The organism is Streptomyces sp. NPDC048191, from assembly GCF_040652655.1.
In the GTDB taxonomy this organism is placed as follows: Bacteria; Actinomycetota; Actinomycetes; order Streptomycetales; family Streptomycetaceae; genus Streptomyces.
Genome location: NZ_JBEZMO010000002.1, coordinates 54,752 through 283,116, shown reverse-complemented (window position 1 = coordinate 283,116; position 228,365 = coordinate 54,752). Strand labels below are relative to the sequence as shown.

The following is a 228,365-nucleotide window of genomic DNA, read 5'->3' as shown; positions in this document are numbered from 1 at the left end:
CCCGACCTCAAGGCCGTCTTCGAGGTCTCCGTCCGGGCGCCCGAGGGCTGGACGGTGCTCGCCAACGGCGTCACCGAGCGGCGCGCCGACGGTGTCTGGCAGGCCGCGCCCACCCCGCTGATCTCCACCTACCTCGTCGCCGTCGCCGGCGGCCCCTGGCACTCGGTGCGCACCGAGCACCGCGGACTGCCCTTCGGCATCCACTGCCGCCGCTCCCTCGCCCCGTACCTCGACGCCGACGCCGAGGAGATCCTCGGGATCACGCGCGCGTGCTTCGACCGGTACCACGAGAAGTTCGACGAGCCGTACCCCTTCGACTCCTACGACCAGGCGTTCGTCCCCGAGTTCAACGCGGGCGCGATGGAGAACCCGGGCCTGGTCACCTTCCGCGACGAGTTCGTCTACCGCTCCGCGGTCACCGACACCGAGCGGCAGACCCGCGCCATGGTCGTCGCGCACGAGATGGCCCACATGTGGTTCGGCGACCTCGTCACCCTCAAGTGGTGGGACGACATCTGGCTGAACGAGTCCTTCGCCGAGTACATGGGCTACCAGACCACCGCCGAGGCCACCCGCTTCACGGACCCCTGGACCGAGTTCGGCGTCACCCGCAAGTCCTGGGGCTACGAAGCCGACCAGCGGCCCACCACCCACCCGGTCGCCCCCGAGAAGGTCGACGACACGGCGTCCGCGCTGCTCAACTTCGACGGCATCTCCTACGCCAAGGGCGCCTCCGCGCTGCGCCAGCTGGCGGCCTGGCTCGGCGAGAAGGACTTCCTCGCCGGCATCAACACCCACTTCGCCCGGCACAGGTTCGGCAACGCCACCCTCGCCGACTTCATCGACTCCCTCGCCTCCGCCACCGACCGCGACGTGCCCGCCTGGGCCGACAGCTGGCTGCGCACCACGGGCGTGGACAAGCTCACGCCGCACGTCACCGTCACCGACGGCGTCTGCGCGCTGGCCGTCGACCGCGCCGGCAGCCGCCCGCACCGCCTCACCGCCGGTCTGTACGACCACGACCTCGCCGACGAGGGCCGCCTGCTACTGCGCGCACGCCTCGACCTGGACGTCCCGCAGGCCGCCCCGCTGCCCATCGGCAAGCGCCCCGCCCTGCTCCTGCTCAACGACGGTGACCTCACCTACGCCAAGGTCCGCTTCGACGCCGAGTCCTTCGCGACGGTCCGCGCCGGCCTGTCCGGCCTGCCCGACCCGCTCACCCGCGCGGTCGTGTGGAACGCCCTGCGGGACTCCGTGCGCGACGGTGAACTCCCGCCCGCCGCCTACCTGGAGACGGCCCGCGCCCACCTCCCGCGCGAGACCGACCTGGCCCTCGTCCAGGGCGTCCTCTCCTTCGCCTCCGGCCAGATCGCCGACCAGTACCTGAAGCCCGAGGACCGGCCGGCCGCCCTGGCGGCCCTCACCGCGCTCTGCCGGGACCTGCTGCGGCGCACCGAGGACGGCGACCACCCCGGCCTGCGCCTGATCGCCGTGCGGCACCTGATCAGCGTGGCCGCCCACCCCGACGCCATCGCCGCCTGGCTCGCCGACGGCACGGTGCCCGGCGGGCCGGAGCTCGACCCCGAGCTGCGCTGGCGCATCCTCGGCCGGCTCGCCGTGCTCGGCGCCACCGACGAGGCCACCATCGCCGCCGAGCTGGAACGCGACCCGAGCGCCACCGGCCAGGAGGGCGCCGCCCGCTGCCGCGCCGCCCTGCCCGACCCGGAGGCCAAGCGGGCGGCCTGGGAGGCGATGTTCGCGGGAGACGACCTGTCGAACTACCTCTTCACGGCCACCGCACAGGGCTTCTGGCAGCCCGAACAGGCCGAGCTGGTGCGCCCGTACGTGGCGCGCTTCTACACGGACGCCGTCGCCGTCGCCGCCCGGCGCGGGCCCGCCATCGCGACCGCCGCCGCCCGATGGGCGTTCCCGGCCCATGCCGTCGACCCCGACAACCTGCGGCTCGGCGAGGCCTGTCTGCGCGAGGCCGACCCCATCCCGGCCCTGCGCCGTACCCTCGCCGACCGTCTCGACGACCTGGCCCGCGCCCTGCGGGTGCGCGCCGAGGAGACGGAACCGGCGCAGGTGGCACGGGCGGAGTAGGTCCGGCGGCCTAGGGCGTGGCTGGTCCCTGGCGACGATGCGGTGGTCCGGATCGTCTCCCTAGGCTCGGGCTGTCAGGAACGATCAGCCGAGCCTTCGGAGGCAGATCCGTGATCGTAGTGACCGGTGCGACCGGCAACGTCGGCCGTGCCCTCGTCGACCGTCTACTCGCCGCCGGACGGTCCGTGCGGGCGCTCACCCGCGACCCGCAGCGGGCCGCCCTGCCCGACGGCGCCGAGGTCGTCCGGTTCCAACCGGAGGACGCCGCCACCCTGTTCGGCGGGGCGACGGCCCTCTACCTCTACGCCCAGGCCACCTCGCCCGCCCTGCTGGAGGCGGCCCGCGCGCACGGCGTGCGGCATGTCGTGCTGCTCTCCAGCGGCATCGTCCAGGAGGGCGCCGACGAGACCCACCCCATCCACGTCATGCACGCCGCCGTCGAACAGCAGATCCGCGACAGCGGGCTCGACTGGACCTTCCTGCGGCCCAACGCGTTCGCCACCAACGCCCTGCAGTGGGTGCCCCAGGTCCGCGCCGGGAACACGGTCCGCGGGGTCTTCGCGGAGGGGCTCTCCGCCCCCATCCACGAGGACGACATCGCCGCCGTCGCCGAGCGCGTCCTGCTCGACGGCGGACACGAGGGTGCCGTGCACCGGCTGACGGGACCCGAGGCGATCACCAACGCCGGGCAGCTCGCGGCGATCGGCGAAGCCCTCGGCAGGGAGCTGACGTTCGTGGAGACGGACCCCCGCGAGGCGGGCCCGGAGCTGTTCCCGCACGTCCCGCCGCCCATGCTGGAGCGGCTGCTGCGGACCTTCGAGGAGACGGTCGGCGTGCAGCCGGAGATCACCGGCACGGTGGAGAAGCTGACCGGCACCCCGGCCCGTACGTTCGCCCGGTGGGCGCGGGACCACGCCGGGGACTTCGGGGGGCGGGCCTAGGCGCTGCACCGGGGGGCGCTGCGCCGCGCGCAGCGCCCCAACGTGTTTTCCTCGCACGGCAGTACCCACTTTCGGGTTTCGATCGTTGGGCTTCCGGGACGCACGGGCTTCTTCCGGTACAAGCTGGAAGTCCAGTCACAAGCCGGAAGCCGTCCGGCGCCGGACACTCCCCAAGGTCGGTCCATGAGCGGAGGACAGCCGATGAGCGGTGGAGAACCTCTGCGCACGCCGCCCCTCGCCTCGGGCCCCCATGGCCCGGGCACCCTGCGCCCCCTCCTCGGCACCGTCCTCGACGCGCTCGCGGCCGGTGCCCGGGCACGCGGCGGACCGCTGCCCGCCGGGGGACCGCCGGCCGTCGCCGCGCGGGTCGCCGACGTCCTCGGGGACATCCTGCCGGACGACGGCGACCCGGACGCCCTGCGTGCCCTCGTGCACGCCTTCGCCGAGGGCGCCGCCGACCCCGCCGACCCGCTGTGCGCGGCCCATCTGCACTGCCCGCCGCTCGCCGTCGCCACCGCCGCCGACCTCGCCGTCAGCGCCCTCAACCCGTCCCTGGACTCCTGGGACCAGGCCCCCGCCGCCTCCGCCCTGGAGGCCGCGGTCACCGGCGCACTCGCCCGCGCCGCCGGTCTCGCCGACGCCCTCGTCACCACCGGCGGCACCGAGTCCAACCAACTCGCCCTGCTGCTCGCCCGCGAGGCGCACGGCGGAAGCGTGCGGCTCGTGTGCGGGGCCAACGCCCACCACTCGCTGCCGCGCGCCGCCTGGCTGCTCGGCCTGCCCGACCCGGTCGTCGTCCCTGCTGCGGGCGGCACCCTCGACCTCTCCGCGCTCGACGAGGCCCTCACGACCCTCTCCGGTCCGCTGCTGGTCGCCGCCACCGCCGGCACCACCGACGCCGGCCTCGTCGACCCGCTGCCCGAGATCGCCGGCCTGTGCGCCGCCCACGGAGCCCGGCTGCACATCGACGCGGCGTACGGCGGGGGCCTGCTGTTCAGCGACCGGCACCGCGGCCGCCTCGCCGGGCTGGAGGCCGCCCACACCGTCACCCTCGACCTGCACAAGCTCGGCTGGCAGCCGGTCGCCGCCGGCGTCCTCGCCGTCGCCCACCCCGGCGAACTCGCCGTCCTCCACCAGCGAGCCGACTACCTGAACGCCGAGGACGACACCGACGCCGGACTCCCCGACCTGCTCGGCCGCTCCCTGCGCACCACCCGCCGACCCGACGTCCTCAAGATCGCCGTCACCCTGAAGACCCTCGGCCGCACCGCACTCGGCGCCCTGGTCGACCAGGTCTGCGCCCACGCCGCCGAGTTCGCCGACCGCGTCGCGGAACACCCCGGCTTCGAGCTGTACGACCGGCCCGGGATCAGCACGGTCCTGTTCCGGCCCGCGGACGCGGCCGACGCCGACGTGGCCGCCGTACGCCGCCGGCTGCTGCACGAGGGCCGGGCCGTCCTCGGGCGCGCCCGGCTCGACGGCCGTCTCTGGCTCAAGGCCACGTTCCTCAACCCCCACACCCGGCCGGACGACCTGGCCCGGCTTCTGAAACTCGTCACAGAAGGCACCCCCGCATGAGCAACCCCCCACGGCACGAGCCCTCGGCCCCCCGCGACCTGGTCGGCGTCGGCATCGGCCCGTGCAACCTGTCCCTGGCCGCACTCGCCCAACCGCTCGCCGAACTCGACGCCGTCTTCTACGAACAGCGCCCCGGCTTCGACTGGCACCCCGGTTTGCTCATCGAGGGCGCCACCATCCAAGTGCCGTTCCTGGCCGACCTGGTGACCCTCGCCGACCCGACCAACCCCTGGAGCTTCCTGAACCACCTCAGGACCCGCGAGCGGCTCTTCCCCTTCTACTTCGCCGAGCACTTCCACATCCAGCGCGCCGAGTACGACGCCTACTGCCGCTGGGTCGCGCAGGGTCTGCCCGGGCTGCACTTCCGCCACCAGGTCGACTCCGTCCGCTGGAACGCCGAACAGGACGTGTTCGAGGTCGACTTCACCCAGCTCGACGCCGAGGGCGAGGCCGAGGCCCTGGGCCGTACCTACACCCGGAACGTCGTCCTCGGCGTCGGCACCGCCCCCCATGTGCCCGACCCGCTCAAGCCACTGGTGGAGTCCCCCGGCGTGCCGGTCATCCACGCCGCCGACTACCTGGACCACCGCTCCGCCATCCTGGCCGCCGAGCACGTCACCGTCGTCGGCTCGGGACAGTCCGGCGCCGAGGTCTTCCTCGACCTGCTGCGACACCGCCCCGCGGGACGCGAGAAGCTGCAGTGGATCGGCCGCAGCGAGGCCTTCGCGCCGATGGAGTACTCCAAGCTCGGCCTGGAGCACTTCACCCCCGACTACACCCGCTACTTCCACGCCCTCGCCGAGCCCGTCCGCGACCGGTTGAGCGCCGCCCAGTGGCAGCTGCACAAGGGCATCGACGCCGGCACCCTCGCCGCCATCCACGACGAGCTGTACCGGCGCACCCTGGACGGCGGCTGGCCCGACGCCGTCCTCGTCCCCGGCGTCCGCGTCCGCACCGCCGGCCGGATCGCCACCACCAAGATCGAACTGCACCTGGAGCACATCCAGCAGGACAGCCGCTCCCGGCTCACCACGGACGCCGTCGTCCTCGCCACCGGCTACCGCGAGCGCCCGCTCGGCCGCATCCTCGCCGGGCTCGACCCCTACATGCGCCGCGACGGCAACGAACGCCCGCGCGTCGACGAGGAGTTCCGGCTCGTCCTCGACCCGTCCGTGACCGGCTCGGTGTACGTCCAGAACGCCGGGCTGCACACGCACGGCGTCGGCACGCCCGACCTCGGCCTCGCCGCCTGGCGCAGCGCCACCATCCTCAACTCGCTCACCGGAAAGGACCCCTACCCGCTTCCCGCCCGCACCGCCTTCACCAGCTTCGGACTCGAACCGCCCGCCCACGTTCCGCAGACCCGGCGACCGAAGCGGCTGACTCCACTTGTCGAGGGAAGGTAACAAGGGGGCGAGCCCGGAAGAGGACCGCCGACGGCGGTGTTGGCGCCTGGCATGACCACGACTTGGATCGCCGCCCACCGCACCGCCGTCATCAGCCCCCATGAGTCCTTCCAGCTCATCGAGTCGCGCGCTTTCGCCGACCAGACCGTACGGCAGTCCCTGCGCCTGGCCGGGGGAGGCGAGGCACTGCGCATCGGGATCAGCAACCGTTTCGGCAAGGAACCCCTGGAGATCGGCGGCGCGCACCTCGCCGGAGCCGGGATCGACACCCCGCTCGCCTTCGGCGGGGCCGCGGCCGTCACGGTCCCGGCCGGCGAGGAGCTCGTCAGCGATCCGGTCGAACAGCGCGTCGCCGCGGGCCAGGTCCTCACCGTCAGCCTGTACCTGCCCGGGGACACCGGCCCCACCACGTTCTCCGCGGTGCCGCACGACATCGGCCGGGCCGCCCCCGGCAACCAGCTGACCTCCCCGGACCTCCGGGACGCCGAAGAGCTGACGACCGGGCACTTCGGCCTGGCCGCCGACGTGCTCGCGCCCGAGGGCACCCGCATCGCCGTGGCCTTCGGCGACTCCTGGATCGAGGGCGCGGCCACCACCCCCGGCCAGGACAACAGCTTCCCGTCCCAGCTCGGCCGCCGCCTCACCCGCGGCTGGATCGTCAACCAGGGCATCTCCGGCAACCGGCTGCTCACCGACGAGATCGGCGAGCATCTCCTCGCCCGCCTCGACCACGACGTCCTCGCCGTCCCCGGTGTCAGTCACGTCCTGGTCCACATCGGCCTCAACGACCTCGGCATGCCCGGTTACCGCGCCCACCCCGAGCCCGCCGAGGGCCCCACCGCGTCCGACCTCACCGCCGGGCTCACCGCCCTCGCCGAGCGCCTGCACGCCGCCGGTCTCAGCGTCGTCGCCGCCACCATCGGCCCGTACCGGGGGACGGTCCACGAGGGGTACGACACCGAAGCCGGCCAGGCCGTCCGGCGCGAGGTCAACGCCTGGCTCCTCGGGGACACGCATCCCTTCGACGGCGTCGTGGACGCGGCCGCCGCCGTCGCGGACCCGGCCCGGCCCGACCGGATCCGCGCCGAGTTCGACAGCGGCGACGGCCTGCACGTCAACGACGCCGGCGCCGGGGCGATCGCCGACGCCGTCGACCTGAAACTGCTCGACCTCTAGATCCACTTCGCGGTGCTGAGGAATTCGCTCATCGGAGCGAGTGACCGCACAATTCAACACTTGTCAATGACCCTTTACTCAAAGGTTGTTGAGTGGTCATGTGGGGCCGATTATCTACCCACGGGTAAGGCCTAGGCTCGATGTATGCGCCGAGCAAAGATCGTTTGTACTCTGGGGCCCGCCACCGACTCGTACGACCAGATCAAGGCACTGGTCGACGCCGGAATGGACGTGGCCCGGTTCAACCTCAGCCACGGCACGCACGCCGAACACGAGGAGCGCTACCGGCGAGTGCGCAAGGCGGCCGACGAAACCGGCCGCAGCGTCGGAATTCTCGCCGACCTTCAAGGTCCGAAGATCCGGCTCGGCCGTTTCGCCGAAGGACCGGTACTCCTTGAACGCGGCGACACGTTCACCATCACCGTCGAGGAGGGCGTCGAGGGCGACCGCCACCGGTGCGGCACCACCTACGCCGGCCTCGCCGCCGACGTCAGCCCCGGTGAGCGGGTCCTCGTCGACGACGGCAAGGTCTGCCTGGAGGTCACCGCCGTCGACGGCCCCCGGGTCCGCACGCTCGTGGTCGAGGGCGGCATGATCTCCGACCACAAGGGCCTGAACCTCCCCGGCGTGGCCGTCTCCGTGCCCGCCCTCTCCAAGAAGGACGAGGACGACCTGCGCTGGGCGCTGCGCACCGGTTTCGACGTCATCGCCCTGTCCTTCGTCCGCAGCGGCGACGACGCCAGGGACGTGCACCGCATCATGGCCGAGGAGGGCCGCCGCCTCCCGGTGATCGCCAAGGTCGAGAAGCCGCAGGCGGTGGAGAACCTCGACGGCATCGTCGCCGCCTTCGACGGGCTGATGGTCGCGCGCGGCGACCTGGGTGTGGAGATGCCCCTGGAGCAGGTGCCCATCGTGCAGAAGCGCGCGATCAAGCTCGCCAAGCGCAACGCCAAGCCGGTCATCGTCGCCACCCAGATGCTCGACTCGATGATCGACAACTCCCGCCCGACCCGCGCCGAGGCCTCCGACGTGGCCAACGCCGTCCTCGACGGCACGGACGCGGTGATGCTCTCCGGAGAGACCAGCGTCGGCAAGCACGCGGTCGCGAGCGTGCGCACCATGGCGAAGATCGTCGCGGCCGCCGAGGAGGACATGCTGGCCAAGGGGCTGCCGCCGCTGACCGAGCGGAACAAGCCGCGCACCCAGGGCGGCGCGGTCGCCCGGGCCGCCGCCGAGATGGGCGACTTCCTCGGCGCCAGGTTCCTGGTCGCGTTCACCCAGTCGGGAGACACCGCCCGCCGCCTGTCCCGCTACCGCTCGCCGATCCCGCTGCTCGCCTTCACCCCGGAGCCGGCCACCCGCTCCCAGCTCAGCCTCACCTGGGGCGCCGAGACCTTCCTCGGCCCGCACGTCGACTCCACCGACGCCATGGTCGACCAGGTGGACGAGCTGCTGCTGAAGTACGGCCGCTGCGCGAAGGGCGACATCGTGGTGATCACGGCCGGTTCCCCGCCCGGGGTCTCCGGCTCGACCAACATGGTCCGGGTTCACCACATCGGCGAGGACGACAGCCCGAAGTGACGGCCGCTACGACGGCAAAGGGCCCCTCACCGGAGGGGCCCAGCAGAAGTACGGACCTTGGAATCCAAGGAAAAGTGCCCCGGGTCGGACTCGAACCGACACTGTACGGGTTTTGAATCCGTTGCCTGCTGCCAATTGGGCTACCGGGGCTCGCAGAATCCAAGGTTTCCCCCGACCCTCCGCGCGTCCACCATACCGTAGCTAGGTAGGCTCTTGTCAGCAGTACCCCTGCCTGGAACGAGGAGCCCCCGTGACCGCCGAGTCGCCCCAGCCCGTAGACGCGCCCGACGACGACAAGTCGCACGTGCCTCCGCTGACGACCCGAGTCGTCATCGCCGAGGACGAGGCCCTGATCCGACTCGACCTGAAAGAGATGCTGGAGGAGGAGGGGTACACCGTCGTCGGCGAGGCCGGCGACGGCGAGCAGGCCGTCGAACTGGCCCGCGAGCACCAGCCGGACCTGGTCATCCTGGACGTGAAGATGCCCAAGCTGGACGGCATCTCCGCGGCCGAGAAGATCGCCGAGGAGTCCATCGCGCCGGTCCTGATGCTCACCGCCTTCTCGCAGCGCGACCTCGTCGAGCGCGCCCGGGACGCCGGTGCCATGGCGTACCTGGTCAAGCCGTTCAGCAAGAGCGACGTCGTCCCGGCGATCGAGATGGCCGTCTCCCGCTTCACCGAGCTGAAGCAGCTGGAGAAGGAGGTCGCCGACCTCACCCAGCGCCTGGAGACCCGCAAGCTGGTCGACCGCGCGAAGTCCGTCCTGCAGACCGAGTACGGCCTGACCGAGCCGGCCGCCTTCCGCTGGATCCAGAAGACCTCCATGGACCGTCGCATGTCGATGCAGCAGGTCGCGGAAGCGGTCATCGCGGACAGCGAGGAGAAGAGGGCGGCCAAGAAGGACTGACCCGTACGACGAGGCCCGCGCCCCGGAGAAGGGGGCGCGGGCCTCGTCGTGACCCCGGTCAGTCCTCGCCCAGGTAGGCCTTCCGCACGGACTCGTCGTGCAGCAGGTCCTGCCCCGTGCCGGACAGGACGATGTTGCCGACCTCCATGACATGGCCGTGGTCGGCGAGCGAGAGCGCCGCCTGGGCGTTCTGCTCCACCAGCAGGATCGTCGTGCCCTGCGACTTCAGCTCGGCGATCGTCGCCATGATCTTCTGCATCATGATCGGCGACAGGCCCATCGACGGCTCGTCCAGCATCAGCAGCTTCGGCTGGGACATCAGCGCCCTGCCCATCGCCAGCATCTGCTGCTCACCGCCGGAGAGGGTGCCCGCGGCCTGCTTGCGCCGCTCCCCGAGGATCGGGAAGAGGTCGTAGGCGCGCTGGATGTCCTTCTCGATGCCGGGCTTGTCGTTGCGCAGGAACGCGCCGAGGCGCAGATTGTCCTCGATGGTCATGCGCGGGAAGATGTGCCGCCCCTCGGGGGAGTGGGCGAGGCCCAGCGAGACCACCTGGTGGGCCGGGACCTTCTTCAGCGACTTGCCGTTGAACCGGATCTGTCCGCCGACCGGCTTCAGCAGGCCGGAGAGCGTGCGCAGGGTGGTGGTCTTGCCGGCGCCGTTGGTGCCGATGAGGGTGACCACCTGACCGGCCTCGACCTTGAAGGAGATGCCCTTGACGGCCTCGATCTTGCCGTAGGCGACCCTCAGGTCCTCCACTTCGAGCAGTGCGGTCATCGGTCGTTCTCCTTGCCGGGCGCTGCGTCGGTGGTGGTCTCCGCGTCGGCGGCCTCGGCCGTGGCCTCGGCCGGAGTCCCGGTCGGCGCGTCGGAGGCGTCGGCGTTCGCCTCGGCGGCCTCCACCTCGGCCACCTCCTCGTCGCCGGGCGCGTCCTCGAAGGGCTCGCCGAGGTAGGCCGCGACGACGCGTTCGTCGCCCTGGACGGTCGCGCTGTCGCCCTCGACGAGCTTCTCGCCCTGCACCAGGACGGCCACCCGGTCGCAGAGGTTGAAGATGAAGCGCATGTCGTGCTCGATGACGAGGACGGCGATGCCCTTGTCCCGGATGGCGAAGACCAGTTCCTCGGTGGCGCGGGTCTCCTGCGGGTTCATGCCCGCCGTCGGCTCGTCGAGCAGCAGCAGACCGGGCTCGCTGGCGAGCGCGCGGGCGATCTCCAGCTTGCGCTGCTCGCCGTAGGGGAGGTTGCGGGCGAGGTGCTCGGCCTTCCGCTCCAGGCCCACGAACGCGAGCAGTTCCATGGCCCGTTCGCGCGAGGCCTTCTCGGCGCGGTGGAAGCCGGGGCCGCGCAGCAGCGCGGACCACAGGCCCTCCTTGGTGCGGGTGTGCCGGCCGACGAGAACGTTCTCCAGGACCGACATGTTCGCGAACAGCCGGATGTTCTGGAAGGTACGGGCGATGCCGGCGGCGGTGACCTTGAAGGACTTCGGCGGCAGCACCTGGCCCTTGTAGCGGACCTCGCCCTCGGTGGGCACGTACAGGCCCGTCAGGCAGTTGAAGAAGGTCGTCTTGCCGGCGCCGTTGGGGCCGATCAGGCCGACGATCTCGCCGCTGTTGACGGTGAAGTCGACATTGCGTACGGCGGTGAGGCCACCGAAGCGCATGGTCACGCCGCGTGCGTCGAGCACGACCTCGCCGGGTGCGGAGGCGCCGGGGGTGGCGTCCTGGGTGGTGGTGTCGGTAGTCATCGTGGTCAGGCCCCTGCCTTGGTGAGGACGGCGGGTGCTTCGGCCTCTTCGTGGAACTCGAGCTGGCGGCGCCGGTTGGGGATGAGGCCCTCCGGACGGAAGCGCATCAGCAGGATGAGGGTGACGCCGAAGGCGAAGAGCTGGTAGTCGCCCAGGAACTGCAGCTTGGCCGGGATCAGGTACAGCAGGGACGCGCCGACCAGCGGACCGGCGATGGTGCCCATGCCGCCGAGGACCACGGCGGCCAGCAGGAAGGCCGAGTTGGGCGGCACCGCGTAGGCGAACTGGTACTGCTCCGGGGTCACGGTGTAGGTGACGTGGCCCTGGACGGAGCCGGACAGACCGGCCAGGCAGGCGCCCAGCGCGAAGGCGATGAGCTTGACCCGGAAGCCGTTGATGCCCATGGCGAGCGCCGCGGTCTCGTCCTCGCGGATGGCGATCCAGGCGCGGCCGATGCGGGAGTCGCTGCTGCGCCGGAACACCACGACCACGATGAGCGTGATGACCAGCATCAGCAGCAGGTAGTTGGCGAACCGGCCGATGGTGGTGCCGAGGATCTGGTGCTGCTGGCCGAAGTCGAAGCCGAGGATCTTCAGGTTCGGGATCGAGGAGATGCCGTTGGAGCCGTTGGTGACGTCCGGGCCCGAGGTGCCGTCCATGTTGAGGACGGTGATGCGGAAGATCTCACCGAAGCCGAGGGTGACGATGGCCAGATAGTCGCCGCGCAGCCGCAGGGTCGGGGCGCCGATGATGACGCCGAAGATCATGGCGACGACCGCGCCGAGCAACGCCGAGGCCCAGAACGGCCAGTTCACGTGCAGCGGGGAGGACGGCGAGCCGGACACGAGCGCCGCGGTGTAGGCGCCGACACCGAGGAAGGCGACGTAACCGAGGTCGAGGAGGCCGGCGAGGCCGACGACGATGTTCAGGCCCAGCGCGACGGTGGCGAAGATCAGGATGTAGACGCCGATCGTCGCGTACTGGTCGTTGGACTGGGTGAAGGGGAAGGCCGCGGCCGCGACGAAGGCGCCGATCATGGTGAGCGAGCGGTGCTTCGCGGTGATCGCCGAGACCCGGGCCACGAGCCCGGCCTTGGACAGAGCCGTGAAGCCGAAGCCGGCGATGAGGAGGAAGCCGATGAACAGCTCGTCGTACGGCGTGCTGACGCCGTAGCTGAAGACCACCAGTCCCACGGCCATGGCCGCGACGATGACGAGGATCTCGGCGTAGGCCGGAAGGGCGCGTCCCGGGGCCGGGGCCTTGGCGGCGAAGGCGGCCTTGAAGACGTTCCAGTTCTGCCGGGACTTGTGGCGGAACAGCTCCCAGCCGCGGTCGTCCGGGTCGGAGAGTTCGGGCTCCGGCCGCTCGAACGGCAGGGCCAGCGAGCCGACCAGGGCGGCCAGGGTGGCGACGGCCACGACGAAACCGCCGGGCTCCAGGTTCACCAGGCCGCCGAGCTCGTCGCTGATGGCGATGACGGTGTACCAGGCGGTGGCGAACGTACCGAGGGCGGCCAGCTTCAGGGCGGCGTCGGCGCTTCCGGGCGCCAGCCACCCGAGGCCCTTGACGCCGTAGGAGGCGAGGCCGAACAGGGTGGTGAGGATGCCTCCGACCAGCACCAGGACCTGCAGGCCGCCCGGGTAGCCGTAGACGGTGAGGTCACCGGGGAAGTCGGCGGTCCAGGTCCAGGACAGGAACGTGGAGACGATCGCGAGGGCGCCGCCGCCGGTGGCGAGGGCCCGGCCGACCGGGGCCGGCAGACCGATCAGGCCGGACGGGGCGGTGTCGGGCGCGCTCGGCGTCTCGGGGGTCTCGGGGGTCTCGGATGCGGTGGTCTGTGTGGTCATCGGTGTCACGCCCTGTCCGCGACGCGTTCGCCGAGCAGGCCCTGCGGCCTGAACAGCAGTACGAGGATGAGGAGTACGAACGCCCAGACGTCTGCCCAGGACTGGCTGCCGAACTTGTCCATGCCGGGGATGTCCGAGATGTAGGCGGTCGACAGGGCCTCGGCGACGCCGAGGACGAGGCCGCCGAGCATGGCGCCGTAGATGTTTCCGATGCCGCCGAGGACGGCCGCGGTGAAGGCCTTCAGACCGAGGAGGAAGCCCATCTTGAAGTCGATCTGGCCGTACTTGAGGCCGTAGGCGACGCCTCCGACGGCCGCGAAGGCGGCGCCGAGGGCGAACGCGATCACGATGATCCGGTCGGTGTTGACACCCATCAGCTTCGCGGTGTCCGGATCCTGGGCGGTGGCCTGCATGCCACGGCCGGTACGGGTGCGCATCACGAAGTAGGCGAGGAAGGCCATGCTGAGGGGAGCCGCGATCACCAGGAAGATGTCACCGGTCTGGATCGTGACGTTGCCGATGTTGAAGGGGCCGCCCGGAATGGTCGGGAAGGTGCGCGCGGACTTCGCCTGGGGGTACCAGGCCCACACCGCCTGCTGCAGGGCCAGGGAGAGGCCGATCGCGGTGATGAGGGGGGCGAGCCGGGGAGCGGTGCGCAGGGGACGGTAGGCGAACCGTTCCGCTCCGACGGCGACCAGGACCGCTACCAGGACCGCGCCAACCAGCATGAGGGGCAGGGCGATCCACATCGAGGTGCCGTCCGGCAGTACGTACGCGTAGACCGTGAGCGCGCCGAAGGCCCCGGTCATGAAGATCTCGCCGTGGGCGAAGTTGATGAGCTGGACGATGCCATAGACCATCGTGTAGCCGATGGCGACCAGCCCGTACATGGATCCCAGTAGCAGGCCGTTGACCAGCTGCTGCGGCAGTTCGTTCACCGCATGTCCTCCGAGACGTTCGGAAAGTTCGACGGATGTGGCCGTATGTGAGTGCGCGCGGGGCGCCAGTGGAACAGCGCCCCGCGCGGCTCGGTGGTGGGGGTGTGGCTCAGCTGCTGGGGGTGTAGGTGCCGGAGTGGGCAGCCTTCCAGGCGCCGCCGTCGACCTTGTAGACGGTGAGCTGCTTGTTGGTCGCGTCACCGTACTCGTCGAAGGAGACCTTGCCGGTCACACCGTCGAAGGAGACGTTCTGCACCGCGGCGGTGATCTTCGCGCGGGCGTCGGACGGGAGCTTGCCGCCGTTGTCGTCGACGACCTTCTTCACGGCCTCGATGATTGCCCAGGCCGAGTCGTAGGAGTAGCCGCCGTAGGCCGCGTAGTCCTCCTTGTAGCCCGCCGCCTTGTAGTCGGAGACGAACTGCTTGGCGGAGGCGAGCGTCTCGACCGGGGCGCCGACCGAGGTGGCGAGGTCACCGGTGGAGGCGCTGCCGCCGAGCTTGATGAAGGTGGGGTCGTAGATGCCGTCACCGCCGACCAGCGGGACCTTGGCGCCCGCCGCCTTGATCTGCTTGCTGAGCGGACCGGCCTGCGGGTACTCGCCGCCGTAGTAGACCACGTCGGCACCCGAGTTCTTCACCTTGGTGGCGACCGCGGAGTAGTCCTTGGTGTCGGGGTTGATGTGCTCGGTGCCGACCACCTTGCCGCCGAGCTTCTTGAACTCGTCGGTGAAGGTCTTGGCGAGGCCGGCGCCGTAGGTCTTCTTGTCGTCGATGACGAAGACCTTGGTCTTCTTGGCCGTGTTGTAGACGTACTGCGCGGCGAACGGGCCCTGGATGGCGTCCGTGGTCGCCGTGCGGAAGTACGACTTGTACGGCCGCGACTTCGACGTCTGCCAGTTGGCGCCCTGGGTCAGGTCCGGGCTGGTGTTGGCCGGCGAGACCTCGACGAGCTTGGCGTCGTCGAAGACCTTCTGCATCGACTGCGCCACGGACGAGTTCAGCGGGCCGACGACGCCGTAGACGCTGGGGTCGCCGACGAACGCGGAGGCGTTCGACTGGCCGGAGGAGGGCTGGGCCTGGTCGTCCTTGGCGTCGATCTTGAAGGTGACGCCCTTGACGTAGTTCTTCTTGTTGGCGGTCTTGACCGCCAGGTCCACGGAGTTCTTGATGCCCAGGCCGAGCGCGGACAGGTCGCCGGTCAGCGGGGCGTCGACGCCGATGGTGACGGTGCTGCCGCCGCCCTTGGAGTCCGAGCCCTTGTCGCCGCTGTCGCGCGAGCCGCAGGCCGTCAGGGTGAGTGCTCCCGCTGCCAGTGCGGCGGTGATGGCGATAAGCGAACGTTGACGCACGATCAGTCCTTTCCCCAGGACGACCGTTCCCCCCTGGAAACGGTCGAGCCGCGCGCCTGACCGAAGGGACGAGCCGAAGAGGCGATTCGGGGGCGCGGTGACTGGCCGTGACTCTAAGCGCGTGTGGGGAACGTGGAGGAGTGTCTGACGAAGGCTGTGACGCTCTTGTTATGACACGACGTAATGCAGAGCGGTGCGCGCTGGGGGAAAGGGCGGAATTCCGGCCGATTCGCGCCGTCCGCAATGTGAGAACCCGCAGGAATCACCATGATCAATTCAGGCGTCTCGAGGGTTTTGGTGATGACGCGGCTCTGTTGCTGCAGGCACCTTTCAGGGCCTGCGAGAGGTGCCGCGCGTACCGGGGGCCGAGGATGTAGCCCTGAATCTGGATTGCGCGCGCATTACGCAGAGTTACATCCAGGAAAGGGAGTCCGGCGTCCTTGGGCGCTTTTCCGCATTGCGTCACGTGCATGGTTATCGTGATCTTGCGGTCCGAACCTGCCTTTGTCCGGAAGGGCGGCCGCGGGTCCGTCACCAGCGAGATTCCCGCGTACGGCTGGGTCACCCCGGTCACCGTGACGGGCGGCCCCGATTGCACGCTCAGTAGCACCGCGAAGCTGAAGCTGCGGGGCGGGGCGTCCGGCGCGGTGGGCCGTCCGCCCGCGTAGGCCACCTCCACGACCTGTGCGGGATACGGAGCCGGGGGCGGCGGCGCCTGCCGCGGCCGGGTGGCGTAGAGGTAACCGCCCCCGGCCAGGAGCGCGGCCGTCGCGGCGAGGGCGAGGACGGCCGGCCGGTGACGGGCGTACCGGAGTGCCAGGGTGGAGCGAACCAGGGCCGCACGGCCGTGAGTTGGACGCGCCGGGGGGTCTTCGTCCCGGGCGTGCGTGCCCTCGCCCGGCTCCAGGGGGCCGATACCACTCATGCCCAGGAACCTCCGGTCGGAGTTCCGTGGCGGTAACGCTCGGCGCAGTCGCGCCTCGCCCGACGGTCGATCAACTCCCGGGCGGCGGCGGCACCCTGACGCCGCTTCACGGCCCGTGCCGCGTCGACGATGTCCCGCAGGATCTCGAACTGTCCGGTGGACAGCCCCATCGACTGGTAATCGCCGTAGGTGGTGCCGTCGAGCACCTCACGCGACCAGTGCGCGACGAGCCGGTGGCACAATTCGGCGTCGGAGGTCGCGGACGGGGACGGGCGGGCCGAGTGCGGCGGCGTGCCGCCCGACCGGCCGCATGCCGTCGTCCACAGGAGTGCCGGCAGCACCAGCCCGAGCACCAGGAACCTCACCCCCGGCCGGGGGTCCCCTCGCCGTCCCATGAGCAGAAGCTAAGGGGAGCGACGGCGGGGGGCAACGGTCCGGCGCGAGGCGTTCAGTCCGCGGTGGGCGGCACCTGCGCCGCGTCGCCCGGCCGCGCGTCCCGCAGCAGGCAGGTCAGCCGGGCAGTGCACACCCGGCGGCCCTCCTCGTCGCTGATCACGATCTCGTACGTCGCCGTCGAACGGCCCCGGTGCACCGGCGTGGCCACACCGGTCACCAGGCCCGAGCGGACCCCGCGGTGGTGCGTGCAGTTCAGGTCCACACCGACCGCGATCTTCGAGCTGCCGCCGTGCAGCATGGAGCCCACCGAGCCCAGGGTCTCCGCCAGCACCGCCGAGGCGCCGCCGTGCAGCAGGCCGTACGGCTGGGTGTTGCCCTCCACCGGCATCGTCCCGACGACCTTCTCCGCCGAGGCCTCCAGGATCTGCACACCCATCCGCGTGCCGAGGTGCCCGGCCGAGAACAGGGCCGGCAGGTCGACACCGAGCGCCGCGTACTCGTCGATGATCTCTTGCGGGAATGTCACCTGCTGCTGCTCGCCCATGGCCCCGGCTCCGTTCGTCGTCCAGCCGTCTCTTGCGGCTGTCTCCTGGCTGAGCAAACGCTCAGTCGGTCGCCGATTCTTCCAGACGGCCCTCCGGGGTCCGGGTGTGACCTTCAAGACGTACGACCACGGACTTGCTGGCCGGGGTGTTGCTGGTGTCGGCGGTCGCGTCGAGCGGGACCAGGACGTTGGTCTCGGGGTAGTACGCCGCGGCGCAGCCCCGGGTCGTCGGGTAGTGCACGACGCGGAAACCGGGCGCCCGCCGCTCCACCCCGTCCCTCCACTCGCTCACCAGGTCGACGTACGCCCCCTCGGCGAACCCGAGCGCCCGCGCGTCCTCGGGATGCACCAGCACCACCCGGCGGCCGCCCGTGATGCCCCGGTAGCGGTCGTCCAGTCCGTAGATCGTGGTGTTGTACTGGTCGTGCGAGCGCAGGGTCTGCAACAGCAGCCGGCCCTCGGGCAGTTCGGGGTATTCCACCGGCGCCGCCGTGAAGTTCGCCCTGCCCGTGGCGGTCGGGAAGCGGCGCTCGTCGCGCGGGGCGTGCGGCAGGGTGAAGCCGCCCGGCCGGGCCACGCGCGCGTTGAAGTCCTCGAAACCGGGGACCACGCGCGCGATGCGGTCACGGATCGTCGCGTAGTCCTTCTCGAACTCCTCCCACGGCACGACGCTGCCCTCGCCGAGCACCCGGCGGGCGAGGCCGCAGATGATCGCGGGCTCCGACTTCAGCCGCGGGCCCGCCGGCGCCAGCCGCCCGCGCGAGGCGTGCACCATCCCCATCGAGTCCTCGACGGTCACGAACTGCTCACCACTGGCCTGCAGGTCCCGCTCGGTGCGGCCCAGCGTGGGCAGGATCAGCGCCCGCGCGCCCGTGACGACGTGCGAGCGGTTGAGCTTGGTCGACACGTGCACCGTCAGCCGCGCCCGCCGCATCGCGGCCTCGGTCACCTCGGTGTCGGGGGAGGCGGAGACGAAGTTGCCGCCCATGGCGAAGAACACCTTCGCCTCGCCGTCGCGCAGCGCGCGGATGGCCCGTACGACGTCGAAGCCGTGCTCACGCGGCGGCGCGAACCCGAACTCCTTCTCCAGCGCGTCCAGGAAGGCGGGCGCCGGACGCTCGAAGATGCCCATGGTGCGGTCGCCCTGGACGTTGCTGTGACCGCGGACCGGGCACACGCCCGCGCCCGGACGGCCGATGTTGCCGCGCAGCAGCAGGAAGTTGACCACCTCGCGGATGGTCGGCACGGCGTGCTTGTGCTGGGTCAGACCCATCGCCCAGCACACGATGGTCCGCTTCGAGGCGAGGGCCATGCCGAGGGCCTGCTCGATCTCCGCGCGCGTGAGGCCGGTCGCCCTGAGCGTCTCGTCCCAGTCGGCGGCCCGAGCGGCCGCCGCGAACTCCTCGAAACCGTGGGTGTGTTCGCGGACGAACTCCTCGTCGACCGCGCCATCGGTGTCCAGGATCAGCTTGTTGAGGAGCCGGAAGAGGGCCTGGTCGCCGCCGATGCGGATCTGCAGGAACAGATCGGTGAGCGCCGCGCCCTTGAGCATGCCCTGCGGCGTCTGCGGGTTCTTGAACCGCTCCAGGCCCGCCTCGGGCAGCGGATTGACGCTGATGATCTTCGCGCCGTTCGCCTTGGCCTTCTCCAGCGCGGAGAGCATACGGGGGTGGTTCGTGCCCGGATTCTGACCGGCGACGATGATCAGATCGGCCTTGTGGAGGTCCTCCAGCAGGACGCTGCCCTTGCCGATGCCGATGGTCTCGCTGAGCGCCGACCCGGACGACTCGTGGCACATGTTGGAGCAGTCCGGCAGGTTGTTCGTGCCCAGCTCGCGCGCGAAGAGCTGGTACAGGAACGCGGCCTCGTTACTGGTGCGGCCCGAGGTGTAGAAGACGGCCTCGTCCGGGGAGGCGAGGGCGGCGATCTCCTCGGCGACGATGTCGAAGGCACGCTCCCAGCTGACCGGCTCGTAGTGCGTGCCGCCCTCGGGCAGATACATGGGGTGGGTGAGCCGGCCCTGCTGGCCCAGCCAGTAGCCGCTGCGGCCGGCCAGGCCGGCGACGGGGTGCGCGGCGAAGAACTCGGGGGTGACCCGGCGCAGAGTGGCCTCCTCCGCCACCGCCTTCGCGCCGTTCTCACAGAACTCCGCCTTGTGCCGGTGCTCCGGCTCGGGCCAGGCGCAGCCCGGGCAGTCGAACCCGTCCTTCTGGTTCACCCGCAGCAACGTCAGCGCCGTGCGCCGCACACCCATTTGTTGTTGGGCGATGCGCAGGGTGTGCCCGATGGCGGGCAGCCCCGCGGCCGCGTGCTTCGGCTCCGCGACCTGCGGCGCGTCCTGAACCGGATCACCCTTGGGCGGCTTCGTCGCCATCGCACGCTCCCCTTCGACTGCGTGTGAGAAGTACCGTGCCGATCCTCCCACGGGCCGGTGACAACGGCTCCGCCCCCACCGACAGCACAAGGAGCGACGGACCGGTCACCCTCGGCGCCCCGGGCCGGAGTGTCAGTGCGGCGTGGCAGGATCGGGGACGTGGCAGAGACAGCATCGAAGAAGACCGACAAGACCCCCGGCGGCACCCGACCCCGGCTGATGCTCATGGACGGGCACTCGCTGGCCTACCGCGCGTTCTTCGCGCTGCCCGCGGAGAACTTCACGACCGCGACCGGCCAGCCGACGAACGCGATCTACGGCTTCGCGTCGATGCTGGCCAACACCCTGCGTGACGAGGCGCCCACGCACTTCGCCGTGGCCTTCGACGTCTCGCGCAAGACCTGGCGCTCCGAGCGGTTCATCGAGTACAAGGCGAACCGCTCCAAGACCCCCGACGAGTTCAAGGGCCAGGTCGAACTGATCGGCGAGCTGCTCGACGCGATGCGGGCCCCCCGCTTCGCCGTCGACGGATTCGAGGCGGACGACGTCATCGCCACCCTCGCCACCCGGGCCGAGGCCGAGGGCTTCGAGGTGCTGATCGTCACCGGTGACCGCGACTCCTTCCAGCTGGTCACCGAGAACACCACCGTCCTCTACCCCACCAAGGGCGTCTCCGAGCTGACCCGGTTCACCCCGGAGAAGGTTTTCGAGAAGTACGGCTTGACGCCCGCCCAGTACCCGGACTTCGCGGCCCTGCGCGGCGACCCGTCCGACAACCTCCCCGGCATCCCCGGCGTCGGCGAGAAGACCGCCGCGAAGTGGATCAACCAGTTCGGCTCCTTCGCGCAGCTGGTCGAGCGCGTCGACGAGGTCAAGGGCAAGGCCGGGCAGAACCTCCGCGACCACCTGGAGTCGGTCAAGCTCAACCGCGTCCTCACCGAGCTGGAGCGCCAGGTCGAGCTGCCGAAGTCGGTCACCGACCTGGAGCGCGCCGCGTACGACCGCAAGGCCGTCGCGATGGTCCTGGACACCCTGGAGATCCGCAACCCGTCGCTGCGGGAGCGCCTCTTCGCCGTCGACCCCGGTTCCGAGGAGGCCGAGGCGACCCCGGTCGCGACGGACGGCGTGGAGATCGACGGCAAGATCCTCGGCACCGGCGAGCTGGCCCCCTGGCTCGCCGGGCACGGCGCCGAGACCCTGGGCGTCGCCACCGTCGACACCTGGGCGCTGGGCACCGGCTCCGTCGCCGAGGTCGCGCTGGCCGCGGCCGGGGGAGCGGCGGCCTGGTTCGACCCGGCCGAGCTGGACGAGGCCGACGAGAACGCGTTCGCGGCCTGGCTGGCCGACCCCGCCCGCCCCAAGGTGCTCCACAACGCCAAGGGCGCCATGCGCGTCTTCGCCGAGCACGGCTGGTCCGCCGAGGGCGTGACCATGGACACCGCGCTCGCCGCCTACCTGGTCAAGCCCGGCCGCCGCTCCTTCGACCTGGACGCGCTGTCCCTGGAGTACCTGCACCGCGAGCTGACGCCCGCCGCCGCGGCCGACGGCCAGCTGGCCTTCGGTGCCGACGACGGCGCCGAGGCCGACGCGCTGATGATCCAGGCCCGCGCGGTCCTCGACCTCGGCGCGGCCTTCGAGACCCGCCTCGGGGAAGTCGGCGCGGCCGACCTGCTGCGCGACATGGAGCTGCCCAGCTCCGCCCTGCTCGCCCGCATGGAGCGGTACGGGATCGCGGCCGACCGCGCGCACCTGGAGGCGATGGAGCAGACGTTCGCGGGCGCGGTGCAGCAGGCGGTGAAGGAGGCCCACGCGGCCGCCGGCCACGAGTTCAACCTGGGTTCGCCCAAGCAGCTCCAGGAGGTGCTCTTCGGCGAACTGGCCCTGCCGAAGACGAAGAAGACCAAGACGGGCTACACCACCGACGCCGACGCCCTGGCCTGGCTCGCCACCCAGACCGACAACGAACTGCCCGTGATCATGCTCCGCCACCGGGAGCAGGCGAAACTCCGCGTCACGGTGGAGGGCCTGATCAAGACGATCGCGGCCGACGGCCGTATCCACACCACGTTCAACCAGACGGTCGCGGCGACCGGCCGCCTGTCCTCCACGGACCCGAACCTCCAGAACATCCCGGTCCGCACGGACGAGGGCCGGGCGATCCGCCGCGGCTTCGTGGTCGGCGAGGGCTTCGAGTCCCTGATGACCGCCGACTACAGCCAGATCGAGCTGCGCGTGATGGCCCACCTGTCCGAGGACGAGGGCCTGATCCAGGCGTTCACTTCCGGCGAGGACCTGCACACCACCGCCGCCGCCCAGGTGTTCGGCGTCGAGCCCGCCGCGGTGGACGCGGAGATGCGCCGCAAGATCAAGGCGATGTCCTACGGCCTGGCCTACGGTCTCTCCGCCTTCGGCCTGTCCCAGCAGCTGAACATCGAGGCGGCGGAGGCACGCGCCCTGATGGACGCCTACTTCGAGCGCTTCGGCGGAGTCCGCGACTACCTTCGCCGCGCGGTGGACGAGGCGCGCGCAACCGGCTACACGGCAACGGTCTTCGGGCGCCGGCGTTACCTCCCCGACCTCAACAGCGACAACCGCCAGCGTCGCGAAGCGGCCGAGCGCATGGCCCTCAACGCGCCCATCCAGGGCACGGCGGCCGACATCGTCAAGATCGCCATGCTCAAGGTGGACAACGCGCTGCGGGCGGCGGACCTGAAGTCCCGCATGCTCCTGCAGGTCCACGACGAAATCGTCCTGGAGATCGCGCCCGGCGAGCGGACGGCCGCGGAGCAGATCGTCCGCCACGAGATGGCGAACGCCGTCGAGCTCCGCGCCCCCCTGGACGTCTCGGTGGGCGTGGGCCCGGACTGGGAGTCGGCAGCGCACTAGCCTGCGGCGCTCGGGCGGGGCCCTGCAGCCGGCCTCGGCAGCAATACGCGCGGGTGGGGGTCTTGCAGCCGACGTCGGCAGCAAGACCCCCACCGCCGTACAGACACCGACACAGGTACCGGCCCCCGCGGCGCGGACCGGCGCCTTCGCGGCGCGGACCGGTGACGCCGTACTCAGGGCGTGAGCGGGTTCCCAGGGCCATCCGGCCGGGCGCCCAGAAGCCACCTTCCACGCTCCCGCCGCAATGGCCTCAGCCCTCGCGGCCGGGCCGGTGACGTCGTACTCAGGGCGTGAGCCGTTGCCGGGGCCATCCGGTCGGGCGCCCCGAAGCCGTCGCCCCGCGCTCATGCCGCAATGGTGCCCAGCCTTCGCAGCGCGGACCGGTGGTGCCCAGCCCTCGCGGCGCGGACCGGTGGTGCCGTACCCACCGCACCACCGCACTCGGGGACCACCAGGGCACTCCGCCCCCCGCCTCACGATCCGACCGTAACCGCGCTCACCCCACGGCACACCTGGCGGTGCCGCCGCCCGGTACCCGACGCTCACCCGACACCCCGCACCGCGCCCCCGACGCCCAGCTCAGCAAGTCGGCCGAACCTCGGAGGGACCCGTCACTCACGTGGCCCCCGACAAAACGCCCCCGCCCCCCACAGCCGCAAAACTGCGGGCATGGGTATACGCATGCTTCACCGCCGGACGCCCGAGGCAGACACCCGGGCCTGGGCGGACACCGCTTCGGCGCAGGCCATGCCCGCCTCGCCGGTCCCGGCCCTCGCGGCCGACGCAAGCACCGCCCGCATCCCCGTCGACCTGGTCGCGACCGTCCGCAGGGCCGCCGCGGGCCTCCGGCACAGACTCACCGGCCTGAGCGGCCACGTGGCCCCCGCGCCGGACTGGCGCCAGTGGGCCGACCTCGCCCGCGGCTATCTCGCCCTCGCGCTCACCGCGATACCGAGATCACGCCCCCGGCACACCCTCACGGTCTTCGTCGCGTCCCTCACCGATCGACCGGCCGCCCCCGGCCTCTGCCGACCACCCCACCGGGATCACCGGGATCACCGGGATCACCGGGATCACCGGGATCAGCAGGGCGCTGTGGATCCTGTGGACCGGACGGAGCCCGGTCCGGACGCCGCATCCTGACCCCGGCGGCGTACAGCACGAGCCCCGGGACGAGTCCGGCGCCCACCCCGAAGCACAGGGAGGGCACCAGATCCCACACCCGCTCCGGCGCACCCGCCGGCGCCCACGGCCTCGCCGCCCGCTGCACCGCCCCGGCCATCGCACAACCGCCGACCAGCGCGCCGGCCCACCACCGGTCCCGTACGGACAGCACGGGCACCCCCGCCGGCTGCCCGGCCGGCGTACGCCGGAGCGCACGCGTGGTGAACACCGCGATCACGACCGCGCCGGCCACGGACGAGCCGTACTGCAGCCACGAGAACAGCGGCATGCCGGCCGCCCGGTCCCGCCGGATGGCCGGAATCAGCCGCGTCCCCCACCGCCCCTGATGCGTGAACGCGTCCCACACCACATGCGTCAGCGCGCCCAGCACCGCGGAGACGTACCACCACACCACCGCGACGGCGTGTGCACGCGCGCGTGGCACACCGGGGCCCAGCAGCCGGGCCGGCCGTGCCTGCCAGGCCCGCGGCAGCAGCGCGAGCAGGGGTTCACGGACGAGCAGCCACAGCCCCACCAGCGCCCAGGAGATGAGCGCGTCGACCGTGAGGACCCCGGCGAACGAGTGCGTGACCGCGCCGAATTGCATGCCGCCTGGCAGGACACTTGCCGCGTAGAAGGGCATGTCGGGCGCGAAGGACCCCGCGACGAGCACCGCCGGCAGCAGGGGGCCGCGTCCGCTCCCGTCCCGGCGGACCGCGGGCAGCACGGCCGCCGCATGGCTGAGCGTGAACGGCAACAGGGCCCCCTGGAACGGTCGTCGGCCGCGACACCGAGCCGGTGATCGGGTCCGTCCAGTATGGGAGACCGCCGACGCGGGCCGACCGGGGGACATGGGTGACAACGAGAGTTGGCCAACGGGTGAAAACCGGGCGTGAACGGGTCCCGACACAAAGCAAGTTGTCGTAGGGTCGCCTGGGTCGCCGCGCGGGCGCGCGGTCGAACGCAGATCGCACGGACGGAAGGACGCCACAGGGGCAACCGGAGCACCGGGTCAACCGTCACACCAGAGCGAGGCAGACGGACGGAGACGGACGCGTGACGTCCACGGGAGGGGTTCACTCGATGGCGGCGCATTTCGGAAGGCGGCTGCGCAAGGGAGCGGCGACCACCGCCGTGGCCGCGGCGGCGGTCGCGGCCCTGTCGGCGTCCCAGGCTCCGGGAGTGGTCGGCGAGGACCACGGCAGACAGTCCGCGGCCGGCGCCTCCGCCCCCGCGCCCGACGCGAACTCCGACGGCAACGCCACCGGCAACTCGCCGTACTACACGGACCTGCCGCCCCTCAACAGCCCCGACCCCAGCCCCTCGCCGAGCGCCACCGGCACTCCCGTCGCCCAGGGTGACGCGGAGGCAGGCATCCCGGCGACGGTTCTCGACGCCTACAAGAAGGCCGAGGCCGAACTCCGTTCCGCCAAGCCCGGCTGCAATCTGCCCTGGCAACTGCTCGCCGCCATCGGCAAGGTCGAGTCGGGCCAGGCCCGCGGCGGCCGGGTCGACGCGGACGGCACCACCATCGGCCGCATCCTGGGCCCGGCCCTCGACGGCAACGGCTTCGCGCTCATCAAGGACAGCGACCACGGCGAGTACGACGGCAACACGGAGTACGACCAGGCCGTCGGCCCCATGCAGTTCATCCCGTCGACCTGGGCCTGGGCCGGCCGCGACGGCAACGACGACGGCAAGAAGGACCCGAACAACGTCTACGACGCCGCCCTGGCCGCCGGCCACTACCTGTGCCGCAACGACTGGGACCTCGCGCGCGAGGGCGACCTGCACAGCGCGATCCTCAGCTACAACAACTCGCAGGACTACCTGAACACCGTCCTGTCGTGGCTGGAGTACTACCGCAAGGGCACCCACTCCGTGCCCGACGGCACCGGCAGCGAGCCCACCCACCGCAGCGACCACGGCACCGGGCACACCCGGTCGTCGGCACCCTCGGACCCGCCGAGGACCAAGCCGGACCCGAAGCCCGATCCGAAGCCGGACCCGAGGCCCGGCAAGCCCGGTGGCGGCAGCGGGAACCCCAGCCCGACCCCGCCGAAGCCGCCCGCCCCGCCGACGACCCCGCCGACCCCCACCGACACGGTCGACCACCTGGAGGACGCGGACACCGCCGAGCTCACCACCATGGCCGGCCACGCCTTCGGCGAGCGGATCGGCACCCGCGCCGAGACCAAGGCCGGCAAGTCCGTCGCGAAGGTCAGAGTCCGGTTCACCATCTCCGGGGACACCGACGCGACCTTCGCCGGTGGCGAGACCGTGGCCACGGTCGCCACCGACGCCAAGGGTGTGGCCCTCGCACCGGCGCTCCAGGCGGGCGAGAAGACCGGTGACTTCAAGGTGCTCGCCACCGTCGTGGGCCGCTCGGTCAAGGCTCTCGGATATTCGGCCACCGTCACCGCGCGCGCCGCCGACACCCTGACCCGCACCAGCGACACCCCGCCGACCTGCACGCCGGGCGGCGAGTTCGCCGACCAGGTCCAGGTGAAGGCGACGTACAAGGGCGCCGTCGCGGACAAGGTCGCGGCCACCGCGACCCTGATCAAGTCCGGCACCGACGCCACCGAGAACGACAAGGGCCCCTACTTCAAGGACGCCGACGGCAAGACCGTACGCACTCTCACCGGCCTCCAGACGGACGCCAAGGGCCTGCTGACCCTGCCGAAGCTGTACGCGGACGACACCACCGGCACCTTCCTGCTCCGCATCACCACCACCGGCGGCGCGACGCTCACCGTCGAGCTGAAGGTCGCCGCCGCCGACTCCTCGGCCAGTCCGTCCCCGAGCCCGTCCGCCTCCTCCTGAGATCACCCGAGGGCGCCCTCTCCGCACCGGCGGGGAGGGCGCCCTCGTTCGTGCGTGCACCGCTGTTCTCATCTCACCCGCCCGTTGCTACGGTGCCGGACCTGACGAACCATCAGGAACGTGTCGGGAGACGAGACGTCCGCCGGGAGGCCCGTATGCGCGCCCTGATCGCCGCCGCGACCGGTCTCGCCCTCGCGCTCGCCCTGGTCCTGGCGATGACCGCCATGGGGTCGCCGACGGGCCGGACGTCCCCCGAGCCGCTGCTGACGACGGTGCCCTCGCACCCGTAGCCGAGCCCGTCCGGGAAGGAGGCCTGCAATGCGCCGCAAGGCAAGCCTGGTCCTGCTCGCCTGCGCCGTCTTCTGCGCGGCGCTGTCCCCGCTCATGCGCTGGTACGCCTTCCCACGACTGGCCCGGATCCCCGCGAACCAGTACCAGGACATGGTCCTCGAGGCGAAGGGCGCCACCCTCCTCGACTACGGCACCATGCGCGCGAGGAAGGTCTCCAAGGTCACCATCGTGCAGACCCTCAAGGGCGACGTGGAGGCCGCGAAGAGGATGGAGAAAACGGCGGGCCGGCCGGTCGTGGTCTGGGACGGCCTCTCCTACGTCCAGGGCCCCGACGGCAAGATGGTCTCCAAGGTCCCCGAGCGCTACATCTTCGACGCCCACAGCCAGGACCCCGTGCACGCCACCGGCGAGATGGTCGACGGCGACCCGGTCACCCGGACGGGCATCGAGTTCAAGTGGCCCTTCCTGACGCAGAAACGCGACTACGAGTACTTCGACGCGCAGACCCGCACCACCAGCCCCATCCGCTACCAGGGCACCCGGACCTTCCGCGGCCTGAAGGTCTACTACTTCGAACAGACCATCCCCTGGACCAAGGTCTCCATGCCGAAGACCATGCCGGTCCAGGGCATCACGCCGGAATCGGTCGCCAGGACGGGCACCACCCGCTGGTACAGCACGGTCCGCAGGTTCTGGGTCGAACCGGTCACCGGCGCGCCCGTCTACGGCGAGGAACTCCACAAGGAGGAGCTGCGCGGCGGCACCCTGCTCGGCGGCCGGGACAGGGTCACGGCGTTCGCCGGGGACGTGAAGATGCGCGAGGACTACGTCGAGCACACCGTCGCCCTGGTCAAGCACAACCGCGCCCTGGTCCTGCTGCTCACCTCGTACGTCCCCCGGGGCGCCCTGACCGCCGGCCTGCTGCTCCTCGCCCTCGCCCTCTACCTGGAGGCCCGCGCCCGCCGCCCCGGGGACCCCGCGCCCACCGAGACGCCGGAGCCGGAACCGGTCACCGCCTGAGCCGCGCGTTGGTGTGCCTGGTGGGCTCCGCGCCCGCCGGGTCCTCGGGCCACGGATGCTTCGGATACCGTCCGCGCAGCTCCGCCCGTACGCCCTGGTAACCGTCCCTCCAGAACGAGGCGAGGTCGGCGGTGACGGCGGCGGGCCGCCCGGCGGGGGAGAGCAGGTGCACGAGCAAGGGCACCCCCGCCACCACCGGCGTCTCCGTCAGTCCGAACATCTCCTGAAGCTTCACCGCGAGCACGGGCCGCTCCGGATCCCGGTAGTCGATCCGGATTCTGGACCCGCTCGGTACGGCGATCCGCTCCGGCGCCAGCTCGTCCAGCCGGCCGGCCTCCCCGCCCGCCCAGGGCAGCAGCCGGGCGAGCGCCTGCCCGGCGTCGATCCGGCCGAGAGCGGCCCGCCGCCGTGCCCTGCTCAGCTCCGGCTCCAGCCATTCGTCCACCCGCGCGTACAGCGCGTCCTCGGACACGTCCGGCCACGGCTCACCGAGATGCGCCCGCAGGAACGCCAGCCGCTGCCGCAGCGTCTCCCCCTCCGGCGTCCACCGCAGCAGCCCGAGCCCCTCCTGCCGCAGCCCTTCGAGCAGGGCGGCGCGTACGAGCGCCGGGTCGGCGTCCTTCAGCGGCCGCGCGGCCAGTTCGACGGCCCCGAGCCGTTCGACATGCCGGGCCAGCACGTCTCCGTCGGCCCAGTGGACCTCGTCCCGCTCGGCGAGCAGAGCGCCGGCGGCGGCGCGTGCCACGCCCTCCTCCACGGCGGCTCCGAGCAGCACGCGCGCGTGTCCCTTGCCGACGGGCCGATCGGCCACGGCGACGACGATCCAGGGCGCACCCCGCAACGCGGAGCCTTCCGCGAGCTCGCCCCGGGTGCCGGACGCCATGAGGTACGACCCGCCGTCGAGCCTGGCCACCCGCTCGGGAAACGCGAGCCCGGCCACGAGCCCGGCGAGCCGGTCGTCACTGGTGCCCGGCCCGGCCCCAAGGGCATGTCCGGTCCGGCGGTCACCGGCGGACGGGTGGGAGAAGTCCTGTGAGACGGCCCGCAGCCGCCGCACCTCCGCGGCCCACCGCGCCGAGTAGGCGTCACCCCCTCGCCGCGCACGGCGCAACGCACCGGCGAGATCGTCCCCGTAGTCCCGCGGCACCTCCTCGGAGAGCAGGGCGACGACCTCGGCCCCGTCACCCGACGTGTCCAGCAACGCCCGCCCCAGCCGGGGGTGCACCCCCAGCCGGGCCAGCCGCACCCCCACCGGCGTGGCCCGGCCGACGGGGTCCACCGCGCCCACGGCCGTCAGCGCGGAGCGCGCCGCCGCCATCGCCCCACCCGGCGGCGGATCGAGCAACGCCAGCCCGGAGGCGTCCGGATCGCCCCAGCAAGCCGCCTGAAGGGCGAACGCGGTCAGGTCGGCCACCTTGATCTCCGGCGCCGGAAACGCCGGCAGACGCCCGTCCTCGGCCTCCGACCAGCACCGGTACACCGCCCCCGGCGCCTCTCGCCCGGCCCGGCCCGCCCGCTGCCTCCCGGCCGCCCGGGACGCCCGTACCGTCGTCAGACCGCTCAGCCCGCGCGCGTGGTCCACCCGCGGCTCCCGCGCGAGCCCCGAGTCCACCACCACCCGGACCCCGGGCACCGTCAGCGACGACTCCGCCACCGAGGTCGCCAGCACCACCCGGCGCCGCGCCGCGGGCGCCAGCACCGCGTCCTGCACGGCGGCAGGCGCCCGCCCGTGCACCTGGAGCACGTCGACGTCCGCCACGTCGCCCAGCCGGCCCGCCACGCGCGCGATCTCGCCCACGCCCGGCAGGAAGCACAGCACGTCCCCGTCCCGCTCGGCCAGCGCCCGCCGCACCACCGACGCGACGTGCGCCAGCAGCGCCGGATCGACGCGCATCCCGTGCGGCGGGCGTACGGGGCGCGCCGGAGGTGCCCACACCACCGCCACCGGGTGCGCGACACCCTCCGCCTCGACGACCGGCGCCCCGCCCAGCAGGCGGGCCCAGCCGTCGGCGTCCGTCGTCGCCGACGCGGCCACCAGCCGCAGCTCCGGCCGCAGCGTCTGCCGTACGTCCCACAGGAAGGCGGCCGCCGTGTCGGCGTCCAGATGCCGCTCGTGACACTCGTCCAGGACGACGACGTCGACGCCCGGCAGCTCCTGGTCCCGCTGCAGCCGCTGCAGCAGCACACCGGTCGTCACGACCTCCACGCGCGTGTGCCGCCCCACGCTCCGCTCGCCGCGCACGGTGAAGCCCACGCTCTCGCCGGGCCTCTCCCCGAGCAGCCACGCCATCCGCCGGGCCGCCGCCCGTGCCGCGATCCGGCGCGGCTCGGCCACCACGACACGCCGCGCGGGACCACCCCCGACCAGCCCCGCCAGCACGAGCGGCACCAGCGTCGTCTTGCCGGTGCCGGGCGGCGCCACGAGCACGGCGCTGCCGGCGGCTTCCAAGGCCTCCGACAGGGCGGGCAGGGCGGAACGCACGGGCAGCGCGTCCAGAGCGTCGTAACGGATCACGCCCCCCAGTGTCGTACGACGGCGAAAGGGTTCCTCACGCGCGCGTACGCGCAGAGCCTCGGTCCCGCTCGCACACGAAGATCGCCGTCCCCGGGATCAGGTTGCCCCGCAGCGGGGACCAGCCGCCCCACTCCGAGGTGTTCCAGGACGGCCACTCCGGCTCCACCAGGTCCACCAGCCGGAAGCCGGCCGCCACGACGTCCCGCACACGGTCCCCGAGCGTCCTGTGGTGCTCGACGTAGACCGCGCGGCCCTCCTCGTCCTGTTCCACGTACGGCGTGCGGTCGAAGTAGGACGCGGACACCGACAGGCCCTCGGGGCCCGGCTCGTCCGGGAACGCCCAGCGGATCGGATGCGTCACCGAGAAGACGAACCGGCCGCCCGGCCGCAGCACCCGGTGCACCTCGCGCAGCACCAGCCGCGGGTCGGCGACGAACGGCAGCGCCCCGTAGGCGGAGCAGGCCAGGTCGAAGGAGCCGTCCGCGAAGGGCAGCGCTCCGGCGTCCGCGCAGACGAGGGGAAACGATCCACCGATGCGCAGGGCGTGCTGGAGCTGCCGGTGCGAGAGGTCCAGGGCCACCGGGCGGGCGCCCTGGGCGGCCAGCCAGCGCGCGCACTGCGCCGCGCCCGCGCCGATCTCCAGGACGTCCTTGCCCTTCAGCTCCTCCGGCGGGCCGAGCAGCTCGGCCTCCACCTCGTCCAGGCCTTCCGGACCCCACACGAAGCGGTCGTCGCCGAGGAACGTGCCGTGGTCGACCTGGTACTCGTCGGCGTTGCGGTCCCACCAGCCCCGGTTGGCCCGCGTGCTCTCCGCGACGCCGGCGTCACGCCTGGTGGCCTCCGGCTCGTACTCCGCGGTTCCTTCGGGCTGGTGCGTTTCCGGCTCTTGGATGATCGGCTCCCTCGTCGTACTCTTCCGTCCAACCCGCCGGGCGCGTGTCGCGGAAGGGGTCCCGAAGGCCTGCGTGGCCTCGTGGGACGTTTCTTGTGCCGGGTATGCGGCGATCCGCCCCGGGTGTGCGCCTTCGCGCATTGACCATGTCCGGCTGCCCCCGTATGCTACAAGTTGCGCTGCGGGCCTGCGCACCTCAGACGGAGCAGGCTGCGCTCGCATCTGTTGTATGTCCCCTCGGTTGTCGAGGCGCCATCACCGGTACTGGTGGGGCGCTTCCTTGGCTGTCCGGCTTCTGCAGAGCGAAACGGGCTCCCGGCGTAAGCAGTGCCTACGACTTCAATGTCCGTACCGGAGCCCTTTCCCACATGACGAGCAGCACCGAGACCACCGCCACCACCCCGCAGGTAGCGGTCAACGACATCGGTAACGAGGAAGCATTCCTCGCAGCGATCGACGAGACGATCAAGTACTTCAACGACGGCGACATCGTCGACGGCGTCATCGTGAAGGTCGACCGGGACGAGGTCCTGCTCGACATCGGTTACAAGACCGAAGGTGTCATCCCGAGCCGCGAGCTCTCGATCAAGCACGACGTCGACCCGAACGAGGTCGTGGCCGTCGGCGACGAGATCGAGGCCCTGGTCCTCCAGAAGGAGGACAAGGAAGGCCGCCTGATCCTCTCGAAGAAGCGCGCCCAGTACGAGCGTGCCTGGGGCACCATCGAGAAGATCAAGGAAGAGGACGGCATCGTCACCGGTACCGTCATCGAGGTCGTCAAGGGTGGCCTCATCCTCGACATCGGCCTCCGTGGCTTCCTCCCGGCCTCCCTGGTCGAGATGCGCCGCGTCCGCGACCTGCAGCCGTACGTCGGCAAGGAGCTCGAGGCCAAGATCATCGAGCTGGACAAGAACCGCAACAACGTGGTCCTGTCCCGCCGCGCCTGGCTCGAGCAGACCCAGTCCGAGGTCCGCCAGACGTTCCTCACGACCCTCCAGAAGGGTCAGGTCCGTTCCGGTGTCGTCTCCTCGATCGTCAACTTCGGTGCCTTCGTGGACCTGGGTGGCGTCGACGGTCTGGTCCACGTCTCCGAGCTGTCCTGGAAGCACATCGACCACCCGTCCGAGGTCGTCGAGGTCGGCCAGGAGGTCACCGTCGAGGTCCTCGACGTCGACATGGACCGCGAGCGTGTCTCCCTGTCGCTGAAGGCGACCCAGGAAGACCCGTGGCAGCAGTTCGCCCGCACCCACCAGATCGGCCAGGTCGTGCCCGGCAAGGTCACGAAGCTGGTGCCGTTCGGTGCGTTCGTCCGCGTGGACGAGGGCATCGAGGGTCTGGTCCACATCTCCGAGCTGGCCGAGCGTCACGTGGAGATCCCGGAGCAGGTCGTCCAGGTCAACGACGAGATCTTCGTCAAGGTCATCGACATCGACCTCGAGCGTCGTCGCATCAGCCTCTCGCTGAAGCAGGCCAACGAGTCCTTCGGTGCCGACCCGGCCTCGGTCGAGTTCGACCCGACCCTGTACGGCATGGCCGCGTCCTACGACGACCAGGGCAACTACATCTACCCCGAGGGCTTCGACCCGGAGACCAACGACTGGCTGCCGGGCTACGAGAAGCAGCGCGAGGAGTGGGAGCGCCAGTACGCCGAGGCGCAGGCCCGCTTCGAGCAGCACCAGCAGCAGGTCATCAAGTCCCGCGAGGCCGACGCCGCTGCCGCGGCCGAGGGTGGCGAGGCTGCGGCTCCGGCCGCGACCGGCGGTTCGTACTCCTCCGAGGGCGCGGACACCTCCGGCGCGCTGGCCTCGGACGAGGCGCTGGCCGCGCTGCGCGAGAAGCTGGCCGGCGGCCAGAGCTGAAGCGCTGCGGCTGAGGCTTAGCCGATAGCTGGTCCTGAGGGGCCGTACCTTTCGAGGTACGGCCCCTCAGGCGTTTCGGTGCGCCCCCAGTGGGCCGTGGTCCTGCAGCTCGCGCTGCCACGTCTCACCCCTTTGGCGGCGCCGGGCACGATGCCCTTCCGGCCACCGGGCAGGGTCAGCCCGCTGACCGTCCCGTGGCGGGCGCCGCGCGGACGAAGCCCGTGGTCGCCGCCGTCGGTGAGGACGGCCTTCCAGGATCGCTGATCTTGTACTTGAACGTGAGCCGCCCCCGTGAACGACGTCGTCCGGTGACGGCACGGACCAGCTGACGACGCGTCATGGTCGCCGGTGCGAGAGCACTGATCAGTGGCCGGTTGCGGGAATGCCCGCGTTCCAGGGCGCGTTGTCCATGGCGAACACGAGGAGGAGCGGTCACAGTGCTTGATCCGCAGGGTTTGTACGCATGGGAGCCGAAGGGCCTCGCCGTCGTCGACATGGCGCTCGCCCAGGAGTCGGCCGGCCTTGTCATGCTCTACCACTTCGACGGATACATCGACGCGGGTGAGACCGGCGACCAGATCGTCGACCGGCTGCTCGACTCACTGCCCCACCAGCTCGTCGCCCGTTTCGACCACGACCGGCTCGTGGACTACCGGGCCCGGCGGCCCCTGCTGACCTTCAAGCGGGACCGCTGGACCGACTACGAGGTCCCGGCCATCGAGGTCCGCCTCGTCCAGGACACCACCGGTGCCCCCTTCCTGCTGCTGTCCGGACCCGAGCCGGACGTGGAGTGGGAGCGGTTCGCGGCGGCCGTACAGCAGATCGTCGAACGGCTCGGCGTACGCCTGTCCGTGAACTTCCACGGCATCCCCATGGGCGTCCCGCACACCCGCCCCGTGGGGCTCACCCCGCACGGCAACCGCACCGACCTGGTCCCGGGCCACCGCAGCCCCTTCGAGGAGGCCCAGGTACCCGGCAGCGCCGAGTCGCTGGTGGAGTACCGCCTGACGGAGGCCGGGCACGACGTCCTGGGCGTCGCCGCGCACGTCCCGCACTACATCGCCCGCTCCGCCTACCCGGACGCCGCCCTGACCGTGCTGGAGGCCATCACCGCCGCCACCGGACTGGTCCTGCCGGGCATCGCGCACGCGCTGCGCACGGAGGCGTACCGCACACAGACGGAGATCGACCGCCAGATCCAGGAGGGCGACGAGGAGCTCACCGCCCTCGTCCAGGGCCTGGAGCACCAGTACGACGCCGCCGCGGGCGCCGAGACCCGGGGCAACATGCTCGCCGAGCCCGTGGACATCCCGTCGGCCGACGAGATCGGCCGCGAGTTCGAGCGGTTCCTGGCGGAGCGGGAGGGCGACAACTGACCTCCGCCGGTCCCGCTGTCAGTGGCAGGGCCTAAGCTTCGCCTCATGCTGAAGGTGGGCCTGACCGGCGGGATCGGCGCCGGCAAGAGCGAGGTGTCACGGCTGCTGGTGGAGCACGGAGCCGTGCTGATCGACGCGGACCGCATCGCGCGCGAGGTCGTGGCGCCCGGCACTGACGGTCTCGCCGCCGTGGTCGAGGCCTTCGGCGAGGACGTCCTCACCGCGGACGGCAGCCTGGACCGGCCCCGGCTCGGCTCGATCGTCTTCGCCGACCCGGAGAAGCTCGCCGTCCTGAACTCGATCGTGCACCCCCTGGTCGGCGCCCGCTCCCGGGAGCTGGAGGAGGCCGCGGCCTCCGACTCCGTCGTGATCCACGACGTGCCGCTCCTCACCGAGAACGGCCTGGCGCCGTTCTACGACCTCGTGGTCGTCGTGGACGCGAGCCCCGAGACCCAGCTCGACCGGCTGGTCCGGCTGCGCGGAATGACCGAGGACGACGCACGCGCGCGCATGGCCGCCCAGGCCACGCGCGAGCAGCGCAGACGGATCGCGGACATCGTGATCGACAACGACGTGCCGCTGGACGCGCTGCACAAACGCGTCGCCGAGGTGTGGGAGGACCTCGTACGGCGGGCGCGCGAGGGATCCGCGGAATAGCGGCCCCCTCCGCGGGCGTTGAAACCGTGGAGTGAGGGAAGGACTCTGCCGTGCCCGAGACCAGCGGTTCCACCGGACGTACTCCGGAGACGCATGTCATCGACTTCCGTGCAGCCGAGCAGCTGCTCAACTCACGGGACCCCCGGGGCGCGGTCAAGCTGCTCGACCCGGTCATCGCCGCCCACCCGGAGAACACCGCGGCCCGGCTGCTCCGCGCGCGTGCCTTCTTCGCCGCGGCGCAACTCAGGCCCGCCGAACTGGAGTTCACGATCGTGCTGGAGCGCGAGCCGGACAACGCGTTCGCGCACTTCGCGCTGGCCCGCACCTACGAACGCCAGGGCCGCTCCGACCAGGCCAAACGCCATTTCCGCCTGGCGGCCGCACTGGACCCGAACCCGCAGTACCTGAAGGCGGCCCGCTTCGACGACTGACCGCCGCGCCCACGTGCGGCGTCGCGCCGCACCGATCCGGGCTCGGTGCCCCGGGCGGTCACGGATGCCGGTGCCTCGGTGGCCCGGTGAACGGCGGCCCCTGCTCCGGCGGCCGGTACGGCGGTACGTCACGGCCCGGCTGGTAGTGCGGGCCCTGCCGGATGTGCCTGAGGATCATGGTCATGTCGGCGACGACCACCAGCCACAGCACCCCGCAGGCCGCCGCCCAGCCGGGGCGCCCGACCAGCGCGAACGCCGCCGTACCGAAGACGGCCCAGACCAGTCCCCACAGGCACAGCCAGAACCGCGCCCGCAGAGCACTGCGCGCGGTCACCGGTTCACTGCCCGTACGCCGCATCGGACCACCACTCCTGCCTGCAACGTACTCTTCGGGGACGACTTTCATCAACGGCACTCCACCGTTGTTCGTCGAAGGGGGAAGTCTTGCTGCCGAACGCCGACGACCTGCCCGAACTGCTCCTCGACCTGGCCGTGCCGCACGAGGACGTCAACGAAGTGGTGGCCGGACGGCGTCGCCTCACCGACGACCCGGGAGCGCTCAGACTCCTGGAGGAGTGCGTCGAGGAGCTGTTCCGTCACCCGGAGGCGACCGGCCACCCAGCCGACCTCGCCGAACTCTTCCAGGCGGTGCCGGCCGAGCTGAACGGCATCTTCGCCGTGTACGTCTTCCTCGCCGCGCTGCCGCGGACCCTCGCCCGGCACCGGGAACGCGGCATCCCGCCCGAGATCTCCAGGCGCACCCTGGCCGACCTGGGCCGGCACATGGCGGTGCACCGCAGACGGCACGGCACGACCGGAGTGAACGCGCGGCGCTGGCTCGTCCGCCACTTCCGCGGTGAGCTGTACCAGCTGGGCCGGCTCCAGTTCGAGCGGGCACGGCTCGGACAGCGCACGCCGCCCGTGCTCGCGGCGGCCGGACTGGACGCCGTCCCCGGCACGCCCTGCCTGAACCTGCACATACCCGACTTCCACGGCCCGCTGACCCCGGCCGCCTGTGACCGTTCCCTGGACCTGGCCCGTGAGTTCTTCGCCCGGCACTTCCCCGAGGAACGACCGGTGGCCGCGCTGTGCCACTCCTGGCTGCTCGACCCGCAGTTGAAGCGGTACCTGCCGGCCGACTCCAACATCGTCCGCTTCCAGGAACGCTTCCGCACCGCCCGCGAGGACACCGAGCCCTCCGACACCGAACCCGTCCAGTTCGTCTTCGGCGACCCCGACCTGCCGGTCGCGGAGCTGCCCCGCCGCACCTCCGTGGAGCGGGCCGTCGGCGACCATCTCCGGGCGGGCGGCCACTGGTACATCGGCCACGGATGGTTCCCCTTCCCGACCGGGCCGACTCCTCACGACCAGCGTCCGTTGACGCCGGGGCAGCGAAGTAGCTCGAACGAGTGAACCGAGGCCGAACGGGAACGGGCGTACGGACACGGGCCGTTGTTCGGGCATGACGGTCGACATGCGTGAGGGTCACGAGGGCACGGGACCGGGTGCGATCACCCCGGACGGCTGCGCGGTCGAGCTGTACGAGCGCCTGCCGGTGGGCGACGAGCCGGACATCATCGCCGCGGCGGTACCGGCCGGGGCACACATCCTGGAGCTGGGCAGCGGTGTGGGCCGGATGACCCACCCCCTGCTCGAGCGCGGCTTCACGGTCACGGCGGTGGACGAGTCCGCCGACATGCTGAGCCGGGTCCACGGGGCGCGCACGATATGCAGCACCATCGAGGGCCTGGACCTGGGCGCCGAGAGGTTCGACGTGGTGATGCTCGCGTCGTTCCTCGTGCACAGCAGCGACCCCGAGGTCCGCCGGGGCATGCTGCGCACCTGTGCCCGGCATGTGGCGGAGGGCGGCTGCGTACTCGTCCAGCGGGAGGGCGAGGACTACCACACGAACGTGCCGAGGGAGCGGATCGACCCGAGCGGCTTCACCGTACGGATCGCCTCGGTGGAACCCGTCGGGGACGGGGTGAACTCGGTCCGCGCGGAGTACGTGTTCCCGGACGCGGTCTGGACCCAGACATTCCTGGCCCGGCCCCTGACGAAGGAGCAGTTCGAGTCGGCACTGGCGGAAGCCGGACTGGAGGTGGACGCGTATCTGACACAGGACGGGACATGGGTGCGGGCAGTGGCGAAGGCATAGCGGACTCGCGGTCGCATCGGGCGGTCGCGGAGCGATGAGTTCACGGCCCCTTCCGGGTCTACCTCGGTGAAAGCAACCGGCACCGCTTCCACCAGGAGACCCTCATGTCCGAGACCACCGCTCCCGTCACCACCACCGCTTCCGTCGCCTCCGCCGGCGCCCTCGGCGGCCGCAAGCGCGCGGCCCGGGTCGCACTGCGGACCGTGCAGGTGCTCCTCGCGCTGTTCTACGGCATCGCGAGCGCGTTGCCCAAGCTCATCGCGCACCCCTCCGCCGTCGAGTCCTTCGACAAGATCGGCTGGGGCAGCGGGGCCATGTACACCATCGGCGCGCTCGAACTCGCCGGAGCCGTGGCACTGTTGGTCCCTGTGCTGCAGTCCGTGGCGGCGATGGCGCTCAGCGCGCTCATGGTGGGCGCGTTCATCGTCCAGCTCACGGCCTTCGACGGCCAGAACGCGGCGACGCCGCTGATCCTGATGGTGCCGCTCGCCCTGATCGCCTGGGCCCGACGCGGACACAACGGTGAGCTGCTGCGGCTGGTGCGGCGGCGGTGACCCCGCTGCGCCGCACCGACGCCGCCGGCCGGGCGCGGGGGCCCGGCCGGCGGTGCCGGTGTGTGCCTGTGGGGTGGGCGCCTCGGATCACCGTCCGCGGCGACGCCCACCCGCCCCGTCGGCCCCCGGCGATCTGCCGCGCCCACTGGTCCCGCCGCGCGCACCGGATCCAGCGCGGCCATCGGTCCCGCCGCGCGTACCCGATCCAGCGCGGCCACGGGATCCAGTGCGGCCACCGGGCCCGGGGCGCTCGCTCGACCCGGCGCCCTCGCTCGATCCGTCGTGCCCGCCCGACCCGGGTCCACCCGGCCCGTCGGCTTCCCCGGACCCGCCGGGTCCGGGGAAGCCGACGGGGCCTCCGGCGCCGCCGAGGGCACCGAAGCCACCCAGGGCGCCCGGGCCCCCGAGGCCGCGGAGGCGTTCCAGCTCGCGGCGGTCCCGCTTGGTGGGGCGTCCGGTGCCCCGGTCCCGGAGGCCGACGGGAGCGACGGCCTCGCGGGGCGGAGGCGGAGGCGAATTGTCGACGTAGCACTGGGTGGCGACGGCGGCACCGACCCGCTTGCGGATCAGCCGCTTGACGATCACGATCCGTTCCCGGCCCTCGTGACGCAGGCGCACCTCGTCGCCGACGCGCACGGAGTAGGCGGGCTTCACCCGCTCGCCGTTCACACGGACGTGGCCGCCGCGGCAGGCGGTGGCGCCCAGGGAACGCGTCTTGACCAGGCGGACGGCCCAGATCCAGCTGTCGATCCGGACCGTCTCTCCGTTGGCCGGGCCCGCGGCCTCGGCGGCGGCCACGGCGGCGGCGACCTTCGGATCGACGGGCTGGTCGGCGGACGTATCGGAGCCCTGGGTTCCCCGGGTGTCCTGGCCGGGGCCGGTCCCGACCGGTCCGCCGGTGCCAGGGTTCACGTTCTCGTCCGCGTGCTCGGAAGCCATGCCCCGACCCTAACTCCCTCGGCCGGGCGAGCCGGAGGCGTTTTCCCAGGCGGACGGGCACCGGGTGTCGGGTGCCGCGTCCACCTGGGTCGGCCGAGGCATACGGTGGGCCTATGGACGACAGCAGCGCCCTCGCGCGGCTCGACCGGCGTGTCGCGGACTGCCGGGCCTGTCCCCGGCTGGTCGAGTGGCGCGAGGAGGTGGCGCGCACGAAACGGGCCGCGTTCGCCGACTGGACGTACTGGGGGCGTCCGGTGCCGGGCTTCGGTCCCGCGGATGCCCGGCTGGTGATCATCGGGCTGGCGCCCGCCGCGCACGGCGGCAACCGCACCGGCCGGATGTTCACCGGCGACCGTTCGGGAGACGTGCTCTACCAGGCGCTGTACGACGTGGGGCTCGCCTCGCAGCCCACCTCCGTCAGTGCCGACGACGGGCTGGAACTGTACGGGGTCCGGGTCACCGCGCCGGTGCACTGTGCACCGCCCGCCAACAAGCCGACCCCCGGTGAGCGCGACACCTGCCGGCCCTGGCTGGTCCAGGAGCTCAGGCTGCTGCGCCCGACGCTGAAGGCCGCAGTCGTGCTCGGTGCGTTCGGCTGGCAGGCCGCGCTGCCCGCGTTCGCCGAGGCGGGCTGGACCGTGCCCCGGCCCCGCCCGCCCTTCGCCCACGGCACCCGGGTCGCCCTCGGTGACCTGGACCTCTTCGGCTGTTTCCATGTCAGCCAGCGCAACACCTTCACCGGCCGGCTCACCGCCGAGATGCTCCGGGAGGTGCTGTCCAGGGCGGCGGAGGCGGCCGGACTGCGGTAGCCCCTGCCCGGCCCGCCGAACCGGGCCCTCGTCCTCGGCCGTCCCTCGCCCTCAGCCCCCTCTGCTCGCCCGCCCTCTGCTCGGCGGTCCGCTGCTCGGTCCCCGTCGGCTCGGTCACCGTCGGCTCAGTCGGCGTCGGCGGGATCGGTGCCGAACAGGTGGCGAACCGTCGAGCGGTAGTTGGCGCGGACGTGGCCGAGCGCGTGGGCACGGGCGCGGTCCGGGTCGCCGGAGGCGATCGCCTCGTACAACTCGCGGTGTTCGGTGAGGAGTTGGGGCCATTCCTCGTTCCGCCGGGTGAGCCAGCGCAGGCGGCCGTCGACCGGCTCCATGACCGAGATCAGCAGGCTGTTGCCGGCCAGGGCGCGGATGCGGTCGTGAAAGCGCGTGTTGATGTCCGTGATCGCCTCGGCATCGCCCTCCTTCGTCGCCCGCGCCGCCTGCTCGAGCAGGTCCCGCAGCTCCGCCAGGGCCTCGGGGGTCACCCGGGACGCCGCGAGCCCCGCCGCGTACACCTCCAACGCCTCGCGCAGCTCGAAGAGTTCTCTGACGTCGGTCGGGTTCAGTCGGCGTACGACCGTGCGACGGGCCGACTCGAAGAGGACGAAGCCCTCGGCGACCAGGGCGCGGATCGCCTCCCGTACCGGCACCCGCGACACACCGAACCGCTCGGCCAGTTCGCGTTCGACGAGCCGGTCACCGGGCCCCAGGCGCCCGGCGATGATGTCCTCCCGCAGGCTCGCCAGCACCCGCTCGCGCACGGCTCCCAGGGGTTCGATCTTCGTCATGGGCCCATCTTCGCGGACGCGAGGCGACTTTTACGGGGCCGTAACGGCAAGGACATCGGTCCGAACGCTTGACGGCGGCACCATGTCCGCAGTTTGGTATACCAAACGCGCCCACGCACCGCTGACTTCCAGCCAGCCGGTGTGCCCGAGTTCCTGCGGTATGGCCCCTTCGTCCCCCCCGTTCAGGAGGCCCCGTGTCCCTCGCCGACCGCGCCGAGACCACCGGCGCACCCGCGTTCGTCCCCGACCCCCGCCTCGTCAACGAGGACCTCGCCCCCGCCGAGAAGCGCAACTGGAAGGTCTTCGACCTCTTCGCCATGTGGATGTCCGACGTCCACAACCTCGGCAACTACACCTTCGCCGCCGGCCTGCTGGTCCTCGGCATGAACGTCTGGCAGGTCTTCACCTCCCTGCTCGTGGGCTTCGTGCTCATCTACGTCGGCATGAACCGGATGGGCAGGATCGGCCAGCGCCACGGTGTGCCCTTCCCGGTGGTCAGCCGCATCGCGTTCGGCGTCTGGGGCGCCAACATCCCCGCGCTGATCCGCGCCGTGATCGCCATCATGTGGTACGGCATCCAGACCTATCTGGCCTCCGTCGCCGTCAATGTGATGCTGCTCGCGGCCTGGCCGGGTCTCGGCTCCCTCACGCACCACTCCTTCCTCGGCCTGGACGCGCTCGGCTGGATCTCCTTCGTCTCGCTCTGGCTGATCCAGGCACTGATCATCAGCCAGGGCATGGAAGCGGTGCGAAAGTTCCAGGACTTCTGCGGCCCGGCCATCTGGCTGGTGATGATCGCACTGGCTGTCTGGGTCCTGGCCAAGGCCCACTGGAGCATCGCGCTCACCTCCACCCCGCACCCGGTGTCCACGGGCGAGCAGTGGCGGCAGTGGTTCGGGGCGATCGGCCTGATCCTCGCCACCTACGGCACGCTGATGCTCAACTTCTGCGACTTCTCCCGCTTCGCGCCCGACTACCGGACCGTGCGGCGCGGCAACTTCTGGGGCCTGCCCATCAACTCCACGGCCTTCGTCGTCGTCTCGGTGATCGTCACGGCCGGCTCGCTGAAGGCGTTCGGGCAGGCCATCACCGACCCGGCGGAACTGGTCGCCAAGGTCGGCAACACCTGGGTGCTCGTCGTCGCCGCGCTGACCTTCGCGGTCGCCACCATGGGCGTCAACATCGTCGCCAACTTCGTCTCACCGGCGTACGACCTCGCCAACGTCTGGCCGCAGAAGATCACCTTCAAGGTCGGCGGCATGATCAGCACGGTGGCCGCGCTGGTCGTCACCCCGTGGAACCTCTTCTCCAACCCGACCGTCGTCAACTACTTCCTGGGCGGCCTCGGCGCCTTCCTGGGCCCGCTGTTCGGCGTGATCATGGTCGACTACTACTGGGTCAAGCGCGGCACGGTCGACGTCGACGCGCTGTTCGACGCCCGACCGGGCTCCCTCTACCACTACCGCGGGGGCGTCAACCCGAAGGCGCTGTGGGCGTTCCTCCCGTCCGCCGCGGTCGCCGCCGTGCTGGCGCTGGTGAAGAGCTTCAGCGACGTGGCGCCGTACTCCTGGTTCATCGGCACGGCACTCGCCGCCTCCCTGTACGCGCTGCTGGGCCGCCGGGAGCGCGCGGCCGGGGAGGTCTGACGGCGTTGCGGATCATCGTCACCAACTGCAACACCACGCGGGAGATGACCGAGGAGATCGTCCGCGGCGCCCGCACCGCCGCGGGCCCGGCCACCACCGTGACCGGCCTGACCCCCGCCTGGGGCCCGGCGTCCGCCGAGGGCTGGCTGGACAGCTACCTCTCCGCCGCCGCCGTCCTCGACACACTGCGCACGTACGAGGGCCCCGCGTACGACGCCGTCGTCCTGGCCGGCTTCGGCGAGCACGGCCGGGAGGGTGTACGGGAGTTGGTGGACGTCCCGGTCGTGGACATCACCGAGGCCGCCGCCCACCTCGCCTGCCTCCTCGGCCGCCGCTACGGCGTCGTCACTACGCTCGACCGCTCCCGCGGCCAGATCGAGGACAGCCTGGAGACGGCCGGCGTGGCCCGCAACTGCGCCGCCGTCGTCGGCACCGGCCTCGGCGTCCTCGACCTCGCCGGCGACCCCGGCCGCACCGAGGCCGCCTTCCTGACGGCGGCCGAGCGGGCCCGGGACGCCGGCGCCGAGGTCCTGGTCCTGGGCTGCGCCGGGATGACGGGCCTGCAGCAGGCGGTGGGCGAGAAACTCGGGCTGCCGGTGGTGGACGGCGTGGCGGCGGCGGTCAAGCTCGCCGAGTCCCTGGTCACCCTGGGCCTGAGCACCAGCCGGGCGGGCGGCTACGAGAAGCCGCTGCCGAAGGAGCGGAGGTGGGGCCGGTGGCCGGCGGAGTGAGCCGGAGCCGAGGAGGGCAGGGCCTATCAGGACCGGGCCGGATCGGGGCCGGGCTGCCAGACGTAGCGCACATCCGGCTCCCGCTCCTCGTTGCCACTGCCGTCGGTGAACTCGACGGCCGTGAACCCGTGCCGCTCGTAGAAGCGGTGGGCGGGCTCGTTGACCTGGAAGGTCCACAGGGCCAGCCCACCCGGGCTGCGCTCCTTGGCCAGCGCGACGAACCGGTCGCCGATGCCACGCCCGCGCCACTCGGGATCCAGGTACAGCTGGGACAGCAACCCGCCGTCCAGCACCATGAGCCCGACGATCCCGCCACCCGCGGCCTCCGCCACCCAGGTCTCCCGTGACGGTACGACGACCTCCCGGATGTACGCGCGCACCTCGTCGTCGGTGCGCGGCCGGACGACGGTGGGCAGGGCGGTGTCGAAGGACCGCAGATACACATCGGCAGCCGCACGGGCGTCCGCCGCCACGGCCCGGCGCAGCAGGATCTCGCCCGTCATCCCTGCCCTCCCGCTTCCGGCACCACGGCCGTGGCCGTGATCTCCACCAGTTGCCCGGTGTAACCGAGGCAGGCGACACCGAGCAGCGTGGAGGAGTGCGGCCCCGCGCTCAGCCCGGAGGCCTCCACGACCTCCCACACCGCGGACAGCTCCGAGGGCTCACCGGTCACCACGTACACCTCCGTGGCGACCACGTGCCCCAAGTCGCTCCCGACGGCGTGCAGTTGTTCCCGCAGATTGGCGATCACCTGCTCGGCCTGCCGCACGGGATCGCCGGGTCCGACGATCTCCCCCTTCTCGTCGAGCGGCACGGACCCGGCGAGAAAGGCGAGTCTGGCTCCCGCTTCCACCACCGAGGCGTGCGCGTACGTGGGCGGTGGGAAGAGGCCGGGTGCGTCGACTCGGCGGATCATGGCGGCTCCCAGGAGCTGGCAGGGACAACCTCCCGATCATCCGCGCCCCGCGGCGCCGACGCATCCGGATTTCTCGGCACACGGCAGCGGTTCGAGGAAACGGCCCGCCGTGCCGGCGCACGGCCGGCGCGTCCCGGGCACTCGCGCACACCACCCTCGTAAAGCAAGGCACGGCCGGGGAACTGCATTGCGTTCATAAAGAAACCGGCCGTCCCAAGCACGTTTCACCTGCCTGAAACGTGATCGCCGCCCTGACACGGCGAACGCCCCCTACCGTGGGGGCACGGTCCACCGGCCACTGTCGTCCGAAGGCCCACCCCGCCCTCGTCACGAACAGGAGCCCCGTGTCCCGGCTCGCCGCACCCCCCTGGCTCGCCCACGCCCTGCGCGCCCAGCGCGGTCCCGTTCCCTGGAGCGCGGTGGTCCGGGGCGCGCTCGCCACCGGACCGCTGCTGCTCGCCGGTGTGCTCGCCGGACGCACGGCCGTCGGTGTGCTCGCGGCCATCGGTGCGATGCTCGCCGGCATCAACGACCGGCCCGGCAGCCGCCGGGCCTCCGTCAAGCGGCTCGGGGTGCCCGCGCTGGCCGGCGCCCTCGGGCTGCTCGTGGGGACGTACGCCGGGCAGGGCCTGGCCGCCGTACCGCTGACCCTGGCGCTCACCCTGCTCGGGCTGGTCGCCGGTGGCATCAGCGCGGTCGGTCCCGTCGCCTCGGCCGCGGGGACGCAGCTGCTCGTCGGTGCCGCGATCGGCGCCGGGATGCCGGCGGCCGACAGCGGCTGGCAGCGCGCCCTGGCCTTCCTCGCCGGGACCGGCTGGCTGCTTCTGCTGCGGCTGGCCCTGCCCACGCCCGGTTCGCTCGCGGGGGACTTCCGGTTCGACGGGGAGCGGGCGGCGGTCGCCGAGGTGTACGACGCCGTCGCCGCACTGCTGGAGGCGGTGGGCGGCGCGCACGCCACCGCACGCCGGGCCGCGCTCACCGCCGCCCTCGACCATGCCCAGGACGCCCTCGCCGGGCCCCGGTTGCGCCGGTACGCCAGTTCCGCCGCCGAGCGCCGGCTGCACGCCCAGTACACGGCCGCGCTGCCCCTCGCCGAGGCCGCGACCGCGCTGTTCTGGGCGGGGGAGCCGGTGCCGCCGCGCTCCGCGCAGGGGCCCCGCAGGCTCGCCGCCGCGGTCCGCGGCAACACCGGCCCCGGCCCGCTGCCCGCCCCGCACCGGTCGGCCCCGGCCCTGCGCGCCCTCGACGACGCCCTGCTCCACGCCGCCGAGGCCTTCGACCGCGGCAACCCGGCCGACCTGCGCACCCGCAGGCGTACGGCCGGGACGCTGGTGCGCCTCGCCTTCGGCACCGGCGGACGCGAGTACGGGCTGCGGGTCGCCCTCTGCTTCGGGGCCAGCGCCGCCATCGCCCAGGCGCTGCACCACGCCCGCTGGTACGGCCAGCACCAGCACTGGTACTGGCTGCCCGCCACGGCCGTCTTCCTCGTCAAGCCCGACCTCGGGCCGCTCGCCTCCAGGGTGTTGTGCCGGGCGGCCGGGACCGTGCTGGGCGCCCTGGTGTTCGCGGGGCTCGCCACGCTGCTGCCCCGGCCGGCGGGGCTGATCGCGCTGGTCGCGGTCTGCGGGGCCCTCGTGCCGGTCGCCACCCGGCACTTCGCCGCGCTGACCGCCGTCGTCACGGTCCTCGTCCTGGCCCTCGTCATGGCCGGCGGTGAGCCCGAGGCCTCCGTCAGCCGGATCGGCGAGACCCTGCTGGCCTGCGCGCTCGTGCTGGTCGTCGGGCACGTGCCGATGCCGGGGGAGCGTGGCGGCGGGGTACGGGCGCGGCTCGCCACGGCAGGGAGCGCCGCGCACGCCTACCTCGTGCACGTGCTCGGCGAGTCCGGTGACCGCGCCGAGCGCTGGGCGCTGCGCCGCGAGGCCTACCGCTCCCTCGCCGAGGCCCGTGCCGCCATCGCCCTCGCCGCCGCCGAACTCCCCCCGCTCGCCCGGCACTCGCGGGGCGCGGACGAGATCGTCGCCGTCCTCGAACGGCTCGTGGACACGACCACCGCCTGCGCCGTCCACCTCGACGACTCCGGCCGCCTCGCGACCCGGCAGGCGGACCAACTCAGGCAGCTGCTGGACGAGTTCGACAGGCGCCGGGAGCGGACGGCACTGCGGCTGCCCGAGCTGCCCCTCGCCGGGTGATCCCGCCAGCGTTCTGACGGCACATCAATTCACTTGTACATTCGCCGAGTCAACCCGCCGTGTCCTGTCCGCGTCCAAGAGAAAGGTCCATGTTCCCCGTCCCAGCAGAGGTTCAAGGAGAGGTTCGTGCCCCGACTCGCTCGTCTCAGACTCGTGACCGGCGCCGCCACGGCCGTCGTCGCCGTCGGCGTGCTCGCGGCGTCGCCCGCGGCCGCCGACACACCGACCGTGTCCCAGCCGCACATCGTCGCCCACTTCGACCTCGCGGCAGGACAGTCGCCGGAGAACATCACGGTCGAGCCCGACGGCTCCGCCGACCTGACGTTCGCCTCGGCCCGGCAGGTCGCCCACGTCACCCCGGACGGGCGCACCACGATCCGCGCGACCCTGCCCGAGGAGCCGAACGCCAACACCCCCAACCTGAAGGCGGCGACGGTCTTCGGTATCGCCCGCGCCCACGACGGCACGCTCTACGTCGACTACGCGACCGGCACCGACAAGACCGGTGTCTGGCGCATCGCCCCCGACGGCGGGGCTCCGCAGCAGATCGCGCAACTGCCCGCGAACGCGCTGCCCAACGGCCTCGCCCTGGACGAACGCCACGGCGTGCTCTACGCCGCCGACTCGGTGCAGGGGGTCGTGTGGCGGGTTCCGCAGGCCGGAGGCGCGCCGGTCGTGTGGGCCAAGGACACCGCCCTCGACCCGGTCCCCGTCACCGGCGCGGGCTTCGGCGCCAACGGCGTCAAGGTCCACGACGGCGCCGTGTGGGTGTCCAACAGCGACCGGGGGACGCTGCTGCGCGTTCCCCTGCGGGCGAACGGCTCGGCCGGGCCGGTCGAGACCCGGGCCACGGGACTCGACCACGTCGACGACTTCACGTTCGCCACACCGTACGGCGACACCGTCCTCGCCGCCCTGATCGGCGACAACGAGGTCGTCGTGGTGCGCCCCGACGGCACCCACACCGCCGTCCTCACCCAGGCGGACGGGCTGTCCAACCCGACCTCGCTCGCCGTGCACGACGGCACGGTCTACGTCGACAGTGCCGCGTACTTCACGCAGCGGGACCCGAACCTGCTGCTGGCCAACGTGAGCTGCGGACCCGGGCACTGACGGCCCGGCGGCGGGGCGGGCCGGGCCACCGGCCGGGCCTCCCCGCCGCCTCCCCACCGCCGATGTGCCGTCCACAGTGAGGGAGTTGGGGCGACGGCTGCGCGCGCCGACCGGCCGCGGGCACGGGCGGCGCATCCAGCAGTACGACACCTGATCCCGCGTAGGCTGACCGGCATGGACCCCGCGGACGGCCTCATCGATCACCCCTACGACGTCTACCGGCGCCTGCGCGACACCGCACCCGTCCACCGCATCACCGGACCCGACGGCACCTCCGCCTGGCTGGTCACCCGGTACGAGGACGTCCGGACCGCGCTCGCCGACCCGCGGCTCTCCCTGGACAAGCGGCACGCGTCACCCGGCACCTACAAGGGGCTCTCCCTGCCACCCGCCCTCGACGCCAACCTCCTCAACATGGACCCGCCGGACCACACCCGCATCCGGCGCCTGGTCGCCCGCGCGTTCACCCCGGGCCGCGTCCAGCGGCTCCGCGAGCCCGTCCGGCGTACCGCGGACCGGCTCCTGGACGGGCTCGGCCCGCACGGCAGCACCGACCTGATCGCCTCCTACGCCGCCCCGCTGCCGATCACCGTCATCTGCGACCTGCTCGGCGTCCCGGAGGGGGACCGGCTGGACTTCCGGCAGTGGACCGACACCCTGATGACCCCCGACCCGGCCCGCCCGGACGCCTCCAGGCAGGCCATGGCGGCGATGCTCGGCTTCCTCACCCGCCTGCTCGCCGCCAAGCGTGCCGAGCCAGCCGACGACCTGCTCTCCGACCTGATCGCCGTACGCGACGAGGGCGACCGGCTCACCGAGGACGAGCTGATGTCGCTGGCCTTCCTCATCCTCTTCGCCGGTTACGAGAACACGGTCCATCTCATCGGCAACGCCGTCCTCACCCTCCTCCAGCACCCCGACCAGCTCGCCGGGCTGCGCGAGGACCCGTCCCGAGTGCCCGCGGCCGTGGACGAGTTGATGCGTCTGGAGGGGCCCGCCCTGCTGGCCATCCGCCGGTTCCCGGTCGAGGACGTGACGATCGCCGGTGTCACCGTCCCCGCCGGGGAGACGGTCTGGGTGTCCCTGGCGGCCGCCAACCGTGACCCCGCCCGTTTCCCCGGCCCCGACCGTCTCGACCTATCCCGCGACACGGCCGGTCAACTCGCCCTCGGCCACGGCATCCACCACTGCCTGGGCGCACCCCTGGCCCGCGCGGAGACGGAGATCGCCGTGGCGGCCCTGCTGGAACGCCTGCCCGAACTCGCCCTGGCGCAGGGCGAGCCCACCTGGCGGCCGTCGATGCGCGCCCGGGGGCTGTTGACCCTGCCGGTGACGTACTGACCGGAAAAATCTTCGCGCGGCGCGATGAGTTCCGCTCCCGGCGACGGTCACCACCTTCGACCGACCGTCGGACAGGAGGGCCCATGTCGTTCCCCGAGATCGTCTCGCGCGAGCAGTGGCGCGCGGCGCGCGAGGAGTTGCAGCGCAAGGAGGAGGCGGTCGCACGGGCGCGGGAGGCGCTCGCGCAGGAGCGGCGGCGGCTGCCCGTGGTCGAGGTCGGCACGGAGTACGTCTTCGAGGGCGGCGACGGCAAGGCCACCCTCCTGGACCTCTTCGAGGACCGGGCCCAGCTCGTCGTCCACCACTTCATGTTCGCGCCGGAGTGGCAGTCCGGCTGCCCCTGCTGCTCCGCCTTCCTGGACCAGGTCGGCCACCTCGCCCATCTGCGGGCCCGGAGCACCTCCTTCGCGGCCGTCTCCCGGGCGCCGTTCACCCGGATCCTGCCGTTCAAGGCGCGGATGGGCTGGGCGGTGCCCTGGTACTCGTCGTACGACGGCGACTTCAACCTCGACTTCGAGGCCACCGTGCCCTCGGACGGGGGCCTGGCCGAGCGCCCGGGCCTCAGCTGCTTCCTGCGCGAGGGCGACCGGGTCTTCCACACCTATTCGGTGTACGACGACGGGCTGGACGCGGTCGGTACCGTCGTCGGCCTGCTCGATCTCACCGTGCTGGGCCGCGCTCCGGCCGGCAGCGACCGGCTCCGCCTTCATGACGAGTACGACTTCTGACACGGAGGGTGCGGTTCGTGTCACAAAGTGAACGGAGTCTCACGATCCGCTCCGAACGGGTGTAGGTAATGTCTCAGTCCCGTCACTGAGCGAGGCGTTTCCCTTCTCCAGGGCGTTAACTCCAATAAGTTACGACGCTTTCTGGAGGTGCGAGATGGTGAACGGGCGAACGGTGCTCGAACGCTTTCCCGCCGGTGGTCCGCGGGGCTCCCGGCCCGCGGAGGAGTTCGCGCACGCGCGGCGTCTGGAAGGCCTGCCGGCCGAGGTCGTCATGGACCTCGCGACGGACACGTTCCTGGTGATCGTGCGGGGCGCCGAGGCCGCCGAGTGAGGCCACCGGTGCCGCCCGGCCGGCTCACGCGGGCTTCGGTGCCGGTACCTTCGCCGTGAACTGCTCCGCCTGGAGCGCGTACAGCTCGGCGTAGACACCGCCCCCGGCCAGCAGTTCCTGCGGCGTGCCGGACTCCACCAGCCGCCCCTGCTCCAGCACGTGCACCAGGTCGGCGTGCCGGACCGAGGCCAGCCGGTGGGTGATCAGCACGACCGTCTGTCCGCTGCCCGCCAGCGCCCGGATCTTCTCGAACACCTCCAGCTCGGCCCGCGCGTCCAGCGCGGCCGTCGGCTCGTCCACGACCAGCACCCGCCCGCGCCGGTAGGCCGCCCGGGCGATGCCGAGCCGCTGCCACTGGCCGCCGGACAGTTCGTGCCCGCCGCTGAAGTCGCGGGCCAGCAGGGTGTCCAGGCCGCGCGGCAGCTCCGCGACCACCTCCTCGGCGCCCGCCTCGGCCACGGCCGCGGTCAGACGTTCCTCGGTCATGGGTGCGGCGGAGCGGCCGACGGCCACGTTCACCCGGGCGGTGAACGGCCAGCGCTTGAAGTCCTGGGCCACCATCGCGATGCGTTCGGCGAGCAGTCGCCGGTCGGCCCGCGCGGCGTCGACGCCGTCCCACAGGATCCGGCCCCGGTCCGGGGTGTAGAGGCCCGCGAGCAGTTTGACCAGCGTGGACTTGCCGGAGCCGTTCTCGCCGACGAGCGCGATGATCCGGCCGAGCGGCAGGGTGAGGGTGACGTCGTCCAGGGCGGGGCGGGCGGAGTCACCCGGGTAGCTGAAGGTGACGTGTTCGAACCGGATCTCCTTGGGGTCCTCCGGCAGGGCCTCGCCGCCCTCCGGGATCGCCCGTTCGGCCGCCTCCACGTACAGGCGTTGCAGGTCCCCCACGAAGAGGGCCTCCTCGTGCAGCTGGTTGATCTCCAGCACCAGCGTGTCCAGGCTCGACGCGCCCGTGCGGATCGCGATCACCGCCGTGCCGGCGACCGACAGGGCCATGGCGCCGGCCAGCAGCAGCGCGCCGAGGGTGGCGTAGGTCGCGAGGGTGGCGAGGCCCGTCCAGGCCGCCGCGATCAGGCCGGTCCGGGCGGCGAGCCGGGACAGCCGGGCCTGCTCCGCCTCCGACGTCTCCGACATGGCGCGGAAGTGCCGCAGCAGGAAGGGGCCGACCCCGTGCACGCGGATCTCCGGGGCCGCGGCGGGCTCGGTGAGCAGGTGGCTGATCAGCCGGCCGGCGCGGGCGTGCTGCACCCAGACGTGGAAGGACTCGTAGCGGCGCCGGGCGTTGGTCAGGGCGCTCCAGGCACTGGGCAGGGTCATGGTGACCAGCAGCGGCAGCAGGACCGGGTGCAGCACCGCCAGTACGCCCGCCGCCGCGATCAGCGAGATCAGCGCACCGATCACCCGGGTGCCGTAGGAGATCATGCGGCGCGCGGACTCGGCGCCGTACTGGGCGGTGTCCAGCAGCTTGTGGAAGGCGTGGTCCTCGATCGCGGCCAGCTCCACGTTCGCCGCCCGTTCCAGGTACAGCTCGGTCGCCACCCGTTCCACCTTGGGCTCCAGCCGCCCGGTGGCATGGGTGGAGGCCGCCCGCAGCAGGACGGACACGAGTGACACGGCGGCCATGGCGGCCAGCGCCGGGGCGGCCGAGCGCAGGCGCTGCTCGATGTCCGGGCCGGCCAGCAGCCTGCCGAGCGCGCTGTTCACGGCCAGCAGGCCGACCGCCTGGGCGCCGCCGCGGACCGTTTCGGCGGCGAGGACGATCCGTGCGGCCCGGGCGTCGGCCTGCAGGGCCAGCCGCAGACTGGACGCCAGCATGCCGGGCAGCCGGACCACCATCGCGCGGAGGCTCAGCTCCAGGAAGGCGTCCGCGTGCTCGTTCCAGCCGACGTCGTACCGCAGCGGCCCCCCGAACAGCAGCCGCTCCGACCCGGACACCGCGGGCTCGGGCGTCCCCCGTCTCTTCCTCACGACCGACCTCCCCGGTCCTCCCCGAACGGCCACTATCCCCGGAGGGACCGGCAAGGGGCAGGGCGCGTGGGGGCGCACGGAGAAGTGCGGGGGAGTGCCGGGGCGTTCGGGCGCCTCTGGGGGAGAGGCCGGGCCGCGGTCGGGCGCGGAGGCAGGTCCCGGGCCGTCGGCGGGGCAGCCGGCCCGGGGAGGCAGGGCCGCGTCGGACATGCGCTACGGCCGGATGGGCGCGGTCGGCACACACGGCCCGCAGCCCCCTACGAGCGGAACCCGGCCCCAGGGGAGGTCACGGCCGGGGCTGGTGCAGCGCCCAGTCCGGGGTCGTCCCGGTCACCCGGCACAGGACCAGGTACAGCGGGATCGGCGGGGTGTACGGAACCGTGCTCTCGGGCCGGTGGATGAGCCGGGCGGTGCCGGTGACCAGGGCGCCGGGGGCGTAGTGGGCCGGGGACGGCCAGGGGAGCGCGTAGTCGGAGTCCGACGGAACGATCCACCACCAGCGGGCGCCGTCGGTGTACACACAGCCGAGCCGGGGCAGCCGGGGCACGACCAGCGGACCGAGCCGGTCGGGCACCGCCACGGCGTCCCGGCCGAGCGGAGCGGTCATGCCGTCGGGCAGCGTGAGCCGATGAGGCGTGTCGGGGACGGACCTGCGGCGCTGCAGCCTTACCAGGGTGTCGAGTCCGAGGCCCTGGCCGGCCGTGCTGGTACGGAAGGGGCCCCTGGCGTCACGCGGGTCGCCGCCGGCGGGGCCCGGGTCGATGGCCGCGGGCGCGTCGGGGCGGGCGGGGCCGTGCCGGTCCGGGCCGGCCAAAGTCCGCCGGTCCCGGTCGTGGCCGCCGGTCACGAGTGCTCCGCGGCGCGGTGCTGGTCGGGAGTCCGGTGCGGTGACTGGTGCGGCGGCCGGTCCAGTCTCCGGCGCTGCTCGGGCGCCTGGCGCAGCCCTCGCCCGGCAGTCCCGTGCCGGCCCTCCGGCGACTCGTCCTCGTCGGCGTCGTCCGCGCGGCCCGGCTTGGGGCGGGCCCCCCAGCCCAGGTCGTTGCTGGGGCCGGCGGTGTCGTCGGCGGTGCCGGCCCGGGCCAGCTCGGCCCAGACCAGGAGCCCGGGCCCGGACTCCTGGGCCCCCCAGGCCCGGCACAGCGCATCGACGAGAAGCAATCCCCTCCCGTGCTCCTCGTCGGGCCGCTGCGGGGACGGGTGGGGTTCGCCGGGGGCGCACCCCTCGTCGCGTACGGCTATGCGCACCATGTCGTCGTGGTCGTGCAGCTCGCACACGACACGACTGCTCGCGGTGTGCACGATGGCGTTCGTGACCAGCTCGGACACGACCAGGGCAGCGCTGTCGCAGGTGTCCGCGCACACCGACCAGCCGGTCAGCCGGGCGTGCGCCAGACGTCTCGCCTGGGCCACGGAACCCGGATGTGCGGCCAGCTCGAAGCGGAACCGGCGCCCGGCAGCACCCCACTGAGGGGCTGCTCCGGCGGCGGCACCGAGACCGGAACGGTCTGCGGCGGCGTCTGTTCCTAAGGGCGCGGACGGAATCACGCTTGCCACTATCTCCCCGCCGTGCACACTTGGCAAGGGTCACTCTGAAAATTGCAGAGTGCTGTGTGACTCGGTCAGAGGCCGTGGCACACTGCTCGCAACAGCACGTCGAGCGGCGCCAATTGGGGTCATCGAGGATCCGCCCCGGTCTTCGAATGCACCTTCGAATGGCGCCGCAGGGCTGTCGGAAAGCATTTCGGCTCAGGCTCCGGTGGGGCTTTCGGGCGAGTCTTCGATGGAGGTGGGAGCGTGAGCGAACCGCGGTCCGCGCCGACGGTGGGCCAGGTGGTCCTCGGCCGACGCCTGTTGGACCTGCGGGAACGCGCCGGCCTCAAGCGCGAGGAGGCCGCCCGCGTCCTGCGCGTCGCACCCGCCACCGTCCGCCGTATGGAGATGGCCGAGGTCGCCCTCAAGATCCCGTACCTGCAACTCCTGCTGAAGGCCTACGGCGTTCCCGACGACGAGGCCGAACTCTTCGTCCGGCTGGCCGAGGAGGCCAACAGGCCCGGCTGGTGGCAGCGCTTCCACGACATCCTGCCCGGCTGGTTCTCGATGTACGTCAGCCTGGAGGGCGCGGCGAGCCTCATCCGCTCCTACGAACCGCACTTCGTCCCCGGTCTGCTGCAGACCGAGGACTATGCGCGCGGTGTGCTCATGTCCGGCGCCATCGGCCAGACCAGCCCGGACGACATCGAGCGGCACGTCGCCCTGCGCATGCAGCGCCAGGAACTGCTCACCCGGCCCGACGCCCCCCGTTTCTGGGCGGTGATGGACGAGACCGCCCTGCGCCGCCCCGCCGGCGGACCGGAGGTCATGCGCGCCCAGATCGACAAGTTGCTCGAGGCCACGAAGCTGCCCCATGTGACCCTCCAGGTCGCCCCGTTCGCGAGCGGGCCGCACCCGGGGACGTACGGGCCCTTCGTGCTGTTCCGGTTCGCCATGCCGGAACTGCCGGACATGGTCTACAGCGAGTACCTGACCGGCGCGGTCTACCTCGACGCCCGCGCCGAGGTGGCGACCCACCTCGAGGTCATGGACCGCATGGCGGCGCAGGCCGCTACGGCACAACGCACGAAGGAGATCCTCCGGGATCTCCGCAAGGAGCTGTGAATGGATCGCATAACGCCGCGCGGACACGTCTACAACGGCATGCCCGCGCGGGACCTGGGCAGCGAGGGCTGGCACAAGCCCTGGAGCGGCGGCAACGGCGGAAACTGCCTGGAGGCGATGAAGCTGGCCGACGGCCGGATCGCGGTACGCCAGTCCACCGACCCGGACGGCCCGGCGCTGATCTACACCGCGGACGAGATGACCGCGTTCATCGAGGGCGCGAAGGCGGGGGAGGCCGACTTCCTGCTCTCCTGATCCGGCCGTGTGCCGCGCACCGCGCCACCGTGGGCGGCCCCGTCCGGCGTTTATTCGGCTGCGCGGCCGCGCACCCCGCGCCTACGGTGGACGCGGTTCAGGTGCGCAGGCAGCGGATCCTTCCGTCGCAAGTCATCGCTACCCCCCGGTCCGCCGAGCCCCACTCCGGCCGACCGGATCCCGGCGCCGTCCCACGGCCGGCCGCCGGGCGCGAAGGTTTACGTCACCGCCGCCGACCCCGATCTCTGAACCGCCACACGCTCACCCCGGCGGCAGCACCCCGCACAGCGCCTCCAGCGCCGCGCCGTAGGCGTGTTCGGCGGCCGACGCATAGCCCACCACCAGTCCGTCGCCCGCCGTCGGCTCCGCCTGCGGATGCCGGAACGCGGCGAGTCCGTCCAGTGCGACACCCTGCCACGCCGCGGCCTTCACCACGGATGGCTCGGTGCCCGGCGGCAGCCGCAGCACCGCGTGCAACCCGGCCGCGATCCCCGTCACCTCGACCTGCGGCGCGTGCACCGAGAGCGCGGCGACGAGCCGGTCACGCCGACGCCGGTAGCGCTGCCGCATCCGCCGCACATGACGGTCGTACGACCCCGAGACGATGAACTCTGCTAGCGCCAGCTGGTCCAGGACGCTCGCCCAGCCCTCCCGCTCGCCCTTCGCCGCGAGCACGGGGGAGACGTACCGCTGCGGCAGGACCATCCAGCCCAGCCGCAGCGCCGGCGACAGGCTCTTGCTGACCGACCCGACATGGATCACCCGCTCCGGATCCAGACCCTGGAGCGCACCGACCGGCCTGCGGTCGTAGCGGAACTCGCCGTCGTAGTCGTCCTCCAGAACGACCGTCCCACGCGCGCGTGCCCAGTCGATCACCGCCGCCCGGCGCTCCGGGTGCAGCGGGCCGCCGGTCGGGAACTGGTGCGCCGGCGTGAGCAGCACGGCCCGCTCCCGCCCCAGCACGTCCACCCGCGCACCGTGCTCGTCCAGTGGCAGCGGCACCGTCTGCACCCCGGCCGTGGCGAGCACCCCGCGGTGGAACTCCAGCCCGTACGCCTCCACGCCCAGCGGCCCGCGCAGCACGCCTCCCGCGCCCTGGCCGAACAGCAGCCGCAGCGCGTGCGCGAAGCCCGAGCAGACGACGATCCGGTCCGGGTCGGTCCGCACCCCACGCGCGCGTGCCAGATACTCGGCCAGCGCCTCCCGCAGTTCCCGCCGGCCGGCCGGGTCCCCCGGCCCGAACGCCTCGCTCGGAGCCGCCTGGAGTGCCCGCCGATAGCAGGCCGACCAGGCCGCCCGCGGGAACGCCGAGGCATCCGGCGTGCCCTGGCGCAGATCGTGCCGCGGACCACGCGCGCGTGCGGGTGCCTTCACGGGCGTCCGCGCGGCGTGCCGCAGCGGCTCCGTACGCTCCGCCACCCGGGTGCCCGACCCTTGACGGGCGGTCAGCCAGCCCTCCGCGACCAGTTCCGCGTACGCGTCGGCCACCGTGTTGCGGGCCACGCCCAGGTCCGCGGCGAGCGACCGGTACGGCGGCAGCCGGGTGCCCGGCGCCAGCCGTCCACTGCGCACGGCCTCCCGCAGCGCCCGGGTGAGCGCGGCCCTGCGCCCGCCCGGACCCGGCAGTTCCAGATGCAGATCGGCGCCGATCCGCTCGGCGGAATTGACCCACGATTCCGTCATGAAAATGCACCCTATCGCCGGTCTGTCGGGCTCGTAGGTTGAAGTCATGACGACGCACACGACGACGCACACGACCACGCACACGACCACGCACAAGACGACCGCCGCAGACGGCATCACCAGCGCGATCGCCGAGGCCGAGGCCTCCCGCACCCGACTGGACTTCGCGAAGTCCGCGCCGAAGGTGTTCCGCGCCGTCGTCGGCTTCGACGCCGCCGCCCGCGCGGGCCTCGACCCGGCACTGGTCGAGCTGATCCAGATCCGCGCCTCGCACCTCAACCACTGCGCCTACTGCCTGCACATGCACACCAGCGACGCCCGCAAGGCCGGCGAGAGCGAGGACCGCCTGCACATGGTCGCCGTCTGGCGCGAGGCCCGCCACTTCTTCACCCCGAGGGAGCAGGCCGCCCTCGCGCTCACGGAGGCCCTCACCCTCGTCGCCGACGCCGGCGTCCCCGACACCGTCTACGCCGAGGCCGCGGCCCGCTTCGACGAGGAGGAACTCGCCCACGTCATCGCCCTGATCTGCACGATCAACACGTGGAACCGGGTGGCCCTGTCGACGGGAAAGGTGGCGGGCACGGACGAACGCAAGTGACCCGAGCACGGCCGGCGCCCACGGCGCGACGCTCACGATCCGACCGTCCGGCCGGAACGCCGCCAAACGGCCACGAGGAACCGTCGGCCACCGCCTACACCCGCATCGGCCGATCCCCCGGCGAGACCGGGGCCGGCAGCCGTGAACTCCCCGTCAGATAGCGGTCGACGGCCGCTGCTACCGCCCGCCCCTCGGCGATCGCCCAGACGATGAGCGACTGCCCGCGCGCCGCGTCACCCGCGGCGAACACCCCGGGCACGTTGGTCGCGAAACCGTCGTCCCGGGCGATCGTGCCGCGCGGAGCGAGCCGCAGCCCCAACTGCCCGATCAGCCCGTCCTCCTGGTCCGGCCCGGAGAACCCGAGGGCGAGCAGCACGAGATCGGCCGGAATCGTCCGCTCGGTGCCCGCGACCGGCTGCCGCCGCTCGTCGACCTCCACCAGATGCAGCGACCGCACGTGCCCGCCGTCGTCCCCGGTGAAGCGGAGCGTGGACGCCGCGAACAGCCGCGCGTCCGCGTCCGCCGCCGGTGCCGTCCGCAGGTCCCGGGCCTCCTCGTGCGCGGCCGACAGCCGGTAGATCTTCGGGTACGTCGGCCAGGGCTCGGTGTCCTCGTCGCGCTCGGCGCCCGGCTGCGCGTAGATGTCCAGCTGGGACACGGACGCGGCCCGCTCGCGCACCGCGGTCCCCAGGCAGTCCGCCCCGGTGTCGCCGCCGCCGACGATCACCACGTGCTGGCCGGCCGCCGACAGCGGTGACACCTCCAGGTCCCCCTCGCACACCCGGTTCGCCAGCGGCAGATACTCCATCGCCTGGTGAATCCCGCTCAACTCCCGGCCCGATACCGGAAGTTCCCGCCACGCCGTGGCCCCCGTGGCGATGACGACGGCGTCGTACCGGCCCCGCAGCTCCACCGCCCCGACGTCCCGCCCGACGGCTGTCGACGTACGGAACTTCGTCCCCTCCGCCCGCATCTGTTCGATCCGCCGCTCCAGATGCCGCTTCTCCATCTTGAACTCGGGGATCCCGTACCGCATCAGGCCGCCGATCCGGTCGTCCTTCTCGTAGACGGCGACCGTGTGCCCGGCCCGGGTCAGCTGCTGTGCCGCGGCGAGACCGGTGGGCCCCGAACCGATGACGGCGACCGTCTTTCCGGTCAGCCGCTCGGGCGGCCGCGCCGGGACGAAACCTTCCTCCCAGGCCCGGTCGGCGATCGCGCACTCGACGTTCTTGATGGTGACGGCCGGCTGGTTGATCGCCAGGACGCACCCCGCCTCACAGGGCGCCGGACACAACCGGCCGGTGAACTCCGGGAAGTTGTTGGTCGCGTGCAGCCGGTCGCTCGCCGCCCGCCAGTCCTCCCTCGAGACGAGGTCGTTCCACTCCGGGATCAGATTGCCGAGCGGACAGGCCTGGTGGCAGAACGGGACACCGCAGTCCATGCACCGGTCGGCCTGCTTGCTGATGATGGGCAGCAGCGCTCCCGGGACATACACCTCGTCCCAGTCCCGCACCCGCTCCTCCACGGGCCGCCGCGGCCACTCCTGGCGCGGCGTGGTCATGAACCCCTTGGGATCGGCCATGGTCGTCTTCCTCGCGTACGGATACCGCGCGGGTACCGGGTGTACGACGGGCCGTACGTCATCGGGGGGGCGGCATCCTTCGGCACTCTTCCGGCCACGATACGTCCGCCCCGACCGGCGCGCAGAGCGGTGGACAGCGGGGTGGACGGCGGGGCGGACGGCGGGGTGGACAGCGCTTTCCGAGGGGACCGCTGATTGTCAGGGATAGGTCAGGCTGTCGGGGGCAGGCCCGGGTCAGGCCAGGGATGGGGCCGTACGGCGGTCAGGTGAGCGCCAGCACGTAGACCAGGGCGGTCGTGGCGGAGGCGACGGCGCGGACGTGGTTCCAGAACGTCCACTCACGCACGTACGCGGGCCAGTACACGGCGGCCTCCGGGGCGCCGGGGGTCAGCCGGGCCAGTCTGTCGTTGCGCGGGACGTTGGCGACCACCGTGAGCCCGAACGAGCCGAAGATGTACAGCGCGCTGCCCAGCAGCAGCTCGAGCTTTCCCGCGTCCGGCCACACCACGAACGTCACCACCGCGATCATCGCGCTCAGCACCGCCGAGCCGGTGAACACCGTCATGAAGGCAGGCCGTACCGCCGCGCCATTGATCGCGTTCATCGCCGACACTCCCTGCGCGGGCGGCAACGCGGCAAGCCCCCGCATCACGAAGGTCGAGAACGCGCAGAAGACGCCGGCCATCAGCCCAGTGCCGAGAATCCCCACCACGACCAGCACGAAGAACGGCCCGTCGATCATCTCCACGCCCCATCTCGTCTCGTCGCGTCCGGTCCGCGCGCCCGGCATCACCATCACTACCAGCAAATGCCCGGGAAACAGCGCCGGCCATGGCCGGGGAACTCGACGACATACGCCGGCGTCTCCCTCTCTCACTGCTTTGTCGCTAAATCCCCTCTCTCATCTCAGCCCACGTCCGCACCGGCGTCCTGCCAGGCCAGCAGCACGCTCTCCACCGCCGGGGCGATGCGGCGTCGTGCCTCGTACCGGGACACGCCGCTCATCAGCAGTTGGTCGTACGGCGTGTCCACGTGCCGTACCGCCGCCACGACCGCCGAGATCACCGCGCCCTCCGTCAGCGCCCGTCCTGCCGCGCTGCGCCCGACCCGCCCACTGCCCCGCGCGGACGCGTGCGCCGCGACAGCCCGCGCGCGATCGGCCGGGCAGCCGGGAAACAGCCGGAGGATCTCGGCCGCGAACGCCGCCGCGAACCGCTCGTCCTCCGCCGCCCTGCGCCGCGCGTCCCGTGCCCTCCGTCGGCGCCGCGCCTCCGCGTCCGCCAGGCAGCGGGCCTCGGCCCGGGCCAGCGCGGCCTCCTCGACGAGCACGCCCTGCCTCTCGTAACGGCTCTTGCGCCGGTTGAACCGCACCACCACGACCGACAGGCCGCTCTCCTCCCTGGACCTGCGGGTCAGTGCGGTGTCTCCGCGCGGCAGGAACACCAGGTGGCCGAGGTCCGCGCAGTCCAGGCAACGCGGCGCCCCGTCCTCCAGCACGAGCAGCGACAGCGGCCCGCGCCGGCACGCGGCACATCGCTTCGGCTTCAGCGCCTGGATGGCGACAAGCCGACCGGGGGAGTGGGGAGTTGAGGGAAGGGCCATACGCGGTACTTTCCCCGCCACCGCCCGCGCCTCCCACGCCTTGCCCACTCGCTCTCCTCCTCTCGCATGCCGTTCTCCTCCCCGCTCCCGAATGTGAACACCGGCACCCGCCTGGCCAACGGAGCGGAGCTCCGGCGGGCAGGCCACGCGGAAGCCCGCCGGGCCGTCCGTCCCCGGTCTGCCTCGCCACGCCGACCGGGCCATGGCCGCCGCCCTCGGCCGCCGCCTCCGCGCTGACGTCCTGCGCGCCGCCGACCTGCTGCGCCCGCTGGCCTACGCCCAGGGCCGGCGCTGCCCTGGGAAGGAGACCTCTGGGCGTTGCCATTCGGCGCCGTCAGCCGCCGTGGTTACACGGACCGCGACATCCGCCGGCCGCGCGAGGCGGCAGGCTCGTGCGGCGTCGAGGCCGTCGGGGACCACGCCTGTCCCCGACGGGCGCATGCTCACCGAGCCCGGCCCGGCCCGGACGGGCCGAGCCCTTCTCGGTGCTGCCCGCGCTTGGCGTGAGCCCCCGTCCACAGGCACTGCCGTGGGCCGCCGAGCCACCGCAGGCCACAGCTGATCCCGCCGAGCCACCGGACACCACAGCTGATCCCGCCGAGCCAGTGGACACCACAGCTGATCCCGCCGCTCTTCGCCCGCCGGACCTCGGCCCTGGGCCCGCACCGTCACCCCGCTGTCCGCCACCCGGCATCATGGGCCTGTGCGACTCGAAGCGATCACCTGGGACCGGCTCGCCGAGCTGCTCGCCGACCGGCTGGCGGGCCTGGAGACCGCCGACGGCGGTGCCTGGCCGCGTGTCGGCCTCGACGGTGCCCCGGCCGCCCGGCCCGGCGACCTCGCCGAGCGGGTCGGGCAGGCACTGCGTGTGCGTGGCCGGCCTTCACTCGTGGTCGGCGCCGAGGGGTTCTTGCGGCCGGCCTCACTGCGCCTGGAGCACGGGCGGCGCGACGCGGAGTCGTACTACGGCGGATGGTTCGACACCGGTGCCCTGTGGCGGGAGGTATTCGGCCCGCTCGACCCCGGTGGCAGTGGGCGCGTCCTGCCCGACCTGTGGGATCCGGCCACCGACCGGGCGACCCGCAGCACCTATGTCCAACTCCCGCCCGGCGGGATCCTGTTGCTCCACGGCCCCCTCCTGCTGCGCCACTGGTTCCCCTTCGATCTGACCGTGCACCTCCTCCTTTCCCCGGGTGCCCTGCGCCGCCGCACCCCCGAGGCCGATCACTGGACACTCCCCGCCTTCGAGCGCTACGAGTCGGAGACCGATCCGGCCGGCACGGCGGACGTCCTGGTACGCGCCGACGACCCACGCCATCCCGCCTGGAGCGGCTGAATCCGAACGGCCCGGCGGCGAGCCCGTGGTCGTACGGTCGCGGCTCAGAGCCAGCCGTTGCGCCGGAAGCCCCGGTACAGCGCCACGCACGCCCCCGCCATGACCGCCATGACCAGTGGGTAGCCGAACTGCCAGTGGAGCTCCGGCATGTGGTCGAAGTTCATGCCGTAGACCCCGCACACCATCGTCGGCACGGCGATCACCGCGGCCCAGGCCGTGATCTTCCGCATGTCCTCGTTCTGCGCGACGGTCACCTGGGCGAGGTGGGCCTGCAGGATCGAGTTGAGCAGTTCGTCGAAGGCGGCGATCTGTTCCTTGGCCCGGATCAGATGGTCCAGCACGTCCCGGAAGTAGGCCTGTATCTCCGGGGCGACGACTCGTATGGGCCGGGTGGCCAGGTCCTCCACCGGGCGGCCCAGCGGCACCACCGCCCTCTTCAGCTCCAGCAGTTCGCGTTTCATCTGATAGATGCGGCCGGGGTCGAGCCGTGCGCCGTTCTCGGAGAACACGTCCGTCTCGACCTGGTCGATGTCGGCCTGCACCGCGTCCGTGACGCTCAGGTAGTCGTCGACGACATGGTCGGCGATCGCGTGCAGCACGGCCGCGGGCCCCTTGGCGAGCTGGTACGGATGCGCCTCCAGCTCCTCGCGCAACGGGCCCAGCGAGCCGTGCCGGCCGTGCCGCACGGTGATGACGAAGTCCTCACCGACGAACACCATGATCTCGCCGGTGTTGACCACCTCGCTGGTCGCCGTCAGTTGTTCGTGCTCCACATAGCAGACGGTCTTGAACACCGCGAAGAGCGTGTTCCCGTAGTGCTCCAGCTTCGGGCGCTGATGGGCCTCGACCGCGTCCTCCACCGCCAGCGGGTGCAGGTCGAACAGCTCGGCGATGCCCGCGAACTCACGGTCCGTCGGCTCGTGCAGCCCGAGCCAGACGAACCCCTCGCCCGTCTTGCGCACCATCTTCACGGCATCGACGAGGTCGGTGCACTGCGGTACGCGCACGCCGTCCTGGTACGTCACGCAGTTGACCACCGACGAGCCCAGGGGCGACCGGGCGGGGTGGCTCAGGTCCACGCGCGGCCGTCGCCGGGCCAGCCGCGCCACCTTGCGCAGGCCACCGACCCTGCCGAGCCCCGTGACCTTGCGCAGATTCCCCGCCATGGACATCTGGATCTCCTCGCTTGGATCTCCTCGCGTAACGCTTTCGCGCCTTGCCGGGCCAGTCTGCCAGTCGAGGGCAAAACGCGGGTAAGCCTGTGGGAATATGAGGTTCCGCTTGGCTTCCGCCTGTGGACAGTGCGGCGGCGCCCCGGCCTCGGCCCCGCCCCGTGCTCGCGTTCGGGGCGTCGGACGATTCTGAACAAGACGCTCGAATGGGATGATCGGGGCATGACGCCATCCGACGGATACCTCCTGGACAACCGGCAGAACGAGGCGGGACAGCGCTTCGACGCCTTCGCCACCCTCTTCGATCCCACGACCTTCCGGCACATCGAGGCGCTGGGCATCGGGCCCGGCCTTCGTTGCTGGGAAGTCGGCGCCGGGGGCACCTCCGTGGTGTCCTGGCTCGCCGAGCAGGTGGGTCCCACCGGCGAGGTCGTCGCGACCGACATCGACACGTCGCGTCTCGCTTCCGTGGCTCGTCCGCCGGTGGAGGACCGCGTCCACGACGTGGGCGCGGAGGAACCGCCCGGTGAGGGCTTCGACCTGGTCCACGCCCGGCTCGTCCTCGTCCATGTCCCGGACCGCGAAAGGGCGTTGCGATCCATGATCCAGGCGCTGCGGCCCGGTGGCCGGCTGTTGGTCGAGGACGCCGACCCCGCTCTCCAGCCCTTGATCTGTCCCGACGAGTACGGGCCCGAGCAGCGGCTGGCCAACCGGCTGCGGCAGGGCTTCCGCAAGCTGCTCGCCGAACGCGGCGCCGATCTGTCCTACGGCCGCAAACTCCCGCGTCTGCTGCGCGAGGCCGGACTCGCCGAGGTGCAGGCCGATGCGTACTTCCCGGTGACGTCCCCTGCCTGTACCGCCCTTGAGGCCGCGACGGTCCGTCAGATCCGGGACCGTCTCGTCACCGCCGGGCTCGCCACCGACGAGGACATCGAACAGCACCTGGCCAACGTCGAGGCCGGCGGCATGGACCTGGCCACCGCCCCGATGATCTCGGTGTGGGGACGCAAGGGCTAGGGCTAGGGCTGGTCCGGCCGGTCCCTGCGACCGATGCCGTTCTGCGACCGGGTCCGGCCTCGACGGGTTCGTCCGGGCGTGCGGTGGCATCCGATGCACCCGGGCGCGAAGCCGCTTCCGCAGTCGGATGGCGCCCGGCATTGGCCGCACCACCCCGGGGTCGACTTCACGACGTCCTCATCGAGGCCGGCGCTCACCGGCTGACCCTGCTCTTCTCCGGCGGGCAGGCCACCGAGGTCCCGGGCGGATACCCTCCTTCGTCGCGGACAGGGGGGACGAGCCACTCACTCGACCGAGCGAACGCCGATCCCTCACCGGCTAGCCGTCGCCTCCCGGATGCGGCGGCCTGCCGCCGATCCTTTCCACCGCCTCCGCGCCCGCCCGGCAGCCCCGTGCCGCCGCCTCCTCCGGGTCCGCGCCCGCGAGCAGGGCGGCGAGGAACCCGCCGGTGAAGGCGTCACCGGCGCCCGTGGTGTCCCGCGGGACCGCCGGCGTCGCCGGGATCCGCGCCGGCGTGCCACCGGAACGGGCCACCAGCGCACCGTCCGCGCCCGCCTTGGCCACCACCAGCGGAACGAGACGGCTCAGTTTGGCCGCCGCGTCCGCCGGATCCGGCAGCCCCGTCAGCAGGCACGCCTCGTCCCGGCTGGGCAGCAGCACGTCCAGCCCCTCCGCGAACGCCAGGAACCGGTCCACCCCCAGCCGCACCAGGAAGCCCGCCGACGCCGGATCCATGCTGACCGGCACGCCACGCGCGCGTGCCGCGGCGAGTGCCGCCCGCGCGAGCTCCCAGCTCGGCTCTGTGAACAGCAGATACCCCGACAGGTGCAGCCGGGCGACGTCGTCGAGCAACGCGTCCGACCAGTCGGCGGGTTCGAGCCGCAAGGACGCCCCGCTGTCCGTGAGGAACGTGCGCTCCGCCGCCGCACCCGTGTCGACGAGGCAGATCACCGTCCCGGTGGCGGCCGCCGGATCGACCACCAGCCGGGGCCGCACCCCTGCCGCCACCAGCGCGCGCTCGTGCCACGCGGCCGCGTCCGCGCCCACCCGGCCCAGCAGCCGGACGTCCGCACAGCCGGCGTGCACCGCCCAGCAGGCCACGTTCGCGCCCGCGCCGCCCGGCAGCGTCCGGATCGCGGCGGCCGTGTCGGTGCCGGCCGCGAGCGGCCCCCGGTGCCGTGCGACCACATCCGTGACCACGTCACCCACGACCAGCAGGGCCCCGCTCCGGCCCGTGGTCACCCCTGGGTCCACGCCGTGGCGATCCGCGCCGCCAGCCGTACGTTGCCGCGCACGGCCGCCAGATTCGCGCTCAGGGACGCGCCGTCGGTGTGCCGGACCAGGTAGTCCAGCAGGAACGGCGTCACCGCCTGCCCGGTGACGCCCTGGTCCGCGCAGGCGCGCAGCGCGTCGGCCAGTACGCGCCCGTGCAGCTCCGGATCCAGCTGCTCCGCCTCGGGCACGGGCTGGGCGACGATCAGCGCCGACGCCGGCGCGTCGAGCGCGTCCTGGGCCCGCATGACGTCCGCCACCTGCTCCGGGGTGTCCAGCGTCCAGTCGACCGGATGTCCCGAGTCGGCGAGGTAGAAGCCCGGGAAGCGGTCCGTGCCGTATCCGGCGACGGCCACCCCCAGCGTCTCCAGCCGCTGCAGGGTCGCCGGAACGTCCAGGATGGACTTCACGCCGGCGCAGACCACCGTGATCCGGGTGCGTGCCAGCAGCCCCAGGTCGGCCGACTCGTCCTGGGTGACCGTCCACTCCCGGTGCACACCGCCCAGCCCGCCGGTGGCGAACACCCGGATGCCCGCGAGCGCGGCCAGCTGTGCCGTGGCCGACACCGTGGTCGCCCCGCTCACCCCGGCTGCCACGGCGAGGGGCAGATCGCGGTGGCCCAGCTTGCGGATGCCGTCCTCGTTCGCGACCCGCTCCAGCTGCTCCTTGTCCAGACCGACGCGGGGGCGGCCGTCGAGGACGGCGACGGTCGCCGGTACGGCGCCCTCCCGGCGCACCGCGTCCTCCAGCTCCAGCGCCACCTGGAGGTTGCGCGGGCGGGGCAGCCCGTGCGCGATGATCGTGGACTCCAGGGCCACCACCGGCCGCCGTGCGTCGATCGCTTCCCGGACTTCTTCCGACAACACCAGCACCACGCGCACCGCCTCCTGTCCGTCGGCCTTTCCTCCATCTCTGGCGGGCGCCGGCCGGCGCTAAACGCTTGCGGCCTGTGGGGGACGCCACCAGTCTGGGCCGCATGACGAACAACAGCACGCGTCTCGACCACGTCGTCCTGTGGGTCACCGATCCGGTCGCCGCGGCCGGCTTCTACGAGACGGCTGTCGGGCTGGAGCCGATCGGGGTCGCCGAGTTCGCCGAGGGAAAAGTGGCCTTCCCCTCTGTACGCGTCAACGAGGAGACCATCCTGGATCTCGCCCCGCTCACCTTCGCCGCACGGATGAGGATGCTGCCCGGTGCGGCCGAGAGCGCCGGCCACCCGGTCAACCACATCTGCCTGGCCCTGCCGGGCGTCCGCGCCCGCCTGGAGGACCACGGCGTCACCGTGTCGGCCATCGACCACGACCTGTCGGGCGCCCGCGGCAACGCCACCGGCAGCTTCTACTTCCGCGACCCCGACGGCAACGTCTTCGAAGCCCGGCACTACGACGACTAGCCGGGCCCGGTCAGAACAGCGGCTCGGGCAGGACCCCCTCCAGCGCGAGCAGTCTTCGCTTGGTCTCCAGCCCGCCCCCGAAGCCGCCGATACCGCCGTCGCTCTCCACCACCCGGTGGCAGGGCACGACGACCGGCAGCGGATTGGCCCCCATCGCCGCGCCGACCGCCTGCGCCCCGCCGGGCTGTCCGACCCGCCCGGCGAGATCGCCGTACCCCACCACGGTGCCGTACGGCACGCCGGCCGCCAGCTCGCGCAGCACCTGCCGGTTGAAGCCGGAGATCAGCGACCAGTCCAGCGGCAGGTCGAAGTCGTGGCGCTCGCCCGCGAAGTACGCCCGCAGCTGGCCTGCCGCCTCCGCCAGCAGCGGAGCGTCCGGATCCTCCACGGGAGCGGTGCCCAGCCGGGCCGCCAGCCCCTCCAGGGCGCGGTCGCGCACCGCGTCCGTGGCGTGGAAGACGACGTTGACGAGGCCGTCGCGGGTCGCCGCCAGCATCAGCGGCCCGATGTCCGTGCCCACCACGGTCCACACGACCTGCTGCTCATCCTGCCCATGGCTGTCCATGCGCCCACCGTACGACCCGCCACTGACAACGCCCGCCCCGCTCAGTCCGAACGCAGTGCCGCCCGCACCGCGTCGGGCTTGTTGGTGATGATCCCGTCGACACCGTAGCCCGCGACCCGGCGCGCTGTGGCGGCGTCGTTCACCGTCCAGGCGAACACCCCGAGCGGCCTGCCGTGCGGCCCGTGGAAGGCGTGCACGGCCGAGACGTACCCCAGGGTGAGCGAGGCGTACGAGGGGTTGACGAGGTCGGTGAAGCGCGCGTACGAGTGCAGCTGCGCCACGGTGGGCTTCCCGAGGTAGGCCGTGGTGACCGCGGGCCGCAGGGCGTGCACGGTCCGGATGCTCTCGGCGCTGAAGCTCTGCACGACGAGCCGCCGCAGATGCTTCCGGTCCAGCCAGCCCTCGGTGCCCAGGAGCTTCAGGGTCTGCTGCTCGAGGCCCGGATACAGCGCGGGATTCTTGATCTCCAGGAGCAGCTTCTCGTGGTTGTGCTCGACCCGGCGCATGTACTGCTTCAGCGTCGGCACGCGCGTGCCCGCGTACGCGGGGGAGTACCAGCTGCCCGCGTCCAGCCGGGCGATCTCGGCGGCGGTGAAGTCCTTCACCTTCCACGGTGCCCGGCCGGGGAAGACCTGCTCGACGTTGGTGGTGCGCCGGAGGCTGTCGTCGTGGATGACGACCAGCTCGCCGTCCTTGGTGCGCTGCACGTCGTTCTCGACCCAGGAGAAACCCAGCTGCGCGGCCTTGTCGATCGAGGCCAGCGTGTTCTCGGGGGCGTAGGCGGAGGCACCCCGGTGGGCGATCACCGTGGTATCGCCGACATCGCCGGCCCGGGCGGCGGACGTGGGGCTCAGGAGGGCCGCCGTGCCCAGGATCGCGGCGGCCGCGACGGCAACAACGCGTGCGTGCATGCAGACTCCTCGCGTCGAGCGAATACGGACAGCAACAAGACTGACAGCTGACCGTCACCGGCACCCGGGCGCACGATGACCACAGACCGAAGGGAGCTGTCCAAGTCCCCTCACGGCTGCCGCACAACTGGGGCAAGGCCGTGTTTCTTTGCCGGAAAATCGTTCGACCATTCCGGTGGAGGTCATACTCTCTGCGACAACCCTGACCGCCCGCGCGGTCCGGGGACCGGGGGGCATTTCACGTATTCCGGGACGCAAGAGGGCGGAAAGGCAGCCGCGGATGCAAGGCACGGTCGACGGATTCAGCTACGGGGCCGTCACCCCAGTGGTGGCCTATCTGATGGCCTGCCTCGGCGGCGCCCTCGGTCTGCGCTGCACCACCCGGGCACTGCTGGTCACGCACTCCTGGCGGCCCGCCTGGCTGACCCTCGGTGCCGCCGCGATCGGCTCCGGCATATGGACGATGCACTTCGTCGCCATGATGGGCTTCGCCATCAGGGAGGCCCCGATCCACTACGACCAGCCGGTCACCTACGCCAGCCTCGGCCTCGCCGTCGTCATGGTCGGCATCGGCATCTTCATCGTCGGCTACCGGGGCGCCACCGGCACCGCGCTGTTCACCGGCGGCACCATCACCGGTCTCGGCGTCGCCTCGATGCACTACCTGGGCATGGCCGGCGTGCGCTTCCACGGGCGGTTCACCTACAACACGCTCACCGTCGCCGCCTCCGTCGTCATAGCGGTGGTGGCCGCCACCGCCGCCCTGTGGGCGGCAGGACGTGTCCGCGGCTTCCTGTGGAGCGTGGGGGCGAGCCTCGTCATGGGGCTCGCCGTGAGCGGTATGCACTACGTGGGCATGGCGGCTCTCGGTGTCCACCTCGACGCCGCCTCCCACACCGGTGGAGGCGTTCCGGAGCCGTCCGTGCTCGCGCCCATGCTGATCGGACCGCTCGCCTTCCTGCTCCTGGCGGCCGTCGTCGTGGTCTTCGACCCGACGATGGTCCTGGGCCGGCCCGTCCACATGCCCGCCGAGCGCAAACCGGGTGTCCCGGCCGCGGCGGTACCCTCCCGCCTGGACCGCCGCCCCGCCCTCCACGAGGGGCGCCGCCCCGAGCACCACGGCTCCCGGAGCGCGTGAAACCGCAGATCGGGACCCGTTGTCAGTGCGGGGTCGTACGGTTGATGACATGCGGCCCGTTTCCCACATCGAACGCACGGTGGCGCCCTTCGAGGTCGTCAGCCCCTACCAGCCCAGCGGCGACCAGCCGACGGCCATCACCGACCTGGCCAAGCGCATCGAGGCCGGCGAGAAGGACGTCGTCCTGCTGGGCGCGACCGGCACCGGCAAGTCCGCCACCACCGCGTGGATGATCGAGAAGCTCCAGCGCCCCACACTCGTGATGGCGCCGAACAAGACGCTGGCCGCCCAGCTGGCCAACGAGTTCCGCGAGCTCCTGCCGAACAACGCGGTCGAATACTTCGTCTCGTACTACGACTACTACCAGCCCGAGGCCTACGTCCCGCAGTCGGACACCTACATCGAGAAGGACTCCTCGATCAACGAGGAGGTCGAGCGGCTGCGCCACTCGGCGACGAACTCGCTGCTCACCCGCCGCGACGTCGTCGTGGTCGCCTCGGTGTCCTGCATCTACGGCCTCGGTACCCCGCAGGAGTACGTGGACCGGATGGTCCCCCTGAAGGTCGGCGACGAGATCGACCGGGACGAGCTGCTGCGCCGCTTCGTCGACATCCAGTACACGCGCAACGACATGGCCTTCAGCCGCGGCACCTTCCGGGTCCGCGGCGACACCATCGAGATCTTCCCGGTCTACGAGGAGCTCGCCGTCCGCATCGAGATGTTCGGCGACGAGATCGAGGCGCTGTCCACGCTGCACCCCCTCACCGGCGAGATCATCAGCGACGACCAGCAGCTGTACGTCTTCCCCGCCTCTCACTACGTCGCCGGTCCCGAGCGCATGGAGCGGGCCGTCAACGACATCGAGAAGGAGCTCGGGGAGCGTCTGGCCGAGCTGGAGAAGCAGGGCAAGCTCCTGGAGGCCCAGCGCCTGCGGATGCGCACCACGTACGACATCGAGATGCTCCGCCAGATCGGCACCTGCTCCGGCGTGGAGAACTACTCGATGCACTTCGACGGCCGCTCGCCCGGCTCCCCGCCCAACACCCTCCTGGACTACTTCCCGGACGACTTCCTGCTCGTCATCGACGAGTCGCACGTCACCGTGCCGCAGATCGGCGCGATGTACGAGGGCGACGCCTCCCGCAAGCGCACGCTCGTCGAGCACGGCTTCCGCCTGCCCTCCGCACTGGACAACCGCCCCCTGAAGTGGGAGGAGTTCCAGGAGCGCATCGGCCAGGCCGTCTACCTGTCGGCCACCCCGGGCACCTACGAGCTGTCCCGTTCCGACGGTGTCGTCGAGCAGATCATCCGGCCGACCGGCCTCATCGACCCGGAGGTCGTGGTCAAGCCCACCGAGGGCCAGATCGACGACCTGGTGCACGAGATCCGCAAACGCACGGAGAAGGACGAGCGCGTCCTCGTCACCACGCTCACCAAGAAGATGGCCGAGGACCTCACCGACTACTTCCTGGAGCTCGGCATCCAGGTGCGCTATCTGCACAGCGACGTCGACACCCTGCGCCGGGTGGAGCTGCTGCGCGAGCTGCGCTCCGGTGAGTACGACGTCCTGGTCGGCATCAACCTCCTGCGCGAGGGCCTCGACCTGCCCGAGGTGTCCCTGGTGGCGATTCTGGACGCCGACAAGGAGGGCTTCCTGCGCTCGGGCACCTCGCTGATCCAGACCATCGGCCGCGCGGCGCGCAACGTCTCCGGCCAGGTCCACATGTACGCCGACAAGATCACCCCGGCGATGGAGAAGGCCATCGAGGAGACCAACCGCCGCCGGGAGAAGCAGGTCGCCTACAACAAGGCCAACGGCATCGACCCGCAGCCGCTGCGCAAGAAGATCAACGACATCGTGGCGCAGATCGCCCGCGAGGAGGTCGACACCGAGCAGCTCCTCGGCTCCGGCTACCGCAAGTCCAAGGACGGCAAGGCCGCCAAGGCTCCCGTCCCGGCGCTGGGTGACAAGGCGGCCAAGGGCGCGAAGGCCGGCAAGGCCGCCAAGGGCAAGGCGGCAGCCGTGGTTCCCACGGACCGCCCGGCGGCCGAACTCGCCGAGCAGATCGAGGAGATGACCGAGCGCATGCGCGCCGCCGCCGCGGAGCTGCAGTTCGAGATCGCGGCCCGGCTGCGCGACGAGGTCTCGGAGATGAAGAAGGAGCTGCGCCAGATGCGGGAAGCCGGTCTCGCCTGAGTCCCCTTCACCCTGCCGGACCTCGGTGTATGCGCCGAGTGTTGCAACACCGACACAAAGCGCGGGCCGGGGTTCGGCACTGTCGGTGCCCCTGCGTAGGGTTCTTGACAACCGCGCACTGCGCGGCAACAGGGGACCTTCGAGAGGGGATTCAGCGGTGTCCGTCAACTTGAGCAAGGGTCAGGCCATCAGCCTGGAGAAGAAGGACGGGGCCACCCTCACCGCGGTCCGTATGGGACTCGGCTGGCAGGCGGCGAAGCGGCGCGGGCTGTTCGGTTCCCGCACCCGCGAGATCGACCTGGACGCCTCCGCCGTCCTCTTCGCCGAGAAGCAGCCGGTCGACGTCGTCTTCTTCCGTCACCTGGTGAGCGACGACGGTTCCGTCCGTCACACCGGCGACAACCTCGTCGGCGGTGTCGGCCAGGGCGGGGACGACGAGGCGATCCTGGTGGACCTGCAGCGCGTTCCGGTCCACATCGACCAGATCGTCTTCACGGTGAACTCCTTCACCGGCCAGACCTTCCAGGAGGTGCAGAACGCGTTCTGCCGCCTCGTGGACGAGACCAACGGCCAGGAGCTCGCCCGCTACACACTCGACGGTGGCGGTGACTACACCGCCCAGATCATGGCGAAGGTGCACCGCGCGGGCACGGGCTGGACGATGACCGCCCTGGGCACCTCGGCCAACGGCCGCACCTTCCAGGACCTGATGCCGGCGATCCTGCCGCACCTGTAGGACCGCCCGCTCGACCGGCGGGGCGCACGACACAACGACACAGGGGGGCGACGGCGATGACGGCCGAGCTGGTGCGGGGACAGAACCACCCGCTGTCCCAGGTCCGGCTGGTGATCCGGATCTCGGCCGGGACACCGGTCCTGGCCGGGGCCACGCTCGGCGACGACAACGGCACGGTGCACGGCCCCCAGTGGGTGGCCCATCCCGGCGCCCCCGCTCTGCCCGGCGTCGAGGTGCCCCGGCAGGCCGCCGCGGAACACCGGCTGGCCGTCGACCTGGACGCGCTGCCCGAGGCCGTGCACCGCGTCGACGTGTTCCTCACCCTGCCCGCGGTCGCCGGAGGACCGCACGAGTTCGGTGCCGTCGCCGCCCCGCACACCGCGGTCGAGGGGCCCGACGGCACCGAACTCGCCTGCTACACCCTCACCGGCCTCGACACCGAGACGGCCGTGCTCGCCCTGGAGCTGTACCGCAGACAGGGCGCCTGGAAGGTGCGCGCGATGGGCCAGGGCTACGCCTCCGGGCTCGGCGCACTCCTCGCCGACCAGGGCCTGCACGACACGGCGGACATCATGGCCGCCGTCCACGCGGCCGCGGCCCATGACCCGTCCCGTGCACCGGCGCCGCCCTCCATCCCGTCACCGCACGAGACGCCGGCACACACACCGCACGACACCTCCCCGACCGTGTCGCACGACGCGCCCGCTTTCGCTCCGCACGACGCCTCGGCTCCCGCGCCGTACGACATACGCCGGCCCAAGACCCGGGACACGTCGGCGTCCGGGCCGACGCCCTCGTACGCCACGCAGCAGGGGCAGCCGGCGGCCTCGTACGACGCACAGGCGTCCGGCACCACCCCGCGGGACCCGGGAGCCCGGGTCGACTACACCCACCCCGGTCGTCGCCCGCACGGCACACCTGCGCCCGCTGCTCCCGGCGCCGATGACGGACCCGCACCGCCTGTCGCGGGTGACGCCGTGGGCTGGTCGATGGAGGAGCGGCTGTACAACCAGGTCTGGGGCATGTTCGAGGACCTGGCCCGGACGACGGCCGCGTACCGCAGCGCCGTCGACTTCGCCGACTCCCGCCTGGAGAAGGAGCTCGACCAGGTCCTCACCGACCCCCGCGACCGGCTCGGCACCACGGGCGACGCCGCACGCGAGGCGGCCCACGCCCGCCGGACGCAGCTGGTGGACCAGGCGCGCGCCGTCCTCGACCGCGACCTCGCCCAGCTCACCGCGGAGTCGGAGGTGGTCGAGCCCGCGCTCCCACCCGCCTACGCCGGCTGGGACAACCCGGTCTGGCACGCCTACCGGGTGCCCGCCGAGCCGCCCATGGCCCTGCGTCTCGGCGACCTCCACCTGCCCGAGAGCGTGCCGCTGCGCATCCCCCTCCTGGTCCGGCTGCCGCTGGAACGCGGCCTGTGGATCGACAGCGGTGCGGCCGCGGACTTCGACGGCCTCCCGGACTCCGCCGAGCTGCGGCGGCTGGCCGTGGAGGTGGCGGTGGCACTCGCGGCGCGGCTGCTCGCCGTCCACCCGGCCGGGGACTTCGCGGTACAGATCATCGACCCGGCCGGCGCGGGGGCCACGGCGTTCGGCCCGTTGACGCGGACCGGGGCACTCGCGGCGCCGCCCGCAACCGGGGCGGCAGGGGTGACGGCGCTGCTGGAGCAGCTCACCCGACGGGTCGATCTCGTGCAGATGGCGGTGCGCGCAGGCGCGCCCGAGTCGCTGCCGGCTGATGTCGACACCGCGCGTCAGCTGCTGATCGTGAACGACTTCCCGCACGGCTTCGACGACCGGGCGGTGACCCGACTGCGCTACCTCGCCGACGAGGGGCCCGACGTCGGTGTGCACCTCCTGCTGGTCGCGGACCGTGCGGACGCCGCCGCGTACGGCCCCCTGCTCGACCCGCTGTGGCGTTCGCTGATGCGACTCACCCCCCTGCCCGACGACCACTTCGCCGACCCCTGGGTGGGGCACGCCTGGACCTATGAACCCCCGGTGGTGCCACCCGGCAGCCAGATCGTGCAGCACGTCCTCGGCGAGGTGGCCAGAGCTCAGGCCAAGCGCAAGTAAACCTTCCTGACCAGGTACCTTGGTCTTTATTTTACTTTTCTCTTTACCTTTCCTTGGTGATTCGGGTACTGTCTTCCCTGCGGAGGGGAGTACTCCCTGACTGCGGCGCACCCGTCAGTACGGACCGGTTCCGGTCCCGGGGCGCCGGCCCGACGCGGGTGGAAGAGACCTCCGGCAGCGACGACGCTGATGTGTTTGCCGTTACGTAATGCCGGAGGTGCAGTGGACGTCACCGTGACCCTGTGGGTCCTGACCGTCGTGGGCCTCGCCGCCCTGATCGCGGTCGACTTCTTCATCGGGCGCAAGCCCCACGAAGTGTCGGTCAAGGAAGCCGGTGTCTGGACCGTCGTCTGGATAACCCTGGCCGGGCTGTTCGGTCTCGGTCTCCTCGTCCTCGGCGGCGGACAGCCGGCCGGAGAATTTTTCGCGGGATTCATCACCGAGAAGTCCCTGAGCGTCGACAACCTCTTCGTCTTCGTCCTGATCATGGCGAAGTTCGCGGTGCCCACGCAGTACCAGCAGCGCGTCCTGCTAGTCGGCGTGCTCATAGCCCTGGTCCTCCGGGCCGTCTTCATCGCCGCGGGAGCCGCGATCATCGCCGGCGTCTCCTGGGTGTTCTACCTCTTCGGCGCCTTCCTGATCTGGACCGCCTGGAAGCTCATCCAGGAGGCCCGCGCGGACGAGGAGGACGAGGAGTACGAGGAGAACAGGCTGCTGAAGGCCGCCGAGCGCAAGTTCGGCGTGGCCGACCGCTATCACGGCACCAAGCTGTGGATCCAGCGGAACGGCAAGCGGGTCATGACCCCAATGCTGGTCGTGATGCTCGCCATCGGCACCACGGACGTCCTGTTCGCCCTGGACTCCATTCCCGCGATCTTCGGCCTGACCCAGGACCCGTACATCGTCTTCACCGCCAACGCCTTCGCCCTCATGGGCCTGCGGCAGCTGTACTTCCTCATCGGCGGCCTGCTGAAGAAGCTGGTCCACCTCTCCTACGGCCTGTCGGTCATCCTCGGCTTCATCGGCGTCAAGCTGGTGCTGCACGCCCTGCACGAGTCCGGCGTCCACGTCCCCGAGATCAGCATCCCGGTCTCGCTCGGCGTCATCTGCGCGGTCCTGGTCGTCACGACCGTCACCAGCCTGATGGCCACGAGGAAGCAGACGGCCGTCGAGGCGGCGGACACCGGCGGGGAAGACGTCCGGAAGGCCGGCGTCGACGCCTGACCGAGCCCGCGGCATGGGCGCCCCCTGGTGGGAGCGGGCCTGCGCGCCGGCAGACCCCCGCTCCCACGTGCCGTGATCACGGCGGAAGGGATGAGAGGTATCCGAAAGGAACGGAATGCGAACCCTGTACGTCTCTGCGACCATCGCGGCATGATCACTCGGCTCCGGTCGCTGACCCGGCGATGGACACTCCTCGTGCCCGTCCTCGCGGTCGTCCTCCTGGTCTTCACCTGGGGCCGAGGCCTGCCGGGTGCGGTCGTCGCCCTGGTGACTCTGGTGCTCGCCGGGTCCGTCCTGGCGGCCGTCCACCACGCCGAGGTCGTCGCCCACCGTGTCGGCGAGCCCTTCGGCTCTCTGGTGCTGGCCATCGCCGTCACGATCATCGAGGTGGCCCTGATCGTCACCCTCATGGCCGACGGCGGCGACAAGAGTTCCACCCTGGCCAGGGACACCGTCTTCGCCGCCGTGATGATCACCTGCAACGGCGTCGTCGGGCTCTGTCTGCTCGCCGCCTCCCTGCGGCACGGCATCGCGGTCTTCAATCCGGAGGGAACCGGCGCCGCCCTGGCGACCGTGGCGACGCTCGCCACGCTCAGCCTCGTGCTGCCGACGTTCACCACCAGCAAGCCCGGACCCGAGTTCTCCCCGGTTCAGCTGACCTTCGCGGCGCTGTCCTCACTGATCCTGTACGGGCTGTTCGTGGCCACCCAGACCGTGCGCCACCGCGACTACTTCCTGCCGATCACCCGGCAGGGCGAGGTCATCACCGCCGAGGAGCATGCCAACCCCCCGTCCGTGCGCACCACCTGGATCAGCCTCGGCCTGCTCGGCCTGGCCTTGATCGGCGTGGTCGGCCTGGCCAAGGGCGTGTCGCCGACCATCGAGTCGGGCGTGGAGGCGGCGGGCCTGCACCACGCCGTCGTCGGCGTGATCATCGCCCTGCTGGTCCTGCTGCCGGAGACGATCGCCGCGCTGCGCTCCGCACGCAGGGACCGGGTGCAGACCAGTCTCAACCTCGCGCTCGGCTCGGCCATGGCCAGCATCGGCCTGACCATCCCGGCCGTCGCCCTCGCCTCCGTCTGGCTGTCCGGACCCCTCGTCCTCGGCCTCGGCTCGACCCACATGCTGCTGTTCGCGCTGACCGTCGTGGTCAGCTCCCTGACAGTCGTACCGGGACGGGCCACGCCCCTGCAGGGCGGTGTCCACCTGGTGATCTTCGCGGCCTACCTGGAACTGGCGATCAACCCGTAGCCGTCCGTCCGGTCCCGGCCGGTCAGCCCGTGGCCGGCTCCACCAGGGGCACGGGCACCGGGCGGGTCTCGGGCAGCAGGGCGAAGCAGGCCAGGCTGAGCAGTGCGACGCCCGTGAGATAGGCGCCCACGCTCCACGGGACGCGCCCGCTGTGCTCCGCGAGCGCCGTGGCCACGATCGGGGTGAGGGCGCCGCCGAGGACTCCACCGAGGTTGTAGCCCACCGCGGCCCCCGTGCAGCGCACCCGCGCCTCGTACAGCTCGGGCAGGTAGGCGGCGATCACCGCGAACATGGTGATGAAGGAGACCAAGGCTCCCAGGATGCCCAGGAACATCAGCAGTGGCCGGCCGGTGGCCAGCAGCGCGACCATCGGGAGCATCCACAGGCAGCAGGCCGCGCACCCCGTGAGGCACATCGGCCGGCGCCCGTACCGATCGCCGAGCAGAGCCATGAATGGCGTGAGGGACGCCTTGATCACCACCGCGGCCATGACACAGGTCAGCATCACCGTCCGGCTCACCCCGAGCCGCTCCGTGGCGTAGGCCAGCGACCAGGTCGTCACCGTGTAGAAGACGGCGTACCCCGCGGCCAGCGCCCCCGCCGTCAGCAGCACCAGCCGACCGTGATGCCGGACGACCTCGATGAACGGCACGCGCGCGTGGTCGTCGATCTCCAGGAACCGAGGGCTCTCGGCGAGCGACGAGCGCAGCCAGAGCCCGGACAGCGCCAGCGCTCCCGCCGTCCAGAACGGCACCCGCCACCCCCACGCGCCGAACTCCGCGTCGGACAGCGTCGCCGACAGGGCGAGCATCACCCCGTTGGCGAGCACGAACCCGAGCGCGGGACCCACCTGCGGAAAGCTGGACCACAGCACGCGCCGCCCGGGTGGCGCGTGCTCGGCGGTCAGCAGGACCGCGCCGCCCCACTCGCCGCCGAGGCCCAGCCCCTGAAGGAAGCGCAGGGCGAGCAGGAGCGCGGGCGCGGCCACACCGATCGATCCGTACGACGGCAGACAGCCCACCGCGACCGTCGAGGCGCCCGTGAGCAGCAGCGAGAGAACCAGCACGGGCCGCCGTCCGCGCCGGTCGCCGAGGTGCCCGAACAACACCGAGCCCAGCGGCCGGGCGACGAACCCGGCTCCGAACGTCGCGAAGGCCGCCAGCGTCCCCGCGAGCGGCGAGAACGTCGGGAAGAACAGCGGCCCCAGGACCAGGGCGGCCGCTGTGCCGTAGACGAAGAAGTCGTAGAACTCGATCGCGGTCCCCGCCAGGGAGGCCGCGGCGAGCCGCAGCATCGACGGTGTCCCTACGGTGCGTGCAGCTTTCATGTCGCGTCAACTACCCACCGTGATCACGGGTTACGGGGGCGTGTGGAGGTGACGAGAGCGACCGGAGTGCGCGCCGGGACGGCGGCGTGCGCGGCGCGCCGTCCGCCCCGGTCACCGTGATAGACCGGGTGCCAGTAGCGGTCGTCGACGTACCGCCCCGAACGGACCGGAGGAACCGTGCCCCGTACCCTGGCCACCGCCCCGATCATGATCCTCAACGGGCCCAACCTGAACCTGCTCGGCCAGCGCCAGCCAGAGATCTACGGCAGGGACACACTGGCCGACATCGAGGCGCTGTGCGCCAAGGCCGCGGCCGCGCACGGCGGTACGGTGGACCTCAGGCAGTCCAACCACGAGGGTGAACTGGTCGACTGGATCCACGAGGCACGCCTGAACCACTGCGGGATCGTCATCAACCCCGGTGCCTACTCCCACACGTCGGTCGCGATCCTGGACGCACTCAACACCTGCGACGGCATGCCCGTGCTGGAGGTGCACATCTCCAACATCCACCAGCGCGAATCGTTCCGGCACCACTCCTACGTCTCGCTGCGTGCCGACGGGGTGATCGCCGGATGCGGCGTGCAGGGCTATGTCTTCGGTGTGGAGCGCGTGGCCGCCCTGGTGGGCGCGGCCCAGGCGGACGCGTAGCTACAGCCGGCCCGCCTCCACGATCCGTCGCAGGAACCGCCGCGTGCGCTCCTGCTGCGGGTCGCCGAACACCTGCTCGGCGGTGCCGCGTTCCAGGACGACGCCACCGTCCAGAAAACAGACCTGGTCGGCGACGTCCCGTGCGAAACCCATCTCGTGCGTCGCCAGCACCATGGTCATGCCGTCGTCCTTCAGGTCCCGGACCACCTCCAGCACCTCGCCCACGAGTTCGGGGTCGAGCGCCGCGGTGATCTCGTCCAGCAGCAACAGCCGGGGCCGCACGGCAAGCGCCCGTACGATCGCCGCCCGCTGCTGCTGACCGCCGCTGAGCCGGTCCGGGTAGGCATCCGCCTTGGCACCCAGTCCGAGGCGCTCCAGGAGCTCCCCGGCCCGTTCCTCGGCCTCCGCTCGGGAGACGCCGTGCACCCGGCGCGGGGCCAGCGTGACGTTCTCCAGCACGGTCATGTGCGGGAAGAGGTTGTACGCCTGGAAGACCACGCCGATCCGGCGCCGTACCGCGTCCTGGTCGACGCGGGGATCGGTGATCTCCTCTCCGTCCAGCCAGATCGCGCCGTCGTCGACCTCCTCCAGGAGGTTGGCGCAGCGCAGCAGAGTGGACTTGCCCGAGCCGGAGGCGCCGATCAGGGCGGTCACCGTGTGCGGTGCGACCTCCAGATCCACGTCCCGCAGCACGACGGAGCCGCCGAAGGTCTTGCGGACGGACTCCATGCGCAGCACGGGCGCGTGTGCGTCGCTCACAGCGAACCTCCCTGGGCCCGCCGCCGGTCCATCCGGGCCGTCACCCAGTCCGTGAAGCGGGTCATCGGAATGGTCAGCGCCACGAACACCAGGCCCGCGACGATGTACGGCGTGTAGTTCAGACTGCGGCCCACGATGATGTCGGCCGCCCTCACGGCGTCCACCGCGCCGCCGATCGACACCAGACCGGTGTCCTTCTGCAGCGACACCAGGTCGTTGAGCAGCGGCGGCACCTGACGCCGTACCGCCTGGGGAAGGACGACGTAGCGCAGGGCCTGCCGGTTGGTCAGGCCCAGCGAGCGGGCCGCGGCGCGCTGCGAGGGGTGGACCGACTCGATGCCGGCCCGGAACACCTCGGCCACGTACGCCGAGTACGTCAGCGTCAGCGCCGTACCGCCGAGGAGCACCGGATCGACCGTCACGCCCTGCAGTCGCAGGGCCGGCACCCCGAGGACGACGATCATCAGATTGATGATCAGCGGAAGGCCGCGGAAGAAGTCGGTGTAGGCCGCCGCCAGCACACGCAGCGGAAAGAACACCGGGCCGCGAAGGGTGCGCGCGATCGCGATCAGCATGCCGAGGACCAGGACGGCGATGCCGCATACCGCGAGCAGGCGGACGTTCAGCCACAGCCCGTCGAGGACCTTCGGCAGTGCCTCGCGCGCGTAGTGCGCGTTGAAGAACGTCTCCTTGGTGCGCGGCCAGCCCGGCGCGTTGACCACGACCAGGTACAGCACGACGGCCGTGACCAGCGTCGAGAGCGCCGCGATGGCCGTGGCGCGGCGGGCACGCGCGCGTTGGTGGCGCTCGCGCTCCAGCCGCCGCTCCGAGGGCGCGTAGCCGTCACCGGCGCCGCCGCCCGTCGTGCCACCCTTGCCGTCGGCCCCCTCCCGGGCCGACTCGTCCTTGACGACCGTCACTTGAGCACCGGGGCGTCGACGGCGTCGGAGAGCCACTGCTTCTCCAGCTTCGCCAGCGTGCCGTCCCTGCGCAGGGCGTCCACGGCTCCGCTCACGCACGAGGTCAGCGCGCTGCCCTTGTCCAGCACCAGCCCGAACTGCTCGGGTGTGCCGCCCTGGTTCTCGAACTGGCCGACGATCTTCGCGTTCGTCACCTCGGCCGAGGTGATGTAGAACGCCGTCGGCAGGTCGACGACGATGGCGTCGACCTGGCCGTTCTTCAGCGCCGACTTGGCCTGGTCGTTCTTCGCGAACGCGGCGGCCTCCTGCTTCGGCTTCACCACGTCGGTGATGTAGTCGAGGCTCGTGGTGCCCACCTGCGCGCCCAGCTTGAGGTTCTTCAGATCCGCGATGCGCGTCGCCTTGGCGGCCTTGCCACCCTTCAGCGCGATGACGGCCTGACGCACGTCGTAGTAGCCGGAGGAGAAGTCGACGGCGTTCTTGCGCTCGGCGCTGATCGACACCTGGTTGACGTCGAAGTCGAAGGTCTTCACGCCGGGCGCGAACGCCTTGTTGAACGGCACGCTCTGCCAGACGACCGCGCTCTTGCCGTAACCCAGCTGCCGGGCCACGGCGTAGGCGACCGCCGACTCGAAGCCCTTGCCGTTCGCGGGCTTGTCGTCCTTGAACCAGGGCTCGTACGCCGGTTCGTCCGTCGCGATCGTCAGCTTTTCGGACGCCTTGGTGGCCAACTTGCCCTTGGCGCAGCTCTTCGCGGCCGAGCCGGACGGGGCGGCCGACGCCTTCCCGTCGGGCTGCGGAGCACAGCCGACAGCGGTGGCGAGCAGGGCTACGGTGACGGCGGCCGGCGCACGGCGCAGGGTGCGGGGGGCGAGGTACATGGCGGGAGATTGGCAGCGAACCCGGCGTTTGTCCAGGTCACGACCGTAACTGTCCGCATAGTGGGAGCGTGTGTTGCAGGCGTGTGAACGTCGCGCACGGCGCGGGGCGTTGGCCAGGCCGCCGGTCGAGGGCGGGGTTGGAGACCGGCGGCCCTACCGCACAGGAGCCGTCATCCTCTGCGGGGCTGCCACCAGTTGACTGCGTGACACGGCGCGCCGGGAGCGCGCACGCGCCCCCGGTGTGAGCGAAAAGTTCACACGGGGCGCGCGACACAATGGACGCGCCCGGCGCTCACCATCCGCGCGCGTGCCACTCCGGCAGGTGCGGCCGCTCCGCCCCGAGGGTCGTGTCGTTGCCGTGTCCCGGATACACCCAGGTCTCATCGGGCAGCACGTCGAAGATCTTCGTCTCCACGTCGTGGATCAGGCTGGCGAACGCCTTCGGATTCTTGTGCGTGTTGCCGACGCCGCCCGGGAACAGGCAGTCGCCGGTGAAGACGTGCGGGTGGCCGTGCGGGTCGTCGTAGAGGAGCGCGATCGAACCCGGGGTGTGCCCGACGAGGTGCCGCGCGGTGAGTTCCACCTGCCCCACCCTGATGACATCGCCGTCGTCCACGAGAACATCGGTGGGCACCGGGATGCCGGACGCGTCCTCGCGGCCGGCGTACGTACGCGCGCCCGTGCCCGCGACGACCTCGGCGAGCGCCTGCCAGTGGTCGCCGTGCCGATGCGTGGTGACGACGGACGCGATGCCGTCGTCACCGATCATGCCGAGGAGTGCCCCCGCCTCGTTGGCGGCGTCGATCAGAAGCTGCTCGTCGGTGGCCCGGCAGCGCAGGAGATAGGCGTTGTTGTCCATCGGGCCGACCGCGATCTTCGTGATCATCAGGTCTTTGAGCTCGTGCACATCCGCCGGTCCGCCGACCCTGACCTCTCCGGTGTACGTCATGGTGATCAGCCTATAGCGGGCAGCGGCCCGCAGACCGTCGGCGGCCTACAAAGGAGGCAGCCTCGGGAGCGCGCCCTTCGTGGTCAGGCCGGAGCCGTCGCGCCGCCCGGCGAGCCACCCCAGCACGTCGGCGGCCGTGCCCTCGACCACGACCGGTCCGCCCGACGCGCCGCCGCCCGTGGTCCGGATCCGGCCGTTGCCGGTGTCCAGAGCGGTCGAGGGCACCTCCTTGTGCCCGGCGAAGCGCTCCGCCAGGAAGTCGATCTCCCGCTCCGTGAACTCCGCCGGAAGATCCTCCAGCTCGTATCCGATCCCGAGGTCCACATGGTGCAGCTCGACCTCGGCCCACCGCCGGAACGGCACCCGGGAAGCGGAGTCGGTGACCCCGTTGCGCAGCTCCACCGTGCGGGTCCAGTCCGCCGGCGCGTCCCCCGTCGCCTGGAAGCGGGCCGCGGTCTCGCGCAGGTCGGTGAGCTGGAGGTCGAGGGGGCGCGGGGCGTCACGCGCGATGTCGGAGTCCCGCGCCTCGGCGCTCTCGTACATGGGCCGCCCCTCGAGCACGTTCACGAGCGCGTCCGCGTTGCGGGCGAGATGGGCGAGGACGTGCCCGCGGGTCCAGCCCGGGAGCCGTGACGCCTCGGCGAGCGCGGCGTTGTCCAGTTCGGCGACCGCGCTGAGGAGCCGTGCGGTCGCGCCACGTACAGATGCCAGGTCATGAGCGTGATCAATCATGAGCCTGACACTAGCCCCGCCACACCTTTGGGTGAAGGTGGTGAAGCACGTCCGCAAATCGAAAGCACGTGCTATATCGTCGAAGGTGGCGTCGGGCATGCTGGATGGTCGGTGGTTGTTATGCAACCGGGCAATCCGACCGGCGTTGTCAGTGGCTCCCCCTAGTCTGAAGAAGCACGGGGGCCCCGCCCCTGTCACTTCTCTCAAGAAAGGTGCGGACCGGCGTGGCCGACCGTCTCATCGTCCGTGGCGCGCGCGAGCACAACCTGAAGAATGTCTCGCTCGACCTGCCTCGTGACTCGCTCATCGTCTTCACGGGCCTGTCCGGGTCGGGCAAGTCCTCCCTGGCCTTCGACACGATCTTCGCGGAGGGCCAGCGGCGCTACGTGGAGTCGCTCTCCTCCTACGCGCGGCAGTTCCTCGGCCAGATGGACAAGCCGGACGTCGACTTCATCGAGGGCCTGTCCCCGGCGGTCTCCATCGACCAGAAGTCGACCTCGCGCAACCCGCGCTCGACGGTCGGCACCATCACCGAGGTCTACGACTACCTGCGTCTGCTCTTCGCGCGGATCGGCAAGCCGCACTGCCCCGAGTGCGGCCGCCCGATCTCCCGCCAGTCGCCGCAGGCCATCGTGGACAAGGTCCTGGAGCTGCCGGAGGGGAGCCGCTTCCAGGTGCTGTCGCCTCTCGTGCGCGAGCGCAAGGGCGAGTTCGCCGACCTCTTCGCCGACCTCCAGACCAAGGGCTACTCCCGCGCGCGCGTGGACGGGCAGACCATCCAGCTCTCCGAGCCCCCGGCGCTGAAGAAGCAGGAGAAGCACACCATCGAGGTGGTCGTGGACCGCCTGACGGTGAAGGAGTCCGCCAAGCGCCGGCTCACCGACTCCGTGGAGACCGCCCTCGGCCTGTCCGGCGGCATGATCGTGCTCGACTTCGTCGACCTCCCCGAGGACGACCCCGAGCGCGAGCGCATGTACTCCGAGCACCTGTACTGCCCGTACGACGACCTCTCCTTCGAGGAGCTGGAGCCCCGCTCCTTCTCCTTCAACTCGCCCTTCGGCGCCTGCCCGGACTGCACCGGCATCGGCACCCGCATGGAGGTCGATCCCGAGCTGATCGTCCCGGACGAGGAGAAGTCCCTGGACGAGGGCGCCATCCACCCCTGGTCCCACGGACACACCAAGGACTACTTCGGCCGCCTGATCGGCGCCCTCGCGGACGCGCTCGGCTTCCGCACGGACATCTCCTTCGCGGGCCTGCCCCAGCGCGCGAGGAAGGCCCTGCTGTACGGCCACAAGACCCAGATCGAGGTCCGTTACCGCAACCGGTACGGCCGCGAGCGGGTGTACACCACGCCCTTCGAGGGCGCGGTGCCCTTTGTGAAGCGCCGGCACAGCGAGGCCGAGAGCGACGCCAGCCGCGAGCGCTTCGAGGGCTACATGCGCGAGGTCCCGTGCCCCTCCTGCCAGGGCACGCGCCTGAAGCCGATCGTCCTCGCGGTCACGATCATGGAGAAGTCGATCGCCGAGGTCTCCGCGATGTCGATCAGCGACTGCGCGGAGTTCCTGGGCCGGCTGACGCTGAACGCCCGCGACAAGAAGATCGCCGAGCGCGTGCTGAAGGAGGTCAACGAGCGGCTGCGCTTCCTGGTCGACGTCGGCCTGGACTACCTGTCGCTGAACCGCGCGGCCGGCACCCTCTCCGGCGGCGAGGCCCAGCGCATCCGCCTGGCCACCCAGATCGGCTCCGGCCTCGTCGGCGTCCTGTACGTCCTGGACGAGCCGTCCATCGGTCTGCACCAGCGGGACAACCACCGGCTGATCGAGACCCTGGTCCGGCTGCGCGACATGGGCAACACGCTCATCGTCGTGGAGCACGACGAGGACACCATCAAGGTCGCCGACTGGGTCGTGGACATCGGTCCCGGTGCCGGTGAGCACGGCGGCAAGGTCGTGCACAGCGGCTCCCTGAAGGAGCTGCTGGAGAACACCGAGTCGCAGACCGGCGCGTACCTCTCGGGCCGCAAGGCGATCCCGCTTCCGGACATCCGCCGTCCCCGCGACCCGTCCCGCAGGCTCACCGTGCACGGCGCCCGCGAGAACAACCTGCAGGACATCGACGTGTCCTTCCCGCTGGGTGTGTTCACGGCCGTCACTGGCGTCTCCGGGTCCGGCAAGTCGACCCTGGTCAACGACATCCTCTACACGCACCTGGCCCGCGAGCTGAACGGCGCGAGGAACGTCCCCGGACGGCACACGCGCGTGGACGGCGACGACCTGGTCGACAAGGTCGTGCACGTCGACCAGTCGCCGATCGGCCGCACCCCGCGGTCCAACCCGGCGACGTACACCGGTGTCTTCGACCACGTCCGCAAGCTGTTCGCCGAGACCACCGAGGCGAAGGTCCGCGGCTACATGCCGGGCCGCTTCTCCTTCAATGTCAAGGGCGGCCGCTGCGAGAACTGCGCGGGCGACGGCACGATCAAGATCGAGATGAACTTCCTCCCGGACGTCTACGTCCCGTGCGAGGTCTGCCACGGCGCCCGGTACAACCGGGAGACCCTGGAGGTCCACTACAAGGGCAAGTCCATCGCCGACGTGCTGAACATGCCGATCGAGGAGGCCACCGACTTCTTCGAGGCCGTCCCGGCCATCTCCCGGCACCTGAGGACGCTGAAGGACGTCGGCCTCGGTTACGTCCGCCTCGGCCAGTCCGCCACCACCCTCTCCGGCGGTGAGGCCCAGCGCGTGAAGCTGGCCAGCGAACTGCAGAAGAGGTCCACCGGGCGCACGGTCTACGTCCTGGACGAGCCGACCACCGGTCTGCACTTCGAGGACATCAGCAAGCTCCTGAAGGTCCTCGGCGGCCTGGTCGACAAGGGCAACACGGTCATCGTCATCGAGCACAACCTCGACGTGATCAAGACCGCCGACTGGATCGTGGACATGGGTCCGGAGGGTGGTGCCGGTGGTGGCCTGGTGGTCGCCGAGGGCACCCCCGAGGAGGTCGCCGGGGTTCCGGCCAGCCACACGGGCAAGTTCCTGCGCGAGATCCTCGGCGCCGACCGGATCAGCGACGCGGAACCGGTGCCGGCGCAGCGGGCCGGCACGGCCAAGAGGACGGCCGCCGCGAAGACGGTGGCGAAGAAGACGGTGACGGCCAAGGCCAACAACACGGCGACCAGGAAGGCCGCCGCGGCCACGAAGAAGGCGACGCCCGCGAAGAAGACGACGCGGGCACGCAAGGCCTGACACACCACCAGAAAGACGGCGCCCCGCGGGAACTCCCCGCGGGGCGCCGTTCGTTCCACCATCAGCCGCCCCGGCTCCGAGGTCCGACAGGTCCCCGCCCCTCGGCTCCGGCCGCACCTTGACAACAGCAGAGCGGAGCAGAGGTGAAGGGGCCGCTCAGAGTTCGCCGACTTCCGCCGCGTAGGGCGGCTCGGCCCCCGCCCGCGAGCAGGTGATCGCCGCCGCACGTGCCGCGAAACACAGCAGCCGCGTCCAGCCATGAGTCCCGAGGGTGGCGAGCGCCTCCGCAGACAGTGCGTCCAGGGCGGAAAGCCCGTGCAGCAAGGCGGCGTTCACCGTGTCACCGGCGCCGATGGTGTCCACCACGGCGACCTTCTCACCCGGTACGGAGTACTCCGCGCCCTCCCGGGTGAATACGGTCAGGCCCTCCCCGCCCCGGGTCACCACGACGGCCGCCGGCCCAGCGGCCAGCCACTCGCGCGGCGTGCCGCCCAGCCACTCGGCATCCTCCGCGGAGAGCTTCAGCAGCGTCACCGAGGGCAGCCAGCTCTTGAAACGCGCCCGGTAGGCATCCGCGTCCGGGATCAGTCCCGCCCGGATGTTGGGGTCGAGCGCGGTGAACAGCCCCTGTCCGGCCGCCGTGCGCATCAGCTCCTCATACGCGCTCGCCCCGGGCTCCAGGACGAGCGAGCAAGTGCCGAACGACACCGCGCGCGTGTCGGCGGGAAGCGTGGCGGGGGTGGTGAACAGGCGGTCGGCGGTGCCGTCGACATAGAAGGAGTACGCGGCCGAGCCACCGGCGTCGATCGTGGCCACGGCCAGGGTCGTCGGCTCCGGCCCGCGCTCCACCACCGACACGTCCACCCCCGCCCGCCGCAGCCCGTGGAGCAGGGCCTCCCCGAAGGCGTCATGCGAGGTCCGGGAGCAGAAGGCGGTGGGGGAGCCGAGCCGGCCGAGGGCCACGGCGGTGTTGTACGGCCCGCCGCCGAGCGCCGGCTTCAGGTCCGCGAGGGCACCGGAGCCCTGCGGTACCAGGTCGATCAGTGCCTCACCGGCGACGACGATCACGAGGCGGTTCCCTTCTGCGACAGCGTGGATGATGCGGTGTGCTCCGACTCCTGGGACCCGCCAGGCTCCTGGGACCCGCCAGGTTCTTCCGGGCAGCCGCAGGACGTGCGGTGGACGAACGCGCACGGCAGCCGCACCGTCCGGGTCGGCCGGTGCGCCTCCTCCAGACGGCCCAGGAGCAACTGGACGGCCCGTGCGCCCAGTTCCCTGCTGGGCTGGGCGATGGTGGTGAGCCGGGGGGAGAACAGGTCGGCCCAGGCGAAGTCGTCGAAGCAGCACAGGGCGATGTCGTCCGGGACGGACCGGCCGTGACGGCGCAGGGCACCGAGGGCGCCGATGGTCATCGCGTTGTTGGCCGTGACGAGCGCCGTGGGCGGATCGGGCAGGGCGAGAAGGGCGGCCGTGGCCCGCTCGGCACCCGCGGACTCGGAGTTGCCGGACACGAGAAGCCGTTCGTCGTGGGCCACCCCGGCGGCGGTGAGGCCGGCCTGGTAGCCGGAGACGCGCTCATTGGTGGTGCTGAGCCCGGGCAGGCCGGCGACCAGACCGATCCGGCGGTGGCCGAGGCCGGCGAGGTGAGTGACGAGACGGGCGGTCGGTTCGGTGCTCTCGGCGCAAACCTGGTCGTACCAGGGCGCGTCCGCGGCGGAGGCGGGGCCCGCTCCACCGCCGGGCACGGTGCCGTCAGCCAGGTCCGTGTCGATCACCCGGTCCAGGAAGACGGTCGGTACGGCGTGGCGGCGGAGATAGCCGACCAGATCGTGCGGGCGCGCCGAGGGGGCGACGATCATGCCGTCCACCCGGCGCTCATGGAGGAGCTGGACGACCTTGCGCTCGTGCCGGGGGTCGTCGTGCGGGTCCGCGATGAGCAGGCTGTAGCCCGCTTCCAGGGCGGCGGCCTCCACGCCCTGGAGGATCTCCGTGAAGTAGGGATTGCTGATCGCCGACACCGCGAGCCCGATGGAGCGGGTGCGGGAGGTCACCAGGGAGCGGGCGAGGGTGTTGGGGGTGTAGCCGAGGGCGTCGATGGCCTCCAGCACGGCCTGGCGGGTGTGGGGCAGCACCGGGCGGGTGCCGTTCAGGACATGGGAGACGGTCGCCACCGAGACCCCGGCGCTGCGCGCGACGTCCGCCATGGTGGCCATCGCCTTCACCTCCCTGAACCGACTGTGCGCAGCCTTCTGGCCCGGACGGTATCTCATTCATGCCCCCGCGTAAACGTTTGCGTAAGCGTTTACGTCCCCACCTGGCCCCCACCCCCGGACCGGCCCTTCTGTCCGGGTATCGTCGCCCTGCACACCCCTTGAGCAGTGGAGTCCGCCATGCCAGCCCGACCTTCCGCGAGCCGCCGTACCGTCCTTCGAGGGGCCGCCGTGGTCCCGGCCGCCGGGCTCGGCCTGGCCGCCTGCTCGGCACCGGCTCAGGGCGGCTCGGCCGCGGCCACGCCGACCGCGCCGGTCGACCTCGGTGCCGACAGCGAGGTCTCGAAGGGCGGCGCCAAGCTCTACCGGGATCACAACGTGGTCGTCAGCCGTGACGGGAGCGGCGCGCTCAAGGCCTACAGCTCGATCTGCACGCACGCCGGGTGCCCCATCAACAAGCTGCAGGGCACGACCTTGATCTGCCCCTGCCACGGCAGTCAGTTCGACGCCGTGACGGGCAAGGTGGTCCAGTCCCCGGCCACCGAGCCCCTGGCCGAGCTGCCGGTGAAGACCGCGAACGGCAGGATCGTCGCCGGCCCGGGCGCCTGACCGGAAAGCCGCTCCCCGGCCCGCGCCCGCCCAGGCCGTCACCGGCCCCGGCAGACTCGAGGCGGCGTCAACCGCCCTGTGCCCAGTGGGACTTCATGCCCAGTCCCATGCGATGCCGACGATGCCAGGACGTATCCGTGGCTCGACCACATGGACGCAGTGGTGTGGTCCGGTGACCGGAAGTTCCTGGCGGCCGCTGCGGGGGGCTGCCGTCGAGGGCTGGCTGAAGCGGTGGCTGCGGGCCGGCAGTGCGGCCGTGTCGAAGCGCACCTGGAGCGCGTACTGGCCGCCGGGGAAGCCGAAGCGGTGGAGGTACTCACGACAGGGTCCGGCCGTGCCGTCCTCGAAGCCGTAACGGAAGAGGAAGGTGTCGCCCGCCCGCAGCCGGGTGCCGAAGAGCAGCTCCGCCACCAGCACGCCGGTGTCCTGGTCCCAGCGGACCCGTCCCGTGCGGCAGTTCTCCAGGGCCCGCACTCTGATGTCGTGCGGGCGGCAGCCGGGATCGCCGTGGTGCACGGCGACGAATCGGTCGACGCCGTCGCGGTGGGCCCGGACGATGTGGTGGGCCTCGCGGCCCGCCAGCTCGCGCCGGGCGCCGATGCGGACGCATTCGTGGTGTCCCAGGGCGTGCAGTCCGCCGTCGAGGGACCAGCCCAGCTCGGCCCGGAGCCGGTCCTCGACGTCCGAGGCCTCGATCAGGGAGCGGTAGGAGCGGCCGGCCGGGCGGCCGGACACCGCGTGCTCGTCGGCCTCGGCGAGCAGCCGGATCAGCGACTCGTCCGGCAGCTGGAGGATCTCCTCCAGCGCCCTCACGGCCCGTAGCGACTCCGGGCGCTGCGGCCGGCGGGCGCCCTGCTGCCAGTAACTCAGGCTGGTGACACCGACCTTGACGCCGTGCCGGGACAGATGGTGCTGGACCCGCTGGAGCGGCAGCCCGCGTGCGGCGATCGCGGCGCGCAGCGCCACATGGAAGGGGCCGCCCCGCAGGGCCGTGTCCAGTTCCGCGGTGGGAAGGTGCGCGTGTTCTGTGGCATGCCGCATGCCGAGGCGCCTTTCTGTGAGGTGTCGCAACGGCTGGTCGGACCGCATGCGCTGGTGTCCGGGTCACCCCCGTGGGCGCGGTGGACGCCCGTGGCTGCGCACGCCGCGCCGGTGCGCGTGTGTGCACGGACCCGAGTTCCCCCGCATTGAAGCGTGTTGACCAGACCCCGACAACACCTCGAACCCGCCACGGCCGGGCAGGGCCCGGCGGTGACGCCGAGCCGCAACGCCGGCCACGAGCAGCCGCGCGCCCGCCGATGGGAGGATCGGCGCGTGACGGAGACCTGGGCCTTCGACGGCGACCGCACGGCAGTGACGGGTGAGGAGGCGCCCGCCGCGCTGTGCGGCCGGATCGACGAGGGCCCTCGCGACACCTGCCTCGCCGGCTCCACCGGGCGCCGGCCGTCCGCGGTGACCAACGCCGAACGCGCTGGTGATGCCCCTGGGCGGGAAGACGATGCGGTGCGCACGCCGTTTCCGGGAGCCCGGGGCCCGGGGGACGAGCGGGGGTTTCCGGCTCGCGAACGGGCAGTGCGACACCCTTCCCGATTTCCCGACTAGGACCCGTGCCGCTCGCCGAGGCGCTCCGGGTCGTCCGGCACGTGATCGGCAGGCGCCGCCGCGTCCGCACACCGGCTGGTGTGCGGACGGGTGAGCGGCGGTGGGCGTTGTCCACAGGCCCGACGCGGTGTCGGTGCTCGCCAGTAGGGTGTGAGACATGGCCGACCCCTCCAGCTACCGCCCCAGGCCGGGTGAGATCCCGGACTCTCCGGGGGTGTACAGGTTCCGTGACGAGCACCGCCGGGTGATCTACGTCGGAAAGGCGAAAAGCCTGCGCCAGCGCCTGGCGAACTATTTCCAGGACCTGGCGAACCTGCACCCGCGCACCCGGACGATGGTGACCACCGCCGCGTCCGTGGAGTGGACGGTGGTGTCCACGGAGGTGGAGGCCCTCCAGCTGGAGTACTCCTGGATCAAGGAGTACGACCCCCGGTTCAACGTCAAGTACCGCGACGACAAGAGCTACCCGTACCTCGCGGTGACGATGAACGAGGAGTTTCCGCGCGTGCAGGTGATGCGCGGTCACAAGAAGAAGGGCGTCCGGTACTTCGGGCCGTACGGGCACGCGTGGGCCATCCGGGACACCGTCGATCTGCTGCTGCGCGTGTTCCCGGTGCGCACCTGCTCGGCCGGCGTGTTCAAGAACGCCGCCCGCACCGGCCGCCCCTGCCTGCTCGGCTACATCGGCAAGTGCTCCGCCCCCTGCGTCGGCCGGATCAGCCCCGAGGACCACCAGGACCTGGCCGAGGAGTTCTGCGACTTCATGGCCGGCCGCACCGGCACCTACCTCCGCCGTCTGGAGAAGCAGATGACGCAGGCGGCCGAGGAGATGGAGTACGAGCGGGCCGCGCGGCTGCGCGACGACATCGAGGCCCTGAAGAAGGCCATGGAGAAGAACGCCGTCGTGCTCGCCGACGCGACCGACGCCGACCTCATCGCCGTCGCCGAGGACGAGCTGGAGGCGGCCGTGCAGATCTTCCACGTGCGGGGTGGCCGGGTGCGCGGCCAGCGCGGCTGGGTGACCGACAAGGTGGAGGAGATCACCACCGGCGCCCTCGTCGAGCACGCGCTGCAGCAGCTCTACGGCGAGGAGACCGGGGACGCGGTCCCCAAGGAGGTCCTGGTCCCGGCGCTGCCCGAGCCGGTCGAGCCGGTCCAGGAGTGGCTGACCGGCCGCCGCGGGGCGAACGTCTCCCTGCGCATCCCGCAGCGCGGCGACAAGAAGGCGCTCATGGAGACCGTGCAGCGCAACGCCCAGCAGGCCCTGGCGCTGCACAAGACCAAGCGGGCCTCCGACCTGACCACGCGCTCGCGCGCCCTGGAGGAGATCGCCGAGGCCCTCGACCTGGAGAGCGCCCCGCTGCGCATCGAGTGCTACGACATCTCGCACCTCCAGGGGGACGACGTGGTCGCCTCCATGGTCGTCTTCGAGGACGGCCTGCAGCGCAAGAGCGAGTACCGCCGCTTCCAGATCAGGGGCTTCGCGGGCCAGGACGACGTCCGCTCGATGCACGAGGTGATCTCCCGCCGCTTCCGGCGCTATCTCGCCGAGAAGGAGAGGACGGGGGAGTGGGCCGACGGAGCCGGTGCGGACGGCGTCCTCACCGACGGCGACGGCGCGCTCACCGGGACGGACCCGGTCACCGACTCCCTCAAGGACGACGACGGCCGCCCCAGGAAGTTCGCGTACCCGCCCCAGCTGGTCGTCGTCGACGGCGGGCAGCCGCAGGTCGCCGCGGCCCGGCGCGCCCTGGACGAGCTGGGCATCGACGACATCGCCGTCTGCGGACTCGCCAAGCGACTGGAGGAGGTCTGGCTGCCCGGCGATGACGACCCGGTGGTCCTGCCCCGCACCAGCGAGGGCCTCTACCTGCTCCAGCGCGTGCGGGACGAGGCCCACCGGTTCGCGATCACCTATCAGCGCACCAGGCGCGCCAAGCGCTTCCGGGCCGGCCCCCTGGACGACGTCCCCGGCCTCGGCGAGACACGCAAACAGGCGCTCATCAAGCATTTCGGCTCGGTGAAAAGGCTCCGGTCCGCCACAATCGAACAGATCCAGGAGGTGCCCGGGATAGGCCGGAAGACAGCCGAGACGATCGCCGTGGCCCTCGCCCAGGCGGCCCCGGCCGCACCCGCCGTGAACACGGCGACTGGAGAGATCATTGATGACGAGGAACCCGAGACGACGGCGGGGTCCTCGGGGGAGCCCGTAACCGCGGGCGGCCCGGACGAACGACGGGGGCAGGAGACATGAGCGAGCACGACGCACAGCCCACAGCGGACCGAGATCGGGCCCACAGGGAAGCCGGGCAGGATCAGCCACAGCCCGCGGCCGGTGAGCAGCCCGCGGCCCAGGACGACGGAGCACAGGTGAGCACGGACGGTACGCCGGCCGGCGGGCCCGAAGCGGCCATCCCCGAGCTGGTGATCATCTCCGGCATGTCCGGAGCGGGGCGGTCGACGGCCGCGAAGTGTCTGGAGGACCTCGGCTGGTTCGTCGTGGACAACCTCCCGCCCGCCCTGATCCCCACCATGGTGGAGCTGGGCGCCCGCTCGCAGGGCAACGTGGCGCGGATCGCGGTCGTCGTGGACGTGCGCGGCCGGCGCTTCTTCGACAACCTGCGCGAGTCCCTCGCCGACCTGGACAGCCGGGGCGTCACCCGCCGGATCGTCTTCCTGGAGTCCTCCGACGACGCCCTGGTGCGCCGCTTCGAGTCGGTGCGCCGCCCGCACCCCCTCCAGGGCGACGGCCGCATCGTGGACGGCATCGCCGCCGAGCGTGAGCTGCTGCGCGAGCTGCGCGGCGACGCCGACCTGGTGATCGACACCTCCAGCCTCAACGTGCACGAGCTGCGTGCCAAGATGGACGCCCAGTTCGCCGGCGAGGAGGAGCCCGAGCTGCGGGCCACGGTGATGTCCTTCGGCTTCAAGTACGGTCTGCCGGTCGACGCCGACCTGGTCGCGGACATGCGGTTCCTGCCCAACCCGCACTGGGTCCCGGAGCTGCGCCCGTTCACCGGTCTCAACGAGGAGGTCGCCGCCTACGTCTTCAACCAGCCGGGTGCCAAGGACTTCCTCGACCGGTACGCCGAGCTGCTGCGGCTGATCGCGGCGGGCTACCGGCGCGAGGGCAAGCGGTACGTGACCATCGCGATCGGCTGTACCGGCGGCAAGCACCGCTCGGTCGCGATGTCGGAGAAGCTCGCCGCGCGCCTGGCGGCCGAGGGTGTGGAGACGGTGGTCGTACACCGGGACATGGGACGGGAATGACGGAACGTACACGGCGGCTCGGCAGGCTGCGCCGGATGGTGCCGGAGGGGCGGTCGAGCCGTGCCGCGGCCGAGGCGCGGGCAGTGCGCCCCGTCGAGACGCGTGGCGGCCGCCCGCGCCGCCGGGGCGCCCAGCCCAAGGTGGTCGCGCTGGGCGGCGGCATGGGCCTGTCCGCCTCGCTGGCCGCACTGCGCCGGATCACCGGCGACCTCACCGCCGTCGTCACCGTGGCCGACGACGGCGGCTCCAGCGGCCGGCTCCGCGACGAGCTGGGCGTGCTGCCGCCGGGCGACCTGCGCAAGGCGCTGGCCGCGCTGTGCGGCGACGACGAGTGGGGCCAGACCTGGGCCCGGGTGATCCAGCACCGGTTCCAGTCCAAGGGCGATCTGCACGAGCACGCGGTCGGCAATCTGCTCATCGTCGCGCTGTGGGAGCAGCTCGGTGACCATGTGCAGGCCCTGGACCTGGTCGGCAAGCTGCTGGGTGCCCACGGGCGGGTCCTGCCCATGTCCGCCGTACCGCTGGAGCTGCAGGCCCTGGTCAAGGGGCACGACCCGGAGCGCCCGGACGACGTGGACACCGTGCGCGGGCAGGCGACGGTCGCGCTGACGCCCGGCGAGGTCCAGTCGGTGCACCTGGTGCCGCACGACCCGCCGGCCGTGCCCGAGGCCGTGGCGGCGGTCCTGGACGCGGACTGGGTGGTGCTCGGTCCCGGGTCCTGGTTCTCCTCGGTCATCCCGCATCTGCTCGTGCCCGAGCTGCTGGACGCCCTCACGCAGACCAAGGCCCGCAAGGTGCTGTCGCTGAACCTCGCCCCGCAGCCGGGTGAAACCGAGGGCTTCTCCCCGCAGCGTCATTTGGAGGTTTTGGGGCGACACGCCCCTAAACTCGCCCTGGACGTGGTGCTGGCCGACGAGGCCGCCGTGCCCGACCGCGACTCGCTCACCGAGGCCGCCAAACGGCTGGGAGCCGCGGTCGAGCTGGCCCCGGTGGCCCGGACCGATGGATCACCCCGGCATGATCCGGAGCTGTTGGCCGCCGCGTACGACCGTATTTTTCGGATGCATGGAAGGATCGGCCCATGGCGATGACGGCAGCGGTGAAGGACGAGATCTCCCGGCTACCCGTCACCCGTACCTGCTGCAGGAAGGCGGAGGTCTCCGCCATTCTGCGGTTCGCCGGCGGCCTTCACCTGGTGAGCGGGCGCATCGTGATCGAGGCGGAGCTGGACACCGCGATGGCGGCCCGCCGTCTCAAGCGGGACATCCTGGAGATCTTCGGCCACAGCTCCGAGCTGATCGTGATGGCACCGGGCGGGCTGCGCCGCGGCTCGCGCTATGTCGTGCGGGTCGTCGCGGGCGGTGACCAGCTGGCCCGGCAGACGGGGCTCGTGGACGGCCGCGGCCGCCCGATCCGGGGCCTCCCCCCGCAGGTGGTCTCGGGGGCCACGTGCGACGCGGAGGCGGCCTGGCGCGGGGCCTTCCTGGCACACGGGTCGCTGACCGAGCCCGGCCGTTCCTCCTCCCTGGAGGTGACCTGCCCGGGTCCGGAGGCCGCGCTCGCACTGGTCGGCGCGGCCCGCCGGCTGTCCATCGCCGCGAAGGCCCGTGAGGTGCGGGGCGTGGACCGGGTGGTGGTCCGCGACGGCGACGCGATCGGGGCGTTGCTGACCCGGCTCGGCGCGCACGAGTCGGTGCTCGCCTGGGAGGAGCGCCGGATGCGCCGGGAGGTGCGGGCCACGGCCAACCGGCTCGCCAACTTCGACGACGCCAACCTGCGCCGCTCGGCCCGTGCCGCCGTGGCCGCCGGTGCCCGGGTGCAGCGGGCGCTGGAGATCCTGGGCGAGGAGGTGCCCGAGCACCTCGCGGCGGCCGGCCGGCTGCGCATGGAGCACAAGCAGGCCTCGCTGGAGGAGCTGGGCGCGCTCGCCGACCCGCCGCTGACCAAGGACGCGGTCGCGGGCCGTATCCGCCGGCTGCTGGCGATGGCCGACAAGCGCGCCGCCGACCTGGGCATCCCGGGCACGGAGGCCAACCTCAGCGAGGAGCTGGCGGACAACCTGGCGGGCTGACCGCTTCGTGTCAACGGGCGGGTGCCGAGGCCCGGTTGGGCTTCGGCACCCGCGTTTCCGTAGTCGGCGCGCCGTCGTTCACGTGGCTGTGAGGCACTCTTGACTCGATCATTGAGTGGCATGAGCCTGACAATCTGTTCGCCGCTGTGGCGGACCACCGCTAGGGGGGTTCATGAGACACAGAGCGAGATCGATCCTCGCTGTCGGCGCGCTCCTGATCGGCGGAGCGAGCCTCGCACCCGTGGCGCAGGCGCAGAGCGGAAGTCCGGCGAAGTCCGACCAGGACGAGGTCAAGGTCTTCCGTGCCGACATCACCCGGCAGCAGCTGCCGCTGCTGCTGAAGGCCGGGCAGGACGGTGACGAACTCACCGGGCAGGTCACCGGCAGCGGAAAGTCGGAGGTAGAGGTCTACCTCACCGAGCAGCAGGCCGCGAAACTCCGGAAACAGGGTGTCGACCTCACCGAGCACACCGTCCCCGCCAGGGCGCGGGCGCGCGTCGAGAAGGCCTCGGAGGGTGTGTTCAGGCCCTACGGCGGAAGCGGCGGGCTCAAGGAGGAGATCCTCCGGACCGCGCGGGCCAACCCCGGCCTGACCAAGGTCGAGTCCATCGGGAAGACGGTGAACGGCCAGGACGTCCTGGCGCTCAGACTGACCAGGGGCGCCAGGAAGACGGAGGACGGCTCCAAGCCGTCCGTGCTGTACATGTCCAACCAGCACGCACGCGAGTGGATCACGCCGGAGATGACCCGGCGCCTGATGCACTACTACCTCGACCACTACCGGACGGACCGGCGCATCCGGAGGATCGTCGACTCGACCGAGCTGTGGTTCGTCATCTCGGCCAATCCCGACGGCTACGACTACACGTTCAAGAACTCCACGACCCGCCTGTGGCGCAAGAACCTGCGGGACGTCAACGGCGACGGCGTCATCGGCACGGGTGACGGCGTCGACCTCAACCGCAACTTCCCCTACAAGTGGGGCTACGACGACGAGGGTTCGTCCCCCAACCCCACCAGCGAGACCTACCGCGGCGCGAGCCCCGAGTCCGAGCCCGAGACCAGGGCGCTGGACGGCTTCGAGAAACGCCTGGGCTTCCGGTACGCCGTCAACTACCACTCCGCGGCCGAACTCCTCCTGTACGGCGTCGGCTGGCAGGTCGCCACCCCCACCCCGGACGACGTCCTGTACAAGGCGCTCGCCGGCACCCCGGACAACCCGGCCATCCCCGGCTACCGTTCACAGCTCTCCTCGGAGCTGTACACGACCAACGGCGAGGCGGACGGGCACGCGTCGAACGTCAACGGCACGGCGATGTTCACCCCCGAGATGTCGACCTGCGAGACCGCGTCGAACGTCGACCCGGACGACGCCTGGAAGCCCGAGGACTGCCAGTCCGTCTTCAACTTCCCCGACGACGAGAAGCTGATCCAGCAGGAGTTCGCCAAGAACCTCCCGTTCGCGCTGTCCGTCGCCGAGACCGCCGTACACCCCGACAGGCCGGTCTCCTCGGTCGGGCTGAGCGCCGCCGACTTCACCCCGGCCACCTTCTCCACGTCGTACTCCCGTGGCGCGGACCAGGAGGTCTCGGTCGTCGTCCGCAAGGCGGTCCGCGACAAGGAGCTCAAGTACCGCGTCAACGGCGGCCGTACGCGCGACCGGGCGCTCAGGCCCTGGAAGGGCGGACGGACCTACGGCGGCCGGGACAACCTCTACTTCGACGAGTACCGGGCCAAGGTGCGGGACGGCGCGCCGGGCGACAAGGTCGAGGTGTGGTTCACCGGCGAGACCAGGGGCGGCAGGAAGGTCTCCAGCTCGCACTTCACCTACACCGTCGCCGCGCGGCCCGAGGCCGACACGCTCGTCGTGGCCGAGGAGGGCGCGGCCGCCACGCAGGCGCAGAAGTACGTGGACGCGGTCAGGGCGGCCGGGCACAGGGCGGTCGTGTGGGACGTCGCCACCCAGGGCGCCCCGGACGCGCTCGGCGTGCTGAAGCACTTCAGGACGGTCGTGCACTACTCCGGCGCGCAGGGCCCCGGGAACGCCACCCAGCTGCAACTGCGCGCCTATCTCAACGAGGGCGGCCGGTTGATCGAGGCCGGTGAGCTGGCCGGCGGCAGCGTCGACCTCGGCGGCGGCACCCTCTCGGACGACTTCAGCCAGTACTACCTGGGCGCCTACAGCCGTACGTCGACCAGGGGAGCCACCGGCTTCGCCGGCTCCGGTGCCCTCGACGGCTACACCGGCGCCCTCGGCGACGCGCCCGGCAACCCGCTGGACCGGGCCGGCACCTACGGCGTCACCTCCGACGAACTTCCGGCGGCCACGTACCCGCAGTTCAAGAGTGCGGGCGCGGGCCGGTTCGCCGGGACCGTCAACCCCTACGGGCCGTACGCGGGGTCGTACATGGCCGCCGCCGTGCACACCGACGACGCCTACAAGCGCCTCACCCGCACCATCGACCTCACCGGAGTCGGCGCCGCCGGCAAGCCGGCCCTCACCACCCGGCTGCTGTGGGACACCGAGCCGGGCTACGACCACGCGGTGGTCGAGGCGCACACGGTGGGCGCCGACGACTGGACGACCCTGCCGGAGGCCGGCGGCGCCACCAGGGCGGCCGTGCCGGCGGACTGCGGACAGGGGTTCCTGATCGCCGAGCACCCCTGGCTCAAGCACTATCTGACACTCGCCGGCAACGCCTGCACCGCGCGCGGCACGACCGGCTCCTGGAACAGCCTCACCGGCAGCTCCGGCGGCTGGCAGCAGGTCACCTTCGACCTGAGCGCCTACGCCGGGAAGTCCGTCGAGGTCTCGATCAGCTACATCACCGACCCGGGCACCGGCGGACACGGCGTCCTCGCCGACGACGCCTCGCTCGTCGTCGGCGGCACGGCGAAGGAGACCGAGGGGTTCGAGTCCTCGCTGGGCGCCTGGCACGTGGCCGGACCGCCCGCCGGCAGCCCGGCCGTGCTGAAGGACTGGGAGCGCTCCGGGACGCTGTTCCAGACGTACGGAGCGGTCACCACGGACGACACCGTGCTGCTCGGCTTCGGTCTGGAACAGGTGTCGTCACCGGCCGACCGGGCAGCCCTGGTGAGGAAGGCGTTCGCGGCGCTCGGTGGGTGAGGGGCGCCACGTTGACAGATCCCGCCCGACTTGTTCCAACAGGTGAGCGGAAGGCCTCTCAACGGTGCGCAGAACGGGGCCTGATCAAGTGAGCCGACCCGCTCACGAACGAGTGAAGAGGGCCTGAAAACCGCCCGGCATTCAGTACTAAATACGGGTGAATCCACTGTCGATCCGAGGTGGTCCGTACCCCTACTGGCGGGTACGGACCGCCTGCCCGTGTATGGGCCATCTCGATGTCACCCCGGGGCCCGCAGAGAGGTAGGGTCATGGGTGGTCGGGGACATCCCAAACAGAGCTCGCCGGCACCGCATGGCCGGCGTACCAACGAGGAGATCGGTTCGTGACGATCCGCGTAGGCATCAACGGCTTCGGCCGCATCGGGCGTAACTACTTCCGCGCGCTGCTGGAGCAGGGGGCGGACATCGAGGTTGTGGCTGTCAACGACCTGGGTGACACCGCGACCACCGCTCACCTGCTCAAGTACGACACGATCCTGGGTCGCCTCAAGCAGGAGGTCTCCCACACCGCCGACACCATCACCGTGGACGGCCACACCATCAAGGTGCTCTCCGAGCGCAACCCGGCCGACATCCCCTGGGGCGAGCTGGGCGTCGACATCGTCATCGAGTCGACCGGCATCTTCACCAAGAAGGAAGACGCCGCGAAGCACATCGCCGGCGGCGCGAAGAAGGTCCTCATCTCGGCCCCGGCCAAGGACGAGGACATCACCATCGTGATGGGCGTCAACCAGGACAAGTACGACCCGGCGAACCACCACGTCATCTCCAACGCCTCCTGCACCACCAACTGTGTGGCGCCGATGGCGAAGGTCCTCGACGAGAACTTCGGCATCGTCAAGGGTCTGATGACGACGGTGCACGCGTACACGAACGACCAGCGCATCCTCGACTTCCCGCACAAGGACCTGCGCCGCGCCCGTGCCGCCGCCGAGAACATCATCCCGACCACCACCGGTGCCGCCAAGGCCACCGCGCTGGTCCTCCCGCAGCTCAAGGGCAAGCTGGACGGCATCGCGATGCGCGTCCCGGTCCCGACCGGCTCGGTCACCGACCTGGTCGTCGAGCTCGGCCGCGAGGTCACCAAGGAAGAGGTCAACGCCGCCTTCCAGAAGGCCGCCGAGGGCGAGCTGAAGGGCCTCCTGGACTACACCGAGGACCAGATCGTGTCCTCCGACATCGTCAACGCCCCGGCGTCCTGCACCTTCGACTCCTCCCTGACCATGGTCCAGGAGGGCAAGAACGTGAAGGTCATCGGTTGGTACGACAACGAGTGGGGCTACTCCAACCGCCTCGTGGACCTCACGGTCTTCGTCGGCAACCAGCTCTGATCGCCGCAGCAGGACCTTGAAGTGAGGGCAGGGCTCGGGCAGCGCAGCGCCGCGCTGTCCGGGCCCTGTCCTACGCCCGGACCACGTCCTCTTACGATCAGGTGCACCACGAGCCCTCCTTTGGAGTCCACTCAATGAAGACGATCGACGAACTTCTCGCCGACGGCGTGAGCGGCAAGCGGGTCTTCGTCCGCGCCGACCTCAACGTCCCGCTGGCCGACGGGACGATCACCGACGACGGCCGCATCCGCGCCGTCCTGCCCACCATCAAGGCCCTGGTGGACGCCGGCGCCAAGGTGGTCGTCGCCTCGCACCTGGGCCGCCCCAAGGGCGCCCCGGACCCCGCCTTCTCACTGCTGCCCGCCGCCGAGCGCCTCGGCGAACTGCTCGACGCCCCGGTCGCCTTCGCCCAGGACACCGTCGGCCCGGCCGCCCACGACGCCGTCGACGGTCTCCAGCCGGGCCAGGTCGCGGTCATCGAGAACCTGCGCTTCAACCCCGGCGAGACCGCCAAGGACGACACCGAGCGCGGCGAGTTCGCCGACCGGCTCGCGGCCCTCGCCGACGTCTACGTCGGTGACGGCTTCGGCGCGGTGCACCGCAAGCACGCGTCCGTCTTCGACCTGCCGAAGAGGCTGCCGCACTACGCCGGCTACCTCATCGCCACCGAGGTCGGCGTGCTGAAGAAGCTCACCGAGGACGTCAAGCGCCCCTACGTCGTCGCGCTGGGCGGCGCCAAGGTCTCCGACAAGCTCGCCGTCATCGACCAGCTGCTCGGCAAGGCCGACCGCCTGCTCATCGGCGGCGGCATGGCGTACACCTTCCTCAAGGCCAAGGGCCACGAGGTCGGCATCTCCCTCCTGCAGGAGGACCAGATCCCGGTCGTCACGGAGTACATGGAGCGCGCCGAGAAGCAGGGCGTGGAACTGGTGCTCCCCGTCGACGTCCTGGTCTCCCGGGAGTTCCCGGACCTGAAGACCAAGGCGCCGGCCGACTACACCGTGGTCGACGCGGACAAGATCCCCGCCGACCAGGAGGGCCTGGACATCGGCCCGAAGACCCGAGAGCTCTACGCCTCGAAGCTCGCCGACGCCGCGACCGTCTTCTGGAACGGTCCCATGGGCGTCTTCGAGCACCCCGACTACGCCCAGGGCACCGCCGCGGTCGCCCAGGCCCTCGTCGACTCGAACGGTTTCACCGTCGTGGGTGGCGGTGACTCCGCCGCGGCCGTGCGTACGCTCGGCTTCGACGAGAACGCATTCGGCCACATCTCGACCGGTGGCGGCGCCTCCCTCGAATACCTCGAGGGCAAGACGCTCCCCGGCCTCGCCGCACTGGAGGACTGACCTTGAGCACGCGCACGCCGCTGATGGCGGGCAACTGGAAGATGAACCTCAACCACCTCGAGGCCATCGCGCACGTCCAGAAGCTCGCGTTCGCCCTGGCCGACAAGGACTACGAGGCCGTCGAGGTCGCCGTCCTGCCGCCCTTCACCGACCTGCGTTCCGTACAGACCCTGGTCGACGGCGACAAGCTCAAGATCAAGTACGGCGCCCAGGACATCTCACAGCACGACTCCGGGGCCTACACCGGTGAGATCTCCGGTCCGATGCTGGCCAAGCTGAAGTGCACCTTCGTGGTCATCGGCCACTCCGAGCGCCGCCAGTACCACAACGAGACCGACGAGCTCGTGAACGCCAAGGTCAAGGCCGCCTACAAGCACGGCCTGACCCCGATCCTCTGCGTCGGCGAGGAGCTGGACGTCCGCGAGGCGGGTAATCACGTCAGCCACACCCTCGCCCAGGTCGAGGGCGGTCTGAAGGACCTCCCGGCCGAGCAGGCCGAGACGATCGTGATCGCCTACGAGCCGGTGTGGGCCATCGGCACCGGCAAGGTCTGCGGCGCCGAGGACGCCCAGGAGGTCTGCGCCGCCATCCGCGCCAAGATCGCCGAGCTGTACTCGCAGGACGTGGCCGACAAGGTCCGCATCCAGTACGGCGGCTCCGTGAAGTCGGGCAACGTCGCCGAGATCATGGCCAAGGCCGACATCGACGGCGCCCTGGTCGGCGGCGCCTCGCTGGACGCCGACGAGTTCGTCAAGATCGTGCGTTTCCGCGATCAGTAGGACGAGCTGTGAGTAGGCGGTAGCGACGATACGTCGTACTCTTGCGGGGGCACAGCCGAGGTGCTGTGCCCCCGTCGTCCATCCGAATCCGAGGAAGTTGGTCCAGCCGTGGTTTTGGGGTTCTCGATCGCCCTGATCGTCTTCAGCCTGCTGCTGATGCTGCTGGTGCTGATGCACAAGGGGAAGGGCGGCGGCCTCTCCGACATGTTCGGTGGTGGCATGGCGTCCTCCGTCGGCGGCTCCTCGGTCGCCGAGCGCAACCTCGACCGGATCACCATCGTGATCGGTCTGCTCTGGTTCGCGTGCATCATCGTCCTCGGCATCCTGATGAAGACGAACAGCTGACACTCAGCTCAGCACACACATCACGCATATTCGGTACGTAAGGCCCCATGTTCGGTACGCGCTCCTGAGCGCGGCCTATCATGGGGCTTGCGTCTGGATGTGGGGCTTGTAACTCCAATCACTGGACGCGCGTTGGGCCTTACGTAGACTGAGGCGCTCGCAGCGAAGCGAAACGCCGACTCGCTTCGCGGCACCATCACGCAGGGAGTTACACCGTGGCAAGTGGCAACGCGATCCGAGGAAGCCGGGTCGGGGCGGGGCCGATGGGCGAGGCCGAGCGTGGCGAGTCCGCGCCGCGTCTGCGCATCTCCTTCTGGTGCTCCAACGGGCACGAGACGCAGCCGAGCTTCGCCAGCGACGCACAGGTCCCCGACACCTGGGACTGCCCGCGCTGCGGCTTCCCGGCCGGCCAGGACCGGGACAACCCCCCGGACCCACCGCGCACCGAACCGTACAAGACGCACCTCGCGTATGTACGGGAGCGGCGCAGCGACGCGGACGGCGAGGCGATCCTCGCCGAGGCGCTCGCCAAACTGCGGGGCGAGATCTAGGACTTGACACCGGCCGGGCGCCTGAAGACGCCTGGCCGGAGCCGTATCCGCCCACCCGCGGCCGACCACGGTCAGCGGGCGGGGCGCGCACGCGCGCCCAGGTGGCCCGGGGGTGCTGCTCGTGGCGTGGCCCAGCAACCGCCCTCCTGCCCTCTTCCGCCACACCGTCACAGCCTCCCGCCCCGCTCGGGGACAGCGGGCCCGCCCGCCGCCGCCCTCCCCGGCCTCGCCGTCACCGCGCTGATACGGGCCTGCGTGCCGGACGTACCTGTTGTTGCGCCGGACGACGACGTCAGGACGTCACGTTGTCACGTCGGCTCGTGGCGCACGGTGATCAATTAGGTTGGAACAGCTGGGACAGGCACGAAAGAAGGCGGAAGTCGGAAATGAACGCAGACGGCCGTACCAGGCTCCACCAGACGCCCGAATGGACCGCGCTCGCCAAGCACCGGGAGGAGCTGGCCGGCACCCATCTGAGGGACCTCTTCGCCGCCGACCCCGGGCGCGGCGAGGGGTACACGCTCCAGGTCGGCGATCTGTACCTCGACTACTCGAAGCACCTGGTCACCGACGAGACGCTGAGGCTGCTGCGCGAGCTGGCGGCCGCCACGGACGTGTTCGCGCTGCGGGACGCCATGTTCCGCGGCGAGAGGATCAACGTCACCGAGAACCGCGCGGTGCTGCACACCGCGCTGCGCGCCGCGCGGGACGCGGTGGTCGAGGTCGACGGCGAGAACGTCGTCCCGCAGGTCCACGCCGTGCTCGACAAGATGGCCGACTTCGCCGACCGCGTCCGCTCCGGCGCCTGGACCGGCCACACCGGCAAGCGCATCAGGAACGTGATCAACATCGGCATCGGCGGGTCCGACCTCGGTCCCGCGATGGCCTACGAGGTCCTGCGCAGCTTCACCGACCGCGCGCTGACGGTCCGCTTCGTCTCCAACGTGGACGGCGCCGACCTGCACGAGGCGACCCGTGACCTGGACCCGGCCGAGACGCTGTTCATCGTCGCCTCCAAGACGTTCACCACGATCGAGACGATCACCAACGCGACCTCCGCACGCAAGTGGTTGCTGAAAGCCTTCGAAGGCGACGAGAAGGCGGTCGCCCGGCACTTCGTGGCGCTGTCCACGAACGCCGGGAAGGTCGCCGAGTTCGGCATCGACCCGGACAACATGTTCGAGTTCTGGGACTGGGTCGGCGGCCGGTACTCGTACGACTCCGCGATCGGCCTGTCCCTGATGATCGCGATCGGGCCGGACCGGTTCCGGGAGATGCTCGACGGCTTCCGGCTGATGGACGACCATTTCCGCACCGCGCCCGCCGAGGCCAACGCGCCGCTCCTGCTGGGTCTGCTGGGCATCTGGTACGGCAACTTCCACGACGCCCAGTCGCACGCGGTGCTGCCGTACAGCCACTACCTGTCGAAGTTCACCGCCTACCTCCAGCAGCTGGACATGGAGTCCAACGGCAAGTACGTGGCGCGGGACGGCAGGCAGACCGAGTGGCAGACCGGGCCGGTCGTGTGGGGCACCCCCGGCACCAACGGGCAGCACGCCTACTACCAGTTGATCCACCAGGGCACCAAGCTGATCCCGGCGGACTTCATCGGCTTCGCCGAGCCGGTGGCCGAGCTGAGCGGTGAACTCAGGGCGCAGCACGACCTGCTGATGGCCAACTTCTTCGCCCAGACCCAGGCCCTCGCCTTCGGCAAGAGTCCCGAGGAGGTCCGCGCGGAGGGTGTCGCCCCGGAACTGGTCCCGCACAAGACCTTCCTCGGCAACCGGCCCACCACGACCATCCTGGCCAGGGAACTCACCCCGTCCGTCCTGGGCCAGCTGGTCGCCCTCTACGAACACAAGGTCTTCGTGCAGGGCGCGGTGTGGAACATCGACTCCTTCGACCAGTGGGGCGTCGAGCTGGGCAAGGTCCTCGCCAAGCGCGTCGAGCCGGCGCTCACCGAGGGCGCGGAGGTGCCGGGCCTCGACGCCTCGACCAAGGCGCTGGTCGCCAAGTACCGGCAGCTGCGCGGCCGGAGCTGAGCCGGCGCCCGCCGACCCGGCGCCCGCTGCTCCCGCGCCCGGCCGGCCGCGGCGAATCCCGCTGTGAGTTCTCCCTGCGCATCCCTTAAGGTTCGGCTGACTTCAGGGGAGGACAGACGCATGGTGCACAGAGGGTTCGCCGCGGCGGTCGCGGTGGCCGTGGTGGGGATATCGGCGGTGGGCTGCGGCGACAGGGACCCGGCCGCGGACGCGAAACACGGTCGGCAGAAGGCCGCGCCGGCCTACTCCGGGCTGGCCCAGGTGCCGGAGCGGCTGGGGAGCGACGGGACGACCATCACGGTCGGCGACCCGGCCGCCCCGGTGACGGTGCACCTGTACGAGGACCCGCGGTGCCCGGTGTGCAAGGAGTTCGAGACCACCGGCGGTGCCCCGCGACTGCGCGAAGCGATCGTCCGGCGGGAGGCGAAGACCCAGTACACGCTGGCCTCCTTCCTGGACGACCGGCTCGGCGGGGCGGGTTCCGCGAAGGCGGTCAACGCCCTGCGGGCCGCGCTGGCCAAGGGCAGGTTCGCCGAGTACCACGACGTGCTCTACGCCCACCAGCCCGCCGAGAGCGTCGACGGGTTCACCGACGCCTACCTCCTCAAGCTGGCCGCACGGGTCCCCGGGCTGCGCGGGCCGGACTTCGATTCGGCCGTGAAGACCATGAAGTACCGCTCGTTCGTGACCGAGGCCGAGGGCGCGTACGAAAAGGCGGGTGGCGCGCTGGCCCCGCAGGGGCCCGGCACCCCCACGGCGGACATCAACGACCTCCGGATCCCGCCCGAGTACAACGGCGTGCTCTTCGACGCCGACGCGTTCGCCGGTCTGCTCTCGAAGGTCCGGGCGCAGCCCCAGGAGTGGGGGAAGCTGTCTTCCTGACCTGCGTCAGGTCACCGCGCTGAGCGTGTCCGCGAGGCGCCGGCGGGCCGCGCGGCTCGCGGGCAGCGCGGCGAGCGCCGCCGCCCCGAGCACGGCGGCGGCGCCCAGCACGAGCAGCAGCGCGGGCGAGGGGGACTGGGCGATGCCGGCGCCGATGCCGCTGGAGCTGCCCTGGGCGTCGATGAGCCGGCGGCCCAGCGGCAGCCCCAGCGCCGTGGCGGCGAGCGCCGCGGCCAGTGCCGTACAGCTCGTCGCCGTGACGGTGATCGCGGTGATCTGCCGCGGGGACATGCCGATCGCCTTCAGCGCCAGCACGTCCCGCTCGCCCTCGCGAACCGTGCCGCCGATGGCGGTGAGCAGTTCGACGAGCCCGATCAGGGCCAGTACGGCGATCAGCCCGGCGACGACCGCGCGGAGCGGGGACAGTCCGTCGGCGGGGTTCGTCACCGGGTGCACGTCCAGGTGGCCGCGGCCCGCCGAGGTGAGTGCGGCGGCCACCCGGTGCGGGTCGGCGCCGGGGCGCAGCCGCAGCTCGTAGAAGGCGGGCGTCAGCCCGGGGTCGTTCTCGCGGAGGACGTCCAGGGAGGTGGTCACGACCCGGCCGGCGTTCTGCGGTTCGATGCTGCGGCCCACGATGTGCAGGATCTGCGGCCGGTCGCCCACCGTCATCCGCACCCAGTCACCGACCCGCGCGTGCAGCAGGTCCAGCAGGCCCTGGCCGGCCACCGCCTCGTCCGGTCCGCGCGCGGCGCGGCCCTCGGCGAGGGCATAGGGGTAGGGCTCGGCGTGGGTGCCGACGCCGCGCAGCGCGATCGTGCCGGTCTGGCCGGGGACCAGCGCGGCGACCTCGACTCCGGGGTAGGCGGCGGCGACCCGGTGATCGGCGGTGAGTAGGGCCCGTACGCCGGACGCGTCCAGGGCACCGTCGGAGCGGACGGTCAGGGCCGTCGGCAGGCCCATGTGTTCCGGCCGGCTGTGGAAGCGGTCGATCGTGGTCCAGGCGCTGAGCGCCACCACGATCAGCAGCAGCGGCAGCGTCAGCCGGGCCACGGTGGCCAGCGAGCGGCCGCGCCCCGCACACGTCTTGTGGACGCCGAGGACCAGCGCGGCCGGCAGCCGCAGCCCGAGCGCCTGCCGGGCGGGGCCGGTCAGCCGCCCGCCGGCCGGCGCGGCGGTACGCGGCACCGGAACCGGCGGCACCCGCCCGGCCCGCCAGGCCGCGAGCCCCGTGGTCAGGCCGATGAACAGCACGGCGCCCACCGGAACCACGAGCAGCGCCACGGTGTGCCCAGGCAGCCCGTCCCACAGACCCACGGCGTCACCGAGCCGGCCGGGGATCCGGCTGCCCAGTGCCTCGGTGAGGGCCGCGGCCGCCACCGAGCCCAGCAGGGCGTACGCCAGATGCTGGAGCAGGAAGATCCGTACGACCTGGCCGGGCGCGAAGCCGATCGCCTTCAGCACCGACAGGTCCCGCAGATGCCCCCGGATGCGGGTGGCGATCGCCCCGTGCACGGCGAACCCGGCGGCGATCAGGGCGCCCAGACCGAACAGGCCCAGCACCTGCCCGAGCAGCCGGTTGTCGCCCTGGGCCGCGGAGCGCGCCTGCTGCCAGGTGGAGACCTCGCCGACGGAGCCCGCGCCCAGCACCGTGACGGCCCGCTGCACCGCGTAGTCCGTGTCGGCCGGGTCGGCGAGGCGCAGCCCGATCACCTGACCGCCGGGTGCGCGCACCGCGGACGGCAGCGCCCAGACCAGCCCCGGCTGCTCGCCCGCGCTGTAGCGGGGCTCGGCGCTGTCCGCGATGCCCTCGACGGTCAGGGTGCGGGCGGTGCCGGGCAGCGTGAGGGTGTCCCCGGGCTCGGCCAGCAGGGCCCGGGCCAGGCTGCTCTCCAGCACCACGCCGTCCGGGTCCGCGGTGTCCAGCCAGTGCCCGGCGGTGAGCAGCGGACGTCCGACGGACGGCACCTCGGGTGTGCCGCGCAGCTCCACGGAGGCGCGGGTGCCGCGTTCGGCGACGGTGGCGGACTCGGTGCGGTACGGACCCGCCACGGAGGCGACACCGTCCAGCCGGGCCAGCCTGCCGGTGTCCGCGTTCGGCACGGTGTGCAGCCACACATGCGCCCCGTGGGCCTGTGTGAAGACCCGCTGCCAGGGGTTGGTCGCATAGCCGAACAGGGCGGTGGCCAGCAGCAGCGAGGCGACGATCCCGGCGGTGGCCAGCACGAGGAACAGCGCTTCGCCGCGATGGGCGCGCAGATCGGAGTGCGCCCAGCGCAGGGTGGCCCGTACGTCCCTGAGATCCACCACCGTCAGTCCCTCAGCTCCAGCACACCGGAGATGCCGCCGCGCCGGGGCGGCGGGGCGCCGTCCAGGGGCGCGTCGTCTGCTATGCGGCCGTCGAAGAAGCTGATCACGCGGTCGGCGGCGCTCGCCAGCCGGGCGTCGTGGGTGACCAGCACGATGGTCTGACCGCGTCCGTGGAAACGGGACAGCAGCCGCATCACCTCGCGGGTGCCCTTGCTGTCCAGGCTCCCGGCGGGCTCGTCGGCGAGCAGCAGCGGCGGATGGTTGACCAGGGCCCGGGCGAGCGCGACCCGCTGCTGCTCGCCGCCGGACAGCTCGCCCGGCATGCTGCGCTCCTTGCCCTCAAGACCCAGCTCGGACAGCAGCTCCGCACGCTCGGCGCGGGCCTTCTTCGGCGGGACGCCGGCCAGCAGCGCGGGCAGCTCGACGTTGTCGGCCACCGACAGGTTCGACACCAGGTTGAAGAACTGGAACACGATCCCGATGGCCTTGCGGCGCTCCACCGCCCAGCGTGCCTCGCTGAAGGAGTCGGTGCAGCGCCCGTCGAGCCAGATGCTGCCCCCGTCGGGCCGCTGAAGCCCGCCGAGCAGGTGCAGGAGCGTGGATTTGCCGGCGCCGGACGGGCCGGTGATCGCCACGAACTCGCCCCGCGCCACGGACAGGTCGACCCCGCGCACGGCGTGCGCGGGCGCGCCCTCGCCGTGGTGGGTCTTCACCAGCCCCTCGGCGCGCAGCACCGGAGTGTCGTCCGTGCTCACTCCAGGTCCTCCAGTTCCTCCTGGCACCGCTCCAGCCAGTCGAGGTCGGCCTGCAGATGCAGCATCGCGCCCTCGATGAGCAGATGGGCGATGCGGTTGTCCCGGTTCTCGGCCGCGGCCAGTTTCGACAGGTTGCGCATGGTGGTGAGGTACTGGCGCCGCTGCTTGTTGATGAGGGCGATCTGGTCGGCGAGACCGGTCTGCGGGGCGAGGGCGAGCTTCATGAAGAACTCGTCCCGTACCCGCGGCTCGTCCTCGGTCTCCTCGAACCAGGCGTGCAGCGCCTCCCGCCCGGCGTCGGTGAGGTGGTAGACCTTCTTGTTGGGCCGGCTGGACTGCTCGACGTCCTCGCCCTCGATCAGTCCCGACTTCTCGAGGCGGCCGAGGGTGACGTATATCTGGCCGACGTTCGGCTGAGGGTACGCGGAGCCCAGCAGTTGCTCAAGGTCCTGCTTCAGCTCGTAGCCGTGGGCCGGGCCACGGGCGAGGAGTGCCAGGAGGGGCAGGCGCACTCGTGCTCTCCTCCTGTCCGCTCACAATGTGCTCCAGGCCCTAGTATCGCCCATACCTAACAGGTATACATGGCCTCTGACTCCCGGGCGAGGGTGCCCGGAGCCGTGTGTAGGTGTTCAGGGAGGAACCTATGCGGTGGATACGCGCCGCCGGTAGGGGGCTCCTCGTACTCGCCGTGGTCATGACCGGTTACGTCGCCTCGGGCGCCCGGGCCGACGAGGTCGCCGGCTCCGGTCGCGGCCCGCTCACCCTGGCCACCGCCGGTGACCTCACCGGCTATCTCGCCCCGCTGCTCCAGGGCTGGAACCGCACCCATCCCGGCGAGAAGGTCACCCTCGTCGAGCTGCCGGACTCCGCCGACGAGACCCACGCGCAGATGACCACCGACCTGCGCGGCGGCGACCGGGGCCGCTTCGACGTGCTGAACATCGACGTCAACTGGACCTCGGAGTTCGCGGCGGCCGGCTGGATACGTCCGCTGCCGCGCGACCGCTTCCCGCTGAGGAGCTTCCTGCCTCCGGTCGTGGACACGGCCACCTACGACGGCCGGCTGTACGCGGTCCCGTATGTCACCAATGCCGGACTTCTCCTGTATCGCAAGGACATCCTCGCCAAGGAGGGCGTGCCCCCGCCGCGCACCTGGGCCGAGCTGGAGCACGACGCGAAGACCATCGCGCCCAAGTACCACCTCGGCGGCTACGCGGGCCAGTTCCTGCCCTACGAGGGCCTCACCGTCAACGCGGCCGAGGCCGTGTACTCGGCGGGCGGCACGATCCTCGGCGACGAGGGCACCCGGGTCACGGTCGACTCCTCCGCCGCCCGCGAGGGCATCGGCTTCCTGGCCCGCGGCGTGCGCGAGGGCTGGATACCGAAGGCGGCGCTGACGTACAAGGAGGAGGAGTCCAAACAGGCCTTCCAGGACGGCAAGCTGCTCTTCCTGCGCAACTGGCCCTACGCCTACGCCGTCGCCTCGGCCAAGGGTTCCGAGGTCGCCGGGAAGATCGGCGCCGTGCCGATACCCGGGCCCGACGGGCCGGGGACCAGTGTGCTCGGCGGCTCCAACCTCGCGGTCAACTCCCATACCCGGCACCCCGATTCGGCCGCCCGTCTGATCGCCTACCTCACCAGCGCGCCGGTCCAGCGCCAGGTGCTCACCCGGGGCGCGCTGCCGCCCGTGCGCGCCGCGCTCTACGAGGACCCCGCGCTGATCCGGCGCTTCCCCTACCTGCCGACCCTGCGCACCGCCGTGCTCACCGCCGCGCCGCGCCCCAAGAGCGCGCACTACGACCAGGTGAGCCTGGTGGTGCAGGCGGTCGTGCAGGACGCGCTGTCCGGGCGGGAGACGCCCGAGCAGGCCGTGCGCCGGCTCGCGCGCGAGCTCGACGCCATCGCTCGTCGCTAGTTACTTGTTAAGTAACGCCACCATCTCATTTGGCTTCGCCGTGCCCGGTTAAGTCCGGTTTTGCACCGTCAACTGGCCAGTAGCTTCTGTTCATTTCATTGACACCCGTGCGCAGCGCCTACCTAACATGCATGCATGTTGAGTAAGTACCACTGGTGGCGCGACGCGGTGATCTACCAGGTCTACGTCCGCAGCTTTCTGGACAGCACCGGCGACGGCATCGGCGATCTGGCCGGCGTCCGGGCCGGGCTGCCGTACCTGAAGAAGCTCGGCGTCGACGGCATCTGGCTGAGCCCGTTCTACCCCTCGCCCCAGCACGACCACGGCTACGACGTCGCCGACTACTGCGGAGTCGACCCGCTCTTCGGCGACCTCGCCGAGTTCGACCTGCTGGTGGCGGCCGCCCGGCGGCTCGGCATCAAGGTGCTCCTCGACATCGTCCCCAACCACTGCTCCAGCGAGCACCCGTGGTTCCGCGAGGCGCTCGCCGCCGCCCCCGGCAGCCCGGCCCGCGCCCGCTTCCACTTCGCCGACGGCCGTGGCCCGGACGGCAGCGAGCCGCCCAACAACTGGCACGCCATGTTCGGCGGGCCCGCCTGGACCCGGGTCGGCGACGGCCAGTGGTACCTGCACATGTTCACGCCCGAGCAGCCCGACTGGAACTGGCGCGACCCCGAGGTCGCCGCCGAGTTCGACCGCGTCCTGCGCTTCTGGCTCGACCGGGGCGTCGACGGCTTCCGCATCGATGTGGCGGCCGGGCTCTACAAGCACCCCGAGCTGCCCGACTCCGACGACCCGGAGGCCGACGCCCGCACCCGGGACTCGGTCAACCCGCTCGCCTGGAACCAGCCCGAGGTGCACGAGGTGTGGCGCTGGTGGCGCGCCGTGTGCGAGGAGTACACCGCACGCGACGGCCGCGACCGCCTCCTGGTCGGCGAGGTGTCCGTCCCCACCGCCCGGGAACACGCCCTCTACGTCCGCCCCGACGAACTCCACCAGGCCTTCTTCTTCGACCTGCTCGGTGCCCCGTGGGACGCCGACGCCTTCCGCAAGGTCATCTCCGAGGCCATGCAGGACATCGCCGGCACCGGCTCCACGGTCACCTGGGTGCTCAACAACCACGACCAGGTCCGTACCGTCACCCGCTACGGCGAACCCGCGACCGAAGGCAGCGGCCTCGGCGCCGCCCGCGCCCGCGCCGCCGCCCTGCTGATGCTGGCACTGCCCGGAGCCGCGTACATCTACCAGGGCGAGGAACTGGGCCTGCCCGAGGTCGTCGACCTGCCCGACGACGTCCTCACCGACCCGATATTCCGCCGCACCGGCAGCCGCGCCCGGATACGCGACGGCTGCCGGGTGCCGCTGCCCTGGTCCGGGCAGGCCTCCCCGTTCGGCTTCACCTCCGGCGCCGAGTCGGCCAGGCCCTGGCTGCCCCAGCCGGACTACTTCGCCGAGTACGCCACCGACCGCGCCCTCGCCGACACCCGCTCCTTCTGGCACCTGTACCGCGACGGACTGCAACTCCGCGCCTCCCTGCCCCAGTTGGGCGAGGGGACGCTGACCTGGCTGGACGCCCCACCCGGTGTCCTCGCCTTCACCCGCGGCGACGGGCTGGTCTGCGCCGTCAACTTCGGTACGGCCCCCACGCCCGCCCCGGTCTCCGGCACCCCCCTGCTCTCCAGCGGCCCCGTCGCACCCGGCGTCCTGCCCGGCTCCACGGCGGCCTGGTGGCTCGGCGACCTCTGATCCACCGTCACCTCACCTCTCATGAAAGGCCGTCAGCGATGATGCGACGACGTACGACCCTGCTCACGAGCTGCACCGCACTGGCCCTGGCACTCGGCGCGACCGCCTGCGGCGGCGGGCCCGTCTCGGCGGGCGGCGGCGACAAGGCACTCAGCGGCCAGACGGTCACCGTGGCCGGTGTCTGGTCCGGCAGCGAACAGAAGAACTTCCAGAAGGTGCTGGACGCGTTCACCGCGAAGACCGGAGCCAAGACCCAGTTCGTCTCCACCGGTGACAACGTCTCCACCGTCGTCGGCAGCAAGATCGAGGGTGGCAACGCGCCCGACGTCGTCATGGTCCCGCAGGTCGGTGTCCTGCAGCAGTTCGCGAAGAAGGGCTGGCTCAAGCCGCTGTCGCCGACCGCGCAGACGACGATCACCGCCGACTACGCGCCCGTGTGGAAGAAGTACGGCAGCGTCGACGGCACCCTGTACGGCCTGTACTTCAAGGCCGCCCACAAGTCGACCGTCTGGTACAGCCCCGACGCGCTCACCCAGGCCGGGGTCAAGCCGCCGAAGACGTACGACGAGATGCTCAAGGCCGGCCACACCGTCTCCGACTCCGGGCTCGCCGCCTTCGCCGTCGGCGGCCAGGACGGCTGGACCCTCACCGACTGGTTCGAGAACATCTACCTCTCCCAGGCGGGCCCCGAGAAGTACGACGCCCTCGCCGCCCACAAGCTGAAGTGGACCGACCCGAGTGTCGTCAAGGCGCTCACCACCCTCGGCAAGCTGTTCAAGGACAAGCAGCTGATCGCGGGCGGCCAGAAGGGGGCCCTGAACACCGACTTCCCCGGCTCGGTGGAGAAGGTGTTCGGACCCAAGCCCGAGGCCGGCATGGTCTACGAGGGCGACTTCGTGGCCGGCGTCGCGCACGACCAGTTCGGCAAGACCATCGGCAAGGACGCGAACTTCTTCCCGTTCCCCGCGGTCGACGGCGGCACGGCACCGGTGGTCAGCGGCGGCGACGCGGCCGTCGTCCTGAAGGACGCCAAGAACGCCAAGGCCGGCATGAAGCTCCTGGAGTACCTCGCCACCCCCGAGGCCGCGGCCGTGTGGGCCAAGGCCGGCGGGTTCCTGTCCCCGAACAAGAAGCTCGACCCCGCCTCCTACGGCGACGACGTCACCCGCGCCACCGCCAAGTCCCTCGTCGGCGCGGGCGACTCGGTCCGCTTCGACATGTCCGACCAGGCCCCCGCGGCCTTCGGCGGCACCAAGGGCGCCGGAGAGTGGAAGCTGCTCCAGGACTTCCTGAGCGACCCGTCCGACCCCAAGGGCACCGCGGCGAAGCTGGAGTCCGCCGCGGCCAAGGCCTACCAGGGCTGAGCGGCAGCACCATGACCGCCACCACTGTCGACAAGCAGCAGGCGGCCCCGCGGACCGCCGCCGGCGGGGCGCGCGGGCGCCTCGGCCGGCGGCGCGCCCGGCTGATCGCCCTGCTCTTCGTCCTGCCCGCCCTGCTCCTGCTCGGCGCCCTCGTCGTCTACCCGGTGCTGTTCTCCGTCGGCCGCAGCTTCTTCGACGCCTCCGGCACCCGGTTCGTGGGCGGCGGCAACTACGCCGAGATGTTCCGTGACCCGGCGACCCTGAAGGCCATCCGCAACACCACCATCTGGGTGGTCGTGGCCCCGGCCCTGCTCACCGGGCTCGGCCTGATCCTGGCCGTCCTGGTGGAGAAGGTCCGCTGGGCCACGGCGTTCAAGCTGCTGCTCTTCATGCCGATGGCGGTGTCCTTCCTGGCCGCCGGCATCATCTTCCGGCTCGCCTACGACGAGGACCCGAACAAGGGCGTGCTGAACGCGGCCGCGGTCTCCGTCCACGACGCCTTCAAGGGCACGTCGTCGTATCCCACGGCGCGCGGCCGCGCGGGCCTGCTGACCCAGGACCGCGACGGCTCCTACCGTACGACCGCCTCCACCGGCCGGTCGGTGACGCTCCCGATGGTCGGCGTGCTGCCCAAGGACCTGCCGAAGAGCGCCTCGCCCGCCCACCCGGCGGCCGCGCGGAAGGCCGCGCCCGGCGAGCTGCGCGGTGTCGTCTACCTGGACTTCACCCCCGGCGGGGGCGGCAGGCAGGGCAAGGTCGACCCGAAGGAGAGCGGGCTGCCCGGCATGAAGGTCGAAGCGGTGCGGGACGGGGGCACGGTCGCGAGCACGACGACCGCGGCCGACGGCTCCTTCGCGTTCTCCGGGCTGCACGCGGGCTCGTACACGGTGAAGCTCCCGCAATCGAACTTCGCCCCGCCGTACCAGGGCATTTCCTGGCTCGGACCGACGCTCGTCACTCCGGCGATCATCGGCGCGTACCTGTGGATCTGGACCGGCTTCGCGATGGTCCTGATCGGTGCGGGCCTGTCCACCCTGCCCCGGGACGCGCTGGAGGCCGCCCGGATGGACGGCGCGAACGAGTGGCAGATCTTCCGCCGGATCACCGTCCCGCTGCTCGCACCCGTCCTGACGGTCGTCTTCGTCACGCTCGTCATCAACGTGATGAAGGTCTTCGACCTCGTCTACATCATCGCGCCCGGACCGGTGCAGGAGGACGCCACGGTGCTGGCCACCCAGATGTGGCTGGTCTCCTTCGGCGGCGGCAACAACCAGGGCCTCGGCAGCGCCCTCGGCGTACTCCTGCTGCTCCTGGTCGTCCCCGCGATGGTGTTCAACGTCCGCCGTTTCCGCAGGAGTCAGCGATGAGGGAGTCAGCGATGAACACGATCAGGCGGGGCCTGGGCAACGGCCTGGTGCAGGCCTTCCTGGTGGTGATCGGCCTGGTCTGGCTGACCCCGCTCGCGGGCCTGTTCCTGTCCTCCCTGCGCTCGGCCCAGGACACCGCGAAGGGCGGCTGGTGGACGGCGCTGGCGAGCCCCGGCCAGCTGTCCTTCGACAACTACTCGGCCCTGCTGAAGAACTCCGGCATGGTGCAGGCCTTCTGGAACACGGTACTGATCTCGGTGCCGGCCACCACCCTCGTCGTGGTCATCGCCGCGCTCGCCGGATACGCCTTCGCCTGGCTGGACTTCCCGCTCAGGGAGCCGATCTTCCTGCTCGTGGTGGCCCTGCTGGTGGTGCCGGTGCAGATCGGCCTGCTGCCGGTGGCCAAACTCTTCGGCGCGCTGGGCCTGTTCGGCACGATCCCCGGCGTCGTCCTCTTCCACGTGGCCTACGGACTGCCCTTCGCGGTGTTCCTGCTGCGCAACTACTTCGCGGAGATGCCGAAGGAGATGCTGGAGGCGGCCCGGATGGACGGCGGCAGCGAGTGGCGCATCTTCACCCGGCTGGTGCTTCCGGTGGGCCGGCCCGCGATCGCCTCGCTCGCCATCTTCCAGTTCCTCTGGGTCTGGAACGACATGCTGGTCGCCCTGCTCTTCGCCGACAGCTCCTCGCAGCCCCTCACCGTGGAACTCCAGTCCCAGATCCGCCAGTTCGGCAGCAACATCGACGTGCTCGCACCGGGCGCGTTCCTGTCCCTGATCGTGCCGGTGGCGGTGTTCTTCGCCTTCCAGCGGCACTTCGTACAGGGGGTGATGGCGGGCTCGGTCAAGTGACCGAGCCCGCGTGCGACGGCCCGGGACGGGGTCGCCTCAGCCGTGGAAGGTGATGTACCCGTTGCCGTCCCGGTCATCGCGGGACTTGGTGTAGGCGTGGGTGTCCGCGTGGGCACCGGACGGCTTGTAGAGGTAGATGGTGTCCTGGTCGTTGTTCCAGATGAAGTTGCAGTTCTGGCGGTAGACGACGTTGCCCGCGTCCGAGTCGGTGCCGTGGCCGCCGCGCAGCTTCACGTAGTCGCCGGGCTGGAGGTAGTGGTTCGAGGGGAACGTGAACCGGTTCCCTGTGGCGTCCTTGACGACGTAACCCTTGAGGTTGACCGTCGCGGTGCGCGAGTAGTTCTTGATCGTCAGGTACTCGTCCCGGGTGTTGCCCGTACTGCAGTTGTTGGAGTCCCGCCCCGGCGCGTCGTACTGGACGCCCTTGATCTTCAGGGCGGAGGAGTACTCGGTGGCCTGGGCCGGCGCCGCGACGACGACGGCCAGTGTTCCGGCCGTGATGGTGGCGGCGAGCGCGAAGCGTATACGCATGAGGTCCCCCCTCGGTGGTGCGGTTACAGCGCCAGGAGCTTACACAAAAGTTGAGCGTTGCACGGATGTTCCGTGCAGAAAGTGTGAAGCCCGGTCGAGGGGGGACCTCAGTCGGTCACGGCGAAGCCGGCGGATACAGCGATCTCGGCAGCTGGGAGGCCGCGGCCGAGTCCAGCAGCCACAGGGTGCGCGAGCGGCCCTGTGCCCCGGCCGCCGGAGCCTGGATCTCGCCGGCGCCCGACAGGGCGATGGCCGCGGCCTCCGCCTTGTCCTCGCCCGCCGCGAGCAGCCAGACCTCGCGGGCCGAGCGGATCGCGGGGAGGGTGAGGCTGATCCTGGTCGGCGGGGGCTTGGGGGCGCCGTGGACGCCGACCACCGTGCGCTCCGTCTCGCGGACCGCCGGCAGCTCCGGGAAGAGCGAGGCCACGTGGGTGTCCGGACCGACACCCAGCATCAGCACGTCGAAGGTGGGCACCGGGCCGTGGTTCTCCGGCCCGGCCGCCTTCGCCAGCTCCTGCGCGTACGCCTCCGCGGCCGCCTCGACGTCCGTGCCGTACGGCCCGTCGGAGGCGGGCATGGCGTGCACGCGCTCCGGGTCCAGCGGTACGGCGTCCAGCAGGGCCTCGCGGGCCTGCGTGACGTTGCGCTCGGGGTCGCCCTCGGGCAGGTAGCGCTCGTCGCCCCACCACAGGTCGAGGCGGCCCCAGTCGATGGCATCCCGCGCGGGCGCCGCCGCCAGCGCGGCCAGCAGGCCGTTGCCGTTGCGGCCGCCCGTGAGGACCACGGACGCGGTGCCCCTGGAGGCCTGCGCGTCCACGATCTTCGTGATCAGGCGGGCCGCGGCGGCCTGCGCCATCAGTTCCTTGTCGCGGTGGACGACCAGCTGCGGAGTACTCACTTCGCCGCCGCCTTCCTCGCGGGTGCCTTCTTCGCGGTCTTGGCGGCCGCCTTCTTCGCGGGCGCCTTGGCCGACTCCTCCTCGGGCGCGGGCTCGGCCACCGGCTCCTGGACGGACGGTTCCGGAGCCGCGTTCAGCCGCTCCACGCCATAGCGCAGCGCCGACGCGTAGGTGTCGTCCGGGTCGAGCCGGCGCAACTCCTCCGCGATCAGCTCCGCGGTCTCCCGCCGCTTCAGCGCCACCGCCCGTGGCGGCTGGCCCTCGATGGACAGCGTGGCCAGCGAGCCGTCCGCGCGGTCCAGGACGATCGGGCCGCAGCTGGTGTCCATCCGGACGGCCGTGAGCCCCGGACCGGACGACAGCGAGCGCTTGACGGGGACGTCCAGCCGGTCCGCGAGCCACATCGCCAGCAGCTCACAGCTCGGGTTGAACTCCTCGCCCTCCACCTCGACGGCCTCGACCTCGCAGATGACCTGGTCCAGGGCCGCCGCGAGCATCGAACGCCACGGCGTGATCCGGGTCCAGGACAGGTCGGTGTCGCCGGGGGTGTAGGCGTCGGCGCGGGCGGACAGCTCCCGCACCGGCTGCTCGGCGGCGTAGGTGTCGGTCACCCGGCGCTGGGCGAGCGCGCCCAGCGGGTCCTTCGCCGGGTCCAGCGGGGCGTTCACCGGCCACCACACGACCACCGGGGCGTCCGGCAGCAGCAGCGGCAGCACGACCGAGTCGGCGTGGCCTGTGACCTCGCCGTACAGTCGCAGTACCACCGTCTCACCGGTGCCCGCGTCCGCGCCCACCCGCACCTCGGCGTCCAGCCGGGACCTCGTACGCTCGCGCGGGGTGCGGGAGACCCGCTTGATGACGACCAGCGTGCGCGAGGGGTGCTCGCGCGAGGCGTCGTTGGCGGCCTTCAGCGCGTCGTAGGCGTTCTCCTCGTCGGTGACGATGACGAGGGTCAGGACCATGCCGACGGCGGGGGTGCCGATGGCCCGGCGGCCCTGCACGAGCGCCTTGTTGATGTCGCCGGCGGTGGTGTCGGTCAGGTCTATCTTCATGGGCGGCGCCAGCTCCGTCCGTCTCGTGCGAGCATCTCGTCCGCCTCGGCGGGGCCCCAGGTGCCCGACGGGTACTGCGCGGGCCTGCCGTGCCTGTCCCAGTACTCCTCGATCGGGTCGAGGATCTTCCAGGACAGCTCGACCTCCTCGGTGCGCGGGAAGAGGTTGGCGTCGCCCAGCAGCACGTCCAGGATCAGCCGCTCGTACGCCTCCGGGCTGGACTCCGTGAAGGACTCGCCGTAGGCGAAGTCCATGGAGACGTCCCGGATCTCCATCGAGGTGCCCGGCACCTTGGAGCCGAAGCGGACCGTGACGCCCTCGTCCGGCTGGACGCGGATCACGATCGCGTTCTGGCCCAGCTCCTCCGTCGCCGTGGTGTCGAAGGGGGAGTGCGGGGCCCGCTGGAAGACGACCGCGATCTCCGTCACGCGCCGGCCGAGGCGCTTGCCGGTGCGCAGGTAGAAGGGGACGCCCGCCCAGCGGCGGTTGTCGATGCCCAGCTTGATCGCGGCATAGGTGTCGGTCTTCGACTTCGCGTCGATGCCGTCCTCTTCGAGGTAGCCGATGACCTTCTCGCCGCCCTGCCAGCCGCCCGCGTACTGACCGCGCACGGTCGAGGCGCCCAGGTCCTTCGGCAGCCGGACGGCGCCGAGCACCTTCTCCTTCTCCGCGGCCAGCGCGTCCGCGTCGAAGGAGGCGGGCTCCTCCATGGCGGTGAGGGCCATGAGCTGGAGCAGGTGGTTCTGGATGACGTCACGGGCGGCGCCGATGCCGTCGTAGTAGCCGGCGCGGCCGCCGATGCCGATGTCCTCGGCCATGGTGATCTGCACGTGGTCCACGAAGGACCGGTTCCAGATCGGTTCGAACATCGTGTTGGCGAAGCGCAGCGCCAGGATGTTCTGGACGGTCTCCTTGCCGAGGTAGTGGTCGATGCGGAACACCTGGTCCGGCTCGAACACCTCGTGCACGACCTTGTTCAGCTCCTCGGCCGACCTCAGGTCGTGGCCGAAGGGCTTCTCGATGACCGCGCGCCGCCAGGAACCGCCCGACTGGTCGGCCAGCCCGTGCTTCTTCAGCTGCTGGATGACCACCGGGAAGGAGCGCGGCGGCACCGACAGGTAGAAGGCGAAGTTGCCGCCCGTGCCCTGTGCCTTGTCCAGCTCCTCGATGGTGGAGCGCAGGCGCTCGAACGCGTCGTCGTCGTCGAAGGTGCCCTGCACGAAGCGCATCCCCTGGATGAGCTGCTGCCAGACCTCCTCCCGGAACGGCGTACGGGCGTGCGCCTTGACGGCGTCGTGGACCTCCTGCGCGAAGTCCTCGTTCGCCCACTCGCGGCGGGCGAAGCCCACCAGCGAGAAGCCCGGCGGCAGCAGACCCCGGTTGGCGAGGTCGTACACCGCGGGCATCAGCTTCTTGCGGGACAGGTCGCCCGTGACACCGAAGATGACCAGACCCGACGGTCCCGCGATGCGCGGGAGCCGTCGGTCGGCCGGGTCACGAAGCGGGTTCGCTCCGGAACCGGAAAGGGGGGTCAACTCAGCCCTCCGAAGGGGCGAGGCGCTCGAGCTCCGCCTGGGTGGACTTGAGCAGGTCGTTCCAGGACGCCTCGAACTTGTCGACGCCCTCGTCCTCCAGCACCTGTACGACGTCGTCGTACGAGATGCCGAGCCGCTCCAGCGCGTCGAGGTCGGCACGCGCCTGCTCGTAGGTGCCGGCGATGGTGTCGCCGCTGATCTCGCCGTGGTCCTCGGTGGCCTCCAGCGTGGCCTCCGGCATGGTGTTGACCGTGTTCGGGGCGACCAGCTCGGTGACGTACAGCGTGTCCGGGTAGGCCGGGTCCTTCACGCCGGTCGACGCCCACAGCGGGCGCTGCTTGTTGGCGCCGGCGTTCTCCAGCGCCTGCCAGCGGTCGGAGGAGAAGACCTCCTCGTACGCCTGGTAGGCGAGGCGCGCGTTGGCGACGGCGGCCTTGCCGCGCAGCGCCTTGGCCTCGTCGGTGCCGATCCCGTCCAGCCGCTTGTCGATCTCGGTGTCCACGCGGGACACGAAGAAGGACGCCACCGAGTGGATCAGCGAGAGGTCCAGGCCGCGCTCCCTGGCCTTCTCCAGGCCGGAGAGGTAGGCGTCCATGACGGCGCGGTACCGCTCCAGGGAGAAGATCAGGGTGACGTTGACGCTGATGCCGAGGCCGATGGTCTCGGTGATCGCCGGCAGGCCCGCCCGGGTGGCCGGGATCTTGATCAGGGTGTTGGGGCGGTCCACCAACCAGGCCAGCTGCTTGGCCTCGGCGACGGTGGCCTTGGTGTTGTGCGCCAGGCGCGGGTCGACCTCGATGGAGACCCGGCCGTCCTTGCCGCCGGTGGCGTCGTAGACGGGGCGCAGGATGTCGGCGGCGTCGCGGACGTCCGCCGTGGTGATCATGCGGATGGCCTCTTCGACGGTGACCTTGCGGGCGGCGAGGTCCGAGACCTGCTGGTCGTAGCCGTCGCCCTGCGAGATCGCCTTCTGGAAGATCGTCGGGTTGGTGGTGACGCCCACGACGTGCTGCTGGTCGATCAGCTCGGCGAGGTTGCCGGACGTGATCCGCTTGCGCGACAGGTCGTCCAGCCAGATCGCGACGCCTTCTTCGGAGAGGCGCTTGAGTGCGTCTGTCATGGAATTACATCTCCTACGTGTCGTATATGAGCGTCAGCGCTGGGCGGCGGCGATGGATTCCCGGGCCTTGGCGGCCACATTCTCGGCAGTGAAGCCGAACTCGCGGAAGAGCACCTTGCCGTCGGCGGAAGCACCGAAGTGCTCCAGGGAAACGATGCGGCCGGCGTCCCCGACGAAGCGGTACCAGGTCAGCCCGATGCCCGCCTCCACGGCCACGCGGGCCCTGACGGACGGCGGGAGCACGGAGTCCCGGTACCCCTGGTCCTGCTCCTCGAACCACTCGACGGACGGCATCGACACGACACGCGTCGGGACGCCCTCGGCCTGCAGCCGCTCACGCGCCTCGACGGCCACGTGCACCTCGGAGCCGGTGGCGATCAGGATCACCTGCGGCTCGCCGCCCTCGGCCTCGAACAGGACGTAACCGCCCTTCGCGGCGTCCTCGTTGGGCTCGTAGACCGGCACGCCCTGGCGGGTGAGCGCGAGGCCGTGCGGCCGGCCCTTGCCGAACACCTTGGTGTAGCGGCGCAGGATCTCGCGCCAGGCGATCGCGGTCTCGTTGGCGTCCGCCGGGCGGACCACGTTCAGACCGGGGATCGCGCGCAGCGAGGCCAGGTGCTCGACCGGTTGGTGGGTGGGGCCGTCCTCGCCGAGGCCGATGGAGTCGTGCGTCCACACGTACGTCACCGGCAGGTGCATCAGGGCCGACAGGCGCACGGCGTTGCGCATGTAGTCGGAGAAGACGAGGAACGTACCGCCGTAGACGCGGGTGTTGCCGTGCAGCGTGATGCCGTTCAGCTCGGCGCCCATCGAGTGCTCGCGGATGCCGAAGTGGATCGTGCGGCCGTACGGCTTGGCCTCGGGCAGCGGGTTGCCCTCGGGCAGGAAGGAGCTTTCCTTGTCGATGGTCGTGTTGTTCGACCCGGCGAGGTCGGCGGAGCCGCCCCACAGCTCGGGGATCACCGCGCCGAGCGCCTGCAGCACCTTGCCGGAGGCGGCACGCGTCGCGACACCCTTGCCCGGCTCGAAGACCGGGATCTTCTCCTCCCAGCCGGCGGGCAGCTCACCCCTGCTGATGCGGTCGAACTCGGCGGCACGCTCCGGGTTGTCGTCCCGCCACACCTGCAGGGACTTCTCCCACTCGGCGCGCGCCTGGGCGCCGCGCTCCAGGGCCTTGCGGGTGTGCGTGATCACCTCGTCCTCGACGGCGAAGTGCTTCTCCGGGTCGAAGCCGAGGACGCGCTTGGTGGCCGCGACCTCCTCCTCGCCCAGCGCCGAGCCGTGCGCGGCCTCGGTGTTCTGGGCGCTCGGGGCCGGCCAGGCGATGATCGAACGCATCGCGATGAACGACGGCCGGTCGGTGACCGCCTTGGCCTCCTGGATCGCGGCGTGGATCGCCTGCGGGTCCAGGTCGCCGTTGTCCTTCGCCTCCACGCGCTGCACGTGCCAGCCGTAGGCCTCGTAGCGCTTGACGGTGTCCTCGGAGACGGCCGTCTCGGTGTCGCCCTCGATCGAGATGTGGTTGTCGTCCCACAGCAGGATCAGGTTGCCGAGCTTCTGGTGGCCGGCCAGCGAGGAGGCCTCGGCGGAGATGCCCTCCTGGAGGCAGCCGTCACCGGCGATGCAGTAGACGAAGTGGTCGAAGGGCGACTCGCCCTGCGGGGCCTCGGGGTCGAACAGGCCGCGCTCGTAGCGGGCGGCCATCGCCATGCCCACCGCGTTGGCGACACCCTGGCCGAGCGGGCCGGTGGTGGTCTCGACGCCCTTGGTGTGCCCGTACTCCGGGTGGCCGGGGGTCTTCGAACCCCAGGTCCGGAAGGACTCCAGGTCCTCGAGCTCCAGGCCGAAGCCGGCCAGGTAGAGCTGCGTGTAGAGGGTCAGGGACGAGTGGCCGGCGGACAGCACGAAGCGGTCGCGCCCCACCCACTCGGGGTCGGCCGGGTCGTGCCGCATCACCTTCTGGAAGAGGGTGTACGCGGCCGGAGCCAGGCTCATCGCCGTACCGGGATGGCCGTTGCCGACCTTCTGTACGGCGTCGGCGGCCAGGACACGGGCAGTGTCGACGGCCCGCTGGTCCAGCTCGGTCCACTCAAGGTCTGTGGTGGTCGGCTTGGTGCTCACCCTGGGTCAGGGCTCCTCTCCACATGTCGGTCGCCGGTCTTCGGGGCATGTGCCCACCCGGCCGCCGGCGCGCTTCTGCCCGCCGGCCGCTGCCGAGCCTACCCCTGTGGGGACGTGCATTTTTTCGAGTGTTTCCAGACTGCCGGGAGTCCGTCTGATCCGCCTCCCGACTGGCCGAACGCGCCATTTGGCACATGAATACGGAGGCTGCCATCTGAGCGCTCAATCGAGTGCCGGGTGTCCTCTTATGGGGTGTGCGCCAACACGACCCCACCCCCGCGAAGGCCGGGGTATGGGCAACGTCTAAAGTGGCGTGGTACGCGCGAGCCTTTACCGGGACTTCACACGGGGGGCTTGCTGGGATGTCTCTGTCAGGGGTGTGCGTGACGGCCGTCGAATCACGTCCTGGGGGTCCCTCCCAGGCCCTTCAGGCTCTGGGGGAGGGCGTGCTGGGTGGTGCGAGCCAGGGCCCGGTTCACCGGCCGTTCGGGGCCCGTGTCAAGGCGTTCGTGGCTCTGACCAAGCCGCGGATCATCGAGCTGCTTCTCATCACCACCGTTCCGGTGATGTTCCTGGCCCAGCAGGGCGTGCCGGACCTGAAGCTGGTCCTGCTGACCTGCGTCGGCGGCTACCTCTCCGCGGGCGGCGCCAACGCGCTGAACATGTACATCGACCGTGACATCGACGCCCTGATGGACCGCACCTCGCAGCGGCCGCTGGTGACGGGCATGGTCAGCCCGCGCGAGTGCCTGGCCTTCGGCATCACCCTGGCGGTCGTCTCGACGCTGCTGTTCGGGCTCACCGTCAACTGGCTGAGCGCCTGGCTCTCCCTCGGAGCGCTCCTCTTCTACGTCGTCGTCTACACGATGATCCTCAAGCGGCGCACCTCGCAGAACATCGTGTGGGGCGGCATCGCCGGCTGCCTGCCGGTCCTCATCGGCTGGTCCTCGGTCACGGACTCGATGTCCTGGGCGCCGGTCATCCTCTTCCTCGTCATGTTCTTCTGGACGCCGCCGCACTACTGGCCGCTGTCCATGAAGGTCAAGGACGACTACGCGCGCGTGGGCGTGCCGATGCTCCCGGTCGTCGCCTCGAACAAGGTGGTCGCCCGGCAGATCGTCGTCTACAGCTGGGTGATGGTCCTGGTCTCCCTGCTCCTGACCCCGCTCGGCTACACCGGCTGGTTCTACACGGTGGTGGCCCTCGCGGCCGGCGGCTTCTGGCTGTGGGAGGCGCACGGTCTGCAGAACCGGGCGAAGGCCGAGGTGACCGGCGCGAAGCTGAAGGAGATGCGCCTCTTCCACTGGTCGATCACCTACGTGTCGATCCTCTTCGTCGCGGTCGCGGTCGACCCGTTCCTGCGCTGACGTACGTCACAGGGGGCTGCTCTCGCCAGTCGATCTACTCGTGAGTAGCATCCTGGTCATGGCAGACACGCAGCAGGTTGACGCGAGGGCCGAGCGCAAGGTGGCCAAGCTCGCCCGGGAGATCAGCGCCTTCGCCAAGGCGCACGGTGGCGCCGAGGGCCAGGTGGCCCACATCGGCGAGCGCGGCGCCCGTATCGTCCTCGTCGGCGAGGACGGCGGCTGGGGCGACCTGGTGGCCCCCAGCGCCGAGATCGCCGGGAAGGCCGTCGAGAAGTCCGGCATCACGGTCCACGAGTCCTTCGACGGCGAGTTCGCGGCGAAGGTGAAGACCGGCGCCTACGAGTGGAAGAGGATGGCCGGCATCCAGGTCGGCGGCTGAGCGAGGCGCCCCGGAAGGGGTGCGGGGAACTGCGCGACCGGCCGCATGCGGCCCGAAGTCGCCGAACGGGCCGCGGTCCCCGAGCTCATCCGCGACCTCGGACCCCGTTCACTCGTTAGGCCGCAAAAGCCGGCGGGCGCGGGGAGGCCGAATGATCGAAACGCCGTCCCTCGTGGACCAGTACTGCCACGGCGTACTGCGAACAGAGCTGGGCCTCGGCACGTTCGAGGCCCAACTCGCCCGTACGGAAGGCCCACCGGCGCCCGGCACCACCCTCTTCGACACCCAGACGGGATTCGCCGTACGGCGCTGGTGCCCGCCCCTGCTCGGTCTGGAACCGCACTGCGCGCCCGCCCGCTATCTGGCCCGGCGCCGGGAGCTGGGCGTCATGGAGGCGGGCCGCCGGCTGCTGCGCGGGAGCGGCATCACCACCTACCTCGTCGACACCGGCCTGCCCGGCGATCTCACGGGCCCCGTCGAGCTGGCCTCGGCCGGTTTCGCCGAGGCCCGTGAGATCGTCCGGCTGGAGCAGCTCGCGGAGCAGGTCGCCGACACCTCCGGCACCGTCGAGTCCTTCCTCACCAACCTCGCCGAGTCGGTGCACGGCGCCGCGGCGAACGCGGTCGCCTTCACGTCCGTCGCGGGCCTCGGACACGGCCTGGCCCTCGCCCCCGAGCCGCCGGGGCCGGGGGAGGTGCGGGGCGCGGCGGGCCGCTGGCTGGCCGGCCGGCGGGTCGGCGGAGCGCTCACCGACCCCGTGCTGCTGCGGCACGTGCTGTGGATCGCGGTCGCCTCGGGCCTGCCCCTGCAACTGCACGCCGGGCTCGGTGAGCCGGGCTCCCGCATCGACCGCACCGACCCCGTGCTGCTCACCGACTTCGTACGGGCCACGGCCGGTCTCGGCACCGACCTGATCCTGCTGCACGGCTATCCGTACCACCGCCACGCCGCCCATCTGGCCGGCGTCTTCCCGCACGTCTACACGGACTCCGGCGCCGCCCTCCTCCGCACCGGCGCCCGCGCCGCCACCGTCCTCGCCGAGATCCTGGAGCTGGCCCCCTTCGGCAAGATCCTCTTCTCCACCGGCGCCCACGGCCTGCCCGAACTGCACGTCGTCGGCGCCCGCCTGTTCCGCGAGGCGCTGGGCCGGGTCCTGGGCACCTGGGTCGCCGAGGGCGCCTGGTCCCTGGAGGACGCCCAGCGGGTGGCCCGGATGGTCGCGGCGGACAACGCGCGCCGGGTTTACGGACTGACGTGAGCTGCTCAGACTGGGCGGATGCCGACCGCATCGCTGCTCGACCGTTTCCTCGACGGACTCACGCCGCTGCGACCCCGCGCGGTGTGGGCGCACGGCTCACTGGCCGGCGGTGACTACCAGGAGGGCCGCAGCGACCTGGACCTGATCGCGCTGCTGCCGGGCCCGGTGGGCCTCGGCACGGTACGGCGGGTGGTGGCCCTGCACCGGAGCCTGCGTGCCCTGCCGCTCGCCGCGAAGCTCCACTGCAGCTACCTCACCCCGGCCACTCTGGACGACCCGGACCGCTCCCACCTCACCTGGGCGCACCGGCGGGTGCTGCGCCGCCCGGTCACCCCCGTCACCCGGCGCGAACTGCACGACTTCGGGCGAGTGCTGCACGGCGAGTCGCCGGCCGGGCTGCTCCCACCGGTGCCGCAGGGGCAGCTGAGCGCCTACGTCGTGCGGGACCAGCGGGACTTCTGGCGGCCCGCCGTCGGCAAGGCCCGGCTGTGGCGGCAGGACGCCTGGGTCGACCTCGGCCTGCTGACCCTGGCCCGGGCCACCGTGACCCTGCGGGACGGGCGGCTCGTCTCGAAGCGGGAGGCGCTCGGCGAACTCCCGGCGCTCGGTGCCCCCGTCGAGGTCGTCAAGGACATCACCCGACGGCGCTACGCGGACCCCGCGCCGGCGGACGGCGCCTGGGTCGCCCGCCGCGCCGAGCTGACCCGCGCCTACCTGGGGCCGGCGATCGACAAGCTGGTGGCCACCCACGGGTGACTCACGCGCGCGTGCCCACCGTCATCTCGGCCGAGGGACCGGGCAGGTCCAGGGCGGCCGCCGGGCGTTCGCGCAGTGCGAGCAGGACGCGCAGGACGCCGATCCACACCAGGCAGGAGCCGAACATGTGCAGGGCCACCAGCAGCTCGGGCAGATGGGTGAAGTACTGCACGTAACCGATCACGCCCTGGCCGAGCAGGATCAGGAACAGCTCGCGGGTGCGCGTCAGCGGCCCCTTCGGCGCGTCGACCGCCTTCAGCACGAACCACAGCGCGAACGTCAGCGTCACCACGATCCAGGCGAGCACCGCGTGCAGCTTGGCCACCGTCTCCCAGTCGATGGGGATCCGCTTGACCTCGCTGGAGTCACCCGCGTGCGGCCCGGCGCCGGTCACCACCGTGCCGGCCGCGATGAGCAGCAGGGACGCGGCCACCAGGAACCACACCAGTTGCTGCACGGCCTTGCCGACCAGCGGCCGGGGCGCGCCGTCGCCCTCGCGGGTGCGCTGCCACATCACCACGGCGACGGTGGTCAGGGCCGTCGCCAGCAGGAAGTGGGCCGCGACGGTGTACGGGTTGAGGCCCACGAGCACGACCACGCCGCCGAGGACCGCGTTGCCCATCACCAGCCAGAACTGCGCCCAGCCCAGCCGGGTCAGGCTGCGCCGGTACGGCTTCTCGGAGCGGGCGGCGATGATCGCCCAGCCGACCGCGGCGCACAGCACGTACGTCAGCATCCGGTTGCCGAACTCGATCGCGCTGTGGTAGCTGAGCGCGTTCGTCGGCGTGAGCGAGCCGTCGGTGCACTCCGGCCAGGTCGGGCAGCCGAGGCCGGAGCCGGTCAGGCGGACGGCACCACCCGTGACGACGATGACCACCGACATCACGAGCGCGGCGAGAGCCGCACGCCGGACCGTCCTGGGGGACGGGGTCCAGCGTGCGGCGATGAAGTCGAGCGGGTTGCGCACGGCCGCTACGGCGTCGGCGGGGTTCAGCTTGGGCACGCCCACCATCGTAGGCCGCCGCTTGTGCACGCTTTCACGAGGGTCCACCGTGACGCCTCACTCCCAGCGGAAGAACTTCCCGGCCGCGGCCAGCCCCACGACCGCCCACACGGCGAGGATCCCCAGGTCGCCCCAGGGCGTCCCGGCACCGTGCTGGAGCACGTCCCGCAGGCCGTCCGACAGCGCGGAGATGGGCAGCAGCCCGAGCACGGCCTGCGCGGACGCACCGAACTTGGCCAGCGGCACGATGACACCGCCGCCGACGAGCAGCAGCAGGAAGACGAGGTTGGCGGCGGCGAGGGTCGCCTCCGCCTTCAGCGTGCCCGCCATCAGCAGACCGAGGCCCGAGAAGGCGGCCGTACCGAGGACCAGGAGGAGCAGGACGGCCCCGGGGTTGCCGTGCGGGGACCAGCCCAGCGCGAACGCGATCACCGTCAGCAGGATCACCTGCAGGACCTCCGTGACCAGCACGGACGCCGTCTTGGCGGTCATCAGGCCCCAGCGGGGCAGCGGCGAGGCCGCGAGCCGCTTGAGCACGCCGTAGCGCCGCTCGAAGCCGGTCGCGATGGCCTGCCCGGTGAACGCCGTCGACATCACGGCCAGGGCCAGGATGCCGGGGGCGAGGAAGTCCACCGCCTTGCCCTTGCCGGTGTCGACGATGTCCACGGAGCTGAAGAGCACCAGCAGCAGGGTCGGGATGACGACCGTGAGCAGCAGCTGCTCGCCGTTGCGCAGCAGCATCCTCGTCTCCAGCGCCGCCTGCGCCGCGATCATGCGGGGGAGGGGCGCCGCGCCCGGCTCCGGGGTGTAGGTACCAACGGTCACGAGCGCAGCTCCTTGCCGGTCAGCTCCAAGAAGACGTCCTCCAGGGTGTGCCGTTCCACCGAGATCCGGTCCGGCATCACCCCGTGCTGGGCGCACCAGGAGGTCACGGTGGCCAGCAGCTGCGGGTCGACCTTGCCGACGACCCGGTAGCCGCCCGGGGTCAGCTCGGCGGCCGTGCAGTCGGACGGGAGCGCCTTCAGCAGCGAGCCCACGTCGAGGCCGGGGCGGCCGCTGAAGCGCAGGGTGTTCTCGGCGCCGCCCTTGCACAGCTGCTCCGGGGAGCCCTGGGCGATGACCCGGCCGCCGTCGATGATCGCCACGTCGTCGGCGAGCTGCTCGGCCTCTTCCATGTAGTGGGTGGTGAGGATCACCGAGACGCCGTCGGCGCGCAGGTCCTTCACCAGGTCCCAGGTGGCCCGGCGGGCCTGCGGGTCGAGGCCGGCCGTCGGCTCGTCCAGGAAGACCAGCTCGGGGCGCCCGACGACGGCCATGGCGAGCGCGAGCCGCTGCTGCTGGCCGCCGGAGAGCCGCCGGTACCCGGTCCGGCCGCAGGAGCCGAGGCCGAGGCGTTCGATCAGCGCGTCCACGTCCAGCGGATGCGCGTGCAGCCTGGCCACGTGCCGGAGCATCTCGTCGGCCCGGGCACCGGAGTACACCCCGCCGGACTGGAGCATCACACCGATGCGGGGACGCAGCTCGGCGGACTGCCGTACCGGGTCGAGGCCCAGGACGCGCACCGTGCCGGAATCCGGCTTCCGGTACCCCTCGCAGGTCTCGACCGTCGTCGTCTTCCCGGCTCCGTTGGGACCGAGTACGGCGGTCACGCCCGCCTCGGCCACCAGGTCGAGGCCGTCCACCGCGGTCTTCGTGCCGTACCGCTTCACCAGGGCCTGGACCTGGACCACGGGCTCGTTTCGCATGGATCCAGAGTCTAGGGAGGGCCCGGACGGCTCAGGCGCGGGGGTGCGGGAAGTCCTCCGCACGAGGTCGGTGCAGCGGCAGCCACCGCTCCGCGTAGGCCACCGCGTCCGCCACCGGGAACAGCCGTGCGTCCGCCGCGCCGACCCTGCCGCGCACGACGGGGCGGTCCCGCTCGAAGTCGTGGCCCAGCTCGTCGAACCGGTCGGCGTCGATCGACACCTCGACCACGGTCTCCCAGCCGCCGCCCGGGGCCGGCCGTCCGACCTCGGCGAGCGGCGCGGGTATCCGGTACTCGGCCAGGTGGAACGAGGTGCAGGAGTCGTAGCCCGCGCCGAGCAGCAGGACCCGGGCGCCCCGCTGCTCCAGCCGGGCCAGCGGGCTGCGCTCGCCGAGCCGGCAGTCGGGTGCGTGGCCTTCGGTGATCTCCCGCGCGTGCGGGCCGAGCGCCGCGAAGGAGGTGTGCGGGTGGGCGCTGCGCAGGGCACCCGGCCAGGTCCGCACGGTCTCGGGGATCACGCCGACCCCGCGCGTGGGGGTGGTCAGCGGGTCGTACGGCGGCATGGTGGCCCGGATCCGGTCCCACCACTCGCGGGGCACCGGAGGCCTCACCCACAGCGCCGGGTCGGACAGCTGGGCCGACTGGGCGGGGACGACGAGCGTGCCGGACGGCCCCAGGGCGTCGAGGAGTCCCTGGACGACGGCGACGGCGCCTCCGTTCACCCATCCGAGGGAGCGGAGCGAGGAATGGACGAGGAGGATCTCACCGGTCTCGACGCCGAGCAGGCGCACCTGTGCGGCGAGGGTGTCCCGCGTGACAAGAGGGCCGGTCGGAGGGGGTGTCGCCATGCTTGCGGAGTCTTCCGGACGGGCCCCGGGCGACGCCACCGAATTGCTCACCGATGATCGATCAAAGATCGTTTTCGCAGGTCGGATTAGGTATGCCTAAGTGACGCAGGGCACCGCCCGATGATCCGGACGCCGCTTGTCAGGCTCCGCGGAATTACGCAACAATGGCGTTGTGAAAAACGTCGGCGAGGCTCGGGAGGCTCCCCTGGGGGCCCCACAGGAGGAACTCGCGACCGGTGAGCGCTCCACGCGCAACCGCGTCGCGCGCTCCATCCTGGACCACGGCCCGTCGACCGTCGCCGAGCTCGCCGGCCGGCTGGGACTGACCCAGGCGGCCGTCCGGCGTCACCTGGACGCACTGGTCGCCGACGACGTCGTCGAGGCCCGCGAGCAGCGCGTGTACGGCACGCGCACGCGCGGCCGTCCCGCCAAGGTCTTCGCACTGACCGACTGCGGCCGGGACGCCTTCGACCAGTCGTACGACAAGCTCGCCGCGGACGCGCTGCGCTGGATCGCCGAGCAGGGGGGCGGCCCCGAGGCGGTCGCCGCCTTCGCCCGCGCCCGGATCGCCGCCCAGGCCGGCGCGTACCGCGAGGCGATCGAGGCCGTGACGCCGGACAAGCGCGCCGAAGCGCTGGCCAAGGCCTTGAGCGTCGACGGGTACGCTGCTACGGCGCGCAGCGCACCGGTCGGCGAGCAGCTCTGCCAGCACCACTGCCCCGTCGCCCACGTCGCGGAGCAGTTCCCGCAGCTGTGCGAGGCGGAGACGGAGATCTTCGCCGAGCTGCTGGGTACCCACGTCCAGCGACTGGCGACCATCGCGCACGGCGACGGCGTCTGCACGACGTTCATCCCCAAGACATCCACTGACGCACCTGCAAGCACGGCCGGGAGGAACCCCGCATGACTCTCCCCACGGAGACTGCCCACCCTGAGCTCGAGGGCCTGGGCAAGTACGAATACGGCTGGGCCGACTCCGACGTGGCCGGTGCCTCCGCCAGGCGCGGCCTGAACGAGGACGTCGTCCGTGACATCTCCGGCAAGAAGTCGGAGCCGGAGTGGATGACGAAGCTCCGCCTGAAGGGCCTGAAGCTCTTCGAGAAGAAGCCCATGCCGAACTGGGGCTCCGACCTCTCCGGCATCGACTTCGACAACATCAAGTACTTCGTGCGCTCCACGGAGAAGCAGGCGGAGTCCTGGGAGGACCTGCCCGAGGACATCAAGAACACCTACGACAAGCTGGGCATCCCGGAGGCCGAGAAGCAGCGCCTGGTCGCCGGCGTCGCCGCCCAGTACGAGTCCGAGGTCGTCTACCACCAGATCCGCGAGGACCTGGAGGAGCAGGGCGTCATCTTCCTCGACACCGACACCGCGCTGAAGGAGCACCCGGAGCTCTTCAAGGAGTACTTCGGCACGGTCATCCCGGCCGGTGACAACAAGTTCGCCGCGCTGAACACCGCCGTGTGGTCCGGCGGCTCCTTCATCTACGTGCCGAAGGGCGTGCACGTCGAGATCCCGCTCCAGGCCTACTTCCGGATCAACACGGAGAACATGGGCCAGTTCGAGCGGACCCTGATCATCGTCGACGAGGGTGCCTACGTGCACTACGTCGAGGGTTGTACGGCCCCGATCTACAAGTCGGACTCGCTGCACTCCGCGGTCGTCGAGATCATCGTCAAGAAGAACGCCCGCTGCCGCTACACGACCATCCAGAACTGGTCGAACAACGTCTACAACCTGGTCACCAAGCGCGCCGTGGCCTACGAGGGCGCGACCATGGAGTGGATCGACGGCAACATCGGCTCCAAGGTGACGATGAAGTACCCGGCCGTCTACCTGATGGGCGAGCACGCCAAGGGCGAGACCCTGTCCATCGCCTTCGCCGGCGAGGGCCAGCACCAGGACGCCGGCGCCAAGATGGTCCACATGGCGCCGAACACCTCGTCCAACATCGTCTCCAAGTCGGTCGCGCGCGGTGGTGGCCGTACCTCCTACCGTGGTCTGATCGAGATCGGCGAGGGCGCCGCCGGGTCGAAGTCCAACGTGCTGTGCGACGCGCTGCTGGTCGACACCGTCTCCCGCTCGGACACGTACCCGTACGTCGACGTCCGCGAGGACGACGTGTCCATGGGCCACGAGGCCACCGTCTCCAAGGTCTCCGAGGACCAGCTCTTCTACCTGATGAGCCGCGGTCTGTCCGAGGACGAGGCGATGGCGATGATCGTGCGCGGCTTCGTCGAGCCGATCGCCAAGGAGCTGCCCATGGAGTACGCGCTGGAGCTCAACCGGCTGATCGAGCTGCAGATGGAGGGCGCGGTCGGTTAGTCACCGGTCCGCACCCCCGTCAAGCCCATACGCAAGAAAGCGAGCATTACGACAGCCATGGCTGAGGCCCAGAACATCCCGGTGGGTTCCACCACCGCCGGCTCGATCGCGGTCGCCGCGGAGTCGACCGTCGTCTCGCGCATGAGCGCGCCCCCGTCCTTCGACGTCGCGGACTTCCCGGTCCCGCACGGCCGCGAGGAGGAGTGGCGGTTCACCCCGCTGGAGCGCCTGCGCGGGCTGCACGACGGCACCGCCGTCGCGAACGGCGACGGTGTGAAGGTCGACGTACAGGCCCCCGAGGGCGTCACCGTCGAGGCCGTCGGCCGCGACGACGCGCGCCTCGGCAGGGCGGGCACCCCGGTGGACCGCATCGCCGCGCAGGCGTACTCCGCCTTCGAGAAGGCCTCGGTCGTGACCGTCCCCAAGGAGACCGTCCTCACCGAGCCGATCCGCATCGCGGTGCACGGCCAGGGCGGCACCGCCTTCGGCCACCAGGTGATCGAGCTGGGCGCCTTCGCCGAGGCCGTCGTGGTCATCGACCACACCGGTGACGCGGTGCTCGCCGCCAACGTCGACTACGTCCTCGGTGACGGCGCCAAGCTGACCGTCGTCTCCGTCCAGGACTGGGACGACAAGGCCGTTCACGTCGCCCAGCACAACGCGCTGATCGGCCGGGACGCCTCCTTCAAGTCGGTGGTCGTCACCTTCGGCGGCGACGTGGTCCGCCTGCACCCGCGCGTCACCTACGCGGGTCCCGGCGGCGAGGCCGAGCTCTTCGGGCTGTACTTCACCGACGCCGCGCAGCACCAGGAGCACCGCCTGCTGGTCACCCACAACACCCCGCACTGCAAGTCGAACGTCGTCTACAAGGGCGCGCTGCAGGGCGACGACGCGCACGCGGTCTGGATCGGCGACGTGCTCATCGAGGCCAGGGCCGAGGGCACGGACACCTACGAGATGAACCGCAACCTGGTCCTCACGGACGGCGCGCGCGTCGACTCGGTGCCGAACCTGGAGATCGAGACCGGCGAGATCGTCGGCGCCGGCCACGCCTCCGCCACCGGCCGCTTCGACGACGAGCAGCTCTTCTACCTGATGGCCCGCGGCATCCCGGAGCACGAGGCCCGCCGCCTGGTGGTCCGCGGCTTCTTCGCCGAGCTGGTCCAGCAGATCGGTGTCGCCGACATCGAGGAGCGCCTGCTCGCCAAGATCGAGGAGGAGCTGGAGGCTTCGGTCGCATGACCTTCGTACGCGCCTGTGGGCTGAGCGAGCTGGAGGAGGACACCCCGAAGCGGGTGGAACTCGACGGCACGCCGGTGTCGGTCGTCAAGACCGAGGGCGAGGTGTTCGCGATCTACGACATCTGCTCCCACGCGAACGTCTCCCTCTCCGAGGGCGAGGTGGAGGACTGCCAGATCGAGTGCTGGCTGCACGGCTCCTCCTTCGACCTCCGCACCGGCAAGCCGTCCGGCCTCCCGGCCACGCGCCCCGTCCCCGTATACCCCGTAAAGATCGAAGGGGACGACGTTCTCGTCTCCCTCACCCAGGAGTCCTGAGGCACCCATGGCAACGCTTGAAATCCGAGACCTGCACGTCACCGTCGAGGCCGACAACGCCACGAAGGAGATCCTCAAGGGCGTCGACCTCACCGTGAAGCAGGGCGAGACGCACGCCATCATGGGCCCCAACGGCTCCGGCAAGTCGACCCTCGCCTACTCCCTCGCTGGTCACCCGAAGTACACGATCACCAGCGGCACCGTGCTGCTCGACGGCGAGGACGTCCTGGAGATGTCCGTCGACGAGCGCGCCCGCGCCGGCCTGTTCCTGGCGATGCAGTACCCGGTCGAGGTCCCCGGCGTCTCGGTCTCCAACTTCCTGCGCACCTCCGCCACCGCGATCCGCGGCGAGGCCCCCAAGCTGCGCACCTGGGTGAAGGAGGTCAAGGAGGCCATGGAGCGCCTCAACATGGACCCGTCCTTCGCCGAGCGCAACGTCAACGAGGGCTTCTCCGGCGGTGAGAAGAAGCGCCACGAGATCCTCCAGCTCGAGCTGCTCAAGCCGAAGGTCGCGATCCTCGACGAGACCGACTCCGGCCTGGACGTCGACGCGCTCCGCATCGTCTCCGAGGGCGTCAACCGCGTCCGCGAGACCGGCGAGGTCGGCACCCTGCTGATCACGCACTACACGCGCATCCTGCGCTACATCAAGCCCGACCACGTCCACGTCTTCGCCGGCGGCCGCATCGTCGAGTCCGGTGGTCCCGAGCTCGCGGACAAGCTGGAGAACGAGGGCTACGAGGCCTACACGAAGGGTGGCGCATCCGAGTGACACAGCTGCCGGGCCTCCTCGACACCGAGGCGATCCGCAAGGACTTCCCCGTCCTGGACCGACTGGTCCACGACGGCAGGAAGCTCGTGTACCTGGACAACGCTGCGACCTCGCAGAAGCCGCGCCAGGTGCTGGACGCCCTGAGCGAGTACTACGAGCGCTACAACGCCAACGTCCACCGCGGTGTGCATGTGCTCGCCGAGGAGGCCACGGCGCTGTACGAGGGCGCGCGCGACAAGGTCGCCGAGTTCGTCAACGCGCCGAGCCGCGACGAGGTGATCTTCACCAAGAACGCCTCCGAGTCGCTGAACCTCGTGGCGAACATGCTGGGCTGGGCCGACGAGCCCTACCGGGTGGACCACGAGACCGAGATCGTCATCACGGAGATGGAGCACCACTCCAACATCGTGCCGTGGCAGCTGCTGGCGCAGCGCACGGGCGCGAAGCTGAAGTGGTTCGGCCTGACCGACGACGGCCGCCTGGACCTGTCGAACATCGAAGAGGTCATCACGGAGAAGACGAAGATCGTCTCCTTCGTGCTGGTGTCGAACATCCTGGGCACGGTCAACCCGGTCGAGGCCATAGTGCGCCGCGCGCAGGAGGTCGGCGCGCTGGTCTGCATCGACGCCTCCCAGGCCGCCCCGCACATGCCGGTGGACGTGCAGGCCCTCCAGGCCGACTTCGTCGCCTTCACCGGCCACAAGATGTGCGGTCCGACGGGCATCGGCGTCCTCTGGGGCCGTCAGGAGCTGCTGGAGGACCTGCCTCCGTTCCTGGGCGGCGGCGAGATGATCGAGACCGTCTCGATGCACTCCTCGACGTACGCTCCCGCGCCGCACAAGTTCGAGGCGGGTACGCCGCCGATCGCCCAGGCGGTCGGTCTCGGCGCCGCGATCGACTACCTCAACTCGATCGGCATGGACAAGATCCTCGCCCATGAGCACGCGCTGACCGAGTACGCGGTCAAGAAGCTCGCCGAGGTCCCGGACCTGCGGATCATCGGCCCGACGACGGCCGAGGACCGGGGCGCCGCGATCTCCTTCACCCTCGGCGACATCCACCCGCACGACGTGGGACAGGTCCTGGACGAGCAGGGCATCGCGGTCCGCGTCGGCCACCACTGCGCGCGGCCCGTCTGCCTCCGCTACGGAATTCCTGCGACCACGCGAGCGTCGTTCTATCTGTACTCCACGCCGGCCGAGATCGACGCACTGGTCGAGGGGCTGGAGCACGTACGGAACTTCTTCGGCTGAGGGGCGTGCTGAAACGGTGAAGCTGGATTCGATGTACCAGGAAGTCATCCTGGACCACTACAAGAACCCGCACGGGCGTGGTCTGAGGGATGGCGACGCCGAGGTGCACCATGTGAACCCGACCTGTGGCGACGAGATCACCCTCCGAGTGAAGTACGACGGCACGAAGATCGAGGACGTCTCGTACGAGGGCCAGGGCTGCTCGATCAGCCAGGCCTCGGCCTCCGTGCTGAACGAGCTGCTGGTCGGCAAGGACCTGACCGAGGCGCAGAAGATCCAGGAGACCTTCCTGGAGCTGATGCAGTCCAAGGGCAGGATCGAGCCGGACGACGCGATGGAGGACATCCTGGAGGACGCGGTCGCGTTCGCCGGTGTCTCCAAGTACCCCGCGCGGGTCAAGTGCGCCCTCCTGAGCTGGATGGCGTGGAAGGACGCGACGGCCCAGGCGCTGGGTGGCGCCGAAGCCGAAAGGAAGACGGCATGACCGACACCGCTGAGATGAAGCCGGCCTCCGAGGAGGAGCTCCGCGAGGCCCTGATGGACGTCGTCGACCCGGAGCTGGGTATCGACGTCGTCAACCTCGGCCTGATCTACGGCATCCACATCGACGACTCCAACATCGCCACCGTCGACATGACCCTGACCTCGGCGGCCTGCCCGCTGACGGACGTCATCGAAGACCAGGCCAAGTCCGCCACGGACGGCCTCGTCAACGAGCTGCGCATCAACTGGGTCTGGATGCCCCCGTGGGGCCCCGACAAGATCACGGACGACGGCCGGGAGCAGCTTCGGGCGCTCGGGTTCAACGTCTGACACAGAGCTGGGAAAAGGGGCCGTGGCCATGTGCCGCGGCCCCTTTCGGCGTCCTCAGCCCAGCCCGTCCACGAGCAGGAACGCCGAGTCCGCGCGGTACAGCTCGGTGTCCTCGTACGGGGCCAGCTTCAGCTGGAAGTTCTGGTGGCGCAGGAAGCGGCCCGGGTAGTTGACCGACTCCAGCATGGTCGCTCCGCCGAGGGACGACCGGCGCGCGCAGAAGGTGGCGTCCTGACGGAACAGGGCGGTGCCGTCGTCGTGTTCGGCGCGCAGCAGGAAGTTCCGGTGGCGCAGGTAGTCGCCGTCCGCCGTGACGAAAGAGTGACAGCCGCTGTTGGCAAGGCCCTTGACGACGGTGAAGGTCGCGGCACGTCGGTCGGCGGGGGTGCGGACGGGGTCGAGTCGCACGAGGTCGCCGCTGATGTGCCAGTAACGGTCGGGGTAGTTGAGGGAGCGGACGGACGTGCGGGTCCGTGCGGGCTTCGTCGACCGGCCGCCGGGCGAGGGGGCGGGACTCGGCGGCGCCGACGGCCGCTGTGCGGCGGGGGAGAGGGTGCCGCCCGGCGAGGTCGCCGCGGACATGCCGCTGCGGGCCGTGCGGTCCGGAGTGCCACCGGTGGGCGGAGAGGCGAAGGAGAGCAGGCCGGGCCCGTCGTCCGTGGGGGCTCCGGTCGTCCGCGGGGCGGCCGCGGTCCGCGAGGGCCCGGAGTTCATGGTCAGGGCGGTGACGCAGGCGGTGACCACCGCGAGCGCGAGCGCGCCGGCCAGCCAGAGTCTTCGGGTGCCGGGGGTACGGGAGGCGTCGGCGGGACGGCCGGTCTCCCAGGGATGGGGGGTGTGGTCGGGCATGGGCCCGCACATTAGTGGTCGGCCGGGGTCTAGTGAGCGGTTTCTGTGAAAGTGAAACTTTCTCGTTGTGTACGCCCGTACACAACCGTTGTGTACGCTCGTACACATGGGATACCTGACGCTCGCCGGCGCCATCGCCGCCGAGGTCGCCGCGACGACGGCGATGAAGTACAGCGAGGGTTTCAGCCGGCTCTGGCCCTCTCTGGTGACGGCTCTGGGCTACCTCGTCTCCTTCGCGCTGCTCGCCCAGACGCTGAAGACCGTGCAGATCGGCACGGCGTACGCGATCTGGTCCGGGGTCGGCACCGCGACGATCGCCGTGCTCGGCCTGCTGCTGTTCGGGGAGGGGCTGGGCGTGGCCAAGGTCGGCGGGATCCTGCTGATCATCGGCGGAGTGGTCGTGCTGAACCTGGGCGGGGCGAGCCACTGATGCCCCGCCGCTACGACCCCGACCGGCGCCGGCGGATCATCGACGCGGCGATCCGGGTGGCCGCCCGGGACGGCATCGCCGGCCTGAGCCACCGCTCCGTCGCCGCCGAGGCCGACGTCCCGCTGGGCTCCACGACCTACCACTTCGCCACCCTCGACGACCTGCTGGTGGCCGCCCTCTGCCAGGCCAACGAGGGGTTCGCGCAGGTGCTCGACGCGAGCCGGGTCCTGGCGGACGCGGACGGCGACCTGGCCGCCGGTCTCGCCCGTGTCCTCGGTGAATGGCTCGGACGAGACCGGCCGGGCGTGGAACTGGAGTACGAGCTGTATCTCGCGGCCCTGCGCCGTCCCGCCCTGCGTCCGGTGGCCGCCCAGTGGGCGCAGGAGACGGCCCAGCGGCTGGCCGCACGGGTGGACCCGGTGACGGCGCGGGCGCTGGTGGCCCTGATGGACGGGATCTGCCTCCAGGTGCTGCTGACCGGCGGTTCGTACGACGAGGAGTACGCCCGCGCCGCGCTGGCTCGGCTGATCCCCTGAAGCCGCGCCCGGCAGGTGAGACGCGGTTCGCCCTCACCACCCCGCCCACGTTAGGTTTTCCTTCATGACCGACTCTGCCACCCGCACCACCGGCGCCGTCGCCGCCGGCCTCGCCACACTCGCCTCCGACGGCACCGTTCTCGACACCTGGTTCCCGGCCCCCGAACTTGTCGAGGCGCCGGGCCCCGCCGGTACCGAGCGGCTCACCGCCGAGCAGGCGGCTCAGCTGCTGGGCGGCGGCGCGACCGCGGCGATCGGCCCGGACGCCCGCCGGGGCGTCGAGGTGGTCGCGGTCCGCACGGTCATCGCCTCGCTGGACGAGAAGCCGATCGACGCGCACGACGCCTACCTGCGCCTGCACCTGCTCTCGCACCGCCTGGTCAAGCCGCACGGCCAGAGCCTGGACGGCATCTTCGGGCACCTCGCCAACGTGGCGTGGACCTCGCTCGGCCCGGTCGCCGTGAACGACATCGAGAAGGTGCGGCTGAACGCCCGCGCCGAGGGCCTGCACCTGCAGGTCACCTCGATCGACAAGTTCCCGCGGATGACCGACTACGTCGCCCCCAAGGGCGTGCGCATCGCCGACGCCGACCGGGTCCGCCTCGGCGCGCACCTCGCCGAGGGCACCACCGTCATGCACGAGGGCTTCGTCAACTTCAACGCCGGCACGCTCGGTACCTCCATGGTCGAGGGCCGGATCTCCGCGGGCGTCGTGGTCGGCAACGGCTCCGACATCGGCGGCGGCGCCTCCACCATGGGCACGCTGTCCGGCGGCGGCAACGTGATCATCTCCATCGGCGAGCGCTGCCTGATCGGCGCGGAGGCGGGCGTCGGCATCGCGCTCGGCGACGAGTGCGTGGTCGAGGCCGGCCTCTACATCACCGCGGGCACCCGGGTCACCATGCCCGACGGCCAGATCGTCAAGGCCCGCGAGCTGAACGGCGCCTCCAACATCCTCTTCCGCCGCAACTCGGTCACCGGCACGGTCGAGGCCCGCCCGAACAACGCGGTCTGGGGCGGCCTGAACGACATCCTGCACAGCCACAACTGATCACCGGCGGCCGTGACCTGCTGATGAGCTGTCGGCAGCTGTCGGCGTCGGTCACCATCGAGCGCCCTTCCACGGCCCCAGGACGGCCCGGGAGGGCGCTCGCGCGTGGGCCCCGCTCCAAGCGGTTCGACGACGGCCGGCCCGCGGCCGCAGTGCTGCTTTCACCGTGATTCCCCGCTGTTCCCCGCTCGATCTGGTGCGGTTGTGGTGCAGCGAGGGAGTGCCACTACGGCACGTGCGCCTGCCGCGATGACCCTGTGGCGCGTCGCGTCACCATGGAGTCCGGCGCAACCATGGGGCTCGTCCGGCGGATGATGGGCCGAGCCAGGGCGGACCGAGGCGAGGGCCGGCCAGTGCCCTGATCGTGTTGACCGCCCCCGGCAGGCAGTGCTGGAGTCGGCGCGTGGACAGCAACCCTGACAACCGGCGGCTCTGGAACCAGATCAGCAGCGCCTACCAGCACCAGCACGACCCGCGAATCGGCGCCACACCCCGGCTGTGGGGCATGTACTCCATCCCCGACGCGCACCTGCACGCCCTGGGCGACGTCACCGGCAAGCGCGTCCTCGAACTCGGCTGCGGGGCCGGCCAGTGGTCCAGGGCGCTCGCCGCCGAGGGCGCAACCGTGGTCGGGCTCGACCTGTCCGAAGCCCAACTCGCCGCAGCGGCACGCGCGATGGGAGCGGCCCGCTACCCGCTGGTGCAAGGCGCCGCCGAACAACTCCCCTTCGCCGCCGACAGCTTCGACCTGGTGTTCTGCGACTTCGGCGGGCTCAGCTGGGCACCCCCGCACCTGGCCGTCCCGCAGGCCGCGCGCGTCTTGCGCCCAGGCGGGCGCCTGGTGTTCAACGTCGCCAGCCCCTGGTTCGAAGTCTGCTACGACGAAGCCGCCAGCCGCGTGACCACGACGCTGCAGATGGACTACTTCGGGCTGAACGCCATCGCCGAAGACGACGGCGCGACCAGCTATCAGCTCACCTACGGCGACTGGGTCAAGGTCTTGCGCGGCGCGGGTCTCGTCATCGACGACCTCATCGAGCCGCGGACCGAACCCGGAACACCCAACGGCTACAACGAAACCGACCCACCCGACTGGGCACACCGCTGGCCGGCGGAACTGCTCTGGGTAACCCACAAACCGTAAGTTCCGCCGCGCCGAGACGTGAAGGCATCCCCTCGCCTGTTCAGGCACCCGGCCCGCGTGTCACCAACGTCCCGGGACGGCACACCGCCACGGTCCGGCAACGTTGATGTCACGTGCTGATGTCAGCTTGAATGCCGTCATGGAGCTCCTGAAGGCCGATGACGTCGTACTTGGCGGCTATGTGCTTGCCCTGCCCGTCGTCCGCGAGCCCTGGCAGGACTCCAACCTCGTGCCTGCACGGTTCGTCACGATCAGTCGTTGCTTTTTGGCCGATGGGACTCCTCATCCCGAGTTCTACGACTGGTACATCGATCGGGCGGAAGCCGAACATGCCCGTATCCGGTTTGCGCCCGCTGCGGAACTGCTGGCTGTTGGCCTCAGCCAGGAGGACGCCCAGCTCTTGAAGCGTGATCACGCCTCATCGACGACGTGGGCGGAGTCGGAGGAACGAGAGTCGACCGAGCCCTCAGCTTTGACACTGCTGTCTGCCGGTCAGTCCCTACCGCCCGACGCCAGGATCCTGGGGTTCGACGTGGTGGGTGTTGAGTACGGCGTCTCCTTCTCCCACTCTTGGCTCTGCTACAGCTACGAAGCAGAGGTGTGGGGTGAGCTGCGTATCCGTCCCAACGCTGAGGGACTTCTGCCCAGTTACGAGAGTGCCGTAGAGGTATTGGCATGGATGGATTCCCGGCCGGCTGAAAAAGCTCCCGAACCAGTGCCCTGGACGGTCGTGATCATCGCGAGGTGTCAGCCTGAACATTGACGTCGGCGACCCGACGCCGCCCCATGGCTCAGCCCCAGTTTGGAAGATCGCGTATGCGGGTGGTCGCTGACCTGGGAGGCTTCTGAGCTGGGGCGGAGCGCCCGTGTGGCTGTCGTTCCCCGTCCATCCCGGTGCCGGCCGATCCCCCGCCGGGAGGCATTGTTCTGACCGTCGCGTAGCGGTGATCGGCTCATGGCCACCGGCCCTGTCCACCAGTGGGCGCGCGTCGGCGTAGCGCAGCCGCCGCGAACTCCGCCAGTACCGCGAAGTCGACCGCACCCAGACCGAGCCTGGGGTTCACGTGCCGCAGCAATGCGGGGCCCGGATGGTGGGCCTCGACGTACCTGGTGTCCGCCGGGCTCTGCTCGTCGTCCACCCAGGCGAACGGGCGGCCTTCGGCGTGCGCCACGATGGCTTCCGTCTTCCAGTGGACGCCGTCCGGGCGCTCCGCGAACAGACCGCTGCCGAAGTCGACGTGGGGCAGGTCGGTGGGCAGGCCGACGACCGGGGCGATCCAGACGTTGGCCTCGGCCATCCAGCTCGTCGCCCAGCACAGGTCGTAGCCGAGACGGAGCAGGGCAGGGCCGTGGGCCGGGTTCAGCCAGACCCGCAGGGGCCGCCGGGGGGCGAGGGGCACGCGGATCGTCGTGTATCCCTCGGGCCGGCGCTCCGGCTTGGCCGCGTAGGGGTTGAGGGGGCCGTCGACGTCCAGGAACAGCAGGGGGCGGCGCACGGGGACACCGTACGGCAGGGGAGGCGGTGGGGCACCGGAAAATTCTTCCGGGTGAGGGGCATAGCCGGTGCCGGGTCCGCGCGTCAGGACGGGTGCAGGGCCCGGACGACGAGGGGCCCGGGGGAAAGAGAAGGTGACGATGGATGCCCAAGCGCAGGAGAACTTCCGACAGTTCGTGGCCGGCAGGTCGTCCGCGCTGCTGAGGACCGCTGTCCTGCTGAGCGGCGGCGACCGGCACGCCGCCGAGGACCTGCTGCAGAACGCGCTCGTCAAGGCGGCCGGACGGTGGCAGCGGATCGAGGAGCCGGAGGCGTACGTACGGCGGATCCTGTACCGGCAGCAGATCAGCCGGTGGCGGTTGAAGTGGCCACGGCGGGAGGTGACCGTCGCGGAGCTGCCGGAGGGCGCCGTGGCCCCGGACGCGTCCGGGGCCGCCGAGTTGCGGCTCGTGCTGCGCACGGCCCTGTCCCGGCTCACCGCCCGCCAGCGCACCGTGCTGGTGCTGCGCTACTTCGAGGACCTGCCCGAGGCCGACGTGGCCCGGATCCTGGGCTGCTCCGTGGGCACCGTACGGTCCACCGCCCATCGCTCCCTGGCCAGACTGCGGGAACTGGCCCCCGAGTTGGCGGCGCTGGACCCCCGGCCGCAGCACCCGTCCCGTGACTTCTCGCCCGTGGAGGTGCGCCCGTGAACGTCGAGGAACTCGTGCGCGACGCGCTGCGGGAACAGGCCGCGCAGCAGCCGCCGGCACCACCGGGATTCGCCGACCGGGTGCTGGGCGCCCGCCGGCGCCGCCGTACCCGCCGGCTGGCGTCCGTCGCCGTCGCCACCGCCGCGGTGGTCGCCGTCGGCGTCGGGGTGCCGCTGCTGGACTCCGGCGGCAAGAGGGACGTACGGCCGTCCGGCACGCTGGACTCCCGTGACGTCATCGCGCACCCCGACCAGGGGCCGCCGCGCGAGCTGATCGCGGCGGGGCGGTCGGCGGTGGCCGCGTACTACACCACCGAGGTGGTGCCGCGGGACTCCCGCTACGCGACGGGCGAGCGCACGTACCGGCTCCTGAACCCGCGGACCGGCCGGTACGAGAAGGACGACCGGTGGTCGTTCGTCGCCGTCGCGCCGGGTCTGAGGACCGCCGCCGTGCTGGAACGGACGCTGCCCGCCGCCCGGATCGGACTGCTCGACCTCGCGACGGGGGAGGTCGAGCGGTGGATCCCGGTGTCGCACGGTGTCGGAGGGCTCGCCTTCTCGCGGGACGGGCGCAGGCTGGTCGCCACGACGTACACGGACAATCCCGACGGGTTCGAGAAGGCCAGGGACGCGCGGACCGGCCGCTCGGTCTGGGGGCCGCGGTTCGACTCCTCGTCCCGGACCGGCTTCGAGGTCGTGGACCTGGCCTCGGGCAAGGGGGACTGGGTCGCGGTCGCACCGGGCCGGGAGTTCCTGGGCCGGGAGGACTTCGCCTTCAGCCGCGCGGGTGACCTGCTGTACTCGCGGATCGTGGGACCCCGCGACGGCATGCAGCAGTTCTACGACTTCACGGGCCGGAAGGTCGCCGCGCCCGCGAACGAGCGTCAACTGCGGTCGGACGTGAGCGCCCGGCTGTCCCCCGGCGGGCGGCTCGCCGCCTGGGGGCTGGTGGCGGAGCCGCACCACACGTCGTACTCCTCGATCCGTGATCCGCTGACCGGCAGGGAGATCACCCGGGTGCGCGGCGCGGAACTGGTCGCCTGGGCGGACGACGAGCGGCTCATCGCCTGGGAGCGGGATCCGGACGTGGAGCGGTACCGGCCCCGGCTGGTGCTGGTCACGATCGGCAGCACCCAGGTCGTCCCGCTCAGCGGTTTCCAGGAGCCGAACGACGGCCACGGTGAGCGGGACTGGGAGCCGGTGTTCGCCGACCGCTGATCAGGCCGTCACGAGTTCCTCGTACCGCGTCAGCAGCCCGTCGGCCGCATCCCGGCCGGCGGGCAGCAGCGGTGCGCGCACCGGGCCCGCGGGCAGGCCCAGGCGGGTGAGGAGGGCCTTGGCGGTGACCGTGCCGGGCAGGCCCGCGCCCATCATCGCCTCGATCAGCGGCGTCGCCCGCAACTGGAGTCCGGTGGCCCGGGCGGTGTCGCCCGCGTCGAAGGCGTCCAGGATCGCGGCGATCGCGCCGGGGACGGCGTTCGCGACCGTGCTGACACAGCCCGCCGCGCCGACCGCGTACAGCGCGAGGACGTGCTCGTCGCAGCCCGCGTAGTACGCCAGGTCCGTGTGCGCCAGCACCTTCTGGGCGCCGAGGAAGTCGTAGGAACAGTCCTTGACGGCCACGATCCGCGGGTGCGCGGCCAGGCGGATCACCGTCTCCGGCTCGATCCGGGTGCCGGTGCGGCCCGGGATGTCGTAGAGCATCACGGGCAGAGCGACGGCGTCGGCGACCGCGCGGAAGTGCGCCTCCACCGCCTCCTGTGGCGGCCTGCTGTAGTAGGGCGTCACCACGAGCACTCCGTCGGCGCCCGCCTTCCGGGCCGCGAGGGCCAGTTCGACGGTGTGCCGGGTGTCGGCGCTGCCCACGCCCGTGACCAGCGACACCCGGTCGCCGACCGCCTCCCGGACCGCCGCGACCAGCTCGGACTTCTCCGCGTCCGTGGTGGTGGGCGATTCCCCCGTGGTGCCGTTCAGCACCAGGCCGTCGCAGCCCTCGGCCACCAGCCACGTGGCCAGCTTCCGGGCACCGTCCAGGTCGAGGGCGCCCTCCTCGGTGAACGGCGTGATCATCGCGCAGAGAGTGCGGCCGAAGGGCCGGGCGGTGGTGCCGGTGCTCGTCATGGGAGTAGTCTCGGCACCTCCTCGGTGAAGCTCTACTTAATTCTCCTACGAGGTATTGCTAAGCATTGCTGCTAGGAGCTGGCGGCGGACGAAGGTCCTGTGTCCAACTCGGCCCCTCATGGGTCACTATGGCCGGAGGGTCACCGACGTCCGTCATGGGAGGCACCATGAAGCTCGGCAAGGCACTGGCCACCGGAGTCGCCGAGGAGCGGCCGCTCGTCCACGAGGAGGCCGTCCACGAGGAGGCCGCCCACGAGGAGGTCGTCCTCGGGGCCCCGCTCCCCGGGGGGACCGCCCGCACCGAACCGGCCGAGCCGGCCGGCGAAGAGGTGCCGGCCGCCCGATGAGGCTCCGGCTCCCGGCGGAACGCCCGGCGCGGCCGCCGACCGGATACAAGATCGCCCACCCGGTGCTGTCGCAGGACGGCACCCGGGCCGGGTTCACCGGTGTGTCGCTCGGCGGCGCACTGCCGTACGCCGTGCTCGACGACGCCTCCTGCGTCTACGGGCGCCGGCACCGCCCGCCCGCCCGTCTGTGCGACTGCGGCTTCCACTGCGTCCACGACCGCGCGGCCGCCGAGGCCATGCTGTGCACCGCCGAACACCGCGCGGCCCTCCTGCTGGAGGTCTCGGTGCTCGGCGCCTACATCCGCTTCGAGCGCGGTTTCCGCTACGCCCGGCAGCGGGTGCGCACGGCCACCGCCGGCCCGTGCGCCTGCGGCGCCACCGCCGCCGCGCTCGCCGACGCCGGCTGGGGCAGACCCGGCTGGAAGGCCCTCGTCCCCGTCTGCGCCGGCTGTGTGCGCGGCCGTACGTCCGTCTCGCTCGCCGGCTTCGCCCGGCTGGCCGGAGAGGGGCTGCGGGTGGTGGCGGGGGAGGGCGGTACGGGGCACCCGTCCGCCGGGTTGGCGGTCGGCGCGGAGCCCGGTGTGCCCGAACTAGCCGCGGAGGCGGCGCTGTTGCAGGCACGCCTCGACTGGTTCCAGAGCCAACTCGCGCGTCTCGGCGAGCGCGGGAACGGGGGGAGCGCGGCAGGACTGACGGACTGATGGTCCCCGGCCCGGGTACCCGGATGTTCCGTACGGAGAGGAGGCGGAGCATCGTGACCGTGACCCCACAGGCACGGCCCGCGGCCGGCGGGCGCCCCTCCACGGGCGAACTCGTCGGACGGGCCACCGAACAGCTGTCCCGGCTGCTGCGGCAGGAAGTGGCCCTCGCCAGGGAGGAGTTGGCCGAGAAGGGGCGGCGCGCCGGACGCGGCGGCGGACTGCTGGGCGCCGCGGGCGCCGTCGGGTACGTCGGGCTGATCGCCCTGGCCGCGTCGGCCACCGCCGCCCTCTGCGCGGCGCTGCCCGTGTGGGCGGCGGCGCTGACCGTCGCCGTCGCGCTGTTCGTCGTCGCCGCGGTCCTGGCCGCGACGGGACGCGCCCAGTTGCGCCGTGCGGCCCCGCCCGCCCCCGAGGAGGCGCTCGGCAGCGTCAGGGCGGACGTCGAGGAGATCAGGGAAAGGGCACACCGATGAAACACAGGATTCCGCACGGTTCGGGCGCCAAGGGCCCCGACGAGCTGCGGCAGCAGATCGAGCACACCAGGCACCAGCTCGGCGACACCGTCGCCCAGCTGGTCGGGAAGGCCGATGTGAAGGGCCGGGCCCGGGTGCGGGCCGCCGACCTGATGGACAAGGCCGGCGCCATGACCGTACAGCTGCGCGTGAGCGCCGCCCAGGCCGGACACGGCATGCAGGACAGGGCGGCCAAGGCGGGTCACGCGATGCAGGGCCGGGCGGCGCAGGCCGGGCACGCCGTGCAGGGCAGGGCGGCCGGGGCCGGTCACGCGATGCAGGGCCGGGCGGCGCAGATGGGACACGCCGTCCAGGAGCGGGCCGGGCACGCGGGCCACGCCGTGCAGCAACGTGCCGGACGCGCGGGCCACGCCGTCGAGGGCACCGTCCCCCAGCCCCTGCGCGGCACCGTGCGCGCGGGCATGCGCCATCCGGGACCGGTCATCGCCGTGGGCGTGCTGGGCGCGGCAGCGGTGACGGCCGCCATCGCCTGGCGCCGGCTGCGCCACCGCTGACCACGGCCGCGCGGCAGGCCGCACACCCGTCCGCTCACCACCCTCTCACCGAAAACTGGGTCCGTCTGGACAATAAAAGTTTTCGGTGAGAGGGTGGACGCATGCTGGATGTGACGGTGATCGAGGATCCCGAGGCTGCGGCCGTGTCGCTGGACCCCACGAGGGCCCGGCTGCTCGCCGAACTGGCCGTCGAACCCGCCTCGGCGGCGATGCTGGCCGGAAAGGTCGGGCTGCCCCGGCAGAAGGTGAACTACCACCTCAAGGCGTTGGAGCGGCACGGCCTGGTCGAACTGGCCGGAGAGCGCCGCAAGGGCAACGTCACCGAGCGGCTGATGCGCGCGACGGCCGCGTCGTACGTCATCTCGCCGGCCGCCCTGCCCGCGGTGCAGCCCGACCCGGACCGCTTCCGGGACCAGCTGTCCGCGCGCTGGCTGCTCGCGCTCGGCGCCCGCCTGGTGCGCGACGTCGGCGCGCTGATCACCGGCGCCACCCGGGCCCGCAAGCGGCTGGCGACCTACGCCCTCGACGGCCAGGTCCGCTTCGCCTCCGCCGCCGACCGCGCGGCCTTCGTGCAGGAGCTGACGGCGGGCGTGAGCGCGCTGATCCGCAAGTACGACGCCCCCGACGCCGAGGACGGCCGCGACCACCGGATCGTCGTCGCACTCCACCCCACGGTCAAGGACCAGCAGCCCGCCCCCGCACTGGACCAGTGAGAAAGAGCCCCGCCATGTCCCAGGAATTCGAGATCGTCCGCGAGTTCGAGGTCGACGTCCCGCCGGAGAAGGTCTGGGACGCCGTCACCACCGGCACCGGTGGCTATCTCTGGCCGATGGACCCGCCCGAGCCGAGGGTCGGCGGCGCGGGACCCTTCGGCTCCACCGTCACCGCCTGGGACCCGCCCCACCGGTACACCAACCGCAGCGAGGACGTCGGCTTCCCGGTCCAGTCCCTGAACCAGCTCGACTACACCATCGAGCCCCGCGACGAGGGCCGCCGCTCCTGGGTGCGCTACGTCCACAGCGGCATCTTCACCGACGACTGGAACAACCAGTACGACGGCGCGAGCAAGCACACCAACTTCTACCTGCACACCCTGTGCGAGTACCTGACGCACTTCGCGCCCCGCCCGGTCGCCTTCGCCCAGCTGAACGGACCCGCGGCCTCGGGGACCCCGCAGGCGCTCGCCGCCGTCGGTCACGCCCTCGGCCTGGCGGACGACGCCGCCGCCGGTGCGAAGGCCGCCGTCCAGGGCCCCGGCGGGCGGACCCTGGACGCCGTACTCGACTACCGGAACCCGTACTTCATCGGGCTGCGCACCGACAGCGCCCTGATCCGTTTCTTCGGGCGCGGCCACTGGGGCGCCCCGCTCGGCATCAGCGTCCACGACTTCGCGCCGGACGCCGACGCCGGGGCGAACGAGACCGCCTGGCAGGACTGGCTGAACGGGGTGTTCAGCCGGTCCTGAGCACACGTCACGGGCGGAAGCGCAGCACCTGCGGGTCGTGGTCGCTGATCTGGTCGTGGAACTCCGAGTTGATGTGCACGCTGTCGTACTCGAAGTCGCAGCCGCGCCGGATCGCCGGGCTGATCAGGATCTGGTCCAGGACCTGCTCGTTGCCCTGGTAGTCGTAGGTGTAACGCTCGCTCCTCGGCAGCGACTTGATCGCCGACCACAGCTCGCCGTCACCCTCCATGATCTTGGCGGTGCCGGAGAACTCGAAGTCGTTCATGTCGCCGAGCGCGATGACGTTCGCGTTCTTCTGGATCTTCAGGATGTCCTTGACGAACGTGTTCACCTCGGTCGCCTGCGCGTGGCGCTGGATCTCCGAGCCGCGGGTCACCGGCTGGTACTGCGCGGTCAGCGGCTGGTCGCCGCCCTTGGAGATCAGGTGGTTGCCGATCACGAAGACGGTCTTGCCGTGGAAGACGAACTGGCCGACCAGCGGCTTGCGGCTGGCCTGCCAGGCCGCGTTCGACGGGTCGATCCGGCCCGGGGAGACCGTCAGCTCGGCCTTGCCGTTCTCCTTGGTGACGCCGACCGCCGTGGTGGAGTCGCCGCCCGCGCGGTCCACGAAGGACACCCGCTCCGGGTTGAACAGGAATACCTGGCGGATGTTGCCGCCCGGCTCGCCGCCGTCCTGGTCGTTGACCGGGTTGATCGAGCGCCAGTCGTACTTCGGGCCGCCCGCCGCGACGATCGCGTCGATCAGCTTGTTCACGGTGACGCTCGCGTCGACCGTGCCGTCGTCCGTGGCGCCGTTGTCGTCCTGGATCTCCTCCAGGGACACGATGTCCGGCGACTGCAGGTTGTTCACGATCGCGGCGGCGTGCTGGTCGAAGGTCTTGTCCGACGGGTCGAGGTTCTCGACGTTGTAGGTGGCCACCGCCAGCTCGCGGGCCGACTGCTGCCGCGTGGTCTCGCGCTCCAGGCCGCCGCTCTTCAGCGTGCCGAGCTCGCTCGCGACGAGGGTGTAGCCGCCGAACTGGTTGAAGTCCAGCGGGCCGGTGGTGGTGCCCTCCAGGGTGTCGCCGACGTTCGCCTTCGGGAAGTCCGCGGTGGCGCCCAGCGACTGGATCTGCAGCCGGCCGGTGTTCTGGGAGTCGTAGGAGCCGTAGACCGTGCCGCCCCGGCGGTTGCGGTGCTCCCACGGCTTCACCGTGACCCACAGCTCGCTGTAAGGGTCGGTTCCGGTGACCACGCGGGTGTTCTCGACCTGGACGTTCATGCCCTCGAGGGACTCGTAGTAGTCCAGGGCGTACTGGGCCGGGTCCAGGGTCAGGCCGTTGATGGAGCCGTTCGCTGCCGTGTCGCCGGCCGGGGTGTACGCGTCCGGGACCGACTTCGCGTCGATCACGACCGGCGCCGGGACCGGGTTGCCCGTGGAGACCGTGGTGACCGTCGGCTTGGTGATCTCCGTCAGGGACTGATTGCCGGAGGAGGCGCCGCCCGGGACGTACTCGGAGACGGTGCCGGTCACCGTCACCGAGTCGCCGACCGCGACCTTCGGCGTGGAGCCGGTGAAGACGAAGACGCCCTCGCTGGTGGCCGGGTTGTCGTCCGGGCTCGGATCCTGGAGCCAGAAACCTCTGGAGGAGCCGTACGTGCGCGTGGCGGTGACGATGCCGGGTACGTCCGTCACCTTCTGCCCGGCGAACGGGGATATCCGGGTCGTGCCCTGGATGTCGTGGATGCGCACCGCGTCGGCGTGCGCGGGGGAGGTGAGGACGACGGCGGACGCCGCACTGCAGACGGCGGCGACGGTGAGCGCGGCGAGGCGCGCGGAAGACCTGCTCGGCAAGGGATCCCTCCGGGGACGTGACTGAGCGCCGGGACGAGGGTGGTACGGGAGCGTGTGGGGGTGGTGGCCCTCCGTGACACGCGTAGAGCCGAGTGAACAGTTGTCCCCCCAACTTCTACGCGCGTCAATCTCCAGCCTCCGCCCGGGAGTTGTCAAGGTTTCGGCCATGTACGGTGGCCGACGGGGAGATGAACCGGGCGGCATGGGTGGAAATCCGTCTAGGCTGAGCGGCTGAGCCCGTTTCACGGTCCGAGGAGAACCAGCCGATGTCAGACAGCGCCCCCCTGCCGCCCGTACGGCTGCACCCCGAAGCGGAGCTGGCACGCGCCGCGCTGTCCACGCCGCTGCTCTCCCACGCCGTCCGCCTGGCCCGCTGGGCCGGTCCCGGCACACGTGTGGACGCCGGTGGCGGACTGGCCGAGGAGCAGCTCCCGGCCGCCGCGGAACTGCTGGGCCTGGACGGCGACGACGCCGCCGCCTACGCGAGCGAGGCCTGGCGGGTCGCCGTGGACGCGGGACTCGTCGAGATCCTGGACGAGGAGGCCGGGACCTTCCGGGCGGGCGAGGAGCTGAAGCGGCTCACCGGCGGCTCCCCGGCCGATGTGCTCGCCGTGTGGCTCGCGGCACTGGAGACCGTCCTCGCCGACGCGAGCGTGCCCGACCTGGACGACCTGGCCGACGCCCTGGGCGAGGGCGCGGAGATCGATTTCTCGTCACTCGACTGGGACCCGGAGGCCGAGGCGGAGTTCCTCGACGGCGTCCTCGGCAATCTGTACCTGCTGACCGTGAGTGAGGACGGCCCCGGCGACGGGCCCGTCCCGCTGCCCGCTCTCGCCGCGTCCATGATTGTCCCCGACGACATGGGCGAGCCCACCAACGACGTCCTGGAGCAGGTCTCCGACGCGATGATGCGGCTCGACGACCAGTTCCGCACCCTGGAGCCGGTCGGGCTCGTGGAGTACCAGCCGGTGGACGAGGCCCTCATGGCCGACGCCGACGAGGAGCCCTCCGCGCCCGTCGACGACACCGACGTCTCCCGGTACGGCATGGTCCGGCTCACCCCGCTCGGGGTGTACGGGCTGCGGGCGCGCCTGCTGGAGGCCGGCTTCGAGGCGCCGGCCGTCGGTGAACTCGCGGACAAGGGAGCGGACGCGCTGCTCGACGGCACGGCCCGGTTCGGGCAGGAGGCGGCACGCGCCGAGACCGAGCAGTGGCTCCACCGGCGGGAACCGCTCGCCGCGGCACGGGAGTTGCTGGCGGCGGCACGGGGTGCGGACGCGGGGGCGCCGCTGCGCCGGCTGCGCTGTCAGCAGGCCCTGTCCCTGGTCGGCGTCGAGGCCGAGCCGGCGCTGCGGGAGGTGCTGGACGATCCGGAACTGGGCGGCCTGGCCCGCGTGTGGCTGAGCGAACGGGGCGCGGCCGGGGTGCCGGCGCCGTCCGAGGAACTGGTGTTCTGGCTGACCATCGACACGGTGGCCGCGCAACTCGCCGCCGAGGGCAACTCCGAGGAGCTCCAGGCGCTGGTGGAGGGGCTGGCCGCGCAGCACAGCGGGTTCTTCGCGACCGCGTGGCGGGTGGAGCACCCGGCCACGGCGGACGTGCTGGAGGCGATGGGGCGGCTGCACCCGGACAAGAAGGTGGCGAAGGCAGCGCGGAAGGCGGCGTTCAAGGCGCGGTCGCAGCACGCCGGTTGAGCGGCTCCTTGGGCCGGTCATGGGGCAGTGCATACGGATTCTTGAAGAAGGGTCTCTGGAGTAGCCCGTCGTTCAACTCCTGTTCAGGGTGTGGCGAGAGCGTGTGCGCCGAACCGAGGTCCGCCACCCTCCACGGCACTCCCACCGTCTCAGGAGACACACCATGTCGCTCACCCGCAGGGACTTCGCCAGGAAATCCGCGGTCACCGGTGCCGGGGTCGCCCTGGCGGGCAGCGTCGGCGCGCTCGCCACCGCGCCCCACGCCCTCGCCGCGACGGACATCGACAGCGGCGAGGCGCGGCCGGCCCACGGTGGCCACCACGGCGTCGGCTACGGCCCGTTGGTCCCCGACCCGAACGGCATCCTCGCCCTGCCCGAGGGCTTCAGCTACGAGATCATCACCTACAGCGGCAGGACCACGCTGGAGTCCGGTGAGTTCACGCCGTCCAACCACGACGGCACCGCCGCCTTCGAGGGCCCCCGCGGCACCACCCTCCTGGTCAACAACCACGAGCTCGCCGGTGCCCGCGCCCAGTGGCCGCACCCGGTCCCGCTCACCGAGGGCCTGGTCTACGACCCGGCGGCGGCCGGCGGCTGCACCGTCGTCGAGGTCCGCCGCGGCGGCGAGGTCGCCGAGTGGGTGGGCATCGCCGGCACCGCCACCAACTGCGCGGGTGGCAGCACCCCGTGGGGCACCTGGCTGACCTGCGAGGAGACCGAGGACAAGGCCGGCAGACACGGCTTCACCAAGGACCACGGCTACGTCTTCGAGGTCGACCCCGAGGACCACCGGGCCAACCGGGACCCCAAGCCGGTCAAGGCCCTCGGCCGCTACGCCCACGAGGCCGTCGTCATCGACCCCAGGCGCGGGCACGCCTACCTCACCGAGGACGCGGCCGGCCCCAACGGCCTGCTCTACCGCTGGACCCCGCCGGAGGGCTTCCGCCACGGCCGCGGCAAGCTGCGCACCCTCGCCGACGACGCCGGAGTGCTGCAGGCCTTCAGGTGCTTCGACTCCGGCGGCAGGTTCGTGGACGACCTGTCCCGCGCCACCAAGGCCGGTACCGTCTACGGCGTCGACTGGGTGGACGTCCCCGACCGCGACGCCCAGCAGGTCTCCACCCGTAAGCAGTTCCAGGACGGCCAGGTCACCCGCGCCCGCAAGCTGGAGGGCATGTGGTGGGGCGACGGCGGCGCCTACATCGTCTCCTCCTACGCCCGCGCCGAGAGCCCCGTCCAGCACGACGGCCAGGTCTGGTTCTACGACCCGGGGCGCCGCACCCTCACCCTGAAGGTGCTCCTCGGCGTGAACCCGGACCCGGCCGAGGACGGCGCCTTCGACGGCCCGGACAACATTACCGTCTCCCCCTACGGCGGCCTGGTCGTCGCCGAGGACGGCGAGGGCGTCCAGCACCTGTTCGGCGCCACCGAGAGCGGCCGCACCTATCCGATCGCCCGCAACGAACTGAACATCGGCACCGAAGCGGAGCCGGAGTACAGCGAGTTCACCGGCGTCACCTTCTCGCCCGACGGCCGGACCCTGTTCGCCAACATCCAGACGCCCGGCATCATGCTCGCCATCACGGGGCCGTGGAAGCGGCAGAAGCGGTAGTTAATTCGTTCGCACCCCCAACGCCGCGCCTCCTACAGTGAGATCACGACAGCACGCACCTCCCGGTGCGAGGGCAGCGGTTACTTCCCTTTCCTGGAATGAAACAACAACCGCAGCCGACCTGATCTCGGGAGGCGCAGCTCATGGTGGGTGCCCGGTGCGCAGGCAGCGGTTACTTCATTGGATCGGACGGTTGCGGGTTCGAGTCCCGTCATCGACTTCGGGTCGGTGTAGCTCAATCGGCAGAGCATCTGGAAAAAGTCCGCCGCCGACCCTGATCTCGGGCACCCTCCATTTGCTGCGCCTCCCTCCGAAACAGCAGGGGATTCGGGGGAATTCACCATGGCGCGATTCAACACGCGTACCGTCAAGACGCAGACGGTCTCGGCCGTCACCACGACCGGTCGTACCCTGCGGACCCATGAGGGCGGCCGGGGCCGGGAGCGCGACGCGCGTTCGGAGCTCTTCCTGCTGGCGGTGTCCCACTTCCTGGGGAACACGTTCTACGAGAACGCCCGCGACCGCGACGACCGGTTCACGGGGCTCGTGCGCGACCTCGCCGTCAGCGACCCGGTCTGGACGGCCGGTCTGCTCGGCTGGCTGCGCGGTGAGGGCCACATGCGGACCGCCTCGCTCGTCGGCGCCGCCGAGTACGTCCACGCGCGTCTGACGGCGGGGGCGGCCGACGGCCCGTCGAACCGGCAGGTCGTGGACCGGGTGCTGCAGCGCCCGGACGAGCCCGGTGAGCTGCTCGCGTACTGGACGTCGACGTACGGCCGCGCCGTGCCCAAGCCCGTCAAGCGCGGGGTCGCCGACGCCGTACGACGGCTGTACCACGCCAAGTCGCTGCTGAAGTACGACACCGCGGCCAAGGGCTACCGCTTCGGCGACATCCTCAACCTCGTGCACGCCTCCCCGGACCCGGCCAAGCCCTGGCAGGGCGAGCTGTTCCGGTACGCGCTCGACCGCCGGCACCACCCGGACACCGCCGTGCCGCCCGCGTCCCTGCCCATGCTCACCGCGCACCGCGAGCTGATGGCGCTGCCGGTGCGGGAGCGGCGGGCGGTCGTCACCGCGCCCGGCGGTGCCGAGCGGCTCGCGGCGGCCGGCCTCACCTGGGAGGCGCTGGCCGGCTGGCTCCAGGGCCCGATGGACAAGGCGGCCTGGGAGGCCGTGATCCCGTCCATGGGCGCGATGGCGCTGGTCCGCAATCTGCGCAACTTCGACGAGGCCGGGGTCTGCGACGAGGTGGCGGCCCGGGTCGCGGCGAGGATCAGCGACCCGGAGCAGGTGGCGCGCTCGCGGCAGTTCCCCTTCCGCTACCTCGCCGCCCACCGGCACGCGCCGTCGCTGCGCTGGGCCTACCCGCTGGAGCAGGCGCTCGGCCACTCGCTGGCCAACGTGCCCGCGCTGCCGGGCCGGACGCTGGTCCTGGTCGACCGGTCGGGCTCGATGTTCTGGGCGCCGTCGCGCGACCGCTCCGAGCTCACCCGGGCCGACGCGGCGGCGATCTTCGGCACCGCCCTCGCGCTGCGGGCGGCCGACGCCGACCTGGTCCAGTTCGGTTCCACGAGCCATAAGGTGACGTTCCGCAAGGGCGAGTCGGTGCTGAGGGTCCTGGAGCGCTTCCGCGACCTGGGCGGCACCGACACCACCGACGCGGTGCGCCGGCACTACGAGCAGCACGACCGGGTGCTGATCGTCACCGACGAGCAGTACGCCCCGAACCGGCACGGCGGCCCCACCGAGCTGATCCCGGCCCACGTACCCGTCTACACCTGGAACCTGGAGGGCTACCGGGCGGGCCACGGACCGTCGGGCACGGGGAACCGGCACACCTTCGGCGGTCTGTCGGACGCGGCCTTCCGGATGGTGTCCCTGCTGGAGGCGGTCGGCGACAGCCGCTGGCCCTGGCAGGCCTGAGCGGCGTCCGGCCTGAGCGTGGCCCGCACGCCCACCGGGGGTGCGGGCCACACCCTTGCCCGGCCGCAGACCGACATCCCCGACGAGTCCACCCTGGAGGCGATGCGGCCGGCCGCACGGGCCGAGCGCATGGCCGGCGCTCAACGCGCCTGCAGTGCCCTGTTCCAGACGGCCTTGCGCCAGGAGCGCGCCCGGCCGGGGCGGGGCCATGATGAAAGGGTGCTCCCCACACCGGCGTCCGGCCCGGCCGGCGTCCCCGGCCGCCTCGAGTCGGCTCCCACGCCCCGGTCCGCCGTGGCGTGGTTGCCCCCGGCCGGGCTGTGGCCCGCCATCCAGCGCATCCGCGTCGAGCACGACCCGCAGATCCGCCGCTGGCCGCCCCATGTGAACCTCCTCTTCGGCTTCGTACCGGAGGAGGACTTCCCGGTGGCGCTCCCGCTGCTGGCCGCCGCGGCGACGGAGTGCGAGCCCTTCGGCGTCCGGCTCGCCGGGGTCCGCACCTTCCGCCACCGCTCCTACGCCACCGTTTGGCTCGACCCCGCGGCAGCCGGTCTCGCGCCGTGGACGGAGCTCCGGCGCGCGCTGGCGGAGCCCTTCCCGTACTGCACGGACCGCTTTCCGCGCTTCACCCCGCACCTCTCGCTCGGGCGCACCCGCGCCCCTCGGGAACTCGCGGCCGAGTGCGCCGCCCGGCTCGGCACACTGCACGCGCGCGTGACCGAGATCGCCCTGCTGTCCCGCCGCGGTGACGGCCCCATGCGGGTGCGCGCCCTGATCGGCCTGGGGACCGGCGCGGTACGCCGCCCCCGCGGACCCGGTCCGGCGGCCGACGGGTACGGGCCACCCGAGGGGCCCTGACCGGGCGCCCGGCACGAAGCGGCCGATAGGATTCGGAGGGAATCCCCGGTTTGCGAGGAGTATCTGGATGCCGCAGGTCAGACCCATGCGCGCGGACGCTCGGCGCAACTACGAGCGGTTGCTGCAGGTGGCGGCCGAGGCCTTCGCCGAGCACGGGGAGAACGCGTCGCTGGACGACATCGCCAAGCGCGCCGGCGTCGGCTCCGGCACCCTCTACCGGCACTTCCCGACCCGGCAGGACCTGCTTCAGGCCGCGTACGTGGACCGGATCGAGGCCATGGCGGCCCGGGCCGACGCGCTGGCCGCTCAACTGCCGCCGGGCGAGGCGCTGCTGGAGTGGCTGGGCGAGGTGGGCGTCGGGGCGATCCAGGTGCGCGGGATGAAGGCGCTCCTGGGCTCGGCCGTCACCGACGGCAGTTCCCTCGCGGGCACGGCCTGCGGCACCGCCGTGCAGGACGCGGCGCGGCGGCTGGTGGAGGCGGCGCAGCGGGAGGGCAGCCTGCGCACGGACATCGAGCCGATCGAGGTCCTGCGCCTCGCGCACGGCGTGGCGTCGGCGTCGGAACTGGCGGACGTGCAGGGGCGGCAGATCCGCCGCTATCTGTCGCTGCTGACGGAGGGGCTCCGGCCGGGCGGGCGGGCCTGAGCACCGGGCGCCCCCTGGACCGACGGGGGCGCCGACCGTGTCGTGCGGGTGCCTACAGGGCCCTCGCCCCCGGTTCCACCATGTTCCGCACCGTCCGGGCCTTCACGAAGTCGCCCAGCGCCGTCATGTCCCACTCGCCGGAGTACTGGCGGACGAGCTTGGCCATCACCACGCCGGTCTGGGGCTCGGCATGGGTGAGGTCGAAGCGGACCAGTTCCTCGCCGGTGGTGGCGTCCAGCAGGCGGCAGTAGGCCTTGGCGACGTCCGTGAACTTCTGGCCGGAGAACGAGTTGACCGTGAAGACCAGGCCGGTGACCTCCTGGGAGAGGCGGCCCAGGTCGACCGTGATCACCTCGTCGTCGCCCGCCCCCTCCCCGGTGAGGTTGTCCCCGGAGTGTCTGATCGCGCCGTTCAGGATCGTCAGCTTGCCGAAGTAGCAGCTGTCGATGTGGTTGCGCTGCGGGCCGTAGGCGATGACGGAGGCGTCCAGGTCGATGTCCGCGCTGTGGAACGCGGGCTCCCAGCCGAGGCCCATCCGGACCTGGGAGAGCAGCGGACGGCCGCCCTTCATCAGGGACACCGTCTGGTGCTTCCGCAGGCTGACCCGGCCCTTGTCCAGGTTGATCTTCCCGGCGCCGGGGGCCGGGGCCGGTGGCGCCGGGGGAGCGGACACCGGCGGGGCGGGCGGGGTGACCGGGGTCTGCGTGGCCGGCGCCGGCGGTGCCGCCGGCTGCTCGGGCGCCGCGGGGGCCGCCGCCGGCTCCTCCACCGTCACCCCGAAGTCCGTGGCGATGCCGGCCAGCCCCTCGGCGTACCCCTGGCCGACCGCGCGGGCCTTCCAGGCGCCGCCCCGGCGGTAGATCTCCATGACGACCAGTGCCGTCTCCGTGCCGAGCCGGGGCGGGGTGAACGTGGCCAGCACGGTGCCGCCGTCCGCGTCGCGGACCGTGGCCGTCGGCTCGATGCCCTGGAAGGTCTGGCCGGCGGCGTCCGGGCTGGCCGTGACCACGATCTTCTCGATGTCCGGCGGGACGGCGGCGGTGTCGACCGTGATCGCGTCGGGGGCCGTCCCGCCGCCGGAGGCGTGGTTCACGCCCGGGCCCGTCGGCTGGTTGTAGAAGATGAAGTCGTCGTCCGAGCGCACCTTGCCGTCGGCGGTGAGCAGCAGGCCCGACACGTCGAGCCGCACCGGGGCGGCGACGTCCACCGTCACGCGCACGGCGGAGAGAGGGATGTTCGAGCCAGGGGTCATAGCTGTCATGCCCGGTGAACGAGCGACACCGCTTTACCGTTCCCTTACCCGGCCCCCAATTGGCTCAGGGCCCCGGCCCTCAGATCGGTCAGGGCCCGGCCCCGAGACGGCTCAGGGCACCACCACGATCTTCCGCCCCACCCCGGCGGCGAACTGCTCCAGCGCCTGCGGGTACCGCTCCAGCGGGATCCGGTCGCTGATGAACACCTGCGGATCCAGCACCCCGTTCGCGAACAGTTCGGCCGCCCGCTCGAAGCTGTGCAGCACCGCCATCGAGCCGGTGATCGTGATCTCCTGGTTGTAGATCCGGTACGGGTCGATCGTCACCCGGGTCGCGTAGTCGGCCACACCGAACTGCAGGAACGTGCCCGCCTTCGCCACCCGGTCCAGGCCGTCCTGGATCGCCGCCGCGTTGCCGGTGGCGTCCACGACCACGTCCCAGCCCTGCGGCCGGTCCAGCTCGTCCGCGCTCGCCGCCGAGCCCGACACGCCCAGCCGGTGGGCCGTCTCCAGGCGGGCGGGGTTGATGTCGACCATGTCCACACGCGCGGCGCCGGTCCGCTTGGCCAGCTCCAGCATCATCAGCCCCATGGTCCCCGAACCGTAGATCAGGACGTGGGCGCCCAGACGGGAGGAGAGGACGTCGTAGCCGCGTACCGCGCAGGACAGCGGCTCCACCAGGGCCGCGTCCTCGGTGCGCACGTGCTCCGGCAGCTTCACGCAGTTGGCGACGGGGGCGACCGCGTACTGGGCCGCCCCGCCCGCCGTCGTCACACCGATCGCGCCCCACCGCTCGCACATGTTGTTGTGGCCGTCGCGGCAGTAGCGGCACTCGTAGCAGTACAGGGAGGGGTCCACGGCCACCCGCTCGCCGATCGCGACCTCGGTGACCTGCCTGCCGACGCCGACCACCTCGCCCGCGAACTCGTGCCCCGGGACGATCGGCAGCTTGGGCGCGAACTCGCCCTGGAGGATGTGCAGATCCGTGCCGCACAGGCCGCAGGCGGCCACCTCGACGACGACCTCGCGGGGTCCCGGCGTCGGGTCCGGGACCTCGGCGACGACGGCGCGGCCCACGGACTCGATGACGGCGGCCTTCATTTCACGGCTCCCAACGACAGGCCCTGGACCAGCTTGTCCTGGGCGGCGAACCCCGCGGCGAGCACCGGCAGGGAGACGACGAGCGACGCGGCGCACACCTTGGCCAGGAACAGGCCCTGGCTGGTGATGAAGCCGGTCAGGAAGACGGGGGCGGTCTCGGCGACCACGCCCGTGAGGACCCGGGCGAACAGCAGTTCGTTCCAGCTGAAGATGAAGCAGATCAGGGCCGTGGCGGCGATGCCGGGCAGGGCGATCGGGGCGACCACGCGGGTGAGGACCGTCGGCAGGCGGGCGCCGTCGATCTGCGCCGCCTCGATCACCGCCACCGGGACCTCGGCGAGGAACGACTGCATCATCCACACCGCGATCGGCAGGTTCATGGAGGTGTAGAGGATGACCAGGTACCAGATGTTGTCCAGCATCCCGGTGTTCTTCGCGAACAGGTAGATCGGCAGCAGGCCGGCCACGACCGGCAGCATCTTCGTGGACAGGAAGAAGAACAGGACGTCCGTCCACTTCCTCACCCGGCGGATCGACAGCGCGTACGCCGCGGGCAGGGCGAGGAGCAGCACGAAGGCCGTCGAGAACACCGACGCGACCGCCGAGTTGATCAGCGCCGGCCAGGGGCTCGCGCCGCCGCCCGCTCCGAAGAACTCGCGGTAGCCGTCCAGGGTCAGCGACGCCGCGAAGGACGGCGGGTTGGTCGCCGCGTCCGCCTCGGAGTGGAAGGACGTCAGCGCCATCCAGGCGATGGGCAGGAAGAAGACGATGCCGACCAGCCAGGCCAGCAGGCCGATGCTCAGGGCCCGGTGCTTCTTGAGGGCCACGGCGATGCCGCTCATGCGCGGGACACCTCCTCGCGGAACAGGGACGACACCACGCGCAGGGCGAAGGTCGCGATGACGATCGAGCCGATGACGACCAGGACGCCGGCGGCCGACGCGAGGCCGTTCTCATGGGCCTGGTAGAAGGTCTGGTAGACGGTGTAGGGCAGGTTGGCGGTGCCCAGGCCGCCGGACGTGATGGTGAAGACCGCGTCGAAGTTCTGGACGATGTAGATCGAGCCCAGCAGGGCGCCGAGTTCGAGGTAGCGGCGCAGGTGCGGCAGTGTCAGATGGCGGAAGATCTGCCATTCGTTCGCGCCGTCCACCCGCGCGGCCTCGATCTGTTCGGGGTCCCGGCTCTGCAGACCGGCGAGCAGGATCAGCATCATGAACGGGGTCCACTGCCACACCAGGGCGGCCTCGACCGCCAGCAGCGGTGTGTTGGAGATCCAGTCGGGCTGGGGCCCGCCGACGGTGTGCAACAGGCCGTTGAGCAAGCCGTATTCGGGGTTGAAGAGGACGTGCTTCCACAGCAGGGCCGCGGCCACCGGGACCACCAGGAACGGGGCGATCAGCAGGGTGCGCACGACACCCCGGCCGGGGAACCTGTGGTCCAGCAGCAGCGCCAGTGCCAGACCGATGACCAGGCTGGCGAGCACCACCGTCACCGTGAGCAGCACGGTCGTCCACACGGCGTGGCGCAGGTCCGGATCGGTCAGCACCTCGCGGTAGTTGTCGACCCCCGCGAAGTGGCGGGCCCTCGGGTAGAGGGAGTTCCAGTGGAAGAAGGAGATCACCAGCGTGGCCACGAAGGGCAGCTGGGTCACGATGATCATGAAGACCAGGGCGGGCATGAGGGGAGCCCGGGTGGCCCAGGCGCGCAGGCGGGCGGAGGGCTGCCGCGTGGCGCGTACCGGTGTCGCTCCGTGGGGGGCGGTTGCCGCGGTCATCGTCCCTCGTACTCCTTGGAGATCTTCTCGGCGAGCGCTTGCGACTTCTGCAGGGCCGAGTCGACGGACTGGCGCCCGGCGATGGCCGAACTGATCTCCTGGGAGACCTTGGTGCCGAGGTCGGTGAACTCGGGGATGTCGACGAACTGGATGCCGGGCGCGGGGCGCGCCTGTACGCCGGGGTCATCGGGCCGGGCGCTCTCGATGGCCTGCTTGGTCATGTCCTGGAAGGCGGCGGCCGTCCTGCGGTAGTCGGCGTTCGTGTACGTCGAGGCCCGCTTGCCCGCCGGGACGTTCGACCAGCCGCTGGTCCTGCCGACCAGCTGCTCGTACTCCTTGCTGGACGCCCAGGAGACGAACTTCCAGGCCTTGTCGGGGTTGCGGGAGGCCTTCTGGATGCCCCAGGCCCAGGTGTAGAGCCAGCCGGAGGAGGGGGTCTTCTCGACCGGGGCGGGGGCGTAGCCGAGCTTGCCCTTGACCGGGGAGCCCTTCGCCTCCAGCAGGCCGGCCGCGGACGTGGCGTCGTACCACATGCCGACCTTGCCCTGGGTCATGTCGTTGAGGCACTCGGCGAAGCCGGACTGGGCGGCGCCGGACTCGCCGTGCCTGCGCACCAGGTCGACATAGAACTTCGTCGCCTTCTCGAACTCGGGGGAGTCGAGGTGTGCCTTCCAGTGCTTGTCGAACCAGGTGCCGCCGAAGGTGTTCACCACCGTGGTCAGCGGCGCGATCATCTCGCCCCAGCCGGGCAGGCCGCGCAGGCAGATGCCCTTCATGCCGGGCTCGGCGCCGTCCACCTGCGCGGCGAGGCCGGCGACCTGCTGCCACGTGGGGTGGGCCGGCATGGTCAGGCCCTTCGCCGCGAACACGTCCTTGCGGTACATCAGGAAGGACGACTCGCCGTAGAAGGGCTGACCGTAGAGCTTGCCGTCGGCGGCGGTCAGGGACTGGCGCATGGGCGCCAGGACGTCCCGCTCGTCGTACGCGGGGTCCTTGGCGACGTAGGGGTTCATCGCGCGCAGCCAGCCGTTGCGGGCGTAGATCGGTATCTCGTAGTTGGAGAGGGTGGCGACGTCGTACTGGCCCGCCTGGTTGGCGAAGTCCTGGCTGATCTTGTCGCGGACGTCGTTCTCGGGCAGGACCGTGAAGTTGACCTTGATCCCGGTCTCCGCGGTGAAGCGGGGGGCGAGCTTCTGCAGCTCGGTCATCTGGGGGTTGTTGACCATCAGGACGTTGATGGAGTCGCCGCCGGAACCGGTCCCGCCCGCGCCGACCCAGCAGCCGGAGAGCAGCGGGGCGAGCAGCGTCCCTGCGGCGGCCATGGCGAGCGGTACTCGCGGCCTCCGCCGGCTCTGGGTTCGCATGGATCACTCCTGGGCTTATGTGAACATAGTGGACATTCTGCCGCTGTGGGTGCCCGACGGGGCGGATGAGCCGACGGGTCAGACCCGGATGACCTGCGGGCCCAGCAGGGAGTACCGGTGGGCTTCGGGGGCCGGGAGCAGGGTGCTCGTGACGATCGCCTCCAGCGCGCCGACCTCGGCGAACCGGCAGAAGCTGACCGCGCCGAACTTGGTGTGTACGCCCGCGAAGACGGTGCGGCGCGCGGCCCGCATGGCCTGTGCCTTGACCTCGCTGACCGCCGGGTCGGGCGTGGTCAGGCCGTGCTCGCGGGAGATGCCGTTGGCACCGATGTAGGCGAGGTCGAGGACGAAGCCGGCGAGCATCTTCGTCGTCCAGTGGTCGACGGTGGCCAGCGTGCCGGACCTGACACGCCCGCCGAGGAGCAGGACCGACATGTTCTGGGCCTCCGCCAGGGCGCCCGCGACCGGCAGGGACGCGGTGACCACGGTCAGCGGCCGGTCGGCCGGCAGGGCCTCGGCGATGAGCTGCGGGGTGAAGCCCTCGTCCACGAAGACCGTCTCCGCGTCCCCGAGCAGCTCGGCCGCGGCGGCCGCGATCCTGCGCTTCTCGGGCACGTGACTGGTGGCGCGGAAGGCGAGCGTCGTCTCGAAGCCCGCGCTCTCCACCGGGTAGGCGCCGCCGTGGGTGCGGCGGACCAGACCGTGGTCCTCCAGGGCGCGCAGATCGCGCCGGATGGTCTCCTTGGCCACGCCCAGCTCCGCGGCGAGCGCGGTGACGTCGACCGAGCCGGTCGCGCGCGCGGCCTGCACGATCTCGCGCTGACGCTCCTCCGCCGTCCTCGTGCTCATGCCGTCACCCACCTTCCGCGGACCTGCCCGTTCGGGCCCCGGGAAAAGTTCTACAGGGGGCGTGCGGAGCTGACCAGGCCTGTTGGGGGCCCGATACTGCCCGTGTGTGCCCGTTTGCGGGGCGGGGTGTCCGGCGTGGACCTGCGGGGGTGCGCGGGCGGGAGTGGGATCGGGCGCCCCGGATGCCCGAACGTGGCGGCGCACGGGCCCGTTCGGTGCCCGAATGAGCGCGTGGTTGATCGTTTTCCGGCGCCCGGTCCGCCGGAAAGCACTCCGAGGCGTTCGGAAAGCGCACCAAGGTGTTCGGAAAGCGCTCCGAGGCTTTCCGGAAGTGCCCGAAGAGATGCCCGCGGGCGTGGCGGGTCAGTACGGCCAGATCGGCGGGTCGTTCACGAAGTGGCCGCCGAGGTGGCTGTGCGCCGGGTTCTCCGGGTCCAGCTCGCCCTGCTCGGCGATCAGCTTCTCGGCGTACGGTTCGGAGTCGTCCCGGGGCTCGTAGCCGAGCGCCCGCGCGGTGCTCAGGTCCCACCACAGGCGCGTGTTGGCCGAGGAGCCGTAGACGACGGTGTGGCCGACGTTCTCGGCGGTCAGGGCCGCGTGGAAGAGGCGGGCGCCGTCGGCCGGGCTCATCCACACCGAGAGCATGCGCACGCTGGTGGGTTCCGGGAAGCAGGAGCCGATGCGCACCGACACGGTCTCCAGGCCGTGCTTGTCCCAGTACAGCTGGGCGAGATCCTCGCCGAAGGACTTCGACAGGCCGTAGAAGGTGTCCGGGCGGCGCGGGGTGCCGACCGGGATCGGCGGCTCACCCGCGCGCGGGGCCGGGGTGAAGCCGACGGCGTGGTTGGAGGAGGCGAAGACGATCCGGGGCACACCCTCCTGGCGGGCGGCCTCGTAGAGGTTGTAGGTGCCCTCGATGTTCGACCTCAGGATCTTCTCGAAGGGGGCCTCCAGGGAGATGCCCGCGAGGTGCAGCACCGCGTCCACGCCCCGCACCGCCTCGCGCAGGGCCTCCGTGTCGCCGAGGTCGGCGGTGATCGCGTCGGGCGCGCCCTCGACGGGACGTACGTCGAACAGGCGCAGGGTGTAGCCGTACTCCGGCAGCAGGGACCGCATCAGGGTGCCGAGCCCGCCGGCGGCGCCGGTGAGCAGAACGGTGCGGGGAGCGGGCATCCTTGGGTCTCCTTGACGTCAGCGACCGCATGCATGGACAAGGTTCATATGCATGGACAAGCTAGGGAGCGGTGATCCGCCTCGTCAAGTGTGCCGTGACGGGCGGGAATCCGCTGCTCGATTGCCCGTTCGGGCGCTTGACCGGCTCCCTCGCGGGCCCGTAGCGTGAGGTCGTTCAGAAATATGGACGCCGATCAGAAACATGCACCGACAGGGAGCGCCCGTGACGCCTGCCCCTCTCGCCGCCCGGCTCCGCGACCCGAGCGGGCCGCTCTTCTTCCCGGTCACGGCCTACGGACCCGACGGCTCGGTCGACCTCGACGTCTACCGCACCCACGTCCGCAGGGGCGTCGCGGCCGGTGCCGCCGCCGTGTTCGCCTGCTGCGGCACCGGGGAGTTCCACGCGCTGCTGCCGGAGGAGTTCGAGGCCTGCGTCCGGGTGGCGGTGGAGGCGGCCGAGGGGCGCGTCCCGGTGGTGGCGGGCGCCGGGTACGGCACCGCGCTCGCCGTCCGTTACGCGCGTCTGGCCGCGGCGGCGGGCGCCGACGGCCTGCTGGCCATGCCGCCGTACCTCGTCGTCGCCGGGCAGGAGGGCCTGCTGCGGCACTACCGCGAGGTCGCCGCGGCCACCGCCCTGCCGGTGATCGTCTACCAGCGCGACAACGCCGTCTTCACCCCGGCGACGGTGGTCGAACTCGCCCGCACCGACGGGATCACCGGCCTCAAGGACGGCCTCGGCGACCTCGACCTGATGCAGCGGATCATCAGCGCCGTACGCACCCAAGTCCCCGGCGACTTCCTGTACTTCAACGGCCTGCCCACCGCCGAGCAGACCCAGCTCGCCTACCACGCCCTCGGAGTCACCCTGTACTCCTCGGCCGTCTTCTGCTTCGCACCCGAGATCGCCCTCGCCTACCATCGCGCCGTGACGACGGGCGACACGGCGACCGTGCGGCGCCTCCTGGACGGCTTCTACCGCCCGTTCGTGGAACTGCGCGACCAGGGCCGCGGCTACGCCGTCTCCCTGGTCAAGGCGGCCGTACGACTGCGCGGGCTTGACGTCGGCGAGGTCCGGCCCCCGCTGCACGAGCCCGCGGAGGACCACATCAAGCAACTGGCCCAGCTCGTCGAACGCGGTTACGCGCTGCTGGAGGAGGGCGCGTGAAGGCGTCGGCGTTCGTCTATCCCTGGGACGTGTGCGGGGATCCCGGGGCACCCGCGCGCATCGCCGCGCTCGGTGTGGAGCAGGTGACGCTCGCCGCCGCCTATCACTCCACCCGCGCCCTGACCCCCCGCCACCCCCGCCACCGCATCGTCACGGCCGAGTACGCGGCCGTCCTCTACCCCCCGGGCGACCGCTGGGCGGGCCGTGGCCTGCGCCCCTACCCAGCGGGCCGCTGGGCCCCGGGCGACGCCCACGGCGAGGCGGCGCAGGCCCTCGCCGCGGCCGGCCTGGAGGTGCACACCTGGGTCGTCCTCGCCCACAACTCCCGCATGGGCGCCGAGCACCCGGACACCTCCGTCGTCAACGCCTACGGCGACCGCTACCCCTGGGCGCCCTGCATCGCCCAGCCCGCCACGCGCGCGTACCTGGCCGACCTGGCCGCCGAGGCCGCCGTACGCCCCGGCGCGCAGGGCACCGAGCTGGAGTCCCTCGGCTGGTACGGGCTCCAGCATCTGCACGCCCACGACAAGATCTCCGGGGTCGGCCTGGGCGAGGCCGGGCAGTACCTGATGTCCCTGTGCTTCTGCCCGTCCTGCCGCGCCGGCTACGGCGAACAGGGCCTGGACCCCGACGGGCTGGCCGCCTCCGTACGGGCCGCGCTGGAGCCGCTGTGGCGGGGCGCGGCGGCCGACGAGGGCTGGCCGACGGTGGCGAAGCTGCTCGGCGAGGAGACGGCGGCCCGCACGCGGGCGTGGCGTGACGACACCGCGGGCACCCTCCAGGAGGAGGCCGTCACCGCCGTACGCGCCGAAGCCCCGGCCGGTTTCCAGGTGTTGCTGCACGCCGACCCGGTCTCCTACCACTGCGGTGCCAACGCCGGTGTCGACCCCGCCCGTGTCCTCGCCGTCGCCGACGGCGTGGTGGTGCCCTGCGCCTCGGGCACGTCCCTGCTGGCGCCCTTCGCCGAACACGCCCGCGAGGAGACGGTGCTGGCCGCCAACCTCACCGTCGTCACCGGGATGGGCGGCAGCCCCGGCACCCTCGCGGCGGACGCGGCACGCGCGCGTGCGCGGGGCGCCACCGAACTGCGGCTCTATCACGTGGGGTTGGCGTCGGACCGGGACCTCGCCGTGGTGCGTGGGACGCTGTCGGCGCGCTGAAGCAGCCGGGCCGCCGTCACGAGCAGCGCGAGGCCGTACAGCGGCAACAGCACAGCGGGGGAGGCGAGTTCGACCAGTCCGGCGCCGGCGGCCAGGCCGATGACGTTGGGCGTGAAGACCAGGGTGTTGGCCGTCGCCGTGGCCCGGCCGAGCAGCGGGCCGGGCGTCTCCCGCTGGACGGCGGTGAACGCCGCGACGAGCACGCAGGGCAGGCCCAGACCGATCGCCGCGGCGGACGCGAGGGCCACCGCGTCCACCGGCACGGCACGCGCGGCCACCGCGAGCGCCGTCAGCGCGATCCCCGCCGCCGCGAACCGGCGCCCGCCGAACCGCCGCAGCGCGGCGCCCGAGACGAGCCCCGCCGTCACCGAACCGGCGCCCTGGACGGAGTACAGCACGCCCGTCCAGGCGGGGGTGTGGCCGAGGCGGTCCACGACGGCGTACACCGTCGTGCTGCTCAGCGAGGCGAGCAGCATCGTCGTACCGCCCGCCCGGACCAGTGGGCGCAGCCCGGGGTGACCCCACAGATACCGGACGCCCTCGGCGGTCTCCGCGCGCCAGTCGCCGCCCGGCCGCACGGGCCGCTCCTCGTGCACCCGCAGCAGCGCGCACATCCCGGCGGCGACCACGAACGTGCCCGCGTCCAGACAGGCCACGGCCGGACCGCCGAAGGCCGCGTACAGACCCGCCCCGGTCAGCGGAGCGACGAGCTTCATGCCCTCCGTGACGGTCGTCCGCAGTCCGCCCAGATCGCCGCGGAGGTCCTCGGGCACGGTCGCCACGACCAGGGCCGACTCGGCGGCCTCGGCGACGACGGCGACGGTGCCGTACAGGAGCAGGACGGTGAACAGCAGCCACAGCCCGTCGGGTGAGCGGAGACAGAACAGTGTCGGGAGGGCGGCCGCGAGCCCCAGGTCCAGGCCGATGAGCAGGGGCTTGCGCCGCACGCGGTCGGCGATCGTGCCCAGCACCGGGCCGGCGAGCGCGGGGGCCCACGCGGCGAACACGCACAGGGCGGGCAGGCTGTCGGACCCGGTCAGGTCCCTGACCCACACGCCTGCCGCGAGCGACAGCGAGGAGGTGCCGAACGCGGACACCGTCAGTCCCGTGAGATACAGCGCCGCGTCGCGGTCGCGCAGGACGCGCAGCAGCGGCCAGGAGGTCGTCATGCCTGGTCATCGTGGGTCCAAGGGGGACTGGTGCGGATCGGTGAGATGCCGTATTCCGGGCCCTGTCCCTGTCGGCGGCAATCCGTCGGAACCTGTCGGTTATCCCCCTGGGGCGCGTACCGGCCGGAACCTACTGTCGGCCACATGCGTTACATCGCCCCGATCCTGATCGGTCTCCTCTACGTCCTCCTCATGTCCCTGATCCCCGAACCCCACCGGCGCCGCTTCAACGCGGTCATGGTCGCCGGTGCGGGCGCCGCCTACCTCAGCGGCGGTGGCCTCGGCGGCTGGGAGTTCGCGTTCACCGCGGTCGCCACCTGCGTCGCCTACAAGGGCCTGGACTCCTGGGCCTGGACCGGCGCCGGCTGGCTGCTGCACACGGTCTGGGACGTCGTGCACCACCTCAAGGGGCACCCGATCGTGCCGTTCGCCCACGACTCCTCGTTCGGCTGCGCGCTGTGCGACCCGGTGATCGCGGTGTGGTGTCTGGGCGGCGGGCGCTCGCCGTGGGAGCGGCTGCGTGGTACCGATGAATTCCGGCGGGCCGGCCGGTCTGCCCTTCGTACGAGGAGTGCAACCGTGAAGGAGTAGCGGCATGACCATGATCGACCTCGGTCCGCAGGCCAGAATGCTGTCGGGGCTGGCCGACACGGTGACCGACGAACAGCTCACGGCCGCCACACCGTGCCCGGACCTCACGGTGCGGAATCTGCTCGGCCACATCCACATGCTCTCCGTGGCCTTCCGCGACGCGGCCCGCAAGGACCTCGGCGCGACGACCGACACCAGCCCGACCGCCGCCGCCTGGGACATCGGCCCCGGCTGGCGCGAGGAGCTGCCCAGGGCCCTGGACGAGCTGGCCGACGCCTGGCGCGATCCGGACGCGTGGACCGGCATGACCCGCGCGGGCGGGGTCGACCTGCCGGGTGAGGTCGCCGGTGCCGTCGTCGCCGACGAACTGGTCATCCACGGCTGGGACCTGGCCCAGGCCATCGGCCGCCTCTACGCCCCCGACCCCGCCGCCCTGGACGTGGCCCACGGCTTCCTGCTCGTGGCGGCCGAGGACCCGGACCGCGGCGGCGGCCTCTTCGGCCCGGTCGTTCCGGTGACGGAGGACGCCTCCCTGCTGGAGCGGGCGGTGGGCCTGAGCGGCCGGGACCCGAGGTGGCGTCCGTGACCGAGCAGGAGGGCATCCGCGACCCGAGTACGCGCACCGGTGTGGCGGTCCCCGGTCGCGCCGGTTCACTGCCCGCAGGACGAAACAGCACATCGCGCCGCTCACGGGACCGGCCGACCGGCGTGAGCGGGATTCCCACGCCTGGGTGACGCCGGCGACCGCGACGGCACTGATGAGCGCGCTCCTGGAGCTTCGGCCGGCTCTTCCCCGGCGGCCCGCTCTCCGCCGTCGCCCTGCTCCCGGCCTGGCTGCTGCCCTGGAAGCGCCGCTGGTCCGTGCCGCGTGCCCGGACAGCGCTCCTCGCCCTGGTGCCGCCCCTCGGGGTGCTGTTCCTGGTGTTCACGCCGCCCGCCCCGTGAGGGAGCGGGCACGGACACCGAAAGCTCCCGTTCCGCTTGTCCGGTGGACGACGGTGACGCCACCGGGAGCCGTACTCTCCCCCCATGCCACTCACCCTCACCGTTCTCGGCACCGCCTCCCCGCACCCCGGCCCGGACCGGCCCTGCTCCGGGTACCTGCTGTCCGGCGGGGGCGCCGAGGTATGGGTGGACGCGGGGCCCGGAACGTTCGCCGCGTTGCAGCGGCACACGGATCCCGCGCGGCTCACCGCCATCTGGATCTCCCATCTGCACGCCGACCACAGCGCCGACCTGCTGTCCGCCGCCTACGCGTTCGCCTTCGGCGGGATGACCCCGGCCGCGCCGATCCCGGTGTACGCCCCGCAGGACTGCGCCCACCGGCTGGCCGGTTTCCTCGGACGGGCGGACGTCGGCTTCCTCAAGGGCGTCTTCGACTTCCGGGCCCTGTACGACGGCCATGACGTCCGGCACTGGAACCTCCGCCTCACGGCCCGCACCGTCGCCCACGACGCCGAGGCGTACGGGCTGCGCGCCGAATGCCAGGGGAGCGTGCTCGCCTACTCCGGGGACAGCGGCCCCTGTGCCGCGCTCGCCGGACTCGCCTCCCGCGCCGACCTGTTCCTGTGCGAGGCCGGCATCGACGCGCATCGCGGCGGCGCGTTCCAGGAGCAGGTGCATCTGACGCCGGAGGACGCCGGGCGCATCGCCCTCGACGCCCGGGTACGGGAACTGCTCGTCACCCACGTCGGCCCCACGCTCACCCGTGAGACGGCCACCGCCCGCGCCGCCGCGGTCTGCGGCCGACCCACCCGTACCGCCGTCGAGGGCGCCGTCCACACCGTCTGAGAAGCCCCGGCTTCGTTTCAACGGCTTCTTTTGTCAGAAGCATTGACGAAAGCCCGGCCCCCTCCTACCTTCAACGCGTCGTACTTCGTACGTCATATATGAGACGCGATACGTGAGATCCGAGAGGGCCGCATGACCTCTGTGCCCACCCCGATCCCGTCCCGCACGCAGTACGTGCTGGACGCGATCAAACACCGCATCCTGACCGGACAGTTGACGCCGGGTCAGGCCCTGGTCGAGACGGAGCTGGCCGCGCAGTTCGGGGTGTCGAAGACCCCGGTGCGGGAGGCGCTGAAGACACTCGCCGGGACCGGACTCGTCGTGATGAGCCAGTACAAGGGCGTCACGGTGCGCATGGTGGACGCGGACATGGCACGCGAGGTCTACGACGTGCGGCTGCTGCTGGAACCCGAGGCACTGCGCAGGGCCGTCGGACGGGGGGCCTCCCTCGACGCCGCGCGCGACGCCCTGACCCGCGCGGACGACGCCACCGACACCGCCGAACGCTCCCTCGCCAACCGGGAGTTCCACCGAGCCCTCTACCTGCCGTGCGGCAACCCGCTGCTCGGCCGGATGCTGGACGAGGTCCGCGACCAGGCCGCGCTGGTCTCCGCCGTCGCCTGGGCCGCCGACCCCTCCTGGGAACGGGAGGCCGCCGAGCACCGGGAGATCCTGCGGCTCGCGCTCGACGGCGACGCCGACGGCGCGGCGAGCGCCCTGCACGCCCACATCACGTCCTTCGTGGAGCGGGCCTTCCCCGCGGACGGCGAGGACACCGCCCCCCACTCGGAGGAAGGCCGTCGATGAGCAGGGTGACGTTCAAGACCCACCGGGCGGCCCTGGCCGACGTGGTGGCCATCCCGGTGACCCCCTTCGCCGCGGACGGCTCCGTCGACACCGGCGCCCACCGGGCCCTGCTGCGTCGCCTGCTCGACGGCGGGATCCGGACCCTCACGCCCAACGGCAACACCGGCGAGTTCTACGCCCTCACCCCCGAGGAGCGCCGTCTCGTCACCGAGTTGACGGCCGAGGAGGCGAGTGACCGTGCCGCGATCCTCGTCGGCGTCGGCCACGACCTGCCCACCGCCATCGCCTCCGCCCGGCACGCCCGCGACCTCGGTGCCGGGATGGTGATGGTCCACCAGCCCGTCCACCCCTACGTCTCGGCGGCCGGCTGGGTCGACTACCACCGCGCCATCGCCGAGTCCGTGCCCGGGCTTGGCGTGGTGCCGTACATCCGCAACGCCCAGCTGCCCGGCGCCCGGCTCGCCGAACTCGGCGACCACTGCCCCAACGTCATCGGGGTGAAGTACGCCGTACCGGACGCCGCACGGTTCGCGGCCTTCGCGCGGGACGCGGGCCTCGACCGCTTCGTCTGGGTCGCCGGGCTCGCCGAACCGTACGCCCCCTCCTACTTCTCCGCGGGCGCCACCGGCTTCACCTCCGGACTCGTGAACGTCGCCCCGGCCGTTTCGCTGAACATGATCGAAGCGCTTCGAGCGGGCGACTATCCGGCGGCCATGAAGGTCTGGGAACAGATCCGCCGCTTCGAGGAACTCCGCGCCGCCCACGCTTCCGCGAACAACGTCACCGTCGTCAAGGAAGCCCTCGCCGCCCTCGGCCTGTGCCGCCGGGACGTCCGCCCGCCGAGCAGGCCGCTGCCCGAGGACGAGCGCGCCGAGGTGGCCGCGATCGCCGCGGGGTGGTCTCTGTGAAGCGGCCGGAGGGCCTGAGAAGCCACCAGTGGTACGGCACGGACGGGCTGCGCTCGTTCAGCCACCGGGCCCGGACCCGGCAGCTCGGGTACCTGCCCGAGGAACATCTGGGCAAGCCCGTGATCGCCGTGCTCAACACCTGGTCCGACATCAACCCCTGCCATGTGCACCTGCGGGACCGCGCCCAGGCCGTGAAACGGGGCGTGTGGCAGGCCGGTGGGTTTCCGCTGGAGTTCCCGGTCTCGACGCTGAGCGAGACCTTCCAGAAGCCGACTCCGATGCTCTACCGGAACCTGCTGGCGATGGAGACCGAGGAACTGCTGCGGTCCTACCCGGTCGACGGGGCCGTGCTGATGGGCGGGTGCGACAAGTCCACGCCCGCACTGCTGATGGGTGCGGCCAGCGCCGACCTGCCCGCCGTCTTCGTGCCCGCCGGGCCCATGCTGCCGGGGCACTGGCGCAGTGAGGTGCTCGGGTCCGGCACGGACATGTGGACGTACTGGGACGACAAACGGGCCGGTCTCATCGGCGACTGCGAGCTGGCCGAGCTGGAGAGCGGGCTCGCCCGCTCGCCGGGGCACTGCATGACCATGGGTACGGCGTCCACGCTGACCGCCGCCGCGGAGGCCCTCGGTGTGACCGTGCCGGGAGCGTCGAGCATTCCCGCCGTCGACTCCGGGCACGACCGGATGGCGGCGAAGGCCGGGATGACGGCCGTGGAGCTGGTACGGAACGACCGCAGGCTGTCGCGGATCCTCACGCGTGAGGCCTTCGAGGACGCCGTCACCACCGTCCTCGGCCTCGGCGGCTCCACCAACGCCGTGATCCATCTGATCGCCATGGCCGGCCGCGCCGGGGTGAGGCTCACCCTGGACGACTTCGACCGCATCGCACGGACCGTGCCCGTCCTCGCCAACGTCCGCCCCGGCGGCCGGAAGTACCTGATGGAGGACTTCCACTTCGCGGGCGGCCTGCCCGGCTTCCTGTCCCGGATCACCGACCTGCTCCACCTGGACCGGCCGACGGTGTCGTACGACAGCCTGCGCGAGCAACTGCGGGGCGCCCGGGTGCACGACGACGACGTCATCCGCCCCCGGGACAACCCGGTGGCGAGCGAGGGCGGGGTCGCGGTGCTGCGCGGCAACCTCTGCCCGGACGGCGCGGTCATCAAGCACATCGCCGCCGAGCCGCACCTGCTGAAGCACACCGGCCCGGCCGTGGTCTTCGACGACTACAGGACCATGCAGCGCACCATCAACGACCCCGCGCTCGGCATCACCGCCGACAGCGTGCTGGTGCTCCGCAACGCCGGACCCAAGGGCGGCCCCGGCATGCCGGAGTACGGCATGCTCCCCATCCCGGACCACCTGCTCAAGCAGGGCGTGCGGGACATGGTCCGGATCTCCGACGCCCGGATGAGCGGCACGAGTTACGGCGCCTGTGTGCTGCACGTGGCCCCCGAGTCGTACGTCGGCGGCCCCCTGGCGCTGGTGCGCACCGGGGACCCGATCACCCTGGACGTCGCGGCCCGCAGACTGCATCTCCACGTCGGTGACGGGGAGTTGGAGCGCCGCAGAACCGCGTGGACACCGCCGCCCGTCCGCTACGAGCGCGGCTACGGAGTCCTCTACAACGGGCAGATCACCCAGGCCGACACCGGCTGCGACTTCGAGTTCCTGGCCCGGCCGGGCCACGTGCCGGACCCCTACGCCGGCTGACCCACGTGGCGAAAGAGGATCCTGACGACGGGCAGTACGACGATCGGCGCGACGATGGACCGACCGCCGGCGCGGATAAATGTGTATCGATCGGATAACAGGCCTCGCGGCGCCGGGTGTTATGCGCGTAGACAGTCTCCGACCTGGTACATCACTCTCATCCACCAGATCCGGAGAATCCATGCGGAAGTCCCACAGAGTCGTCGCCGCCGGTGCCGCCTGTGCTCTCGCCGGTGTCGCGCTGTACGGCGCGGGCGTGGCCACCGCCGGTCAGTCGACGGCGAACTCCACCCACGAGCCCTACAACATCGGGCAGTTGGTGAAGGACATCGACACCTACTACGGCACGACCGCCGACAGCAACGGCGTCTACCAGGCGTCCCCGGACAGCCCGTACGCCAAGGACCTGGCGCAGATCGACGCCGACGCCAAGCGGTACATCGACAAGGCTGCCCGCAGGGCGCACCGCCACGGCGAGAAGCCGGCCGTCATGTTCGACATCGACGACACGCTGCTGCTCAGCCTGGACTACGAGAAGCGGTACAACTACACGTACAACCCCACCACGTGGAACGACTACGTGAACCGCGCCGACCGCCCCGCCGTCTTCGGCAGCCCGGAGCTGGTCCGGTACGCCCAGTCCAAGGGCGTCGAGGTCTTCTACAACTCCGGTCTGTCCGAGGCCCAGCGCGCCGCCGCCGTCGCGAACCTGAAGAAGGTCGGCGCCGATGTGAACCTCGACGCCGACCACATGTTCCTCAAGGACAAGGCCAACCCGCCGGCCTACCTGAGCGACTGCGCCACCCCGGGCACCTGGAACTGCACGACCGTGCAGTACAAGTCCGGGACGCGCAAGCACATCGAGGACGACCTCGGGTACGAGATCATCGCCAACTTCGGCGACCAGTACTCGGACCTGGACGGCGGCCACGCGGACCGTACCTACAAGCTGCCGAACCCGACGTACTTCGTCAGCTGAGGCGGAAGCCGAGCCGACGCGCCAGCCGTACGTCCTGAGCAGCCGCTCGTACTCGGCCCCCGTCACCGGCAGCACCGTGCCGTGGCGGGGGCCGGCGGGCAGCGCGTAGCCGGTCGACGGGGCTGGAACTCCACGGAGGCGTCGTCGACGACTGTGCCCACGGGTGACCTCCTCTCGGTGCGGCTCTGGCCGTGACTGTACGGAGGGTCGGACAACGTATGGTCCACCGAACCAGATTCCGTAACACGGGGAAAACCTGAAACAGGTTGAACGGGGGAACAATCCAGCCAGCATCCGCAAGCCGATCATCACGTGGCGAGGAGTGGGACCATGTCAGTGGACCGGTACTTCAGGATCTCCGAGCGGGGATCCACGTTCAGCCGGGAGATACGCGGCGGCTTCGCCACGTTCTTCACCATGGCGTACATCCTTGTCCTGAATCCGATCATCCTGGGCAGCGCCAAGGACAAGTTCGGGCACACGCTGGACACCGGCCAACTGGTCACCGCCACCGCGCTGGTGGCGTGCGTGATGACGATCGTGATGGGTGTCGGCGGCAACCTCCCGCTCGCCATCGCCGCCGGCCTCGGCCTGAACGCCGTCGTGGCCTTCCAGTTGGCGCCCCTGATGAGCTGGGCCGACGCGATGGGCCTGGTGGTCCTGGAGGGGCTCGTCATCTGCCTGCTGGTGCTCACCGGACTGCGGGAAGCCATCATGAACGCGATCCCGCAGCAGCTGAAGCAGGCCATCGGTGTCGGCATCGGCCTGTTCATCGCGTTCATCGGCTTCGTCGACGCCGGGTTCGTCAGCCGGATCCCGGACGCCGCGCACACCACCGTGCCCGTACAACTGGGTGCCGTCGGACGCCTCACCGGCTGGCCCGTGCTCGTCTTCTGCCTCGGTGTGCTGCTGACCGTCGCGCTGCTGGCCCGGAAGGTGAAGGGCGCGATCCTCATCAGCATCGTCACGATGACGATCGTCGCGATCGTCATCAACGCGGTCGCCGACATCAAGAGCTGGGGCCTGACGACACCCAAGGTGCCCGACAAGCTCGTCGCCGCCCCGGACTTCGGGCTCATCGGTCACTTCAGCCTGTTCGGCGGCTTCGCCAAGGCCGGTGCCCTCACCGCCGTCCTGCTGGTCTTCACCCTGATCCTGTCGGACTTCTTCGACGCCATGGGCACGATCGTCGGCATCAGCGCGGAGGCCGGACTGCTCGACGAGAGGGGGCAGGTGCCGGGCATCGGCCGCGTGCTGTTCATCGACGGCGCCGCGGCCGTCGCCGGCGGTCTGGGCTCCGCCTCCTCCAACACCGCCTACATCGAGTCCGCGGCCGGCGTCGGCGAGGGTGCCCGCACCGGCCTCGCCAACCTCGTCACCGGCGGTCTGTTCGGACTCGCCCTCTTCCTCACCCCGCTGCTCACCATCGTCCCGCTCCAGGCGGCGGCGCCCGCGCTGATCGCGGTGGGCTTCCTGATGATGACCCACGTCAAGCACATCGACTGGGACCGGTACGAGATCGCCATCCCGGCGTTCCTCACCATCGCGGCGATGCCGTTCACCTACTCCATCACCGACGGCATCGGCGCGGGCTTCGTCTCCTACGTGCTCATCAAGACGGTGCTGGGCAGAGCGCGGGAGGTCAACTGGCTGCTGTGGGCCGTGTCGGTGCTGTTCCTCGTGTACTTCGCGATCGATCCGGTCGAGCAGGTTCTCGGGGTGAAGTAGGGGTGAGGGGGCGGTTCCCGGAACCGCCCCCCGACGTCACTTGAGTGCCGCCTGCATCATCGCCCTGGCCACCGGCGCCGCCAGCCCGTTGCCGCTGACCTCGGACCGCGCCGCGTCCGACTGCTCCACCATCACGGCGACCGCCACTTCCTTGCCGTTGCTGTCGGACTTGGCGAAGGACGTGAACCAGGCGTACGGCGTCTTGCTGTTGTTCTCGCCGTGCTGGGCGGTGCCGGTCTTGCCGCCCACGGTGGCGCCGTCGATCAGGGCGTTCGTGCCCGTGCCCTCCTTGACCACCGTCTCCATGGCCGACTGGAGCTGCTCGGCGGTGGAGGAGCTGACGATCTCCTTGTCGTCCGTGCTGTCGTCGTAGTTCTGCAACACGTCACCGCCACTGTCGGTGATCTGCGACACCATATGCGGCGAAACCAGCTTGCCGCCGTTGGCTATGGCCGCGGACACCATGGCCATCTGCAGCGGGGTCGCGGTGACGTCGAACTGGCCGATGCCGGACAGGCCGGTCTGCGCCTTGTCCATGCCGGAGGGGTACACGCTCGGGTAGGCGCGCACCGGCACGTCCTGCGAGTCGTCGTTGAACCCGAACTTCTCGGCCATGGCCTTCACCTTGTCCTGGCCGAGCTGGACGGCCATGTGGCCGAAGACGTTGTTGCAGGAGTACTGCAGGGCCCGGCGGATCGGGGCGTTCCTGCACGGCGCCGACTTGTTCTCGTTCGTCAGCGGACGCACGGTGCCCGGCAGGACGTACGGGTCGGGGCTGTCGGTCGGTTCGTCCACGTTCTTGTACAGCCCGTCCTCCAGCGCGGCCGCCGCCACGACCAGCTTGAACGTCGAGCCGGGCGGCAGCGGCTGGCGCAGCGCGCGGTTGGTGAGCGGCTTGTCCGCGTCCCCGTTGAGCCGCGCCCAGGCGGTGCCGGCCGTGTTGGCGTCCGTCAGCGCGGAGGGGTCGTACGACGGCGTGGACACGACCGCGAGGATCTTGCCGGTCTTCGGGTCGATCGCGACGGCCCCGCCCTTCTTGCCGCCGAGCGCGCGGTAGGCCGCCTTCTGCACGTCCGGGTCGATCGTGGTGAGCACGTTGCCCGGGTCGGCGCGCTTGCCGGTGAGCGTGTCCATCACGGTCTTCAGCCGGCTGTCCGTGCCGTTGAGCAGGTCCTTGTAGATGCCCTCCAGCTGCGTGGGCGCGTAGGCCTGCGAGGCGTAGCCCGTCACCGGCGCGTACAGCCTGCCGTCGGTGTACGTCCGTTTGTACGCGAGGTCGCCCGTCGTCCGGGTCGAGCCGGTGATCGCGTTCCCGGCCACGATGATGTTCCCCAGCGGCTGCGAGTACGTCTGGATCGCGTTCCGCCGGTTGTCGTTGTCGTCCGCGAGGGCCTTGCCGTCGTAGAACTGCACCCAGGTCGCCCTGACCAGCAGAGCGAGCACGAGCAGCAGCGCGAAGACGGACGCCCGCCTGATCGTCTTGTTCATCCCGCTTCGTAGACGATCGAGAAGGGGGCGATCGTTCCCGAAGGCCCGGATTTCTCATCCCGTCCTCAGGAAACCGGCCTCGTACGCGGCGATCACCGCCTGGGTGCGGTCCCGGGCGCCGGTCTTCGCGAGGACGGCCGCCACGTGCGACTTCACGGTCGCGGGTCCCACGTCCAGCCGCCTGGCGATCTCGGCGTTGGTCAGTCCGCCGGCCATGTGCCGCAGGACGTCGCGCTCGCGTCCGGTGAGTTTGCTCACCCACGGCGCGGTCGGTGCGGCGGCGCGCCCGTGTGCGGCCGCGAGGGCCCGTACGGCCGACGGGAACAGCAGGCTGTCGGTGCGCGCGACCAGCCGTACCGCCTGCACCAGGGCGTCGGCGTCGGCCCGCTTCAGCAGGAAACCGGCGGCACCCGCGCGCAGCGCGTCGTACACGTAGGAGTCGTTCTCGAAGGTGGTCACGATGACGATCCGCGGCGGCCGCTCCATGGTGCCGACGATTCTCTCGGTGGCCCGGATGCCGTCGACCTGCGGCATCCGGACGTCCATCAGCACGACGTCGGGCCGCAGTTCCCGGACCACCGACACGGCCTCGGTGCCGGTGGTCGCCTCGCCCACCACCTCCAGGCCGGGCTCGGCGGTGAGGATGGCGCGCAGGGCGGTGCGGACCATGCGCTCGTCGTCGGCGAGCACGATCCGGATGGCGGACTGGGTCATGCGGGTCCTTCCGGGAGCGGCCGGGCGTGTGGACCGCCCGCTGTCGTGGGCGTGGTCAGGGGCAGCCGTACGGACAGCCGCCAGGTGGTCCCCGACGGCCCCGCCTCCGCGGTGCCGCCCAGCAGCCGCACCCGGTCGGCGACGCCCCGCAGGCCGTGCCCGCCGCCGGGGCGCGGAGCCGGGACGGTGCCCAGCGGGTTCTCGACGGTGATCTCCAGGTGGCCGGCGCCGGTGGCGAGACGGACGGAGACCGGCGCGCCGGAGTGTTTCAGGGCGTTGCTCAGGCCCTCCTGGACGATCCGGTACGCCTCCCGGGAGACCAACGGCGGCAGGGCGGCGGGGTCGGTGCCGACGGTGGCCGTCACCGGCTGCCCGGCGGCCCGGGTCCGGCGCAGCAGCCCGTCCAGGTCGCTCGCGAGGGTGGGCGCGGGGGCGGTGCCCGGTGCGTCCCCGTCCCGCAACACGCCGAGCACGGCGTCGAGTTCACCGACCGTGCGCCGGGTGGTCTCCTCGATGGCGGTGAGCGCCTCGCGGACGAACTCCGGGTCGGTGCCGAGCAGCCGGCGGGCCGCGCTCGCCTGGAGGGTGACGGCGCTCAGGGCGTGGCCGACGGAGTCGTGCAGCTCGCGGGCGAGCCGGTTGCGTACGGCGAGGTCGGCGGCGCGGGCCTCGGCGGCGGCCAGCCGGTCCTCGGGCGTGGGCCCGAGCAGCGCGGGCGCCCAGCGGGCCAGCAGGGCGCCGCACCCCGCGGCGCAGGCGGCGAGCGCGAGCAGCATGAGCGCGCCCGCGACCGGGGAGAGGGCCAGCGCCCAGGCGTGGCCGGACACTTCGGGCGGGGTGACCGCGGAGTGCCGCAGCCCGGCGAACAGGGGCAGGACGATCAGCGTCACCGCGAACGGCGGCACGGCCAGCGACATCCCGGCGATGATCCCGCCGAAGCCGAGGTGCAGCGTGAACCAGGCGGCCGTACGCACCCGTTCGGCCCGCGTCCGGGCCGGGCCGTGGGCGAGGGAGTCCGGGGCGACGCCGCACAGGGCCCGCACGGTCGCGGCCTCCAGCGGCCGGGTCAGCGGGAACAGCGAGGTGACCGCGGCGATCGGCAACCCGAGGGCGAACGAGCCGAGTTGGAGCGGGAGTGACGTGAAGACGTCGTCCACACCCACGACCGGCCCGACGATCACCGAGCCGACGAGGACGTAGGGCATGGCGAGGGCGCCGCCCAGGATCAGGTGGATCCAGCGGCGCCGTGCCCGCCCGCCGAACAGCGGGCGCAACCGTCCCCTCACCGCGGCGCCTCGGCGCTCCGGGACGACAGGAGGCGGGCGACGACGCTCACCACGAGCAGGCCGACGATCATCTGCCCAGCGTAGGTGAGCCCGGTCAGCGCCGTCGGCCGGTTGCCCGTCACCAGCCCTCCCAGCAGCATCCAGCCGCCCCAGCACGCCGCCGCCCCCGAGCCGGTCCAGGCCAGCGCGAGCGGCACGGCGACCGGCAGCGCACGGCCCCGGCGGAAGGCGAGCTGCCAGGCGCCGGTGACGGCCGCGGCGAGGAACAGGAGGTGGACGCACTGCAGGGACCGGTCGCCGCTGCCGTCCGCGCTCGCCGCACCCAGGGCCCGCACCAGCCGCACCGCGCCCGGGAACAGCGCGAGCAGCGCCGCCGCGCCGGCCGCCGCCCGCCGCGCCCCCGTCGCGGTCCCGGCCGGCAGGTCCCGCACCCGCCCCCGCCACAGGTGCCCCCAGCGCTCGCGGGCGTACCCGGTGAACAGCGCGCCCAGCGCCAGCCCTTGCACGATGAACCCGCCGTAGACCAGCGTGAAGACCCAGCCGGCGAGGAAGGGCTCGTCGCCCGCGCCGTCCCCGCCGCCGCTGCCCCGGACGACGAGTTGCAGCGGGAAGCCCACCATGATCGGGGCGAGGAGTCCCACGGCCAGCCACATCGGCACCGCGAGCAGCGCGGCCGGCACCCGCCGGCCCCACGGCCGGGTGAGCAGCAGCGCCAGCACGACGACGGCCGCGTCCATCAGCACGGTGAGACCGTTGGCGAGCGCCAGCGCCGTCCGGTGCTCCAGCAGCGGGCTGCCGTGCGGGATGCCGAGGTGGCTCCCGGCGATCCAGGCGAGCTTGAGGGAAAGGTACGGCAGACAGGCGGCGATGGTGATGAGGCGCAGCGATCGGCGCCCGGCGGTGACGCGGGCGGGGGCGGTGGCCGTGGAGATCGTCATGCCTCAACGCTCCCGCGCGACCAGGGGCGTTCACCTCCTGCGCCCCGACGATCCGTCTCCGCCGCGCGGGGGAGGCGCTCAGCCCTGCAGGACGAGCACGACCTCCTCGATCTCCTTCCCGCGCCCGTTCGCGTACCCCTGGGCCCGCGCCGTCTCGCGGAACCCGCACTTGGCCAGCACCCGGAGCGAGGCGGTGTTGTCGGCCGCCGCCCGCGCGTACAGCGGCCGTTCGGGCACCTCGTCGAGCAGGGCCCGCAGCGCGGCCGTCGCCACGCCCCGGCCCCAGTGGTCCCGGTCGATCCAGTACGTGACCTCGCGCTCGCCGGCCATCCCGTAGACCGCCGCGTTGCCGGCCACCTCGCCGTCGGCCAGGACCGTGCGCAGCACGTGGGCGGAGTCGCGCACCCGTCGCCAGTAGGCCGCGAAGGCCTCTGGGTCGTAGGGGTTCTCCGGGCCGAAAGCGGCCATCCGGACGGCGTCGGGGTCGGTCATCTGCCGGAAGAACACCGGCAGGTCACTGTCCTGGACGGCACGCAGCGCGATCTCCATGGGGTCCGAGCCTACGACGGCACGGGCCCCGGGGCGACGACCGCGCGTTCAGAGCCTGCGGGTCGCCAGCGTCAGCCGGTCCCGCGCGTCGAACAGCGCGTCCTTGATCATCTGCTCGTGGGCGGGGGTGAGCCGGGCCACCGGCACCGAGCAGCTGATCGCGTCCCGGGCCGGCGTGCGGTACGGGATCGCCACGCCGAAGCAGCGCAGGCCGAGCGTGTTCTCCTCGCGGTCGACGGCGAAGCCCTGCTCCCGCACCTGGTGCAGCTCCTCGATGAGCTTCTCCCGGTCGGTGAGGGTGTTCTCGGTGAGCGCGGGCAGCGTCTCCGGCAGCAGCTTGCGCACCTGTTCGTCGGTGTAGGTGGCGAGGATCGCCTTGCCGAGGGAGGTGGAGTGGGCGGGCAGCCGGCGCCCGACCCGGGTGAAGGGCCGCAGGTAGTGCTGGGACTGCCGGGTGGCGAGGTAGACGACGTTGGTGCCGTCGAGCCGGGCCAGGTGGATGGTCTCCGTGGTGTCGTCGGAGAGCCGGTCCAGGGTCGGCCGGGCGGCGGCCACCACCTCGTCGCCGTCGATGTACGACGTGCCCACCAGCAGCGCCCGCACCCCGATGCCGTACCGCGTGCCCGTCGCGTCCGTCTCCACCCAGCCCAGCTCCACGAGCGTGCGCAGCAGCATGTACAGGCTGGACTTGGGGTACCCCACGGATTCCTGCACGGCCGCGAGGGAGTGCATGCCGGGCCGGCCGGCGAAGTACTCGAGCAGCTCAACGGTCCGTACCGCGGACTTGACCTGCGCCCCGCCGCCTGTGTCGCCTGCCGTCATCGCCCTTGACCCCTTCGTCCGACGAGGGCCTGGATATTCAGGACCCGAGATATGTAGTCTCCGAGCAGCACATTCATCATCAGAGACAGTGTTCAGTATATCGAACGCGACTGATGGGTGACCTACTTTTGCGGCCTTACTGGGAGGGACCCGCGGTGGCAGCAGCACCAGTCTGGAGTGTCGACCCGCGCACCGGGAAGCAGCGTGAACAGGTTGCGGTGGAGGCCACAGCCCAGGAGGTGGACGCGGCGGTCCGGGCGGCCCACGCCGTGCGCGGCGCCCTCGCCGACCGTGCGGTGCGCTCCGCCTTCCTGCGCTCGGCCGCCGCGGGCCTGGACGCCGCCAGGGACGCTCTGGTCGAGACCGCCGACGCCGAGACGGCCCTCGGCCCGGCCCGGCTGACCGGGGAACTCGCCCGCACCGGCTTCCAGTTGCGGGCCTTCGCCGACATCGTCGACGAAGGCGCCTTCCTCGACGTCATCATCAACCACCCCGACGACACGGCGACCCCGCCCATCCCGGACCTGCGCCGCTACAAGGTGCCGCTCGGCGTCGTCGCCGTCTACTCCGCCTCCAACTTCCCCTTCGCCTTCTCCGTCGCCGGCGGCGACACCGCGAGCGCGCTGGCCGCGGGCTGCCCGGTCGTCGTCAAGGCCCACCCCGACCACCCGGCCCTGTCCGAGCTGGTCGCCAAGGTGCTGCGCCGGGCCGCCGCCGGGCACGGCATCCCCGAGGACGTCGTCGGTCTCGTGCACGGCTTCGAGGCGGGCATCGAGCTGATCAAGCACCCGCTGGTCGCCGCCGCGGGCTTCACCGGTTCCGTCCGGGGCGGGCGGGCCCTCTTCGACGCGGCCGCCGCCCGGCCCGTGCCGATCCCTTTCCACGGCGAACTCGGCTCGCTGAACCCGGTCCTGGTGACCGAGGCGGCCGCCGCCGAGCGGGCGGAGGCGATCGGCTCCGGCCTGGCCGGATCGATGACGCTGGGGGTCGGGCAGTTCTGCGTGAAGCCCGGTCTGGTGCTGGTGCCGTCCGGTGCGGCCGGCGACGGACTGGTCAAGGCGCTCACCGACGCCGTCGGCGACACCGGCGCCGGGGTCCTCCTCGACCACCGCATGCGGGACAACTTCGTCGCCGGTGTCGCCGAGCGCGCCGAGCTCCCGGACGTGGACGCCCCGGTCACCCCGGGCGCGGGCGGCGAGCACACGGTCAGCGCCGGCTTCCTCACGGTGCCGGCGGGCAGGCTGGCCGCGGAAGGGGCGTACGACCGGCTCCTGGAGGAGTGCTTCGGGCCGGTCACCGTGGTGGCCCGCTACGAGGACGAGGACGAGGCGGCGGCGGTGCTCTCGCGGCTGCCGGGCAACCTGACGGCGACCGTCCAGCTGTCCGCCGGGGAGGCGGCCGGGGAGGGGCGCGGCGCGGAGCTTCTCGCCGAACTGACCCCGCTGGCCGGGCGCGTGGTGGTGAACGCGTGGCCCACGGGGGTCGCGGTGGCGCCGGCTCAGCACCACGGGGGGCCGTACCCGGCGACGACCTCCACGTCCACGTCCGTGGGCGGCACGGCCATCGAGCGGTGGATGCGGCCCGTCGCCTACCAGAACGCGCCCGCCGCCCTGCTGCCGGTCGAGTTGAGGGACGAGAACCCGCTGGGGCTTCCGCGGCGCTTCAACGGCGTTCTGGAGCGCTAGCGCGGGCGCGGACCCCTCCTGAGAGAATCGGACCATGGACGTGGAACTCCCCGAACTCCCCTTCCCCCTGCGTACGTACGGACCCGACGGGCACTGGACGTACGAGGACGGCGTGCTCACCGGATGGGCCGGCCCCCGGCAGGACCGGTTCGTCACGCCCACCGGGGAAGCCCTGGACCCCGCCTCCGACGCGCCCCGGCTGCTCGGGTCGCCGGAAGGGGACTTCCAGTTGATCGCGCGGGTCACCGTCGGGTTCAACGCGTCCTTCGACGCCGGCGTGCTCTACGTCCACGTCGGCGAACGGGCCTGGGCCAAGCTCTGTCTGGAGTACTCCCCGGACGTGCCCACCGTCTGCACGGTGGTCACCCGGGGACACTCCGACGACGCCAACTCCTTCGCAGTGGAGGGGAGTTCTGTGTGGCTGCGGGTCAGTCGGACGGGGCGGGCCCTCGCCTTCCACGCCTCCCGGGACGGGGAGCGGTGGACCTTCGTGCGGCTGTTCACCCTGGGCGACGAGAAGGAGACCGGTGACGCGCTGGTCGGCTTCATGACCCAGTCGCCGCTGGGGGAGGGGTGCGTGGTGACGTACGACAACCTGGAGTTCAGGACGTCCTGGCCGAGCGACCTGCGAGACGGAAGCTGAGGGCGAACGTCACCGTGAGCAGGGCCGCGCTGACGGCCAGGCTCCAGCGCAGGCCGGCCTCGAAGCCATGGCCGAGCAGCGCCCCGAACACCGCGATGCCCAGGCCGCCCGCCACCTGCCGGGCCGAGTTGAGCACCCCGGCCGCCAGACCGGCCCGCTCGGCGGGTACGGCGTCCATCATCGCGGCGGTCAGCGGCGGCACCGTCAGCGCGCAGCCCAGCGCCAGCGGCACCAGCAGCACCGACACCAGGGCCGGGGGCGTGCCGGCGTCGACGGACAGCAGGAGGAGCAGCCCGGCGACGGCCAGTGGCTGGCCCACGAGCATCGGCAGCCGGGGGCCGTAACGGCCCGTGAGCTTGCCCGCCACCACGTTGGTCACCGCGATCAGGCCCGTCATCGGCAGGAACATCAGCCCGGCGGACAGCGCGGAGTGGTGCTGGACCTGCTGGAAGAAGAGCGAGAAGACGAACACCATGCTGTAGAAGGCCACGCTGACCGCGGACCCCGCCGCCACCGCCGTGGCCACGGTCCGGTCGCGGAAGAGGCCGAGCGGCACCACCGGGTGCGGTTGCCGGGCCTCGACGCGCAGGAACGCGGCACCCGCGACGACGGCCACCGCCAGCGCCGCCCAGCCCGCGGGGCCGCCCTCGATCACCGAGAAGGTCAGGGCCACCAGGGCCACCACCGCCGTCAGCTGGCCGGGCAGGTCCAGCGGGGCCGGGTGCGGCCGCGAGCGCGGGGCGCGCACGAGCAGCGCCAGGATGACCGCGCCCAGGGGCAGGTTGACGAAGAAGATGCCGCGCCAGTCCCAGGCCGTGGTCAGCGCACCGCCCGCCACCGGTCCGAGCGCCACCGCCAGCGAACCGCCCGCCGCCCAGGCGGCCACCGCGCGGGCCCGCCGCGCCGGTTCCCGGTACGCCTGCCGCACCAGGGCCAGCGAAGCCGGGAGCACCACGGCCGCCGCGACGCCCTGGACCACCCGGGCGCCGATCAGGAACGGCAGGCTCGGCGCCAGCCCGCAGGCGGCCGAGGCCAGCGTGAACACGGTGGTGCCGAGCGCGAACGCCCGGCTCGCCCCGGCCCGGTCGGAGAAGGCCCCGGTGGACAGCATCAGCGCCGCGAAGGCCAGCGTGTAGGCGTCCACGACCCACTGCAGCCCGGACATCCCGCCGCCCAGGGAGGTGCCGATCGCGGGCAGGGCCACGTTCACCACGGAAGCGTCGAGGCCGATCAGCGCGAAGCCGAGCAGGGCGGCGGTGAGCGTGAGGGCGGCGGAAGGCTTCGTGGGCTCCAAGTCGCCGACGACCGGGTCGAGTTGTCCGACCCTTGGCATCTGGTTCGTAGACATGTCCCCATGCTGCGGGCCCCGGCCGTCGTACAGTAGTGGCCTGAATGCCACGCTCCCGGAGGTTCTGGCCATGCCGCACCGCGTCGCCGTCATCGCGCCCTCGCCCGTGTCGATGTTCAACCTCGCGATCCCGGAGATGCTGTTCGGCAAGGTGGAGCTGGACGGCCGGCCCGGCTACGAGGTGATCGTCTGCACCGCCGACCCCGGCCCGGTCCCCACCACCGGCGGCCTCGACCTGTACGTACGTCACGGGCTCGGCGCCCTGCGCGAGGCCGACACCGTGGTCGTGGCGGGCACCGGGGCGCCGTTCGAGCCGGAGCCGCGGATCGTGGCCGCCGTCCGTGCGGCCGCCGCGTCCGGCAAGCGCATCGCCTCCATCTGCACCGGCGCCTTCCAACTCGCCGAGGCGGGCCTGCTCCACGGGCGCAGGGCCACGACGTACTGGGCGCATGCCGACGAGCTGCGCAATCGCTATCCCGAGGTGCGGCTCCAGGGCGACGTCCTGTACGTCCAGGACGGGCCCTACGTCACCTCCTCCGGCTACGCCGCCGGCATCGACCTGTGCCTGCACATCATCCGCACCGACTACGGCGCCGCCGTCGCCAACGAGGTCGCCCGCCTCGCCCTGGTCGCCCCGGTACGCCCCGGCGGCCAGACCCAGTTCACCCACACCCCGCTGCCGCCCGAGCGCGGCACCGCCTGCTCCGACACCCGCGGCTGGGCGATGCGCAACCTCGACAAGCCGCTCACCCTCACCGACCTGGCCCGGCACGCCGGGGTCTCCGTGCGCACCCTCACCCGCCGCTTCCACGCCGAGAGCGGGGTCAGCCCCCTCCAGTGGCTCCTTCACCAGCGCGTCGAGCGGGCCAGGGAACTCCTGGAGACCACCACACTGCCCATGGACCAGGTGGCCGCCGCCTGCGGCCTCGGCACCGCCGACTCCCTGCGCGCCCACCTGGTCCGCCGCACCGGCCTCACGCCGAGCGCCTACCGCGCCCAGTTCAGCCGCCTCGGAACCGGGACCGACGCCGTCACGTCCTCCGTTGCATGATCAGTGAACGAGTCAGCGGCGCGCTGGTGATCCGCACCGCCCTGCCCGCCGAAACCGGAACCATCGCCGATCTGCACCACCGGGCCCGCTCGACCTACTACCCGGACGGCCTCCCGCAGGCCGACTTCGACTGGGCCGAGGCCTGGCGCGGTTCCATCGAGCGCCCCGACGGCCATGTGCTCTGCGCCGTCGAGCAGGGCCGGATCGTCGCCGTCGCCTCCTTCCGCACCCCGGACGGCGCACCGGCCGACACGGTCAAGCTCTTCCAGTTCCACGTCGACCCCGACCACTGGCGCTCCGGCATCGGTACGGCCCTGCACACGGCCTGCGTGGAGGAGTGGCGGGCCGACGGCAAGCGGACGGCCGTGCTCGACGTGCACGCGGACAACCGGCGCGCCCAGGGCTTCTACGCCCGCCAGGGCTGGGTCCCGGATCCCGGGAACCCGCCTGCCGAGGGCGACCACCATCTCTTCCTGCGCTTCTCCGTCCCCTCGGAATGAACGAGTACGTTCCCCGGGAATGAACGCGGCTGTTTGAACGTTCACGTACCGCTGGCGGGGAGAGTCCCCGCACGGGTACGACCTGGAGAGAGCCGAAGAATGCGCGTCGAGATCTGGAGCGACATCGCCTGCCCCTGGTGCTACGTGGGCAAGGCCCGCTTCGAGAAGGCGCTGGCTGCCTTCCCGCACCGCGACGGCGTCGAGGTGGTGCACCGCTCCTTCGAACTGGACCCGGACCGCGCCAAGGGCGACGTCCAGCCGGTGATCACCATGCTCACCAGGAAGTACGGCATGAGCGAGGCGCAGGCCGAGGCCGGCGAGGACAACCTGGGAGCCCAGGCCGCCGCCGAGGGCCTGGACTACCGCACCCGGGGCCGCGACCACGGCAACACCTTCGACATGCACCGCCTGCTGCACTTCGCCAAGGAGCAGGGCAGGCAGGACGAGCTGATCCAGATCCTGTACCGGGCCAACTTCGCCGAGGAGCGGTCCGTCTTCACCGAGGGCGACGAGCGGCTCGTCGAGCTGGCCGTGCGGGCCGGTCTCGACGCCGGGGCCGCCCGCGAGGTGCTCGCCGACCCGTCCCGCTTCGCCGACGAGGTGCGCGCCGACGAGCGCGAGGCCGCCCAGCTCGGCGCGAACGGCGTGCCGTTCTTCGTCCTCGACCGCAAGTACGGCGTCTCCGGCGCCCAGCCCGCCGAGGTCTTCACCCGGGCGCTGACCCAGGCCTGGGACGAGCGCGCTCCGCTGACGCCGGTCGGTCAGGAGGACGCCGAGGCCTGTGGCCCCGACGGGTGCGCTGTGCCGCAGCAGGGCTGAAACCGCAGGTCGGGGCGGACGTATAAGGACTCCTAAGCGAATCCACGAAAAAATTCGCAATGGACGGGGAGTTCCACGACCCGCACAGTGGGGGCATGGAGACCTTCGAGAGCCTCGTCCGTGCCGAGTTCCACCCGAAGAACACCTTCCTGAACACCGCGAGCAGCGGTCTGCTGCCGGCCCGCACGGTCGCCGCGCTGCACGAGGCGGTGGCCCTCCGGGCCGAGGGCCGTCCACTGGATCCGCTGTTCGACGACGTCGAGGCCGCCCGGGCCGCGTTCGCCCGGCTGGCCGGGGTGCCGGCCGCGCGGGTCGCGGCCGGTCCGTCGGTCTCCGCCCAGACCGGGCTCATCGCCGCCTCGCTGCCCGCGGGCGCCGAAGTGCTCACCGCCGAGGACGACTTCACCTCGGTGCTGAACCCGTTCCACGTGCGCGGCGACCTCAAGGTCCGCGCGGTCCCGCTGGAGCGGCTCGCCGAGTCCGTCCGCCCGGACACCGCGCTGGTCGCGGTCAGCGCCGCGCAGTCCGCCGACGGCCGGGTCGCCGACCTGGCCGCCCTGCGCGAGGCGGCCCGCACCCACGGCGCGCGCACCTACGTGGACTTCTCCCAGGCCGCGGGCTGGCTGCCGATGGACGCCACCGCCTACGACTTCACTGTGGCGACGACCTTCAAGTGGCTCGTCGGCCCGCACGGGGCGGCCTTCCTCGTCGTCCCGGAGGACTTCGGCGAGCTGACCCCGCTGCTGGCGGGCTGGGTCGCGGCGGAGGAACCGTGGAACAGCTGCTACGGCCCGGTGGCCGAACTCGCCCACTCCGCGCGGAGGTTCGACGTCAGCCCCGCCCTGTTCACCTACTCCGGGGTGCGCCGCTCGCTGGCCCTGATCGAGGAGCTGGGCGTGGCCGCCGTGCAGGCGCACGACCTGGCGCTGGCCGACCGGTTCCGCGCCGGGCTCGGCTCGCTCGGCCACGAGCCGCTGCCCGCCCCCGGCTCGGCGATCGTCTCCGTCCCCGGACTCGGCCGCCGCCAGCCGGAGTTGAGCCGCGCCGGTATCGAGGTCTCGGACCGCGCGGGCAATCTGCGGGCGTCCTTCCACCTCTACAACACGGAAGCGGACGTGGACCGCCTGCTGGACGTGCTGTCCGGCTGACCGGTCAGCCCCGCTCCGCACCCCGCTCGCACAGGTTGGCCTCGACCCGGCCGAGCAGCGTCAGCAGCTGCTCGCGCTCGGCCGGGGCCAGCCCGGCGAGGCTCCGGTCCTCCAGCGCGCCCCACGCCCGCTCCACCTCGGTCAGCAGCCGGGTGCCGGACTCCGTCGCCTCCACCAGTACCGCACGCCGGTCCGCCGGGTCCGGCAGCCGCCGTACGTGCCCGGCCTGCTCCAGCCGCTGGAGCATCTTCGTCACCGTGGACGGGTCCAGGCCGAGCATCCGGATCAGGTCCGACTGCCGGGCCGGTCCGCTCTCCCACAGGGACATCATCACCAGCTCCTGGCCCGGGTAGAGCCCGAGCTCGCGCAGCAGTGCGCCGGCGGCGGTGCGGTGCAGCCGTGCCACCCGGCTCAGCGCATGGCTGACCGGGCCGCCCCGGGCGGCGGCGGGCAGGGCGCAGCCGTGCCCGGCCGCGTCCGCGGGTTCCCTGGTGGCGTCCATCGCTTGCTCCCGCACCTCTTCCCACTGCACGCCGATCGTCGTCGCAGCCTACTCACGGGAATTTACTTGGTCGGCCAATGATTGGAGTACAGTGAAGCCGGCCGCTTTACTTGGCCGACCAACTAAACGGACCTGTGGGAGCCCCCATGACCACTGCCTTCGACCCGATCGACCTGCCCGGCCTCCGGCTGGCCAACCGCATCGTCATGGCCCCGATGACCCGCAGCCGTGCCGCGGCGGGCGGTCTGCCCACCGGCCTCACCGCCGAGTACTACGCCCAGCGCGCCTCCGCGGGCCTGATCGTCACCGAGGGCATCCAGCCCTCGGCGGTGGGCCAGGGCTACCCGGACACCCCGGGGCTGCACACACCCGGGCAGGTCGCCGCCTGGCGAGCCGTCACCGACGCCGTGCACGCGGCCGGGGGCCGGATCTTCGCCCAGCTCATGCACACCGGCCGGATCGGCCACCCCGACCTGCTGCCCGAGGGCCTGGTCAACGTCGCCCCCTCGGCGGTGGCGGCCGCCGGCCAGGTCTACACCCACGAGGGGCCGAAGGACTTCGTCACGCCCCGCGAACTGACGGACCAGGAGATCCGGGACACGATCGCCGACTACGCCGACGCCGCCCGGGGTGCCGTCGAGGCCGGCTTCGACGGAGTCGAACTCCACGGCGCCAACGGCTACCTGATCCACCAGTTCCTGGCACCCGGCAGCAACCGGCGCACCGACGAGTGGGGCGGCCCGGTGGAGGGCCGTATCCGCTTCGCGGTGGCGGCCGTCGAGGCCGTCGCCGAGGCCATCGGCGCCGGGCGCACCGCCCTGCGCCTGTCCCCGGGCAACCCGTTCAACGGCATCGAGGAACCGGAGCCGGAGCCGACGTACCTCGCGCTGGCCGACGCACTGGAACCGCTGGGACTGGCCTATCTGCACGTGATGGAGGCGGTACCGGGCACCCGGGAGACGACCGCGGCCCTGCGCAAGCGGTTCAGCGGGGTGTTCGTGCTCAACCCGGCCACCGAGGGGCCGACCGGACCGGACGCGCTGGACCTGATCGAGGACGGCACCGCCGATGTGATCGCCTACGGCCGGCTGTTCCTCGCCAACCCCGATCTGCCGGCCCGCCTGCGGACGGGCGGCCCATTCAACGCGGCCGACCCCGCGACCTTCTACGGCGGCGGTGCCGAGGGATACACCGACTATCCCGCCCTGTGACCCACGCCAGGGGCCTCCACCACGGCGGTGGAGGCCCCTGCGGCACATCGGGGGTTCGGCGGACCGGGGGTTCAGCGGACGGGAGTGAAGTCCCGCGCCCCGATGAACTCGGGGCGCCGGATCGGCGCCGAGAACGGCTCCACCGCCGTGTTCTCCACGCTGTTGAACACGATGAAGACGTTGCTGCGCGGGAACGGCGTGATGTTGTCGCCCGAGCCGTGCATGCAGTTGCAGTCGAACCAGGTCGCCGAGCCGGCCCTGCCGGTGAACAGCCGGATGCCGTGCTCGCCCGCCAGCGAGGTCAGCGCCTCGTCCGAGGGCGTGCCCGCGTCCTGCATCTGCAGCGACTTCTTGTAGTTGTCCTTGGGCGTGGCGCCGGCGCAGCCCAGGAACGTCCTGTGCGAGCCCGGCATGATCATCAGGCCGCCGTTGGTGTCGAAGTTCTCGGTCAGCGCGATCGAGACGGACACCGTGCGCATGTTCGGCAGACCGTCCTCGGCGTGCCAGGTCTCGAAGTCCGAGTGCCAGTAGAAGCCGCTCGCGCCGAAGCCGGGCTTGACGTTGATCCGGGACTGGTGGACGTACACGTCCGAGCCGAGGATCTGCCGGGCCCGGCCGACCACGCGCGGATCGCGCACCAGGTTCGCGAACACCTCGCTGATCCGGTGCACCTCGAAGACCGAGCGGATCTCCTTCGACTTCGGCTCGACGATGGAGCGCTCGTCGGCGCGGATCGCCGGGTCGGTGACCAGCCGGTCCAGCTCGCCCCGGTAGACCTCCACCTCGTCCGGGGTGATCAGCTGGTCGATGGCGAGGAAGCCGTCACGCTCGTACGCCTGCAGATCGGCCGCGGGGATCGGGCCCGGGGTGTCCGGGGCACCCCAGACGACCGGGTCCTGGCGCGGCACGGTCACCTCGGTGGTGCCGCGGGTCGGGTAGAGATCGGTGACGCTGGCAGTGGTCATGGGTTCTCACACCTCCTCGGGCTCGGTGAGCAGCGGGTAGACACCGTTCTCGTCGTGGTCCTCCCGTCCGGTCACCGGCGGGTTGAACACGCAGATGCAGTGGAAGTCCTCCTTGACGCGCAGCGTGTGCCGCTCGTGCCCGTTCAGGAGGTACATGGTGCCGGGCGTGATGGTGTACGTCTGCCCGGTCTCGCGGTCGGTCAGTTCGGCCTCACCCCGGGTGCAGACGACGGCCTCGATGTGGTTGGCGTACCACATGTGCGTCTCGGTGCCGGCGTACAGGATGGTCTCGTGCACGGAGAAGCCGACCCGCTCCTTGGCGAGGACGATCCGCTTGCTCTCCCAGGTACCGGACTTCGACTTCACGTGCCGGTCGGTGCCTTCGATGTCCTTGAACGATCGGACGATCACGGTGGTGTTCTCTCTCGGTTGGTCAGAGGTTCGGTCAGACGGTTTCCCGGACGGCACGGGCGAGGACGCTCAGGCCCTCGTCCAGCTCGTCGGGGGTGACGGTGAGGGCGGGCAGCAGTTTGACGACCTCGCCCTCGGGGCCGGACGTCTCGATGAGCAGCCCGAGTTCGAAGGCCCGCCGCGCGATCCGCGAGGCCCGGTCCTTGTCGTGGAACTCCATGCCCCACACCAGGCCGCGCCCGCGGTACTCCTTCACATCGGCGAGGTTCTCCTCGGTGATGGCGATCAGCGCCTGCTCGACCTGCTCACCACGGGCGCGGGTCTGCTTCTCCATGGCCGAGCCGTCGGTCCAGTACGCCTCCAGGGCCGCCGTGGCGGTGACGAACGCGGGGTTGTTGCCGCGGAAGGTGCCGTTGTGCTCGCCCGGCTCCCAGACGTCCAGCTCCGGCTTGAACAGGCACAGCGACATCGGCAGCCCGTAGCCGCTGATCGACTTGGAGACGGTGACGATGTCGGGTGTGATCCCGGCCTCCTCGAACGAGAAGAAGGCACCCGTCCGCCCGCAGCCCATCTGGATGTCGTCGACGATCAGCAGCATGTCCTGCCGCTCGCACAGCTCCTTCAGCGCGCGCAGCCACTCGGGCCGGGCGACGTTGATGCCGCCCTCGCCCTGCACGGTCTCCACGATCACCGCGGCGGGCTTGTTGAGGCCGGAGCCCTGGTCCTCCAGGAGCCGCTCGAACCACAGGAAGTCCGGGACCGTGCCGTCGAAGTAGTTGTCGAACGGCATCGGGGTGCCGTGCACCAGCGGGATCCCGGCGCCGGCCCGCTTGAAGGCGTTGCCGGTCACGGCGAGCGAGCCCAGCGACATGCCGTGGAAGGCGTTCGTGAACGACACGATCGCCTCCCGCCCCTTCACCTTCCGGGCGAGCTTCAGCGCCGACTCCACGGCGTTGGTGCCCGTCGGCCCCGGGAACATGACCTTGTACGGCAGGTCGCGCGGACGCAGCACCAGGTCCTGGAAGGTCTGCAGGAAGGACCGCTTGGCCGTGGTCGACATGTCCAGCCCGTGGGTCACACCGTCCCGGGACAGATAGTCGATCAACGCCCGTTTGAGTACGGGGTTGTTGTGGCCGTAATTGAGTGAGCCGGCACCGGCGAAGAAGTCGAGGTACGCATGACCGTCCTCGTCGTACATCCGGCTGCCCTGCGCGCGGTCGAAGACCGTGGGCCAGCCGCGGCAGTAGCTGCGCACCTCGGACTCGAGGGTCTCGAAGACACTGAGGTCGGGCTGGGTGATGGTCACGGTGAATCGCTCCTCAGGGGGCTTCAGTGGGGGGTGACGTCGGTCAACGGGCCGATGCGGTACAGGACTTCGGGATCGTGCGGACCGTCCGGGAACAGCTCGGCGGGGAACAGCACCTCACGCTCCAGGCTCGCCCCGTGCCGGGCGGCGAACGAGGTGAACAGCCGCTCGGAGGCGGTGTTGCCGGGGGTGATGGTCGTCTCCACGCCGGTGATGCCCCGCTCGGTGGCGAGGCGCGCGGTCAACCCGTCCAGCAGGGCGGCGGCGATGCCGAGACCCCGGTGGGCGGAGTCGACGGCCACCTGCCAGACGAGCAGGGTGCGGGGACGCTCGGGCCGCACGTAGCCGGTGACGAAACCGACCGGCTCCCCGTCCGCACCGCGCGCCACCGCCGAGGTGCCGGCGAAGTCCCGGCACCACAGCAGATAGCTGTACGAGGAGTTCAGGTCGAGGGTTTTCGAGTCCTTGGCGAGACGCCAGAGCGCGGCTCCGTCGGTCACCGCCGGCTGGTCGATGAGCAGGTCTGCGGGTGCGGCAGTCATGCGGCACGAATTTAGCGAGGCGAATTAGGAAATGCACGGCCGACGTCGCCGTGCCGCACAGAGGCACCGGTGAAATGTCCGAATTAACCCGCATCAAATCGGGACAAAGCTACCGCGCTGTGGAGTATGTCACAGCGCGGAAACCGTCAGAAAACCGCCAGGAAACTTCCCCGTTTAGTCTTGCAAAAAGCGGGAAGAAGAAGATGGGAAGCTGCCACCATGGAAATTGGCGGGAATTGTGAAACTAAATTGAATTCAAGCGCCGGTGACCCCGTCGATTCGTTCACGCAGAATGTCGGCGTGTCCGTTGTGCCGGGCGTACTCCTCGATGAGGTGGATCAGCACCCAGCGCACACTGACCGCCAGGCCGGACATCGGCTCGTCGACGATGTGCCCGGTGTCCTCCAGATCCCGTGCGGCCAGCAGCTCCCGGCCGCGCGCGATCTCCCGCCGCCACACGTCCAGCGCGTCCTGCAGCCCCCGCCGCGGATCGAGGGCGTACCCCGTCTCCTCCTCGAACACCGGTGGCACGTCCAGCCCTGCCAGCACCCGCTGGAACCAGTTCCGTTCGACCTCGGCGAGGTGCTGCACGAGGCCCAGCAGGGTCAGCGACGACGGCTCCGCCGCGGCGCGCCGCACCTGGGCGTCGTCCAGCCCCCGGCACTTCAGCTCCAGAGTGGCCCGGTGAAAGTCCAGCCAGCCCTCCAGCAGGGCGCGCTCGGACCCGGTCATTGGGGGGACGGGCCGGCCGTCGGGGAGGGTCTGTGGAGTCCGGGACGTGTTGTTGGTCATGCGGGGCGCATGGCACGTACGACTGACAACGAGGCGTGCGCGACCGGGGGCCCGGGGGCCGAGCCCCCGGCGCCTAGTGCCGGGCGCCGAGCGCCGCCCCGAGCGCCGCCAGGCACCTCTGCACGGTCTCCGGCGTGGCATCCGCCCCGTAGTGGTTGACCCGGACCATCTCCCTGGCCAGCGCGCCCCCGCCCGCGGCCAGCGGCAGCGCGGGGTCGCTCGCCAGCGCACGGGCCACCAGGTCCGACGCCACCACGCCGGAGGGGACCCGCAGTGTCGTGGCCACCGGTGCCGCGTCCTTCTCCTCGTACACGTACGGCTCGAGGCCGGCGCCCAGGGACACCGCACCGGCCCTCGTCGCCAGCGCGGCGCGACGGTGGCGGGCCATCACCTCGTCCGGTCCCACCGACTCGATCCGCTCCAGACACGCCTCCAGGGCCAGCATCTCCAACTGGGCCGGAGCGTGCGGCAGCGCCTTGCGGCCGGCGTCGATCCAGCGCTCCTTCCAGTCCAGCAGGGACAGGTAGGAGCGGCGCGGCGCGTTCGGGTTGGCCGCCATCCGGGCCCAGGCCCGCTCGCTCACCGAGATCGCCGACACGCCCGCCGGGCCGCCCATCGCCTTCTGCGCGCCGATCACGCACAGGTCCACACCCCACGCGTCCGGCAGCACCGGCTCCGCGCCCACCGAGGCGACCGCGTCCAGGTAGAAGAGGGCGCCCTGCTCCCGTACCGCCTCGCCGATCTCCGCGACCGGGTTGGTGTTGCCGGTCGCCGCCTCCGCGTGCACCAGCGACACGAAGTCGATCTCCGGGTGCTCGGCGAACGCCTGCCGGACCTGCGCGGCCGTCACCGCGGTGTGGAAGGGGACGGCGAGGTCGTGCACGGTCGCGCCGCAGTCCCGCAGCCAGTTGCCGAAGGTCTGGCCGTACGGTCCCGTGATCACGTTCAGGGCGACCGTGCCCGGACCGGCCGCCGCGCGGATCGCGCCCTCCAGCGGCAGCAGCGCCTCGCCCTGGGTGATCAGCACGTCCTGCCGGGTGCCCAGCAGCCGGGCGACCCCGTCCTCGATGGCGGCGAAGCGCTCGGCACTCAGCGGGGGCAGATCGAGAAAGGGGTGGGTCACGGCGGTGCTCTTTCTTCGCTTACGGAGATCGACTCCTTCGATCTTAGGTCCAGCGGCCTCGCAACCATGGGTTTGGTTTGAGAGACTCAAACGCATCCTTATAATCGGAACCCATAGTTCCCCCACAGAGAAGATCCCCCCATGAAAACGCTCCTCGGACGCCGGACCCGCCTCCTGGCTGCCACCACCGCGACCGCCGGGCTGGTCCTCGTCGTGGCCGGCTGCTCCTCGAACGGGAACGGGGGGAGCGGCGGTGCCACCGTCAAGGGGGTCCACGTCGTCAAGGCCGGTCAGCTGACCACCTGCACCCACCTGCCGTACCCGCCGTTCCAGTCGGAGATCAACGGCAAGGTGCAGGGCTTCGACGTCTCCCTCATCGACCTCGTCGCCAAGAACCTCGGCGTCAAGCAGCAGATCGTCGACACGCCGTTCGAGAACTTCAAGACCGGCGCCTTCCTGAACTCCGGCCAGTGCGACCTGGCCGCCGCCGGCATGACGATCACGCCCGAGCGCAAGAAGAACGTCGACTTCTCCGACCCGTACTTCGAGGCCACCCAAGCCGTCCTCGTCGACAAGAACAGCGGCATCGGCTCGCTCGCCGACGTCAAGGCCAAGGGCAAGAAGCTCGGCGCCCAGGCGCAGACCACCGGCGAGGACTACGTCAAGGGCAAGGGCTACGACCCGATCTCCTTCGAGTCCTCCGACGCGGTCCTCAACGGCCTGCGCACCGGCCAGGTCCAGGCCGTCGTCATCGACTACCCGGTCGTCCAGGGGTGGCTGAAGGACAAGGCCAACGCCGACAAGTTCAAGGTCGTCGACAACCTCAAGACCGGCGAGCAGTACGGCTTCACGGTCAAGAAGGGCAACACGGCGCTGCGCGAGGCGATCAACAAGGCCCTCAAGGACGCCAAGGCGGACGGCACCTACAAGAAGATCTACGAGAAGTGGATCGGCCCCTACAACGCCTCCGTGGCCTCTCCCGCCGCCTCATGACCGACACGGACGTACGACTCCAGCCGAAGAAGAAGGGGCTGACGCGGCGTCAGAGGCGTCGGCTGTCGCGCGGCATCCAGTACGCCGTCTTCGTCGCCGCCGTGATCGCCGTCGCGGTCACGGCGGACTGGGGCCGGCTGCAGAACCAGTTCGCCCAGGGCGGCATCGCCCGGCAGATGTGGCCGGACGTCATCACGCTGGCGCTGAAGAACACCGTCCTGTACACGGTCTCCGGCTTCGTCCTCGGACTCGCGCTCGGGCTGGTCGTCGCGCTGATGCGGCTGTCCTCCGTGGGGCCGTACCGCTGGCTGGCCGGCGTCTACATCGAGGTCTTCCGCGGCCTGCCCGCCCTGCTGATCTTCGTCTTCATCGCGGTGGCCGTGCCGCTGGCCTTCCCGGGCACGGAGATCCCGGGCGGCACCTACGGCAAGGGCGCCCTCGGCCTCGGTCTCATCGGCGCCGCCTACATGGCGGAGACGTTCCGCGCCGGCATCCAGGCGGTGCCCAAGGGACAGATGGAGGCGGCCCGTTCGCTGGGCTTCTCGCCGGCCAGGGCCATGATCTCCATCGTCATCCCGCAGGCGTTCCGGATCATCCTCCCGCCGCTCACCAACGAGCTGATCATGCTCTTCAAGGACTCCTCGCTGGTGCTGCTGCTCGGCGTGACCCTGGAGGAGCGCGAACTGTCCAAGTTCGGCCGGGACCTGGCCAGTACGACCGCCAACTCCACGCCGATCCTGGTCGCGGGCCTGTGCTACCTGCTGGTCACCATCCCGCTCGGCTTCGTCGCCCGCCGCCTGGAGGCCAGGGCCCAGGAGGAGATCAAGTGACCCGCCCCGAGATCCGCGTCCAGGACCTGCACAAGTCCTTCGGCGACAACCAGGTGCTCAAGGGCATCGACCTGGAGATCGGCCGGGGCGAGGTCGTCTGCGTCATCGGCCCCTCGGGCTCCGGCAAGTCCACCCTGCTGCGCTGTGTGAACCTGCTGGAGGAGCCCAGCAAGGGACAGGTGTTCGTCGGCGGCACCGAGCTGACCGACCCGGACGTCGACATCGACGCCGTACGCCGCCGGATCGGCATGGTCTTCCAGCAGTTCAACCTGTTCCCGCACCTGAGCGTCACCGAGAACCTCACGCTCCCGCAGCGCCGGGTGCTGGGGCGGGACAAGGCGACGGCCGCCAGGATCGCCGCCGAGAACCTGGCCCGGGTCGGCCTGGCCGAGAAGGCGCAGGCGTACCCCTCCTCCCTCTCCGGCGGCCAGCAGCAGCGCGTGGCCATCGCCCGGGCGCTGGCGATGGGCCCGGAGGTCATGCTCTTCGACGAGCCCACCTCGGCGCTCGACCCGGAACTGGTCGGTGACGTCCTCGCGGTCATGCGGATGCTGGCCACCGAGGGCATGACGATGATGGTCGTCACCCATGAGATGACCTTCGCCCGCGAGGTCGCCGACCGGGTCGTCTTCATGGACGGCGGGGTGATCGTCGAGGACGGCAGCCCCGACCAGGTCATCGGCGACCCGCGGCACGAGCGCACCCGCCACTTCCTGTCCCGGCTCCTGGACCCGGCGATGGCCGAGGTCGAGGAGGAGATCCCGGACCGGGTGGGCGGGCCCGAGCAGTAGCTCATTAAGGTGCGGTACATGAGCGATGGCGCCGTGCTGCACGTGAAGGGGAGGGTCCTCGTCGGACCCGAGGACGTCCGCGACGAGCTGTGGGTGGTCGGGGGCCGGGTCACCTACGACCGCCCGGCCGGCGCCCGGGACGTCACCACCGTCGAGGGCTGGGCGCTGCCCGGACTGGTCGACGCCCACTGCCACGTGGGCCTCGGCGCGGACGGCCCGGTCGACGCCGCCACCGCCGAGAAGCAGGCGCTCACCGACCGCGAGGCGGGCGCCCTGCTGATCAGGGACGCCGGCTCGCCCTCCGACACCCGCTGGGTCGACGACCGGGAGGACCTCCCGAAGATCATCCGGGCCGGCCGGCACATCGCCCGCACCCGCCGCTACATCCGCAACTTCGCCTGGGAGATCGAACCGGACGACCTCGTCGCGTACGTCGCCCAGGAGGCCCGGCGCGGCGACGGCTGGGTCAAGCTGGTCGGCGACTGGATCGACCGCGACCTCGGCGACCTGTCCGCCTGCTGGCCGCGCGAGGCGGTCGAGGCCGCCATCGCCGAGGCCCACCGGCTGGGCGCCCGGGTCACCGCGCACTGCTTCGCCGAGAGCTCCCTGCGCGACCTGGTCGAGGCGGGCATCGACTGCATCGAGCACGCGACCGGCCTGACCGACGAGCTGATCCCGCTCTTCGCCGAGCGCGGCGTCGCGATCGTCCCGACCCTCGTCAACATCGCCACCTTCCCGCGGCTCGCGGCCGGCGGCGATTCCAAGTTCCCGCGCTGGTCCGCGCACATGCGCCGGCTGCACGAGCGCCGCTACGACACCGTGCGGGGCGCCTACGACGCAGGGATCCCGGTCTACGTCGGCACGGACGCCGGCGGCTCGCTGGCCCACGGCCTGGTCGCGGCCGAGGTGGCGGAGCTCGTCACCGCCGGCATCCCCGCCGTGGCCGCCGTGGCGGCGACGAGCTGGGGCGCCCGCGCCTGGCTGGGCCGCCCCGGCCTGGAGGAGGGGGCGCCGGCCGACCTGGTGGTCTACGAGGGCGACCCGCGCGCCGACGTACGGGTGCTCGCGGCTCCGCGCCGGGTGGTGCTCAACGGGATCGTCGTCGAGTAGGGGGAACGCCCGTGCCCGGTGATTCGAATCGGCGTGCGGAAAATCCACGTTTGAGTGAAGTGACCCAGGATCACTGACCGTTCACCCACAGTGCGTACAAGGTTGACGGGTCCCAAGCATGTTCCCACTGGGGGTCCCACCGCCTTGAACAGCAACAACTTCCGCATGCCCGCACGCCGTCTCGCCACCGTCGCGACGGTCACCGCCCTGGCCGCCGGTCCCGCGGTCCTGGGCGCGGGCGCCGCGCACGCGACCACCGACCACGGTCACGCCTCCGCCGTCGTCCTGCGCACCGGGCTCGACGTGTCCCTGCTCGACAAGACCGTCGACGTGCCGCTCGCGGTCTCCCTGAACGAGGTCCAGGCACCGCGGAGCGCCGACAGAACCGCGCTGTCCGCCCGGCTCGACGGCGTGGCCGGCGGCAAGCCGTTCACGGTCCTCGGCGCGGACGTCGCCTCCGCGAAGGCCACGGTGACGGCGCAGCGCGCCGAGGGCTCGGTCCGGCTCGTCGACGCCAGGCTGCACGTCCCCGGCCTGCCCCTGCTCTCCCTGATCGAGGTCGGCACGGTCACCGCCAGGGCGACCTGCGAGGCCGGCCGGGCCCCGGTCGCCTCGGCGAACGTCCTCGGCGCCGTCACGGTCCTCGGCAAGCGCGTCACGCTCACCGCCGGCGGCCCCACCGAGATCAAGGTGCCCGGCGTCGGAGAGGTGCGCCTCGACCTGTCCCGGCGGAGCACCACGACCCGTACGGCCGCCGCCACCGCCCTCCAACTCAAGGTGTCCGTCAACCCGCTGAAGCTCAACGTGGCCGACGTCGAGGGCACGGTCACCCTCGCGAAGGCGACCTGCGAGTCCCCGATGGTCCCGCCCACCGGGCGTCCGGTGCAGAGCCACGACCCGGCCGCCGATGTGAAGCCGCAGGGTGCCCGGGACGACCTCGCGGAGACCGGCGGCAGCTCCGCGACCCCCTACATCGCGGGCGGCGCGCTGGCGCTGGTGCTGGTCGGCGGGGGAGCGGTGGCGGTGGCCCGGCGCCGCAGGAGCTGACGCCACCCTTCCGCCGCTCCCCGCCCGGCCGTCACGCCGGACCGGGAGCGGCCTCCCGGCCCTGCCGGACCCCGGTCACGTGAGCACGGCCGACAGTGCCTTCAGGAAACCGTTCGCTGTCACCCGGTCCCGCACCGCCACCCGCACCCACTCCGCACCGAGCCCCGGAAACGTGTCCCCCCGCCGCACCGCGTAACCGAGCTCACGCAACCGGTGTCGTACGGCGGCGGCGCCCGGCATGCGGACGAGCAGGAACGGCCCCTCCGCGGGCCCCACCACCCGCACTCCCCGCGAGGCGAACTCCGACAGCCCCGTCACCAGGTGCGCCCGGTCCGACGCGATGCGATGCGCCGCATGGCCCGCCTCCGCCAGCGCCCGTGGCGTCACACACGCCCGGGCGGCCGCCAGCGCGGGCGTGGACACCGGCCACAACGGCTGAGCGCGCTCCAGCTCGCCGATGATCTCCGGGGAAGCCAGCACGTACCCGATGCGCAGCCCGGCCAGCCCCCACGTCTTGGTCAGACTGCGCAGCACGACCAGCCCCGGCACATCCAGCCGCCCGGCCAGCGCCTCCCGTTCACCGGGCACCGCGTCCATGAACGCCTCGTCGACGACCAACACCCGCCCGGGACGGGCGAGTCGGCCGATCGTCGCCGCCGGATGCAGCACGGACGTCGGATTGGTCGGGTTCCCGATCACCACCAGGTCGGCGTCCTCCGGCACCGCCGCCGGATCCAGCCGGAACCCGTCCGCCTCCCGCAGCAGCACCCGCTCGACCGTGTGCCCGGCGTCCCGGAGCGCCGCCTCCGGCTCGGTGAACTGCGGGTGCACCACGACCGGTCGCCGTACCTTCAGCGCCCGCGCCAGCAGCACGAACGCCTCCGCCGCGCCCGCCGTCAGCAGCACCCGCTCCGCCGGCAGCCCGTGCCGCGCCGCCACCGCCGCCCGCGCGGCCCGCCCGTCCGGATAGGCCGCGAGGGACATCAGCGAGGCGGCGATCTCCTCCCGCAGCCAAGCGGGGGGTGTGTCCGCGCGGACGTTGACGGCGAGGTCGGTCAACGCGGCCCCGTCGTCGCGTACTTCGGCGTCCCCGTGATGCCGCAGGTCCGGTCCCGTGCCCTCAGTGCGCATGGCTGTGCGAGTGCCCCCCGTGATGGTGGTGCCCGTGTCCGTGGCCGTGGTGGCCGTCGTCGTCCGGGTGGAAGTGCGGCTGCTGCGGCAGCCCCACCTTGTCCTCGAAGCCGGGCAGCGCGATGCGGTACACGCACGAGTCGCAGTTCATGCGCAGATCGCCCTTGACGGCCTCCTCGTACCGTTCCGTCACCAGGTCCAGCAGCTCCGGCTCGGGCCCGATGACATCGGCCGACCGCACCTCGGTCTCCGGGTGCGCGGCCGCCCACCCCTCGGTCTGCTGCCGCACCCGGTCCGGCAGGATCCCGGTGAACAGGAAGTAGGGGAGTACGACGATCCTGCGTGCCCCCAGCGCCTTGCACCGGTCGAGGCCGCTCGGCACGTCCGGCGCCGCCAGCGACACGAACGCCGTCTCCACCCCGGCGTACCCACGGCCCTCCCACAGCAGCCGCGCCGCCTTGTACACCTCGGCGTTGGCGTCGGGGTCCGTCGAACCGCGGCCCACCAGCAGCACCGTCACGTCGGCGCGGTCCTCGGGGCTCCGCGCGGAGGACCCCAGCGCCTCGTCCAGCCGCCGCTCCAGCACGCTCAGCAGCGCCGGATGCGGGCCGAGCGGGCGGCCGTAGGTGTACGAGATGCCCGGGTGCCGTTCCTTCTCGCGGGCCAGCGCGGCGGGGATGTCGCCCTTGGCGTGCCCGGCGGACACCAGCATCAGCGGCACGGTGGCGAACCGCCGGACACCCCGCGCCACCAGCCCGGCGACCACCTCGCCCAGGGGCGGCGCGGACAACTCGATGAAGCCGCCCGCGACAGGCATGTCGGAGCGGAGCTGCAACTGCCGTACGAAATCGCGGAACGCCTCGGCTCCGGCGTCGTCACGGGTGCCGTGTCCGGCGATCAGCAGGGCGGGCGGGGTGGTCACGAGGTCTCCTCAGATGAAACGGGGTGGTACAGCAGGGCGTTGAGCGCGGCGGCGGCGATCGCCGACCCGCCCTTCTCGGACACGTTGCTCACGGCGGGCAGCCCGCTCGCGCGCAAGGCGGCCTTGGACTCGGCAGCGCCGACGAAACCGACGGGCAGGCCGATGACGAGCGCGGGGGAGGCGTCCAGGGTGAGCAGCTCCTCCAGGGCGGTCGGCGCACAGCCGATCACCCACAGGGCGCCGGGACCGACCTGCTCGTACGCGAGCCGGATCGCGTGGGCCGAACGGGTCAGTCCCGGACCCGACTCGGCGTCCTTGAGCCGGCAGACGGTCTCCCGGCGGGTGATGCCGGCCGCGACCATCTCCACGTCCACGACGACCGGCGCCCCGGCGTGCAGCGCGGCGTGCGCCTTGACCAGGTCGTCCTCGTCCGTGACGAGATCGGTCGCGTACTCGAGGTCGGCGGCGGAGTGGATGACCCGTTCCACCACCGCCCGGGTCAGCGGCGGGAAGTGCGAGGTGTCCAGGCGGGCGCGCAGCCGCCGGAAGGACTCCTGCTCGATGGGGTGCACGATCCGGTTCACCGGTCGCCCTCCTGCCAGCGGTAGCCGCGCGGGGTCACCATGCGCCCGCCGACGATCCGGGTCGCGGTGTTGCCGACGGTCACGACCGTCATCATGTCGACCGTCGCCGGGTCCAGTCCGGCGAGTGTGGTCACCCGGCTCGACTCGTCCGGCCGGGAAGCGTTGCGGACGACACCCACGGGCGTCGTCGGCTCCCGGTGCCCGGCGAGGACCGCGAGCGCCTTGGGCAGCTGCCAGTCCCGGCCCCGCGAGCGCGGGTTGTAGAAGGTCACCACGATGTCCGCCTCGGCCGCCGCGCGCACCCGCCGCTCGATGACCTCCCACGGCGTGTGCAGGTCGGACAGGCTGATGGAGACGTGGTCGTGGCCCAGCGGCGCGCCCAGGATCGCCCCCGCGGCCAGCGCGGCCGTCACCCCGGGCACCCCGACCACGTCGATGTCGTCCGAGGCCTCGGCGAGCGCCGGGGAGGCCATGGCGTACACGCCCGCGTCCCCACTGCCGATCAGCGCCACGGCGTGCCCCTCGCGGGCCTCCGCGACCGCCGTACGGGCCCGCTCCTCCTCGGCGCCGAGCCCCGACTCCAGCACCCGGGTGCCGGGCCTGAGCAGGTCGCGGATCTGGTCGACGTACTGGTCGAGCCCGACGATCACCGAGGCCCGGCGCAGCTCGGCCGCCGCGCGCGGGGTGAGCAGGTCCCGGGCGCCGGGTCCCAGTCCGACCACGGCGAGCCGGCCGCGCCCCGGACGCCGTACGACCGCGCACGTCGCCATGGCGGGCTGCGCCGTGGACTTCCTCTTGGGTACCACGAGTTCACCGCCGCGCACCAGGGCGGCGGCCTCCGCCACGGACGGCGTGCCGACGGCGGCGAGCGGCGCGTCGGACGGGTTGGGCACCTCGACGGCCGCGAGCTCCTCGGCGGAGTACGTCACCAGCGGCACCCCCAGCCGCTCGGCGGCCGCGACGATGCCGGGCTCCTCCGCCTTGGCGTCCACGGTGGCGAGCTCGGCCACGGACCTCGGCGAGAGGCCCGCCTCCGCCAGCGCCCCCTCGACCAGCCCGAGGACCTCCTCCACCGGCGCCCCCTTGGACGCGCCGACCCCGACCACCAGGGACGGGGGACGCAACAGCACCTCCCGCTCGCCGGGTTCGGCGGCCCGGTCGGTGAGCCGGACGGTGTACGCCCCCTGCGCCGAGACCGGCAGCGCGGGCAGCGGCCACACCAACTCGGCCTCCAGCGCGACCGGTTCGCCGTCCAGCAGCGCCCGGGACACGGTCGCGACCGAGCCCTCGCAGGGCAGCCCCAGCGTGTCCAGGCCCGCCAGCCCCACGGAGTCCGTGGCGGTCGTCACCACCGGCTCGGCGCCCAGCACCTCGCCCACCGCACGGGCGAGCTCGTTCGCGCCCCCGCCGTGCCCGCCGACCAGCGACACCGCGAACCGGCCGCCTTCGTCCACGCACACCACACCCGGGTCGGCCGTCTTGTCGCCGAGCAGCGGCGCGAGCAGCCGTACCACCGCGCCCGTGGCCAGGAAGCACACCAGCTGCCCGCACTCGGTGAACGCGGCCCGTACCGCCTCCGCGACGGGACCCTCGTACACCCGCGTCCGGTCCGGCCAGGCCGCGGCCAGCCGGTCCCGCGCCACCGCCCCCGCCGCGGTGGCGGAAATCAGGCCGATCACTGGGTATCTCCTTCACTAGAGGCCGGGGTTCTGACGCCCCAGAGCAGAAACACGGGATTGGTCGCCGCGAGCCGGGTCACGTCCCCCGGCAGCGGCGCCAGGCGCGAGGACTGCAGCAGCACCCCGTCGCAGGTCAGCCCGGCGGCCGTGAGCGCCTCACGCGCAGCCGGCACCCGGTCGAGCGCGGCCATGGCGACGACGACCGTCCGCCGGGCGCGGCGCGCGCACGCGGCGACGACGGCGGGCAGTTCGCGCCCGCCACCGCCGACGAAGACGGCGTCGGGATCGTCCAGCCCGTCCAGCGCGGCCGGCGCCGAGCCGTGCACCACCTCCACGTCGACGCCGTGGGCGCCGGCGTTGGCACGGATCCGCTCGACACCGTCCGCCGCCCTTTCCACGGCGACGACGGCCGCGCCGAGCCGGGCGCACTCCACCGCCACCGAGCCCGAGCCGGCGCCCACGTCCCACACCAGGTCGCCCAGGCGCGGCCCCAGCCGGGCCAGCGCCAGCGCGCGCACCTCGAACTTGGTGATCATCGAGTCGCGATGGGTGAACTCGCCCTCGTCCAGGGCCCATCCGCCGGGCCCGGCCGGCGCTCCCGCGACCGTACGCACCCCGCCGGGGGCGCGGGTCTCGTCGAGGCACAGCACCACGCTGACGTCCGGGCCCCAGTCCCGGGCGGCGGCCTCTGCGGGCGTGACCCGCTCCACGCGCTCCTGCGCGGAGCCGAGGGCGCGGGCGACGACGAGGACACGCCCCGTCGCGTCGGCACCCAGCGCCGCCCCCAGTTCCGCCGGACCGGCGCCCGGCCCCGTCAGCACCGCCACCTTCGGCCGTGCCCGGCACACGTTGACCGCCGTCCGCAGCTCCCGGCCGTGCGCGCTGACGACCACGGCGTCGTCCCACGTCAGCCCCGCCCGCGCGAACGCGGCGGCGACGGACGAGACCCCGGGCCGCACGTCCAGCCGCCCCGACCCGAACCGCTCCGCCAGCACCCGCACGATCCCGAAGAACCCCGGGTCACCGGAGGCCAGCACGACGACCCGGCTCCCCTTCTCCAGATGCCGCTCGATGACGTCCAGCGCCGGCGCCGGCGGCCCCAGCACGACCCGCTCGGCGCCCTCGGGCAGCCGTACGGCGTCCAGGTGCCGGCGCCCGCCGACGACGAGGGCGGCCCCGGCGAGGAGATCCTCCGGGACCGGCGCCCCCGTGCCCGTACCGACGACCGTGATCAACTCTTCGCCCGCTGTTCGCGCAGGGCCCGCCGGGCCTCCGGATCCGCCTTGCGGTACCCGTGGAAGTGCCCCGGGTGGTACAGGTGCGAGCGGGTGCCGTGCGCGTCCAGCGCCGGGCCGACCAGGAAGAGCGTGTGCTTCCAGAGCTTGTGCTCCTTGACCGTCTCCTCCAGCGTGCCGATCGTGCACTTCACGACCAGCTCCTCCGGCCAGGTCGCCTGGTGGGCGATGACCACCGGCGTGTCCGTCGGGTAACCGCCCTCCAGCAGCTCGCGCACCAGCTGTCCGCTGCGCGCCGCCGACAGGAAGATCGCCATGGTGGTGCCGTGCCGGGCGAACTCGCGCACCTCCTCACCGGGCGGCATGGGCGTCTTGCCGCCGCCCAGCCGGGTCAGCACCACGGACTGCGCGACCTCGGGAATCGTCAGCTCGCGCTGCGCGAGCGCGGCGACGGCGGAGAAGGACGAGACACCGGGCACGACCTCCGTCGCGATCCCGATCCCGGCGCACCGGTCCAGCTGCTCCTGCGTGCCGCCCCACAGCGCCGGATCGCCGGAGTGGATCCGTGCCACGCGCAGACCCTCGGCGTGGGCGCGGTGGTAGACGGCGACGACGTCCTCCAGGGACATGGTCGCCGAGTCCAGGATCTCCGCGTCCTCGCGCGCGTGCTCGAGGACCTCCGCCTGGACCAGGCTCGCCGCCCAGATCACCACGTCCGCCTCGGCGATCGCGCGCGCCGCGCGGAACGTCAGCAGATCGGCGGCGCCGGGGCCGGCACCGACGAACGTCACCTTGCCGGTGGGGGCATCGGCCATGGGAAGGGTCCTCTCGTACGGAGACGTCGGAAACGTCGGAAACGCAAGTCGGAATCGGTGAAATGTCAGGTTCTGGGAGAGTGTGGGCGGCGCCGGATGTGCGCGAAGGGCCCTCCATCGGATAGCAAGTGCCTATGGCGGTCTTCGTCGCGCTCGGCGCGTTCCTGATGACGCTGGCCGGCGGCTGGACGGCACAGCGGGTGACCGACCGTCGCCATCTCGTCCTGGGACTGGCCGGCGGCCTGATGCTGGGCGTGGTCGGCCTGGACCTGCTGCCGGAGGCGCTGCACGCGGCCCACCGGGAGATCTTCGGCGTCCCGGCCGCCTTGCTGCTGTTCGTGGCCGGCTTTCTGCTGGCCCACCTGGTGGAACGCACCCTCGCCGCCCGCCAGGCCGCGCACGGCGGCGCCGAGGGGCACAACCACCACCGGGCGCCCGAGGTGGGTCTGACGGCGGCCGGCGCGATGGTGGGCCACAGCGCGATGGACGGTGTGGCGATCGGCGCGGCCTTCCAGGTGGGCGGCGGCATGGGCACGGCCGTCGCGCTGGCCGTGATCGCGCACGACTTCGCCGACGGCTTCAACACCTTCACCATCACGAGCCTGTACGGCAACGCCCGCCGGCGTGCGATCGCGATGCTGGTGGCCGACGCCTGCGCCCCCGTGCTGGGCGCGCTGTCGACGGCGTTCTTCCACATCCCCGAAGCGTTGCTCGGCGGCTACCTGGGCCTCTTCGGCGGCGTGCTGCTCTATCTCGCCGCCGCCGAGATCCTGCCCGAGGCCCACCACGAGCACCCCGCGCACTCCACCCTGCTGTGCACGGTGGCGGGCGTGGCCTTCATCTGGCTGGTGGTCGGCCTCTCCGGCGGCTGAGGGCACCGGTGGCCGAAGACCGGTGTCTCCACCGGCCGCCCCGGCCGTCGGTGCCGTGCGCCTCACAGCTTCCCGCCCCGTCCGCCGTCCCGCCGCGGGGGCGCGATCAGCGTCGACAGATACGGCAGCGGTGCCCCGTCCAGCTCACCGGCCGGCCGTACCGACTCCTCCGGCAGGCCCAGCGCCGAGCCCCACACGGCGTCCGTCAGCCGGCCGGTCTCCCGCAGCGCCTCGGCCACCTCGGCGGCCTGCCGCCCGAACTTGTACGCGACGACGGTCCCGGGCCCGGCCAGCGCCTCCTTCAGCACGGCGGACCCGGCCGTCACCGGCACCAGCGTCAGCGGCTCGGTGCCCTCGGTCAGCACGGCACCGGAGCGCGCCGCCAGGTCCTGCATGGCGGTGATCCCGGGCACGGTGCGGACGACGACGCCCGGCACCAGCTCGACGATCGTCTGCGCGAGGTAGGTGAACGTCGAGTACACGTTGGGGTCGCCGATGGTGGCGAAGGCGATACAGCCGTGCCGCCGCAGCAGCCCGGCGACCCGCTCACCGGCGGCGTCCCAGGCGGCCTCCCGGCGGGCCCGGTCGGTCCGCTCGTTCAGCGCGAACACCACCCGGACGATCTTGTCCTCGGGTACGTAGTGCAATACGGTCGCCTCGGCCCGCCCCCGTTCCCCGGAGTCCATGACCGGTACGACGACGACATCGGCGGCCCGCAGTGCGTTGACCCCCTTGACGGTCACCAGCTCCGGATCACCGGGCCCCACCCCGACCCCGACCAGCCTGCTGCTCATGACGTCCGGCACCTCTCGACGAACCGACGGGCGACACCGGGCCGCGATGCCCAGTGCGTGTGCAGATAACTCGCGTGCACGCCCTGCTGTACAAAACCCTCGACCCGCCGTACGGGTGTCCGCACACCCCACGCGGGAGCCGGCCCGGCGCCGGGCTCGACGGCGGTGCGATGGAACTCGTGCCCCCGCATCCGCGTCCCGGCGACGGCCAGCACACTGTCACCGACGGCCACGGCGTCCCGGTACCCGAGGGTGAGCCGCTCCGTCATCCGCGCGGTGGCGTCCAGCACCCCGCACATGGGCTGCCCGTCCAGCTCCCGGCACAGGTAGAGCAGCCCGGCGCACTCGGCGGCGACGGGGGCCCCGCCGAGGGCCAGCTCGGTGACGGCCTTGCGCAGCGGCTCGTTGGCCGACAGCTCGGCGGCGTACACCTCGGGGAAACCGCCGCCGATGACCAACCCGGCGGTCCCTTCGGGCAGTTGCTCATCCCGCAGCGGGTCGAAGGTGACGACTTCGGCACCGGCCGCGGTGAGCAGCTCGGTGTGCTCGGCGTAGGAGAAGGTGAACGCGGACCCACCGGCCACCGCGACCACCGGCCTGCGCCCCTCGGCCGGGAGAGCCGGGTGGTCTGTGGGCGGGGCGAGGGTCCAGGGGGCGGAGCCTTCTGGCAGTGGGCCGGCGGAACGTGCCAGCGCCTCCAGGGCGGCCAGGTCGCAACCGGCGGAGACCTGCGCGGCCATCGCCGCCACCGCGTCCGTCGCGCCGGAGCGCCGTTCGGCGACGGGCACCAGCCCGAGGTGCCGCGACGGCGTATCCACCTGCTGAGTGCGCCGCAGGGCACCCAGCACCGGCACCCCCGCCGAGTCCAAGGCGTCCCGCAGCAGCTCCTCGTGCCGATCGGACCCCACCTTGTTCAGGATCACGCCCCCGACCCGCACCTCCGGATCCCAGGAAGCGAACCCGTGCACCAGCGCCGCCACCGACCGCGACTGCGACGACGCGTCGACGACGAGCACCACCGGCGCCCGCAACAGCTTGGCGACGTGCGCGGTGGAGGCCAGTTCCCCCTCGCCCGCCGCACCGTCGTACAGCCCCATCACGCCCTCCACGACGGCCAGGTCGCACCCCCGCGCCCCGTGCAGGAACAGCGGAGCGACCAGCTCCGGCCCGCACAGGTACGCGTCCAGGTTCCGCCCCGCCCGACCGGTCGCGAGCGCGTGGTAGCCGGGGTCGATGTAGTCCGGTCCGACCTTGTGCGGGGACACGGCGAGCCCCCGCGCGGCGAACGCGGCCATCAGCCCCGTGGCCACGGTGGTCTTGCCGCTGCCCGAGGACGGCGCGGCGACGACCAGACGAGGCACCGACGACGTCACCACTCGATGCCCTTCTGGCCCTTCTGCCCCACGTCCATGGGGTGCTTGACCTTGGACATGTCGGTGACGAGATCCGCGAAGTCCACCAGCTTCTCCGGCGCGTTGCGCCCGGTGATCACCACGTGCTGGGTGCCGGGCCGGTTCCGCAGCACGTCCACGACCTCGTCGGTGTCCACCCACCCCCAGTGCATCGGGTAGGCGAACTCGTCCAGCACGTACAGCCGGTACGTCTCCGCGGCCAGGTCCCGCTTGACCTGCTCCCAGCCCTCCCGGGCCTTGTCCTCGTTGTCCATCTGCTGATCGCGCTGCACCCACGACCAGCCCTCGCCCATCTTGTGCCAGGCGACCGAGCCGCCCTCGCCGCTGTCGCCCAGGACCCGCAGCGCCCGCTCCTCGCCGACCTTCCACTTCGCCGACTTGACGAACTGGAACACCCCGATCGGCCACCCCTGGTTCCAGGCGCGCAGCGCGAGCCCGAACGCGGCGGTGGACTTGCCCTTGCCGACGCCCGTGTGCACGACGACGAGCGGCCGGTTGCGGCGCTGACGGGTGGTCAGGCCGTCCTCCGGTACGACACTCGGCTGTCCCTGCGGCATTACGCGGCCCTCCTCCGTACGTCCTTCACCAGTGCGGCGATCGCGTCCGCCCGCAACTCGTCGAGCGTCACCGCCGTGCCACCCAGCTCACCGGCGAGCTGCCCGGCCAGCCCCAGCCGCACCGGCCCCGACTCGCAGTCCACGACCACGGAGGCGACGCCCTCGGCGGCGAACAGCCGCGCCGCACGCCCCGCGAGCGCCACCGGTTCCGGACCACCGGTGGCCCGCCCGTCCGTCACCAGCACGACCAGCGCCCGCCGCGCCGGGTCCCGCAGCCACTCCACGCGCAGCACCTCGTGCGCCTTGAGCAGCCCGGCAGCCAGCGGCGTACGACCCCCGGTCGGCAGCGACTCCAGCCGCGCGGCGGCGGCATCCACGGACGAGGTCGGCGGCAGCGCCACCTCGGCGGCGGACCCGCGGAACGTCACCAGACCCACCTTGTCCCGCCGCTGGTAGGCGTCCAGCAGCAGGGACAGCACGGCGCCCTTCACGGCGCTCATCCGCTGCCGGGCCGCCATCGAACCCGAGGCGTCCACGACGAAGAGAACGAGGTTGCCCTCGCGGCCCTCCCGCGTCGCCTGCCGCAGATCGTCCCGCCGGATCACCAGACCCGGCCCGGACCGGCCGCGCACCCGCTGGTGCGGGGCGGCGGCCTGCACGGTGGCGGCCAGGTGCAGCTTGCTCAGCGCCCCCCGGGGCCGCCGTGCCCCGGTCGTCCGCCCGTGCTCGGTACGCGCCCGCGAGCGCCGCCCGGCGGCACCCTCCCCGATCCCGGGCACGCTCAGCACCTTGGTCCGGAACGGCTCGGCGGCCCGTACGGGCGACTGTTCCCGCCCGCCGGACGCCTGCGGCTCCCCGCCCTCCCCGGCCTCCGGCCGCGCGGCGGTGTCCCCGCCGCCCTGGGGGCCGTCGTCGGGCGCCGGCCGTCCGCCACCACCTCCCGGCCCGTCCGGACCGGGATCGTCGTCGTCCTCGCTCTCGCTCTCGCTCTCGCCGGAGAACTGCTCCAGCGTCTCGTCGAGCTTGTCCTCGTCCAGGCCCGGCGCGTCGAACGGGTTCCGCCGGCGCCGGTGCGGCAGAGCGAGCAGCGCGGCCTGCCGCACGTCCTCGGCGAGCACGTCCGTGCGCCCGGCCCACGCGGCCAGAGCCGTCGCCGTACGCGCCATCACGATGTCCGCCCGCATGCCGTCCACCTCGAAGGCCGCACAGGTCGCCGCGATCTGCCGCAGCGCGCCGTCGCCCAGCCGTACCGAGGGCAGCAACGCGCGCGCCGCCACGATCCGCTGCCGTACGGCGGCCTCCTCGCCGGCCCAGCGCGCGGCGAAGCCGGCCGGATCGTCGTCGTACGCCAGCCTGCGCCGTACGACCTCCACCCGCTGGTCCGGCTCACGCGAGGCCGCGACCTCCACGGTCAGCCCGAACCGGTCCAGCAACTGCGGCCGCAGCTCGCCCTCCTCGGGGTTCATGGTGCCGACGAGCAGGAACTTCGAGGCATGCCGTACGGAGACACCCTCCCGCTCGACGTACGACGCGCCCATCGCGGCGGCGTCCAGCAGCAGGTCGACCAGGTGGTCGTGGAGCAGGTTGACCTCGTCCACGTACAGGATCCCGCGGTGCGCCTCGGCCAGCAGGCCCGGCTCGAACGCCTTCACGCCCTCGGCGAGCGCCCGCTCGATGTCCAGGGCGCCGACCAGCCGGTCCTCGGAGGCGCCGACCGGCAGCTCGACCATCCGCGCGGGACGCCGCGCTCCCGGCCCCGGCTCGTGCGGACCGTCGGGGCACGACGGGTCCGGTGCCGCCGGGTCACACGAGAAGCGGCAGCCGGGCACCACGGCCACCTCCGGCAGCAGCGCCGAAAGCGCCCGCACGGCCGTCGACTTGGCGGTGCCCTTCTCGCCGCGCACCAGCACACCGCCGACCGCCGGGGACACGGCGTTCAGCAGCAGCGCGAGCCGCAGGTCGTCCTGGCCGACAACGGCCGTGAAAGGGAAGGGAGTTGTCACTGGTCGCCCTCCAAGTCGCCTTCCAGCTCCAGGTAGGTGGCGCGCAGCCGCTCCAGCGTGTCCGCGTCCGGCTCCGCCCACAGCCCGCGGTCCGCCGCCTCCAGCAGGCGTTCGGTGATGCCGCGCAACGCCCACGGGTTGGACTTCTTCATGAAGTCCCGGTTCTCCGGGTCGAAGACGTACTCCGCGCTGAGCTTCTCGTACATCCAGTCGTCGACCACGCCCGCGGTGGCGTCGTAGCCGAAGAGGTAGTCCACGGTCGCCGCCATCTCGAAGGCGCCCTTGTAACCGTGCCGGCGCATCGCCGCCATCCAGCGCGGGTTGACGACCCGGGCCCGGAAGACGCGGTGGGTCTCCTCGCCGAGCGTGCGCGTCCTCACCTGGTCCGGTACGGCGGAATCGCCAACGTATGCCTCGGGGTTGGTGCCGGTCAGGTGCCGGACCATCGCGACCATGCCGCCGTGGTACTGGAAGTAGTCGTCCGCGTCGACCAGGTCGTGCTCGCGGGTGTCGACGTTCTTCGCCGCCACCGCGATCCGCTTGAACGCCGTCTCCATGTCGCCGCGCGCCGCCCGCCCGTCGAGCCCGCGGCCGTACGCGTAACCGCCCCACACCGCGTACACCTCGGCGAGGTCCGCGTCGGAGCGCCAGTTGCGGGCGTCGATCAGCGGCAGCAGGCCCGCGCCGTACGCGCCCGGCTTCGAGCCGAAGACACGGGCCGTGGCGCGCCGCCGGTCACCGTGCTGTGCGGTGTCCTCCTCCACGTGCGCCCGCACGAAGTTGGACCCGGCCGGCTCGTCCAGCTCGGCCACCGCCCGCACCGCGTCGTCGATCAGCCCGACGACGTGTGGGAACGCGTCCCGGAAGAAGCCGGAGATACGGACCGTGACGTCGATGCGCGGCCGGCCCAGCTCGGCCAGGGGGATCACCTCGAAGCCCGTCACCCGGCGCGAGGCGTCGTCCCAGACCGGACGGCAGCCCAGCAGCGCGAGGATCTCGGCGATGTCGTCGCCCTGGGTGCGCATGGCCGACGTACCCCAGACGGTGAGGCCGACGGACTTCGGGTACGAGCCGGTGTCCTGGAGGTACCGCTGCACCAGCGAGTCGGCGAGCGACTGGCCGACCTCCCAGCTCAGCCGGGAGGGAATGGCCTTGGGGTCGACCGAGTAGAAGTTCCGGCCGGTCGGCAGGACGTTGACCAGGCCGCGGGTCGGGGAGCCCGAAGGGCCCGCCGGGACGTAACCGCCATCCAGCGCCTTGAGGATGTGGCCGATCTCGTCGGTCGTACGCGCCAGCCGCGGCACCACCTCGGTGCAGGCGAACTCCACCACGGCGACCGCGTCCGGGAGTTCGGTACCGAGCACCTCGCGGACGAGCGGCGCGCTCTCGGCGACCGCCCAGTCGCGGGCCTCCATGCCCTCCGCGATCCGCCGGCACAGCTGCTCCAGCAGATCGATCGCGTCGGCGGCCGTCCGGGACGGCCCCTCCACCAGGTCCGTCAGCTCCACCGGCACCTTCACCGGCGCGCCCGGCTCCGCCAGCAGCTCCTTCTCGACCAGCCCGAAGTGCGCGGCCAGCGCGGCCCGCAGGCCCGGCAGCGCGTTCGCCTGCCCGCCCCACACCTGCGAGGCACGCAGCACGGCGAGCACGAGGTTCACGCGGGGTTCGCCGACCGGGCCGCCGCCCAGGATGTGCAGGCCGTCGCGGATCTGCACGTCCTTGATCTCGCACAGATAGCCGTCGATGTGCATGACGAACTCGTCGAACTCCTGGTCGTCCGGCTGCTCGTCCACATGCAGGTCGTGATGCAGCTCGGCCGCCTTGACCAGCGTCCAGATCTGGGCCCGGACGGCCGGGGCCTTCGCCGGGTCCAGATCGGAGACGAGCGCGTACTCGTCGAGCAGCTGCTCCAGCTTGGCCAGGTCGCCGTAGGTGTCGGCACGCGCCATGGGCGGTACGAGGTGGTCGACCACCGTGGCGTGCCCGCGCCGCTTGGCCTGGGTGCCCTCACCGGGGTCGTTGACGATGAACGGGTAGATCAGCGGCAGGTCGCCGAGGACGGCGTCCGGGGCGCAGCCGGCGCTCAGTCCCAGCCCCTTGCCCGGCAGCCACTCCATCGTGCCGTGCTTGCCCATGTGCACGATCGCGTCCGCGCCGAAACCCCCCTCCGACGCCGCGGCCTCCAGCCATCTGTACGCCGCCATGTAGTGGTGCGACGGCGGCATGTCGGGGTCGTGGTAGATCGCGATCGGGTTCTCGCCGAAGCCGCGCGGCGGCTGGATCATCACGACGACGTTCCCGAACTGAAGGGAGGCGAGCACGATGTCCTCGCCGTCGACATACAGGCTGCCCGGCGGTTCGCCCCACGCCTCGGTCATCGCGTCCCGCAGCTCCGGGTCGAGCTTCTCGAACCAGGCGCGGTAGTCGGCCAGCGGCACCCGCGCGGGCGCGGCGGCCAGCTGGTCCTCGGTGAGCCACTCGACGTCGTGGCCGCCGGCCTCGATCAGACGGTGGATCAACTCGTCGCCACCGGAGGGGTGTTCGCTGACGCCGTAACCGGCCGCCTTGAGGGCGTCCAGCACGCGCACCGCCGACGCGGGCGTGTCCAGGCCGACCGCGTTGCCGACCCGGGAGTGCTTGGTCGGGTACGCGGTGAAGACCAGCGCGATCCTCTTCTCCGCGTTCGGCTTGTGCTTCAACCGCGCGTGGCGCAGGGCGATCCCGGCCACCCGCGCGGCCCGCTCCGGGTCGGCGACGTACACCGGCACCTCGTCCGGGCCCTGTTCCTTGAAGGAGAACGGCACGGTGACCAGCCGGCCGTCGAACTCCGGGATCGCGACCTGCATCGCCGCGTCCATGGGGGACAGGGCGGCGTCCGACTCCTGCCAGGCGGCCTGCGAGGAGGTGAGGCAGAGCCCCTGCAGGACCGGGACGTCGAGGTCGGCGAGCGCGCCGATGTCCCAGGACTCCTCGTCACCGCCCGCCGAGGCCTGGGAGGCGTGCGTACCGCCGGCCGCCAGCACGGTGGCGACCAGCGCGTCGGCCCTCCCCAGCAGCTCGTACAGCCCGGCGTCCGCGCCGCGCAGCGAGCCGCAGTACACGGGCAGGGCGTTGGCGCCCTTCGCCTCGATCGCCTCGCACAGGGTGTCCACGAAGGCGGTGTTGCCGCTCAGCTCGTGCGCCCGGTAGAACAGCACGCCCACGGTCGGACGGCCGTCGACGAGAGGACGGTCGCCGTGGACGCCGTACTCCGGCATCTTCCGCGGCTCCTCGAAGCCCTCACCCGTCAGCAGCACGGTGTCCGACAGGAACCGGGACAGCTCCAGCAGGTTCGCGGGCCCGCCCTCGACCAGGTACCTCAGCGCCTCCGCGACCACACCGGCCGGCACCGACGACTCCGCCATCAGCTCGGCGTCGGGGACGGCCTCGCCGCCCAGCAGCACGGTCGGGACGCCGGCCGCCTTCAGCGCGGCCAGTCCCTCCTCCCAGGCGCGCTTGCCGCCCAGCAGCCGTACGACGGCGAGGTCGGTCCCGTCGAGCAGCCCCGGGAGTTCCCCCGCGACGTCCACCCGGGTCGGGTTGCCGATGCGGTAGTCCGCTCCGCAGGCCCGGGCCGCCAGCAGATCCGTGTCGGCGGTCGACAACAACAACACTGTGCTCATGCAGGTGCTCCCGGTGGGATGAAAGGCAGTCCTTGCGGCGCGCCCGACTCGATGAGCCGCCACAGCGCGTCCGTGTCCGCGTGCTGTTCGATCAGGTCGCCGAGCCGGTCGAGCTGCTCCTCGCGCAGCGCGGCGAAGGAGGTGTCCGGCGCGGGCACGAAGCGGCGGCCCGCGGCGGCGGCCACCTCGCGCAGGAAGGCCCGCCGGAAACCGTCCGACTCCAGTGAGCCGTGCCAGTGCGTGCCCCAGGTCCCCCCGACCCGGCAGCCGTCCAGGAAGGGCTCGCCACCGGTCACTTCGGCGACCCCGTGGTGGATCTCGTACCCCTCGACCCGTTCGCCGAGGGCCTCGCCGGACGGCCGGGTCAGGGTCTTCTCGCGGGCGAAGCGCACCCGCACCGGCAGCACACCGAGCCCGGGGACCGTACCGGCACGGGACTCGACCTCGTCCTCGATGCGCTCGCCGAGGATCTGGAAGCCACCGCAGATGCCGAGGACCGGGCGTCCTTCGGCGGCCCTGCGCACGAGGGCGTCCGCGAGCCCGCGCTCGCGCAGCCACCGCAGCGCCCGTACGGTCCCGCGTGTCCCCGGAACCACCACCAGGTCCGCGTCCGCCAGTTCCTCCGGCCGGTCCACGAACCGCACCACGACCCCCGGTTCGGCGGCCAGCGCGTCCACGTCCGTGAAGTTGGACATCAGGGGGATCGCGCACACGGCGACCCGCAGCACGTCCTCGCCGGCCGGCGGACTCACGGTCGACTCGCGGACCGTGCCGCGCAGCGAGTCCCTCTCCCACGCTCGGCTTCGCTCGCGCGGGGGGACCCCCATCCCGTCCTCCTCGTCGATGCCGAGCCCGTGCCGGAAGGGCAGCACGCCGTAGGTGGGCCGGCCGGTCAGGCCCTGGAGCATGTCCAACCCGGGCTCCAGCAGGCTGACATCGCCGCGGAACTTGTTCACCAGGAACCCGGCGACCAGTTCCTGGTCCTCGGGCGAGAGCAGGGCGACGGTGCCGAAGAAGGAGGCGAAGACGCCGCCGCGGTCGATGTCCCCGACCACCAGCACGGGCAGCCGCGCACGGCGCGCGATCCCCATGTTCACGATGTCGGTCCGCCGCAGATTGATCTCCGCGGGCGAGCCGGCCCCCTCACAGATCACCGCGTCATACGTGCCCCGCAACTCGGCCAGACAGTCCAGCACCGTGCCGAGGAGCTTCTGCTGCCGTCCCCCGTGGTACCCGCGCGCGCTCAGCTCGCCCACCGGCCTGCCCAGCAGCACCACCTGACTGCTCTGCTCGCCGCCCGGCTTGAGCAGCACCGGGTTCATCAGCGCGGTCGGCTCGATCCGGCAGGCCTGGGCCTGCATGGCCTGCGCCCGCCCGATCTCCGCGCCTTCGCGGGTCACGAACGAATTGAGCGACATGTTCTGCGCCTTGAACGGCGCGACCTTCACGCCCTGGCGCACCAGCCACCGGCAGATCCCGGCCGTCACGACGCTCTTGCCGGCGTCGGAGGTGGTGCCGGCGACGAGGAGACCCCCGCTCACTTCCCACGTCCCTTCACGAGTCGGCGCGCGGCGAGGGTGACGCCGAGCGCGAGCAGGCCGACGCGGCGGGAGAGCCGTACGGCCCGGGCGATGTCGGTGACCTGAACGGCGCGGCCCGCCTCCCCGTTGAGCACGGGGCGGTGCTCGACCCGGCCGCCGTACGACAGCGTGCCGCCCAGCCGCACCCCCAGCGCCCCCGCGAACGACGCTTCGACGGGGCCCGCGTTGGGGCTCGGGTGCCTGCGGGCGTCGGCCCGCCAGGCACGCAGGGCACCGCGCGGGTCGGGTCCGGCAGCCGCGGCGAGCACGGCGGTCAGCCGGGCCCCCGGCCAGCCGGCCACGTCGTCGAGCCGGGCGGAGGCCCAGCCGTAGCGCACGTAGCGGGGCGATTTGTGACCCACCATCGCGTCCAGGGTGTTGACCGCGCGGAAGCCGACCAGCCCCGGCACCCCGGCCACCGCGCCCCACACCAGCGCGCCCACGACGGCGTCGGAGGTGTTCTCGGCGACCGACTCGACCACGGCCCGGGCGATCCCGTCCGCGTCCAGGGCCTGCGGGTCCCGGCCGCACAGATGCGGCAGCCGCGCCCGCGCCGCCGCGACGTCCCCGGCCTGCAGCGCACGCCCGACCGCACGCGCCTCGCGGGCGAGCGACGTACCGCCGACGACCGCCCAGGTGGCGGCGGCGGTCAGCGCGGCGGAGGCGGTGGGGGAGGGGCGTACGGCGCGCGCGGCCAGGGTGCCGAGTGCGACGGCGCCACCGGCGCACACCACCGTGTGCAGGGCGCCCCAGCCGCGGTGGTCGCGCCACAACGCGCGGTCCACGGCGGCGGCCGCACGCCCGAACGCGGCGACCGGATGCCCGCGGCGGGGATCGCCGAGGAGCAGGTCGCCGAGAAGGCCGGCGGCGGCGCCGTACGCATAAGTGCGAGCGGCACCCATCGGCTCAGCCGGCCGTGAGTACAGCAGCGGGCCTGGTAGGGGTCCTTCGGCAGCCGGGCATGGCGATCGGTGTCCTCACTCAGGGTGTCCGCGCCCTGGTTCGACGAGATTCGGCGGTGAGAGTTCCTGGCTCCCGGGGGTTCTTCCCCGGTGACAGTGGCGGGACCGCGCCGGATTCACACCGGCTTCCTCTCCTGTCGCCGTACATGGCCTGGGCAGTCCACCATGCACCCGGAACGGCCGTCAACTTGCCGTTGACCTGCGGGGGGAGAGTGTGCCGATCCCCACATCGTGGGGGACGTCCGTGACGTCAGGGCACGCCTGAAGGCTCCCCTCCGTCACGCGTGGAGGGGAGCCTTCGCGGTGCCTGCTGTCCGGTGCTCCGTCAGGCCTTGGCGACGATCAGGTAGATGCCGTACGCCACCGCCGCCGCGCACGCGGCGAAGCAGACGTAGGCGCCGGTCACGGCGAGTGCCGCGGAGTTGCCCTGGGCCGCCGCCTTCTCGCGCCGGGCCAGTCCGTTGACGCCCAGGGTGAACAGGGTCACCAGGGCCACGGTGAACACGAGGCTGACGCCGAAGACGGAGCCGATGGCCGACCAGTCGATCTTCATGGGGATGCTTCCTTGGGAACCGGAGGTGGCCGGGGTCAGACGGTGGCGGCCGGCGGGACGGCCTCGGGCGCGGATTCGGGGACGGCCGGGGAGGCGATCGTGGCCGTCAGGTCCTCCGTGATCGGACCGGCGGGGGGCGGGGTCACCGCGGCGATGGCGGTGGTGACCACGCCGGCCGGCTCCGCGGGGCCGTCGACGACGTTGGTGTGGTCGACGACCTCACGGCGGGAGATCTTCCAGATCGTGGCGCTCGCGGCGACGAGGAAGACGGCGACCACGGCGGTGCCCCAGTCCCCGAGTTCCGTGACGGACTCGGCGCCCGCGCCGACCAGCGCGGCGGCCGGGAGGGTGAGCACCCAGGCGACGGCCATCCGGGTCGCGGTGGACCAGCGGACCACCCCGCCCTTGCGGCCGACGCCGGCGCCCATCACCGAGCCGGAGACGACGTGCGTGGTGGACAGGGAGAAGCCCAGGTGGGAGGAGGCGAGGATGGCGGTCGCGGCGCTGGTCTGGGCGGCGAAGCCCTGGCGCGGCTCCAGCTCGGTCAGGCCCTTGCCCATGGTGCGGATGATGCGCCAGCCGCCGATGTAGGTGCCGAGCGCGATGGCCAGGCCGGCGGAGAGGATCACCCAGGTGGGAGGGTTCGAGCCCGGCGCGATGGCGCCGCCCGCGATCAGCGCGAGGGTGATGACGCCCATCGTCTTCTGGGCGTCGTTGGTGCCGTGGGCGAGGGAGACCAGGCCGGCGGAGGCGATCTGGCCGGCGCGGTAGCCCTTGCGGGTGGCCTCGCCCTCGGCCTTGCCGCCGATGCCGTAGGAGAACCGGGTGGCCAGCAGCGAGGCGAGGCCCGCCACCACCGGCGCGGCGATCGCCGGGAGGATGACCTTGGTGACCAGTACGTCACCGTGCACGGCGCCGAAACCGGCGGAGGCGACGGCGGCGCCGATCAGGCCGCCCATCAGGGCGTGCGAGGAACTGGACGGCAGGCCCACCAGCCAGGTCAGCAGGTTCCAGAGGATCGCGCCGACCAGGGCGGCGAAGATGACCTCGGGACGGATGCCGGTCTCGTCGACGAGACCCTTGGAGATCGTGTTCGCGACCTCGACGGAGAGGAACGCGCCCACCAGATTGAGGCCGGCGGACATGGCCACCGCGATCTTGGGCTTCAGGGCGCCGGTGGAGATGGTGGTGGCCATCGCGTTGGCGGTGTCGTGGAAACCGTTCGTGAAATCGAACGCGAGAGCGGTTACGACCACTATCGCGAGGATCAGCGAGAAGCTTTCCATTTACCCAGGCAATCGTTCGAGCGTCATTGGCTGGTCGAACGTAGGCAACCTGGGTGAACGGAAGATGAACTGAGTCGGACCTCGGGGTGTCATTAGGGAGGGGGTGGGGTTCCGCTTCGCTCCGCCACCCCAGGCGCCCCTTGGCTACCGGCCCCGCGCGAAGACCCTCAGCCGGCTCACGGACCCGTCGAAGAGATTCTGGTCACCCGGGAAGCGGCCCTTGGTGCCGTACTGCCAGAAGGTCCAGTACCGCCAGCCGCCCGGCAGCGTCCCCGGCCGCGCACTGTGCCGGGCGATCCACAGGGCGTGACTCTTCGAGAACGCGCGGCTGTTGCCGGTGCACAGCTTCCACCACTGGGCCGTCGTGTAGATCACCGGGCGGCGGCCGGTCTCCCGCTTGATCTCGTCGCTGAACGACCGGATCCAGCGGACCATCCGCTTCCTGCCCAGTCCGTAGCACTTGTGCTTCTTGCTGTAGGGGTTGTATTCGATGTCGAGCGCGGGCGGCAGCGTCCAGCCGTCCGCCCGCCAGGCGCCGCCGTGCCGCACCAGGTACGCGGCCTGCCGGGCGCCGGAGGACTTGTCCGGCCGGGCGAAGTGGTACGCGCCCCGGATCAGGCCAGCCTTCCGCGCGCCGCCGTACTGCTGGGAGAAGTAGGGGTTGCGGTAGTTCGTGGACTCGGTCGCCTTGACGTAGACGAACCGTGCGCCCCTGGACCGGGCGGCCTGCCAGTCGACGCGCTTCTGGTGGGAGGACACGTCGTGCCCCCGGGGCAGGCCCGAGGCCAGTGCCGGAGGCCCGGCCGCCACGGTCGCGGTGCACGCCAGGGCGAGCGCCGCGGTGGCCGTCGCGAGGACACCGGCGCGACGGCGGCGAAGAGTGCGTTCACGGGCCATGTGTCTCCCCTGGTGGGCGGACGCGGGAGCGCCCGGCGGGCAAGAGGGACCATTGAAGGTCCGGCGATCACCGAACCGGCGCACATTTGCCGCGATCACCCCGACTTCCGCTCGTTCGGGGGTACGCACTTTCGGCCGACGGCGACCGCCCGCCCCCCTCCCCGTGGGCACGGCTGGCAGGATCGCGGCATGGCTGAACAGCGGCGGGACGCGGAACTGGAACGGATCTGGACGGAACTGGTCGCGACGGCGCGGCGGACCGTGGCCGACGGGCTGGTCGTCGGCACCTCGGGCAACGTCTCGGCGCGCGTCGGCGACCTCGTGCTGGTCACCCCGTCGGGCGTGCCGTACGACCGGCTCACCCCGGACGACCTCACCGGCGTCGACCTCACCGGACGCCAGGTGCTCGGCACGCTGGTGCCGACCAGCGAGCTGCCCATGCACCTCGCCGTCTACCGCACCACCGACGCCCGCGCGGTCGTCCACACCCACGCCGTGCACGCGACGGCGGTCTCCACGCTCGTGCCCGAACTGCCGCTGGTCCACTACATGGCCGCCGCCCTCGGCGGTCCCGTCCGTGTCGCCCCCTACGCCACGTACGGCACCGACGAGCTGGCCGAGAACATGCTCCGCGCCCTGGCCGGCCGCTCCGGCTGCCTCCTGCAGAACCACGGCACGGTCACCCACGGCGCCAGCCTCGACCAGGCCTACGACCGCACCGCCCAGCTGGAGTGGATGTGCCGCCTGTGGCTCACGGCGTCCTCCGTGCCGGGCCTGACCGCGTCCCTGCTGAGCGAGGCACAACTGGCCGAGGTCGGGGCACGTTTGAAGGAGTACGGCCAACGGAGGTGACCCCGTGCTGCCCAGCCCTTCGCTCCGGCGCTTCCTCGACCGCCTCGCTCACCGCCCCGCAGCTCCACTGGCCGGTGACGGCAACCCCCACGACACTGGACCCGTGCGCACCGTCAAAGCGACCGCCCTCACCACGGCCGTGGCCGCCGGCATGGCCATGGCATCCGTCGCCGCCGGCCGGATCGCCAGCGACGCCGCGCTGAGGGCGCCCGCCGGCCGCCCCCTGCCCACCGAACCCCGCCTCACCGTGCACGGCACGGCCGCCGGCCAGATCACGCTCACCCGCGACCTGGCCTCGCTGCGCCCCGGCACCTACGGCCTCGCGGGCGACGGCTCCCACGCGGTCGTCGGCCCCGTCCTGGAGGCGGCCCGGCACGCGGCCGACAGCGTCGTACGCCGCCTGGAACGCGTCACGCACGGCACCCTCGCCCCCGGCGACGCGGTGTGGCTCACCCCGAACCTGTACGTCGGCAATCCGTCCACCGCCCTCGGCCTCGACCACGCCGACATCGACGTGCCCGGCGAACTCGGTGAACTCCCCGCCTGGTTCGTGCCCGGGGCCCGGAACACCTGGGTGATCGCCGTGCACGGCCTCGGCACCACCCGGGAACAGGCCATGAACCTCATGGGCCCCCTGCACGCCCGCCGGGTGCCGGTCCTCGCCCTCTCCTACCGCGGCGACCTCGGCGCCCCGCGCCCGCCGGACGGCCTGAACCACCTCGGCGAGACCGAGTGGCGCGACCTGGACGCCGCGATCCGCTACGCCGTCCGCTACGGCGCCCGCCGGGTCGTCCTGCTCGGCTGGTCCACCGGCGCCACCATGGCCCTGCGCGCCGCCGAGCACTCCGCGGTGCGCGAGCGCATCGCCGGGCTGGTCCTCGACTCCCCGGTGCTCAGCTGGGAGGCCACGCTGCGCGCCCTCGCCCGGGCCCGCCACACCCCGCAGCCCCTGCTGCCGCTCGCCGTGCGGGCCGCGCAGGGCCGGGCCGGGCTGCACGCCGACCGGGTCGCCGAGATCACCGACCCCGACCGGCTCACCGTACCCACCCTGATCTTCCACGGCCCCGACGACCACGTGGCACCCTGGGAGTTCTCCCGCCGCCTCGCCGAGCGCCGCGGCGATCTGGTCGCCCTGCACCCGGTGCGGGGGGCCCCGCACGCGGCGATGTGGAACGCCGACCCGGAGCAGTACCAGGAGCGGCTGCGCCGCTTCATGACCCCGCTGGTGTGACCGTCCCCCGCTCCGGCCCGCCACCCGGTGCGACACATTCCGTTTAAGGCCGTACGGCTGGCCTGATCATGTGTCCTCGCCCCGTACCGAACCCCGTGCCTTGGCCAGCCCCGTCGCCCGCCGTGACATTCCGTTTGGGTTTTCGGACCGTCAACCGGAAGACTGCACCCGTGACGTCCCGTATCCCGCGCGACTCCAGGCTTCGACTCGTCCGACCGCGACCCCTGGCCGCCGCCCCCAGAGCTGTGAACCAGCGGCGCCCGCGCCGCCCCGCACCACGGCCGCCGGAGGGCACCCCCGCCCCCGCTGAACTGGCCGGAATGGCCCGTGCCGGGCTGGCCGGCCCGGTGCGCGTGGCCCGCTGGGCCGACGCCGCTCTCGGTCCCGGCAGCGACGGCGCCACCGCCGACGGCAAGGCCACGCTCTCCGACGCCACCGCGGAACGCGCCGCCGTCGACCTCGGCCTGAGTGCCGCTCAGATCCGCGCCGACTGGGACACGGCCCGCCTCGCCGGACTCGTCGAGGTGCACGGCGACAGCGCGCGCCCCGGCTGGCGGCTGCGCGCCTGGGACCGCGACGACAGTGCCGTACTGCGCGGCTGGGTCGCCCTCTTCGACGCCTGGTCCCTCGCCTCCCCGGAACCCGAGGAGCACGAGCCGGCCGCCGTCGCCGAGGTCGTCTCGGCCATGCCCCAGGTGCTCTCCTTCCTCCAGCTGTCCGCCGGGCCCGTCCCGGTCGAGCAGCTGCTCGACCTCCTGCAGCAGCGGGTCACCGAACTGCGCACCGAGCGCTGCGAGGTGCCCTACGAGACCGGTGCCGCGCAGCCCGCCGAGCCCGGGCCCGCGCGGCCGGCCGTGCCGGGCGCGCGTCGGCCGTCCGAGCCCGGCGTCGCGGGCCCGGCGGCCGGCTCCCCGGGCCCGGTGCGCCTCGTGCCCGGCGTCCCCGAAGACCCCGCACCCGCCGACGACACCTCGCTCGAGCCGCTCCTCGTCTGGGCGCTGCGCGCCCTCGCCGCCGTCGGAGCGCTGACCTACGGCGACGGCCACGCCACCCTCACCCCGCTGGGCAGCTGGGCGGTGTGGGTCAAGCTGGAGCAGATCTGCGTGGCCGCGCAGAGCCCGGCCGGCAACATCGAGCAGTCCGCCGAGGACATGCTCCGCGGCTGCGCCCAGCTCCGGCCCAACGCCGCCCGCGCCGAATACCGCGCCTGGCTCGCCGCCCGCACCGTCGGCGGCGCCGTCACCGAGCTGATCCACGCCGCGCGCGGCGAGGACGCCCTGCTGCGCGGCCTGGCCTTCGAGGCGCTGCGTGTCGTCGGCGCGCCCGCCGAGCCCGACGTACGCGCCGTCGTGGACGAGCCCGCGCTCAGGCCGTACGCCCTGCTGTGGCTCGCCGAGCACGACGGGATCGACCCGGAGGACGCCCACGAGGTCCTCACCCGGGACGAGGCGACCTGGCTGTGGGTGGACACCGCCGCCGCGGTCGCCGACCACGGCGAGTCGCCGATGCTGGTCCGGCATCTGGAGTCCGCGGTGCAGCCCACCGTCCCCCAGCTGCTCGACGAGGTCCGCGCCGTCGGTCACCCGCGCACCGTGCAGGTCCTGGTCGCACTGGCCGCCGCGCATCCCGACCCGGCCCTGGCCAAGGCCGTGCGCCGGGCCGCCTTCCAGGTGCACACCGGGGGATGAGCGGCGCGGGGGCCGCTCAGCCGCCGATCTCCGGGGCGTACGTGCCGAAGCTCCAGATGTTGCCCTCGGCGTCCCGGGCCATGTAGTCCCGCGAGCCGTAGTCCTGGTCGGTCGGGGGCATCAGGATCTCCACGCCGTGCTCCAGGGCCCGCTGGTGGTGGGCGTCGACATCGTCCACGACGACGTACACCCCGGTGGGCCCGGCGTCCTTCATCGCCGCGTCGAAGCGGCCGCCGCGGCCCTTGGAACCGATCATCACCGCGCCGTTGCCCTGGACCAGCTCGGCGTGCATCACCGTGCCGTCCTCCGTCTCGTACACCGACAGCTCGGTGAAGCCGAGGGCCTCCGTCAGCTGCCTGATCGCCGCCTTCGCGTCCGCGTACAACAGCGAGGGATAGATGCTCGGCCGTCCACCGCCCAGCCCTGCCATGCCGATCACTCCTTCCAGCGCCGGTTCTGTGGCGTTCGTTCAGTCTTGCAGCCGCCACTGACAACACCCCGGCGGAACGTGTCGCACCGCCTCATGTCGCCCACCACGCGCGTCGCCGTGCCGGCCGCGACGATCTTCCGGGGAACGGACCGCACACGCGGACGTAGAAAAACCGCTTGCACACCCCCGTTAGACTTCTCCCCATGGCCATTCTCCTCGCGCATTAGACGGCGGGAACGTCCTCAGCCGCCCACCCGCCAATCCCTGTACGCCCTGGAGTCTGTCCGTGATCTCCGCCTCCGGTATCGAGCTGCGCGCCGGTGCCCGCATCCTCATCGAGAACGCCACTTTCCGTGTCGCCAAGGGCGACCGCATCGGCCTCGTCGGGCGCAACGGCGCCGGCAAGACCACGCTCACCAAGTGCCTGGCCGGCGAGGGCATCCCGGCCGCCGGTCAGATCACCCGCTCCGGCGAGGTCGGCTACCTCCCGCAGGACCCCCGCACCGGCGACCTCGACGTCCTCGCCCGGGACCGGATCCTGTCCGCGCGCGGGCTCGACGTACTGATCCGCAAGATGCGCGAGAACGAGCAGCGGATCGCGAACGGCAAGGGCGCCACCCGCGAGAAGGCCCTCAAGCAGTACGAGCGCCAGGAGACCGAGTTCCTCACCAAGGGCGGGTACGCCGCCGAGGCCGAGGCCGCCACCATCGCCGCGGCCCTCAACCTGCCCGACCGCGTCCTCGGCCAGCCGCTGCA

Annotated in this window: 209 protein-coding genes, 1 tRNA gene and 1 riboswitch (2 of these 211 running past the window's edge); of the genes, 115 read left to right on the top strand and 95 right to left on the bottom strand. The window is 71.9% G+C overall.

All coding sequences use genetic code 11. The annotated features are described in order from the left end of the window. The 6 genes from pepN to pyk all read left to right on the top strand — a co-directional run. Positions 1 to 2,103, top strand: the 3' portion of a protein-coding gene (gene pepN / locus AB0D93_RS04295; RefSeq protein ID WP_362112674.1) for an aminopeptidase N. It extends 411 nt beyond the left edge of the window; 2,103 of the gene's 2,514 nt are visible here — the last part of the coding sequence; its start codon lies off the left edge, out of view; it ends in the stop codon at positions 2,101 to 2,103. 110 nt (positions 2,104 to 2,213) lie between these two features. Next, positions 2,214 to 3,044 (top strand): NAD(P)H-binding protein, encoded by an 831-nt coding sequence (locus AB0D93_RS04290; RefSeq protein WP_362112671.1) that lies wholly within the window; start codon positions 2,214 to 2,216, stop codon positions 3,042 to 3,044. A 201-nt stretch (positions 3,045 to 3,245) separates the two neighbouring features. Then, positions 3,246 to 4,622 (top strand): aminotransferase class V-fold PLP-dependent enzyme, encoded by a 1,377-nt coding sequence (locus AB0D93_RS04285; protein ID WP_362113502.1) that lies wholly within the window; start codon positions 3,246 to 3,248, stop codon positions 4,620 to 4,622. Further along, positions 4,619 to 6,028 carry a SidA/IucD/PvdA family monooxygenase gene (locus AB0D93_RS04280; RefSeq protein ID WP_362112667.1) on the top strand — a complete coding sequence of 470 codons (1,410 nt, stop codon included), beginning with the start codon at positions 4,619 to 4,621 and terminating at the stop codon, positions 6,026 to 6,028. The genes AB0D93_RS04285 and AB0D93_RS04280 overlap by 4 nt, the downstream gene beginning before the upstream one ends. A gap of 51 nt (positions 6,029 to 6,079) precedes the next feature. Then, positions 6,080 to 7,204 carry a GDSL-type esterase/lipase family protein gene (locus tag AB0D93_RS04275; protein WP_362112664.1) on the top strand — a complete coding sequence of 375 codons (1,125 nt, stop codon included), beginning with the start codon at positions 6,080 to 6,082 and terminating at the stop codon, positions 7,202 to 7,204. A gap of 144 nt (positions 7,205 to 7,348) precedes the next feature. Next, complete coding sequence (pyk, locus tag AB0D93_RS04270; protein WP_362112661.1) at positions 7,349 to 8,785, top strand: pyruvate kinase; 1,437 nt, start codon at positions 7,349 to 7,351, stop codon at positions 8,783 to 8,785. Between the two features lie 75 nt (positions 8,786 to 8,860). Here pyk and AB0D93_RS04265 read toward each other — a convergent pair. Then, positions 8,861 to 8,935, bottom strand: a tRNA-Leu gene (locus AB0D93_RS04265). Between the two features lie 100 nt (positions 8,936 to 9,035). On the opposite strand from AB0D93_RS04265, the gene AB0D93_RS04260 reads away from it, so the two are divergent. Then, positions 9,036 to 9,692, top strand: coding sequence for a response regulator (locus tag AB0D93_RS04260; protein ID WP_362112657.1), 657 nt, complete (start codon positions 9,036 to 9,038; stop codon positions 9,690 to 9,692). A gap of 58 nt (positions 9,693 to 9,750) precedes the next feature. On the opposite strand, the gene AB0D93_RS04255 is transcribed toward AB0D93_RS04260, so the two are convergent. From AB0D93_RS04255 to AB0D93_RS04215, 9 genes are all read right to left on the bottom strand, one after another. Then, entirely contained in the window at positions 9,751 to 10,467 is a 717-nt protein-coding gene (locus AB0D93_RS04255) for an ABC transporter ATP-binding protein (protein ID WP_362112653.1), read from the bottom strand. Further along, positions 10,464 to 11,435 (bottom strand): ABC transporter ATP-binding protein, encoded by a 972-nt coding sequence (locus tag AB0D93_RS04250; protein WP_362112649.1) that lies wholly within the window; start codon positions 11,433 to 11,435, stop codon positions 10,464 to 10,466. Before AB0D93_RS04250 ends, AB0D93_RS04255 begins: the two co-directional genes overlap by 4 nt. Positions 11,436 to 11,440: 5 nt before the next feature. Further along, entirely contained in the window at positions 11,441 to 13,282 is a 1,842-nt protein-coding gene (locus AB0D93_RS04245; protein WP_362112646.1) for a branched-chain amino acid ABC transporter permease, read from the bottom strand. Between the two features lie 5 nt (positions 13,283 to 13,287). Then, a complete protein-coding gene (locus AB0D93_RS04240; protein ID WP_362112643.1) occupies positions 13,288 to 14,220 on the bottom strand; it encodes a branched-chain amino acid ABC transporter permease in 933 nt (310 codons plus the stop codon). Between the two features lie 109 nt (positions 14,221 to 14,329). Further along, positions 14,330 to 15,568 (bottom strand): branched-chain amino acid ABC transporter substrate-binding protein, encoded by a 1,239-nt coding sequence (locus AB0D93_RS04235; RefSeq protein ID WP_362112640.1) that lies wholly within the window; start codon positions 15,566 to 15,568, stop codon positions 14,330 to 14,332. A gap of 271 nt (positions 15,569 to 15,839) precedes the next feature. Then, positions 15,840 to 16,493, bottom strand: coding sequence for a Tat pathway signal sequence domain protein (locus AB0D93_RS04230; RefSeq protein WP_362112637.1), 654 nt, complete (start codon positions 16,491 to 16,493; stop codon positions 15,840 to 15,842). Continuing rightward, positions 16,490 to 16,888 carry a hypothetical protein gene (locus AB0D93_RS04225; RefSeq protein WP_362112634.1) on the bottom strand — a complete coding sequence of 133 codons (399 nt, stop codon included), beginning with the start codon at positions 16,886 to 16,888 and terminating at the stop codon, positions 16,490 to 16,492. Before AB0D93_RS04225 ends, AB0D93_RS04230 begins: the two co-directional genes overlap by 4 nt. Positions 16,889 to 16,941: 53 nt before the next feature. Then, complete coding sequence (locus tag AB0D93_RS04220; protein ID WP_362112631.1) at positions 16,942 to 17,433, bottom strand: hotdog fold thioesterase; 492 nt, start codon at positions 17,431 to 17,433, stop codon at positions 16,942 to 16,944. A 61-nt stretch (positions 17,434 to 17,494) separates the two neighbouring features. Beyond that, entirely contained in the window at positions 17,495 to 19,807 is a 2,313-nt protein-coding gene (locus AB0D93_RS04215; RefSeq protein WP_362112628.1) for an FdhF/YdeP family oxidoreductase, read from the bottom strand. Between the two features lie 159 nt (positions 19,808 to 19,966). On the opposite strand from AB0D93_RS04215, the gene polA reads away from it, so the two are divergent. Next, positions 19,967 to 22,693 (top strand): DNA polymerase I, encoded by a 2,727-nt coding sequence (gene polA, locus AB0D93_RS04210; protein WP_362112625.1) that lies wholly within the window; start codon positions 19,967 to 19,969, stop codon positions 22,691 to 22,693. Between the two features lie 997 nt (positions 22,694 to 23,690). Here polA and AB0D93_RS04205 read toward each other — a convergent pair. Continuing rightward, positions 23,691 to 24,614: a DUF4184 family protein gene (locus AB0D93_RS04205; protein ID WP_362112622.1), complete on the bottom strand. Its 924-nt coding sequence runs from the start codon at positions 24,612 to 24,614 to the stop codon at positions 23,691 to 23,693. A gap of 326 nt (positions 24,615 to 24,940) precedes the next feature. Here AB0D93_RS04205 and AB0D93_RS04200 point away from each other — a divergent pair, with 326 nt between their 5' ends. From AB0D93_RS04200 to AB0D93_RS04190, 3 genes are all read left to right on the top strand, one after another. Beyond that, positions 24,941 to 26,683, top strand: coding sequence for a lytic transglycosylase domain-containing protein (locus AB0D93_RS04200; protein WP_362112619.1), 1,743 nt, complete (start codon positions 24,941 to 24,943; stop codon positions 26,681 to 26,683). A gap of 155 nt (positions 26,684 to 26,838) precedes the next feature. After that, positions 26,839 to 26,973 carry an SPW_0924 family protein gene (locus AB0D93_RS04195; RefSeq protein ID WP_362112616.1) on the top strand — a complete coding sequence of 45 codons (135 nt, stop codon included), beginning with the start codon at positions 26,839 to 26,841 and terminating at the stop codon, positions 26,971 to 26,973. Positions 26,974 to 27,001: 28 nt separating this feature from the next. Next, entirely contained in the window at positions 27,002 to 27,994 is a 993-nt protein-coding gene (locus tag AB0D93_RS04190; protein ID WP_362112613.1) for a DUF3068 domain-containing protein, read from the top strand. Here AB0D93_RS04190 and hrpB read toward each other — a convergent pair. Beyond that, positions 27,984 to 30,509 (bottom strand): ATP-dependent helicase HrpB, encoded by a 2,526-nt coding sequence (gene hrpB, locus AB0D93_RS04185; RefSeq protein WP_362112610.1) that lies wholly within the window; start codon positions 30,507 to 30,509, stop codon positions 27,984 to 27,986. The genes AB0D93_RS04190 and hrpB overlap by 11 nt on opposite strands. A gap of 34 nt (positions 30,510 to 30,543) precedes the next feature. Then, positions 30,544 to 31,542, bottom strand: coding sequence for a class I SAM-dependent methyltransferase (locus AB0D93_RS04180; RefSeq protein WP_362112607.1), 999 nt, complete (start codon positions 31,540 to 31,542; stop codon positions 30,544 to 30,546). Between the two features lie 227 nt (positions 31,543 to 31,769). Between AB0D93_RS04180 and rpsA the strand changes: the two genes are divergently transcribed. From rpsA to AB0D93_RS04160, 4 genes are all read left to right on the top strand, one after another. After that, positions 31,770 to 33,260 carry a 30S ribosomal protein S1 gene (gene rpsA / locus AB0D93_RS04175; RefSeq protein ID WP_023551529.1) on the top strand — a complete coding sequence of 497 codons (1,491 nt, stop codon included), beginning with the start codon at positions 31,770 to 31,772 and terminating at the stop codon, positions 33,258 to 33,260. Between the two features lie 437 nt (positions 33,261 to 33,697). Next, entirely contained in the window at positions 33,698 to 34,636 is a 939-nt protein-coding gene (locus AB0D93_RS04170; RefSeq protein WP_362112603.1) for a PAC2 family protein, read from the top strand. A gap of 45 nt (positions 34,637 to 34,681) precedes the next feature. Continuing rightward, the gene (coaE, locus tag AB0D93_RS04165) at positions 34,682 to 35,293 is read left to right on the top strand and encodes a dephospho-CoA kinase (RefSeq protein WP_362112600.1); all 612 of its coding nucleotides are present in this window, start codon (positions 34,682 to 34,684) and stop codon (positions 35,291 to 35,293) included. A gap of 50 nt (positions 35,294 to 35,343) precedes the next feature. Then, a complete protein-coding gene (locus AB0D93_RS04160) occupies positions 35,344 to 35,724 on the top strand; it encodes a tetratricopeptide repeat protein (RefSeq protein ID WP_362112597.1) in 381 nt (126 codons plus the stop codon). 58 nt (positions 35,725 to 35,782) lie between these two features. Here AB0D93_RS04160 and AB0D93_RS04155 read toward each other — a convergent pair whose 3' ends face one another. After that, entirely contained in the window at positions 35,783 to 36,082 is a 300-nt protein-coding gene (locus AB0D93_RS04155) for a DUF6343 family protein (protein ID WP_362112594.1), read from the bottom strand. 86 nt (positions 36,083 to 36,168) lie between these two features. Here AB0D93_RS04155 and AB0D93_RS04150 point away from each other — a divergent pair, with 86 nt between their 5' ends. The 3 genes from AB0D93_RS04150 (at position 36,169) to AB0D93_RS04140 (ending at position 38,436) form a co-directional block, all read left to right on the top strand. Further along, a complete protein-coding gene (locus tag AB0D93_RS04150; protein ID WP_362112591.1) occupies positions 36,169 to 37,137 on the top strand; it encodes an acyltransferase domain-containing protein in 969 nt (322 codons plus the stop codon). 61 nt (positions 37,138 to 37,198) lie between these two features. Then, complete coding sequence (locus AB0D93_RS04145; protein ID WP_362112588.1) at positions 37,199 to 37,882, top strand: class I SAM-dependent methyltransferase; 684 nt, start codon at positions 37,199 to 37,201, stop codon at positions 37,880 to 37,882. A gap of 104 nt (positions 37,883 to 37,986) precedes the next feature. Further along, positions 37,987 to 38,436, top strand: coding sequence for a DoxX family protein (locus tag AB0D93_RS04140; RefSeq protein WP_362112585.1), 450 nt, complete (start codon positions 37,987 to 37,989; stop codon positions 38,434 to 38,436). 87 nt (positions 38,437 to 38,523) lie between these two features. Here AB0D93_RS04140 and AB0D93_RS04135 read toward each other — a convergent pair whose 3' ends face one another. Continuing rightward, positions 38,524 to 39,375: an RNA-binding S4 domain-containing protein gene (locus AB0D93_RS04135; protein ID WP_362112582.1), complete on the bottom strand. Its 852-nt coding sequence runs from the start codon at positions 39,373 to 39,375 to the stop codon at positions 38,524 to 38,526. A 113-nt stretch (positions 39,376 to 39,488) separates the two neighbouring features. Between AB0D93_RS04135 and AB0D93_RS04130 the strand changes: the two genes are divergently transcribed. Continuing rightward, the gene (locus AB0D93_RS04130; protein WP_362112579.1) at positions 39,489 to 40,184 is read left to right on the top strand and encodes a uracil-DNA glycosylase; all 696 of its coding nucleotides are present in this window, start codon (positions 39,489 to 39,491) and stop codon (positions 40,182 to 40,184) included. Positions 40,185 to 40,309: 125 nt separating this feature from the next. On the opposite strand, the gene AB0D93_RS04125 is transcribed toward AB0D93_RS04130, so the two are convergent. After that, positions 40,310 to 40,972 carry a GntR family transcriptional regulator gene (locus tag AB0D93_RS04125; RefSeq protein WP_362112576.1) on the bottom strand — a complete coding sequence of 221 codons (663 nt, stop codon included), beginning with the start codon at positions 40,970 to 40,972 and terminating at the stop codon, positions 40,310 to 40,312. 194 nt (positions 40,973 to 41,166) lie between these two features. On the opposite strand from AB0D93_RS04125, the gene AB0D93_RS04120 reads away from it, so the two are divergent. Then, entirely contained in the window at positions 41,167 to 42,618 is a 1,452-nt protein-coding gene (locus AB0D93_RS04120; protein WP_362112573.1) for an NCS1 family nucleobase:cation symporter-1, read from the top strand. Between the two features lie 5 nt (positions 42,619 to 42,623). Then, the gene (locus tag AB0D93_RS04115) at positions 42,624 to 43,349 is read left to right on the top strand and encodes an aspartate/glutamate racemase family protein (RefSeq protein WP_362112570.1); all 726 of its coding nucleotides are present in this window, start codon (positions 42,624 to 42,626) and stop codon (positions 43,347 to 43,349) included. A 26-nt stretch (positions 43,350 to 43,375) separates the two neighbouring features. Here AB0D93_RS04115 and AB0D93_RS04110 read toward each other — a convergent pair whose 3' ends face one another. Both AB0D93_RS04110 and AB0D93_RS04105 read right to left on the bottom strand, forming a co-directional pair. Next, the gene (locus AB0D93_RS04110) at positions 43,376 to 43,852 is read right to left on the bottom strand and encodes a GNAT family N-acetyltransferase (protein ID WP_362112567.1); all 477 of its coding nucleotides are present in this window, start codon (positions 43,850 to 43,852) and stop codon (positions 43,376 to 43,378) included. Further along, entirely contained in the window at positions 43,849 to 44,265 is a 417-nt protein-coding gene (locus AB0D93_RS04105) for a RidA family protein (protein ID WP_362112564.1), read from the bottom strand. Before AB0D93_RS04105 ends, AB0D93_RS04110 begins: the two co-directional genes overlap by 4 nt. 344 nt (positions 44,266 to 44,609) lie before the next feature. Between AB0D93_RS04105 and AB0D93_RS04100 the strand changes: the two genes are divergently transcribed. The 5 genes from AB0D93_RS04100 (at position 44,610) to AB0D93_RS04080 (ending at position 49,970) form a co-directional block, all read left to right on the top strand. Beyond that, the gene (locus AB0D93_RS04100; RefSeq protein ID WP_362112561.1) at positions 44,610 to 46,457 is read left to right on the top strand and encodes an FUSC family protein; all 1,848 of its coding nucleotides are present in this window, start codon (positions 44,610 to 44,612) and stop codon (positions 46,455 to 46,457) included. 126 nt (positions 46,458 to 46,583) lie between these two features. Further along, a complete protein-coding gene (locus tag AB0D93_RS04095; protein WP_362112558.1) occupies positions 46,584 to 47,570 on the top strand; it encodes a hypothetical protein in 987 nt (328 codons plus the stop codon). A gap of 174 nt (positions 47,571 to 47,744) precedes the next feature. After that, complete coding sequence (locus AB0D93_RS04090; protein ID WP_362112555.1) at positions 47,745 to 48,911, top strand: cytochrome P450; 1,167 nt, start codon at positions 47,745 to 47,747, stop codon at positions 48,909 to 48,911. An 83-nt stretch (positions 48,912 to 48,994) separates the two neighbouring features. Further along, a complete protein-coding gene (locus AB0D93_RS04085) occupies positions 48,995 to 49,639 on the top strand; it encodes a DUF899 domain-containing protein (protein WP_362112552.1) in 645 nt (214 codons plus the stop codon). A 154-nt stretch (positions 49,640 to 49,793) separates the two neighbouring features. Beyond that, positions 49,794 to 49,970, top strand: coding sequence for a hypothetical protein (locus AB0D93_RS04080; RefSeq protein WP_362112549.1), 177 nt, complete (start codon positions 49,794 to 49,796; stop codon positions 49,968 to 49,970). A 24-nt stretch (positions 49,971 to 49,994) separates the two neighbouring features. Here the strand turns inward: AB0D93_RS04080 and AB0D93_RS04075 are convergent, their stop codons facing one another. The 3 genes from AB0D93_RS04075 to AB0D93_RS04065 all read right to left on the bottom strand — a co-directional run bounded on the left by AB0D93_RS04075 (position 49,995) and on the right by AB0D93_RS04065 (position 53,492). Continuing rightward, positions 49,995 to 51,938 (bottom strand): ABC transporter ATP-binding protein, encoded by a 1,944-nt coding sequence (locus tag AB0D93_RS04075; RefSeq protein ID WP_362112546.1) that lies wholly within the window; start codon positions 51,936 to 51,938, stop codon positions 49,995 to 49,997. 286 nt (positions 51,939 to 52,224) lie between these two features. Further along, positions 52,225 to 52,611, bottom strand: a complete 387-nt coding sequence (locus tag AB0D93_RS04070; RefSeq protein WP_362113499.1) for a hypothetical protein — start codon at positions 52,609 to 52,611, stop codon at positions 52,225 to 52,227. Positions 52,612 to 52,781: 170 nt separating this feature from the next. Beyond that, positions 52,782 to 53,492, bottom strand: coding sequence for an ATP-binding protein (locus AB0D93_RS04065; protein ID WP_362112543.1), 711 nt, complete (start codon positions 53,490 to 53,492; stop codon positions 52,782 to 52,784). A gap of 240 nt (positions 53,493 to 53,732) precedes the next feature. Between AB0D93_RS04065 and AB0D93_RS04060 the strand changes: the two genes are divergently transcribed. Both AB0D93_RS04060 and AB0D93_RS04055 read left to right on the top strand, forming a co-directional pair. Next, positions 53,733 to 54,593: a helix-turn-helix transcriptional regulator gene (locus AB0D93_RS04060; RefSeq protein ID WP_362112540.1), complete on the top strand. Its 861-nt coding sequence runs from the start codon at positions 53,733 to 53,735 to the stop codon at positions 54,591 to 54,593. Further along, a complete protein-coding gene (locus AB0D93_RS04055; RefSeq protein WP_362112537.1) occupies positions 54,594 to 54,848 on the top strand; it encodes a DUF397 domain-containing protein in 255 nt (84 codons plus the stop codon). It begins immediately after the preceding gene. Between the two features lie 261 nt (positions 54,849 to 55,109). Here AB0D93_RS04055 and AB0D93_RS04050 read toward each other — a convergent pair whose 3' ends face one another. Continuing rightward, positions 55,110 to 56,531 carry a PLP-dependent aminotransferase family protein gene (locus AB0D93_RS04050; protein ID WP_362112534.1) on the bottom strand — a complete coding sequence of 474 codons (1,422 nt, stop codon included), beginning with the start codon at positions 56,529 to 56,531 and terminating at the stop codon, positions 55,110 to 55,112. A 46-nt stretch (positions 56,532 to 56,577) separates the two neighbouring features. Between AB0D93_RS04050 and AB0D93_RS04045 the strand changes: the two genes are divergently transcribed. Next, on the top strand, positions 56,578 to 57,129 hold the full coding sequence (locus AB0D93_RS04045) for a carboxymuconolactone decarboxylase family protein (protein ID WP_362112531.1): 552 nt from the start codon (positions 56,578 to 56,580) through the stop codon (positions 57,127 to 57,129). Between the two features lie 94 nt (positions 57,130 to 57,223). Here the strand turns inward: AB0D93_RS04045 and AB0D93_RS04040 are convergent, their stop codons facing one another. The 3 genes from AB0D93_RS04040 to AB0D93_RS04030 all read right to left on the bottom strand — a co-directional run bounded on the left by AB0D93_RS04040 (position 57,224) and on the right by AB0D93_RS04030 (position 60,313). After that, complete coding sequence (locus AB0D93_RS04040; RefSeq protein WP_362112528.1) at positions 57,224 to 58,711, bottom strand: glutamate synthase subunit beta; 1,488 nt, start codon at positions 58,709 to 58,711, stop codon at positions 57,224 to 57,226. A 262-nt stretch (positions 58,712 to 58,973) separates the two neighbouring features. After that, positions 58,974 to 59,453 (bottom strand): anthrone oxygenase family protein, encoded by a 480-nt coding sequence (locus tag AB0D93_RS04035; protein WP_362113496.1) that lies wholly within the window; start codon positions 59,451 to 59,453, stop codon positions 58,974 to 58,976. Between the two features lie 164 nt (positions 59,454 to 59,617). Then, a complete protein-coding gene (locus AB0D93_RS04030; RefSeq protein WP_362112525.1) occupies positions 59,618 to 60,313 on the bottom strand; it encodes a DUF2293 domain-containing protein in 696 nt (231 codons plus the stop codon). Between the two features lie 703 nt (positions 60,314 to 61,016). Between AB0D93_RS04030 and AB0D93_RS04025 the strand changes: the two genes are divergently transcribed. After that, positions 61,017 to 61,649, top strand: coding sequence for a uridine kinase (locus AB0D93_RS04025; protein ID WP_362112522.1), 633 nt, complete (start codon positions 61,017 to 61,019; stop codon positions 61,647 to 61,649). A gap of 44 nt (positions 61,650 to 61,693) precedes the next feature. Here AB0D93_RS04025 and corA read toward each other — a convergent pair whose 3' ends face one another. Next, positions 61,694 to 62,821 (bottom strand): magnesium/cobalt transporter CorA, encoded by a 1,128-nt coding sequence (gene corA / locus AB0D93_RS04020; protein WP_362112519.1) that lies wholly within the window; start codon positions 62,819 to 62,821, stop codon positions 61,694 to 61,696. A gap of 222 nt (positions 62,822 to 63,043) precedes the next feature. Between corA and AB0D93_RS04015 the strand changes: the two genes are divergently transcribed. Further along, on the top strand, positions 63,044 to 63,838 hold the full coding sequence (locus AB0D93_RS04015) for a methyltransferase domain-containing protein (RefSeq protein ID WP_362112516.1): 795 nt from the start codon (positions 63,044 to 63,046) through the stop codon (positions 63,836 to 63,838). A gap of 318 nt (positions 63,839 to 64,156) precedes the next feature. Here the strand turns inward: AB0D93_RS04015 and AB0D93_RS04010 are convergent, their stop codons facing one another. Beyond that, the gene (locus AB0D93_RS04010; RefSeq protein WP_362112513.1) at positions 64,157 to 65,080 is read right to left on the bottom strand and encodes a PfkB family carbohydrate kinase; all 924 of its coding nucleotides are present in this window, start codon (positions 65,078 to 65,080) and stop codon (positions 64,157 to 64,159) included. Then, a complete protein-coding gene (locus AB0D93_RS04005; protein WP_362112510.1) occupies positions 65,077 to 65,985 on the bottom strand; it encodes a pseudouridine-5'-phosphate glycosidase in 909 nt (302 codons plus the stop codon). The genes AB0D93_RS04010 and AB0D93_RS04005 overlap by 4 nt, the downstream gene beginning before the upstream one ends. 101 nt (positions 65,986 to 66,086) lie before the next feature. On the opposite strand from AB0D93_RS04005, the gene AB0D93_RS04000 reads away from it, so the two are divergent. After that, positions 66,087 to 66,503: a VOC family protein gene (locus AB0D93_RS04000; protein WP_362112507.1), complete on the top strand. Its 417-nt coding sequence runs from the start codon at positions 66,087 to 66,089 to the stop codon at positions 66,501 to 66,503. A gap of 10 nt (positions 66,504 to 66,513) precedes the next feature. On the opposite strand, the gene AB0D93_RS03995 is transcribed toward AB0D93_RS04000, so the two are convergent. Further along, positions 66,514 to 67,068 carry a methylated-DNA--[protein]-cysteine S-methyltransferase gene (locus AB0D93_RS03995; RefSeq protein ID WP_362112504.1) on the bottom strand — a complete coding sequence of 185 codons (555 nt, stop codon included), beginning with the start codon at positions 67,066 to 67,068 and terminating at the stop codon, positions 66,514 to 66,516. A 41-nt stretch (positions 67,069 to 67,109) separates the two neighbouring features. After that, positions 67,110 to 67,979 carry a glycerophosphodiester phosphodiesterase family protein gene (locus AB0D93_RS03990; protein WP_362112501.1) on the bottom strand — a complete coding sequence of 290 codons (870 nt, stop codon included), beginning with the start codon at positions 67,977 to 67,979 and terminating at the stop codon, positions 67,110 to 67,112. Between the two features lie 280 nt (positions 67,980 to 68,259). Here AB0D93_RS03990 and AB0D93_RS03985 point away from each other — a divergent pair, with 280 nt between their 5' ends. The 6 genes from AB0D93_RS03985 (at position 68,260) to AB0D93_RS03960 (ending at position 76,606) form a co-directional block, all read left to right on the top strand. Further along, on the top strand, positions 68,260 to 69,117 hold the full coding sequence (locus AB0D93_RS03985) for an MHYT domain-containing protein (RefSeq protein WP_362112498.1): 858 nt from the start codon (positions 68,260 to 68,262) through the stop codon (positions 69,115 to 69,117). 49 nt (positions 69,118 to 69,166) lie between these two features. Continuing rightward, positions 69,167 to 71,314 (top strand): excinuclease ABC subunit UvrB, encoded by a 2,148-nt coding sequence (uvrB, locus tag AB0D93_RS03980; RefSeq protein ID WP_362112495.1) that lies wholly within the window; start codon positions 69,167 to 69,169, stop codon positions 71,312 to 71,314. A gap of 157 nt (positions 71,315 to 71,471) precedes the next feature. Then, complete coding sequence (locus tag AB0D93_RS03975; RefSeq protein ID WP_362112492.1) at positions 71,472 to 72,050, top strand: TerD family protein; 579 nt, start codon at positions 71,472 to 71,474, stop codon at positions 72,048 to 72,050. A 56-nt stretch (positions 72,051 to 72,106) separates the two neighbouring features. Continuing rightward, positions 72,107 to 74,131, top strand: a complete 2,025-nt coding sequence (locus AB0D93_RS03970; protein ID WP_362112489.1) for a TerD family protein — start codon at positions 72,107 to 72,109, stop codon at positions 74,129 to 74,131. Between the two features lie 222 nt (positions 74,132 to 74,353). Then, positions 74,354 to 75,355: a TerC/Alx family metal homeostasis membrane protein gene (locus AB0D93_RS03965; protein WP_362112485.1), complete on the top strand. Its 1,002-nt coding sequence runs from the start codon at positions 74,354 to 74,356 to the stop codon at positions 75,353 to 75,355. Positions 75,356 to 75,505: 150 nt separating this feature from the next. Continuing rightward, the gene (locus tag AB0D93_RS03960; RefSeq protein ID WP_362112482.1) at positions 75,506 to 76,606 is read left to right on the top strand and encodes an ionic transporter y4hA; all 1,101 of its coding nucleotides are present in this window, start codon (positions 75,506 to 75,508) and stop codon (positions 76,604 to 76,606) included. 22 nt (positions 76,607 to 76,628) lie between these two features. Here the strand turns inward: AB0D93_RS03960 and AB0D93_RS03955 are convergent, their stop codons facing one another. Further along, positions 76,629 to 77,900: an MFS transporter gene (locus tag AB0D93_RS03955; protein WP_362112480.1), complete on the bottom strand. Its 1,272-nt coding sequence runs from the start codon at positions 77,898 to 77,900 to the stop codon at positions 76,629 to 76,631. Between the two features lie 210 nt (positions 77,901 to 78,110). On the opposite strand from AB0D93_RS03955, the gene aroQ reads away from it, so the two are divergent. Beyond that, positions 78,111 to 78,584: a type II 3-dehydroquinate dehydratase gene (gene aroQ, locus AB0D93_RS03950; protein ID WP_362112477.1), complete on the top strand. Its 474-nt coding sequence runs from the start codon at positions 78,111 to 78,113 to the stop codon at positions 78,582 to 78,584. On the opposite strand, the gene AB0D93_RS03945 is transcribed toward aroQ, so the two are convergent. The 5 genes from AB0D93_RS03945 to AB0D93_RS03925 form a co-directional block, all read right to left on the bottom strand. After that, complete coding sequence (locus AB0D93_RS03945) at positions 78,585 to 79,343, bottom strand: amino acid ABC transporter ATP-binding protein (RefSeq protein ID WP_362112474.1); 759 nt, start codon at positions 79,341 to 79,343, stop codon at positions 78,585 to 78,587. Further along, positions 79,340 to 80,263 carry an amino acid ABC transporter permease gene (locus AB0D93_RS03940; protein ID WP_362112471.1) on the bottom strand — a complete coding sequence of 308 codons (924 nt, stop codon included), beginning with the start codon at positions 80,261 to 80,263 and terminating at the stop codon, positions 79,340 to 79,342. Before AB0D93_RS03940 ends, AB0D93_RS03945 begins: the two co-directional genes overlap by 4 nt. Continuing rightward, positions 80,260 to 81,144 (bottom strand): ABC transporter substrate-binding protein, encoded by an 885-nt coding sequence (locus AB0D93_RS03935; protein ID WP_362112468.1) that lies wholly within the window; start codon positions 81,142 to 81,144, stop codon positions 80,260 to 80,262. The genes AB0D93_RS03940 and AB0D93_RS03935 overlap by 4 nt, the downstream gene beginning before the upstream one ends. 292 nt (positions 81,145 to 81,436) lie before the next feature. Beyond that, positions 81,437 to 82,093 (bottom strand): MBL fold metallo-hydrolase, encoded by a 657-nt coding sequence (locus AB0D93_RS03930; RefSeq protein WP_362112465.1) that lies wholly within the window; start codon positions 82,091 to 82,093, stop codon positions 81,437 to 81,439. 45 nt (positions 82,094 to 82,138) lie between these two features. Then, complete coding sequence (locus AB0D93_RS03925; RefSeq protein WP_362112462.1) at positions 82,139 to 82,825, bottom strand: maleylpyruvate isomerase family mycothiol-dependent enzyme; 687 nt, start codon at positions 82,823 to 82,825, stop codon at positions 82,139 to 82,141. A gap of 224 nt (positions 82,826 to 83,049) precedes the next feature. Between AB0D93_RS03925 and uvrA the strand changes: the two genes are divergently transcribed. Then, on the top strand, positions 83,050 to 86,076 hold the full coding sequence (uvrA, locus tag AB0D93_RS03920; RefSeq protein ID WP_362112459.1) for an excinuclease ABC subunit UvrA: 3,027 nt from the start codon (positions 83,050 to 83,052) through the stop codon (positions 86,074 to 86,076). Between the two features lie 156 nt (positions 86,077 to 86,232). Here the strand turns inward: uvrA and AB0D93_RS03915 are convergent, their stop codons facing one another. Next, positions 86,233 to 87,144, bottom strand: coding sequence for a carbohydrate kinase (locus AB0D93_RS03915; protein WP_362112456.1), 912 nt, complete (start codon positions 87,142 to 87,144; stop codon positions 86,233 to 86,235). Then, positions 87,141 to 88,289, bottom strand: coding sequence for a LacI family DNA-binding transcriptional regulator (locus AB0D93_RS03910; protein WP_362112453.1), 1,149 nt, complete (start codon positions 88,287 to 88,289; stop codon positions 87,141 to 87,143). Before AB0D93_RS03910 ends, AB0D93_RS03915 begins: the two co-directional genes overlap by 4 nt. A 177-nt stretch (positions 88,290 to 88,466) precedes the next feature. Between AB0D93_RS03910 and AB0D93_RS03905 the strand changes: the two genes are divergently transcribed. After that, positions 88,467 to 88,895: a Rieske 2Fe-2S domain-containing protein gene (locus AB0D93_RS03905; protein ID WP_362112450.1), complete on the top strand. Its 429-nt coding sequence runs from the start codon at positions 88,467 to 88,469 to the stop codon at positions 88,893 to 88,895. 93 nt (positions 88,896 to 88,988) lie between these two features. Here the strand turns inward: AB0D93_RS03905 and AB0D93_RS03900 are convergent, their stop codons facing one another. Continuing rightward, positions 88,989 to 89,936 carry a hypothetical protein gene (locus AB0D93_RS03900; protein WP_362112447.1) on the bottom strand — a complete coding sequence of 316 codons (948 nt, stop codon included), beginning with the start codon at positions 89,934 to 89,936 and terminating at the stop codon, positions 88,989 to 88,991. 718 nt (positions 89,937 to 90,654) lie between these two features. Here AB0D93_RS03900 and uvrC point away from each other — a divergent pair. The 12 genes from uvrC (at position 90,655) to AB0D93_RS03840 (ending at position 106,261) form a co-directional block, all read left to right on the top strand. Further along, positions 90,655 to 92,751, top strand: coding sequence for an excinuclease ABC subunit UvrC (gene uvrC / locus AB0D93_RS03895; protein WP_362112444.1), 2,097 nt, complete (start codon positions 90,655 to 90,657; stop codon positions 92,749 to 92,751). Next, a complete protein-coding gene (gene rapZ, locus AB0D93_RS03890; RefSeq protein ID WP_362112441.1) occupies positions 92,748 to 93,767 on the top strand; it encodes an RNase adapter RapZ in 1,020 nt (339 codons plus the stop codon). The genes uvrC and rapZ overlap by 4 nt, the downstream gene beginning before the upstream one ends. Continuing rightward, entirely contained in the window at positions 93,764 to 94,858 is a 1,095-nt protein-coding gene (gene yvcK, locus AB0D93_RS03885) for a uridine diphosphate-N-acetylglucosamine-binding protein YvcK (RefSeq protein WP_362112438.1), read from the top strand. The genes rapZ and yvcK overlap by 4 nt, the downstream gene beginning before the upstream one ends. Continuing rightward, positions 94,849 to 95,838: a DNA-binding protein WhiA gene (gene whiA / locus AB0D93_RS03880; RefSeq protein WP_067125808.1), complete on the top strand. Its 990-nt coding sequence runs from the start codon at positions 94,849 to 94,851 to the stop codon at positions 95,836 to 95,838. Before yvcK ends, whiA begins: the two co-directional genes overlap by 10 nt. 172 nt (positions 95,839 to 96,010) lie before the next feature. Then, the gene (locus AB0D93_RS03875; protein ID WP_362112433.1) at positions 96,011 to 98,965 is read left to right on the top strand and encodes a M14 family zinc carboxypeptidase; all 2,955 of its coding nucleotides are present in this window, start codon (positions 96,011 to 96,013) and stop codon (positions 98,963 to 98,965) included. 343 nt (positions 98,966 to 99,308) lie between these two features. Then, positions 99,309 to 100,316, top strand: coding sequence for a type I glyceraldehyde-3-phosphate dehydrogenase (gap, locus tag AB0D93_RS03870; protein ID WP_358639930.1), 1,008 nt, complete (start codon positions 99,309 to 99,311; stop codon positions 100,314 to 100,316). A 134-nt stretch (positions 100,317 to 100,450) separates the two neighbouring features. Then, positions 100,451 to 101,662 (top strand): phosphoglycerate kinase, encoded by a 1,212-nt coding sequence (locus tag AB0D93_RS03865; RefSeq protein WP_362112429.1) that lies wholly within the window; start codon positions 100,451 to 100,453, stop codon positions 101,660 to 101,662. 2 nt (positions 101,663 to 101,664) lie between these two features. Beyond that, positions 101,665 to 102,441, top strand: a complete 777-nt coding sequence (gene tpiA, locus AB0D93_RS03860) for a triose-phosphate isomerase (RefSeq protein ID WP_362112426.1) — start codon at positions 101,665 to 101,667, stop codon at positions 102,439 to 102,441. 114 nt (positions 102,442 to 102,555) lie between these two features. After that, positions 102,556 to 102,786 (top strand): preprotein translocase subunit SecG, encoded by a 231-nt coding sequence (gene secG / locus AB0D93_RS03855; RefSeq protein WP_362113493.1) that lies wholly within the window; start codon positions 102,556 to 102,558, stop codon positions 102,784 to 102,786. A gap of 215 nt (positions 102,787 to 103,001) precedes the next feature. Next, complete coding sequence (locus AB0D93_RS03850) at positions 103,002 to 103,337, top strand: RNA polymerase-binding protein RbpA (protein ID WP_003957010.1); 336 nt, start codon at positions 103,002 to 103,004, stop codon at positions 103,335 to 103,337. A gap of 386 nt (positions 103,338 to 103,723) precedes the next feature. Next, positions 103,724 to 105,379 (top strand): glucose-6-phosphate isomerase, encoded by a 1,656-nt coding sequence (gene pgi / locus AB0D93_RS03845; RefSeq protein ID WP_362112423.1) that lies wholly within the window; start codon positions 103,724 to 103,726, stop codon positions 105,377 to 105,379. A 120-nt stretch (positions 105,380 to 105,499) separates the two neighbouring features. After that, the gene (locus AB0D93_RS03840) at positions 105,500 to 106,261 is read left to right on the top strand and encodes a thioredoxin domain-containing protein (RefSeq protein ID WP_362112420.1); all 762 of its coding nucleotides are present in this window, start codon (positions 105,500 to 105,502) and stop codon (positions 106,259 to 106,261) included. Positions 106,262 to 106,267: 6 nt separating this feature from the next. Here the strand turns inward: AB0D93_RS03840 and AB0D93_RS03835 are convergent, their stop codons facing one another. From AB0D93_RS03835 to AB0D93_RS03825, 3 genes are read right to left on the bottom strand one after another with little or no spacing between them, the layout of a single operon-like run. Beyond that, positions 106,268 to 108,568 (bottom strand): FtsX-like permease family protein, encoded by a 2,301-nt coding sequence (locus tag AB0D93_RS03835; protein WP_362112417.1) that lies wholly within the window; start codon positions 108,566 to 108,568, stop codon positions 106,268 to 106,270. A 2-nt stretch (positions 108,569 to 108,570) separates the two neighbouring features. Continuing rightward, positions 108,571 to 109,323 (bottom strand): ABC transporter ATP-binding protein, encoded by a 753-nt coding sequence (locus AB0D93_RS03830; protein ID WP_362112414.1) that lies wholly within the window; start codon positions 109,321 to 109,323, stop codon positions 108,571 to 108,573. Beyond that, the gene (locus AB0D93_RS03825; RefSeq protein WP_362112411.1) at positions 109,320 to 109,835 is read right to left on the bottom strand and encodes a PadR family transcriptional regulator; all 516 of its coding nucleotides are present in this window, start codon (positions 109,833 to 109,835) and stop codon (positions 109,320 to 109,322) included. The genes AB0D93_RS03830 and AB0D93_RS03825 overlap by 4 nt, the downstream gene beginning before the upstream one ends. A 131-nt stretch (positions 109,836 to 109,966) precedes the next feature. Here AB0D93_RS03825 and AB0D93_RS03820 point away from each other — a divergent pair, with 131 nt between their 5' ends. The 5 genes from AB0D93_RS03820 (at position 109,967) to AB0D93_RS03800 (ending at position 116,566) form a co-directional block, all read left to right on the top strand. Continuing rightward, the gene (locus AB0D93_RS03820) at positions 109,967 to 111,238 is read left to right on the top strand and encodes an ABC transporter substrate-binding protein (RefSeq protein ID WP_362112408.1); all 1,272 of its coding nucleotides are present in this window, start codon (positions 109,967 to 109,969) and stop codon (positions 111,236 to 111,238) included. Between the two features lie 135 nt (positions 111,239 to 111,373). Beyond that, on the top strand, positions 111,374 to 112,984 hold the full coding sequence (locus AB0D93_RS03815; protein WP_362112405.1) for a glycoside hydrolase family 13 protein: 1,611 nt from the start codon (positions 111,374 to 111,376) through the stop codon (positions 112,982 to 112,984). Positions 112,985 to 113,022: 38 nt separating this feature from the next. Beyond that, the gene (locus tag AB0D93_RS03810) at positions 113,023 to 114,348 is read left to right on the top strand and encodes an ABC transporter substrate-binding protein (protein ID WP_362112402.1); all 1,326 of its coding nucleotides are present in this window, start codon (positions 113,023 to 113,025) and stop codon (positions 114,346 to 114,348) included. Between the two features lie 11 nt (positions 114,349 to 114,359). Next, positions 114,360 to 115,715: an ABC transporter permease subunit gene (locus AB0D93_RS03805; protein WP_362112399.1), complete on the top strand. Its 1,356-nt coding sequence runs from the start codon at positions 114,360 to 114,362 to the stop codon at positions 115,713 to 115,715. 11 nt (positions 115,716 to 115,726) lie between these two features. Then, complete coding sequence (locus AB0D93_RS03800) at positions 115,727 to 116,566, top strand: carbohydrate ABC transporter permease (RefSeq protein WP_362112396.1); 840 nt, start codon at positions 115,727 to 115,729, stop codon at positions 116,564 to 116,566. Between the two features lie 36 nt (positions 116,567 to 116,602). On the opposite strand, the gene AB0D93_RS03795 is transcribed toward AB0D93_RS03800, so the two are convergent. From AB0D93_RS03795 to tkt, 6 genes are all read right to left on the bottom strand, one after another. Beyond that, entirely contained in the window at positions 116,603 to 117,097 is a 495-nt protein-coding gene (locus tag AB0D93_RS03795; protein ID WP_362112393.1) for a lamin tail domain-containing protein, read from the bottom strand. A gap of 115 nt (positions 117,098 to 117,212) precedes the next feature. After that, complete coding sequence (gene pgl / locus AB0D93_RS03790; protein ID WP_362112390.1) at positions 117,213 to 117,995, bottom strand: 6-phosphogluconolactonase; 783 nt, start codon at positions 117,993 to 117,995, stop codon at positions 117,213 to 117,215. Beyond that, positions 117,992 to 119,047 (bottom strand): glucose-6-phosphate dehydrogenase assembly protein OpcA, encoded by a 1,056-nt coding sequence (opcA, locus tag AB0D93_RS03785; protein WP_362112387.1) that lies wholly within the window; start codon positions 119,045 to 119,047, stop codon positions 117,992 to 117,994. Before opcA ends, pgl begins: the two co-directional genes overlap by 4 nt. Then, positions 119,044 to 120,582, bottom strand: coding sequence for a glucose-6-phosphate dehydrogenase (gene zwf / locus AB0D93_RS03780; RefSeq protein WP_362112384.1), 1,539 nt, complete (start codon positions 120,580 to 120,582; stop codon positions 119,044 to 119,046). The genes opcA and zwf overlap by 4 nt, the downstream gene beginning before the upstream one ends. Position 120,583: 1 nt before the next feature. Continuing rightward, positions 120,584 to 121,702: a transaldolase gene (gene tal, locus AB0D93_RS03775; protein ID WP_362112381.1), complete on the bottom strand. Its 1,119-nt coding sequence runs from the start codon at positions 121,700 to 121,702 to the stop codon at positions 120,584 to 120,586. A gap of 33 nt (positions 121,703 to 121,735) precedes the next feature. Further along, positions 121,736 to 123,823 (bottom strand): transketolase, encoded by a 2,088-nt coding sequence (tkt, locus tag AB0D93_RS03770; protein ID WP_362112378.1) that lies wholly within the window; start codon positions 123,821 to 123,823, stop codon positions 121,736 to 121,738. A gap of 449 nt (positions 123,824 to 124,272) precedes the next feature. On the opposite strand from tkt, the gene AB0D93_RS03765 reads away from it, so the two are divergent. The 4 genes from AB0D93_RS03765 (at position 124,273) to AB0D93_RS03750 (ending at position 127,583) form a co-directional block, all read left to right on the top strand. After that, on the top strand, positions 124,273 to 125,190 hold the full coding sequence (locus AB0D93_RS03765) for a heme o synthase (protein ID WP_362113490.1): 918 nt from the start codon (positions 124,273 to 124,275) through the stop codon (positions 125,188 to 125,190). Between the two features lie 58 nt (positions 125,191 to 125,248). Beyond that, entirely contained in the window at positions 125,249 to 125,569 is a 321-nt protein-coding gene (locus tag AB0D93_RS03760) for a hypothetical protein (protein ID WP_362112375.1), read from the top strand. A gap of 151 nt (positions 125,570 to 125,720) precedes the next feature. Beyond that, on the top strand, positions 125,721 to 126,827 hold the full coding sequence (locus AB0D93_RS03755; protein WP_362112372.1) for an amidohydrolase family protein: 1,107 nt from the start codon (positions 125,721 to 125,723) through the stop codon (positions 126,825 to 126,827). Between the two features lie 18 nt (positions 126,828 to 126,845). After that, positions 126,846 to 127,583, top strand: coding sequence for a nucleotidyltransferase (locus AB0D93_RS03750; protein WP_362112369.1), 738 nt, complete (start codon positions 126,846 to 126,848; stop codon positions 127,581 to 127,583). A gap of 1 nt (position 127,584) precedes the next feature. Here the strand turns inward: AB0D93_RS03750 and AB0D93_RS03745 are convergent, their stop codons facing one another. The 4 genes from AB0D93_RS03745 to AB0D93_RS03730 are packed head-to-tail and all read right to left on the bottom strand — an operon-like array spanning position 127,585 to position 131,178. Further along, the gene (locus AB0D93_RS03745; RefSeq protein ID WP_362113487.1) at positions 127,585 to 128,595 is read right to left on the bottom strand and encodes a COX15/CtaA family protein; all 1,011 of its coding nucleotides are present in this window, start codon (positions 128,593 to 128,595) and stop codon (positions 127,585 to 127,587) included. 48 nt (positions 128,596 to 128,643) lie between these two features. Then, positions 128,644 to 129,360 carry an ABC transporter permease gene (locus AB0D93_RS03740; RefSeq protein ID WP_362113484.1) on the bottom strand — a complete coding sequence of 239 codons (717 nt, stop codon included), beginning with the start codon at positions 129,358 to 129,360 and terminating at the stop codon, positions 128,644 to 128,646. Between the two features lie 47 nt (positions 129,361 to 129,407). Continuing rightward, on the bottom strand, positions 129,408 to 130,331 hold the full coding sequence (locus AB0D93_RS03735) for an ABC transporter ATP-binding protein (protein WP_362112366.1): 924 nt from the start codon (positions 130,329 to 130,331) through the stop codon (positions 129,408 to 129,410). 31 nt (positions 130,332 to 130,362) lie between these two features. Beyond that, positions 130,363 to 131,178, bottom strand: coding sequence for an AAC(3) family N-acetyltransferase (locus AB0D93_RS03730; protein WP_362112363.1), 816 nt, complete (start codon positions 131,176 to 131,178; stop codon positions 130,363 to 130,365). Positions 131,179 to 131,350: 172 nt separating this feature from the next. Between AB0D93_RS03730 and AB0D93_RS03725 the strand changes: the two genes are divergently transcribed. Genes AB0D93_RS03725 through AB0D93_RS03690 form a run of 8 tightly spaced genes read left to right on the top strand, consistent with a single transcriptional unit; the run spans position 131,351 to position 137,897 of the window. Beyond that, complete coding sequence (locus AB0D93_RS03725) at positions 131,351 to 132,085, top strand: ArsR family transcriptional regulator (RefSeq protein WP_362112360.1); 735 nt, start codon at positions 131,351 to 131,353, stop codon at positions 132,083 to 132,085. Then, complete coding sequence (gene sufB / locus AB0D93_RS03720; RefSeq protein ID WP_189307693.1) at positions 132,082 to 133,503, top strand: Fe-S cluster assembly protein SufB; 1,422 nt, start codon at positions 132,082 to 132,084, stop codon at positions 133,501 to 133,503. The genes AB0D93_RS03725 and sufB overlap by 4 nt, the downstream gene beginning before the upstream one ends. 57 nt (positions 133,504 to 133,560) lie before the next feature. Further along, a complete protein-coding gene (gene sufD, locus AB0D93_RS03715) occupies positions 133,561 to 134,745 on the top strand; it encodes a Fe-S cluster assembly protein SufD (protein ID WP_362112356.1) in 1,185 nt (394 codons plus the stop codon). Next, positions 134,742 to 135,059: a non-heme iron oxygenase ferredoxin subunit gene (locus tag AB0D93_RS03710; RefSeq protein WP_055707850.1), complete on the top strand. Its 318-nt coding sequence runs from the start codon at positions 134,742 to 134,744 to the stop codon at positions 135,057 to 135,059. The genes sufD and AB0D93_RS03710 overlap by 4 nt, the downstream gene beginning before the upstream one ends. A 7-nt stretch (positions 135,060 to 135,066) precedes the next feature. Continuing rightward, positions 135,067 to 135,831 (top strand): Fe-S cluster assembly ATPase SufC, encoded by a 765-nt coding sequence (gene sufC / locus AB0D93_RS03705; protein ID WP_208901529.1) that lies wholly within the window; start codon positions 135,067 to 135,069, stop codon positions 135,829 to 135,831. Then, positions 135,828 to 137,084, top strand: coding sequence for a cysteine desulfurase (locus AB0D93_RS03700; RefSeq protein ID WP_362112351.1), 1,257 nt, complete (start codon positions 135,828 to 135,830; stop codon positions 137,082 to 137,084). Before sufC ends, AB0D93_RS03700 begins: the two co-directional genes overlap by 4 nt. 16 nt (positions 137,085 to 137,100) lie before the next feature. Continuing rightward, complete coding sequence (gene sufU, locus AB0D93_RS03695; RefSeq protein ID WP_362112348.1) at positions 137,101 to 137,568, top strand: Fe-S cluster assembly sulfur transfer protein SufU; 468 nt, start codon at positions 137,101 to 137,103, stop codon at positions 137,566 to 137,568. Next, entirely contained in the window at positions 137,565 to 137,897 is a 333-nt protein-coding gene (locus tag AB0D93_RS03690; protein ID WP_030792219.1) for a metal-sulfur cluster assembly factor, read from the top strand. The genes sufU and AB0D93_RS03690 overlap by 4 nt, the downstream gene beginning before the upstream one ends. Before the next feature lie 54 nt (positions 137,898 to 137,951). On the opposite strand, the gene AB0D93_RS03685 is transcribed toward AB0D93_RS03690, so the two are convergent. Further along, positions 137,952 to 138,746, bottom strand: coding sequence for an AbfB domain-containing protein (locus AB0D93_RS03685; RefSeq protein ID WP_362112344.1), 795 nt, complete (start codon positions 138,744 to 138,746; stop codon positions 137,952 to 137,954). A gap of 106 nt (positions 138,747 to 138,852) precedes the next feature. Here AB0D93_RS03685 and AB0D93_RS03680 point away from each other — a divergent pair, with 106 nt between their 5' ends. The 5 genes from AB0D93_RS03680 (at position 138,853) to AB0D93_RS03660 (ending at position 142,670) form a co-directional block, all read left to right on the top strand. Beyond that, the gene (locus AB0D93_RS03680; RefSeq protein WP_362112341.1) at positions 138,853 to 139,176 is read left to right on the top strand and encodes a multidrug efflux SMR transporter; all 324 of its coding nucleotides are present in this window, start codon (positions 138,853 to 138,855) and stop codon (positions 139,174 to 139,176) included. Beyond that, complete coding sequence (locus AB0D93_RS03675) at positions 139,176 to 139,712, top strand: TetR family transcriptional regulator (protein WP_362112338.1); 537 nt, start codon at positions 139,176 to 139,178, stop codon at positions 139,710 to 139,712. Before AB0D93_RS03680 ends, AB0D93_RS03675 begins: the two co-directional genes overlap by 1 nt. Positions 139,713 to 139,776: 64 nt before the next feature. Continuing rightward, entirely contained in the window at positions 139,777 to 140,763 is a 987-nt protein-coding gene (gene dapD / locus AB0D93_RS03670) for a 2,3,4,5-tetrahydropyridine-2,6-dicarboxylate N-succinyltransferase (protein WP_362112335.1), read from the top strand. A gap of 403 nt (positions 140,764 to 141,166) precedes the next feature. Beyond that, a complete protein-coding gene (locus tag AB0D93_RS03665) occupies positions 141,167 to 141,907 on the top strand; it encodes a methyltransferase domain-containing protein (protein ID WP_362112332.1) in 741 nt (246 codons plus the stop codon). Between the two features lie 139 nt (positions 141,908 to 142,046). After that, on the top strand, positions 142,047 to 142,670 hold the full coding sequence (locus tag AB0D93_RS03660; protein ID WP_362112329.1) for a hypothetical protein: 624 nt from the start codon (positions 142,047 to 142,049) through the stop codon (positions 142,668 to 142,670). Between the two features lie 190 nt (positions 142,671 to 142,860). Here AB0D93_RS03660 and AB0D93_RS03655 read toward each other — a convergent pair whose 3' ends face one another. After that, positions 142,861 to 143,403, bottom strand: a complete 543-nt coding sequence (locus AB0D93_RS03655; RefSeq protein WP_362112326.1) for a hypothetical protein — start codon at positions 143,401 to 143,403, stop codon at positions 142,861 to 142,863. A gap of 139 nt (positions 143,404 to 143,542) precedes the next feature. Here AB0D93_RS03655 and AB0D93_RS03650 point away from each other — a divergent pair, with 139 nt between their 5' ends. Beyond that, complete coding sequence (locus tag AB0D93_RS03650; RefSeq protein WP_362112323.1) at positions 143,543 to 144,094, top strand: SigE family RNA polymerase sigma factor; 552 nt, start codon at positions 143,543 to 143,545, stop codon at positions 144,092 to 144,094. Next, complete coding sequence (locus AB0D93_RS03645; RefSeq protein ID WP_362112320.1) at positions 144,091 to 145,311, top strand: WD40 repeat domain-containing protein; 1,221 nt, start codon at positions 144,091 to 144,093, stop codon at positions 145,309 to 145,311. The genes AB0D93_RS03650 and AB0D93_RS03645 overlap by 4 nt, the downstream gene beginning before the upstream one ends. Here the strand turns inward: AB0D93_RS03645 and dapA are convergent, their stop codons facing one another. Then, entirely contained in the window at positions 145,312 to 146,214 is a 903-nt protein-coding gene (gene dapA / locus AB0D93_RS03640; protein WP_362112317.1) for a 4-hydroxy-tetrahydrodipicolinate synthase, read from the bottom strand. A gap of 167 nt (positions 146,215 to 146,381) precedes the next feature. Here dapA and AB0D93_RS03635 point away from each other — a divergent pair, with 167 nt between their 5' ends. The 6 genes from AB0D93_RS03635 (at position 146,382) to AB0D93_RS03610 (ending at position 149,754) form a co-directional block, all read left to right on the top strand. After that, on the top strand, positions 146,382 to 146,561 hold the full coding sequence (locus AB0D93_RS03635) for a hypothetical protein (protein ID WP_362112314.1): 180 nt from the start codon (positions 146,382 to 146,384) through the stop codon (positions 146,559 to 146,561). After that, positions 146,558 to 147,262, top strand: coding sequence for a hypothetical protein (locus AB0D93_RS03630; RefSeq protein ID WP_362112311.1), 705 nt, complete (start codon positions 146,558 to 146,560; stop codon positions 147,260 to 147,262). Before AB0D93_RS03635 ends, AB0D93_RS03630 begins: the two co-directional genes overlap by 4 nt. 53 nt (positions 147,263 to 147,315) lie before the next feature. Further along, the gene (locus AB0D93_RS03625; protein ID WP_362112308.1) at positions 147,316 to 147,735 is read left to right on the top strand and encodes a phage holin family protein; all 420 of its coding nucleotides are present in this window, start codon (positions 147,316 to 147,318) and stop codon (positions 147,733 to 147,735) included. Further along, positions 147,732 to 148,289, top strand: a complete 558-nt coding sequence (locus AB0D93_RS03620) for a DUF3618 domain-containing protein (protein WP_362112306.1) — start codon at positions 147,732 to 147,734, stop codon at positions 148,287 to 148,289. The genes AB0D93_RS03625 and AB0D93_RS03620 overlap by 4 nt, the downstream gene beginning before the upstream one ends. 101 nt (positions 148,290 to 148,390) lie before the next feature. Continuing rightward, positions 148,391 to 149,002 carry a helix-turn-helix domain-containing protein gene (locus AB0D93_RS03615; RefSeq protein WP_362112303.1) on the top strand — a complete coding sequence of 204 codons (612 nt, stop codon included), beginning with the start codon at positions 148,391 to 148,393 and terminating at the stop codon, positions 149,000 to 149,002. 14 nt (positions 149,003 to 149,016) lie between these two features. After that, entirely contained in the window at positions 149,017 to 149,754 is a 738-nt protein-coding gene (locus tag AB0D93_RS03610) for an SRPBCC domain-containing protein (protein WP_362112300.1), read from the top strand. Positions 149,755 to 149,761: 7 nt separating this feature from the next. Here the strand turns inward: AB0D93_RS03610 and AB0D93_RS03605 are convergent, their stop codons facing one another. Next, complete coding sequence (locus AB0D93_RS03605; protein WP_362112297.1) at positions 149,762 to 151,588, bottom strand: endonuclease/exonuclease/phosphatase family protein; 1,827 nt, start codon at positions 151,586 to 151,588, stop codon at positions 149,762 to 149,764. Between the two features lie 266 nt (positions 151,589 to 151,854). Here AB0D93_RS03605 and AB0D93_RS03600 point away from each other — a divergent pair, with 266 nt between their 5' ends. From AB0D93_RS03600 to AB0D93_RS03580, 5 genes are all read left to right on the top strand, one after another. Continuing rightward, positions 151,855 to 153,282 (top strand): hypothetical protein, encoded by a 1,428-nt coding sequence (locus tag AB0D93_RS03600; RefSeq protein ID WP_362112294.1) that lies wholly within the window; start codon positions 151,855 to 151,857, stop codon positions 153,280 to 153,282. Between the two features lie 163 nt (positions 153,283 to 153,445). Then, positions 153,446 to 154,894 carry an alkaline phosphatase PhoX gene (locus AB0D93_RS03595; RefSeq protein ID WP_362112291.1) on the top strand — a complete coding sequence of 483 codons (1,449 nt, stop codon included), beginning with the start codon at positions 153,446 to 153,448 and terminating at the stop codon, positions 154,892 to 154,894. Positions 154,895 to 155,236: 342 nt separating this feature from the next. Beyond that, positions 155,237 to 156,817: a TROVE domain-containing protein gene (locus tag AB0D93_RS03590; RefSeq protein WP_362112287.1), complete on the top strand. Its 1,581-nt coding sequence runs from the start codon at positions 155,237 to 155,239 to the stop codon at positions 156,815 to 156,817. 18 nt (positions 156,818 to 156,835) lie between these two features. Continuing rightward, the gene (locus AB0D93_RS03585) at positions 156,836 to 157,675 is read left to right on the top strand and encodes a 2'-5' RNA ligase family protein (protein WP_362112284.1); all 840 of its coding nucleotides are present in this window, start codon (positions 156,836 to 156,838) and stop codon (positions 157,673 to 157,675) included. Positions 157,676 to 157,742: 67 nt separating this feature from the next. Beyond that, positions 157,743 to 158,321 carry a helix-turn-helix domain-containing protein gene (locus tag AB0D93_RS03580; RefSeq protein WP_362112281.1) on the top strand — a complete coding sequence of 193 codons (579 nt, stop codon included), beginning with the start codon at positions 157,743 to 157,745 and terminating at the stop codon, positions 158,319 to 158,321. Between the two features lie 52 nt (positions 158,322 to 158,373). Here AB0D93_RS03580 and AB0D93_RS03575 read toward each other — a convergent pair whose 3' ends face one another. The 7 genes from AB0D93_RS03575 to AB0D93_RS03545 all read right to left on the bottom strand — a co-directional run bounded on the left by AB0D93_RS03575 (position 158,374) and on the right by AB0D93_RS03545 (position 165,834). After that, complete coding sequence (locus AB0D93_RS03575; protein WP_362112278.1) at positions 158,374 to 159,573, bottom strand: TerD family protein; 1,200 nt, start codon at positions 159,571 to 159,573, stop codon at positions 158,374 to 158,376. 111 nt (positions 159,574 to 159,684) lie between these two features. Further along, a complete protein-coding gene (locus tag AB0D93_RS03570) occupies positions 159,685 to 160,674 on the bottom strand; it encodes a zinc-dependent alcohol dehydrogenase family protein (protein WP_362112275.1) in 990 nt (329 codons plus the stop codon). After that, positions 160,671 to 161,516 (bottom strand): carbohydrate ABC transporter permease, encoded by an 846-nt coding sequence (locus AB0D93_RS03565; protein ID WP_362112272.1) that lies wholly within the window; start codon positions 161,514 to 161,516, stop codon positions 160,671 to 160,673. The genes AB0D93_RS03570 and AB0D93_RS03565 overlap by 4 nt, the downstream gene beginning before the upstream one ends. Beyond that, positions 161,513 to 162,448: a sugar ABC transporter permease gene (locus AB0D93_RS03560; protein ID WP_362112268.1), complete on the bottom strand. Its 936-nt coding sequence runs from the start codon at positions 162,446 to 162,448 to the stop codon at positions 161,513 to 161,515. Before AB0D93_RS03560 ends, AB0D93_RS03565 begins: the two co-directional genes overlap by 4 nt. Further along, positions 162,445 to 163,812, bottom strand: coding sequence for a sugar ABC transporter substrate-binding protein (locus AB0D93_RS03555; protein ID WP_362112264.1), 1,368 nt, complete (start codon positions 163,810 to 163,812; stop codon positions 162,445 to 162,447). The genes AB0D93_RS03560 and AB0D93_RS03555 overlap by 4 nt, the downstream gene beginning before the upstream one ends. A 78-nt stretch (positions 163,813 to 163,890) precedes the next feature. After that, positions 163,891 to 164,661, bottom strand: coding sequence for a DeoR/GlpR family DNA-binding transcription regulator (locus AB0D93_RS03550; RefSeq protein WP_362112261.1), 771 nt, complete (start codon positions 164,659 to 164,661; stop codon positions 163,891 to 163,893). Positions 164,662 to 165,024: 363 nt separating this feature from the next. Next, positions 165,025 to 165,834 (bottom strand): NAD(P)-dependent oxidoreductase, encoded by an 810-nt coding sequence (locus AB0D93_RS03545; RefSeq protein WP_362112258.1) that lies wholly within the window; start codon positions 165,832 to 165,834, stop codon positions 165,025 to 165,027. 223 nt (positions 165,835 to 166,057) lie between these two features. On the opposite strand from AB0D93_RS03545, the gene AB0D93_RS03540 reads away from it, so the two are divergent. After that, positions 166,058 to 166,999: a 5-dehydro-4-deoxyglucarate dehydratase gene (locus AB0D93_RS03540; RefSeq protein WP_362112254.1), complete on the top strand. Its 942-nt coding sequence runs from the start codon at positions 166,058 to 166,060 to the stop codon at positions 166,997 to 166,999. Next, entirely contained in the window at positions 166,996 to 168,159 is a 1,164-nt protein-coding gene (locus tag AB0D93_RS03535) for a hypothetical protein (protein ID WP_362112251.1), read from the top strand. The genes AB0D93_RS03540 and AB0D93_RS03535 overlap by 4 nt, the downstream gene beginning before the upstream one ends. Here the strand turns inward: AB0D93_RS03535 and AB0D93_RS03530 are convergent. Beyond that, positions 168,096 to 169,328 (bottom strand): MFS transporter, encoded by a 1,233-nt coding sequence (locus tag AB0D93_RS03530; protein ID WP_362112248.1) that lies wholly within the window; start codon positions 169,326 to 169,328, stop codon positions 168,096 to 168,098. The genes AB0D93_RS03535 and AB0D93_RS03530 overlap by 64 nt on opposite strands. A gap of 144 nt (positions 169,329 to 169,472) precedes the next feature. Here AB0D93_RS03530 and AB0D93_RS03525 point away from each other — a divergent pair, with 144 nt between their 5' ends. The 8 genes from AB0D93_RS03525 (at position 169,473) to AB0D93_RS03490 (ending at position 177,850) form a co-directional block, all read left to right on the top strand. Then, positions 169,473 to 169,919 (top strand): DUF6010 family protein, encoded by a 447-nt coding sequence (locus AB0D93_RS03525; RefSeq protein WP_362112245.1) that lies wholly within the window; start codon positions 169,473 to 169,475, stop codon positions 169,917 to 169,919. 4 nt (positions 169,920 to 169,923) lie between these two features. Further along, a complete protein-coding gene (locus AB0D93_RS03520) occupies positions 169,924 to 170,505 on the top strand; it encodes a TIGR03086 family metal-binding protein (RefSeq protein ID WP_362112240.1) in 582 nt (193 codons plus the stop codon). A 443-nt stretch (positions 170,506 to 170,948) separates the two neighbouring features. After that, positions 170,949 to 171,710 carry an MBL fold metallo-hydrolase gene (locus tag AB0D93_RS03515; RefSeq protein WP_362112237.1) on the top strand — a complete coding sequence of 254 codons (762 nt, stop codon included), beginning with the start codon at positions 170,949 to 170,951 and terminating at the stop codon, positions 171,708 to 171,710. Between the two features lie 132 nt (positions 171,711 to 171,842). Next, positions 171,843 to 172,517 (top strand): GntR family transcriptional regulator, encoded by a 675-nt coding sequence (locus AB0D93_RS03510; protein WP_362112234.1) that lies wholly within the window; start codon positions 171,843 to 171,845, stop codon positions 172,515 to 172,517. Next, positions 172,514 to 173,425, top strand: a complete 912-nt coding sequence (locus AB0D93_RS03505; protein WP_362112231.1) for a dihydrodipicolinate synthase family protein — start codon at positions 172,514 to 172,516, stop codon at positions 173,423 to 173,425. The genes AB0D93_RS03510 and AB0D93_RS03505 overlap by 4 nt, the downstream gene beginning before the upstream one ends. Next, positions 173,422 to 175,143 (top strand): L-arabinonate dehydratase, encoded by a 1,722-nt coding sequence (gene araD / locus AB0D93_RS03500; RefSeq protein ID WP_362112228.1) that lies wholly within the window; start codon positions 173,422 to 173,424, stop codon positions 175,141 to 175,143. The genes AB0D93_RS03505 and araD overlap by 4 nt, the downstream gene beginning before the upstream one ends. Positions 175,144 to 175,324: 181 nt before the next feature. Beyond that, the gene (locus AB0D93_RS03495; protein WP_362112225.1) at positions 175,325 to 176,122 is read left to right on the top strand and encodes an HAD family acid phosphatase; all 798 of its coding nucleotides are present in this window, start codon (positions 175,325 to 175,327) and stop codon (positions 176,120 to 176,122) included. A gap of 330 nt (positions 176,123 to 176,452) precedes the next feature. Then, positions 176,453 to 177,850, top strand: coding sequence for an NCS2 family permease (locus AB0D93_RS03490; RefSeq protein ID WP_362112222.1), 1,398 nt, complete (start codon positions 176,453 to 176,455; stop codon positions 177,848 to 177,850). A gap of 36 nt (positions 177,851 to 177,886) precedes the next feature. Here the strand turns inward: AB0D93_RS03490 and AB0D93_RS03485 are convergent, their stop codons facing one another. The 6 genes from AB0D93_RS03485 to AB0D93_RS03460 form a co-directional block, all read right to left on the bottom strand. Next, the gene (locus AB0D93_RS03485; protein ID WP_362112219.1) at positions 177,887 to 179,338 is read right to left on the bottom strand and encodes a penicillin-binding transpeptidase domain-containing protein; all 1,452 of its coding nucleotides are present in this window, start codon (positions 179,336 to 179,338) and stop codon (positions 177,887 to 177,889) included. Between the two features lie 54 nt (positions 179,339 to 179,392). Next, positions 179,393 to 180,052 (bottom strand): response regulator transcription factor, encoded by a 660-nt coding sequence (locus tag AB0D93_RS03480; protein WP_362112216.1) that lies wholly within the window; start codon positions 180,050 to 180,052, stop codon positions 179,393 to 179,395. Next, entirely contained in the window at positions 180,049 to 181,338 is a 1,290-nt protein-coding gene (locus AB0D93_RS03475; protein WP_362112213.1) for a histidine kinase, read from the bottom strand. Before AB0D93_RS03475 ends, AB0D93_RS03480 begins: the two co-directional genes overlap by 4 nt. After that, positions 181,335 to 182,276 (bottom strand): hypothetical protein, encoded by a 942-nt coding sequence (locus AB0D93_RS03470; RefSeq protein ID WP_362112210.1) that lies wholly within the window; start codon positions 182,274 to 182,276, stop codon positions 181,335 to 181,337. Before AB0D93_RS03470 ends, AB0D93_RS03475 begins: the two co-directional genes overlap by 4 nt. Before the next feature lie 78 nt (positions 182,277 to 182,354). Next, entirely contained in the window at positions 182,355 to 182,825 is a 471-nt protein-coding gene (locus tag AB0D93_RS03465) for a GNAT family N-acetyltransferase (RefSeq protein ID WP_362112207.1), read from the bottom strand. A gap of 48 nt (positions 182,826 to 182,873) precedes the next feature. Next, positions 182,874 to 183,647, bottom strand: a complete 774-nt coding sequence (locus AB0D93_RS03460; protein ID WP_362112204.1) for an IclR family transcriptional regulator — start codon at positions 183,645 to 183,647, stop codon at positions 182,874 to 182,876. Between the two features lie 155 nt (positions 183,648 to 183,802). Between AB0D93_RS03460 and AB0D93_RS03455 the strand changes: the two genes are divergently transcribed. Together AB0D93_RS03455 and AB0D93_RS03450 are read left to right on the top strand one after the other, a co-directional pair. Beyond that, positions 183,803 to 185,332, top strand: a complete 1,530-nt coding sequence (locus AB0D93_RS03455) for an aldehyde dehydrogenase (NADP(+)) (RefSeq protein ID WP_362112201.1) — start codon at positions 183,803 to 183,805, stop codon at positions 185,330 to 185,332. Between the two features lie 34 nt (positions 185,333 to 185,366). Continuing rightward, positions 185,367 to 185,975, top strand: coding sequence for a DUF1349 domain-containing protein (locus AB0D93_RS03450; RefSeq protein ID WP_362112198.1), 609 nt, complete (start codon positions 185,367 to 185,369; stop codon positions 185,973 to 185,975). Here the strand turns inward: AB0D93_RS03450 and AB0D93_RS03445 are convergent. Further along, entirely contained in the window at positions 185,935 to 187,323 is a 1,389-nt protein-coding gene (locus AB0D93_RS03445; RefSeq protein ID WP_362112195.1) for an MFS transporter, read from the bottom strand. The two genes, AB0D93_RS03450 and AB0D93_RS03445, sit on opposite strands and share 41 nt — an antisense overlap. 70 nt (positions 187,324 to 187,393) lie before the next feature. Here AB0D93_RS03445 and AB0D93_RS03440 point away from each other — a divergent pair, with 70 nt between their 5' ends. The 4 genes from AB0D93_RS03440 (at position 187,394) to AB0D93_RS03425 (ending at position 190,841) form a co-directional block, all read left to right on the top strand. Next, entirely contained in the window at positions 187,394 to 188,374 is a 981-nt protein-coding gene (locus AB0D93_RS03440; protein WP_362112192.1) for a helix-turn-helix domain-containing protein, read from the top strand. Then, the gene (locus AB0D93_RS03435) at positions 188,371 to 188,874 is read left to right on the top strand and encodes a GNAT family N-acetyltransferase (protein ID WP_362112189.1); all 504 of its coding nucleotides are present in this window, start codon (positions 188,371 to 188,373) and stop codon (positions 188,872 to 188,874) included. The genes AB0D93_RS03440 and AB0D93_RS03435 overlap by 4 nt, the downstream gene beginning before the upstream one ends. Before the next feature lie 99 nt (positions 188,875 to 188,973). Continuing rightward, on the top strand, positions 188,974 to 189,693 hold the full coding sequence (locus tag AB0D93_RS03430; protein ID WP_362112186.1) for a DsbA family oxidoreductase: 720 nt from the start codon (positions 188,974 to 188,976) through the stop codon (positions 189,691 to 189,693). Positions 189,694 to 189,788: 95 nt separating this feature from the next. Further along, a complete protein-coding gene (locus tag AB0D93_RS03425; protein ID WP_362112183.1) occupies positions 189,789 to 190,841 on the top strand; it encodes an aminotransferase class V-fold PLP-dependent enzyme in 1,053 nt (350 codons plus the stop codon). Positions 190,842 to 190,845: 4 nt separating this feature from the next. Here AB0D93_RS03425 and AB0D93_RS03420 read toward each other — a convergent pair whose 3' ends face one another. Further along, complete coding sequence (locus AB0D93_RS03420) at positions 190,846 to 191,343, bottom strand: MarR family transcriptional regulator (RefSeq protein ID WP_362112180.1); 498 nt, start codon at positions 191,341 to 191,343, stop codon at positions 190,846 to 190,848. 146 nt (positions 191,344 to 191,489) lie between these two features. Between AB0D93_RS03420 and AB0D93_RS03415 the strand changes: the two genes are divergently transcribed. Continuing rightward, positions 191,490 to 192,554, top strand: a complete 1,065-nt coding sequence (locus tag AB0D93_RS03415) for an alkene reductase (protein WP_362112177.1) — start codon at positions 191,490 to 191,492, stop codon at positions 192,552 to 192,554. 71 nt (positions 192,555 to 192,625) lie between these two features. On the opposite strand, the gene thpD is transcribed toward AB0D93_RS03415, so the two are convergent. The 6 genes from thpD to AB0D93_RS03385 all read right to left on the bottom strand — a co-directional run bounded on the left by thpD (position 192,626) and on the right by AB0D93_RS03385 (position 197,693). Further along, complete coding sequence (gene thpD / locus AB0D93_RS03410) at positions 192,626 to 193,519, bottom strand: ectoine hydroxylase (RefSeq protein WP_362112174.1); 894 nt, start codon at positions 193,517 to 193,519, stop codon at positions 192,626 to 192,628. A 6-nt stretch (positions 193,520 to 193,525) separates the two neighbouring features. After that, positions 193,526 to 193,930 (bottom strand): ectoine synthase, encoded by a 405-nt coding sequence (locus tag AB0D93_RS03405; protein WP_362112171.1) that lies wholly within the window; start codon positions 193,928 to 193,930, stop codon positions 193,526 to 193,528. A gap of 34 nt (positions 193,931 to 193,964) precedes the next feature. Beyond that, on the bottom strand, positions 193,965 to 195,236 hold the full coding sequence (gene ectB / locus AB0D93_RS03400) for a diaminobutyrate--2-oxoglutarate transaminase (protein ID WP_362112168.1): 1,272 nt from the start codon (positions 195,234 to 195,236) through the stop codon (positions 193,965 to 193,967). Positions 195,237 to 195,259: 23 nt separating this feature from the next. Continuing rightward, positions 195,260 to 195,778 carry a diaminobutyrate acetyltransferase gene (gene ectA / locus AB0D93_RS03395; protein WP_362112165.1) on the bottom strand — a complete coding sequence of 173 codons (519 nt, stop codon included), beginning with the start codon at positions 195,776 to 195,778 and terminating at the stop codon, positions 195,260 to 195,262. 255 nt (positions 195,779 to 196,033) lie between these two features. After that, on the bottom strand, positions 196,034 to 196,570 hold the full coding sequence (locus tag AB0D93_RS03390; protein WP_362112162.1) for a DinB family protein: 537 nt from the start codon (positions 196,568 to 196,570) through the stop codon (positions 196,034 to 196,036). Positions 196,571 to 196,643: 73 nt separating this feature from the next. Continuing rightward, the gene (locus tag AB0D93_RS03385; RefSeq protein ID WP_362112159.1) at positions 196,644 to 197,693 is read right to left on the bottom strand and encodes an aminotransferase class V-fold PLP-dependent enzyme; all 1,050 of its coding nucleotides are present in this window, start codon (positions 197,691 to 197,693) and stop codon (positions 196,644 to 196,646) included. Between the two features lie 141 nt (positions 197,694 to 197,834). On the opposite strand from AB0D93_RS03385, the gene AB0D93_RS03380 reads away from it, so the two are divergent. The 5 genes from AB0D93_RS03380 (at position 197,835) to AB0D93_RS03360 (ending at position 202,464) form a co-directional block, all read left to right on the top strand. Continuing rightward, positions 197,835 to 198,686: a basic amino acid ABC transporter substrate-binding protein gene (locus AB0D93_RS03380; protein WP_362112156.1), complete on the top strand. Its 852-nt coding sequence runs from the start codon at positions 197,835 to 197,837 to the stop codon at positions 198,684 to 198,686. Beyond that, positions 198,683 to 199,516 carry an amino acid ABC transporter permease gene (locus AB0D93_RS03375; protein ID WP_362112153.1) on the top strand — a complete coding sequence of 278 codons (834 nt, stop codon included), beginning with the start codon at positions 198,683 to 198,685 and terminating at the stop codon, positions 199,514 to 199,516. The genes AB0D93_RS03380 and AB0D93_RS03375 overlap by 4 nt, the downstream gene beginning before the upstream one ends. Beyond that, positions 199,513 to 200,307: an amino acid ABC transporter ATP-binding protein gene (locus AB0D93_RS03370; RefSeq protein ID WP_362112150.1), complete on the top strand. Its 795-nt coding sequence runs from the start codon at positions 199,513 to 199,515 to the stop codon at positions 200,305 to 200,307. The genes AB0D93_RS03375 and AB0D93_RS03370 overlap by 4 nt, the downstream gene beginning before the upstream one ends. Before the next feature lie 18 nt (positions 200,308 to 200,325). After that, complete coding sequence (locus AB0D93_RS03365) at positions 200,326 to 201,417, top strand: amidohydrolase family protein (protein WP_362112147.1); 1,092 nt, start codon at positions 200,326 to 200,328, stop codon at positions 201,415 to 201,417. 144 nt (positions 201,418 to 201,561) lie between these two features. After that, entirely contained in the window at positions 201,562 to 202,464 is a 903-nt protein-coding gene (locus AB0D93_RS03360) for an SCO1860 family LAETG-anchored protein (RefSeq protein WP_362112144.1), read from the top strand. Between the two features lie 75 nt (positions 202,465 to 202,539). On the opposite strand, the gene cobC is transcribed toward AB0D93_RS03360, so the two are convergent. Genes cobC through cobM form a run of 6 tightly spaced genes read right to left on the bottom strand, consistent with a single transcriptional unit; the run spans position 202,540 to position 208,830 of the window. After that, entirely contained in the window at positions 202,540 to 203,595 is a 1,056-nt protein-coding gene (gene cobC / locus AB0D93_RS03355) for an Rv2231c family pyridoxal phosphate-dependent protein CobC (RefSeq protein WP_362112141.1), read from the bottom strand. Continuing rightward, positions 203,585 to 204,517 carry a sirohydrochlorin chelatase gene (locus AB0D93_RS03350; protein ID WP_362112138.1) on the bottom strand — a complete coding sequence of 311 codons (933 nt, stop codon included), beginning with the start codon at positions 204,515 to 204,517 and terminating at the stop codon, positions 203,585 to 203,587. Before AB0D93_RS03350 ends, cobC begins: the two co-directional genes overlap by 11 nt. After that, positions 204,514 to 205,101, bottom strand: coding sequence for a precorrin-8X methylmutase (locus AB0D93_RS03345; protein WP_362112135.1), 588 nt, complete (start codon positions 205,099 to 205,101; stop codon positions 204,514 to 204,516). The genes AB0D93_RS03350 and AB0D93_RS03345 overlap by 4 nt, the downstream gene beginning before the upstream one ends. Continuing rightward, entirely contained in the window at positions 205,098 to 206,780 is a 1,683-nt protein-coding gene (gene cobJ, locus AB0D93_RS03340) for a precorrin-3B C(17)-methyltransferase (protein WP_362112132.1), read from the bottom strand. The genes AB0D93_RS03345 and cobJ overlap by 4 nt, the downstream gene beginning before the upstream one ends. Beyond that, positions 206,777 to 208,015, bottom strand: a complete 1,239-nt coding sequence (cbiE, locus tag AB0D93_RS03335) for a precorrin-6y C5,15-methyltransferase (decarboxylating) subunit CbiE (RefSeq protein WP_362112129.1) — start codon at positions 208,013 to 208,015, stop codon at positions 206,777 to 206,779. Before cbiE ends, cobJ begins: the two co-directional genes overlap by 4 nt. Further along, complete coding sequence (gene cobM, locus AB0D93_RS03330) at positions 208,012 to 208,830, bottom strand: precorrin-4 C(11)-methyltransferase (protein WP_362112126.1); 819 nt, start codon at positions 208,828 to 208,830, stop codon at positions 208,012 to 208,014. The genes cbiE and cobM overlap by 4 nt, the downstream gene beginning before the upstream one ends. A 134-nt stretch (positions 208,831 to 208,964) precedes the next feature. Here cobM and AB0D93_RS03325 point away from each other — a divergent pair, with 134 nt between their 5' ends. After that, positions 208,965 to 209,702 (top strand): ZIP family metal transporter, encoded by a 738-nt coding sequence (locus tag AB0D93_RS03325; protein ID WP_362112122.1) that lies wholly within the window; start codon positions 208,965 to 208,967, stop codon positions 209,700 to 209,702. Between the two features lie 62 nt (positions 209,703 to 209,764). On the opposite strand, the gene cobI is transcribed toward AB0D93_RS03325, so the two are convergent. The 10 genes from cobI to AB0D93_RS03275 all read right to left on the bottom strand — a co-directional run bounded on the left by cobI (position 209,765) and on the right by AB0D93_RS03275 (position 223,408). Further along, entirely contained in the window at positions 209,765 to 210,496 is a 732-nt protein-coding gene (gene cobI / locus AB0D93_RS03320) for a precorrin-2 C(20)-methyltransferase (protein ID WP_362112119.1), read from the bottom strand. Further along, entirely contained in the window at positions 210,493 to 211,869 is a 1,377-nt protein-coding gene (locus tag AB0D93_RS03315; protein ID WP_362112116.1) for a cobyrinate a,c-diamide synthase, read from the bottom strand. The genes cobI and AB0D93_RS03315 overlap by 4 nt, the downstream gene beginning before the upstream one ends. Next, the gene (gene cobO / locus AB0D93_RS03310; protein WP_362112113.1) at positions 211,866 to 212,465 is read right to left on the bottom strand and encodes a cob(I)yrinic acid a,c-diamide adenosyltransferase; all 600 of its coding nucleotides are present in this window, start codon (positions 212,463 to 212,465) and stop codon (positions 211,866 to 211,868) included. Before cobO ends, AB0D93_RS03315 begins: the two co-directional genes overlap by 4 nt. Continuing rightward, positions 212,465 to 214,468: a putative cobaltochelatase gene (locus AB0D93_RS03305; protein ID WP_362112110.1), complete on the bottom strand. Its 2,004-nt coding sequence runs from the start codon at positions 214,466 to 214,468 to the stop codon at positions 212,465 to 212,467. The genes cobO and AB0D93_RS03305 overlap by 1 nt, the downstream gene beginning before the upstream one ends. Then, positions 214,465 to 218,130: a cobaltochelatase subunit CobN gene (gene cobN, locus AB0D93_RS03300; RefSeq protein ID WP_362112107.1), complete on the bottom strand. Its 3,666-nt coding sequence runs from the start codon at positions 218,128 to 218,130 to the stop codon at positions 214,465 to 214,467. Before cobN ends, AB0D93_RS03305 begins: the two co-directional genes overlap by 4 nt. Further along, positions 218,127 to 219,671, bottom strand: coding sequence for a cobyric acid synthase (locus AB0D93_RS03295; RefSeq protein WP_362112104.1), 1,545 nt, complete (start codon positions 219,669 to 219,671; stop codon positions 218,127 to 218,129). The genes cobN and AB0D93_RS03295 overlap by 4 nt, the downstream gene beginning before the upstream one ends. Continuing rightward, positions 219,668 to 220,612, bottom strand: a complete 945-nt coding sequence (locus tag AB0D93_RS03290) for a cobalamin biosynthesis protein (protein WP_362112101.1) — start codon at positions 220,610 to 220,612, stop codon at positions 219,668 to 219,670. The genes AB0D93_RS03295 and AB0D93_RS03290 overlap by 4 nt, the downstream gene beginning before the upstream one ends. A gap of 97 nt (positions 220,613 to 220,709) precedes the next feature. Further along, positions 220,710 to 220,852, bottom strand: a riboswitch (cobalamin riboswitch). Between the two features lie 145 nt (positions 220,853 to 220,997). Continuing rightward, a complete protein-coding gene (locus AB0D93_RS03285; protein WP_362112098.1) occupies positions 220,998 to 221,225 on the bottom strand; it encodes a hypothetical protein in 228 nt (75 codons plus the stop codon). 35 nt (positions 221,226 to 221,260) lie between these two features. Continuing rightward, a complete protein-coding gene (locus tag AB0D93_RS03280) occupies positions 221,261 to 222,511 on the bottom strand; it encodes an inorganic phosphate transporter (protein ID WP_362112095.1) in 1,251 nt (416 codons plus the stop codon). A 144-nt stretch (positions 222,512 to 222,655) separates the two neighbouring features. Continuing rightward, on the bottom strand, positions 222,656 to 223,408 hold the full coding sequence (locus AB0D93_RS03275; RefSeq protein ID WP_362112092.1) for a lysozyme: 753 nt from the start codon (positions 223,406 to 223,408) through the stop codon (positions 222,656 to 222,658). 189 nt (positions 223,409 to 223,597) lie between these two features. Between AB0D93_RS03275 and AB0D93_RS03270 the strand changes: the two genes are divergently transcribed. The 3 genes from AB0D93_RS03270 (at position 223,598) to AB0D93_RS03260 (ending at position 227,179) form a co-directional block, all read left to right on the top strand. Beyond that, positions 223,598 to 224,260, top strand: a complete 663-nt coding sequence (locus tag AB0D93_RS03270) for a class II aldolase/adducin family protein (protein ID WP_362112089.1) — start codon at positions 223,598 to 223,600, stop codon at positions 224,258 to 224,260. Between the two features lie 103 nt (positions 224,261 to 224,363). Beyond that, positions 224,364 to 225,491, top strand: a complete 1,128-nt coding sequence (locus tag AB0D93_RS03265; protein ID WP_362112086.1) for an alpha/beta fold hydrolase — start codon at positions 224,364 to 224,366, stop codon at positions 225,489 to 225,491. Between the two features lie 320 nt (positions 225,492 to 225,811). Then, positions 225,812 to 227,179 (top strand): hypothetical protein, encoded by a 1,368-nt coding sequence (locus AB0D93_RS03260; RefSeq protein ID WP_362112083.1) that lies wholly within the window; start codon positions 225,812 to 225,814, stop codon positions 227,177 to 227,179. Between the two features lie 16 nt (positions 227,180 to 227,195). On the opposite strand, the gene AB0D93_RS03255 is transcribed toward AB0D93_RS03260, so the two are convergent. Continuing rightward, complete coding sequence (locus AB0D93_RS03255) at positions 227,196 to 227,609, bottom strand: VOC family protein (protein ID WP_362112080.1); 414 nt, start codon at positions 227,607 to 227,609, stop codon at positions 227,196 to 227,198. A 286-nt stretch (positions 227,610 to 227,895) separates the two neighbouring features. Here AB0D93_RS03255 and AB0D93_RS03250 point away from each other — a divergent pair, with 286 nt between their 5' ends. Continuing rightward, positions 227,896 to 228,365: the 5' end (the start) of an ABC-F family ATP-binding cassette domain-containing protein gene (locus AB0D93_RS03250; RefSeq protein WP_362112077.1), read on the top strand. It continues 1,129 nt past the right edge of the window; the window shows 470 of its 1,599 coding nt (coding positions 1–470); the start codon lies at positions 227,896 to 227,898; its stop codon lies off the right edge, out of view.

Coding starts and splice junctions, on each gene's coding strand:
- AB0D93_RS03505 (WP_362112231.1), top strand. CDS start 172,514: ATGAGCAGGGTGACGTTCAAGACCCACCGGGCGGCCCTGGCCGACGTG.
- AB0D93_RS03610 (WP_362112300.1), top strand. CDS start 149,017: ATGTCCCAGGAATTCGAGATCGTCCGCGAGTTCGAGGTCGACGTCCCG.
- tal (WP_362112381.1), bottom strand. CDS start 121,702: ATGACAGACGCACTCAAGCGCCTCTCCGAAGAAGGCGTCGCGATCTGG.
- AB0D93_RS04140 (WP_362112585.1), top strand. CDS start 37,987: ATGTCCGAGACCACCGCTCCCGTCACCACCACCGCTTCCGTCGCCTCC.
- AB0D93_RS03990 (WP_362112501.1), bottom strand. CDS start 67,979: ATGCACGCACGCGTTGTTGCCGTCGCGGCCGCCGCGATCCTGGGCACG.
- AB0D93_RS03515 (WP_362112237.1), top strand. CDS start 170,949: ATGCCACTCACCCTCACCGTTCTCGGCACCGCCTCCCCGCACCCCGGC.
- AB0D93_RS03960 (WP_362112482.1), top strand. CDS start 75,506: ATGATCACTCGGCTCCGGTCGCTGACCCGGCGATGGACACTCCTCGTG.
- sufB (WP_189307693.1), top strand. CDS start 132,082: ATGACTCTCCCCACGGAGACTGCCCACCCTGAGCTCGAGGGCCTGGGC.
- AB0D93_RS03270 (WP_362112089.1), top strand. CDS start 223,598: ATGGCTGAACAGCGGCGGGACGCGGAACTGGAACGGATCTGGACGGAA.
- AB0D93_RS03755 (WP_362112372.1), top strand. CDS start 125,721: ATGATCGAAACGCCGTCCCTCGTGGACCAGTACTGCCACGGCGTACTG.
- AB0D93_RS03935 (WP_362112468.1), bottom strand. CDS start 81,144: ATGTACCTCGCCCCCCGCACCCTGCGCCGTGCGCCGGCCGCCGTCACC.
- AB0D93_RS04285 (WP_362113502.1), top strand. CDS start 3,246: ATGAGCGGTGGAGAACCTCTGCGCACGCCGCCCCTCGCCTCGGGCCCC.
- cobI (WP_362112119.1), bottom strand. CDS start 210,496: ATGAGCAGCAGGCTGGTCGGGGTCGGGGTGGGGCCCGGTGATCCGGAG.
- AB0D93_RS03580 (WP_362112281.1), top strand. CDS start 157,743: ATGCCGCAGGTCAGACCCATGCGCGCGGACGCTCGGCGCAACTACGAG.
- AB0D93_RS03510 (WP_362112234.1), top strand. CDS start 171,843: ATGACCTCTGTGCCCACCCCGATCCCGTCCCGCACGCAGTACGTGCTG.
- AB0D93_RS04190 (WP_362112613.1), top strand. CDS start 27,002: ATGCGCCGCAAGGCAAGCCTGGTCCTGCTCGCCTGCGCCGTCTTCTGC.
- AB0D93_RS04105 (WP_362112564.1), bottom strand. CDS start 44,265: ATGATCCGCCGAGTCGACGCACCCGGCCTCTTCCCACCGCCCACGTAC.
- AB0D93_RS03565 (WP_362112272.1), bottom strand. CDS start 161,516: ATGAGCGGCATCGCCGTGGCCCTCAAGAAGCACCGGGCCCTGAGCATC.
- sufD (WP_362112356.1), top strand. CDS start 133,561: ATGGCTGAGGCCCAGAACATCCCGGTGGGTTCCACCACCGCCGGCTCG.
- AB0D93_RS04230 (WP_362112637.1), bottom strand. CDS start 16,493: ATGAGTGGTATCGGCCCCCTGGAGCCGGGCGAGGGCACGCACGCCCGG.
- AB0D93_RS03465 (WP_362112207.1), bottom strand. CDS start 182,825: ATGGAGATCGCGCTGCGTGCCGTCCAGGACAGTGACCTGCCGGTGTTC.
- AB0D93_RS03425 (WP_362112183.1), top strand. CDS start 189,789: ATGGAGACCTTCGAGAGCCTCGTCCGTGCCGAGTTCCACCCGAAGAAC.
- AB0D93_RS03925 (WP_362112462.1), bottom strand. CDS start 82,825: ATGATTGATCACGCTCATGACCTGGCATCTGTACGTGGCGCGACCGCA.
- AB0D93_RS03430 (WP_362112186.1), top strand. CDS start 188,974: ATGCGCGTCGAGATCTGGAGCGACATCGCCTGCCCCTGGTGCTACGTG.
- AB0D93_RS03520 (WP_362112240.1), top strand. CDS start 169,924: ATGACCATGATCGACCTCGGTCCGCAGGCCAGAATGCTGTCGGGGCTG.
- AB0D93_RS03710 (WP_055707850.1), top strand. CDS start 134,742: ATGACCTTCGTACGCGCCTGTGGGCTGAGCGAGCTGGAGGAGGACACC.
- AB0D93_RS03675 (WP_362112338.1), top strand. CDS start 139,176: ATGCCCCGCCGCTACGACCCCGACCGGCGCCGGCGGATCATCGACGCG.
- opcA (WP_362112387.1), bottom strand. CDS start 119,047: ATGAAGATAGACCTGACCGACACCACCGCCGGCGACATCAACAAGGCG.
- dapD (WP_362112335.1), top strand. CDS start 139,777: ATGACCGACTCTGCCACCCGCACCACCGGCGCCGTCGCCGCCGGCCTC.
- AB0D93_RS03275 (WP_362112092.1), bottom strand. CDS start 223,408: ATGGCCCGTGAACGCACTCTTCGCCGCCGTCGCGCCGGTGTCCTCGCG.
- AB0D93_RS04050 (WP_362112534.1), bottom strand. CDS start 56,531: ATGACGGAATCGTGGGTCAATTCCGCCGAGCGGATCGGCGCCGATCTG.
- AB0D93_RS04130 (WP_362112579.1), top strand. CDS start 39,489: ATGGACGACAGCAGCGCCCTCGCGCGGCTCGACCGGCGTGTCGCGGAC.
- AB0D93_RS03415 (WP_362112177.1), top strand. CDS start 191,490: ATGACCACTGCCTTCGACCCGATCGACCTGCCCGGCCTCCGGCTGGCC.
- AB0D93_RS04125 (WP_362112576.1), bottom strand. CDS start 40,972: ATGACGAAGATCGAACCCCTGGGAGCCGTGCGCGAGCGGGTGCTGGCG.
- AB0D93_RS03730 (WP_362112363.1), bottom strand. CDS start 131,178: ATGGCGACACCCCCTCCGACCGGCCCTCTTGTCACGCGGGACACCCTC.
- cobC (WP_362112141.1), bottom strand. CDS start 203,595: ATGCGCACTGAGGGCACGGGACCGGACCTGCGGCATCACGGGGACGCC.
- AB0D93_RS04280 (WP_362112667.1), top strand. CDS start 4,619: ATGAGCAACCCCCCACGGCACGAGCCCTCGGCCCCCCGCGACCTGGTC.
- AB0D93_RS03590 (WP_362112287.1), top strand. CDS start 155,237: ATGGCGCGATTCAACACGCGTACCGTCAAGACGCAGACGGTCTCGGCC.
- AB0D93_RS03635 (WP_362112314.1), top strand. CDS start 146,382: ATGAAGCTCGGCAAGGCACTGGCCACCGGAGTCGCCGAGGAGCGGCCG.
- AB0D93_RS04200 (WP_362112619.1), top strand. CDS start 24,941: ATGGCGGCGCATTTCGGAAGGCGGCTGCGCAAGGGAGCGGCGACCACC.
- AB0D93_RS04145 (WP_362112588.1), top strand. CDS start 37,199: ATGCGTGAGGGTCACGAGGGCACGGGACCGGGTGCGATCACCCCGGAC.
- uvrC (WP_362112444.1), top strand. CDS start 90,655: ATGGCCGACCCCTCCAGCTACCGCCCCAGGCCGGGTGAGATCCCGGAC.
- AB0D93_RS03910 (WP_362112453.1), bottom strand. CDS start 88,289: ATGGCCACCATGGCGGACGTCGCGCGCAGCGCCGGGGTCTCGGTGGCG.
- corA (WP_362112519.1), bottom strand. CDS start 62,821: ATGTCCATGGCGGGGAATCTGCGCAAGGTCACGGGGCTCGGCAGGGTC.
- AB0D93_RS04245 (WP_362112646.1), bottom strand. CDS start 13,282: ATGACCACACAGACCACCGCATCCGAGACCCCCGAGACCCCCGAGACG.
- uvrB (WP_362112495.1), top strand. CDS start 69,167: ATGCGGCCCGTTTCCCACATCGAACGCACGGTGGCGCCCTTCGAGGTC.
- AB0D93_RS03900 (WP_362112447.1), bottom strand. CDS start 89,936: ATGCGGCATGCCACAGAACACGCGCACCTTCCCACCGCGGAACTGGAC.
- AB0D93_RS04195 (WP_362112616.1), top strand. CDS start 26,839: ATGCGCGCCCTGATCGCCGCCGCGACCGGTCTCGCCCTCGCGCTCGCC.
- AB0D93_RS03460 (WP_362112204.1), bottom strand. CDS start 183,647: ATGACGGCAGGCGACACAGGCGGCGGGGCGCAGGTCAAGTCCGCGGTA.
- AB0D93_RS03600 (WP_362112294.1), top strand. CDS start 151,855: ATGTCAGACAGCGCCCCCCTGCCGCCCGTACGGCTGCACCCCGAAGCG.
- AB0D93_RS04090 (WP_362112555.1), top strand. CDS start 47,745: ATGGACCCCGCGGACGGCCTCATCGATCACCCCTACGACGTCTACCGG.
- AB0D93_RS03260 (WP_362112083.1), top strand. CDS start 225,812: ATGGCCCGTGCCGGGCTGGCCGGCCCGGTGCGCGTGGCCCGCTGGGCC.
- AB0D93_RS03480 (WP_362112216.1), bottom strand. CDS start 180,052: ATGACCCAGTCCGCCATCCGGATCGTGCTCGCCGACGACGAGCGCATG.
- AB0D93_RS03325 (WP_362112122.1), top strand. CDS start 208,965: ATGGCGGTCTTCGTCGCGCTCGGCGCGTTCCTGATGACGCTGGCCGGC.
- ectA (WP_362112165.1), bottom strand. CDS start 195,778: ATGACTGCCGCACCCGCAGACCTGCTCATCGACCAGCCGGCGGTGACC.
- AB0D93_RS03815 (WP_362112405.1), top strand. CDS start 111,374: ATGTTGAGTAAGTACCACTGGTGGCGCGACGCGGTGATCTACCAGGTC.
- rpsA (WP_023551529.1), top strand. CDS start 31,770: ATGACGAGCAGCACCGAGACCACCGCCACCACCCCGCAGGTAGCGGTC.
- AB0D93_RS03445 (WP_362112195.1), bottom strand. CDS start 187,323: ATGTCTACGAACCAGATGCCAAGGGTCGGACAACTCGACCCGGTCGTC.
- yvcK (WP_362112438.1), top strand. CDS start 93,764: ATGACGGAACGTACACGGCGGCTCGGCAGGCTGCGCCGGATGGTGCCG.
- AB0D93_RS03575 (WP_362112278.1), bottom strand. CDS start 159,573: ATGACCCCTGGCTCGAACATCCCTCTCTCCGCCGTGCGCGTGACGGTG.
- AB0D93_RS04085 (WP_362112552.1), top strand. CDS start 48,995: ATGTCGTTCCCCGAGATCGTCTCGCGCGAGCAGTGGCGCGCGGCGCGC.
- AB0D93_RS03875 (WP_362112433.1), top strand. CDS start 96,011: ATGAGACACAGAGCGAGATCGATCCTCGCTGTCGGCGCGCTCCTGATC.
- AB0D93_RS04030 (WP_362112525.1), bottom strand. CDS start 60,313: ATGGCCCTTCCCTCAACTCCCCACTCCCCCGGTCGGCTTGTCGCCATC.
- AB0D93_RS03545 (WP_362112258.1), bottom strand. CDS start 165,834: ATGCCCGCTCCCCGCACCGTTCTGCTCACCGGCGCCGCCGGCGGGCTC.
- rapZ (WP_362112441.1), top strand. CDS start 92,748: ATGAGCGAGCACGACGCACAGCCCACAGCGGACCGAGATCGGGCCCAC.
- AB0D93_RS03440 (WP_362112192.1), top strand. CDS start 187,394: ATGCCGCACCGCGTCGCCGTCATCGCGCCCTCGCCCGTGTCGATGTTC.
- AB0D93_RS03375 (WP_362112153.1), top strand. CDS start 198,683: ATGACCGACACGGACGTACGACTCCAGCCGAAGAAGAAGGGGCTGACG.
- AB0D93_RS03750 (WP_362112369.1), top strand. CDS start 126,846: ATGCCGACCGCATCGCTGCTCGACCGTTTCCTCGACGGACTCACGCCG.
- AB0D93_RS03290 (WP_362112101.1), bottom strand. CDS start 220,612: ATGGGTGCCGCTCGCACTTATGCGTACGGCGCCGCCGCCGGCCTTCTC.
- AB0D93_RS04135 (WP_362112582.1), bottom strand. CDS start 39,375: ATGGCTTCCGAGCACGCGGACGAGAACGTGAACCCTGGCACCGGCGGA.
- AB0D93_RS03485 (WP_362112219.1), bottom strand. CDS start 179,338: ATGAACAAGACGATCAGGCGGGCGTCCGTCTTCGCGCTGCTGCTCGTG.
- AB0D93_RS03740 (WP_362113484.1), bottom strand. CDS start 129,360: ATGATCGCGGCGCAGGCGGCGCTGGAGACGAGGATGCTGCTGCGCAAC.
- AB0D93_RS03255 (WP_362112080.1), bottom strand. CDS start 227,609: ATGGCAGGGCTGGGCGGTGGACGGCCGAGCATCTATCCCTCGCTGTTG.
- AB0D93_RS03795 (WP_362112393.1), bottom strand. CDS start 117,097: ATGCGTATACGCTTCGCGCTCGCCGCCACCATCACGGCCGGAACACTG.
- AB0D93_RS03685 (WP_362112344.1), bottom strand. CDS start 138,746: ATGCCCGACCACACCCCCCATCCCTGGGAGACCGGCCGTCCCGCCGAC.
- AB0D93_RS03660 (WP_362112329.1), top strand. CDS start 142,047: ATGGAGCTCCTGAAGGCCGATGACGTCGTACTTGGCGGCTATGTGCTT.
- whiA (WP_067125808.1), top strand. CDS start 94,849: ATGGCGATGACGGCAGCGGTGAAGGACGAGATCTCCCGGCTACCCGTC.
- AB0D93_RS03280 (WP_362112095.1), bottom strand. CDS start 222,511: ATGGAAAGCTTCTCGCTGATCCTCGCGATAGTGGTCGTAACCGCTCTC.
- AB0D93_RS03985 (WP_362112498.1), top strand. CDS start 68,260: ATGCAAGGCACGGTCGACGGATTCAGCTACGGGGCCGTCACCCCAGTG.
- AB0D93_RS03380 (WP_362112156.1), top strand. CDS start 197,835: ATGAAAACGCTCCTCGGACGCCGGACCCGCCTCCTGGCTGCCACCACC.
- AB0D93_RS03490 (WP_362112222.1), top strand. CDS start 176,453: ATGTCAGTGGACCGGTACTTCAGGATCTCCGAGCGGGGATCCACGTTC.
- AB0D93_RS03650 (WP_362112323.1), top strand. CDS start 143,543: ATGGATGCCCAAGCGCAGGAGAACTTCCGACAGTTCGTGGCCGGCAGG.
- AB0D93_RS04035 (WP_362113496.1), bottom strand. CDS start 59,453: ATGATCGACGGGCCGTTCTTCGTGCTGGTCGTGGTGGGGATTCTCGGC.
- AB0D93_RS03615 (WP_362112303.1), top strand. CDS start 148,391: ATGCTGGATGTGACGGTGATCGAGGATCCCGAGGCTGCGGCCGTGTCG.
- AB0D93_RS03930 (WP_362112465.1), bottom strand. CDS start 82,093: ATGACGTACACCGGAGAGGTCAGGGTCGGCGGACCGGCGGATGTGCAC.
- AB0D93_RS04255 (WP_362112653.1), bottom strand. CDS start 10,467: ATGACCGCACTGCTCGAAGTGGAGGACCTGAGGGTCGCCTACGGCAAG.
- AB0D93_RS03595 (WP_362112291.1), top strand. CDS start 153,446: ATGTCGCTCACCCGCAGGGACTTCGCCAGGAAATCCGCGGTCACCGGT.
- AB0D93_RS03620 (WP_362112306.1), top strand. CDS start 147,732: ATGAAACACAGGATTCCGCACGGTTCGGGCGCCAAGGGCCCCGACGAG.
- AB0D93_RS03365 (WP_362112147.1), top strand. CDS start 200,326: ATGAGCGATGGCGCCGTGCTGCACGTGAAGGGGAGGGTCCTCGTCGGA.
- AB0D93_RS04055 (WP_362112537.1), top strand. CDS start 54,594: ATGGATCGCATAACGCCGCGCGGACACGTCTACAACGGCATGCCCGCG.
- AB0D93_RS03805 (WP_362112399.1), top strand. CDS start 114,360: ATGACCGCCACCACTGTCGACAAGCAGCAGGCGGCCCCGCGGACCGCC.
- AB0D93_RS03680 (WP_362112341.1), top strand. CDS start 138,853: ATGGGATACCTGACGCTCGCCGGCGCCATCGCCGCCGAGGTCGCCGCG.
- AB0D93_RS03495 (WP_362112225.1), top strand. CDS start 175,325: ATGCGGAAGTCCCACAGAGTCGTCGCCGCCGGTGCCGCCTGTGCTCTC.
- AB0D93_RS03570 (WP_362112275.1), bottom strand. CDS start 160,674: ATGAAGGCCGCCGTCATCGAGTCCGTGGGCCGCGCCGTCGTCGCCGAG.
- AB0D93_RS03390 (WP_362112162.1), bottom strand. CDS start 196,570: ATGACCAACAACACGTCCCGGACTCCACAGACCCTCCCCGACGGCCGG.
- AB0D93_RS03810 (WP_362112402.1), top strand. CDS start 113,023: ATGATGCGACGACGTACGACCCTGCTCACGAGCTGCACCGCACTGGCC.
- AB0D93_RS04110 (WP_362112567.1), bottom strand. CDS start 43,852: ATGACGGGCGAGATCCTGCTGCGCCGGGCCGTGGCGGCGGACGCCCGT.
- AB0D93_RS04045 (WP_362112531.1), top strand. CDS start 56,578: ATGACGACGCACACGACGACGCACACGACCACGCACACGACCACGCAC.
- AB0D93_RS03420 (WP_362112180.1), bottom strand. CDS start 191,343: ATGGACGCCACCAGGGAACCCGCGGACGCGGCCGGGCACGGCTGCGCC.
- AB0D93_RS03530 (WP_362112248.1), bottom strand. CDS start 169,328: ATGACGACCTCCTGGCCGCTGCTGCGCGTCCTGCGCGACCGCGACGCG.
- AB0D93_RS03745 (WP_362113487.1), bottom strand. CDS start 128,595: ATGGTGGGCGTGCCCAAGCTGAACCCCGCCGACGCCGTAGCGGCCGTG.
- AB0D93_RS04040 (WP_362112528.1), bottom strand. CDS start 58,711: ATGGCCGATCCCAAGGGGTTCATGACCACGCCGCGCCAGGAGTGGCCG.
- AB0D93_RS03800 (WP_362112396.1), top strand. CDS start 115,727: ATGAACACGATCAGGCGGGGCCTGGGCAACGGCCTGGTGCAGGCCTTC.
- pgi (WP_362112423.1), top strand. CDS start 103,724: ATGAACGCAGACGGCCGTACCAGGCTCCACCAGACGCCCGAATGGACC.
- AB0D93_RS04250 (WP_362112649.1), bottom strand. CDS start 11,435: ATGACTACCGACACCACCACCCAGGACGCCACCCCCGGCGCCTCCGCA.
- AB0D93_RS03690 (WP_030792219.1), top strand. CDS start 137,565: ATGACCGACACCGCTGAGATGAAGCCGGCCTCCGAGGAGGAGCTCCGC.
- AB0D93_RS03735 (WP_362112366.1), bottom strand. CDS start 130,331: ATGCGAAACGAGCCCGTGGTCCAGGTCCAGGCCCTGGTGAAGCGGTAC.
- AB0D93_RS04225 (WP_362112634.1), bottom strand. CDS start 16,888: ATGGGACGGCGAGGGGACCCCCGGCCGGGGGTGAGGTTCCTGGTGCTC.
- AB0D93_RS03435 (WP_362112189.1), top strand. CDS start 188,371: ATGATCAGTGAACGAGTCAGCGGCGCGCTGGTGATCCGCACCGCCCTG.
- AB0D93_RS04180 (WP_362112607.1), bottom strand. CDS start 31,542: ATGCGCGAAGGCGCACACCCGGGGCGGATCGCCGCATACCCGGCACAA.
- AB0D93_RS04155 (WP_362112594.1), bottom strand. CDS start 36,082: ATGCGGCGTACGGGCAGTGAACCGGTGACCGCGCGCAGTGCTCTGCGG.
- coaE (WP_362112600.1), top strand. CDS start 34,682: ATGCTGAAGGTGGGCCTGACCGGCGGGATCGGCGCCGGCAAGAGCGAG.
- thpD (WP_362112174.1), bottom strand. CDS start 193,519: ATGACCACTGCCAGCGTCACCGATCTCTACCCGACCCGCGGCACCACC.
- AB0D93_RS03550 (WP_362112261.1), bottom strand. CDS start 164,661: ATGAGCACGAGGACGGCGGAGGAGCGTCAGCGCGAGATCGTGCAGGCC.
- AB0D93_RS03905 (WP_362112450.1), top strand. CDS start 88,467: ATGCCAGCCCGACCTTCCGCGAGCCGCCGTACCGTCCTTCGAGGGGCC.
- AB0D93_RS03555 (WP_362112264.1), bottom strand. CDS start 163,812: ATGCGAACCCAGAGCCGGCGGAGGCCGCGAGTACCGCTCGCCATGGCC.
- AB0D93_RS03995 (WP_362112504.1), bottom strand. CDS start 67,068: ATGGACAGCCATGGGCAGGATGAGCAGCAGGTCGTGTGGACCGTGGTG.
- AB0D93_RS04000 (WP_362112507.1), top strand. CDS start 66,087: ATGACGAACAACAGCACGCGTCTCGACCACGTCGTCCTGTGGGTCACC.
- AB0D93_RS04275 (WP_362112664.1), top strand. CDS start 6,080: ATGACCACGACTTGGATCGCCGCCCACCGCACCGCCGTCATCAGCCCC.
- AB0D93_RS03865 (WP_362112429.1), top strand. CDS start 100,451: ATGAAGACGATCGACGAACTTCTCGCCGACGGCGTGAGCGGCAAGCGG.
- AB0D93_RS03820 (WP_362112408.1), top strand. CDS start 109,967: ATGCGGTGGATACGCGCCGCCGGTAGGGGGCTCCTCGTACTCGCCGTG.
- AB0D93_RS03955 (WP_362112480.1), bottom strand. CDS start 77,900: ATGCTGCGGCTCGCCGCGGCCTCCCTGGCGGGGACCGCGATCGAGTTC.
- AB0D93_RS03450 (WP_362112198.1), top strand. CDS start 185,367: ATGGACGTGGAACTCCCCGAACTCCCCTTCCCCCTGCGTACGTACGGA.
- AB0D93_RS04015 (WP_362112516.1), top strand. CDS start 63,044: ATGACGCCATCCGACGGATACCTCCTGGACAACCGGCAGAACGAGGCG.
- AB0D93_RS03470 (WP_362112210.1), bottom strand. CDS start 182,276: ATGACGATCTCCACGGCCACCGCCCCCGCCCGCGTCACCGCCGGGCGC.
- AB0D93_RS03630 (WP_362112311.1), top strand. CDS start 146,558: ATGAGGCTCCGGCTCCCGGCGGAACGCCCGGCGCGGCCGCCGACCGGA.
- AB0D93_RS04215 (WP_362112628.1), bottom strand. CDS start 19,807: ATGGCGACGAAGCCGCCCAAGGGTGATCCGGTTCAGGACGCGCCGCAG.
- AB0D93_RS03840 (WP_362112420.1), top strand. CDS start 105,500: ATGGTGCACAGAGGGTTCGCCGCGGCGGTCGCGGTGGCCGTGGTGGGG.
- pyk (WP_362112661.1), top strand. CDS start 7,349: ATGCGCCGAGCAAAGATCGTTTGTACTCTGGGGCCCGCCACCGACTCG.
- AB0D93_RS03525 (WP_362112245.1), top strand. CDS start 169,473: ATGCGTTACATCGCCCCGATCCTGATCGGTCTCCTCTACGTCCTCCTC.
- cobO (WP_362112113.1), bottom strand. CDS start 212,465: ATGCCGCAGGGACAGCCGAGTGTCGTACCGGAGGACGGCCTGACCACC.
- dapA (WP_362112317.1), bottom strand. CDS start 146,214: ATGACGAGCACCGGCACCACCGCCCGGCCCTTCGGCCGCACTCTCTGC.
- cobM (WP_362112126.1), bottom strand. CDS start 208,830: ATGGCCGATGCCCCCACCGGCAAGGTGACGTTCGTCGGTGCCGGCCCC.
- AB0D93_RS03760 (WP_362112375.1), top strand. CDS start 125,249: ATGGCAGACACGCAGCAGGTTGACGCGAGGGCCGAGCGCAAGGTGGCC.
- AB0D93_RS03560 (WP_362112268.1), bottom strand. CDS start 162,448: ATGACCGCGGCAACCGCCCCCCACGGAGCGACACCGGTACGCGCCACG.
- sufC (WP_208901529.1), top strand. CDS start 135,067: ATGGCAACGCTTGAAATCCGAGACCTGCACGTCACCGTCGAGGCCGAC.
- AB0D93_RS03285 (WP_362112098.1), bottom strand. CDS start 221,225: ATGAAGATCGACTGGTCGGCCATCGGCTCCGTCTTCGGCGTCAGCCTC.
- AB0D93_RS03970 (WP_362112489.1), top strand. CDS start 72,107: ATGACGGCCGAGCTGGTGCGGGGACAGAACCACCCGCTGTCCCAGGTC.
- cobN (WP_362112107.1), bottom strand. CDS start 218,130: ATGAGCACAGTGTTGTTGTTGTCGACCGCCGACACGGATCTGCTGGCG.
- AB0D93_RS04220 (WP_362112631.1), bottom strand. CDS start 17,433: ATGGGCGAGCAGCAGCAGGTGACATTCCCGCAAGAGATCATCGACGAG.
- AB0D93_RS04080 (WP_362112549.1), top strand. CDS start 49,794: ATGGTGAACGGGCGAACGGTGCTCGAACGCTTTCCCGCCGGTGGTCCG.